At 64.3% G+C, this 225419-nt stretch carries 214 protein-coding genes, 1 tRNA gene and 1 pseudogene (1 of these 216 only partly in view); 102 read left to right on the top strand and 114 right to left on the bottom strand.

The window, feature by feature from the left end; genetic code table 11:
• Positions 1-3145 carry the 5' portion of a glutamate synthase large subunit gene (gene gltB / locus QA645_RS38205; protein WP_283046215.1) on the bottom strand. 1589 nt of this gene lie to the left of the window's left edge, so only the first 3145 of its 4734 coding nucleotides appear in the window; it begins with the start codon at positions 3143-3145; its stop codon lies off the left edge, out of view.
• A 492-nt stretch (positions 3146-3637) separates the two neighbouring features.
• Here gltB and QA645_RS38200 point away from each other — a divergent pair, with 492 nt between their 5' ends.
• Complete coding sequence (locus tag QA645_RS38200; protein WP_283046214.1) at positions 3638-4414, top strand: hypothetical protein; 777 nt, start codon at positions 3638-3640, stop codon at positions 4412-4414.
• Between the two features lie 252 nt (positions 4415-4666).
• On the opposite strand, the gene QA645_RS38195 is transcribed toward QA645_RS38200, so the two are convergent.
• Both QA645_RS38195 and QA645_RS38190 read right to left on the bottom strand, forming a co-directional pair.
• Complete coding sequence (locus QA645_RS38195) at positions 4667-5437, bottom strand: alpha/beta hydrolase (protein ID WP_254195749.1); 771 nt, start codon at positions 5435-5437, stop codon at positions 4667-4669.
• 221 nt (positions 5438-5658) lie between these two features.
• Positions 5659-6120 carry an Hsp20 family protein gene (locus tag QA645_RS38190; RefSeq protein ID WP_283046213.1) on the bottom strand — a complete coding sequence of 154 codons (462 nt, stop codon included), beginning with the start codon at positions 6118-6120 and terminating at the stop codon, positions 5659-5661.
• A gap of 236 nt (positions 6121-6356) precedes the next feature.
• On the opposite strand from QA645_RS38190, the gene QA645_RS38185 reads away from it, so the two are divergent.
• A complete protein-coding gene (locus QA645_RS38185) occupies positions 6357-7304 on the top strand; it encodes an alpha/beta hydrolase (RefSeq protein WP_283046212.1) in 948 nt (315 codons plus the stop codon).
• Positions 7305-7473: 169 nt separating this feature from the next.
• On the opposite strand, the gene QA645_RS38180 is transcribed toward QA645_RS38185, so the two are convergent.
• Together QA645_RS38180 and QA645_RS38175 are read right to left on the bottom strand one after the other, a co-directional pair.
• Positions 7474-10281 (bottom strand): di-heme-cytochrome C peroxidase, encoded by a 2808-nt coding sequence (locus tag QA645_RS38180; RefSeq protein WP_283046211.1) that lies wholly within the window; start codon positions 10279-10281, stop codon positions 7474-7476.
• A 175-nt stretch (positions 10282-10456) separates the two neighbouring features.
• Entirely contained in the window at positions 10457-12253 is a 1797-nt protein-coding gene (locus tag QA645_RS38175; RefSeq protein ID WP_283046210.1) for an adenylate/guanylate cyclase domain-containing protein, read from the bottom strand.
• A 222-nt stretch (positions 12254-12475) separates the two neighbouring features.
• Here QA645_RS38175 and QA645_RS38170 point away from each other — a divergent pair, with 222 nt between their 5' ends.
• Positions 12476-13108 carry a LysE family translocator gene (locus QA645_RS38170; protein ID WP_283046209.1) on the top strand — a complete coding sequence of 211 codons (633 nt, stop codon included), beginning with the start codon at positions 12476-12478 and terminating at the stop codon, positions 13106-13108.
• A 126-nt stretch (positions 13109-13234) separates the two neighbouring features.
• Here the strand turns inward: QA645_RS38170 and QA645_RS38165 are convergent, their stop codons facing one another.
• Positions 13235-13987 (bottom strand): sulfite exporter TauE/SafE family protein, encoded by a 753-nt coding sequence (locus QA645_RS38165; RefSeq protein ID WP_254134570.1) that lies wholly within the window; start codon positions 13985-13987, stop codon positions 13235-13237.
• A 96-nt stretch (positions 13988-14083) separates the two neighbouring features.
• Between QA645_RS38165 and QA645_RS38160 the strand changes: the two genes are divergently transcribed.
• Complete coding sequence (locus QA645_RS38160) at positions 14084-14974, top strand: LysR substrate-binding domain-containing protein (RefSeq protein WP_254195744.1); 891 nt, start codon at positions 14084-14086, stop codon at positions 14972-14974.
• Positions 14975-15179: 205 nt separating this feature from the next.
• Here the strand turns inward: QA645_RS38160 and QA645_RS38155 are convergent, their stop codons facing one another.
• The 3 genes from QA645_RS38155 to QA645_RS38145 form a co-directional block, all read right to left on the bottom strand.
• Entirely contained in the window at positions 15180-16145 is a 966-nt protein-coding gene (locus tag QA645_RS38155; RefSeq protein ID WP_283046208.1) for a tripartite tricarboxylate transporter substrate binding protein, read from the bottom strand.
• Positions 16146-16167: 22 nt separating this feature from the next.
• Positions 16168-16950 carry a histidinol-phosphatase gene (hisN, locus tag QA645_RS38150; protein WP_254134567.1) on the bottom strand — a complete coding sequence of 261 codons (783 nt, stop codon included), beginning with the start codon at positions 16948-16950 and terminating at the stop codon, positions 16168-16170.
• 536 nt (positions 16951-17486) lie between these two features.
• Positions 17487-18377 carry an N-formylglutamate amidohydrolase gene (locus QA645_RS38145; protein WP_254195742.1) on the bottom strand — a complete coding sequence of 297 codons (891 nt, stop codon included), beginning with the start codon at positions 18375-18377 and terminating at the stop codon, positions 17487-17489.
• A gap of 338 nt (positions 18378-18715) precedes the next feature.
• On the opposite strand from QA645_RS38145, the gene QA645_RS38140 reads away from it, so the two are divergent.
• Both QA645_RS38140 and QA645_RS38135 read left to right on the top strand, forming a co-directional pair.
• The gene (locus tag QA645_RS38140) at positions 18716-19075 is read left to right on the top strand and encodes a cell cycle two-component system response regulator CpdR (protein ID WP_007597092.1); all 360 of its coding nucleotides are present in this window, start codon (positions 18716-18718) and stop codon (positions 19073-19075) included.
• Positions 19076-19150: 75 nt separating this feature from the next.
• Positions 19151-19225 (top strand) — tRNA-Val (locus QA645_RS38135).
• Between the two features lie 208 nt (positions 19226-19433).
• Here the strand turns inward: QA645_RS38135 and QA645_RS38130 are convergent.
• Positions 19434-20720 (bottom strand): heme-binding protein, encoded by a 1287-nt coding sequence (locus QA645_RS38130; RefSeq protein WP_283046207.1) that lies wholly within the window; start codon positions 20718-20720, stop codon positions 19434-19436.
• Between the two features lie 443 nt (positions 20721-21163).
• On the opposite strand from QA645_RS38130, the gene QA645_RS38125 reads away from it, so the two are divergent.
• Both QA645_RS38125 and QA645_RS38120 read left to right on the top strand, forming a co-directional pair.
• Entirely contained in the window at positions 21164-21652 is a 489-nt protein-coding gene (locus QA645_RS38125; RefSeq protein WP_254195740.1) for an L-2-amino-thiazoline-4-carboxylic acid hydrolase, read from the top strand.
• A complete protein-coding gene (locus QA645_RS38120; RefSeq protein ID WP_283053501.1) occupies positions 21652-21918 on the top strand; it encodes a hypothetical protein in 267 nt (88 codons plus the stop codon). Before QA645_RS38125 ends, QA645_RS38120 begins: the two co-directional genes overlap by 1 nt.
• Positions 21919-21927: 9 nt before the next feature.
• Here the strand turns inward: QA645_RS38120 and QA645_RS38115 are convergent, their stop codons facing one another.
• The 6 genes from QA645_RS38115 to QA645_RS38090 all read right to left on the bottom strand — a co-directional run bounded on the left by QA645_RS38115 (position 21928) and on the right by QA645_RS38090 (position 27246).
• A complete protein-coding gene (locus QA645_RS38115) occupies positions 21928-22383 on the bottom strand; it encodes an NUDIX hydrolase (protein ID WP_283046206.1) in 456 nt (151 codons plus the stop codon).
• A 166-nt stretch (positions 22384-22549) separates the two neighbouring features.
• On the bottom strand, positions 22550-23359 hold the full coding sequence (locus QA645_RS38110; RefSeq protein WP_283046205.1) for a hypothetical protein: 810 nt from the start codon (positions 23357-23359) through the stop codon (positions 22550-22552).
• Between the two features lie 4 nt (positions 23360-23363).
• Positions 23364-24191, bottom strand: a complete 828-nt coding sequence (locus QA645_RS38105; protein ID WP_283046204.1) for a carbohydrate ABC transporter permease — start codon at positions 24189-24191, stop codon at positions 23364-23366.
• A complete protein-coding gene (locus QA645_RS38100) occupies positions 24188-25063 on the bottom strand; it encodes a sugar ABC transporter permease (protein WP_283046203.1) in 876 nt (291 codons plus the stop codon). Before QA645_RS38100 ends, QA645_RS38105 begins: the two co-directional genes overlap by 4 nt.
• Before the next feature lie 33 nt (positions 25064-25096).
• Entirely contained in the window at positions 25097-26449 is a 1353-nt protein-coding gene (locus tag QA645_RS38095; protein WP_283046202.1) for an extracellular solute-binding protein, read from the bottom strand.
• Between the two features lie 32 nt (positions 26450-26481).
• Positions 26482-27246, bottom strand: a complete 765-nt coding sequence (locus tag QA645_RS38090; protein ID WP_254134557.1) for a FadR/GntR family transcriptional regulator — start codon at positions 27244-27246, stop codon at positions 26482-26484.
• Positions 27247-27416: 170 nt separating this feature from the next.
• Here QA645_RS38090 and QA645_RS38085 point away from each other — a divergent pair, with 170 nt between their 5' ends.
• Together QA645_RS38085 and QA645_RS38080 are read left to right on the top strand one after the other, a co-directional pair.
• Positions 27417-28844 (top strand): sulfatase-like hydrolase/transferase, encoded by a 1428-nt coding sequence (locus QA645_RS38085; protein WP_283046201.1) that lies wholly within the window; start codon positions 27417-27419, stop codon positions 28842-28844.
• Positions 28845-29048: 204 nt separating this feature from the next.
• The gene (locus QA645_RS38080) at positions 29049-29471 is read left to right on the top strand and encodes a RidA family protein (protein WP_254134555.1); all 423 of its coding nucleotides are present in this window, start codon (positions 29049-29051) and stop codon (positions 29469-29471) included.
• Positions 29472-29480: 9 nt separating this feature from the next.
• Here QA645_RS38080 and QA645_RS38075 read toward each other — a convergent pair whose 3' ends face one another.
• Positions 29481-30572: an enolase C-terminal domain-like protein gene (locus QA645_RS38075; protein WP_283046200.1), complete on the bottom strand. Its 1092-nt coding sequence runs from the start codon at positions 30570-30572 to the stop codon at positions 29481-29483.
• A 191-nt stretch (positions 30573-30763) separates the two neighbouring features.
• Here QA645_RS38075 and QA645_RS38070 point away from each other — a divergent pair, with 191 nt between their 5' ends.
• Entirely contained in the window at positions 30764-32326 is a 1563-nt protein-coding gene (locus tag QA645_RS38070) for an adenylate/guanylate cyclase domain-containing protein (protein WP_283046199.1), read from the top strand.
• 260 nt (positions 32327-32586) lie between these two features.
• Here QA645_RS38070 and QA645_RS38065 read toward each other — a convergent pair whose 3' ends face one another.
• From QA645_RS38065 to QA645_RS38050, 4 genes are all read right to left on the bottom strand, one after another.
• Complete coding sequence (locus QA645_RS38065; RefSeq protein ID WP_254195730.1) at positions 32587-33822, bottom strand: ABC transporter substrate-binding protein; 1236 nt, start codon at positions 33820-33822, stop codon at positions 32587-32589.
• A 236-nt stretch (positions 33823-34058) separates the two neighbouring features.
• Entirely contained in the window at positions 34059-35513 is a 1455-nt protein-coding gene (locus tag QA645_RS38060; protein WP_283046198.1) for an FAD-dependent monooxygenase, read from the bottom strand.
• A 364-nt stretch (positions 35514-35877) separates the two neighbouring features.
• Positions 35878-36810, bottom strand: coding sequence for a carboxylesterase family protein (locus QA645_RS38055; RefSeq protein ID WP_349253196.1), 933 nt, complete (start codon positions 36808-36810; stop codon positions 35878-35880).
• Between the two features lie 153 nt (positions 36811-36963).
• Positions 36964-37467, bottom strand: a complete 504-nt coding sequence (locus QA645_RS38050) for a hypothetical protein (protein ID WP_283046196.1) — start codon at positions 37465-37467, stop codon at positions 36964-36966.
• A 372-nt stretch (positions 37468-37839) separates the two neighbouring features.
• On the opposite strand from QA645_RS38050, the gene QA645_RS38045 reads away from it, so the two are divergent.
• Positions 37840-41196 (top strand): adenylate/guanylate cyclase domain-containing protein, encoded by a 3357-nt coding sequence (locus tag QA645_RS38045; RefSeq protein ID WP_283046195.1) that lies wholly within the window; start codon positions 37840-37842, stop codon positions 41194-41196.
• Between the two features lie 61 nt (positions 41197-41257).
• On the opposite strand, the gene QA645_RS38040 is transcribed toward QA645_RS38045, so the two are convergent.
• The 4 genes from QA645_RS38040 to QA645_RS38025 all read right to left on the bottom strand — a co-directional run bounded on the left by QA645_RS38040 (position 41258) and on the right by QA645_RS38025 (position 46317).
• Positions 41258-42571 carry a patatin-like phospholipase family protein gene (locus QA645_RS38040; RefSeq protein ID WP_283046194.1) on the bottom strand — a complete coding sequence of 438 codons (1314 nt, stop codon included), beginning with the start codon at positions 42569-42571 and terminating at the stop codon, positions 41258-41260.
• Between the two features lie 496 nt (positions 42572-43067).
• Positions 43068-44717 carry a S53 family peptidase gene (locus QA645_RS38035; RefSeq protein ID WP_283046193.1) on the bottom strand — a complete coding sequence of 550 codons (1650 nt, stop codon included), beginning with the start codon at positions 44715-44717 and terminating at the stop codon, positions 43068-43070.
• Between the two features lie 411 nt (positions 44718-45128).
• Positions 45129-45539, bottom strand: a complete 411-nt coding sequence (locus QA645_RS38030) for a DUF3606 domain-containing protein (RefSeq protein ID WP_283046192.1) — start codon at positions 45537-45539, stop codon at positions 45129-45131.
• A 208-nt stretch (positions 45540-45747) separates the two neighbouring features.
• On the bottom strand, positions 45748-46317 hold the full coding sequence (locus QA645_RS38025; protein ID WP_283046191.1) for an alpha-ketoglutarate-dependent dioxygenase AlkB: 570 nt from the start codon (positions 46315-46317) through the stop codon (positions 45748-45750).
• A 79-nt stretch (positions 46318-46396) separates the two neighbouring features.
• Here QA645_RS38025 and QA645_RS38020 point away from each other — a divergent pair, with 79 nt between their 5' ends.
• Entirely contained in the window at positions 46397-46537 is a 141-nt protein-coding gene (locus QA645_RS38020; RefSeq protein ID WP_254134544.1) for a hypothetical protein, read from the top strand.
• Here QA645_RS38020 and QA645_RS38015 read toward each other — a convergent pair.
• The 3 genes from QA645_RS38015 to QA645_RS38005 are packed head-to-tail and all read right to left on the bottom strand — an operon-like array spanning position 46534 to position 50336.
• Positions 46534-48120, bottom strand: coding sequence for an ATP-binding protein (locus tag QA645_RS38015; protein WP_283046190.1), 1587 nt, complete (start codon positions 48118-48120; stop codon positions 46534-46536). The genes QA645_RS38020 and QA645_RS38015 overlap by 4 nt on opposite strands.
• Positions 48117-48821, bottom strand: coding sequence for a response regulator transcription factor (locus tag QA645_RS38010; protein WP_254195722.1), 705 nt, complete (start codon positions 48819-48821; stop codon positions 48117-48119). Before QA645_RS38010 ends, QA645_RS38015 begins: the two co-directional genes overlap by 4 nt.
• A gap of 12 nt (positions 48822-48833) precedes the next feature.
• Positions 48834-50336, bottom strand: coding sequence for a DUF4173 domain-containing protein (locus QA645_RS38005; RefSeq protein ID WP_283053499.1), 1503 nt, complete (start codon positions 50334-50336; stop codon positions 48834-48836).
• A gap of 189 nt (positions 50337-50525) precedes the next feature.
• On the opposite strand from QA645_RS38005, the gene QA645_RS38000 reads away from it, so the two are divergent.
• Both QA645_RS38000 and QA645_RS37995 read left to right on the top strand, forming a co-directional pair.
• Complete coding sequence (locus QA645_RS38000; RefSeq protein ID WP_283046189.1) at positions 50526-51866, top strand: glycoside hydrolase family 3 N-terminal domain-containing protein; 1341 nt, start codon at positions 50526-50528, stop codon at positions 51864-51866.
• 169 nt (positions 51867-52035) lie between these two features.
• Positions 52036-52746 (top strand): outer membrane beta-barrel protein, encoded by a 711-nt coding sequence (locus QA645_RS37995; protein ID WP_283046188.1) that lies wholly within the window; start codon positions 52036-52038, stop codon positions 52744-52746.
• Positions 52747-52759: 13 nt separating this feature from the next.
• Here QA645_RS37995 and hydA read toward each other — a convergent pair whose 3' ends face one another.
• Together hydA and QA645_RS37985 are read right to left on the bottom strand one after the other, a co-directional pair.
• Positions 52760-54214 (bottom strand): dihydropyrimidinase, encoded by a 1455-nt coding sequence (gene hydA, locus QA645_RS37990; RefSeq protein ID WP_283046187.1) that lies wholly within the window; start codon positions 54212-54214, stop codon positions 52760-52762.
• A 114-nt stretch (positions 54215-54328) separates the two neighbouring features.
• The gene (locus QA645_RS37985) at positions 54329-54937 is read right to left on the bottom strand and encodes a TetR-like C-terminal domain-containing protein (protein WP_283046186.1); all 609 of its coding nucleotides are present in this window, start codon (positions 54935-54937) and stop codon (positions 54329-54331) included.
• Between the two features lie 103 nt (positions 54938-55040).
• On the opposite strand from QA645_RS37985, the gene QA645_RS37980 reads away from it, so the two are divergent.
• The 6 genes from QA645_RS37980 (at position 55041) to QA645_RS37955 (ending at position 59188) form a co-directional block, all read left to right on the top strand.
• Positions 55041-55736: a PspA/IM30 family protein gene (locus QA645_RS37980; RefSeq protein WP_283046185.1), complete on the top strand. Its 696-nt coding sequence runs from the start codon at positions 55041-55043 to the stop codon at positions 55734-55736.
• 42 nt (positions 55737-55778) lie between these two features.
• On the top strand, positions 55779-56054 hold the full coding sequence (locus QA645_RS37975) for a YiaA/YiaB family inner membrane protein (protein WP_014491840.1): 276 nt from the start codon (positions 55779-55781) through the stop codon (positions 56052-56054).
• A gap of 244 nt (positions 56055-56298) precedes the next feature.
• Positions 56299-57363 carry an amidohydrolase family protein gene (locus QA645_RS37970; RefSeq protein WP_283046184.1) on the top strand — a complete coding sequence of 355 codons (1065 nt, stop codon included), beginning with the start codon at positions 56299-56301 and terminating at the stop codon, positions 57361-57363.
• 14 nt (positions 57364-57377) lie between these two features.
• Positions 57378-58490, top strand: coding sequence for an amidohydrolase family protein (locus tag QA645_RS37965; protein WP_283046183.1), 1113 nt, complete (start codon positions 57378-57380; stop codon positions 58488-58490).
• Positions 58491-58495: 5 nt separating this feature from the next.
• Positions 58496-58909: a Rieske (2Fe-2S) protein gene (locus QA645_RS37960; RefSeq protein ID WP_164933673.1), complete on the top strand. Its 414-nt coding sequence runs from the start codon at positions 58496-58498 to the stop codon at positions 58907-58909.
• 72 nt (positions 58910-58981) lie between these two features.
• Entirely contained in the window at positions 58982-59188 is a 207-nt protein-coding gene (locus QA645_RS37955) for a hypothetical protein (protein ID WP_014491844.1), read from the top strand.
• 3 nt (positions 59189-59191) lie between these two features.
• Here the strand turns inward: QA645_RS37955 and QA645_RS37950 are convergent, their stop codons facing one another.
• On the bottom strand, positions 59192-60751 hold the full coding sequence (locus QA645_RS37950) for an NAD(P)/FAD-dependent oxidoreductase (protein WP_283046182.1): 1560 nt from the start codon (positions 60749-60751) through the stop codon (positions 59192-59194).
• Positions 60752-60912: 161 nt separating this feature from the next.
• On the opposite strand from QA645_RS37950, the gene QA645_RS37945 reads away from it, so the two are divergent.
• Positions 60913-62610 (top strand): S53 family peptidase, encoded by a 1698-nt coding sequence (locus QA645_RS37945; protein ID WP_283046181.1) that lies wholly within the window; start codon positions 60913-60915, stop codon positions 62608-62610.
• Positions 62611-62619: 9 nt separating this feature from the next.
• Here the strand turns inward: QA645_RS37945 and QA645_RS37940 are convergent, their stop codons facing one another.
• Positions 62620-63465, bottom strand: a complete 846-nt coding sequence (locus QA645_RS37940; protein WP_254134529.1) for an SDR family NAD(P)-dependent oxidoreductase — start codon at positions 63463-63465, stop codon at positions 62620-62622.
• Positions 63466-63657: 192 nt separating this feature from the next.
• Here QA645_RS37940 and QA645_RS37935 point away from each other — a divergent pair, with 192 nt between their 5' ends.
• Both QA645_RS37935 and QA645_RS37930 read left to right on the top strand, forming a co-directional pair.
• Positions 63658-65154 carry an aldehyde dehydrogenase family protein gene (locus QA645_RS37935; protein WP_283046180.1) on the top strand — a complete coding sequence of 499 codons (1497 nt, stop codon included), beginning with the start codon at positions 63658-63660 and terminating at the stop codon, positions 65152-65154.
• A 120-nt stretch (positions 65155-65274) separates the two neighbouring features.
• The gene (locus QA645_RS37930; RefSeq protein ID WP_254134527.1) at positions 65275-66402 is read left to right on the top strand and encodes an alkene reductase; all 1128 of its coding nucleotides are present in this window, start codon (positions 65275-65277) and stop codon (positions 66400-66402) included.
• Positions 66403-66413: 11 nt separating this feature from the next.
• Here the strand turns inward: QA645_RS37930 and QA645_RS37925 are convergent, their stop codons facing one another.
• On the bottom strand, positions 66414-66587 hold the full coding sequence (locus QA645_RS37925) for a hypothetical protein (protein WP_254134526.1): 174 nt from the start codon (positions 66585-66587) through the stop codon (positions 66414-66416).
• Between QA645_RS37925 and QA645_RS37920 the strand changes: the two genes are divergently transcribed.
• Positions 66580-67083: a GFA family protein gene (locus QA645_RS37920; protein WP_283046179.1), complete on the top strand. Its 504-nt coding sequence runs from the start codon at positions 66580-66582 to the stop codon at positions 67081-67083. The genes QA645_RS37925 and QA645_RS37920 overlap by 8 nt on opposite strands.
• Positions 67084-67359: 276 nt before the next feature.
• The gene (locus tag QA645_RS37915; protein WP_283046178.1) at positions 67360-69021 is read left to right on the top strand and encodes a thiamine pyrophosphate-binding protein; all 1662 of its coding nucleotides are present in this window, start codon (positions 67360-67362) and stop codon (positions 69019-69021) included.
• 154 nt (positions 69022-69175) lie between these two features.
• On the opposite strand, the gene QA645_RS37910 is transcribed toward QA645_RS37915, so the two are convergent.
• A complete protein-coding gene (locus QA645_RS37910) occupies positions 69176-70555 on the bottom strand; it encodes an LLM class flavin-dependent oxidoreductase (RefSeq protein ID WP_283046177.1) in 1380 nt (459 codons plus the stop codon).
• A gap of 252 nt (positions 70556-70807) precedes the next feature.
• On the opposite strand from QA645_RS37910, the gene QA645_RS37905 reads away from it, so the two are divergent.
• The 6 genes from QA645_RS37905 (at position 70808) to QA645_RS37880 (ending at position 76551) form a co-directional block, all read left to right on the top strand.
• Positions 70808-72193 (top strand): M20 family metallopeptidase, encoded by a 1386-nt coding sequence (locus tag QA645_RS37905; RefSeq protein ID WP_283046176.1) that lies wholly within the window; start codon positions 70808-70810, stop codon positions 72191-72193.
• A gap of 98 nt (positions 72194-72291) precedes the next feature.
• Positions 72292-73203 carry an amino acid ABC transporter substrate-binding protein gene (locus tag QA645_RS37900; protein WP_283046175.1) on the top strand — a complete coding sequence of 304 codons (912 nt, stop codon included), beginning with the start codon at positions 72292-72294 and terminating at the stop codon, positions 73201-73203.
• A 130-nt stretch (positions 73204-73333) separates the two neighbouring features.
• Positions 73334-74065, top strand: coding sequence for an amino acid ABC transporter permease (locus QA645_RS37895; RefSeq protein WP_254134520.1), 732 nt, complete (start codon positions 73334-73336; stop codon positions 74063-74065).
• A 4-nt stretch (positions 74066-74069) separates the two neighbouring features.
• Positions 74070-74762, top strand: a complete 693-nt coding sequence (locus tag QA645_RS37890) for an ABC transporter permease subunit (RefSeq protein WP_283046174.1) — start codon at positions 74070-74072, stop codon at positions 74760-74762.
• 12 nt (positions 74763-74774) lie between these two features.
• Positions 74775-75506: an amino acid ABC transporter ATP-binding protein gene (locus QA645_RS37885; RefSeq protein WP_254134518.1), complete on the top strand. Its 732-nt coding sequence runs from the start codon at positions 74775-74777 to the stop codon at positions 75504-75506.
• A 184-nt stretch (positions 75507-75690) separates the two neighbouring features.
• Positions 75691-76551, top strand: coding sequence for a D-amino-acid transaminase (locus tag QA645_RS37880; RefSeq protein WP_283046173.1), 861 nt, complete (start codon positions 75691-75693; stop codon positions 76549-76551).
• 127 nt (positions 76552-76678) lie between these two features.
• On the opposite strand, the gene QA645_RS37875 is transcribed toward QA645_RS37880, so the two are convergent.
• The 3 genes from QA645_RS37875 to QA645_RS37865 form a co-directional block, all read right to left on the bottom strand.
• Positions 76679-77140 carry a carboxymuconolactone decarboxylase family protein gene (locus tag QA645_RS37875; RefSeq protein ID WP_283046172.1) on the bottom strand — a complete coding sequence of 154 codons (462 nt, stop codon included), beginning with the start codon at positions 77138-77140 and terminating at the stop codon, positions 76679-76681.
• A gap of 39 nt (positions 77141-77179) precedes the next feature.
• Positions 77180-78799 carry an MDR family MFS transporter gene (locus QA645_RS37870; RefSeq protein ID WP_283046171.1) on the bottom strand — a complete coding sequence of 540 codons (1620 nt, stop codon included), beginning with the start codon at positions 78797-78799 and terminating at the stop codon, positions 77180-77182.
• A 120-nt stretch (positions 78800-78919) separates the two neighbouring features.
• The gene (locus QA645_RS37865) at positions 78920-80071 is read right to left on the bottom strand and encodes an HlyD family secretion protein (protein ID WP_283046170.1); all 1152 of its coding nucleotides are present in this window, start codon (positions 80069-80071) and stop codon (positions 78920-78922) included.
• 141 nt (positions 80072-80212) lie between these two features.
• Between QA645_RS37865 and QA645_RS37860 the strand changes: the two genes are divergently transcribed.
• The gene (locus tag QA645_RS37860; RefSeq protein ID WP_283046169.1) at positions 80213-81121 is read left to right on the top strand and encodes a LysR family transcriptional regulator; all 909 of its coding nucleotides are present in this window, start codon (positions 80213-80215) and stop codon (positions 81119-81121) included.
• Between the two features lie 114 nt (positions 81122-81235).
• Here QA645_RS37860 and iaaH read toward each other — a convergent pair whose 3' ends face one another.
• Together iaaH and QA645_RS37850 are read right to left on the bottom strand one after the other, a co-directional pair.
• A complete protein-coding gene (iaaH, locus tag QA645_RS37855; protein ID WP_283046168.1) occupies positions 81236-82660 on the bottom strand; it encodes an indoleacetamide hydrolase in 1425 nt (474 codons plus the stop codon).
• Between the two features lie 75 nt (positions 82661-82735).
• Complete coding sequence (locus QA645_RS37850) at positions 82736-86185, bottom strand: indolepyruvate ferredoxin oxidoreductase family protein (RefSeq protein WP_283046167.1); 3450 nt, start codon at positions 86183-86185, stop codon at positions 82736-82738.
• A gap of 153 nt (positions 86186-86338) precedes the next feature.
• Here QA645_RS37850 and QA645_RS37845 point away from each other — a divergent pair, with 153 nt between their 5' ends.
• Positions 86339-86794 (top strand): Lrp/AsnC family transcriptional regulator, encoded by a 456-nt coding sequence (locus QA645_RS37845; protein ID WP_254134510.1) that lies wholly within the window; start codon positions 86339-86341, stop codon positions 86792-86794.
• Between the two features lie 130 nt (positions 86795-86924).
• On the opposite strand, the gene QA645_RS37840 is transcribed toward QA645_RS37845, so the two are convergent.
• Genes QA645_RS37840 through QA645_RS37830 form a run of 3 tightly spaced genes read right to left on the bottom strand, consistent with a single transcriptional unit; the run spans position 86925 to position 90167 of the window.
• A complete protein-coding gene (locus tag QA645_RS37840) occupies positions 86925-87710 on the bottom strand; it encodes a fumarylacetoacetate hydrolase family protein (protein WP_283046166.1) in 786 nt (261 codons plus the stop codon).
• A gap of 15 nt (positions 87711-87725) precedes the next feature.
• Entirely contained in the window at positions 87726-89093 is a 1368-nt protein-coding gene (locus QA645_RS37835) for an LLM class flavin-dependent oxidoreductase (protein WP_283046165.1), read from the bottom strand.
• 21 nt (positions 89094-89114) lie between these two features.
• A complete protein-coding gene (locus tag QA645_RS37830; RefSeq protein ID WP_254134504.1) occupies positions 89115-90167 on the bottom strand; it encodes an Ldh family oxidoreductase in 1053 nt (350 codons plus the stop codon).
• Positions 90168-90464: 297 nt separating this feature from the next.
• Here QA645_RS37830 and QA645_RS37825 point away from each other — a divergent pair, with 297 nt between their 5' ends.
• A complete protein-coding gene (locus QA645_RS37825) occupies positions 90465-94580 on the top strand; it encodes a GAF domain-containing protein (protein WP_283046164.1) in 4116 nt (1371 codons plus the stop codon).
• On the opposite strand, the gene QA645_RS37820 is transcribed toward QA645_RS37825, so the two are convergent.
• The 5 genes from QA645_RS37820 to QA645_RS37800 form a co-directional block, all read right to left on the bottom strand.
• Positions 94554-94895: a hypothetical protein gene (locus QA645_RS37820; protein ID WP_283046163.1), complete on the bottom strand. Its 342-nt coding sequence runs from the start codon at positions 94893-94895 to the stop codon at positions 94554-94556. The two genes, QA645_RS37825 and QA645_RS37820, sit on opposite strands and share 27 nt — an antisense overlap.
• 228 nt (positions 94896-95123) lie before the next feature.
• Positions 95124-96116: a UDP-glucose 4-epimerase GalE gene (gene galE, locus QA645_RS37815; RefSeq protein ID WP_283046162.1), complete on the bottom strand. Its 993-nt coding sequence runs from the start codon at positions 96114-96116 to the stop codon at positions 95124-95126.
• Between the two features lie 14 nt (positions 96117-96130).
• Positions 96131-96937, bottom strand: a complete 807-nt coding sequence (locus tag QA645_RS37810; RefSeq protein WP_254134500.1) for a WecB/TagA/CpsF family glycosyltransferase — start codon at positions 96935-96937, stop codon at positions 96131-96133.
• Positions 96930-99221, bottom strand: a complete 2292-nt coding sequence (locus tag QA645_RS37805) for an exopolysaccharide transport family protein (protein ID WP_283046161.1) — start codon at positions 99219-99221, stop codon at positions 96930-96932. Before QA645_RS37805 ends, QA645_RS37810 begins: the two co-directional genes overlap by 8 nt.
• Positions 99222-99491: 270 nt before the next feature.
• A complete protein-coding gene (locus QA645_RS37800) occupies positions 99492-100055 on the bottom strand; it encodes an acyltransferase (protein ID WP_349253151.1) in 564 nt (187 codons plus the stop codon).
• A 406-nt stretch (positions 100056-100461) separates the two neighbouring features.
• Here QA645_RS37800 and QA645_RS37795 point away from each other — a divergent pair, with 406 nt between their 5' ends.
• The gene (locus tag QA645_RS37795) at positions 100462-101490 is read left to right on the top strand and encodes a glycosyltransferase family 2 protein (RefSeq protein ID WP_283046159.1); all 1029 of its coding nucleotides are present in this window, start codon (positions 100462-100464) and stop codon (positions 101488-101490) included.
• An 11-nt stretch (positions 101491-101501) separates the two neighbouring features.
• On the opposite strand, the gene QA645_RS37790 is transcribed toward QA645_RS37795, so the two are convergent.
• Positions 101502-102425, bottom strand: coding sequence for a glycosyltransferase (locus QA645_RS37790; protein WP_283053498.1), 924 nt, complete (start codon positions 102423-102425; stop codon positions 101502-101504).
• Positions 102426-102696: 271 nt separating this feature from the next.
• Here QA645_RS37790 and QA645_RS37785 point away from each other — a divergent pair, with 271 nt between their 5' ends.
• From QA645_RS37785 to QA645_RS37770, 4 genes are all read left to right on the top strand, one after another.
• Positions 102697-103764, top strand: a complete 1068-nt coding sequence (locus tag QA645_RS37785; RefSeq protein ID WP_283046158.1) for a glycosyltransferase family 1 protein — start codon at positions 102697-102699, stop codon at positions 103762-103764.
• A 39-nt stretch (positions 103765-103803) separates the two neighbouring features.
• Entirely contained in the window at positions 103804-105156 is a 1353-nt protein-coding gene (locus tag QA645_RS37780; protein WP_283046157.1) for an O-antigen ligase, read from the top strand.
• Positions 105157-105306: 150 nt separating this feature from the next.
• Entirely contained in the window at positions 105307-106452 is a 1146-nt protein-coding gene (locus QA645_RS37775; RefSeq protein ID WP_283046156.1) for a GNAT family N-acetyltransferase, read from the top strand.
• 82 nt (positions 106453-106534) lie between these two features.
• Positions 106535-107419, top strand: a complete 885-nt coding sequence (locus QA645_RS37770) for a methyltransferase domain-containing protein (RefSeq protein ID WP_254134494.1) — start codon at positions 106535-106537, stop codon at positions 107417-107419.
• A gap of 273 nt (positions 107420-107692) precedes the next feature.
• Here the strand turns inward: QA645_RS37770 and wrbA are convergent, their stop codons facing one another.
• Genes wrbA through QA645_RS37755 form a run of 3 tightly spaced genes read right to left on the bottom strand, consistent with a single transcriptional unit; the run spans position 107693 to position 109825 of the window.
• Complete coding sequence (gene wrbA / locus QA645_RS37765) at positions 107693-108292, bottom strand: NAD(P)H:quinone oxidoreductase (RefSeq protein WP_254134493.1); 600 nt, start codon at positions 108290-108292, stop codon at positions 107693-107695.
• 45 nt (positions 108293-108337) lie between these two features.
• Positions 108338-109036 (bottom strand): pirin family protein, encoded by a 699-nt coding sequence (locus QA645_RS37760; protein ID WP_254195694.1) that lies wholly within the window; start codon positions 109034-109036, stop codon positions 108338-108340.
• Positions 109037-109072: 36 nt separating this feature from the next.
• On the bottom strand, positions 109073-109825 hold the full coding sequence (locus QA645_RS37755) for an SDR family oxidoreductase (protein ID WP_254134491.1): 753 nt from the start codon (positions 109823-109825) through the stop codon (positions 109073-109075).
• A gap of 116 nt (positions 109826-109941) precedes the next feature.
• Here QA645_RS37755 and QA645_RS37750 point away from each other — a divergent pair, with 116 nt between their 5' ends.
• Both QA645_RS37750 and QA645_RS37745 read left to right on the top strand, forming a co-directional pair.
• Entirely contained in the window at positions 109942-110877 is a 936-nt protein-coding gene (locus QA645_RS37750) for a LysR family transcriptional regulator (protein WP_283046155.1), read from the top strand.
• A gap of 127 nt (positions 110878-111004) precedes the next feature.
• Positions 111005-111526, top strand: coding sequence for a transposase (locus QA645_RS37745; protein WP_283046154.1), 522 nt, complete (start codon positions 111005-111007; stop codon positions 111524-111526).
• A 171-nt stretch (positions 111527-111697) separates the two neighbouring features.
• Here QA645_RS37745 and QA645_RS37740 read toward each other — a convergent pair whose 3' ends face one another.
• On the bottom strand, positions 111698-111955 hold the full coding sequence (locus tag QA645_RS37740) for a hypothetical protein (protein ID WP_283046153.1): 258 nt from the start codon (positions 111953-111955) through the stop codon (positions 111698-111700).
• A 169-nt stretch (positions 111956-112124) separates the two neighbouring features.
• Here QA645_RS37740 and QA645_RS37735 point away from each other — a divergent pair, with 169 nt between their 5' ends.
• Positions 112125-113111 carry a tripartite tricarboxylate transporter substrate binding protein gene (locus QA645_RS37735; protein ID WP_254195691.1) on the top strand — a complete coding sequence of 329 codons (987 nt, stop codon included), beginning with the start codon at positions 112125-112127 and terminating at the stop codon, positions 113109-113111.
• A gap of 97 nt (positions 113112-113208) precedes the next feature.
• A complete protein-coding gene (locus QA645_RS37730; protein ID WP_254195690.1) occupies positions 113209-113562 on the top strand; it encodes a hypothetical protein in 354 nt (117 codons plus the stop codon).
• Positions 113563-113626: 64 nt separating this feature from the next.
• On the opposite strand, the gene QA645_RS37725 is transcribed toward QA645_RS37730, so the two are convergent.
• Positions 113627-114454 (bottom strand): adenylate/guanylate cyclase domain-containing protein, encoded by an 828-nt coding sequence (locus tag QA645_RS37725; RefSeq protein ID WP_283046152.1) that lies wholly within the window; start codon positions 114452-114454, stop codon positions 113627-113629.
• A gap of 164 nt (positions 114455-114618) precedes the next feature.
• On the opposite strand from QA645_RS37725, the gene QA645_RS37720 reads away from it, so the two are divergent.
• Entirely contained in the window at positions 114619-114849 is a 231-nt protein-coding gene (locus QA645_RS37720; RefSeq protein WP_254134485.1) for a hypothetical protein, read from the top strand.
• A gap of 9 nt (positions 114850-114858) precedes the next feature.
• On the opposite strand, the gene QA645_RS37715 is transcribed toward QA645_RS37720, so the two are convergent.
• From QA645_RS37715 to QA645_RS37705, 3 genes are all read right to left on the bottom strand, one after another.
• On the bottom strand, positions 114859-115326 hold the full coding sequence (locus tag QA645_RS37715) for a YbaK/EbsC family protein (RefSeq protein WP_283046151.1): 468 nt from the start codon (positions 115324-115326) through the stop codon (positions 114859-114861).
• A gap of 41 nt (positions 115327-115367) precedes the next feature.
• Positions 115368-116099: a haloacid dehalogenase type II gene (locus QA645_RS37710; protein ID WP_283046150.1), complete on the bottom strand. Its 732-nt coding sequence runs from the start codon at positions 116097-116099 to the stop codon at positions 115368-115370.
• 126 nt (positions 116100-116225) lie between these two features.
• Complete coding sequence (locus QA645_RS37705) at positions 116226-117134, bottom strand: LysR family transcriptional regulator (protein WP_254134482.1); 909 nt, start codon at positions 117132-117134, stop codon at positions 116226-116228.
• Between the two features lie 110 nt (positions 117135-117244).
• On the opposite strand from QA645_RS37705, the gene acdA reads away from it, so the two are divergent.
• Positions 117245-118453: a 3-sulfinopropanoyl-CoA desulfinase gene (gene acdA, locus QA645_RS37700; RefSeq protein ID WP_283046149.1), complete on the top strand. Its 1209-nt coding sequence runs from the start codon at positions 117245-117247 to the stop codon at positions 118451-118453.
• A 119-nt stretch (positions 118454-118572) separates the two neighbouring features.
• On the top strand, positions 118573-119898 hold the full coding sequence (locus QA645_RS37695) for a tetratricopeptide repeat protein (protein ID WP_283046148.1): 1326 nt from the start codon (positions 118573-118575) through the stop codon (positions 119896-119898).
• Here the strand turns inward: QA645_RS37695 and QA645_RS37690 are convergent.
• Positions 119782-120168, bottom strand: a complete 387-nt coding sequence (locus QA645_RS37690; protein WP_283046147.1) for a winged helix-turn-helix transcriptional regulator — start codon at positions 120166-120168, stop codon at positions 119782-119784. The genes QA645_RS37695 and QA645_RS37690 overlap by 117 nt on opposite strands.
• Before the next feature lie 36 nt (positions 120169-120204).
• On the opposite strand from QA645_RS37690, the gene QA645_RS37685 reads away from it, so the two are divergent.
• Positions 120205-120678: a cupin domain-containing protein gene (locus QA645_RS37685; RefSeq protein ID WP_283046146.1), complete on the top strand. Its 474-nt coding sequence runs from the start codon at positions 120205-120207 to the stop codon at positions 120676-120678.
• Positions 120679-120947: 269 nt separating this feature from the next.
• Here QA645_RS37685 and QA645_RS37680 read toward each other — a convergent pair whose 3' ends face one another.
• Positions 120948-121436, bottom strand: coding sequence for an Lrp/AsnC family transcriptional regulator (locus QA645_RS37680; protein WP_283046145.1), 489 nt, complete (start codon positions 121434-121436; stop codon positions 120948-120950).
• A 95-nt stretch (positions 121437-121531) separates the two neighbouring features.
• Here QA645_RS37680 and QA645_RS37675 point away from each other — a divergent pair, with 95 nt between their 5' ends.
• On the top strand, positions 121532-122479 hold the full coding sequence (locus tag QA645_RS37675) for a DMT family transporter (protein WP_283046144.1): 948 nt from the start codon (positions 121532-121534) through the stop codon (positions 122477-122479).
• Between the two features lie 7 nt (positions 122480-122486).
• Here the strand turns inward: QA645_RS37675 and QA645_RS37670 are convergent, their stop codons facing one another.
• On the bottom strand, positions 122487-122987 hold the full coding sequence (locus QA645_RS37670; RefSeq protein WP_283046143.1) for a hypothetical protein: 501 nt from the start codon (positions 122985-122987) through the stop codon (positions 122487-122489).
• Positions 122988-123131: 144 nt separating this feature from the next.
• On the opposite strand from QA645_RS37670, the gene QA645_RS37665 reads away from it, so the two are divergent.
• The 3 genes from QA645_RS37665 (at position 123132) to QA645_RS37655 (ending at position 124281) form a co-directional block, all read left to right on the top strand.
• Positions 123132-123290, top strand: coding sequence for a hypothetical protein (locus tag QA645_RS37665; protein WP_283046142.1), 159 nt, complete (start codon positions 123132-123134; stop codon positions 123288-123290).
• Positions 123291-123411: 121 nt separating this feature from the next.
• Positions 123412-123762: a hypothetical protein gene (locus QA645_RS37660; protein ID WP_283046141.1), complete on the top strand. Its 351-nt coding sequence runs from the start codon at positions 123412-123414 to the stop codon at positions 123760-123762.
• Between the two features lie 63 nt (positions 123763-123825).
• A complete protein-coding gene (locus QA645_RS37655; protein ID WP_283046140.1) occupies positions 123826-124281 on the top strand; it encodes an SRPBCC family protein in 456 nt (151 codons plus the stop codon).
• Between the two features lie 44 nt (positions 124282-124325).
• Here the strand turns inward: QA645_RS37655 and QA645_RS37650 are convergent, their stop codons facing one another.
• Positions 124326-125210 (bottom strand): amidohydrolase family protein, encoded by an 885-nt coding sequence (locus tag QA645_RS37650; RefSeq protein WP_283046139.1) that lies wholly within the window; start codon positions 125208-125210, stop codon positions 124326-124328.
• 341 nt (positions 125211-125551) lie between these two features.
• On the opposite strand from QA645_RS37650, the gene ykgO reads away from it, so the two are divergent.
• The 3 genes from ykgO (at position 125552) to QA645_RS37635 (ending at position 126827) form a co-directional block, all read left to right on the top strand.
• Positions 125552-125677: a type B 50S ribosomal protein L36 gene (ykgO, locus tag QA645_RS37645; RefSeq protein ID WP_006611362.1), complete on the top strand. Its 126-nt coding sequence runs from the start codon at positions 125552-125554 to the stop codon at positions 125675-125677.
• A 125-nt stretch (positions 125678-125802) separates the two neighbouring features.
• Complete coding sequence (locus QA645_RS37640) at positions 125803-126441, top strand: tetratricopeptide repeat protein (protein WP_283046138.1); 639 nt, start codon at positions 125803-125805, stop codon at positions 126439-126441.
• Positions 126442-126566: 125 nt separating this feature from the next.
• Complete coding sequence (locus QA645_RS37635; RefSeq protein ID WP_283046137.1) at positions 126567-126827, top strand: hypothetical protein; 261 nt, start codon at positions 126567-126569, stop codon at positions 126825-126827.
• A 6-nt stretch (positions 126828-126833) separates the two neighbouring features.
• Here the strand turns inward: QA645_RS37635 and QA645_RS37630 are convergent, their stop codons facing one another.
• Positions 126834-128075: a hypothetical protein gene (locus tag QA645_RS37630; RefSeq protein WP_283046136.1), complete on the bottom strand. Its 1242-nt coding sequence runs from the start codon at positions 128073-128075 to the stop codon at positions 126834-126836.
• A gap of 212 nt (positions 128076-128287) precedes the next feature.
• Here QA645_RS37630 and glf point away from each other — a divergent pair, with 212 nt between their 5' ends.
• Positions 128288-129475, top strand: coding sequence for a UDP-galactopyranose mutase (gene glf / locus QA645_RS37625; RefSeq protein WP_283046135.1), 1188 nt, complete (start codon positions 128288-128290; stop codon positions 129473-129475).
• A 56-nt stretch (positions 129476-129531) separates the two neighbouring features.
• On the opposite strand, the gene QA645_RS37620 is transcribed toward glf, so the two are convergent.
• Positions 129532-129714, bottom strand: coding sequence for a hypothetical protein (locus tag QA645_RS37620; protein WP_254134471.1), 183 nt, complete (start codon positions 129712-129714; stop codon positions 129532-129534).
• A gap of 330 nt (positions 129715-130044) precedes the next feature.
• Here QA645_RS37620 and QA645_RS37615 point away from each other — a divergent pair, with 330 nt between their 5' ends.
• A complete protein-coding gene (locus QA645_RS37615; RefSeq protein WP_283046134.1) occupies positions 130045-131001 on the top strand; it encodes an alpha/beta hydrolase in 957 nt (318 codons plus the stop codon).
• A gap of 114 nt (positions 131002-131115) precedes the next feature.
• Here the strand turns inward: QA645_RS37615 and cycA are convergent, their stop codons facing one another.
• Positions 131116-131511, bottom strand: a complete 396-nt coding sequence (cycA, locus tag QA645_RS37610) for a cytochrome c-550 CycA (RefSeq protein ID WP_200470180.1) — start codon at positions 131509-131511, stop codon at positions 131116-131118.
• Positions 131512-131767: 256 nt separating this feature from the next.
• On the opposite strand from cycA, the gene QA645_RS37605 reads away from it, so the two are divergent.
• Together QA645_RS37605 and QA645_RS37600 are read left to right on the top strand one after the other, a co-directional pair.
• Positions 131768-133261: an FAD-linked oxidase C-terminal domain-containing protein gene (locus QA645_RS37605; protein WP_283046133.1), complete on the top strand. Its 1494-nt coding sequence runs from the start codon at positions 131768-131770 to the stop codon at positions 133259-133261.
• A gap of 27 nt (positions 133262-133288) precedes the next feature.
• Complete coding sequence (locus QA645_RS37600) at positions 133289-134452, top strand: acyltransferase family protein (protein ID WP_283046132.1); 1164 nt, start codon at positions 133289-133291, stop codon at positions 134450-134452.
• A 48-nt stretch (positions 134453-134500) separates the two neighbouring features.
• On the opposite strand, the gene QA645_RS37595 is transcribed toward QA645_RS37600, so the two are convergent.
• Positions 134501-134836, bottom strand: a complete 336-nt coding sequence (locus tag QA645_RS37595; protein ID WP_254134467.1) for a putative quinol monooxygenase — start codon at positions 134834-134836, stop codon at positions 134501-134503.
• Between the two features lie 332 nt (positions 134837-135168).
• On the opposite strand from QA645_RS37595, the gene QA645_RS37590 reads away from it, so the two are divergent.
• The 5 genes from QA645_RS37590 (at position 135169) to QA645_RS37570 (ending at position 140344) form a co-directional block, all read left to right on the top strand.
• On the top strand, positions 135169-135858 hold the full coding sequence (locus tag QA645_RS37590; protein WP_283046131.1) for a helix-turn-helix transcriptional regulator: 690 nt from the start codon (positions 135169-135171) through the stop codon (positions 135856-135858).
• A 33-nt stretch (positions 135859-135891) separates the two neighbouring features.
• Positions 135892-137130 carry an FAD-binding protein gene (locus QA645_RS37585; protein ID WP_283046130.1) on the top strand — a complete coding sequence of 413 codons (1239 nt, stop codon included), beginning with the start codon at positions 135892-135894 and terminating at the stop codon, positions 137128-137130.
• Positions 137127-138449, top strand: a complete 1323-nt coding sequence (glcF, locus tag QA645_RS37580) for a glycolate oxidase subunit GlcF (protein WP_254134464.1) — start codon at positions 137127-137129, stop codon at positions 138447-138449. The genes QA645_RS37585 and glcF overlap by 4 nt, the downstream gene beginning before the upstream one ends.
• A gap of 70 nt (positions 138450-138519) precedes the next feature.
• Positions 138520-138900: a histone gene (locus QA645_RS37575; RefSeq protein WP_254134463.1), complete on the top strand. Its 381-nt coding sequence runs from the start codon at positions 138520-138522 to the stop codon at positions 138898-138900.
• Positions 138901-139327: 427 nt separating this feature from the next.
• Positions 139328-140344 carry a TorF family putative porin gene (locus tag QA645_RS37570; protein WP_283046129.1) on the top strand — a complete coding sequence of 339 codons (1017 nt, stop codon included), beginning with the start codon at positions 139328-139330 and terminating at the stop codon, positions 140342-140344.
• A 198-nt stretch (positions 140345-140542) separates the two neighbouring features.
• Here QA645_RS37570 and QA645_RS37565 read toward each other — a convergent pair whose 3' ends face one another.
• Positions 140543-142306, bottom strand: coding sequence for an ABC transporter ATP-binding protein/permease (locus QA645_RS37565; protein ID WP_254195672.1), 1764 nt, complete (start codon positions 142304-142306; stop codon positions 140543-140545).
• 314 nt (positions 142307-142620) lie between these two features.
• Here QA645_RS37565 and QA645_RS37560 point away from each other — a divergent pair, with 314 nt between their 5' ends.
• Together QA645_RS37560 and QA645_RS37555 are read left to right on the top strand one after the other, a co-directional pair.
• A complete protein-coding gene (locus QA645_RS37560) occupies positions 142621-144285 on the top strand; it encodes an L-lactate permease (RefSeq protein ID WP_283046128.1) in 1665 nt (554 codons plus the stop codon).
• A gap of 136 nt (positions 144286-144421) precedes the next feature.
• Positions 144422-144820 carry an META domain-containing protein gene (locus QA645_RS37555; protein WP_254134459.1) on the top strand — a complete coding sequence of 133 codons (399 nt, stop codon included), beginning with the start codon at positions 144422-144424 and terminating at the stop codon, positions 144818-144820.
• 128 nt (positions 144821-144948) lie between these two features.
• Here the strand turns inward: QA645_RS37555 and QA645_RS37550 are convergent, their stop codons facing one another.
• The 3 genes from QA645_RS37550 to QA645_RS37540 form a co-directional block, all read right to left on the bottom strand.
• The gene (locus QA645_RS37550; RefSeq protein ID WP_254134458.1) at positions 144949-146160 is read right to left on the bottom strand and encodes a hypothetical protein; all 1212 of its coding nucleotides are present in this window, start codon (positions 146158-146160) and stop codon (positions 144949-144951) included.
• A 136-nt stretch (positions 146161-146296) separates the two neighbouring features.
• Positions 146297-147928 carry a chaperonin GroEL gene (groL, locus tag QA645_RS37545; protein WP_254195670.1) on the bottom strand — a complete coding sequence of 544 codons (1632 nt, stop codon included), beginning with the start codon at positions 147926-147928 and terminating at the stop codon, positions 146297-146299.
• A 118-nt stretch (positions 147929-148046) separates the two neighbouring features.
• Positions 148047-148343 (bottom strand): co-chaperone GroES, encoded by a 297-nt coding sequence (locus tag QA645_RS37540; RefSeq protein WP_254134456.1) that lies wholly within the window; start codon positions 148341-148343, stop codon positions 148047-148049.
• Between the two features lie 318 nt (positions 148344-148661).
• On the opposite strand from QA645_RS37540, the gene QA645_RS37535 reads away from it, so the two are divergent.
• Positions 148662-149183: a hypothetical protein gene (locus QA645_RS37535; protein ID WP_254134455.1), complete on the top strand. Its 522-nt coding sequence runs from the start codon at positions 148662-148664 to the stop codon at positions 149181-149183.
• Between the two features lie 293 nt (positions 149184-149476).
• Here QA645_RS37535 and QA645_RS37530 read toward each other — a convergent pair whose 3' ends face one another.
• A complete protein-coding gene (locus QA645_RS37530; protein WP_254134454.1) occupies positions 149477-150256 on the bottom strand; it encodes a protein phosphatase CheZ in 780 nt (259 codons plus the stop codon).
• Between the two features lie 311 nt (positions 150257-150567).
• Between QA645_RS37530 and QA645_RS37525 the strand changes: the two genes are divergently transcribed.
• A complete protein-coding gene (locus tag QA645_RS37525) occupies positions 150568-151383 on the top strand; it encodes a L,D-transpeptidase (protein ID WP_254134453.1) in 816 nt (271 codons plus the stop codon).
• A 115-nt stretch (positions 151384-151498) separates the two neighbouring features.
• Positions 151499-151720 (top strand): hypothetical protein, encoded by a 222-nt coding sequence (locus QA645_RS37520; protein WP_254134452.1) that lies wholly within the window; start codon positions 151499-151501, stop codon positions 151718-151720.
• A gap of 63 nt (positions 151721-151783) precedes the next feature.
• Here QA645_RS37520 and QA645_RS37515 read toward each other — a convergent pair whose 3' ends face one another.
• From QA645_RS37515 to QA645_RS37490, 6 genes are all read right to left on the bottom strand, one after another.
• Positions 151784-152617, bottom strand: a complete 834-nt coding sequence (locus QA645_RS37515; RefSeq protein WP_283046127.1) for a DUF2076 domain-containing protein — start codon at positions 152615-152617, stop codon at positions 151784-151786.
• Between the two features lie 127 nt (positions 152618-152744).
• Positions 152745-153590 carry a ChbG/HpnK family deacetylase gene (locus tag QA645_RS37510; protein ID WP_283046126.1) on the bottom strand — a complete coding sequence of 282 codons (846 nt, stop codon included), beginning with the start codon at positions 153588-153590 and terminating at the stop codon, positions 152745-152747.
• Positions 153587-154663 (bottom strand): glycosyltransferase family 2 protein, encoded by a 1077-nt coding sequence (locus QA645_RS37505; RefSeq protein ID WP_283046125.1) that lies wholly within the window; start codon positions 154661-154663, stop codon positions 153587-153589. Before QA645_RS37505 ends, QA645_RS37510 begins: the two co-directional genes overlap by 4 nt.
• 99 nt (positions 154664-154762) lie before the next feature.
• Positions 154763-155740, bottom strand: a complete 978-nt coding sequence (hisG, locus tag QA645_RS37500; protein ID WP_254134448.1) for an ATP phosphoribosyltransferase — start codon at positions 155738-155740, stop codon at positions 154763-154765.
• 3 nt (positions 155741-155743) lie between these two features.
• The gene (locus QA645_RS37495) at positions 155744-156895 is read right to left on the bottom strand and encodes an ATP phosphoribosyltransferase regulatory subunit (protein WP_254134447.1); all 1152 of its coding nucleotides are present in this window, start codon (positions 156893-156895) and stop codon (positions 155744-155746) included.
• Between the two features lie 252 nt (positions 156896-157147).
• Entirely contained in the window at positions 157148-157348 is a 201-nt protein-coding gene (locus tag QA645_RS37490; RefSeq protein ID WP_283046124.1) for a hypothetical protein, read from the bottom strand.
• A 296-nt stretch (positions 157349-157644) separates the two neighbouring features.
• On the opposite strand from QA645_RS37490, the gene QA645_RS37485 reads away from it, so the two are divergent.
• On the top strand, positions 157645-158151 hold the full coding sequence (locus tag QA645_RS37485; RefSeq protein WP_254134445.1) for a hypothetical protein: 507 nt from the start codon (positions 157645-157647) through the stop codon (positions 158149-158151).
• A gap of 73 nt (positions 158152-158224) precedes the next feature.
• Positions 158225-159169, top strand: a complete 945-nt coding sequence (locus QA645_RS37480) for a helix-turn-helix domain-containing protein (protein ID WP_283046123.1) — start codon at positions 158225-158227, stop codon at positions 159167-159169.
• Between the two features lie 13 nt (positions 159170-159182).
• On the opposite strand, the gene QA645_RS37475 is transcribed toward QA645_RS37480, so the two are convergent.
• On the bottom strand, positions 159183-159938 hold the full coding sequence (locus QA645_RS37475; protein ID WP_283046122.1) for a 16S rRNA (uracil(1498)-N(3))-methyltransferase: 756 nt from the start codon (positions 159936-159938) through the stop codon (positions 159183-159185).
• A gap of 211 nt (positions 159939-160149) precedes the next feature.
• Here QA645_RS37475 and QA645_RS37470 point away from each other — a divergent pair, with 211 nt between their 5' ends.
• Together QA645_RS37470 and ubiA are read left to right on the top strand one after the other, a co-directional pair.
• Positions 160150-160812: a hypothetical protein gene (locus QA645_RS37470; RefSeq protein ID WP_254134442.1), complete on the top strand. Its 663-nt coding sequence runs from the start codon at positions 160150-160152 to the stop codon at positions 160810-160812.
• Entirely contained in the window at positions 160809-161741 is a 933-nt protein-coding gene (ubiA, locus tag QA645_RS37465) for a 4-hydroxybenzoate octaprenyltransferase (protein ID WP_283046121.1), read from the top strand. Before QA645_RS37470 ends, ubiA begins: the two co-directional genes overlap by 4 nt.
• Before the next feature lie 111 nt (positions 161742-161852).
• On the opposite strand, the gene QA645_RS37460 is transcribed toward ubiA, so the two are convergent.
• Entirely contained in the window at positions 161853-162371 is a 519-nt protein-coding gene (locus tag QA645_RS37460; RefSeq protein WP_254134440.1) for a DUF6101 family protein, read from the bottom strand.
• A gap of 279 nt (positions 162372-162650) precedes the next feature.
• On the opposite strand from QA645_RS37460, the gene QA645_RS37455 reads away from it, so the two are divergent.
• The 8 genes from QA645_RS37455 to QA645_RS37420 all read left to right on the top strand — a co-directional run bounded on the left by QA645_RS37455 (position 162651) and on the right by QA645_RS37420 (position 169884).
• Positions 162651-164042, top strand: a complete 1392-nt coding sequence (locus tag QA645_RS37455; RefSeq protein ID WP_283046120.1) for a TldD/PmbA family protein — start codon at positions 162651-162653, stop codon at positions 164040-164042.
• Complete coding sequence (locus QA645_RS37450; RefSeq protein WP_283046119.1) at positions 164029-164838, top strand: 3'(2'),5'-bisphosphate nucleotidase CysQ; 810 nt, start codon at positions 164029-164031, stop codon at positions 164836-164838. The genes QA645_RS37455 and QA645_RS37450 overlap by 14 nt, the downstream gene beginning before the upstream one ends.
• A gap of 57 nt (positions 164839-164895) precedes the next feature.
• The gene (locus tag QA645_RS37445) at positions 164896-165141 is read left to right on the top strand and encodes a DUF4170 domain-containing protein (RefSeq protein ID WP_234685462.1); all 246 of its coding nucleotides are present in this window, start codon (positions 164896-164898) and stop codon (positions 165139-165141) included.
• Positions 165138-165851 (top strand): lysophospholipid acyltransferase family protein, encoded by a 714-nt coding sequence (locus QA645_RS37440; RefSeq protein ID WP_254195659.1) that lies wholly within the window; start codon positions 165138-165140, stop codon positions 165849-165851. Before QA645_RS37445 ends, QA645_RS37440 begins: the two co-directional genes overlap by 4 nt.
• A complete protein-coding gene (locus QA645_RS37435; RefSeq protein WP_283046118.1) occupies positions 165814-167160 on the top strand; it encodes a 3-deoxy-D-manno-octulosonic acid transferase in 1347 nt (448 codons plus the stop codon). Before QA645_RS37440 ends, QA645_RS37435 begins: the two co-directional genes overlap by 38 nt.
• The gene (gene lpxK / locus QA645_RS37430) at positions 167153-168169 is read left to right on the top strand and encodes a tetraacyldisaccharide 4'-kinase (protein WP_283046117.1); all 1017 of its coding nucleotides are present in this window, start codon (positions 167153-167155) and stop codon (positions 168167-168169) included. The genes QA645_RS37435 and lpxK overlap by 8 nt, the downstream gene beginning before the upstream one ends.
• A gap of 252 nt (positions 168170-168421) precedes the next feature.
• On the top strand, positions 168422-169408 hold the full coding sequence (locus tag QA645_RS37425) for a cysteine synthase A (RefSeq protein WP_283046116.1): 987 nt from the start codon (positions 168422-168424) through the stop codon (positions 169406-169408).
• Positions 169409-169575: 167 nt separating this feature from the next.
• A complete protein-coding gene (locus QA645_RS37420; RefSeq protein WP_283046115.1) occupies positions 169576-169884 on the top strand; it encodes a hypothetical protein in 309 nt (102 codons plus the stop codon).
• Positions 169885-170020: 136 nt separating this feature from the next.
• Here the strand turns inward: QA645_RS37420 and QA645_RS37415 are convergent, their stop codons facing one another.
• Positions 170021-170242 carry a DUF2093 domain-containing protein gene (locus QA645_RS37415; RefSeq protein ID WP_254134433.1) on the bottom strand — a complete coding sequence of 74 codons (222 nt, stop codon included), beginning with the start codon at positions 170240-170242 and terminating at the stop codon, positions 170021-170023.
• A gap of 182 nt (positions 170243-170424) precedes the next feature.
• Here QA645_RS37415 and QA645_RS37410 point away from each other — a divergent pair, with 182 nt between their 5' ends.
• Both QA645_RS37410 and QA645_RS37405 read left to right on the top strand, forming a co-directional pair.
• Positions 170425-171255: a dienelactone hydrolase family protein gene (locus tag QA645_RS37410; protein WP_283046114.1), complete on the top strand. Its 831-nt coding sequence runs from the start codon at positions 170425-170427 to the stop codon at positions 171253-171255.
• Between the two features lie 241 nt (positions 171256-171496).
• Positions 171497-171646 (top strand): hypothetical protein, encoded by a 150-nt coding sequence (locus QA645_RS37405; RefSeq protein ID WP_254134431.1) that lies wholly within the window; start codon positions 171497-171499, stop codon positions 171644-171646.
• Between the two features lie 200 nt (positions 171647-171846).
• Here QA645_RS37405 and xseA read toward each other — a convergent pair whose 3' ends face one another.
• Positions 171847-173487: an exodeoxyribonuclease VII large subunit gene (xseA, locus tag QA645_RS37400; RefSeq protein WP_283046113.1), complete on the bottom strand. Its 1641-nt coding sequence runs from the start codon at positions 173485-173487 to the stop codon at positions 171847-171849.
• A 119-nt stretch (positions 173488-173606) separates the two neighbouring features.
• On the opposite strand from xseA, the gene QA645_RS37395 reads away from it, so the two are divergent.
• From QA645_RS37395 to QA645_RS37380, 4 genes are all read left to right on the top strand, one after another.
• Positions 173607-174617, top strand: coding sequence for an alpha/beta fold hydrolase (locus QA645_RS37395; RefSeq protein WP_283046112.1), 1011 nt, complete (start codon positions 173607-173609; stop codon positions 174615-174617).
• Between the two features lie 266 nt (positions 174618-174883).
• Entirely contained in the window at positions 174884-175474 is a 591-nt protein-coding gene (locus QA645_RS37390) for a septation protein IspZ (RefSeq protein WP_283046111.1), read from the top strand.
• 11 nt (positions 175475-175485) lie between these two features.
• Positions 175486-176040 (top strand): hypothetical protein, encoded by a 555-nt coding sequence (locus QA645_RS37385; RefSeq protein ID WP_283046110.1) that lies wholly within the window; start codon positions 175486-175488, stop codon positions 176038-176040.
• 4 nt (positions 176041-176044) lie between these two features.
• Positions 176045-176347 carry a transcriptional regulator gene (locus tag QA645_RS37380; RefSeq protein WP_283046109.1) on the top strand — a complete coding sequence of 101 codons (303 nt, stop codon included), beginning with the start codon at positions 176045-176047 and terminating at the stop codon, positions 176345-176347.
• Positions 176348-176471: 124 nt separating this feature from the next.
• Here the strand turns inward: QA645_RS37380 and QA645_RS37375 are convergent, their stop codons facing one another.
• From QA645_RS37375 to QA645_RS37360, 4 genes are all read right to left on the bottom strand, one after another.
• Complete coding sequence (locus tag QA645_RS37375; RefSeq protein WP_283046108.1) at positions 176472-177026, bottom strand: hypothetical protein; 555 nt, start codon at positions 177024-177026, stop codon at positions 176472-176474.
• A gap of 220 nt (positions 177027-177246) precedes the next feature.
• Complete coding sequence (locus QA645_RS37370) at positions 177247-178146, bottom strand: hypothetical protein (protein ID WP_283046107.1); 900 nt, start codon at positions 178144-178146, stop codon at positions 177247-177249.
• Between the two features lie 283 nt (positions 178147-178429).
• Positions 178430-179056 carry a hypothetical protein gene (locus tag QA645_RS37365; protein WP_283046106.1) on the bottom strand — a complete coding sequence of 209 codons (627 nt, stop codon included), beginning with the start codon at positions 179054-179056 and terminating at the stop codon, positions 178430-178432.
• 294 nt (positions 179057-179350) lie between these two features.
• Positions 179351-180418: a RelA/SpoT domain-containing protein gene (locus QA645_RS37360; RefSeq protein WP_283046105.1), complete on the bottom strand. Its 1068-nt coding sequence runs from the start codon at positions 180416-180418 to the stop codon at positions 179351-179353.
• 518 nt (positions 180419-180936) lie between these two features.
• Here QA645_RS37360 and purD point away from each other — a divergent pair.
• Together purD and QA645_RS37350 are read left to right on the top strand one after the other, a co-directional pair.
• Positions 180937-182220 (top strand): phosphoribosylamine--glycine ligase, encoded by a 1284-nt coding sequence (gene purD / locus QA645_RS37355; RefSeq protein WP_283046104.1) that lies wholly within the window; start codon positions 180937-180939, stop codon positions 182218-182220.
• Between the two features lie 166 nt (positions 182221-182386).
• On the top strand, positions 182387-183292 hold the full coding sequence (locus tag QA645_RS37350) for an alpha/beta hydrolase (protein ID WP_283046103.1): 906 nt from the start codon (positions 182387-182389) through the stop codon (positions 183290-183292).
• Here QA645_RS37350 and QA645_RS37345 read toward each other — a convergent pair.
• Positions 183289-183747, bottom strand: coding sequence for a nucleoside deaminase (locus QA645_RS37345; protein WP_283053495.1), 459 nt, complete (start codon positions 183745-183747; stop codon positions 183289-183291). The genes QA645_RS37350 and QA645_RS37345 overlap by 4 nt on opposite strands.
• A 119-nt stretch (positions 183748-183866) precedes the next feature.
• Between QA645_RS37345 and QA645_RS37340 the strand changes: the two genes are divergently transcribed.
• Positions 183867-185888, top strand: a complete 2022-nt coding sequence (locus QA645_RS37340; protein ID WP_283046102.1) for a pseudouridine synthase — start codon at positions 183867-183869, stop codon at positions 185886-185888.
• 1 nt (position 185889) lies between these two features.
• Positions 185890-186444 carry a 16S rRNA (guanine(966)-N(2))-methyltransferase RsmD gene (gene rsmD / locus QA645_RS37335; RefSeq protein WP_283046101.1) on the top strand — a complete coding sequence of 185 codons (555 nt, stop codon included), beginning with the start codon at positions 185890-185892 and terminating at the stop codon, positions 186442-186444.
• 82 nt (positions 186445-186526) lie between these two features.
• On the opposite strand, the gene mutL is transcribed toward rsmD, so the two are convergent.
• On the bottom strand, positions 186527-188341 hold the full coding sequence (gene mutL, locus QA645_RS37330; RefSeq protein ID WP_283046100.1) for a DNA mismatch repair endonuclease MutL: 1815 nt from the start codon (positions 188339-188341) through the stop codon (positions 186527-186529).
• Positions 188342-188583: 242 nt separating this feature from the next.
• Between mutL and QA645_RS37325 the strand changes: the two genes are divergently transcribed.
• Positions 188584-188901 (top strand): ribbon-helix-helix domain-containing protein, encoded by a 318-nt coding sequence (locus QA645_RS37325; RefSeq protein WP_283046099.1) that lies wholly within the window; start codon positions 188584-188586, stop codon positions 188899-188901.
• A gap of 220 nt (positions 188902-189121) precedes the next feature.
• Here QA645_RS37325 and QA645_RS37320 read toward each other — a convergent pair whose 3' ends face one another.
• The 4 genes from QA645_RS37320 to QA645_RS37305 are packed head-to-tail and all read right to left on the bottom strand — an operon-like array spanning position 189122 to position 192097.
• Positions 189122-190690: a GMC family oxidoreductase gene (locus QA645_RS37320; protein WP_283046098.1), complete on the bottom strand. Its 1569-nt coding sequence runs from the start codon at positions 190688-190690 to the stop codon at positions 189122-189124.
• Between the two features lie 29 nt (positions 190691-190719).
• Entirely contained in the window at positions 190720-191268 is a 549-nt protein-coding gene (locus QA645_RS37315) for a gluconate 2-dehydrogenase subunit 3 family protein (RefSeq protein WP_254134415.1), read from the bottom strand.
• Between the two features lie 46 nt (positions 191269-191314).
• Positions 191315-191710: a VOC family protein gene (locus tag QA645_RS37310; RefSeq protein WP_254195639.1), complete on the bottom strand. Its 396-nt coding sequence runs from the start codon at positions 191708-191710 to the stop codon at positions 191315-191317.
• Positions 191711-192097 (bottom strand): c-type cytochrome, encoded by a 387-nt coding sequence (locus QA645_RS37305; protein ID WP_283046097.1) that lies wholly within the window; start codon positions 192095-192097, stop codon positions 191711-191713.
• Positions 192098-192426: 329 nt separating this feature from the next.
• On the opposite strand from QA645_RS37305, the gene QA645_RS37300 reads away from it, so the two are divergent.
• The gene (locus QA645_RS37300; protein WP_283046096.1) at positions 192427-192735 is read left to right on the top strand and encodes a hypothetical protein; all 309 of its coding nucleotides are present in this window, start codon (positions 192427-192429) and stop codon (positions 192733-192735) included.
• 94 nt (positions 192736-192829) lie between these two features.
• Here the strand turns inward: QA645_RS37300 and arfB are convergent, their stop codons facing one another.
• The 7 genes from arfB to QA645_RS37265 form a co-directional block, all read right to left on the bottom strand.
• Positions 192830-193246 (bottom strand): alternative ribosome rescue aminoacyl-tRNA hydrolase ArfB, encoded by a 417-nt coding sequence (arfB, locus tag QA645_RS37295; protein ID WP_254134411.1) that lies wholly within the window; start codon positions 193244-193246, stop codon positions 192830-192832.
• Between the two features lie 116 nt (positions 193247-193362).
• Complete coding sequence (locus tag QA645_RS37290; protein WP_283046095.1) at positions 193363-194835, bottom strand: pitrilysin family protein; 1473 nt, start codon at positions 194833-194835, stop codon at positions 193363-193365.
• Positions 194751-196145 carry a pitrilysin family protein gene (locus tag QA645_RS37285; protein ID WP_283046094.1) on the bottom strand — a complete coding sequence of 465 codons (1395 nt, stop codon included), beginning with the start codon at positions 196143-196145 and terminating at the stop codon, positions 194751-194753. Before QA645_RS37285 ends, QA645_RS37290 begins: the two co-directional genes overlap by 85 nt.
• A gap of 190 nt (positions 196146-196335) precedes the next feature.
• A complete protein-coding gene (locus QA645_RS37280) occupies positions 196336-197067 on the bottom strand; it encodes a hypothetical protein (RefSeq protein WP_254134408.1) in 732 nt (243 codons plus the stop codon).
• Between the two features lie 110 nt (positions 197068-197177).
• Positions 197178-197672, bottom strand: a complete 495-nt coding sequence (gene lspA, locus QA645_RS37275) for a signal peptidase II (protein WP_254135543.1) — start codon at positions 197670-197672, stop codon at positions 197178-197180.
• 10 nt (positions 197673-197682) lie between these two features.
• On the bottom strand, positions 197683-200691 hold the full coding sequence (gene ileS, locus QA645_RS37270; protein ID WP_283046093.1) for an isoleucine--tRNA ligase: 3009 nt from the start codon (positions 200689-200691) through the stop codon (positions 197683-197685).
• Positions 200692-200922: 231 nt separating this feature from the next.
• Positions 200923-201894 carry a bifunctional riboflavin kinase/FAD synthetase gene (locus QA645_RS37265; protein WP_254134406.1) on the bottom strand — a complete coding sequence of 324 codons (972 nt, stop codon included), beginning with the start codon at positions 201892-201894 and terminating at the stop codon, positions 200923-200925.
• Between the two features lie 229 nt (positions 201895-202123).
• On the opposite strand from QA645_RS37265, the gene QA645_RS37260 reads away from it, so the two are divergent.
• Entirely contained in the window at positions 202124-202519 is a 396-nt protein-coding gene (locus QA645_RS37260; protein ID WP_007596883.1) for a response regulator, read from the top strand.
• 171 nt (positions 202520-202690) lie between these two features.
• Here QA645_RS37260 and QA645_RS37255 read toward each other — a convergent pair whose 3' ends face one another.
• The 9 genes and pseudogenes from QA645_RS37255 to uvrC form a co-directional block, all read right to left on the bottom strand.
• Positions 202691-203545 carry a TIGR01459 family HAD-type hydrolase gene (locus QA645_RS37255; protein ID WP_254134405.1) on the bottom strand — a complete coding sequence of 285 codons (855 nt, stop codon included), beginning with the start codon at positions 203543-203545 and terminating at the stop codon, positions 202691-202693.
• A 15-nt stretch (positions 203546-203560) separates the two neighbouring features.
• Positions 203561-205041 (bottom strand): annotated as a pseudogene (locus tag QA645_RS37250) (EAL domain-containing protein).
• A 151-nt stretch (positions 205042-205192) separates the two neighbouring features.
• Positions 205193-206323 carry a YihY/virulence factor BrkB family protein gene (locus QA645_RS37245; RefSeq protein WP_283046092.1) on the bottom strand — a complete coding sequence of 377 codons (1131 nt, stop codon included), beginning with the start codon at positions 206321-206323 and terminating at the stop codon, positions 205193-205195.
• A 1-nt stretch (position 206324) separates the two neighbouring features.
• A complete protein-coding gene (locus tag QA645_RS37240; protein ID WP_283046091.1) occupies positions 206325-206912 on the bottom strand; it encodes a phage holin family protein in 588 nt (195 codons plus the stop codon).
• 90 nt (positions 206913-207002) lie between these two features.
• On the bottom strand, positions 207003-207962 hold the full coding sequence (prmB, locus tag QA645_RS37235; protein WP_283046090.1) for a 50S ribosomal protein L3 N(5)-glutamine methyltransferase: 960 nt from the start codon (positions 207960-207962) through the stop codon (positions 207003-207005).
• The gene (locus QA645_RS37230; protein WP_254195628.1) at positions 207962-208444 is read right to left on the bottom strand and encodes a molybdenum cofactor biosynthesis protein MoaE; all 483 of its coding nucleotides are present in this window, start codon (positions 208442-208444) and stop codon (positions 207962-207964) included. The genes prmB and QA645_RS37230 overlap by 1 nt, the downstream gene beginning before the upstream one ends.
• A gap of 3 nt (positions 208445-208447) precedes the next feature.
• Entirely contained in the window at positions 208448-208699 is a 252-nt protein-coding gene (moaD, locus tag QA645_RS37225; protein WP_254195627.1) for a molybdopterin converting factor subunit 1, read from the bottom strand.
• Positions 208696-209313 carry a CDP-diacylglycerol--glycerol-3-phosphate 3-phosphatidyltransferase gene (gene pgsA, locus QA645_RS37220; RefSeq protein ID WP_254134398.1) on the bottom strand — a complete coding sequence of 206 codons (618 nt, stop codon included), beginning with the start codon at positions 209311-209313 and terminating at the stop codon, positions 208696-208698. Before pgsA ends, moaD begins: the two co-directional genes overlap by 4 nt.
• 94 nt (positions 209314-209407) lie before the next feature.
• Positions 209408-211480 carry an excinuclease ABC subunit UvrC gene (gene uvrC, locus QA645_RS37215; RefSeq protein WP_283046089.1) on the bottom strand — a complete coding sequence of 691 codons (2073 nt, stop codon included), beginning with the start codon at positions 211478-211480 and terminating at the stop codon, positions 209408-209410.
• A 252-nt stretch (positions 211481-211732) separates the two neighbouring features.
• On the opposite strand from uvrC, the gene QA645_RS37210 reads away from it, so the two are divergent.
• The gene (locus QA645_RS37210) at positions 211733-212356 is read left to right on the top strand and encodes an outer membrane protein (protein ID WP_283046088.1); all 624 of its coding nucleotides are present in this window, start codon (positions 211733-211735) and stop codon (positions 212354-212356) included.
• An 87-nt stretch (positions 212357-212443) separates the two neighbouring features.
• Here QA645_RS37210 and QA645_RS37205 read toward each other — a convergent pair whose 3' ends face one another.
• The 4 genes from QA645_RS37205 to QA645_RS37190 form a co-directional block, all read right to left on the bottom strand.
• Positions 212444-212659 carry a cold-shock protein gene (locus QA645_RS37205; protein WP_027534220.1) on the bottom strand — a complete coding sequence of 72 codons (216 nt, stop codon included), beginning with the start codon at positions 212657-212659 and terminating at the stop codon, positions 212444-212446.
• 252 nt (positions 212660-212911) lie between these two features.
• Positions 212912-213772, bottom strand: coding sequence for a 23S rRNA (adenine(2030)-N(6))-methyltransferase RlmJ (rlmJ, locus tag QA645_RS37200; RefSeq protein WP_254134395.1), 861 nt, complete (start codon positions 213770-213772; stop codon positions 212912-212914).
• A 54-nt stretch (positions 213773-213826) separates the two neighbouring features.
• Positions 213827-214540 (bottom strand): ribonuclease T2, encoded by a 714-nt coding sequence (locus QA645_RS37195; protein WP_283046087.1) that lies wholly within the window; start codon positions 214538-214540, stop codon positions 213827-213829.
• A 134-nt stretch (positions 214541-214674) separates the two neighbouring features.
• On the bottom strand, positions 214675-215139 hold the full coding sequence (locus QA645_RS37190) for a hypothetical protein (RefSeq protein WP_254134393.1): 465 nt from the start codon (positions 215137-215139) through the stop codon (positions 214675-214677).
• Positions 215140-215321: 182 nt separating this feature from the next.
• Between QA645_RS37190 and QA645_RS37185 the strand changes: the two genes are divergently transcribed.
• Positions 215322-215621, top strand: a complete 300-nt coding sequence (locus QA645_RS37185; RefSeq protein WP_254134392.1) for a hypothetical protein — start codon at positions 215322-215324, stop codon at positions 215619-215621.
• A gap of 68 nt (positions 215622-215689) precedes the next feature.
• Positions 215690-216220, top strand: coding sequence for a DUF3617 family protein (locus tag QA645_RS37180; protein WP_254134391.1), 531 nt, complete (start codon positions 215690-215692; stop codon positions 216218-216220).
• Between the two features lie 15 nt (positions 216221-216235).
• Here the strand turns inward: QA645_RS37180 and QA645_RS37175 are convergent, their stop codons facing one another.
• From QA645_RS37175 to QA645_RS37165, 3 genes are read right to left on the bottom strand one after another with little or no spacing between them, the layout of a single operon-like run.
• On the bottom strand, positions 216236-217621 hold the full coding sequence (locus QA645_RS37175) for an ATP-binding protein (RefSeq protein ID WP_283046086.1): 1386 nt from the start codon (positions 217619-217621) through the stop codon (positions 216236-216238).
• A 19-nt stretch (positions 217622-217640) separates the two neighbouring features.
• The gene (locus tag QA645_RS37170; protein WP_027534227.1) at positions 217641-218372 is read right to left on the bottom strand and encodes a response regulator transcription factor; all 732 of its coding nucleotides are present in this window, start codon (positions 218370-218372) and stop codon (positions 217641-217643) included.
• Positions 218369-218833, bottom strand: a complete 465-nt coding sequence (locus QA645_RS37165; RefSeq protein WP_309143717.1) for a MarR family transcriptional regulator — start codon at positions 218831-218833, stop codon at positions 218369-218371. Before QA645_RS37165 ends, QA645_RS37170 begins: the two co-directional genes overlap by 4 nt.
• Before the next feature lie 413 nt (positions 218834-219246).
• Between QA645_RS37165 and QA645_RS37160 the strand changes: the two genes are divergently transcribed.
• The 5 genes from QA645_RS37160 to QA645_RS37140 all read left to right on the top strand — a co-directional run bounded on the left by QA645_RS37160 (position 219247) and on the right by QA645_RS37140 (position 223476).
• Positions 219247-220329, top strand: coding sequence for a branched-chain amino acid aminotransferase (locus tag QA645_RS37160; protein WP_254134388.1), 1083 nt, complete (start codon positions 219247-219249; stop codon positions 220327-220329).
• Between the two features lie 116 nt (positions 220330-220445).
• A complete protein-coding gene (locus QA645_RS37155; protein WP_254134387.1) occupies positions 220446-220970 on the top strand; it encodes a DUF2314 domain-containing protein in 525 nt (174 codons plus the stop codon).
• Between the two features lie 47 nt (positions 220971-221017).
• Positions 221018-222568, top strand: coding sequence for a histidine--tRNA ligase (gene hisS, locus QA645_RS37150; protein WP_283046085.1), 1551 nt, complete (start codon positions 221018-221020; stop codon positions 222566-222568).
• Positions 222569-222689: 121 nt separating this feature from the next.
• Positions 222690-222893 (top strand): tautomerase family protein, encoded by a 204-nt coding sequence (locus QA645_RS37145; RefSeq protein WP_008144861.1) that lies wholly within the window; start codon positions 222690-222692, stop codon positions 222891-222893.
• A 190-nt stretch (positions 222894-223083) separates the two neighbouring features.
• Entirely contained in the window at positions 223084-223476 is a 393-nt protein-coding gene (locus QA645_RS37140; protein ID WP_283046084.1) for a thioesterase family protein, read from the top strand.
• Between the two features lie 3 nt (positions 223477-223479).
• Here the strand turns inward: QA645_RS37140 and proC are convergent, their stop codons facing one another.
• Together proC and QA645_RS37130 are read right to left on the bottom strand one after the other, a co-directional pair.
• Positions 223480-224307: a pyrroline-5-carboxylate reductase gene (gene proC / locus QA645_RS37135; RefSeq protein ID WP_283046083.1), complete on the bottom strand. Its 828-nt coding sequence runs from the start codon at positions 224305-224307 to the stop codon at positions 223480-223482.
• Between the two features lie 200 nt (positions 224308-224507).
• Positions 224508-225008, bottom strand: a complete 501-nt coding sequence (locus QA645_RS37130) for a YbjN domain-containing protein (protein ID WP_254134383.1) — start codon at positions 225006-225008, stop codon at positions 224508-224510.
• Positions 225009-225419 lie beyond the last annotated feature (411 nt).

Here is a 225419-nt window from a genome sequence, read left to right as displayed (position 1 = left end):
AGATCAGCTGCGCCAGATCCTCGATCGAGTAGATGTCGTGGTGCGGCGGCGGCGAGATCAGGCCGACGCCCGGGGTCGAGTGACGCACCTTGGCGATGGTCGCGTCGACCTTGTGGCCGGGCAGCTGGCCGCCTTCGCCGGGCTTGGCGCCCTGCGCCATCTTGATCTGCATCATGTCGGAGTTGACGAGATACTCCGTGGTGACGCCGAAGCGGCCCGATGCGACCTGCTTGATCGCCGAACGCATGCTGTCGCCGTTCGGCATCGGCTTGAAGCGGTCGGCTTCCTCGCCGCCTTCACCGGTGTTCGACTTGCCGCCGATCCGGTTCATGGCGATCGCCAATGTCGTGTGCGCCTCGCGCGAGATCGAGCCGAAGCTCATCGCGCCGGTGGCGAAACGCTTGACGATGTCCTTGGCCGGCTCGACCTGGTCGAGCGGGATGGGCTTGCGCTTCTCTTCGTCGGCGTTCTTGATCCGGAACAGGCCGCGCAGCGTCAGCAGACGCTCCGACTGCTCGTTGAGGATCTTTGCGAAGGCGCGATAGCGCTCCAGCGAATTGCCGCGGGCGGCATGCTGAAGCAGCCCGACCGATTCCGCGGTCCAGGCATGATCCTCGCCGCGGCTGCGATAGGCGTATTCGCCGCCGACATCGAGCGCGGTCTTGTAGACCAGCGCCTCGCCGAACGCGTCGGCATGACGGCGCACCGCTTCTTCGGCGATCTCGGCAAGGCCGACGCCCTCGACGCGGGTGTGCGTGCCGGCGAAGAACTTGGCGACGAAGTCCGCCTTGAGGCCGACCGCGTCGAAGATCTGCGCGCCGCAATAGGACTGGTAGGTCGAGATGCCCATCTTGGACATCACCTTGAGCAGGCCCTTGCCGATCGACTTGATGTAGCGCTTGACGATCTCGTAGTCGTCGAGCGAGCCGGGCAGGCGGTCCTTCATCGCGACGATGGTTTCGAACGCCAGATAAGGATTGATCGCTTCGGCGCCGTAACCGGCCAGGCAGGCGAAGTGATGCACTTCGCGCGGCTCGCCGGATTCCACGACGAGACCGACCGAGGTGCGCAGGCCGGTGCGGATCAGATGGTGATGCACCGAGGCGCAGGCCAGCAGCGACGGGATCGGCACGCGGTCCGTGCCGACCATGCGGTCGGACAGGATGATGATGTTGACGCCCTCGCGCACCGCACTCTCGGCGCGCGCGCAGAGCTCGTCGAGCACCTGGTCCATGCCGGCCGCGCCGAGACCGGCGTGGAAGGTCGTGTCCAGCGTGCGCGACTTGAAGTGCGACGCGGCCACATCCGAGATCGAGCGGATCTTTTCGAGATCGGCATCGGTCAGGATCGGCTGACGCGCTTCCAGACGCTTGGTGGTGGCGAGGCCCTGCAGGTCGAACAGGTTCGGCCGCGGTCCGATGATGGAGACGAGGCTCATCACCAGCTCTTCGCGGATCGGATCGATCGGCGGGTTGGTCACCTGCGCGAAGTTCTGCTTGAAGTAGGTGAACAGCGGCTTGGCCTTGTCCGACAGCGCCGAGATCGGCGTGTCGTTGCCCATCGAGCCCGCGGCTTCCTCGCCGATGGCCGCCATCGGCGTCATCAGGATCGCGATGTCTTCCTGGCTGTAGCCGAATGCCTGCTGGCGATCCAAAAGCGACAGGTTCGAGCGCACGCCGGTGGTGGGCACCTTCGGCAGCTCTTCCAGCACGATCTGGGTCCGCTCCAGCCACTCCTTGTAGGGATGGCTCCGGGCAAGCTCGGCCTTGATCTCGTCGTCGGGGATCAGGCGGCCCTGCTCGAGGTCGACCAGCAGCATCTTGCCGGGCTGCAAGCGCCACTTGGTGATGATCTGGTCCTCGGGGATGGTCAGCACGCCCATTTCGGACGCCATCACGATGCGGTCGTCCTTGGTCACGAGATAGCGCGCCGGCCGCAGGCCGTTGCGGTCGAGCGTGGCGCCGATCTGGCGGCCGTCGGTGAACGCGATCGCGGCCGGGCCGTCCCACGGCTCCATCAGGGCGGCGTGATATTCGTAGAAGGCGCGGCGCTTCTCATCCATCAGGGGATTGCCGGCCCACGCCTCCGGAATCATCATCATGACGGCGTGCGGCAGCGAGTAGCCGCCCTGCACCAGGAATTCGAGCGCGTTGTCGAAGCAGGCGGTGTCCGACTGGCCTTCATAGGAAATGGGCCAGAGCCGGTTGATGTCCTTGCCGTACAGCTCGGAGCTCACCGAGGCCTGGCGCGCCGCCATCCAGTTGGTGTTGCCGCGCAGCGTGTTGATCTCGCCGTTATGCGCGATCATGCGGTAGGGATGCGCCAGCGACCACGCCGGGAAGGTGTTGGTCGAGAAGCGCTGGTGAACGAGCGCGAGCGCGCTCTCGAAATCCTTCTCGTGCAGATCGGGATAATACTTGCCGAGCTGGTCGGCGAGGAACATGCCCTTGTAGATCACCGTGCGGCAGGACATCGAGCACGGGTAATAGCCCGCAAGCCCGCGGTCGCGGCGCTGGTAGATCGCCTGCGAGATCGACTTGCGCAGGATGTAGAGCCGGCGCTCGAACTCGTCCTCGGTCTTGGCCACCCCGTTGCGGCCGATGAACACCTGCATGCAGGCGGGCTCGGTCGGCTTCACGGTGACGCCGAGCGAGGAATTGTCGGTCGGCACGTCGCGCCAGCCGAGCAGGGTCAGGCCCTCTTCCTTGATCTGGTCGGCGATGATGCTCTTGATGACGTTGCGCCAGGCGGTGTCGCGCGGCATGAACAGCGCGCCGATGGCGTATTCGCCGGGCGCGGGCAGCGCGAAGCCGAGCTCCTTGGCCTTGCGGCTGAAGAAGGCGTGCGGGATCTGCACCAGGATGCCGGCGCCGTCACCGGCGCGCGGGTCGGCGCCGACGGCGCCGCGATGCTCGAGATTGCAGAGGATGTTGAGCGCGTCCGAGACGATCTCGTGGGACTTCTTGCCCTTGATGTTGGCGATGAAGCCGACGCCGCAGGAGTCTTTCTCCAGGCTCGGATCGTAGAGGCCTTCGGCGGGCGGGCGCGAATTGTGTTCCTGAATCGGATCGGTCGTTTTCGAGGCGACCGTCGCCGACAGCTCTTCTGCCACGATGTTTGCGCGCTCGAATTGCGACCCGTTCATTGTTCCAATCCTCTCCATGCGGCAAGCTGCCTCACCGCTATCTTCGGCGCACCTTGGGCGTTCCGCGGCACCCGCCTCTGGGTCACCGCTCGTCCGTTGCGAGCCGCATTTTCTTAAATTCAGGCCTAGGCGTTCTTCGTCCCCGAGAACGGCTTTGCCTGGTACCTTGCCGGCGCTCGAAAGTGCCGGTTTTCGCTGCAATCCCTGTGCCGGAATCGCGAGCAAAATTGAGACAGTCTTCCTGTCCTAACCATCACCTTGCCAAATTTTTGTCTATCACACAAGCGCGTGGAAGTCCCGATTCCCGATATGTCAATCAATCGCTTTCCGAAAGTTGCGCGGCCCCGGTTTTGAAGTAAACGCGCCCTGTTCCGGCCCAAGCGCCGCCGAAATCCCGGATGAAGCTTCACCTCAGCCCTTCGAAAGGCGCGCCACGCCGCAAGAAGCGAAAGAGCGCGACCCTCCGAACGGCCTGACAGGAGCGTGTCGACCATGAAGTTTTTCACAGGATGTGTGGCCGCGGCCACGCTGGCGCTGGCGGCAACCGCTGCTCAGGCCCAGGTTCCGGCGAGCGGTATGTCCGGCGGGGCCATGATTGCGGTGTCGGATTTCGAGGGGCCCTACGGGCCGCCGGTCGTCGCGCCCCCGCCACCGCCGCGTTACGGCCAAGGCTACGGTTACGGCTATGGCTATGAGGAGCGCGGCCCGGCCCCGGCGTTGCTGCCGGCCACCGAGGTCTATGCGGTGCTGCGCGAGAACGGCTTCTCGCCGCTCGGCATCCCGCGCCTGCGCGGCGCCGTCTACACCATCGCGGTGATCGACCGTCGCGGCGACGACGGCCGGCTCGTGATCGATGCCCGGGACGGAAGAATTTTGCGCTTCATGCCGGCCGCTGATGCCTATGGCATGGCGCCGGCCTATGAGGAGCCTTCGGTTTCACCTTACCGGCCGCAAAGCGCGCTGCCGCCGCCGACCATGGTTCGTGGCGGCCCGCCGCGCCCACCGGCGTCGATCCCGCATGTCGCCAGCCGCACCGTCCCGTTGCCGAAGGCGGCTCCGCCGCGCGCCGAGACCCCGGTGGCTGCCGCGAAGCCCGTCGAGCCGACGACACAGCCTGCCCAGGCGCCGCAAGCGCAGCCTACGCAGCAGACGGCCGCCGCGCAGCCCAAGCCCGCCGAGGCCGCGCCGCAGGCAACTGTCGGTCAGGCCAAGCAGCCAGCAACGATCCAGCCGACGCAGGAGATGCCCGCGGCACAGGGGCTGGATTGATCTGCTGCGGTTAGTGAGACGCGAGCTGGCGCAACACTCATAGTGTCGTCCCGGCGAACGCCGGGATCCATACCGCGTGATCTATCGGTGGGGATGAGGTGCGAGTCGCGGACTACGACTTTTCGCCAAACTTCTCCCTGTGGTTATGGGTCCCGGCGTTCGCCGGGACGACGATGGGGAGAGAGCGAGCCAAACAACAAAACAAGAGGCGCCTGAGCACTCAGGCGTCTCCTGCGTTTCAGCGATCGCCGCTCAGCTGCGCGGATACCCCGCGGCCTCCAGGATCAGATTCGCCACCTCCTTCGGATGCGACACCAGCGAGAGGTGGCCGGCGTCGAGCTCGATCGTGGTCGCGTTCATGCGCTTGGCGAGGAAGCGCTCGAAATCGGGGTTGATGGTGCCGTCGTTCTTCGACACCGCGTACCAGCTCGGCTTCGAATGCCAGGCGGCTTCAGTGGTGCGGCCGGCGAAGATCGAGGCGGCCGTCGGCCATTGCACCGCGTAGAGCTCCTTCGCGCGTTCCGGCGCGACGCCGTTGGCGAAATATTTCAGGAAGGCGTCTTCCGAGAGCTTGGTGTAGCCGTCGCGCTCGACGATGCCGGCGCGCGCGGGTCCCGTGGGAAACTGCTTCGACAGTGCGACGAAATCCTCGTTGGCATCGGGAGCGCGCGCGGCGATGTAGACGAGGCCGGTGACCTTCGGATCCGTACCGACCTGGCTGATCACGGTGCCGCCCCAGGAATGCGCGACCAGCACGGTCGGACCGTCCTGTTCGGCCAGCACGCGCTTGGTCGCCTCGACCGACTCGGCGAGCGATCCCAGCGGATTCTGCACGGCCGTGACGTTGAGGCCTGCGGCCTGAAGGATCGGGATCACCTCCGACCAGCTCGAGCCATCGGCCCAGGCGCCATGCACCAGCACGACGTTCTTCGCCTTCACCGTCTGCGGGGTTTGCGCATGGGCAAGGCTGATGGGGGCCGCCAGCAGGCTCGCGGCGACGAAAAGGCTGCGCCAGAAAGTCACGATCGTTCTCCGTCTTGTTTTGGGTTCGATGTCCAAAGGACGGAGCGTGAGGGCGCGGCGTTACGCGCTCACCGTTCTGTGATGCGATGCAAAAAGGCTAATCAAACAACCGGTGTCGTCCCGGCGCAGGCCGGGACGATGATGGGGAGAGAGACGACATCAACAACGAAAAACGCCCCGGGGCACCGGGGCGTTCTCGTAACCTGGAAGTTGCTGCGTGCTTAGGCGGCGACCGAGCTCTCGATCACCTGCGCGGACTGCACGCCGCTGTTGATCGCGATCTGGCGCGGCTTCTTGGCTTCGGGAATCTCGCGCACGAGCTCGACATGGAGCAGGCCGTTCTCGAGCGAGGCGTCCTTCACCTGCACGAAGTCGGCAAGCTGGAAGGCGCGCTCGAAGGCACGGGCGGCGATACCGCGGTAGAGCACTTCGGACTTCGAGTTCTCGTTGGCGACTTTCTCGCCCTTGATCGTCAGCGTGTTTTCCTTCGCGACGATGGAGAGCTCATCCTTGGCGAAGCCCGAGACCGCAACGGTGATGCGGTAGGCGTTCTCGCCGGTACGCTCGATGTTGTAGGGGGGATAACCGGGGCTGCCGTCCGAGCTCGTCTGGTCGAGCAGGTTAAAGAGACGGTCGAAGCCGACGGTGGAACGATAGAACGGGGTGAGATCGTAGGTACGCATGGTCTAGTCCTCCATTGAGCGACTGTTTTCGGTAACCCGCCCGCCAATCGGGCCGGGCTTTAGTCTGTGTGCAGCCTGATGTTCCGGTTCCGAAACACTGGTAGCGGCCTGCACCAAGGTGATATGGGTGAGTCCAGACAGCGTTCAAGAGGGCGGCACTGGCGCCTTTTCGGCGCTCCCGCCCCTTGATTTGCAGCACTTGAGTTACAGCACTTGGCGCCCACGCACTCCCGATCATGACGCTGGTCTCGATTCCGTCCAATCCCGTTCCCGAAGACGTCGTCAGCGGCACCATCAAGACGCCCGACGGCGTCGAGCTGCGCTTTGCGCGCTGGGCGCCGCCGGCGAACCGCAAGGGCACCGTCTGCGTCTTCACCGGGCGCAGCGAGCAGATCGAGAAATATTTCGAGACCGTACGCGATTTGCGCGACCGCGGCTTTGCGGTGGCGACGTTCGACTGGCGCGGGCAGGGACACTCCTCGCGCCGCCTTCGCGATCCGCGCAAGGGCTATGTGCGCAACTTCGCCGACTACGAGATCGACGTGGAGACCTTCGTGCAGCAGGTGGTGCTGCCGGATTGTCCGCCGCCGTTCTTCGCGCTGGCCCATTCGATGGGTGGCGCCGTGCTGCTGCGGCTGGCGCATGCGCAAAAGCGCTGGTTCGACCGCATGGTGTTGTCGGCGCCGATGATCGACCTGCCCGGCCGCTCCACCTCGTTTCCGGTGCGGATGTTGTTGAGGACGATGCGGATGCTGGGGCGGGGCGGCGGTTATGTTCCCGGCGGCAGCGACCACCTCACCGGGCTGTCCCCCTTCATCAACAATCCGCTGACCAGCGATCCCGTGCGCTATGCGCGCAACGCCGCGATCCTGGAGGAGGACCCTACGCTCGGCCTGGCGTCACCGACGGTTGCCTGGGCCGATTCCGCGTTCCGTGCGATGAACACCTTCAAGGGCATGACCTACCCGTCCGAAATCCGGCAGCCGATCCTGATGCTGGCGGCCTCCAACGACACGGTCGTTTCAACGGCTGCGATCGAGGAGTTCGCCTACCATTTGCGCGCCGGCTCCCATCTCGTGATCGCCGGCTCGAAGCACGAGATCCTGCAGGAGCAGGACCGCTACCGTTCCCAGTTCTGGGCCGCGTTTGATGCGTTCGTGCCGGGCACGCCGCTGTTCAAGTGAGATGCATCCGCGAAGGCGGTGTGCTCCCTCGCCCCGTTCTTACGGGGAGAGGGTTGGGGTGAGGGGCTTCTCTCCGCACGCGAGATCGTTGTGAGACCTGTACCCCCTCACCCGGATCGCCGAGGCGATCCGACCTCTCCCCGCAAGCGGGGCGAGGTAAGAAGGTCCGCTAAAGCGTCTTCAGATACTCGATCAAATCGTAGCGCTCTTGCTCTTTGAGCACGCGGCCGATGGTCCCGTCCTTGCCGGGGCCCGGCGTGCCATCGAAGGAGTGGCCGGCATTGCTGTTGCCGAACATCTCGGTGCCATCAGCCGCGCGCGTCGAGAAGCGCGACTGCCCGGTCTTGCAGCTCTCGCCATCGGCGACGGCGAAGCCGACCTGCTTTGGATCGTAGTCGCGACCACCGCCCATGCAGAACGATTTGGGGCGTTCGGCGGCAGGGCTCAGCATCCACCAGAGCGAGGGCACCGATCCATTGTGCAGGTAAGGCGCGGTGGCCCAGACGCCGTTGAGCGGACGCGCGCGATACCACGGCCCGGGCTCGTTCTTCTCGGCCGGCTGCGGACCGGAATTCGGGCAGTTCTTGCGCGCACCCCACCAGGCGTCCTGAACCTTCGGGGGAATCTTCGCATCGTCCATCGCCTTGCGGCTGACGATGTCGACGAGCACCATCAGGCCGACCGAGTACGGCATGTCGGTTGACGAAATATCCGGCAGATTGCAACGCCACCAGGTATTGAGGTTCTGCGTGGGATCGAGCTTGAGGAAGCCCGGCACCTGCACCGTCCGGGTCGCCAGCACGCTGGCCTGAGAGGGATCGGTCCCCATGCCTTTGACGCTTTTCTGCACCTCGTTCAGGAATTTCTCATTGCCGATGGTCTCCCACCGTGACGAAGACCAGATGCTCTGGTCGGGAAATTCGCTGTCGAACACGGGATCGTTGACCGGGCCAAGATGGCATTCGACGCAGATCTCCGCATAGAGCTTGCGGCCGCGCTTGACGCGCTCGCCGTCGATCTTCCACGCGGCATCGCCGAAGATGTCCGAGGGCCATTTCGGTGATGTCAGTCCGGAGAGCTGCTTCTTCGGATAGGGCGCCGACCCCTTCAGCAGATCCTCGATCCAGTTCAGGTTCTTGATGTCCATCGACGAGCGGAACAGCGTGTCCTTGGGCGTAGTGTCGGACAGGTTGAGCAGCGCGGTCACGCCCAGCGCTTCGCCGGCGTTGCGGATCAGCGGTTGCTCGATGGACGCGTCATATTGCGCGTATTTGAGCCAGGGCACGGTCCAGATCGGCGGGAAGCTGACCGGCGCGTCCTTGGCATGCAGATTCTTCTCGAAGCCGCTGAGGCCGCTCAGCGTCATGTCCTGGGAGAACACCTGGTTGCCGATGCGGTTGAGTGCGTCGAGGCGGCCATAACCTTCCTCGGTGTCCTGCTGTTGCTCGTCCCGCTTCGTCTTCTCGTTGAACCGCGTCTTGCCTTCGATCGTCTTGCTGTAGGTCGCTTCCCAGTCCTTCAGGAACGTGCCGATCGCGCTCAGCTTCTGCTTCAGCGCATCGCGATCCGCATCGCTGGCGGAGGGGCCGAGCACGCGGTCGGCGAAGCGCGTGAAGCGCCCCGGCACGAAGAGCGTGTAGGCGATCGACAGGCCGGTCGTGATCTCGAGCTTCCGCAAGTCGGTCATCGCCGGGCCGCCGTCGAAGCGGATGTCGATGCCCTTGTAGTGGATCTGGCCGGTGTGGCAGGCGGCGCAGGTCAGGCCGATCCGGTCCTCGCCGACCTTGCCGGTCGCTGGATCCGGCACGCCGGTCATGCGCGCAAAGCCGACGGGCAGGCCGTCGACGTTTTCGGCCTGGGCGCCCCAGTCGACCGGCGGATCCCAAAGCCGCGCCGGCACCGGCTTCGTCTTGTCGTAGACGTTGGCATAACCGAACCGGCGCAAGGTGGCGTCGTCGGTGTTGATCGTCTGCGGGCTGGGGATGAAGCCGAAGCGCTGCAGGTGGTCGCTGTCATGGAGCATCCCGGGCTTTGCGAAGAAATGCAGCCGCGGCTGCTCGAGCGCCATGAACCAGCTATAGGGCACCGGGAAGGTCGCGGTGCCCTGGCTCGCGTGATGAAACCAGTGCCGGTCCTCCAGCGCCCAGTTCTGCTCGAGCCAGTAGGCGGCGTGGGGCTCGACCAGCTTCGGCAATGGCGGGGCCACGAGTTGTCCGACGACGTTGGGCAGCATCGGCTGGAATTGATCGGGAAAGCGCAGCGCGACGATGCCAAAGAGGACGAGCGCAGCGACCAATCCGCCGGCCGCGCGCAGGATCAGCGAGGGCGGCTTGACCGGCTGGCTGACGACCCGCTGGGTGATCCTGTCGGGGAATTTGCGCTCGTTGAACAATGTCCTCACCTCGGCCACGCTGAGATAGCGGTCATCACCCTGACCCTTGCCCATGATCTTGAGCAGGACCGGCCATTCGAACTTCATCAGGATCCGGTAGTACCAGCGCGCCTGATTGCCGGCGCGTTTGAGATTGTCGTTCATGAAGGTCTGGATTTGCGAGGCGTTGAGCCCGGTCTCGGTGCCGCCATCGGGATCGGTGTAGCTGCCGCCGAAACTGGCGAGCCGCGCAATCTCGTCCTCGTTGACGCGCCCGTCGACGCCGAGGATGCGCGAGCCGGCACCGAGCTTGTCGAGCGGGCCGCCGCGCAGGCCATTGAGTTGCGCGCCCCAGAAGATGCTTTGCAGGATGTGACAGGCGCCATTGGCGATCAGCGCAACGCCGCGGACCTGGACACGGGCCGAGACCTTGTTCAGCCCGGTCTCGCCGCTTGCATTTGCGATGGTCTGCGACAGCGTTCGGAGCGGGACGGTCCCGCCGTCGACAAAACCCTCGCCGACGAGGCCGCGCAGGAACGGGCAGGGATTGTTCGGCGAAACCTGGATCGAGGGGTTGAAGGGGGGCTTCGAGACGGAATCGTTCATGGCCCAAAAATCCTGAAAACAGCGAATCGTGAAATGCAGACGCGCCGATCAAGCGCGGAAAGTCCTAACAAACCGACAGCAACCTATACTACTTCAGCGTGTGGCGAAGTGTGGCTGAATTCACTGTCGTGTCAATAAAACTGGGCGAGAGATCGCCGCCCGACGGCCGTTGCCTTCACGACTCGGCGGCGCGTTTGACGTCGCTTTGGACCAGCGTGAGCTTGCTGGCCGGGACGGCCGCCTTCAGGAGCCCGTCGCGGTAATGCGCGATGTCCTCGGGCCGCTTCCAGTGAAAATTCCGCAGATGGCGGTCGACATTCAGGGTCGGGTAATTGCCCATCAGCACGCCGGTCGCTTCCGTCGCCTCGTCGGTCCGGCCCAATTGCGCCAGCGCCGCAGCGCGGATCGCCAGCGCCTGCATGTGGTTAGGGTTGATGTAGAGCTGCTCGCGCGCCCATGACAGCGTCGCGTCATATTGCCTGAGCAGATAATGGCTGAAGGCGTTCAGCGCGGCCCATTGATAACGCGGGTCGCCGTTGTCGCGCTGGGCGGCCATCGAGAACAGCTCGATCGCCTGGCGGTGCTCGCCGATGACGAAATGGCAGATGCCGAGCACGCCGCGTGCGCCCATGTCGTAGGGGTTGAGCGCGACGGCGCGCTTGGCCGCGTCCATCGCGGCCTCGTCATGGCCTTCCATCGCGTGCGCCCAGGACAGGATGGAAAACGCAAAGGAGGAGCGCGGGTCGAGCCGGACGCTGGTCTCGGCCAGCTGCATCGCCTCAGTCCACATCTCGCGCGTGCCCTTGACCCAGCCGAACTGGATGCTCTGGATCTGGATCGTGGCGAGATAGGCGTGCGCGATCGACAGTTTTGGGTCGAGCGCGATCGCCTCCCGGAACAGGGCGACGGCGATGCCCATATCTTCCTTGGTGTGCCGGTAATAATGCGACAGGCCCTTCAGGAAGCGGTCCCAGGCGGTGATGTCGGTGGTGGGGCGCGCGGGCGCGGAGGCCTCGGCCCGGACGATCTCGGTGGCGATCGCCGCGGACAGGTTGGTCGTGATCTCGTCCTGCATCGCGAAGAGATCGCCGATGTCGCGGTCGTAACGGCCGGTCCAGAGCTGCTCGCCGGTCTCCGGCGCGATCAGCTCGGCAGTGACGCGGATCTTGGCGCCGGCGCGCCGCACCGAGCCCTGGATCAGATAGGTGGCGTCGATCTCGCGCGCGATCACGCGGGTGCTGACAGTCTTGCCCTTGAAGGGGAAGGTCGAGTTGCGGCTCAGCACGCGGTAGAATGATTGCAGCGACAGCGCGTGGATCAGATCCTCGGTCAGGCCGTCGGAGAAATATTCATCCTGGGCGTCGCTGAGATTGGCAAACGGCAGCACGCCGACGATGGCTGTGCGGTATTGCTGCGAGAGTGCGGACCCTTCCTTCAGCTCGGGCGCGAGTGCAGTCGCGCCGTCGGGCGTCCAGGTCCAGACCCCGATCGGATCCTTGATGTTCTTGAAACGGTGGTTGCCGCCATCGACCAGCGGCACGGTGAGATGCTTGCTGGCCTCGCGATAGGCCTTGGTCGAGATCGCGAACCCGCCGGGGCTCGACACCGACTCGAGCCGGACGGCGATGTTGACATCGTCGCCGAACACCTCGTCCTCGTCGGCGATGACGTCACCCATATGGATGCCGAGCCGGAATTGCATGGTGCGTTCGGCAGGCAGATGGTGATTGCGCTCCGCCATCAGCACCTGCATCGCGATCGCGGCCTCGGCGGCGCCGACGATGGAGGGGAATTCCAGCAGGAAGCCGTCGCCGGTGTTTTTGACGACACGGCCGCCGTGATTGAGGATGATCGGATGGATCGCGCTGCGATGGGCCTTGAAGGCGGCATGGGTGCCGGCCTCGTCATGGCCCATCATCCGCGAATAGCCGGCGACATCGGCGCAGACGATGGCGGCCAGACGTCTTTCCATATCCTCGGAGCTCCAACGGAGAGGGGATAGCCACCGCGTGGCAGGCGCCTCGAATCCCGCGTGTCAAAACCCTGCCTTTATAGAGCAGATGGCGCCGAGCGAAAGTGTGATCCGCATTGCAAATTCGAGGTAAATTCTCCGCAATCGCGGCAGTGGACGGCGGGACGCGAACCGACTAAGGGCAGCTCTTGAGACGAACGGTCGCAGCGTCGGGTCACTGACATGCTGGGTATTCACGAAATCTGGCTCTTCGTCCTGTCGGGCGTGCTGCTCAACATCACGCCGGGGCCGGATTCGGTCTATGTGATCGGCCGCAGCATGCAGATGGGCTGGCGCGGCGGGGCGGCGGCCGCCTTCGGCATCAGTTGCGGCTGCTTTTTCCATGTGGCGGGCGCCGCAATCGGCCTTTCGGCGCTTCTGATGGCCTCATCCACCGCATTTTCGATCCTGAAGCTGGTCGGTGCGGCCTATCTGGTCCTGACCGGGCTCCAGATGCTGTGGTCGCGCCCGGCGCTGGTGGCGGTTAAGGACGAGGCCGAGCGGAACTCGCTGCGGCGGGTTTTCCTCCAGGGCGTCTTCACCAACGCGCTCAATCCCAAGGTCGCGCTGTTCTTCCTGGCTTTCCTGCCTCAATTCGTCGCAGCCGATGCGCCCCACAAGCCGCTCGCCTTTCTGACGCTCGGCCTGATCTTCATCTCCACGGGCACGCTGTGGTGCCTGGTGCTGGCGCGGTTCGCGGCCAAGGCCGCCAACCGGCTGCGGCAGTCGGAAGGCGTGATCGCCTGGGTCAATCGGACGCTGGGCGGCCTCTTCATCTATCTCGGTATCCGCGTCGCCATGCTGGAGACGCGCTAGCTCGTCCGAACGGATGATGCAGGCTTCGTAGGGTGGGCAAAGGCGCACTTGCGCCGTGCCCACCACCTCTCTCGGTTACAAAAAATGCGTGGGCACGCTTCGCTTTGCCCACCCGACAATTCTTCCTTACGCAAATTCCTTCAGCAGCGCGCTGCCGGCGAGATAGACGCCGAGCAAGATCATCGCGACCAGGAACCAGCGGCGGAACGCCTCCGCCGGCATTTTCGCCCGCACCGACTGGCCGACGAACATGCCGGCAAAGGCCATGGCCATCGCCACCGTGCCCGGCACGGCATTGGCTGGCGTCAGCAGGCCGCCGGCGGTGAGATTGAAGGCGAGCGCCAGCGTTGCGGTGGTGAAGAACACGCCGAGCGCCTGCACCAGCTCGTCCTTCTCCATGCCGATCGCCTGCATGAACGGCATCGAGGGGATCACCTGCACGCCGGTCGAGGCCGAGATCACACCGGTGATCACGCCGACCACGCCGCCGACCCATTTCTCGTTCTGCGGTGCCACGTGGAATTTGAATTTGCTGAGGCCGATGATGGCGTAGATCACCAGCAGGATGCCGAGGACCACGGTGCCGTAGCGGGCATAGGGCCCGGTCAGCGCGCCGGCATTGAGCCAGCATCCGACCACGGTGCCGATCATCAGCGGCCACAGCCGCCTCAGGATGTCGCGTAGATGAGGGCCGACGAAGGTCTGCCAGATGTTGGTGACGATGGCGGGCACGATCACGATGGCGATCGCGCGGCTCGGCGCCATGTTCACCGCGAGCAGGCCCATGGACACCGTCGGCAGGCCGAGCCCGACGACGCCCTTGACGAAGCCGGCGACCAGGAAGACGGCGGCGATCAGAATGAGAAGCGGATCAATCATGCGAGCCACATTGACCGAAGCTGCGCCCAGGCACAATCTGGAGGTTACGGAGACAGCCTTCGTTGACAGCGAAGGCTCATTTTGGAGGAAGCAAAGGTGCGCTTCGATCTCGTCGATCTCCAGCTGTTTATTGCGGTCGCCGACCAGCGCAGCATCACCCGCGGCGCGGAGCGGTCGCATTTGGCGCTGGCCTCCGCCAGCGCGCGGATCAAGGGGCTCGAGGATGCACTTGGCGTCGCGCTGCTCAAGCGCGGGCGCCGCGGCGTCGAATTGACCGCGGCCGGCGAGAGCCTGCTGGATCACGCGCGGCTCGTGATCCACCAGATCGACGCCATGCGCGGCGATCTCGCGGGCTTTGCCAGCGGCGTGCGCGCCAGCGTGCATTTCCTCGCCAACACCTCGGGCCTGTCGGAGCATCTGCCGAAGGCGCTGGCCGGCTTCCTGCGCGAGCATCGCGACGTCGCCATCGACATCGAGGAGCGCGAGAGCACCGACATCGCGGCCGCGATCACCGCGGGCGCCGCCGACCTCGGCTTCGCCGCCGAGCACGCGTTGCCCGATCATGTCGAGCGTTTCGTGTTCAGCGAGGATCGCCTGACGCTGGTGACCTCCAAACGAGGCCCGTTCGCCGGCCGCCGCCAGATCGATTTTCAGGAGGCCAACGCCTGCGAGTTTGTCGGCCTGACCAGCGCCACCGCGCTTCAGATGCATATTTCAAAGCACGCCGCGCGGCTCGGCATGCGCCCGCATTTCCGCGCGCGCCTGCGCGACTTCGATGCGATCTGCCAGCTGGTCTCGGCCGATGTCGGCGTCGCATTGGTCCCGGAATCCGCCGCCCGCCGCTGCGCCAAACTCATGCCGCTCGCCATGGTCCGCCTGCGCGACGCCTGGGCCAATCGCCGCCTCGTGATCTGCGCGCGCAGCTTCAAGGCATTGCCAAAGCCGGCCAAGATGCTGGTGGAGCATTTGAGGGCGGCTGCGGTGTAAGATGACTCTTACCCTCCCCTGGAGGGGGAGGGTCGTTCGCGCGAAGCGCGAGCGGGGTGGGGTGATCTCTCCACTCGGGCACTGTTGGAGCTGGAGAGACCGTCACCCCACCCCGGCTCACTTTTCGCTGCGCTCAATGTGAGCCGACCCACGAGCGAGCTACGCTCGTCTCGGACCCCTCCAGGGGAGGGTAAGAAAGAGCGCGCTACTTCGCCGTCTCCACACCGGCGTCCTTGATTACCTTCGCCCATTTCGCGGTCTCATCCGCGATGAACTTTCGAAAATGCTCCGGCTCGTCGCCGACAAGCGTTGCACCCTGCTGCGCGAGCTTGTCCTTCACCGCGGGATCCGCCATCGCCTTGATCGCGAGGTCATGCAGCGCCGTGACGATCTCCTTCGGCGTGCCCTTGGGCGCGACCATGCCGTACCAGTTCTCGATGCGCAGATCGGGGAAACCCGCTTCCTTCGTCGTCGGCACGTCAGGGGCGGTCGGGGCGCGTTCAGCCGAGCCGACCGCGATCGGCTTGAGGGCGCCGGCCTTGACCTGCGGCAGCAGCACCGGGAGGTCGAGGAATGTCATCTGCACCTGCTGGCCCAAGAGATCGTTCACCGCCGGCGCGGCGCCACGATAGGGCACATGTACGATGTCGATCTTGGCCGTCAGCTTGAACAATTCACCGGCGAGATGCGGCAGGCTGCCGGGGCCGGAGGAGGCGAAGTTGAGCTTTCCGGGCTGCGCTTTCGCGAGCGCGATCAGCTCGCCGATGTCCTTGGCGGGCACGTTGGTGGCCACGACCAGCATTTCCGGCACGGTCGCCACCAGCGTCACCGGCGTGAGATCGGCAAGCGTGTCGTAAGCGACCTTCTCCATGCTCGGGCTGATCGCGAGCGCGCCGGCGGAGGAGATCGCGATGGTGTAGCCATCGGGCGGGCTCTTTGCGACCGCGTCGGTGCCGAGCACGCCGCCCTGGCCGCCGCGATTGTCGATCAGCACCGGCTGTCCTGACAGTTCCGACATGCGCTGGCCGATGACGCGGGCGATGATGTCGTTGGGACCGCCGGCCGGGAACGGCACGATCAGCTTGATCGGCTTTGCCGGAAAATTTTGCGCTGCCGCCACGGACGGCAGCAGCAGAAACAATCCAACGAGAAGCCTGCGTGAGATGGTCATGCAAGCCTCCCGCTGGCGCTTGTTACTGGTTGAGCAGTTTCAGTGCTTCTTCGTGCACCCTGGCGTCGCCGGCCGCGACGATGCGGCCGCCGCCCTGGGCCGGCTTGCCTTCCCATGTGGTGACGACGCCGCCGGCGCCGGTCACGATCGGGATCAGGGCTGCGATGTCGTACGGCTTCAGCTCGGTCTCGACCACGAGGTCGACATGGCCGGCCGCCAGCATGCAATAGGAGTAGCAATCGCCGCCATAGCGCGACAGCCGCGCGCCCTGCTCGATCCGGCCGAAAATGGCGCGGTCGCGCTCGTTCATCAGCAAGGGAGAGGTGGTGTAGGTCGTCGCCTCCGACAGTGAAGCACAGCGGCGGACCTGGAGCCGGCGCTCGCCCGATGGGCCTTTGTAAATGGCTGAGCCGTTATCGCCGGAAAAACGCTCGCCAATGAAGGGCTGGTGCATCATGCCGTAGACCGGCGTGCCCTTGTGCAGCAGCGCGATCAGCGTTCCCCAGATCGGAAAGCCGCCGATGAACGACTTCGTGCCGTCGATGGGATCGAGCACCCAGACATAATCGGCGTCCTCGCGCTCGTTGCCGAATTCCTCGCCGACGATGCCGTGCTGGGGAAAGCTCGCCTTGATCAGCCGCCGCATCACCGCTTCGGCGGCGCGGTCGGCTTCCGTCACCGGATCGAAATCCTTGGTCTTGCTCTTGTCGTCGATCGACAGCGAGGTCCGGAAGAACGGCAGGATGGTTTCGCCGGAGGCGGTGGCAAGCCGTCCGATGAAGGCTGAGAAGTCGATCACCGTCACGGCGCATCCTCAAAACGAAAGTCGGGTGAAGCTTTCATCTGCCTAGCTCAATTCGCCTCTCGCGTGCAGCGCTGTCTTGATTTGCACCCTGGTATTTTGGATGCGGATACCGGCGGCCCAGGCGAGCTATATGCTGGCCAAATATCGATCACAGTGTTGAGAACTTAGTTCCGCGTATGCCTCGTTCGTATGCAAATGACAATCAACCCATTGAAATTCCTTATCAAAGAAACTGAATCTGGATTTCGCTGGAAGCAAATGAGCCATGTGTTTTTGCATGGGAAACGGCTCAAAAGCCCTTGCGCTTTGTGCGGCGCGGCCGCATATTGTTGCGGTGCGGTAGCGCTCTGCGTTACCGCTGCCCTCCTTGGGCGTTTCCTCCCTAGACTTGGGCCGCTTCTTCATTAGAAGCGGCCCTTTTTTCTTGGGTCTCCGTTTTCAGTTTAGCGCGCATACGCTTGCGAAGCGAAAACGCATTCGCACTTCTCGCAGCGAGCACGATCGTTCGAGCAAAATCGTTCGAGAATAGTTCGCGTCTATTCCGCCGCGGCCTGGAACGGGCCGAGATCGCCGAACGGGATCGTGGTCGCCAGCACATCGGCGAGAATGCCGAAGTCGCTTGCCACCTGCGCAAAGCGCGGACCGCGCTCGCGGCGGCGCTCGTCCATGTAGATCGCGCGGTTGAGCTCGAGCTGCACCGCGTGCAGGCCGCTCGCCGGGTTGCCGTAATGCTCGGTGATGAAGCCGCCGGCATAGGGCTTGTTGCGGCCGATCGAATAGCCGAGCCCGGTCATGGTTTCCTCGACGCGATCGGGCAGCAGCGGCGTGCAGCTCGTGCCGTAGCGGTCGCCGATCACGATGTCGGGCCGGCGCGGCTCGTCTCTGCTGACCCCGACCGACGGCATCGAATGACAGTCGACCAGCACCACGGTGCCGAACATCTGGTGCACCTTGTTGATCAGCCGGCGCAGCGCGCGATGGTAGGGCTTGTACAGCGTCTCGATCCGCGCCAGCGCGTCGTCGACCAGGATACGGTCGCGATAGATCTCCTGGCCGTCCCCGACCACGCGGGGAATGGTGCCGAGGCCGCCTGCGACCCGCATCGAGCGCGTGTTGGCAAAGCTCGGCAGCCGGCCGGTGAACATGCGGGGGTCGAGCTCATAGGGCTCGCGATTGACGTCGACATAGGAGCGGGGAAAGTTCACCCGCACGGTCGGAAAGCCGCGATCGCTCAAATGGCCGATCAGCTCGTCCATGAAGGAATCTTCGGATCGCCGGAGTTGCGGCAGGTCGATCCGCGATGCCGCGAGGAATTCGTCCGGATAGGTCGAGCCGGAATGCGGTGAGTTGAAGATAACAGGCGCGCGCCACTCGGCGGGCTCCACGATCTCGAAGGCTGGCGACGCGTCGCCGTCAAACCGGGTCATCTTCTCAGGCTTCGTCCCTTCACGCCGCACGATCCGGCCAAAATCCAGCAAGCCCCAGATCGAATGATTCGGCCGGTCGAGCGGCTCTTATGTGTCGTCATTGTCCGGAATCGCAACCATTCTGCCAAGCGAAAAGATGTGATTGGCGCATGGAACATGTCTTAACCGTGCGGGCAGGGAGGCGGGGACGCGCCGGCGCGACGAGATTGATTCGCAGCCCGTTCGGGTTCACAAGAGGCGGCGCCGGTCGGGCCCAGGGTAAAGATTTTCACCCGAAATTTACCCTCTGTCGGGCTTACTGACCTCTGCATATCCTTTGGGGATTCGACGTTCCTGCCATGCCAAAAATCCTGCTCGCCGAAGACGACAACGACATGCGCCGTTTCCTGGTCAAGGCGCTGGAAAACGCCGGTTTTCAGGTTTCGTCCCATGACAACGGCATGGCCGCCTATCAGCGGTTGCGGGAAGAGCCGTTCGAGATGCTCCTGACCGACATCGTGATGCCGGAGATGGACGGTATCGAGCTCGCCCGCCGGGCCTCGGAACTCGACCCCGACATCAAGATCATGTTCATCACCGGCTTCGCCGCGGTCGCCCTGAACTCGGATTCGGACGCCCCCAAGAACGCCAAGGTGCTGTCGAAGCCCGTTCACCTGCGCGAATTGGTGAGCGAAGTGAACAAGATGCTGGCGGCCTAAATTGGCCCCCTTCCGTCCTTGCACCGGCTCCCACGAGCCGTTATAGGGACCCCACCCGACGTAAGTGGACTATTAGGGCACGTAGCTCAGCGGGAGAGCACTACCTTGACATGGTAGGGGTCACAGGTTCGATCCCTGTCGTGCCCACCATCCTTCGCTCGCGATAGCCGAGAGAAGGATGTCGCGCCGAAGCCCAAAGGGCGCAGGCGGACTTGTAGCCGCGAGCTTCGGCTCGGCAAGCCACGCTTCACCGCTCCCGATGCGAAGCGTGTCCGGCGTAGCTCGAAGAGCGAAGACGGACTGGGGCGTCTTGCTCGGTGCTTTCAAGCACCCGTGCGCCACGCCCCATCGCGCCCCCTCACGTCAGCGGCAGCAGATGCTCCGGGATCGGCACTGGCGCTGCCGGCACCAGCGAGGCGACGGAGACGTGCGGCCAGGTCAGGCCGTTGAAATCCAGCATCACCTTCTGCGAGTACTGGATCTGCGTCGTCGCCACCTTCACACGGCCGCCGGCAAATCCCTTGCCCGGCACCAACGGAAGTGAGGCGACGAAGCTCGGCACCAGCGGCACCGTGCTCTTCTGCACCGGCTGCAGGATGATCGGCGGCTCGCCCGATGCGATGTGCGGCACGTCGACGTCGTAGATGACGGTCTCGATCCAGAACACGGCATCCATCTGGAAGGCGTTGGCGTTGGCGCCATTGCCGCCGGGCGGCGGTGCCGGCACGCCCTGCAGGAACGCGATGTTCGCGGTGCCGCCGGCGAAGTTCGGCGCCTGCGGATGCGGGCCCGGTGAAGCGACGGCCGGCAACGGACCGCCCGACAGCGGCGTGCCGGGCTTGGTCGAGGTCTCGATGATGATGGTCTGATGGATGGTCTGATGCGCGATCTGATGGCGCAGCACCGTGTTCGGATCGGTGATCATGGCCTGGGTGAGCTTGCCCGAGGCGATCAGCGCGGTGAGGTCCTGCGGCAACCTGCGTGTCGTCTTGTTGGCCGCGGTTTGATTCTGGAACGTGAACTTGTTGGCCGGATTGCCGCCGAAGAACGGCGTGATGTCGATCGGCGCGATGGTCGGCTTGCCGGCGACGGCCGGCAACGCGGCGCCTTGCGCGGTGATCGTCGTTCCGTGCGGAATCGAGGCCATGCGCGCGAGGGTGAACGGTTCGTTCGGATTCGTGCTGGACGGCACCGCGAGCCAGATGCCGGGTTCGAAGTGAATGCCGACGGGCGTCCCGGTGGTCACGTCGTTGATGGTCTGCAGATAGGGCACGCCGTTCAGGAAGGCATCCGCCTGCGGCCCCGAGCCACGATTGGGAATCGAGCCGAGACTGTTCGAGAACGACATCGTCTCGTCGGTGAGGTTTAGCTCCAGCACGTTGTCGGGCGGGTCGGTGGTGTTGATCGGTCCCGGCATCTGGGTCGGCGTCGTCGCGCTGTCGGGCCGGAAGATGGTGTTGAATCCCTGTCCCGTGAACGTGCCGGCGAAGGCCGACAGCGGCCCGAGCGTCGGCGGCAGGACGAGCGGCAGCGCAGCAGGCGCGACGGCGGCATGCGCGGCAGCCCTGAACACGCTATCGACCTGGTGGATGGAAAAGTTTGCTGTTCTGTTGAAGGCGCTGGTAAGCGGCTTGGGTTCGTCCATAGGGCGTTCCTTTCGATGGCTGCAAGCGCGACTGTCGATGCCGGCACTCTCCCGGGCCGGCGTTCCGGGCTGATCGATGGTCTCCCTGTGTCAGGCCACGCCACGCGCACGCGCGGGATGTCGCATCGCCTGGCTCGGCGAGACGTCGGAATTTTTTTGAAACCGATCGCGATCTTCTGGCGCGTCGTCCGTCGCGGGGATCGTCGGTGTCACCCTGCGCGAAACGACGCTTTGTCAGGGGTGTTCAAAAATGGAATGATCGAAACATACGGGGTCGCACGCCCCGTCCGCCTTGGTTACATCTCGATTATGATACAACCTAAGAGGTGCTTCAAGTGTGTTCCATTTCACAAGCGAAAGAGTCGCAGTTACGCCAACGATCGGCGTGAGGCCCGCGCCAGATCTGGTTCTCATCGAAGCACCGAAGACGAGCAGGCGACCCCATGAGCATATCCGTCATCGAACAGGCAAAGATCCAGGCGCAGGTCCTGGTGCCGCTGGTCAAGGCGCTGCAGGCCGAGCTCGGCGAGGCGCGCGCGAATGCGCTGGTGCGCAAAACGCTCGGCGATCTCTATCGCGGCTTCGGCGAGGCGTTTTGGACGGCGAAGAACGAGGCCAATCTCGGTCAGGCCGTCGCCTCCGCCTTCAAGACCTACGCGCGCGACGACGCGCTCGCCTATGACGTGATCGAGCAGACGCAGGATGCATTCGCGTTCGACGTGAAGCGATGCGCCTATGCCGAGTTCTACAAGGCGCTGGGCGAGCCGGAGCTCGGCTTCCTCATGGTCTGCACCGCCGATTTTGCGACGGCCGAAGGGTTCGGCCCCGACGTCAGGCTCACGCGGACGCAGACCATCATGCAAGGCGCCGATCATTGCGACTTCCGCTACCGGCGCGTTGCGGACGGATCGAAGGGAAGGGACAGTGAATGATGCGGACGATTTGTCTTGGGACTTGTCTTGGGACTTGTCTTGCGGTGACGGCTCTCGCGCTGACGGCCTCGAGCGCCAATGCGGCGATCATCGATTGGCAGGCCGAGATGCAGCGCTGCCGCGCGGTGCGCGAGAGCGTGGCGCCGCTGCTTCAGGCCGGCGAGGGCATATCCGCCGTCGGCCGTTCCAACAGATCCGTCCGTCGCTGCATCTGGATCCAGCGCATGGCGGTGCGAAAGAAAATCCCCGGCGCGGAGACCTGGTAGGCGCAACCGTCAGTCGCGCCTGAGCAGCAAGTCCTTCAGTCCGCCCGGATATAGGCTCGGTCCGTCCGGCACGTCGAGATCGGCGAGGTCGAACCAGCGGGCGACGATCTCCTCGCCATTATCCTCGCGGAAGTCGATGCGGTCCTGGCCGGCGAACGCGTGCTGCGGAAACGCGACCTCGGCGATGAACATCACCTCGTGCCCGGTCGCGCCCTCGTGGACATAGATGTTCTCCATCATCAGCGGTTCGCCTGTGATGGCAATGTCGATGCCGAGCTCTTCGTTGAACTCGCGCGCGAGCGCAGTCCGCCAGCTCTCGCCGAACTCGATCTCGCCGCCGAGCGGGCGCACGCCCTTGATCCGGCCCGCATCGTCGCGCACCTCAGCCGCAAGCAGCCGCCCGTCCCGCCAGTGCAGGCCGATCGCGACGACGCGGATATGGGGATGAGGGCGCCATGTGGTCATGGGCCATCGATAGTCGGCTTTGTGTGATCGAGCAACGAGCAGGTTGACCCGTCATCCTGAGGTGGCCGCAAAGCGGCCCTCGAAGGACGACGGCCCGGCTGCGGCATCCGGGCCGTGCATCCTTCGAGGCTCCCGACGCGATGCTATGCATCGCGCCGCTCGCACCTCAGGATGACGGAGTTGTGTCGGCGGCGCCCCGCCAGAACGCCGTCTGCAGCGGCAGCTGCTGCCGGATCATCGCCACGCCGTCGACGACCTTCAGCCCACGCGCCGCGCAGGCTTCCATGAAGCCGGTTCGCCGGCCGGCGATGATGTCGAATACGGCGCAATCCTTCGGCAGTTTTGCCGGGTCCATCGGCAAGGCATCGGTCGCCTTCAGGCCGAGCGAGGTCGCATTGACGCAAAGACCGGCATCGTCGAAGCGCGTCTCGAGGTCGATATCGAGACCGGGAAATTGGCCGCGGAGCTTTGCCGCAAGCGTCTCGACCGGGCCGGGCACCTCGTTGAGAATGCGCAACCGCCTCACACCTCCCGCCGCCAGCCCATGGCAGATCGCGCGGCCGGCGCCGCCTGCGCCAATCACGACAGTGCGGCGCTCGGGGTCGAAGATGCCGGCCTCGCGTGCGGCATTCAGGAAGCCTTCGCCGTCGTAGGACTCGCCGACGAGTTTTCCGCCCGCCTCGATGCGGATGGTGTTGACTACACCCTCGAAGCTTGCTGCGGGCCCGACCGCGTCGCAGAGCTCAAACGCGGCCGGCTTGTGCGGGATGGTGATGTTGAAGCCGGCGGTGCTCGGCGATTTCGCCAATGTTCGGATGGTCTCGACGAGATGCTTCGGCGCCACGTCCATCACCACCATGTGCCAGTCGAGGCCCTGCTCTGCGAAATAGGGCGTGTAGTAGCGCGGCGCGGCGACATGGCCGGAGGGGTGGGCGAGGATGAAGACGGTACGCGAGGCGCCGGTCGGATATTTCATGAGGTCAGCCTTTGACGGCGCCGGCCGTGAGCCCGGAGACGAGATAGCGGCGCACCGCGAGTGAGAAGATCAGAACCGGCGCCATCACCAGCGAGCCGCCGGCGGCGATCTTACCCCATTCCCAGCCCTCGTAGTTCATGAAGTTGACGACGGCGACCGGCGCGGTACGTGCATTGGTGCGGGTCAGGATCAGCGCGAAGAAGAAGTCGTTCCAGGCGTAGAGGAAGCACAGGATCGCGGTCGCGGCGATACCAGGCGTCACCATCGGCAGCACGATCTTGGTGAACACCGTGCGCGTCCGCGCGCCGTCGACTAGCGCCGCTTCCTCCAGCGAGACCGGGATGGTGTCGAAGAACGGCTGCATCATCCAGATCACCAGCGGCAGGTTAAAGCTGGTGTAGACCAGCACGAGGCCGGTGATGGTGTCGAGCAAGCCGATCCAGCGATAGAACAGGAAGAAGGGTATCGTGAACGCGATCGGCGGCGCCATGCGCGTCACCAGGATCGCAAAGGAGAGCGCATGCTTGCCGCGCCCGGCCCAGCGCGACAGCGCGTAGGCCGCGGGTACGCCGAACAGCAGCGCCAGTGTGGTCGAGAGTGATGCGCTCAACAGACTGTTGACGAACGAGGCCGAGAATGCGCTGTGCCAGAGCGAGATGTAATTCTGCAGCGTCGGCGTGAAGATCAGCGGCGGCGGGAACTGCAGGATCTCGTCGTTGGTCTTGAAACTCATCTGCAGCAGCCACAGGAACGGCGACAGCAGGATGAGCAGCGTGACGGTGATCGCGACCAGCCGGCCCGGCGTTGCCTTGCGCAGCGACGACTCGCTCATGCCAGTGCCTCCTTGCGCCGTCCCATCCAGACCAGCCCCAGGCTGATGCCGCAGACCAGCAGCAGCATCACCACGGTGACCGCGCTGGAATAGCCGATCTCGTTGGTGTCGAAGGCGAGGAGATAGGCATAGTAATTCGTGACTTCCGTCACCGTGCCGGGGCCGCCGCCGGTCAACAGGAAGATCAGCGGAAACGCCTTCACGCTGTCGATCAGGCGGAACATACCCGAGATCACCAGGATCGGCGTGATGAAGGGCAGCGTGACGTACCAGAAGATCTGCAGCTTGTTGGCACCGTCGACGAGGGCGGCTTCCGAATATTCGTCGGGAATGGTCTGCAGCGCGGCCAGCACCATCAGGAAGGTGAAGGGCGTCCATTCCCAGGTGTCGGCGATGACGATCGAGGTCAGCGCGAAATCGACGCTCGATGTCAGCGCCGGCAGCGTAACGTGCAGCGCTTGAGCCGCGTAATAGAGCGGGCTGATGTCGGGCGCGTAGATCAGCTTCCAGATCACCGCGACCACGATCGGCGGCAGCACCATCGGAATCAGGAAGAAGGTCCGCGCGAATTCGACGAAGCGTGACGGCACGTTCAGCAGCAATGCCAGCAGCATGCCGAGGAGCACCTGAAACAGCACGCTCGCGACCGACAGCTTGGCCTGCACGGCGAGCGAGTTGACGAAGCGGGGATCCCCCGGCAGCAGGCGATAGTTGCGCAACGGCTCGCTGAAATCGGTGGCCGAGCCCGGCGTCGTCAGCTGGAACGGCGTCAGGCTGGTCACGATCAGATAGATCGCCGGCAGCACCGCCACCGCGAACAGCACGATCAGGCTCGGGGTGAGCGCGAAGGCGATGAACCTGCGGCGCTCCAAGTCAATTCCGCTCTCGGTCAATTCCGCTCTCGCTCAAAGCTTCGTCCCGGCGCGGCGGAGTGCGGCGATCGCCTGGTCCTGGGCTGCGTTCATCGCGTCCTTGGCGGGCAGCTGGCCGGTGGCGACCTGTTCGAACGCCTTATTGAGGACGTCGCCGACGATCGGGAATTCCTTCGACGTCCGATAGGCCATGTAGTTTTCGCCCTTGCCGGGCTGCTCCAGCACCTCGAGATAGAGCGCGCCGAGGTCCTGGCCGTTCACCGTGTTGAGCTTGCGATAGTCGTCGCTGGTGATGATCGAGCGGCGGCAGATCGAGGAGTGGCCGTGCTCTCTGACGAGCTTCATCGAGATCTCGGGCGAGAGCGCCCATTTGATGAATTCCCACGCGGCCTTCTGGTTCTTGGCGTTCTTGGGAATGCCGAGGCCCTGGCTGTTCGAGGCCGGATAATCGTGCACGGGACCGGCGGGCGAACGCACCACGCGCGAGGTCTCCTTCACCTTGCTCTCGTCGGAGAGCAGAATCGGCGTCACCCAGGCGCTGGAGTGGATGAAGATGTTGGCGCGGCCAGTCAGCATCGCTTGCCGTGCTTGGTCCTCGGTGTAGGTCAAGACGCCCGTCGGCGCGCTCTTGAGCAGCTTCGCGTAGAACTCGACGCCCTGGATCGCCTCGGGCGTGTTCAGCGCCGGCATGACGTCGCCGGGCGGGTTCTTGAAGATGTTGCCGCCAAAACCCTGGATGTAGGGCGGCAGATTCCAGTTGTGCAGGAACCACGACACCAGGCCGCTGACGCCGTCGGTGCCGTTGATCTCGGCACAGACCTGCTGCAGTTCGGCGAAGGTCTTGGGGATCTTCAGCCCCTTCTTCTCCATCAGGTCCATGCGCGACAGACCCATCAGCATCGCGCCGCCTTCCCAGGAATAGCCGTAGGTCGCGCCCTTGGCGTCGCGATAGGGTACCTGTGCGCCGTCGACGAAGTCCTTCGGATTCCACTCGGCCGGCGTCAGGTTGGCATCGCCCGTGAACTCGTCGAGATTGGCGAGCAGGCCTGCCGCGATCCAGCGGGTCGCGAGCGTGAAGGTGACGTTGACGAAATCATAGGCGGAGCCGCCCGAGGACAGTTCGAGATTGGCCTGCTGGTTGTAGACGGGCAGGGCCGAGAGCTGGAGGTCGACCTTCATGCCGGTCTTGTCCTCGAACTCGGGAATGTATTTCGCCAGCAGCGTGAAGAAGCGGTGCTGGAACGAGGCGCCGTGCAGCGTCACGCCCGCAAACGGCTTCGTCTGCGCGATCAGCGGCGCCGGGAATACGGCCAGCGCGGCGCCCGCGGCGCTCGCTTTCAGCAGTTTGCGGCGGGTGATCGAGCTCGCGCGCGATGCGTTTGTCATGACGTTCTCCCTCATTACTATTCTTGTCGGCTTCAACGCGTCCGCTTGGTCCGGATGGTCTCGTCCTCGGCGTCCTTTTTCTTCTGACGCGACATCGCCGTGACGATGTTCTGTTCGGTGAGATCCATCAGCTTGTGCATGGCCTGGCGTGCGCCGTCGGCGTTGCGTGCCCAGATCTCGTCGAGCACGGCGCGGTGATACGGCAGGCTTTTCCGCGGGGCGCCCGGATTGGTGCTCGACAAATCGAACGACATCCGCAGCGCGGCTGCGACCGTCGCGCCGAAGGCGATGAGGAAATCATTGCCGGTGGCGATGAGAATGCCGCGATGGAATTGCAGGTCCGGCTCGGCATAGGCGACGCGGTCCATGCCGGCCGCGTCCATGCCGCGATAGGCGCGCTCGATCCTCGCAAAATCCTCGTCGGTGCCGCGCACCGCGCAGATCGCGCAGGCCTCGGGCTCGACGATCCGGCGAACCTCCAGAATCTGCTTGGCGAACTCCTGCGTCGGCAGCGCCGACAGCGTCCAGTTCAGCAACTCCTCGTCGAGCATGTTCCAGTCGAACCGTGCCCGCACATGGGTGCCGGCCTTCTGCTTCGAGGCGATCAGCCCCTTCGCTTTAAGCAGCGACAGCGCCTCGCGGATCGAGGCGCGGCTGACATCGAAGCGGGACGCCAGCTCGATCTCGCGCGGCAGCGTGGTGCCCTCGCGCCAGACCCCGGTCAGGATCATCCGCGCCACCTCGCGGGCGACCTGGGCGCTCGATTGCGGGCTGTCCTTGTGAGGAGATTTTGCCACGGCGGTCCCGGATTCGTGGAATAAAATGTCTGATTTATTGCGCACGTCAGAGAAGAAGTGCGCCTAATCGTGCTTCTGATCGCAGATAATCAAACCTGGACTGGTTTGACAAGAATTATTATGTCAGACATATTTTATATTGACTCATCGCCGCGCAGGACAAAGCAACCGTGACAAAGCCCCACATCATCCTGGTCATGACCGACCAGCAGCGTTTCGACACGATCGCCGCGACGGGCCATCCCTACATGAAGACGCCGAATCTCGACCGCCTGGTGCGCGAGGGCGTCTATTTCGACAATTGCTTCATCAACGCGCCGAGCTGCGTTCCGTCGCGCGCGGCGCTGTTCTCCGGCCTCTATCCGCATGCCTCGGGCGTGCTGAAGAACGGTCAGCACTGGCAGAAGACCTGGGTGAGCAAGCTCGGCGAGGTCGGCTATCACTGCGTCAATGTCGGCAAGATGCACACCATCCCCTATGACGCGAAGGCCGGCTTCCACGAGCGCTTCGTGGTCGAGAACAAGGATCGCTTCTTCGAGGGCCGCTGGTTCGCCGACGAGCTCGACAAGGCCTTTGCCGCGCACAAGCTGACAAAACCGTCGCGCGCCGGCTATCGCAGCCTGCCGGACTATGGCGACCGCATGGGCGCCTTTACCTGGGAGATGCCGAAATCGCTGCACCCGGACATCTTCGTCGCGGAGACCGCGATGTGGTGGCTGGAGACGCGCCCCAGGCCGGAGGCGCTGTTCATGCAGATCGGCCTGCCCGGGCCGCATCCGCCCTATGACCCGCTGCCGGGATATCTCGAGCATTATCTCGCCCGCAACGACCTTCCGGTGCCGCAGCCGACCGAGGCCGAGATCGAGGGCCTGCCGGCCTATCTGAAGGAGAAGCGCCGCCACGACACGGAAGTGGACCACGACGCCGTGTCATGGAAGCTCGCGCCCACGCATGAAGAGATGCGCCGCCTGCGCGCGCACTACTATGCCAACGTCACCATGATCGACGAGCAGATCGGCCGCCTGATCGAGACGCTCGACACCAAGGGCTATCTCGACAATTGCGTCGTCATCTTCATGTCCGACCATGGCGACAATCTCGGTGAGCACGGACTGAGCCAGAAATGGTCGATGTACGAACCGGTGACGCGCATCCCGCTGCTGTTCTGGTCGCCGAGCCTGTTTTCCGACGGCCGCCGCATCCGCGAGAAGTGCCAGCTGTTCGATCTCGCGCCCACCATTCTCGATCTCGCCGGCGCAGAGCATCCAAAGCCGTTCCAGGCGCGCAGCCTGCTGCCGGCGCTGAAGGGCGAGGACTGGACCGGCCGCGACTTCGTCTTCTCGGAGCAGGCCGGCGACGTCGCCATGACCGGCGCAAGGCTGATCACCATGGTGCGCGACGACCGCTGGAAGGTCGTGTTCATCCACGGCGCCGAGGACGGACAATTGTTCGATCTCGCCAACGATCCGTTCGAGCAGCACAATCTCTGGGGCGTGGGCGAGCGTGCCGGTGAGATCAGTCGCCTCAAGGATGCCTTCATCGACTGGCGCCAGAACAGCCTGCTCGAGACCATGGACCTGAACGCCGCCGCGCGGTGAGTGAGGATTTCACCGCATCATCCGTCCCGTCATTCCTCGCAATGCCGGTGCTGAGAGAGCGATGCGCGCAAGTCTTGATCCGCTACCGGCCGCCTGCCATTGTCCGCTCATCCACCACGGCCGTGAGCCTTGGGAGGTCGAGGTTGCGGCGTTCGTCGAAAAGTGTCGCGCCGCCGGATGTGAAAAAGAGGGTGGGTTATCGACATGAGCAGCGTGAACAAGCCTGGCGGAAACTACTTGCCGGTGATCATTCATGGCGGGCTTGCGTATGTCAGCGGCCAGCTGCCGCGTCGCGGCGAAGATCTGCTGTACGCGGGCAAGGTCGGCGCGGGTGTCGATATCGGGGCCGCACAGGAGGCCGCAGCCCTCTGTGCCGATCTCTGCATTGCGGCCATCAACCACGCAACGGGCGGAGAGGACAGGATCGTCCAGGTCCTGCAGCTCGTCGGATACGTCGCTTCAGCGCCTGGATTTACCCAGCAGTCGCAAGTCATGAACGGAGCCTCCGACCGGCTGATCGAGCGCCTCGGCGATCGCGGTCGTCACACGCGCACGTCCGTTGGTGTCGCCGAGCTGCCGCGGGGTGCTCCGGTCGAGCTGAGCATGATTGCCGCCGTTCGGTCGTAGCAGGCCGCCTTATGCGACGAGATGTTTTGCAACCGCCGCCTCGTCCCACGCAATCCCGTTGCCGGGCTCCTCGCTCGGCAGCGCAAAGCCGTCCTTGATTGTCAGCCGCGTCGCAAGCACCGCGTCGGCCCAGTCGACATATTCCAGCCAATGCGCAGTCGGTGTCACGCACAGCAGATGCGCGCTGATCTCCGAGAACAGATGCGTCGACATCTCGATGCCGGCGGCATGCGCCAGCGACGCGGCGAGCAGCCAGCCGGTGACGCCGCCAATGCGCTGCACGTCGGGCATCACGTAGTCGCAGGCCTCGGCTGAGAGCGCAGCCTGCATCGAGAACGCGCTGTCAAAATTCTCGCCGATCTGGACCGGCGTGCGCAGCGCGTCCGCAATGCGGGCGTTGCCCTCGTAATCATCGTGACGGATCGGCTCCTCGATCCAGGTCAGCCCCTCGTCGTCGAGCATCTCGCCGCGCCGGATCGCTTCGGTCACCGTCAGCGCCTGGTTGTAGTCGCACATCAGCGTCACCTCGTCGCCGACGGCCTTTCGTACCGCGCGCACCACGGCGAGATCGTCGCGCGCATCGGGCCGGCCGACGCGGATCTTCGCGGCGTGAAAGCCCTCTGCCAAGAGCTTGTGGGCTTCCTCGACCGCGGCGCCCGCCGGCATGATGCCGAGCCCCTTCGAATTGTAGGCCTTCACCGGCTTCGGCGCGCCCCCAAGCAGCCGCGCCAATGGCAGTCCGCGGGCGCGGGCCAACGCGTCCCACGCCGCCATGTCGATGCCGGATTGCGCCAGCCGTTGCAGGCCGGCGAGCCCGAGCAGGGTGAAACGCTGGGTCAGCTTGCGCTCGATCTCGAACGGCAGCAGCTCGTCGCCGGCGAGCAGCTCCGACATTTCCGTGACCATCGCGGTCAGCGGCTTCAGCGCCGACGGCGTGATCGAGAACAGATAGGCGTGCCCGATCGCACCCTGGTCGGTTTCGCAATCGATCAGCACCAGCGGCGCTTTCGCCACCGCGCCGGTCGAGGTCAGAAGCGGCAAGTTCATCGGCACGATCACGGGGCGTGCGTTGAAGCGCTTGATGCGGATGGTCTCGGTCATGGGATCTCCCGGCGGCATGAATGCAGGTTCATGCCCGATCTTAAGCATTCGTCATGAAACGAAAAGGTGCCTGGCCCGACCACCATAAAATGGGGTTGCGCGGCCGCGCGTTTGTTGGCTCTGTGCAGGCCGCATGCCGTGCCGCAAATCCAGGGGATTTGCGACAAGAACGCACACAACGGAGCCATCAAGTGAAACAAGAGATCTCCGAAGAACAGCGCAAGCACGGCATCCTCATTGGAGCCGTGGTCGCCTTCCTTCTGCTCGCGCTGCCGCTGGCCGTGTGGCTGGACCTGACGGAGCTGAACAAGACGGCGCTCCGCCGGCAAACCGCAGATCTCAATTCCGTCATATCAAGCGTGCGCAGCTACTATGCGTCCAACGTGGTCGGGCGCGTACTGGCGAACCCGAACGGTTCGACCAAGGTCGTTCACAATTACGAATCCGTCCCCGGTGCGATCCCGATCCCGGCGACGCTGTCGCTCGAGCTCGGCCGTGTCATCGGCGCGCAGCAGGAGAACATCACCTACCGCTTCGTCTCGGACTTCCCGTTCCAGAACCGCGCCCCGCACCAGCTCGACAAGTTCGAGAAGGATGCGCTGGCCGCGCTGCGCGCCGATCCCGAGCAGAAGATTGTCGACACTGAAACCTCGCTGTTCTCCGACAAGGTCCGCCTGGTCGCGCCCGTCATGATGGGCCCGGCCTGCGTCAGCTGCCACAACAGCCACCCCGAAAGCCCGAAGAAGGACTGGAAGGTGGGGGACGTCCGCGGCATCCAGGAAGTCATCATCGCCCAGCCGATCGCCGCCAACATCTTCTCGTTCAAGTTTCTGCTGGCCTATTTCCTGATCGCCGCCGGCAGCGGACTTTCCTTCCTGTCGTTGCAGCGTCGTCAGGCGCGCCGCATCAAGGGCATGAACAAGGAGCTCGAATCCGCCAACGACTTCCTCGCGTCGCTGTCGATGAAGATCTCGCGCTACATCCCGCCGCAGGTCTACAAGAGCATCTTCTCGGGCCAGAAGGACGTCACCATCCACACCGAGCGCAAGAAGCTCACGATCTTCTTCTCCGACATCCAGAACTTCACCGCCACCACCGAGCGGCTGCAGCCCGAATTGCTGACCCAGCTGCTCAACGAATATTTCACGGAGATGTCGGCGATCGCGCATGAGCATGGCGGCACCGTCGACAAGTTCATCGGCGACGCCATGCTGATCTTCTTCGGCGATCCCGAGACCAAGGGCGACCGCGCCGACGCGCAGGCCTGCCTGCAGATGGCCTGGCGCATGCAGCAGCGTCTCACCGAGCTCAATGCGAAGTGGCGCGCCTCCGGCATCGAGCAGCCGTTCCGCTCGCGCATGGGCATCAATTCCGGTTATTGCAATGTCGGCAATTTCGGCAGCAGCGACCGCATGGACTACACCATCATCGGCGCCGAGGCGAACCTCGCAGCGCGGCTGCAGTCGATCGCCGAGCCCGGCGGCATCGTGCTGAGCTACGAGAGTTTTGCGCTGGTCAGCGACATCGTCCGCGCCCACGCGCTGCCCGCGATCACCATGAAGGGCATCAGCCGCGAGGTGATTCCCTATTCGGTCGATGCGCTCAACGATGCGGCAGCGGAGCGCAGCGGCGTCATCACCGAACGTGCGCCGGGGCTCGAACTCTATCTCGATCCGGCCGTGGTGAAGTCCGGTGATGCCGCGCGGGTGAGATCGCTGCTGGAGAGTGCGCTGGCCTCGCTGAAGCCGGCGTGAGGGGCGCAGACTTGCGCGTGACCCTCCTCTTACCCTCCCCTGGAGGGGTCCGGGACGAGCGCAGCTCGCCCGTGGGTCGATCGCGCGTAGCGCGAGCGGGGTGGGGTGATCTCTCAACACGGGCACTGTTGGATGGGGAGAGACCGTCACCCCACCCCGTCTCATACTTCGCTGCGCTCAGTATGAGCCGACCCACGGGCGAGCTGCGCTCGTCCCGGACCCCTCCAGGGGAGGGTAAGCGCCGCGTCGCCAAGGTCGCTTCACCTCGCCGCGCCTTCCGTGAACGCCGTCTCGATCACCGCCCCAAACGGCTGCCACGACCGCCCGTCGAACTGCACCAATCGCATCTGCTTGATCGGCAGGTAGCTGTCGGGCGAGGTGTTCATCCTGATGTTGGGCAGCGCGACGGAGGGGTGGTAATCCCGCAGCGACGCCGCCTGGCGCATGATGTTCTCGCGCGACAGGTCGTCGCCGCATTGCCTCAGCACCTTGGTCAGCGCTTCTGCCGCCGCATAGCCATAGAGCGCCGCGCTGTTGTTGGTGCTTTCGATCTGATGATACTTGTCCATGAAGGCGAACCAGTCCTTCATGGCGGGGTCGTCTTTCCAGGCGGGATCGCTCGGATCCTTCAGGAACGCCGCCGAGATCACGCCGGCCGAATTCTCCAGCCCCGCGGGCGCCATCGCATTGGCGATCGAGGCGGAAGCATCGTTGACGATGACGACCGGGTGCCAGTTCAGCGACGCCGCCAGCTGGATCACCTTGGCCGCGGTCGACGGCACGCCGAGAAACACGAAGATGTCGGCGCCCGCGCGCTTGAGGATCGAGACGTGCCCTTCGAGATGCTCGTCGGAGATGTCGAAGGCGACGTCGACGAGGACCTGACGGTTGAGATCGCCCAATCCTTCCTGGATGCCCTTGTAGAGCATGCGGCCGAACTGGTCGTTCTGCCAGAGCACCACGATCTTCTTCCGCGGATAATAGGCCTGGATGTAGTTGGCGTAGATGCGTCCCTCGGAGCGGAATGGCGGCTGCCAGCCCATGGTCCAGGGAAACGCCTTGGCCTGGCTCAGCTCCTCGTCGCCGGACGCAACGAACAGCTGCGGAATTTTCTTCTCGTTGAGATACCAGCGCGTGGCGATATTGCCGGGCGTGCCGAACGATCCGAACATCAGCTGCACGTCGTCCTTCTCGACGAGATCGCGGGTCAGGTCCAGCGCGGCTGCGGGATCGGAATTGTCGTCGCGGGTGATGAAGCGGACCTTGCGGCCGTTGATGCCGCCGCGATCGTTGACCATGTCGAAATAGGCGGCCTCCGCCTTGCCGATCGCGCCGAATTCCGAGAGCGGCCCGGAATAGGGCACGATGTTGCCGATGCGGATTTCCTTGTCGGGACTGGAGTCGGAATTGGGTTGATCGGAGCGCTGCTGCGACATCGCCCCGAGCGAGGCGAGAGCGGCAATCAAGACGAACAGCAGTCTGCCGGTGACGCGCATGCTCGACACCTTGTCGTTGTTGGCCCCAACGAAGTCGGCTCGTTCCGCACCCAGTGGAGTTGATCTACGTCAAGCGTTTGGCAATCCTGTGGCACCCGAGCGAAGCGGCAGCCGTGTTGACGCGCTGTCGAGTGCGAGAGTCCCCGTGCGGTACCCCTCTCGCTAGCCCTCCGCGAGGGAGGGCGGGGGAGAGGGGTGGCCCAGCAAAAGATGAGAGCGGCCGCCCACCACGTTCCCTAATCTCCGAACCAGGTCGTGAGCGCCTCCACGAGTCCTTCGCTGTCGCCGGTGCCGACCCAGGCGACATGCCCGTCGGGCCGGACGAGCACGGCGGCAGGGGGCGGAACGACGCCGATCACCGGCATCTCGCAGGCGCCCGTGCACGTCGCGCTGACCTGCCTGACGCGTTCGTCCCAGCGCGCCGGGACGACGCACGCCGGCGTGCCGAGATTGAGGAAGAGCGGCCGCGCATCGCGCATCAGCTCGAACACGCGGGTCGGGCCATCGGCGGTGACGAGGTCGAGGTCGGGCATGCGCATGCCGAGCAAGGGATGGCAACCCTCCTCACCGTAGCGGATGTCGAGGCCGGACACCTTGGCGGAATACCATCTTCTCGGCTCGTCCATCTTCATGGTCGTGGCGACGAGCCCCCGGAGGGCCGTGGTGTGTTCGTCGCCGCGGTTGAGAGCCGTGAGCGCCAACGTCAGCTCGAGCAGCGCGGCCCCGACCGGGTGCCGCTCCCTGTGATAGGTGTCCAGCAGGGCGTCGGGTGAGATCCCCTTCACCACCTGGGCCAGCTTCCACCCGAGATTCACGGCGTCCTGCAGTCCGACATTCAGGCCCTGTCCTCCGACCGGGGAATGGATGTGCGCGGCATCCCCGGCGAGCAAGATGCGGTTCTTCCGGTACGCTTCCGCCTGCCGCGCCGCGTCCGTGAACCGCGACATCCACGTGACCTCGCGGATGCCCAGATCCGATCCGTAGGCAGCCCTGAGCGCCGCCCTGAGATCCGCTTCCGTCGGGCGTTCGCCCCGCTCGATCCGCTGTTCCGTCACGATGCCGCGCACGCGCGGGCCGCCGTCGAGCCATCCCAGGGCATACAGCCCCCGGTCCCCATAGCGGATGCCAAGTGGCGGCTCATCCGCGATGTCGGCCTCGAAGATGAGGTAGCTCGCCTGTGGCTCCGATCCGGGAAACCCGATCGAAGCGGTCTTGCGCACGAGGCTGCGGCCGCCGTCGCAGCCGGCGAGGTAGCTTGAACCCAGCCTGCGCCCGTCCGTCAGCTGAACCTCCACGTGCTCCCCGGTTTCGACAAAGCTCGCCATCTCGCAGCCTCGATAGAGCGTCACGGCGAGTTCCGAGATCCAGTCGGCGAGACCGCGCTCGATCTTTTCCTGCCAGAGCCCGAGTGTGTAGTTGTGACGGGTCGGTCGGTCGCGAGCCTCGAGGACCATGCCCGCGAGTGCGACGGCATAGTGCTTGTTTCCCAGCGGGAGGAACCTGTCGGCTATGCCGCGCTGATCGAGAAGCTCGATTGCCCGTGGATGGAGACCGCTTGCGCGCGAGCCCTCCACGTCCTGGTTCGGACGCCTCTCGACGATCGCGACGTCCACGCCGGCCAGCGCCAGCTCCCCGGCCAGCATCAATCCAGTCGGGCCGCCGCCGACGATGATCACGTCATGTTCAGTCATTTGCCGCCTCGGTTTGGTAGGGGGCCTGACTTCTACGGCGGAGGCGGGGTCTTGAAGCAAGAGCCTTGCGCTCCACATATAAGATTTGGAGGGAGGCGCTCGACGTGACGCGCACCTCCGCCCTCTCCACCGCTCCCGAATTCCCGCGATGATCCTCATGCGAGCCCGCAAGGCAATCGCATCTGAGAGCGATTTTCCCTGGGGCCATCCTTCGAGACGCCCGCCTTTGGCGGGCTCCTCAGGATGAGGACGGAGTGCGCGGCAACTGTTTCGACGGACGCCGGTGTCGCTTAGCCTCACCCTGAGGAGACCGCGGAGCGGTCGTCTCGAAGGGCGAGGCGCGCGCTCGAACCCGTCACTGGCGCTAAGGCAGCCCGCGCGCTTCCAGCTGATGCACCAGCAGCAGTGTCGGCTCGGCGAGACTGTCGCCCGAACCATCCAGCCCGAACGCCGCGGCGATGCCGTCGCGGCTGCGCAGCACCGTGGTGCGTGGGCAGTGGCCGGCGCCGCAGAGCGTCTTCTTCAGGGTCTCGCCCTGCGCGATAAGGTTCGCGGGATCGTTCGCGGCCCAGGCCAGCACGATCGGCGCGTCGACATTGAGGATGCCGGGAAACACCGAGCGCTTGTCATATTGAGCGGCATCGGTGCCGAGATATGCCTTCTCGCTGTCGCTGGCGTCCCTGCCGGCGCGGTAGATGCCGGACACTAGCACCACGGCCGCGACATCGGCGCGATCGGCCTGGAGCTCGGGATGCGCCAGCAGGGTGGCGACATGGAAGGCGCCGGCGCCATAGCCGACCGCAACGATCTCGCGGGCGTCGCCGTTGAACAGGTCGATATTGCCGTGGATCCAGGACAGCGCCGCCGCCACATCGGTCGCGCCCATCGGCCAGGTCGCGGCCGGAGCGAGCCGATAATTCACGCGCACCCCGATCATGCCGTTGCGCGCGGCGAAGCACATGGCCTCGTCCTGGATGTCGCGGGACAGGTCCGGCGCGCCGCGGTCTCCGGTAAAGGTGTCGCCCGCCACGAACAGCAGCACCGGCCGCGGTGTGTCCGCCTTGGTGGTGTCGCTGACCGCGACGTCGAGCACATTGGCCTCGCTGTCGCCATAGCGCAGGCCGCGCGAAAAAGTGACCTGCTCGCACAGCCGCGCAACGCCGCCGGCGGTCGTGTCGTTATCGGTGAGGCCGACCCGGACGAGATCCGATGGCGCGATGCGGCTCGCCGGAAGCGGGCCATGTGCAGAGGCCGCCGTCACGGTCAGAACAAGAAAAAAAGCGAGACAATTCTTCATCATGTGGGTGCCGGCCTTGCGCGCTTCATATTGGTGCGCCGGTTTGGCCTGTCTTTTCAATTCGCCTTATTAGTTCGGCTTCTTGGTTCGTGTTGTTGGTTCTTCTTGCGGCGATTTCACGGCGGCCTTGCTCCGCGCTCTCATCGCCGGGGTTCAATCTGCCGGCTGGAACGTGCAATCCGCCCCGCTGCCGTCCTTCTGCCTGATGGCATTGGGGTCGATCGTGCAGCTCAGCTTGCTCAAACTCTCGAAATTCGATCCCGCCGCGCCATCGGGCGGAATGCCGGCCAGCGCCTCGGTCGCGAAGATCTCATTGGCCGTGGATCCGTTCACCGTCTTGACCTTCTTGCCGAAGGTGACCTCGCAGTTGCGCAAGGTGATGTCGACATTGCTGGTGCGGCAGACGATCCTGTCGGCGGTCACCACGATCGGCTTCTTGTAGGGGATGTCGGCATTGGCGGCGAACAGCATCGCCACCGCCTTCTTCTCGGCGCCCGACAGGAGCGGCGACAGCGGCGCGATCACGCCGGCCAGCGCCAGCGCCGTGGAGCCCGAGACTTTGGAGGGTGCGGCGCCGGCGCCGTTAGCGGTGGCGACATGGGCGGTGCCAACGACAAGGACGGCACAGGCGAGGCAGGCCGGCATCGTGATTTTCATTGACGTTTCTCCTCGAAGGTCACGGCTTTGCCGCCACATGACAGTCGGAGCCTATGACAGATTTCCCATGAGGGGGAGGGCTATAGTCATAGGCCGGGGAGAGTTGAACGCGACGAAGTCACTTGACGAACAAGAACGTGTACTCATGAGGGGCCGGACGGAAGTCTGCTTCCGAGAGCGCAGCGGACCAATTGAGCTCGAAGTGAATGCTTCGGCCTTTGACCCTGAGCGGACATCGCTTGGCGGCATCCAGTTTTCGCCGGAGCCCTTTCAATTGGGCGAGAGGTCCAGCGATCTGCGCTTCTGGCGATAGATGCGCCTTCGCTGGCTATTCCAATGTGCTATTCTCATCGCATTGGCCATAGGTATCCCATGACAGGTACTGCAGAGTGGCTCGCATCGATCGGGTTGGGTGAGTACGCCCAGCGTTTCGCCGAGAATGCCATCGACCTTTCCGTCATTGGCGACCTCACGGAGCAGGACCTTAAGGACCTCGGCGTCCTGCTCGGGCACCGGCGTAAGCTGCTGCGCGTGATCGCAGACCTCAAGGGTGACCTCGTATCGGCTCAAGCGGCCGCCAGACCGGCGCCGCGGGACAGCGCCGAGCGGCGCCAGCTCACGGTCATGTTTTGCGATCTGGTGGGCTCGTCGGCACTTTCGGCCCGACTTGATCCGGAGGATCTGCGCGCGGTCATCCGCGCCTATCATGCCTGCATCGCGGAGATCATCGCGCGGAGCCAAGGCATCATCGCGCGGTACATGGGGGATGGCGTGCTCGCCTATTTCGGTTATCCCCAGGCCCACGAGGACGATGCCGAGCAGGCAACACGCGCCGGGCTCGCGCTGGTCGATGCCGTCGCCAACCTCGAGACGGACATCGGCACCCAGCTGCAGGTCCGCATCGGCATCGCCACCGGTATGGTCGTCGTCGGCGACCTGATCGGCGAAGGCGCCGCCAAGGAGCAGGCGGTGATTGGCGAGACACCGAACCTCGCCGCTCGCCTGCAGCAGTTTGCCGAGCCCGGCACGGTGCTGATCTCCGAGAGCACGCATCAGCTCACGGATGGATATTTTGAGTATCTCGATCTCGGGCCTGTCACGCTCAAAGGATGGTCGGAGCCTGCCTCTGCCTGGCAGGTGCTCGGGATCAGTGGCGTGGAAAGCCGCTTCGAGGCGCAGCACAAGACCAGACTAACACCACCGATCGGGCGTGATGAGGAGATCGAGCTGCTGTTGCGGCGCTGGCAGCATGCCGTGTCGGGCGAAGGCTGCGTCGTGCTTCTCACCGGCGAGCCAGGCATCGGCAAGTCGCACATAGCACTGGCGCTGCAGGAGCGGCTGCAGGCGGAACGGCACATCACGGTGCGCCATTTCTGCTCGGCGCATCACACCAACAGTGCGCTGCATCCTTTCATTGCCAACCTCGAACGCGCCGCCCGGTTCGAGCGAGGCGAGACGCCGACGGAGAAGTTCGCCAAGCTCGAGGCTCTGCTGCTGCGCTCTGGCGGCGACGCCGACCGCGTCGTGCCGCCCCTGGCCAATCTTCTGTCGCTGCCGGTCAGCAACCGCTACCGACTGCCCGAGCTCAGTCCGCAGAACCGCAAGGACATGACGCTGGCGGCGTTGTTCGACCAGCTCGACGCATTGGCGGCGCGGCAACCGGTGTTCGTCATCTTCGAGGATGCCCATTGGGCGGACCCGACTTCGCTGGAGCTGCTCACGGTCACACTGGAAAAGGTGCCGCGGCTTCGCGTGCTGCTGCTGATCACCGCAAGACCGGAGTTCACGCCGCCCTGGCCCGGCCATGCACATGTGACGACGCTCTCGCTGACACGGCTGAATCGCCGCAACGGCGCCGCACTGGTCGAGCGCGTCACGGCGGGAAAGACGCTGCCCGAGGAGGTCATGGACCAGATCCTCGCCCGTACCGATGGCGTGCCCTTGTTCGTCGAGGAGCTGACGAAGACCGTGCTCGAGACTGGGCTGCTGCAAGAGCAGGGCGACCATTACGCGCTCAGCCGTCCGCTTCCCCCGATGGCGATTCCGTCGACATTGAGCGCATCGCTGATGGCGAGACTGGACAGGCTGGCCCCGGTGAAGGACGTGGCCCAGATCGGCGCCGTCGTCGGGCGCGAATTCTCTTACGAACTGCTGAGCGCCGTTGCGGGGCTGCCGGCGCAGAGGCTCGAGGAGGCGCTTGCCCAGCTGGTTAGGGCGGAGCTGATATTCTGCCGCGGCGAGATCCCCCGGGCCGTCTATACCTTCAAGCACGCGCTGGTGCGGGACGCCGCCGAAGCGGGACTTCTGAAGAGCCGGCGTGCGGCGCTGCATGCCACCATCGCGGACGCTTTCGAGCAACGATTTCCGGAAGTCGTGGAGGCGCAACCCGAGACGATCGCGCTTCACCTGACCGAGGCCGGACTGTTCGACAAGGCTAGGGGCTACTGGCTCCAGGCGGGCAGGAAGGCGGCCATGCGTTCTGCCAACCTCGAAGCCATTGCACATTTGCGAAAAGGCATCGAGGTCTCGGCCCATCTGGCCGACGGCGCGGTGAAGGACAGGCTGGAGCTTGATTTTCAGTTCGAGCTTGGACCATGCCTGATCGCCACCCTGGGGCCGGCCTCGCCCCAGGCAGTGGCGACCTTCGCGCGTGCACGCGAGCTGTGCCAGCGCCTCACCGATCCCCCTGAGCAACTGCAGATCATGTTCTGGTTGACCACAGCGAGCGTCATTCGCGGCGAGCTACCGGTTGCCGAGGAAATGATCTCGGCGCTGCTCGATCTCGCCGAAGCGCACCACGATCGACCGACGCTGCTCAACGCGATGCGTGGCCAAGGCATGATCCGCCTCTTCATGGGACATCTTACCGGCGCCCGCGAAGTGATCGAACGGGCCTTCGAGACGTTCGAGACGAGCAGCGAGCAGGACAGATTGGCGGCGCGGGCCGCCGGGCAGGATGCGGGCGTGGCCGACCTTGCCCTGATGTCATGGGCGCTGCTGCTGCTGGGCTACCCCGATATGGCACTCGCACGTGTGAATGCCGCCATCCAGCGCGCCGACGCCATCAATCATCCGCATTCCCAGGCCTATGCGACCTACTATGCGTCCATCGTCCACGCGCTTCGGGGCGAGTTCCTGACGGCGCACCGCTACGCCGATCGCTGTCTCGGTCTGTCGGAAGAGCACGGATTCAGGCAGTGGCGAGGATTGTCGCGCGCCGTCCGGGGGATAAGCGCCACCTTTCTCGATTCGTCATCCGCTGCGCTAGAGGAAATCCAGGCTGCGATGAACGAATATCGCGGCGCGGGCTATCAGCTCGGCATCACGGCACTGTACGTGCTCCTGGGGCCGGCCTTGTTGTCGAGCCATCAATACGAACCTACACTGGAGCTGATCGAACAGGGCCTCGCCACGACCGGCCGCAACAGCGAACGCATATTCGAGGCCGAGCTGTGCCGGCTGAAAGCGCGCGTGTTGCTCGTCCGTGCCGGATCGGAAGCCGGCAGCGAGCCGCAACTACTGCTCGATCGCGCATTGACAATCGCAAGAAGCCAGCACGCCAAGGCCCTCGAGCTTCGAGCTGCAACAGACCTCGCTGCCTTGTGGATCGATCAGGGCAAGCGCGCGCAAGCGCTCGACTTGCTCGCACCCATCTACGCCTGGTTCACCGAGGGTTCTGAAACGAGGGACCTCAAGCAAGCGAAGGCGTTGCTCGACCGGCTGCGGTAGTTGCTTTCGCTAAAGATAGAGTGGCTGGCTCAACAAGTTGCAATGCCACTTCGCCACGGCGTCAAGCATCGAACTCCTGGCGACAGTCCTGATAGGTACCTTGCACCTCTCGCCATTCGTTCGCATGCTCTTTCGCGGGATCCTCGTTGATGAAATGCGGCCCGGGATGCGGCGGAAGATTTTGGTGGTCGTAGTATGCGGCGATCGCTTGTTCCGCGGCGGCTTTCCCCAACTTGCGTCCACCGCGCAGGTTGCTGTGATTCCATTTGAAATTGATGTGCCCCGGCACATGAATCTCCACGACGGTGCCTTGCCACCGACTGTCCTTTTTCCCGTCGCACCGGACGTGGTATTTGAAGAGCTTGACGTCGTCTTCGCCAACGGTCGCTGCGAACAATTGGCAGAGATTTGCCAAGCCATCATGAAGGTTTTTCGGTTTGCGGACTTGCTTCGCATCAACGATCCGGCTCACCCATATTTCGTCGAGTTCATCGTCCGGCTTATGGTGCTCCTGGATCAGGCTCTCGAAGTTGACCGTGTCGATCAGCGCTCCCTCGCAGTATGTAACCTGGTCGATCTCTACCGTTTCTTCGACGAAGGGAAGGGCTGAACACGCGCACAAACTGGATGCAGTGATAGGCACGTTGTACTCAATGTGCTTCGCCTTCCGAGTCTGAGCAAAGTCGCGGTTGGAAAACAGCGCGAGCTTGTGAGCATCAAGATTCCAGGCGTTGTGAAATATGAACGGCTTTTCGGGCTTGTTTAACTCGTCGAAATTGATGCCCTTCATGAATTGGCTCTGCGGATAGTTGATTCTGGAGAGGCCAGTGACATGGGACAGATACATCATCGACGTGACGTAGCGAACGAACGGATTGGGTGCCAGCACCTGATTGAGGATCCATCTATTTCTGTCGCCCTCGTCCGGGATCGTGAACCTCCCGCCGCAGCCCGTGCCAGAGTGTTGAGGGAACCAGAGCGACATGGTTTTCTCGACGGCAATCGCCATCGCCTGCGGATCCCACAAATGCTTATAGGTATTGGCATCTGTGACGAAGTCGACCATAGCCTTGCTGATGCTTCCCCAATCCGGGCCGAACACCATGTTGATGGGAAAGCGCTTGTAGCTTTCGTCGTCGCGAAATACGCCATCCCTGAAGAATTCATAGGTCTTTTGCGCCCTGTATTTATTCGCAACGACTTTATCATCGAACTGGTTATAGACGATCCCGACCCAGGCGCCGATGCAGGACAATGCCCACACGTCGAAGGTTATTCCCGCGTTGGCGAGGGCTTCCAAAACACCGATATGCAGCCCTGCTGCCGGGCCCCCACCGCCAAGCGTGATCGCTCTCTTCACCATCGGATCCTCCATCTGATTTGTCGTGTGGCTTATTCTCCAATCAACTTTCTGAATTGCGTGAGGAGGTTGGTCGTTCTTGGGCTTTGGCACTTCATAGAGTCAGCATTGAGAAATACGATACGTGCGGCGGAGCGGTGTATGTCGATGTTCGATTTCGAATCTGCTGATTCCACTGGCGCACGACGGCCAAGAGCCCGGTTAGCGTATCGCGGTCTGGACCGTCCATTTGTGAACCACTTCACGTACGATATTTATCGCCAACCATGACAGCGGACTTGTCGTCCGATCGCGACTTCCGCTTTTGGTCCGCAACAGACCTCCCCGCATGTCCGCTATTGCGCCGCTGTTGGAGGACAAGCGGACACCCACAGTGATCTGAGCCGGTTGCTTTCGATTTTCACTTCTATTCTAGCGCCGCCAAAACGCGCCCGGTCGCGTCGGTCGGACGCGGCCGGCTGTTATGTCTTGCACAGGCGGACGATTGCCCGCCTGTGTGAGCGCGGATCGGCTAGCTAGTCGGGCCGCCCTGCAACGCCGCGAGAAGCTTGCCGCCATCCGGCACGCCCCAGCCGGTGCAGGCATCCCATCCCGGCCCTGCCTTGAATTGTCCGCCGAGCAGACCGTCGGTGTCATTGTTGCCGACGGTGATGTCGCGCAGCACGCCGGCCGGACCAAATTTGGAGTAGAGCAGGGCATTGAAGTTGCCGGACCGTGCACCGTTGGCGGCGTTGATCCGGGCGACCAGGCTCGCCCAGAGCGGCGCGGACGCGCTCGTGCCGCCGACGATGCCGAGCTTGCCGCCCGACATCGTCAGATAGCCCGTCGCCGGATCGGCATTGGCCGCCACGTCCGGGATCGCGCGTCCGGCAAAATGCCCGGGATTGATCGACTTCGGCACGATGCCTTTCTGCCAGCTCGGAGCCGGCGTGATGTCGCTGACGCCGCCGCCGGTGCCGCTTCCCGGTCCGTCGTTCCAGACGGTTTCGGTGATCTGCACCTGCTTCTTGGCGTTCGCGCGCGCGTGCAACGACGTTCCGCCCACCGCCAGCACGTAGGGGCTGGTTGCGGGGAAGTTCACATGCGCCCGACCGTCCTGCATCTGCGCTTCCGAGCCGTCGTCGCCGGTGGAAACGCAGAATGTGATGCCGAGATGGGCCGCGGCCAGGAAGCTGTGGTTGCAATGGTCGATCGCCGCGGGTGACCAGATCACGCCGGCATTGTTGAAGGACTGGTTCTCGTCCCAGCCCCAGCTGATCGAGACGACGGAGGGATCGTTGTCGGAGTCGCTGACGACCTTGGCGAGGCAATCTACCAGACCCTTTTCGTCGAAGGTCGAGAAATAGGTCGCGATCTTGGCGCCGCCGCCGAGTGCGCCGGCGACATCGACGTCCAGCATCACTTCACCGGTCGAATCCGGATCGCCGGCCGGATCGGTCGAGACGCCGTCGACCGCGATGACCGCGACGGATGGCGCGGGAACGCCGATCTTGGCGAAATAGGCTGCGACATCGGGGGTCTCCACGCCGCCGCCGAATTCGAGCAGGCCGATGCATTGCTTGCTGGCGTCGACCTGGGGGAATTTGTAGATGGCGCCGAGCTCGGTCGGAACGAACCAGTGTCGCACCGAGCTTGCGAAGTCCGGCTTCGCGCTCTGTGCCGAATGGCGCGAGCGCCTGAGCACACGGTGGTTGTTCAACCCGAACACGCCGGTGATGGCATCGCTGACCTCGGTCGGGACGTGCACGGGCCCGGTGCGGGCGTGGAAGTCGCCGAGATGCGGATGCGAATAGTCGAACAGCGTGACGCCGAAGGCATCGCTGACGTCGTCGACCGTGCCGGCGATGCCGAGCCGTGCGGCGGCGGGCTCGTTGCGGGTGACGACGAGCTTGTGCGCCTTGGCAAAATCCTCGATCGACTTGATGGCCTTGGGATCGGAGCCGTATCTGCTCTCGAGCTGGTCGCGCGTCATGTATTTGCGCGCCTTGGGGAGCTTGTTGTCCAGATCGGACAGGTCGGGCAGATCGGCGGAGCGCTTCACGCCGAGCGTCAGCTCGATCCAGCGCTGGCCGTTGGTTCGGCGCATCGCCTTCGAGCCTGTCGGCAGTTGATGGACGGAGTTGGGAAGTTCGACCATGTGGGGTGTTGCACTAGGGGACATAGTATTTCCTCCTTGTACGGGGTGGCGCGCTGGAAAACCGGGATTGCGAACGCAGGTCCTGTTCGTTCGAAACGGTTCTGGTGTTCGAAAATGAATCGTCGTGCGGCGGCGAGAAAATCGCCGGCGCGTCAGGTGACCAAACCTAAAATAGCAAACTGAAGTAATGCATCCTAACAGCGGGATGCCGGTGCGGCAAAGCCGAACGCGCCGCGCGCGCCTCACAATCGCGTCAATGTATCGCAGGCCTCGCCTCATCGATGAGCCAAGCGATCTGACGCAGTCGGCGATCTCACGCAGTTGAATTGTCACAATCGCCGTGCGTGCGCGAGGGCGCGATGCACGCCGGCTGATGTGCCGGGCTTGCGGACAGGTGTCCCGATGTCTCGGCTATGTCTTGATGACTTGGCCGGCCTACTTCCGCGAAGCGGATGTCTTCTTCCTGGCGGTCTTCTTCGCGGTCTTCTTCTTCTTCTTCTTCGCTGCCTTCTGGGCGATCAGATACGCCTCGACCTTCTTCGAAGAATGGCCTGCGGCCGCGACGGCCGCCTTCAGCCTGGCCGGCGTGATCTTGAACTTCTTCGACCAGTAGCGGACTTCATAGGCTTCGCCGAGGGCAATCCGGCTCTTGTCAGCGGCGCGGTGCTTCTGGAGCTTGATGTACTCTTCTACCTTTCTCGCGGAGTGGCCGACCTTCTTGACCGCGTATTTCAGCTTGGCCGGCGTCACCTTGAATTTCTTCGACCAGTAGGCGACTTCGTATTTTTCAGTGAGCGCAATCAGCTTGCGGTCCGCTCCGCCCCGCTTGGTCTTGTCGTCGGCCATGCTTCTCTCCCGCCCTGTCACGTGCCTTGGATCGCGTGCATCCAGTCTAGCATGCAATCGGAATTGGGACGCAAGGAACGGATCGCGCGGCGATTGCGCGAGACGGCCGATTTGTCCCGACGCGTCAAACCCATGCCACGCGCGACCTCGCCTCATGGCAAGGTCGACGTTCTACTGTGCATGGGGTTGTTTTCGCGGTTTTGGTGGGTCAGGGCCGCTTCATCGTCCGGAAGGTGATGGAATAGCGGCGCGCCTCGACCGGCGGGATGCTGTGCTCCCATTGCGATCGCGCCTCGCCGTCCATCAGGTACAGCGAGCGCGGCAGGGCCGCGAGCGTGTGGCGCTGCCATGCGTCGCCGCGGCGGTGGCGGAAGCGGAATTTGCAAGCCGAGCCCAGCGACAGGCCGAAGACCTTGTCGAAGTGCGGCTTGTCGCGATGCCAGCCGATGCCGACGCCGGCGTCATATTCGGTGCACAGCACCTGCCGCACGCTGCCCTCGTCCAGCCCCGCCCATGCCTCGACTTGACGCGCGACGGGCGTGACCCAGTCCGGGATTGGCGCGGCCTCGGTCAGCCGCTGCTGCGCATAGTCGTATTGATGGCCGAACCACGCCACGCGCCGGTTGCCCTCGAAGGCGCCGAACTGGAAGCGTTGCAGCGGCAATGCTGCGATGCGGCCGATCAGCTCCTGCTCGGTGGCGGTGTCGATAAAATTGTCCGTATGGCGAAGACCAGCGGGCCCTGCCTCCGGCTCGGCGAACAGACCAAGCTGCGTCATTCCTCGCATTTCCGTGATGGAACCTAATGGCGGCTGAAGCGACTTATCTATGACGCGGGGAGAAACATGCGAGGCTGTCATGGCAGAGAAGCATACCGCCGATCCGGCAGAGATCATGCGGGCGACCGGTCATCCTGAGCTGGAATATGTCGCCGGCTGGACCATCGCTGGCCTCGTCACCATCGGCACCATCGTCGCCGCCTGGGTGTTCGCGATCTAGGCCGCAGGGAATTGCAGCTCGAAGGCCACGCCGTCGGCGGTCGGCTTGAGCCTGATCGAGCCGCCATGGCTCGCCATCACCGCCCGCGCGATCGCGAGCCCCATCCCGGTGCCGCCCTGATCCCGGCGGGTCGTGAAGAACGCGTCAAAGATCCTGTCGCGGTTCGGCGCCGAGATCGGCTCGCCGTCATTGCTCACAGTCAGTCGCAGCGTCGTCCGCTCGTCGACCGCCTCCAGCCTGATGATCCCAGCCTTGTGCCGGATCGCGTTGTCGGCGAGATGCGACAGCACGATCAGCGCCTTCTCGCCGGACATGCCGATCGGCCGCTCGAGGCTGCCGCTGGCCTCGATCGCGCTTGCCGGAAACCGGCTCCGGAGGTCCGCGATCACCGGTGCCAGCTCCGTCCGCTCGTTCTGCGGCAGGCTTTCGGCCCGCGCGAGCTCGCGCAGCCGCTGCGCCATCGCCTCCAGCCGCTGGGTGTCGGACAGGATGTTGGCGATGAAGGTCCGTTGCTCGGCCGGTGTGAGGCCTTCGGGCTTGCCCTGAAATGAATCCTGCAACAGCTCGGCCGCGCCCTTGATCGAGGTCAGCGGCGATTTCAGCTCGTGGGTGAGATGGGCCGAGAACGTCGCGATGTAATCGGAGCGCCGCGCCAGCTGCTCGGCCATGCCGAGAAAGCTGTGCGAGAGCTGGGCAAACTCGCGTGTGCCGTAATGCCGGAGTGGCCGGAACGCCTCACGGTCGCCGCGGCCGATTCTGGCGGCGCGGTCGATCAGCTCGCGCATCGGCAGCGTGATGGTGCGCGAGAACACCAGCCCAATCGCGATCGTGCCGAGGATCACGGCGAGCCCGGCCAGCACGAATTTGGCGCGCTCCTGGTAGAGATGGTCGAAAATGTTGCTCGGCGTCCGCGTGGTATAGATCACCCCGGCAACGCGGTTGTTGACGATCACCGGCATCGCCGAGAACACGTGCACGCCAAGCCCGCGGCTGAAGGAATAGATCGGCGGCGGCGGCTTGTCCGGCACGCGGTTGCGCAAGGTGGCGCGGTATTGGCCGTGCAGTGCGTCAGAGACCTCCTCGATATGGGCGAGCGACTGCCCGACCTCCTGTCGCCCGGCGATCACCACGCCCTGCGGATCGAGGATGCGAAAGCCGGCCAATGTCACCTTCTGCGTCTCGCGGATGATCGGCGTCAGCTTGGCGCCGATCTCGACGTAAGCCGGCTGCGGCGGCCGCGCAGCCGCTTGCGCATCCGGCCGCCGCCGCAACAGATCGTTGGCGGTGAGATCGAGTGCGGGCCGGATCGGCGTGAACTGGTCGCCGGGATCGGGCAGCACGTCCGGCGCTACCTCGGGGCCGAGGGTCAGGCCGCTGCCGAGCCGGGCCTCGACCTCCTGCGCATAGATCGTTGCGAGCACGCGGCTCTGCGCGATCAGCTCCGCCTGGGTCTGGCGGATCAGCTGGTTGTCATAGAGGCGGAAGAAGAACAGGCCGACCAGCGGCAGCACGGCAACAGTCGCCAGCACCGCGAAGATCACGAGCCCGAGCGACGGCCGCCACTTGTCAGGGGCCGTACTCATGCCTCTGTCTCACAGCGGCCGAGCTTGAAGCCGACGCCGTGGATGGTCTCGATCACGTTGTCGCAGGAAGCCGCTGCGAGCTTGGCGCGGATGTTGCGGATGTGGCTGTCGATGGTGCGGTCGGAGACCTGGATGTTGAGCTGATAGGCCGCGCGCATCAGCTGTTCGCGGTTGAACACCGAGGTCGGTCGGGTCAGGAACGCGCGCAGAATGCCGAACTCGATGGCGGTCAGCTTCAGCGGTGTGCCGGCGAAGGTTGCGACATGCTGCTCGGGATCGATCAGCAGGCCGCCTTGCGACAGGGCGGCGGGGCCGGACTTGGCCTCGCCGTTGCGGGGCGTGAGGCGGCGCAGGATGACGTTGACCCGCGCCACCAGCTCGCGCGGGCTGAACGGCTTTGTCACGTAGTCGTCGCCGCCGATTTCGAGGCCGAGCACGCGATCGATCTCCTCGTCGCGCGCCGACAGGAACAGGATCGGCACGTCGGACGTCTTGCGAACCTCGCGGCAGACATCGAGACCGTCGAACTCCGGCATGCCGATGTCGAGCACGATCAGATCGGGCTTGTCGGCGGCAAAGCGGAGAAGTCCCTCCTTGCCGTCGCGTGCTTCGATCACGTCCATGCCGGCCTTCCTCAAGGCGACGCGGATGACCTCGCGGATGTGGCCCTCGTCGTCGACGATGAGAATGCGATGCGCCAAGGGCTTCTCCGCTCAACCTGCAGGCTGACCATTGTTGGTCGAGCTCTTGGCCTGCGCATCCAGCCAGCGTTGCAGGCGCCAACTGCGAAGACCCCAGGCCCGCCAGGCCAAGTCCAGGCGCTGTGCTTCTACAAGCCGGTCCTGGCATCCGACAAGAGTATAATCGGAGCGAAACGGCAATAGCTTCGCGATCGCGGGTAAGGCTTGTGGTCCAAGTTGTGAAAGATAGTTGACGTCGATCGACATGCCTCTGCCCGCGACTTCCCGGCTGTGCGCAACATTGTAGTCGGCGATGAACGCATCAAAGTTCACCAGCGAACAGCTATACAACACGATCGTTAACGCGATCAGGTTGACGCCGACAAGCCATCGGTTGGACCTGTCGAGTGCGATCCGCGCCACGATCAGGATCAGCCCCAGCGCCACCAGCCCCATCCAGATGAAGGCCGCGATGCGCCAGTAAGTCAGCATGTAGATGTCGACATAAAGGTCGAGGCGGAGGATGGAGGAGGCGACCAGAAGGACGTTCTGCCCGACCCAGAGATAAACCAGCGGGCGGATCACCGTCGACCTCTCAGCCGGTCCGCCCGGACGCATTGCGACCAGCACGAAGGCGGCGGCGAGCAATGCGGTCGCGATCAGCGGATAGGCGCCGCGATGGGCGTAGGCCGCGTAGGTCATGTCGGCGGGCAAGGCCACGTGACCCCAGAGATAGAGGCCATCGAGAATCGATTGCGCCGCAAATAGCAGATTGAACAGGATCAGCGAGCGCAGGATCGTGGAGGGGCCGAGGAATTCGGCCGAGACCATGGGCGGCAGTGGCGGTGGCATGGGAACATCGTCGACATCGGTGGTGACGACCTTCCTGCGTCGCCAGCGCAAGTGGATGAACGGCCAGACCAACGCCAGCATCATGATCCAGAACAGCACGCGCGGGATGCTGACATAGTCGAGGATGATCTTTGGATTGAGCAGGGACACCCACTGCTCGATCACCGGATTGGCCGCGGCGAACAGGGCGACGAAGACGGTGCCGAGCGCCGCCGGCAGCAGCCAGAGCGCGATGCCGCGCGTGAACGCCGACATGTTGAAGACCTGAAGGACATCGGGGAAGAACCTGAATGGGCCAAGCAGGACGAAGTTGCGCAGCGCACGGGCGCGCTCGGCAAACCCGGTCGTCTCCGGATTGGTCGCGAGCAGAAGCGACATGAGCAATGCAGCGACAAGGATCAGGGACGACAGCGGGTTGAGCTCCTCGACGGCCGGCACGAGGCCTGCGACGAAAATCGCTGCGCCTGTTAAAGCGCGACGCAGGTCCAGCGTGTCGTGATTGAACAGCATCGACACCACCGCGATTGCGATCGCAAAGAGTGAGAGCGACAGGCCGATCCGCTCGCCATAAAACAGCCAGTCCGCGAGCGCGGCCAGCGCCAGCGCAAGGCCGACCTTGGCCGGAATGGCGGAACGCCTGATTGGCTGGATGTCGGCGGCGATCGTCGAAGCCAGGCTCGTCATGTGCAGATGACCTTTCGTGATGGGTGGCATCACGAAATCTGCACGGCCCTTGTGCAGAAGCCGGGATCAACATCTGCACGGTTTCAGGAGTCTTTTGCAGATTTCGTGCAGGCGCGCTTTTGCCTCTCGCGGAGCGCAAATCGCTTTGATAGGTGCGAAGCATTCGCCACTCCCCGGACGTGACGCATCATGCAATTCCTCCGTCGTATCGGCCTCATCCTGCTCTGGTTTGGGGCGCCTCTCGTCGCGTTCGCGGCTGCGAACAAGAACGATCCCTATCTGCTTCCGCTGCGCGGCGTCGGAAACATCGCGCTTTCCCTTGCTAGCATCACGATCGCCATCCTGTTGCTTCGCCGCGGGCGCTGGCACAGCCTGGCCGGCAAGCTCCTTCTGATGCTCTGGTGTCTGCCGCCGATGCTGATGGCGGTGGCGCATCTCAGCTTCGAGCTGCGCAAGCACGATGTGCTCAGCGCCGGCGTGACCGAGGCGCGTCAGCTTGGCCCCCATTTCATGATCGGCTATTCCTCCTTTCCCGAGGTCGCGCGCCTCGCCGAGCAGGGGCTGATTGGCGGCGTCTACGTCACCCGGCACAACATCCGTGGCCGGTCGGTCGATGAGTTGCGTGCCGAGATCGCTGCGCTTCAGGGCAAGCGCCGTGCAGCCGGCCTGCCGCCGCTGATTGTCGCCGCGGATCAGGAGGGCGGCATCGTCGGCCATCTCGCGCCGCCGCTGACCAAGGTGCCGGCGCTGGCGACGCTCGCCGGGCTTGCTCCTGACGACCAGCAAAGCAAAGCGGAAGAGTTCGGCCGGATCCACGGCCGCGAGCTCGCCGGCCTTGGCGTCAACCTCAATCTCGCGCCGGTGCTCGATCTCAAGCCGCCCGTTCGGCGCAATCGCCTTGATTTCCATACGCTGATCGGCCAGCGCGCGATTGCCACCGACCCCGTTGTCGTCAGCACGATCGCGAGCGCTTATGTGAGCGGACTGGAGGCCTCCGGCGTCGGCGCGACACTGAAGCATTTTCCAGGCATCGGCCGTGTGCGTACGGACACGCATCATTTCAGCGCCAACCTCGATACGCCGGTCAGGGAGCTGGAGGCCACGGATTGGCTGCCATTCCGCGAGGTGCTGTCGCACTCGCACAGCGCGCTCATGGTCGGCCACATCACACTCACGGCCGTGGATCCCGACCATGCCGCTTCGCATTCGAAGCGCCTCGTCGATGGAATCATCCGCGACAAATGGGGCTACCAGGGCCTGGTGATGACCGACGATCTCGTGATGGGCGCGATCTATCAGCACGACGTCTGCAAGGCCGTGGTCGAGGCGATCAACGCCGGCGTCGATCTGCTGCTCGTCGCCTATGACGGCGCGCAGTTCTATCGGATCTTTGGATGCGCACTCGACGGATCGCGGCAGGGCAAGCTTGATGCAGCGATGCTCCGCGCAAGCAAGGCACGGCTGGAGCGGGCCTTTCCGATCGAGCTGGCGCGCGCGGCTTCAGCCGTTCGCATGGTCGAGAAGAATTAGCGTAGGCCAGCTGGCACGCCTTGTCCCGGCAAGTATGGCGCCATTCCCGCTGTGGCGCGTCAGCCACATATCAATGCAAATCACAACTTTGATGGTGTGTCAGGCTGTCGCAACAACCCGTTTCCTGCAACAAGAACACCGTTACTTTTGGAATTGGCAGGGGCCGGGAATGCGTCGTCTTGTTGCGGTTGGCGTTGGTTTGATTTCGATTGTGGGATTTGCAAGCGCGGCAATCGCCGCTGATCTGGCGGTCAAGGCTCCGATAGCGGCCCAGCCATTCAGCTGGACCGGCTGTTTCGTCGGTGTGCATGCGGGAGGCGACTTCAGCTATGACAAAATCAGAAGCTCGGGCGATTTCACCTCCACGGGTTTCATCGGCGGCGGACAGATCGGTTGCGATTATCAGTTTGCATCGGCCTGGGTCGTCGGCGTCGAAGGCCGAGCCGCTTGGTCGAGCCTGACCAGCAAGACGCCGGGCATCGGTACTTCCGGCGGCCTGCTGTTCCCGACGCAATTCACCGTCAGCAACGACTTCCTCGCATCGGCAACAGCGCGCCTCGGCTATACTTTTGCTGGCAGCTGGCTCGCCTATGCCCGCGGTGGCGCCGCCTGGACGCGAGAAAAGGCAGACATCGTTTTCACGCCGCCCGCCCTGGGATTTCCGATCAATCCAAACGGGACCATGACGCGTAGCGGATGGACGGCCGGCGTCGGTCTCGATTGGGCATTCGCGCAGCACTGGTCTGCGAACGTCGAGTACAATTACTACGATTTCGGCGCCAACGATTTCGTTCTGGTCGACTCGATCGGACGCACCTTCTCGGGAAACCTGAAGGACAGAATTCATACCGTGACGGTCGGCGTGAATTATCGTTTCTGACGCCGCTGGGTTGCTACGGCGTCACCGCTCCGCGTGGCACTGCGCGCGGGGCGGTCAGCTCTTTCCACGTTGAATTGGCGACGTGCACCGGCGAGAAGGCCGGCCGCTCGACATAATGTCCGTCGCCCGCTTCGGCACGCAGATCGCCATCCTTCCACACGATGCGACCGCGCGAGAGCGTCGCGGCCGGCCCGCCGGTGCAGGCAAAGCCTTCGAATACGTTGTAGTCGATCCGGCTCATCTGCCGCTTCGCGCTGATGGTCTTGGTGGCCTTCGGGTCCCACACCACGATATCCGCGTCGGAGCCGACGGCCACCGCACCCTTGCGCGGATAGACGTTGAGGATACGGGCGATGTTAGCCGAAGTCACCGCGACGAATTCCTCCTTCGTCAATCGCCCCGTGGCGACGCCCGCGGTCCAGAGCAACGCGAGGCGATCTTCCAGGCCGCCAGTGCCGTTCGGGATCTTCCGGAAGTCGCCGAGGCCAAACCGCTTTTGCTCGGTGGTGAAGGCACAATGGTCGGTCGCGACCACTTGCAGCGAGCCGGATTGCAGGCCGGCCCAAAGACTGTCCTGATGCGACTTGTCGCGGAATGGCGGCGACATCACGCGTTGCGCGGAATGATCCCAGTCCTTGTTCTGATATTCGCGCTCGTCGAGCAGCAGATGCTGGATCAGCGGCTCGCCATAGACGCGCTTTCCCGCGGCACGCGCGCGCGCGATCGCCTCATGCGCCTCGCGGCAGCTGGTGTGGACGATGTAGACCGGCGTGCCGGTCATATCAGCGATCATGATGGCGCGGTTGGTGGCTTCGCCCTCGACTTCCGGCGGCCGTGAATAGGCGTGCCCTTCTGGCCCCGTGACGCCGCGTGCGATCAGCGCCTCCTGCATCAGCGCGACGACGTCGCCATTCTCGGCGTGCACGACGGGCATCGCACCCAAATGGGCGCAGCGTGCGAACGAGTTGTAGAGCTCGTCGTCGTTCACCATCAGCGCGCCCTTGTAGGCCATGAAATGCTTGAAGGTGTTGATGCCGTAGGTTTTGACCACGGTCTCCATCTCGTCATAGATCTGCTTCGACCATGACGTCACCGCCATGTGGAAGCCGTAGTCGGTCGCCGCCTTCTCGGATTTGTGGCGCCACTCCTGATAGGCCGCGAGCATCGACTGGCCGGGATCGGGCAGGCAGAAATCCACCACCATGGTGGTGCCACCGGTCAGCGCCGCCTTGGTGCCGGATTCGAAATCGTCTGCGGTAACGGTACCCATGAACGGCATTTCGAGATGGGTGTGCGGATCGATCCCGCCCGGAATGACATAGGCACCGCCGGCATCGATGATCTCCGCCCCCGTTGGCGCCGCGATCGCTGCGCCGACCGCGACGATGGTGCCGCCCTCGATCAGCACGTCCGCACGGCGCGAATGATCATGATTGACGACAGTGCCGCCGCGGATGAGGAGGGACATGGGAACTCCGGGAAGAGCAGGGAGGACGGGACGCGGCGAAAGCTAAGCGGGTCGGCTGTGATGCGACAGACGAAATTTTAGTCAGTCGCCGGCTTCGCTGCGTATTCTCGGCCGCTACGCCGCCGGCGCAACTAGCCCGTCGATCATCGCGCGTACGAGGCTCGCGATCTCCTTGCGCAGCGCCGGAAGGGGAACCGCGACCAGCCTTTGCTCAAGTCCCAGTGCCACCATGCCATGCACGGCCGAGAACAGGCTGCGTGCGGTGATGCCGAGCTCCTCGGCATCTCGCTTTGGCAACAGCGCAGCCAACGGCTGGTAGATGTGGCGAAACAACTGCAACTGGTCATCGACCGACCAGTCGGGCAGGGCCTTCTCGATCTCCATGCGGTGCTCGAACAGGGCGCGCCAGAGCTGGAGATTTTCTGCGGCGAAATCGCAATAGGCAATTGCGATGCGGACCAGCGTCTCCTTTGGCGATGGATTGCCCGCGCGCACCGCCGCGCTGAGCGCCTCGTCGAGCCGGAGCAGCGTGCGCGAGCCGACGCGCAGGACCAGCTCGTCCACATCGGCAACGAGATTGTAGACCGCACCATTGGCGCAGCCGATCTCGCGGGCCAAATCGCGGGTTTTCAGGCCGGCCAAGCCACGGGTCGCGATCATCCGCTCCGCCGACAGAATCAGGTCCGCCCGCTGTTTCTCCCGACGTTCCAAGGCTTTAGTCATTCGTTAACCAAAATCTTGAGCGTCGCTCAAATAATTATTGAACGATGTTCAAGATTGTTGCTACTAATCATTTGTGAGCAACGCTCATAACAGGGAGCTGCAAATGTTCAAGACCGTAGTCACACTTTTCCGCGGCAGCATGGCCGCCGCCGGCGAGGAGCTGGAAGACCGGACGGCTCTTCTGATCCTCGACCAGCAGATGCGCGATGCGGCTGCTGCCGTCGAGCGCGGCAAGCGGACGCTGGCGCTGGCGATCGCCCAGGACCAGCAGGAAGGCGGCAAGCTCGAGGCGACCGTCGCCCGCATCGCCGATCTCGAGACCCGCGCGGTCGCAGCGCTCGATGGCGGCCGCGAGGATCTCGCCAAGGAGGCGGCCGAAGCCATCGCCGGCCTCGAGGCCGATCGCGACGCGGCGCTGACCGCGCGCGCGTTGTTCGCGACCGAGATCGCCCGGCTGAAGCGGCACGTCGCAAATGCGCAGGCCCGCATCACCGAGCTCGATCGCGGCCGTCGTGTCGCCCGCGCCTCGGAAGCGGTGCGCTCGCTTCGCCGCAGCGGCATCGAAGCCGCTCGCCCTTACGAATCCACGCTACCGGAAGCAGAGAGCACCTTGAGGCGACTGCGCGATCGGCAGATCGAAGCCCAGGCCGCCGATGACGCGCTGGTCGAGCTCGATGCGGCCACCGGTCCGCTCGTGACCGCCGAACGATTAGCCGAACAGGGCTTTGGTCCCCGGCTCAAGACGACCGCTGACGATGTGCTGGCGCGGTTGAAATCCAAGCGCATGCCCACTGCCTGAACTTAACGCCTCAATCATCAATCGAACCAACAGGAGACGATCATGAACCAGAACGGCCAACCCCACAGCAGCGCCTGGGTGACCTTTACCTACGCGTCCTTTGCAGCCTCCGCCTTTCTTGTCGCCATCGGCATCTTCTTCCTGCCGATCGATCTCTGGATGAAGGGCTATCTCACGATGGGTATCGTGATGCTGATCCAGACTTGCATCACTTTGACCAAGACCGTGCGCGACAATCACGAAAGCAGCCGGCTGGTGAACCGCATCGAGGATGCGAAGGCCGAGCGCCTGCTGATGGAAGTCTCCAAGGCGGCTTGAGGCGAGAGCGCATCGAAGGGCGACGTCATCTTCAACATGGGGCGGTGGATGCGAAAGCATCCGCCGCCTGCGCAGCGCTGTAGCTGCGCGCGATGATCGAAGCGCATTATATCGCGCCTGCGAAATGCAACCGAGCCATGACGGATCGCGCTGGCCCGCGCCCTTGCGCACCGGCTTGGCCCGGAGCACTCTGCGCATGCGGTGCAAAGAACGCCGCCAATAAAGACGGCGCGAGGAAACATCCATGGCGGTGACGCGGATCGACTGCGACATCCACCCGGCGGTTGGTGGCACGCGCACGACGCTGCTTCCTTATCTCAGTGATCACTGGAAGGAGCAGGTGGTGAGCCGGGCCATCGACGGCCTCGACCTCACCTCCTATCCGCCAAGCATGCCGTTTTCGGGCCGCGCCGACTGGCGGCCGGCCAACGGTGCCAAGCCCGGCTCTGATCTGGCGATGGTGCAGAAGGGCGCTTTCGAGCAACTGGGCGCGAGCCACGCGATCCTCAACGTGCTCTATGGCGCGCAGGCCGTGTTCGATTCCTACATGGCGGCGGACTTCTGCAAGGCGATCAACGACTGGATTGCCGCCGAATGGCTCTCGCGCGACCCGCGCCTGCGCGCCTCCATCGTGGTACCGATGCAGGCGCCGGATCTCGCCATCGAAGAGATCGAGCGCCGCGCCGGCGACAATCGCTTCGTTTCCATCCTGGTGCTGGCGCAGGGGGAGACCTTGCTGGGCCGGCGGCATTTCTGGCCGGTCTACCAGCTTGCTGAAAAGTACAGGCTGCCGCTCGCGATCCACGCCGGCACGCAATATCGGCAGGCACCGAGCTCGGCCGGCTGGCCGTCGCACCGCTACGAATATTACTTCGTCGAGGCGCAGGCGTTTCAGGCGCAGATCCTGAGCCTGATCTACGAGGGCGTGTTCGGAAAGTTTCCGAACCTGAACGTCGTGCTGATGGAGTCCGGCGTCAGCTGGCTGCCGGCCTTCATGTGGCGGGCCAACAAGACCTGGCGCGGCGTGCGCGTCGAGGTGCCCTGGGTCGAGCGCGAGCCGGCCGCGATCATCCGCGACAATTTTCGCGTGACCATGCAGCCGTTCGATGCGCCCGCCGATGCCAAAAGCGTCGCGGAAATCATCGACCAGATCGGCTCCGACAAGATGTTCCTGTTTGCGTCCGACTATCCGCACTGGCAGTTCGACGGCGACGATCCGATCCCGCCGCATCTGCCGAAGAGCATCATCGACAAGATGTGCGTCGACAATCCGCTGGAGACGTTTCCGCGGCTGTCGCTCGTCAACTGATCCAGGAGGTTCGCATGAGTGAAGTCATCGACCGCCCGCTGCGCGACGATGAGAAGCCTGCCGCTTCGCGCTTGCGCATCGTCGATTGCGACGTGCATCCGAGCCTGCATTCGCACGACGATCTCAACGAGTTCCTGCCGAAGCGCTGGCAGCAGCATCTGAAGGAATACGGCAGCCATCTGCGCACGCCCTATCTCTTCACCACGCCCTATCCGCGCTCATCGCCGCTGATCGCGCGGCGTGACGCCTGGCCGCCGACCGGCGGGCCGCCTGGTTCAGACCTCGCCTTCATGCAGAAGCAGCATCTCGATCCGCTCGATGTCGAGTTCGGGATCTTGCAGGTGCTCGATCTCTTCATCTTTTCGCAGCAGAATCTCGAATTCGGCGCGGCGATCCAGCGCGCCATCAACGAGTGGCAGCTGGCGTTCTGGTCGCACCGCGATCCGCGCCTGAAGGCCTCGATCCTGGTTGGACAGGACGGTGTGGATCTCGCGATAGCGGAGATCGAGCGTTGCGCAAAAGTCGGCGAATACATCCAGATCAACGTCTCGCCGCGCGCCAACGAGCCGCTCGGCCGCCGCCGCTACTGGCCGATCTACGAGCGCGCGCAGGCGCTGGGCCTGCCGCTCGGGATTCATGTCGGCGGCTATGGCGGCCACGCGCCGACCGGTGGCGGCTGGCCGTCTTATTATGTCGAGGAGCACCAATCCAACGCCCACACCATCGCGGCGCAGCTTGCCAGCCTCGTGATTGAGGGCGTGCCGGAACGGTTTCCCAAACTGAAGATTGTCTTCATCGAGGGCGGCTTCGGCTGGATTCCGTCGGCGATGTGGCGGATGGACCAGCATTTCGAGCGGTTCCGCAGCGAGGTGCCGCATCTCAAGCGCAAGCCGTCGGAATATGTCCGCGAAAGCTTCTGGTTCACGACCCAGCCGATTGACGAGCCTGACGAGGCGCGGCATCTGCGCGCGCTGATCGAATGGGTCGGCGTCGATCGCCTGCTGTTCTCGTCGGACTATCCGCACTGGGATTTCGACGATCCGCGCTTTGCCTTCAAGACGCCGCTCACCGAGGCCGAGCGCAGGAAGATTTTCAGCACCAATGCTCGTGCGGTCTACAAGTTCTGAGTCCCATGGCCCGTCACATCGTTGCATCCACCTCGGAGATCCCGCCCGGCGGCAACAAGGTCGTCGACGTCGCGGGCCGCGATATCGTCGTGTTCCATGTCAATGGCGAGTTCTTTGCGCTCCTGAACCGCTGCCCGCATGAAGGCGCGCCGCTGGAGAAAGCGGCCTGCGTGGCGCGGCTGACCTCGCCCGAGCCGGGCGTCTACGAGCGCTCGCGCGTCGGAGAGATGCTGCGCTGTCCCTGGCACGGCTGGGAATTCGACATGCGCAACGGCCAGTCCTGGTTCGATCCCAAGCGCTTCAAGATCCGGTCATATCCGGTTGCGGTGGAACGCGGTGACGAGTTGCAGAAAGGCCCGTATGTGGCCGAAACGTTTCCGGTGCATGTCGAAGACAGTTATGTGATTGTCGAGGTCTGAGCCGGCATTGCCGATTGAGATTCGTACGCAAGTGCGATATGGCTCTCGCGCTTTCAGAGGCGGAGACCAGCTTTGTCGAAACAATCCCTGCGTGAAGAGGCCGAGCGCCTGATCCGCGAATCGATGGAAAAGAAGACCATCGTCGTGAAGCAGGGCTCGACCCGCATCGAGGCCGTCTGCGGCAAGTGCGGCGCGCCAAACCGGGTCCAGGCGGAAAAAGGCCAGAGCCGCGTCAAGTTCGCCTGCAAGAATTGCGGGCACCAGCAAGAGACGCTGTAACGCTCAGGCCGACCGGCGCCGACTTGTGCGCCCGGTTGCCCTCAGGATCGCCGTCCCTGCCTTCAGGCCGGATTGCAACGCGCCCTCCATGTAGCCGTAATAGGCAAAGCAGGTGTGCTCGCCGGCAAAATACATGCGCTTGTGAAATGCGCTGTTGAGCAGCGGGCCGGCGCGCGTGACTTCGCCGGGCGCGGGGCAGGAATAGCCGGCGCCGGTCCAGGGATCGGCGGGCCACGCGATGAAGTCCGGCGGCTGGGACAGATTGTCCTGATAGCCGCGATAGACCTGGCCGATTCGCGAGGCGTAGAAGGCATCGACCGCGGTCTTGCCGCCGCGTTCCCATTGTCGAATGGCCAGCTGCGCCGGTCTGCTGCCGGCGAACAGGCTGAGCTCGACCTCGCGGCCGCGCGGCGCGATCTGGTTGTCGGTGCCTTCCCATGTGACGCCGAAGCGGCTCGAAGTCGCGGCCGGCGCCAGCCCATGGTCGATCCAGAAGCGGCGCTTGACCGGGCTGAGGTATTTCACGGCCGTCCCCATCGAGATGTAATGGTCGGGCGTGAGCTGCGGCGTGATCTCGATCTTGGCGAAACGCCCGCCCGGCCACAGGCTCGGCGGTATCGCAAGCACGACGTAGTCGGCGAGATGGGAAGCTGCCCCCTCGGGCGTGATCGTCACGCCCTCCTTGTCGATGTCTACAGCGACGACGGGCGTGGACAGATGCACCACCCCTCCGACCTTCCTGATCTCCTCGGCAAGATGCTCGGCCAGCGATTGATTGCCCTCCGAGCAGCGCAGCGTCTCGGTCTGGGTGAAGAAGGCGGCCGGATGTCCCTTCAATGCGCCGCCATGCACCACCGCGAAATTGGCGAGCAGGCTCTGCCGCTCGACCGGCTGCCCTGCGTCGTTGCTGAACTGCTCCTTTATCGCGAGCTTGGCGAGACGCGAACAATGTTCGCCCCGAATCCAGTCCGCCATGGATTGCTGGTCCAGCGCGTCGGCATCCGACGTGAGCCAGGGTGCGTGCTTGTGCACGTGCCGCGCGCGTCTTGCCATCCGGCCGAAGGCCGCCTCCATCTGCTCGAACAGGGTCTTGAGCGCGAACGGGTTCGAGATCTTTCGACCGTCGAGATAGATCGGCATATCGAGATCGAGCGCGTCGAAATTCGAGTCCAGTGTGAACAGCGAGAGTCCCAGCCGGAATTGGCGCGCCAGGGCCAGCCACAGCGGATGATTGTAGCCGATCAGCTCGCCGCCCGCTTCGACCACGCCGCTCGACTTGTTCTTGCTCCAGACGCGACCACCGACGCGCTCGCGCGCCTCGAAGATCGTCACGTCGCAGCAATGCGCGAGAGTGTAGCCGGCCATCAGGCCGCCGAGTCCCGCGCCGACGATTGTGACGCGCGGCCGTGGCGTCGCCCGCGTCGGGCGTGGCATGTCGCGAGGAGGTGTGGCCGCGGTGACGACCATTGCGTTGGAAAGGGTCGAGCTGACGAGCTTCTGGCGGTCGAAGCCGATGAACTTCCTGCCGTAGCGGCGATTGAGGCGTGCGAAAATCGAGCGCATGATTGAAATCCTCAGGTCGAAATCAAAATCGAAAAATCAGAACCGTCGAGGGCCGGTCGGAAACGCGCGGCGGAAAGTGCCGGGCGGGCCTCAGATTTGACGGGTCCGGGGATCGACGATAGCCTGCAACCTTTGGTCGTGTCGAGAGCGGGGGCTCGGATATGGCATCAAAGGCTAAGGCGCGTACCGGCCGCCGGTCGGCCGCACATCGCAAGGTCGCAAAGCGAGACGACAAGGCCGGATCGGCAGGTGCGGTAACGCGCCCTGTTGTCGTGTCCGGCAGTGCGCGCCCGCCGACTGCGGGGGCCAGGCGTCTGCGCGACGAGAATCCGCGTCAGCACGTCGAGATCACGCTGACATTGCGTGGACCGAAATTGCCGGATGGCGACAAGCTCGGACGTCGAGCGTTGTCGCGGGCCCAGTTCAGGGCAAGATACAGTGCCTCGAAGAGCGACGCCGACAAGGTGTCACAGGTTCTGCGCAAATTCGGCCTCAAGGTCGAGGAGGTCTCGCTTGAGACGCGCAGCATGCGCGTGAGCGGGACCGTCGCGGAGATGGAGAAGGCGTTTCAGCCCCGCCTCGGCGTCTATTGGAGCGAGGATCAGGGGCAATTCCGTGATCGAGAGGACGACTACAAGATTCCTGCTTCGCTGAAGAAGATCGTCACCGCATTGATCGGATTCGGCCAGCGGCGTGTCATGTGGCGGAGCAGGGCGAGGATCGGTGCTGGTTTGACGCCGCTCAGCCCGTCGTCGCTGGAAGCGCTGTATCATTTTCCGCCCGGGGATGCCGCCGGCCAGAAGATCGCAATCGCCGAGTTCGGTGGCGGCTATTTTGCCGAGGACCTCGCGCTCCATTGCAGGACATCCGGTCGGAAGAGGCCCAAGGTCGAGATCGTCTCGATCAATTGGCCGGTGCGCAACCGCAGGCAAATCGAGCGATTGCCAAAGGACGATCGTCAGGACGCGCTCGACGATACCGGCGAGGTAATGATGGACGTCGAGGTGGCTGCGGGCCTGGCTCCCGGTGCCGAGCTGTCCGTCTATTTTGCGACGTTCGATCAGAAGGGCTGGGTCGATTTACTGAATCGCGTCATCAAGGACAGGCCGGTCGCACTGTCGATAAGCTGGGGGTCTGCAGAGGATTCCAGTGATTGGTCGCCGGCAGCACGTACGGCCATCAACGAGCGGCTCCAGGCGGCTGCCGCGCTGGGCATCACGATCTGCGGCGCCTCCGGCGACGATGGCGCGGGCGACGAGGAGACCGACGGCGCCGCTCATGTCGATTTTCCGAGTTGCAGCCCGTTCGTTCTCGCGGTCGGTGGCACGATGATCGCGCGTCTTGGCGGCGAGGTCACGGAGCAAGTGTGGTGGGAGACGCCGGGGCGGCGCATGAAGGCGGGAGGCGGGGCGACAGGTGGAGGAGTCAGCGAGGTCTTTCGGCGCCCTGCGTGGCAGCGCGGACTCGATATTGCGTCGCTAAACGGTTCCGGTCGGTGGGGGCGCATCGTGCCTGACATCGCGGCGCTTGCCGGCCCGCCCGGCTACGCGATGATCTTCCGCGGCAAGGCGGATTACGGCGGTGGAACCAGCGCGTCTGCGCCGCTCCTGGCTGCGCTCATCGCGCGCGTGAATGCGCTCCTGCCGCCGGAGAAACGGCAGCGCTTCCTCGCGCCGTTGCTCTATCGCAAATCGTCGCTCGGCCGGCCGACAGGAGATCTCGTCTGCTACGACATCACCATCGGCCACAACGTATCCAGGCCGAAGCCCGGCGTCGGATACGAAGCGAGGCGTGGGTTCGATGCGGTGTCCGGCTGGGGCGTGCCGATCGGCACCGCGCTTCTGCTGGCGCTGAGCTGATCGCCCGGGCTAACTCCGGTCGACGAAGTTCTTGAACGCATCCGCGTAATCCGGATGCCAGCGCGACAGCGGCGGACGGTTCTCGACGATGTCGCCGGCGGCCCAAAGCATGCGCTTCTCGTCGAGCGCGCGCGGCACGTCGTTGTCTGGGCAGAGGATGTAGAAATCGCCGGCCTCGAGCCGGGCGATCATGAAATCGACGGTCTGCTCCGGCGTCCACGCGCCGGCCGGCTTCTCGGTGCGGCCCTTGGCGGTGAGGTTGGTGAACACGAAGCCGGGGATCAGCAGATGCGCGGTGATGTGGCAGTCTTTCGTGTTGCGCAACTCGTGCTGCAGCGCTTCCGTAAACGCCTTCACGCCGGCCTTGGAGACATTGTAGGCGGGATCGCCGGGCGGGGTGGTGATGCCCTGCTTGGAGCCGGTGTTGATGATCAGGCCGGCCTTGCCGCGCGCGATCATGTTGGGCGCGAAGATGCGCGCGCCGTTGATGATGCCCCACATGTTGACGCCGATGATGCGCTGCCAATTGTCCGGTTCGCCGAACATTGTGCTGCCCGGCTGGATGCCGGCATTGTTCATCAGCAGATCGGTGCCGCCGAAATGCGCGCCCACGGCGCGTTCCAGTTCCGTCACGCTTTCGACCCGGCTGACGTCGATTGCGGACGTCATCACGTTCGCTGCACCCGCAATCGATGACAGTTTTGTTGCGGCCTCGGCCAGCCGGCCCGCATCGACATCGGCGATGCACACCTTCATCCCGGCGCGCGCAAACGCCATGGCGGCGGCGAGACCGATGCCGGATGCACCCCCGGTGATCACGGCAACATTGCCCTTGGTGATGACAGGATGCGGCATGGCTATTCTCCGGGACATGGCGTTGCGTTCGGTCGAGCTATAACATGGCACGCGCACGAGCCTGCACAAGTCGGCATGGGAGATCTTCGTTCCGCGCCGCCTTTACGCTCATCCGGCACCGCTGTATTCTGCGCGACCTAACGATCGAGCCAGATCGAATCCAATCAATGAGCTAACCTAGGGAGTGCAGCCATGGCTGTGTCGCAGGCTATTCCGATCACGCGTCATCCGTTCGCCAACGGCTCCTACAAGCAGATGCTGATCGACGGGAAGTGGGTCGATGCAGCTTCCGGCAAGCGCTTCGAGACCCATAACCCCGCCACCGGCGAGTTGCTCGCAACCGTCGCTGAGGGTGACAAGGAAGACATCGACCGCGCGGTCGCCGCCGCCCGCCGTGCCTTCGAAGGTCCCTGGAGCAAGGTCAAGCCGTTCGAGCGGCAGAACCTGCTGCTGAGGCTCGCCGACCTCGTCGAGAAGAATTTCGACGAATTGTCGCAGCTCGACACGCTCGACATGGGCGCACCGCTCAGCCGCACCCGCGCCTATCGCCTCCGCGCCGTCGGCATGCTCCGCTACTATGCCGGCCAGACCACCGCGATCCATGGCGAGACCATCGAGAACTCGCTGCCGGGCGAAATCTTCTCCTACACGCTGAAGGAGCCGGTCGGTGTCGTCGGCGCCATCATTCCCTGGAACGGCCCGCTCACCGCGACGCTCTGGAAGATCGGGCCTGCAATCGCGACCGGCTGCACCGTGGTGCTCAAGCCCGCCGAAGAGGCGCCGCTGACGTCGCTGCGTATCGCCGAGCTCGCGATCGAGGCCGGCATTCCGCCCGGCGTCGTCAACGTCGTGCCGGGCTACGGCGAGACCGCCGGTGCCGCGCTCGCCTCGCACCATGACGTCGACAAGGTCGCCTTCACCGGCTCGCACATCACGGGCCAGTCGATCATCCGTGCCTTGGCCGGGAACCTCAAGCGCGTCTCGCTCGAGCTCGGCGGCAAGTCGCCGGACATCGTGTTCGCGGATGCGGATCTCGATGCCGCCGTGCCGGGCGCCGCGATGGCGGTGTTCGCCAATTCGGGTCAGATCTGCAGCGCCGGCACACGCCTGTTCGTCGAGCAGTCGGTCTATGAAGAGTTCGTCGGCCGCGTTGCCGAGTTCGGCAAGAAGCTGCAAGTCGGCAACGGCCTCGATCCCAACGTCCAGATCGGCCCGCTCGTGTCCGAGGAGCAACTCAAGCGCGTCACCGGCTATCTCGACATCGGCCAGAAGGAAGGCGCGCGGGCGCTTGCCGGCGGCGGCCGCGTCACTGAAGGCGCGCTTGCCAAGGGCTTCTTCGTCTCGCCGACCGTGTTCGCCGGCGTCCAGGACAACATGCGTATCGCGCAGGAGGAGATCTTCGGGCCCGTCATCTCCGCGATCGCGTTCAAGGACATGGACGAACTGGTCAAGCGCGCCAACAACACCACCTTCGGCCTCGGCTCCGGCCTGTGGACGCGTGACGTCACCAAGGCGCATGCGGTTGCGAAGCGTCTGCGTGCCGGCTCGGTGTGGGTGAATTGCTATCAGGCCATGGACCCCGCAGTGCCCTTCGGCGGCTACAAGATGAGCGGCTACGGCCGCGAGTCCGGGAAGCAGCACGTCGAGGAATATCTCAACGTCAAGGCCGTCTGGGTCAAGACGGCGTAAGGCCTGTTCTCTCCCGCGTTCCGCGCGGGGGAATATCTGCTTTTGTGAGGGGCGGCGCCTTTTCCGGTGGCCGCCCCTCGCTATATGATCCGCATCCTTTCAAAGACATCCGGGGCCCCCATGAAATTCAAGGCGTTGTTCCAACCGTTGCAGGTCGGTCCGTACAAGCTCGCGCATCGCGTCGCGATGGCGCCGCTGACGCGCATGCGCGCGGAGCGCGAGAGCTTTTCGCCGCGGCCGCTCAACGCCGAATATTACGGCCAGCGCGCCACGCCGGGCGGCCTGCTGATTGCCGAAGCCTCTCCGGTGCTGTCACAAGGCCGCGGCAACCCGGCTACGCCAGGTATCTATTCGGAGGCGCAGATCGCCGGCTGGCGCAAGGTGGTCGACGCCGTGCATGCCAAGGGCGGCATCATCTTCCTCCAGCTCTGGCATGTCGGCCGCGTCTCGCATTCCTCGTTCCATGGTGGTGAGCTGCCGGTGTCCGCTTCGGCGATCCCGATCAAGGCCGAAGGCATGCGGGCGATGACCGCCGACGGCAAGATCGCCGAATACGAGACCCCGCGCGCGCTGGAAACCGACGAGGTCAAGGGCATCGTCGAGGCTTTCCGGCAGGGCGCGAAGAATGCGCTCGCCGCCGGTTTCGACGGCGTCGAGATCCACGGCGCCAACGGCTATCTGCTCGAGCAGTTCCTGCAGTCGCGCAGCAACCAGCGCACCGATCAATATGGCGGCTCGATCGAGAACCGAACCCGTCTGCTGCTCGAAGTGACCCAGGCTGCGATCGACGTCTGGGGCGCGAACCGCGTCGGCGTGCGGCTGTCGCCTCACGGCATCGCCAATGATTCCGCCGATCCCGACCCGATGCCGCTCTACACCCATGTGGTGAAGGCGCTCGACAAGCTCGGCCTCGCCTATCTGCACTTGATCGAGCCACGCTCCAGCGGCGCCGGCCGTGCCGACGTCCACTGGGAGAACGTGCCGTCGGCCATGGTGCTGTTCCGTCCGCACTACAGCGGTGTGCTGATGACCGCGGGTGGTTTCACCGGCGAGACGGCGAATGCCGCGATCGCAGACGGCCACGCCGACATCATCGCCTTCGGCCGCATCTTCATCTCCAACCCCGATCTGCCGCGTCGGCTTGAGCACGATTACCCGATCACGCCGTATAACCGTGCGACGTTCTATGGTGGCGAGGAGAAGGGGTATACGGATTATCCGGGGTATGACGAACTGACGCCGGCCTGATCTCTCTCCTGTCATTCCGGGGCGGCGCGTAGCGCCGAGCCCGGAATCCATTCCTCTGCCTGAACCTGAGGTTCGATGGATTCTCCGATGCGCAATTGCGCATCATAGCTCGCGACTTCGTCGCGCCCCGGAATGACGATCGTGTATTGTCGCGCGCCATGACGATGAGGAGAGACCATGGCCAAAGCCGCAGTCGCCGCAGGAACTGCCACCGGCCAGTGCCTCTGCGGCAAGGTCACCTTCGAGATCGACATCCCCGCGCGCTGGGCCTGGCATGATCACTCCGCGGCCAGCCGCCGTGCTCATGGCGCGGCCTACGCCACCTATGTCGGCAGCTGGAAGAAGCGATTTCGCATCACCTCCGGCAAGACTATGCTGACACGTTACGAGGACAAGGCGACCAAGACCGCGCGCAGCTTCTGCTCGCATTGCGGCACGCCGATTGCCTATGAACGCCCGCGCGGCCCGCACATGGTCAACATCCCGCGCGCGCTGTTCAAGGAGCGCACCGGGCGCCAGCCGCTCTATCACATCGCGATCGAGGAGCTGCAGGAATGGGCCTATACCGGCGAGCCGCTGGTGCCGCTGAAGGGCTTTCCGGGCGTGGTCTGGCAGCGCTCGAAAAAGAAGAAGCGCGCTAGCGGCGAGGATCCTTTCGAGCTGGGTCGGGAGGAGATGTAGCCGCCGCGTACATGGCTCTCGTGCCCCGGACGCAGCGCAGCACCTCTTCGGTGATGCGCTGCTGAGCCGGGGCCCATCTCGCCGTAGGGTGCCGTGTCGCCTCTTGGGTCCCGGCTCTGCGCAGCAACGCTGCGCGTTGCAGCGCGTCCGGGACACGAGAGTCGCGTTCGGTGCGCCCACGCAAGGCAGCCATGACCACGCTTCCTTGCGCGCCTCCTGAACTTTCGGCCATCATGTGATCCGTCCTTGCGGCAACGTCCGCTCCTTGGAGGAAACATGAAGAACAAGATCACCGGCCGTTCCGCCTTTCTCGCGCTGCTCAAGGACGAGGGTATCACGCATCTGTTCGGCAACCCCGGCACCACCGAGCTGCCGATCATGCATGCGCTGAAGGACCACCCCGATCTCACCTATGTGATGGCGATGCAGGAGAGCCTGGTGGTGGCGATCGCGGATGGCTACAGCCGCGCCTCCGGCAAGCTCGTCGCCTGCAACGTCCATGTCGCGCCGGGCCTCGGCAACGCCATGGGCTCGCTCTACAACGCCCAGTTCACGGGCACGCCGATGATCCTGACCGCGGGCCAGCAGGAGCAGGGCCACGGCCTGATGGAGCCGGTGCTTTATGGCCCGCTGGTGCGCATGGCCGAGCCGCTGGTGAAATGGGCCGTGGAAGTGACGCGGTTGGAAGACCTGCCGCGCATCGTGCGCCGCGCCGCCAAGGTTGCGATGACGCCGCCGACCGGGCCGGTGTTCATCTCGCTGCCGGGCGACATCCTCAACAGCGAGGCCGGTATCGATCTCGGCCGCTCCACCCGTATCGACGCGCGCGTCAAGCCGTCGGACGAAGCGCTCAGGGCTTTTGCAGCGCGACTACTGAAGGCCGAGCGTCCGGTGATCGTGACCATGGACGAGGTGGTCAAGAGCGATGCGCTGAAGGAGGCTGCGGAGCTCGCCGAGCTGCTTGGGGCTGCCGCCTACCAATCCTCCACGCCGTATGGCTCGCACTTCCTGTCGGAGAGTCCAAGCTTCGTCGGCACGCTGGCGCGCGTGCAAAAGGTCGCGCGCGATACGCTTGCGCCCTACGACCTGTTGATCGCGCTCGGCGGCGATCCGTTGCGGATGTCCGTCTATAGCGAGGTCGATGCGTTGCCGGACGGGCTCGGCATCGTTCAGATCGGTCTCGTCGATTGGGAGATCGCCAAGAATTACGGCGCCGAGATTGCGCTGAAGGCGGATGTGAAGGAAACGCTGCGCGCGCTGATCCCGGTGCTGAAGGAGATGGGCGGCGTATCGCTGGCGCAGCGTGCGAAACAGCGTCTCGCCGAGCTCGCACCGAAGAACTGGACCGCGCGCCGCGCGGCCTTGGTCGAGCAGATCGGCAAGACCGCGGGACGCAGCCCCATCGATCCCGACTATCTCGTGCTGCAAATGGTCGAGGCGATGCCCGATCATGCGATCCTCGTCGACGAAGGGCTCACGTCCAGCCGTCAGATCACTAACTTGCGTCCGCACCGCGACCGCTATGGCTATCACGGCCTTGCCTCTGGCGGCATCGGCTGGGGCTTGCCCGCCTCGGTCGGCGCCAGCATCGCCAATCCGGATCGGCCCGTCGTGTGCTTCTCAGGCGACGGCAGCGCGATGTATTCGATTCAGTCGCTGTGGACGGCCGCGCACCACAAGCTGCCGCTCAACGTCGTCATCGCCAACAATGGCGGCTACCGCATCATCAAGCAGCGCCTGCTCGCCTTCCATGGCGATGACAATTACGTCGGCATGGATTTTGCCGATCCGCCCGTGGATTTCGCCGGCGTGGCGAAGGCGCTCGGCTGCGAGGCGATCAAGATCAGCGATCCCCGTGAGCTGAAGGCAACGCTGGCGTCGGCGTTCAACCGGCCGGGGACCAAGCTGATCGAGGTGATGGTGGACGGGAAGGTGTAGGCACATCGTCGTCCCGGCGAAGGCCGGGACCCATACCGCGTGATCTATCGATCGTGGATGGTGCTAATCCCGAACGACCCATCTTGGCCAATCTACTCCCTGGGTTATGGGTCCCGGCCTTCGCCGGGACGACACTGAGGGTGTGGCGCCGCGCCTACCCCTTCGTCCCCACCCGATACCCAGCCGCCGGATGCGGCGCGTCGAGCCGGGCGCGGCCGTCGCCGAACAGTTTCTCGCGCAATGTCCCCTTCGCATACTCGGACTTGTAGCGCCCGCGCTTGGTCAGCTCCGGCACCAGCATGTCGGCGATGTCCTCGAAATCGCCGGGCGAGATCGCAAACGCGACGTTGAGACCGTCGACGTCGGTCTTCTCGAACCAATCCTCGATCTTGTCGGCGACGCTTTCCGGCGTGCCCACCACGACCGGGCCGGCACCGCCGATGCCGACATGTTCGATGACGTCGCGCACGGTCCAGACGCGGTCGGGGTCGCCGCGCGTGACATTGTCGAGTGCGCTGCGGCCGGCATCGTTCTGGACGTGGCGGACCTGCTGGTCGAGCTCGTAGCCGGAGAAATCGATGCCGGTCCATCCCGACATCAAGGCAAGCGCGCCTTCCGGATTGATGTGCGACCGGTAGTCGGCATATTTCGCCGCTGCTTCGGCTTCGGTGTTGCCGAGGATGATCGTCATCATGTTGAACATCAGGATCTCGGCCGGGTTGCGGCCGAACTTGGCGGCTTCCTCGCGGATCGCGGAGACCCGCGGCGCAATGATCTTGGCCGACGGGCCCGACATGAACACGCATTCGGCGTGCTTGGCGGCGAACTGCCGCCCGCGCGGCGAGGTGCCGGCCTGGTACAGCACCGGCGTCCGCTGCGGCGATGGCTCGCTGAGATGGATGGTGTTGTTGATGCGGTAATTCGCGCTCTCATGATTGACGCGATGAACCTTGCCGGGATCGGTGAAGATGCCGCGCTTGCGGTCGCGCAGCACCGCGTCGTCCTCCCAGCTTCCTTCCCAGAGCTTGTAGACCACCTCCATATATTCGTCGGCGATGTCGTAGCGGTCGTCATGCCCGGTCTGCTTGTCCTTGCCGGCGCCGCGTGCGGCGCTGTCGAGATAGCCGGTAACGACGTTCCAGCCGATCCGCCCCTCGGTCAGGTGGTCGAGCGTCGACATCCGCCGTGCGAACGGGTAGGGCGGTTCGAACGAAAGGTTGCTGGTGACGCCGAAGCCGAGGTTCTTGGTGACCGCGGCCATCGCCGAGAGCAGTAGCAGCGGCTCGTTCGACGGTGTCTGTGCTGCATTGCGCAAGGCTGCGTCAGGGCTATTGCCATAGACGTCGTAGACGCCGAGCACGTCGGCGAGGAACAATCCGTCGAAACGACCGCGTTCCAGTGTCTTGGCGAGATCGATCCAGTAGGGCAGGCGGTTATATTCGGCGGTGCGGTCGCGTGGATGGGTCCACAGGCCCGGTGATTGATGCGCGACGCAATTCATCGCGAATGCGTTGAGCCTGATCTGCTTGGCCATGCTGGTCCCCTGGCGCCCTGTACTGAGCGCTCTTCGAATGATAGATGTGCGCCCCAACTTGGCGACGTTCTTGCACATGCTTGGGCATTGGCAAGGCCAAAATCAGCGGTCCTCCAGCCCTTGGCAAGCCAATCTCAAGAGCGCAAGAACGAAATCGCAAGATCGACCCAAGAACTATCCAGTCCCCGCCACTTTCGAGGCCCAGTGTAGCCCGCTACGCTCTCCCGCTTCGAAACCTTGAAAACGAAAGCAATGACCAGAGCCGACGCCATCGCCCGCGCCCGGGACGACTTCCAATCCGGTGCGTTCCTCGCTGAACTCGACCGCCGCGTCGCGTATCGGACCGAAAGCCAGAATCCGTCGCGCGCCGCCGAGCTGCGCAGCTATCTGGAACAGGAGATGGTGCCGGCTTTTGCCGCGCTCGATTTTACCAGCCGCCTGGTCGAATCCCCGAGCGGCAAGTCGCCATTCCTGTTCGCCGAGCACCATGAGAGTGCGTCTGCACCAACCGTGCTGATCTATGGCCATGGCGACGTCGTCGACGGCATGGAAGGCGAATGGCGCGACGGCCGCGATCCCTGGCGCACGACGGCGGCGGGCATTCGTCTCTATGGCCGCGGCACGGCCGACAACAAGGGCCAGCACAGCATCAACATGGCCGCGCTCCGCGCGGTGCGCGCGGCCCGCGGCGGCAAGCTCGGCTTCAATGCGAAATTCATCGTCGAGATGGGCGAGGAAATCGGCTCACCTGATCTCGGCAAGGTCTGCGACCTCAACCGCGACGCGCTCAAGGCCGATCTGTTCATGGCCTCCGACGGGCCGCGGCTGTCGGCCGATCGGCCGACGCTGTTCCTCGGCTGCCGTGGCGGCATCCGCATCCATCTCGACGTGGCCTTGCGCGACGGCGGCCATCATTCCGGCAATTGGGGCGGCGTGCTCGCCAACCCCGCGACCATCCTGGTCAACGCGATTTCGACGCTGGTCGACGGCCACGGCCGGCTTCAGCTCGATGCCCTGAAGCCGCCGCGGCTCACCAACCAGATCCGCAGCTATCTTGCCGATGTGCAGGTGGTGCCGACCGAGGACGAGCCGGCGCTTGCGGAGAATTGGGGCGAGGACGGTCTGTCCGCGGCCGAGCGGCTCTATGCCTGGAACACGCTGGAGGTTCTGGCGATGTCGTCGGGCAATATCGGGAAGCCGGCGAACGCCATTCCCGGCCACGCCAATGCCGTGCTGCAACTGCGCTTCGTGGTCGGCACCAAGGTTGACGGCCTCATCGATGCCGTCCGCGCCCATCTGGTCGCAAAGGGCTTTCCGATGGTCGAGGTACGGGCGGCGCAGAGCTTTGCGGCCTCGCGCACTGATTTCGACAGCCCCTGGATCAAATGGGCCGCGGATTCAGTCCAAAACACCACCGGCAAGGCGCCGGCGGTGCTGCCGAACTTCGGCGGCTCGCTGCCGAACGACGTGTTTTCCGAGATCCTGGGCCTGCCGACGATCTGGGTCCCGCACTCCTATCCCGGCTGTTCCCAGCATGCGCCCAATGAGCACATCCTGCTGCCATTGACCGAAGAGGCCTTGACGGTGATGGCCGGGCTGTTCTGGGATCTCGGCGAATTGCCCAAGCCACTCGCCTGAGCCCGTTAACCTGAGCCGGCATCCAGCCGAAAGTCACATTCTAATCCGGGCCCAGATGTGCTTGCATCCGGCCGCATCATCCTGAAAGGGGAGAAAAAGTGAAACATTTCCGTCACATCGGCCTTGCGCTCGCCGCGACCTTTGTCGTCAGCCAGGCCGGCGCCGAAGAACTGACCGGCACGCTGAAGAACATCAAGGACACCGGCGCGATCACGCTGGGCTTCCGCGATTCCTCGATCCCGTTCTCCTATCTCGACGACAACCAGAAGCCCGTCGGGTTCGCGATGGACATCTGCTACAAGATCGTCGACGCCGTGAAGAAGGAGCTCAAGCTCGACAAGCTCGAGGTGAAGCTCAATCCCGTCACCTCGGCGACCCGTATCCCGCTGATGGCGAATGGCACTATCGACCTCGAATGCGGCTCGACCACCAACAATGCCGACCGCCAGAAGCAGGTCGCCTTCACCAACACCCACTATCTGACCGCCAGCCGCTACGTCTTCAAGAAGTCGAGCGGGCTGAAGTCGATCGACGACCTCAAGGGCAAGACGGTGGTCTCTACCGCCGGCACAACCAACATCAAGCAGCTCACCGAGGCCAATGTCGCCAAGAGCCTGGGTGCCAATATCATCCCGGCCAAGGACCACGCCGAAGCCTTCCTGATGGTCGAGACCGACCGCGCAGTCGCCTTCGTGATGGATGACGTTCTGCTCGCGAGCCTGGTTGCCGGCTCGAAGACGCCGGACGACTACGTCATCTCCAAGGACGCGTTCTCGAAGCCTGAGCCCTACGGCATCATGCTGCGCAAGGACGACGCGCAGTTCAAGAAGGTGGTCGATGCGGCGACCGCTGCACTCTATACCTCCGGCGAAGGCCAGAAGATCTACGACAAGTGGTTCACCGCCAAGATCCCGCCGAAGGGCCTGAACCTCAACACGCCGATTTCGGCCGAGCTGAAGAACGAGTTCGCAAAACCTTCGGACTCGCCGAACCCGGACGACTATAAGTAAGATATACCTCGATCCCTCGGGATCGGGATCATGTCCGGCCACTCTTGACACCAGAGTGGCCGGACATTTGCATAGGCGCCCAGAACTTCTTTCGAGCCAATTTTGATTGGCGCGTTCGCGCGGGGGACACGTGAACTACCACTGGAACTGGGGAATTTTTTTCGAGCCGAACCCGATGGGGACCGGCACCTATCTCGACATGCTGCTGTCGGGGCTGGTGCTGACCCTGAAGACGGCGGTGCTCGCCTGGATCATCGCGCTGATCTTCGGCTCGATCGTCGGTGTGATGCGGACGCTGCCTTCCAAGGCCGCCGGCTGGTTCGGCTTCTGCTGGGTCGAGTTCTTCCGCAACATGCCGCTGCTGGTGCAGCTGTTCCTGTGGTTCTTCGTGCTGCCGGAATTGCTGCCGAAGGCCGCCGGTCTGTGGCTGAAGCAATTGCCGAACGCGCCGTTCTGGACGGCCGCGATCGGCATCGGCTTCTTCATGTCGGCGCGCGTCGCGGTGCAATTGCAGGCCGGCATCTCCTCGCTGCCGCGCGGGCAGAAGATGGCCGCGACCGCGCTCGGTCTGACCACGGTGCAGGGCTATCGCTACGTGCTGCTGCCGATGGCGTTCCGCATCATCCTGCCGCCGCTGACCTCGGAGTTCCTCAACACCATCAAGAACACTGCGGTCGCCATCACCATCGGCCTGATCGAATTGACCGGACAGGCCCGCTCGATGCAGGAATTCTCGTTCCAGGTGTTCGAAGCCTTTACGGCTGCGACCATCCTTTATCTCCTCGTCAACGCCGTCGTCGTGACCGCGATGCGCTATCTCGAGCGCTACGTCGCGATCCCCGGCTACATCACGGGGAAATAGCGCCATGTTCAGCAATTTTGATTTTGGCGTCATCATCCGCGCGCTGCCCTATCTGTTCTACGAGGGCATGACGTTCACGCTGATGCTGACGGGGCTCGCGGCGCTCGGCGGCCTCGTGTTCGGCACCGCCATCGCCCTGATGCGGCTGTCCGGCTACAAGACGCTCGGCCGCATCGCCGGCCTCTATGTCGACTTCATGCGCTCGCTGCCGCTGGTGCTGGTGATCTTCTGGTTCTACTTCCTGGTGCCCTATATCGGACAATGGGTGACCGGTGCCTCGCGGCCGATCAGCGTCGGCGCGTTCGCCTCTTCGCTCATCACCTTCATCATGTTCGAGGCGGCCTACTTCTCCGAGATCATGCGCGCCGGCATCCAGTCGATCTCGCGGGGGCAGCCGGCCGCGGCCAGCGCGCTCGGCCTGACCTATGCGCAGACCATGCGCTACGTCGTGCTGCCGCAGGCGTTCCGCAACATGCTGCCGGTGCTGATTACGCAGACCATCGTGCTGTTCCAGGACACCTCGCTGGTCTACGTGCTGTCGATTACGGACTTCCTCGGGGCCGCCAGCAAGGTCGCGCAGCGCGACGGCCGTCTGGTCGAGATGTATCTGTTCGCCGCAATCGTCTACTTCACCATTTCCTGTATCGCGTCCTTCGGCGTCCGCCGCCTCCAGGCGCGCATCGCCATCATCCGCTAGAGCAAGTCGGTCATGATCGAAATCAGCCACGTCAACAAATGGTACAGCCCGACCTTCCAGGTGCTGACCGACTGCACCACCAGCGTCACCAAGGGCGAGGTCGTCGTGGTCTGCGGCCCTTCGGGCTCGGGCAAGTCGACCCTGATCAAATGCGTCAACGCGCTGGAGCCGTTCCAGAGCGGCGACATCTCGGTCGACGGCACCAAGGTCAACGATCCCAAGACCGACCTGCCGAAGCTGCGCTCGCGCGTTGGCATGGTGTTCCAGCATTTTGAGCTGTTCCCGCATCTGAAGATCATCGACAATCTCTGCCTCGCTCAGCAGAAGGTGCTGGGCCGGTCGTCCGACAAGGCCGTGGCGAAGGGCATGCAACTGCTCGAGCGCGTCGGCCTGAAGGAACAGGCGCAGAAGTTTCCGGCACAGCTGTCCGGTGGCCAGCAGCAGCGTGTCGCGATCGCGCGCGCGCTCGCCATGGATCCGATCGTGATGCTGTTCGACGAGCCGACCTCGGCGCTCGATCCCGAGATGGTGAGCGAGGTGCTCGACGTCATGGTCGACCTCGCCCATGACGGCATGACCATGATGGTCGTGACCCACGAAATGGGCTTTGCCCGCAAGGTCGCCAACCGGGTGATCTTCATGGACCGCGGCGAGATCGTCGAGGACGCGCCGAAGGACGATTTCTTCGGCAAGCCCCGCAGCGACCGCGCGCAGAAGTTCTTGTCGAAGATCTTGTCGCACTAGCCACTTCCTCCGTCATTCCGGGGCTCGCGTCGCGCGAGCCCCGGAATCCATAACCACCAGCTGAGGTTATGGATTCCGGGTTCATTCGCTTTGCGAATGCCCCGGAATGACGGATCGAGGGTTTATCGCGCGCTTCAAATCCCCTATACCCGTCGATAAATCCCCCTTTTTCTGGAGACCAGCCTTGGATTCGATCGCCTACGTCAATGGCTCATTCGTCCCGCTCTCGGACGCGAAGGTCTCGGTGCTCGACCGCGGCTTCCTCTTCGCCGACGGCATCTACGAGGTCTCGGCCGTGCTTGACGGCAAGCTGGTCGACAATGCCTCGCATCTGGCGCGGCTGGAGCGCTCGGTCGGCGAGATCAAGCTGAAGCTTCCGGAGACGGTCGAGCGCATCACCGAGATCCAGAAGGAGCTGATCGCCCGCAACAAGGTGGTCAACGGCCTGGTCTATCTCCAGGTCACGCGCGGTGCCGACAAGGGCCGCGACTTCGCTTTCCCCAAGGGCGACGTCAAGTCGAGCCTGGTGATGTTCACCTCCGAAAAGGACATCATTAATGCAGAGGCGGCCAAGACCGGCATCAACGTGATCACAGTGCCCGACATCCGCTGGGAGCGGCGTGATATCAAGAGCGTCGCGCTGCTGGCGCAGGTGCTGGCAAAGCAGGCGGCTGCGGAAGCCGGCGCCGGCGAGGCCTGGATGCTGCAGGACGGCTACGTCACCGAAGGTGGTTCGTCGTCGGCGTTCATTCTCACCAAGGACGACGTCATCGTCACCCGCAAGAATTCCAACGCGATCCTGCCGGGCTGCACCCGCAAGGCCGTGGTCGCGCTCGCCGAAGAGCGCCAGCTCCGCGTCGAAGAGCGGTCCTTCACGGTGGAAGAGGCGCTCGCCGCAAAGGAGGCCTTTGCGACATCGGCCTCGCTGTTCGTCCAGCCGGTGGTGGCGATCGACGGCAAGAAGGTCGGCGATGGCAAGCCCGGCCCGCTCGCCGCGCGGCTGCGCGAGATCTATGTGGAGTTCGCGAAGGCGACGGCTGTTTAGGCGGCAGACTCCGCTGCCGTAGGGTGGGCAAAGCGAAGCGTGCCCACGTCTTCCGTTGAATTCATGGACAGGTGGTGGGCACGGCGCAAGTGCGCCTTTGCCCACCCTACGAGACTGCCCGTGCGGCTTACGCCACCGACGCCTTCACCTTCACCGGATGAACCGCGCGGAACGCGATCGCCAGCCTGTTCCAGGCGTTGATGGCGCCGATCAGCATGGTCAGGTTCACCGTCTCCGCATCGGAGAATCGTCCGCGGACCTCTTCGTAAACGTCGTCCGGCGCGTGCGCTTCCGCGATCAGCGTCACCGACTCGGTCCAGGCCAGCGCGGCGCGCTCGCGGTCGGTATAGAGCGGGGATTCACGCCAGGCGTTGAGCAGATAGATACGCTGCTCGGTCTCGCCGCGCTTGCGCGCATCCTCGGTGTGCATGTTGATGCAGAAGGCGCAGCCGTTGATCTGCGAGGCCCGGATCTTGACGAGCTCGATCAGCGATTTCTCGAGTCCGGTGGACTGGATCTGCTCTTCGAGCGCCATCAGCGCCTTCATCGTGTCGGGGGCGGCCTGGTAGAAATTCATGCGGGGTTTCATGGTCGTTCTCCTTGCTTGAGTTGGTCTCTTGGGTTGAGGTCAGTGGGCCTCGCCGGCCGAGACATGGCCGGGCTTCTTCAGGAAGAGGACGGCGATCAGGGCCACGATCAGCGCCATGCCGAGCAGATAGAAGGTGTCGCTGAAGGCGAAGATGTATGCCTGCTTCTGCACGATATGGCCGATCGCGACATAGGCGCGATGCGACGCGTCCGCACGGTCGAGCACACCGTGATTGATGAAGTACTGCGTGAGCTGCTCCAGCCGTGTGCGCGTCGCCTGCTCGAACACCGAGACCGACTGCATCAGCACGTTGGAATGATACTGCTCGCGCTTGGTCAGCACGGTCTGCAGCAATGCGATGCCGACGGCACCGCCGAGGTTGCGCATCATGTTGAACAGGCCGGAGGCCGAGCCGGCATTCTCCGGCTCGATGCCGGCGGTTGCCACGGCCGATAGCGGCGCCATCACCAGCGCCTGACCAATGGCGCGAACGACGTTGGGCCACAACAGCTGGTCGGCGGCGTAGTCGTTGGTCATGAAGATGTTCATGAAGCTCGAGCCTGCGAACAGGGCGAAGCCGACTCCGATGATGAGCCGCGCGTCGAACTTCTGCATCAGGCGCGGCACCAGCGGGATCAGCAGCAGTTGCGGCAATCCGGTCCATGCCAGCACCATGCCGATCTGTTCGGAATTGTAGCCCTGGATGCGCGCCAGATATTGCGGCAGGATGAACACCGAGCCGTACAGCGCGACGCCGAGCAGGAAGTTGGCGAGCATGCCGAAGCCGAAATTGCGGCGGACCAGCAGGCGCAGGTTCAACAGCGGCTTCTTCACCGTCAGCTCGATGATCAGGAAGGCTGCGAGCGCGACCGCCGCGATGACGCTGAGCTTGACGATGAAGGGCGAGCCGAACCAGTCGTCTTTGTTGCCTTCCTCCAGCACGGTCTGCAGCGCGGAAAGGCCGATCGCCATGGTGATGATACCGGCCCAGTCACCGTCGCGCAGCAGCGACAGCTTCATCGGCTTGGCGTCGAGCGCATACCAGAGCATGCCGACCATGATCGCGCCGGGCACGAGGTTGACGTAGAAGATGTACTGCCAGCCGAAATTCTCGGTCAGATAGCCGCCGATGGTCGGGCCGATCGCAGGCGCGAACGTCGCCGACAGCGCGAACAGCGCAAGGCCGACCGGCTGTTTTCCACGCGGCAGCAGCGTGATGATGAGCGTGAAGGCCATCGGGATCAGCACGCCGCCGGTGAAACCCTGCACGGCGCGCAGCACGATCATCTGCGGAAGGTCCTGCGCCAGCGCGCAGGCTGCGGAGAGAACAAGGAACAGGATCGCGTTGGTGAGCAGATAGATCCGGATCGAGAACACTTGCGCGAGCCAGCCGGAGAGCGGGATCACCACGATCTCGGCGATCAGGTAGGAGGTCGAGATCCAGCCGCCGTCATCGATGCCGGCGCCGATCGCGCCCTGAATGTCGGCGAGCGAGGCGTTGACGATCTGGATGTTCAGCACCGCCATGAAGGCGCCGAGCGTGGCGCCGATCACGGCGATCCAGGTTTTGGCCGAGACGGCCGGCGTTGCGGGAGCCGCAGCGGGGGCGGGGAGATTGGCGGCGGAAGCGGCGTTGAGGGTCGGTTGAAGCGTGCTCATGGAAGCCTCGTCTCGGTTACAGAGACAGGATGCATTAGGCGGATGGTTTCGATAATCGCGGAAGTCCGGGAAGGATCATCCGGCGGGGCTTGATAATCCTTGCCGGGATCCCCCTGAGCGTCAGCCGCCGGTGCCGCGCGGCGCGTTGTCGGCGATGCGCTTGGTCGTCTCGCGCTCGGCCACCACGGTTGCCTTGGTGTCGACGGTCGGCACTGCCGACATGCCGGGCCGCAGCAGGCCGGTGAGGCTGTGATCGTCGAGCACGATCTTCACCGGGACGCGCTGCACGATCTTGGTGAAGTTGCCTGTTGCGTTGTCGGGAGGCAGCAGCGCGAATTCAAGCCCGCTCGCCGGTGACAGGCTGTCGACATGACCGTGCAGCGTGCGATTGCGAAAACTGTCGACGATCAGTTCGACCGGCTGGCCGGCGCGCACATGCGTGAGCTGGGTCTCCTTGAAGTTCGCGACCACATAGACCGCGTCGAGGGGCACCACCGCCATCAACTGCGTGCCGGCCTGCACGTACTGGCCGACGCGCAATGAGCGGGCGCCGACCGTGCCCTCAACCGGCGCGGTGATCTCGGTGTAGGACAGGTTCAGCTCGGCCTGATCCGCAACCGCGCGGGCGTGATCGAGCTGCGCCGTGGCCTGGGCACGCTGGGTGGTCAGAACGTCGACCTTGCGCTGCGCGGCGACGAGGCCCGACTTGGCGTGCTGCAATTGCGCGTTGCTGGCGCGGAGCGCCGCGTCGGTCTGCTGCGCGCGCTGGATCGTGCCCGAGCCCGACTTCATGAGGTCGTCGTAGCGGGCGCGCTCTTCCTGCGCGAATTTCAGATTGGCGTCGGCAGCCGTGACGTCGGCGGTGCTCTGCTCGATGATCGGCTGTTGCAGTTCGAGCTGGGCATCGAGGTTGCGAACCGAAGCTTCGGCCGCGGCCACATCCGCGCGAGCCTGGCCCAGCGCCGCCTTGAAGTCGCGGTCGTCGATCTTGGCCAGGAGCTGGCCGGCTTTGACCTTCTCGTTGTCGCCGACCAGCACCTGGGCGATGTAGCCCGACACTTTGGGCGCGATGATCGTGGAATCGGCCTTCACATAGGCGTCGTCGGTCGTTTCCAGGTAGCGGCCGGTCGTCAGGTAGTCGTAGCCAAAGTCACCGGCCGCGGCGACGCCGAGCACCAGTGCCAGCGCGAGGGCTGCCCGCTTGATCGCCTGGCGGGACGGCTTCAGGCTGATTTTGTCAGTCGTTTCAGTGGTATATGTGGCGTTCGACATGGCACCCTCGGAATTTCCATGCGCCTGTTTGGGACCAGTGCGCTCTTGATGGCTGCAAGATGCGTTGTCCCGGCCGTTGTGATAATCCCGGAATTGATGGAAGCATTATCCAGCCATGGCGGATAATCGGAGCCTCAAAGCATGGACCGCTTCACCAGCCTGACCGCCTTCGTCCGCGTGGTCGAAAACGGCGGTTTCTCCGCCGCCGCCCGTCGCCTCAACATGTCGACCACCATGGTGAGCAACCACGTCCAGGCGCTGGAAGACCGGCTCGGCGTGCGGCTGCTCAACCGCACCACGCGGAAAGTGAGCCTCACCGAAATCGGCAAGGCCTACTACGACCGCTCGACCCAGATCCTCGCCGATCTCGAGCAGGCCGACGACATCGCCGGCGCGCTGCAATCGGCGCCGCGCGGCACGCTGCGCATCCACACCGCCACCCACATGGTGCCGTTCGTCGCGCCCGTGATGGTCGAGTTCCTCGCGGCCTATCCGGAGGTCAAGGTCGACCTGCGCATGGGCGAGACCAATGTCGACCTGGTCGAGGAAGGCTTTGATCTCGCATTGCGCATGATCGCGCCGCCCGACTCCAGCCTGATCGTGCGGAGCCTTGCGACCTGGCGGCACGTGCTGTGCTGCTCGCATTCCTATATCGAGGCGCATGGACGCGTGCAGACGCTCGAGGAACTTGCCGAACATAATTGCGTGCGCCACATCAATTACCCCTTCGATGAATGGCGCTTCTTCGATCGCAAGGGCACGCCGGCCTCGGTGCGCGTATCAGGCAATCTGATCACCAACAGCGGCGAAGCCCTGCGTGAAGCGGCGTTGCAGGGGGCAGGCGTCAGCCTCGCGGCCGGATTCCTGGTCGGCGACGATCTCGACGCCGGCCGGCTGGTGCGCCTGTTGCCGGAATATCGGCCGGTCGAGATGTCGATGAATGCGGTCTATCCGCACAAGCATCATCTGTCGGCAAAGGTCAGGACCTTCATCGACATGCTCGTGCATCACAGCGCCGAGCAGCAGAAGCTGATCAATCCGTATTCGTGAGCCCCGGGCACTGTGCCGTAGGGTGGGCAAAGGCGCTCTTGCGCCGTGCCCACGGTCCTTCTCCAATTGATGAAAATCGTGGGCACGCTGCGCTTTGCCCACCCTACGGGTGCGTCAACGCGGCGACGGCAATCGCCCGAACACGCCGTCTAGCGCGATGCCGATTGCAAGCAGGCGTTCATCGCTGCCTGCCGGGCCATCGAGTTCAAGGCCGATCGGAAGCTTGCTCGTGGCGCCCAACGCGATCGGAATCTGGATGCCGGGAATGCCGGCATTGCTGCCGGGATCGGTGTTCTGGATGAACAGTCCGAAATTCTCCAGACTGCTGGACTCCGGATTGGACGCGATCGCAACTTGCGGCGTGGTCGGAAAGACGATGGCGTCCAGCCCGTTGTTTGCAAAGGTCTGCTGATAGAGCGCCTGAAGCGCCGGCCTCGCGACGTTGATTGCATGATCATAAAGCGGCTTTGCATCGACGAAGCTGCCATCGGGCGCCGGCAGTTTGCGCGGCAACACCAGACCCTCATAGGTGCCCTTGACGTCGGGGCTTGCGATCTGCGCGACCATGGCCTCGATCGTCACACCCGTGCCGGTGTTTTTGAGATAGGCGACCATGTCGTCATAGGCTTCGTACAGCGCGACCGGAAATCCGGCCTGGCCGTTGAGCTCGGCCAGCTCCGGCATCTCGATATCGACCACGCTCACGCCTTGCGCCTTCAATCGGGCGAGGGCGGCCTGAAAGGCGGCTTGCGTGTCTGCATCGAGGTTGGCCAGCATGCTCTTCACGAGACCGAGACGGACCTTGCTCAGATCGGCCGGTTGAACCGCATCGCCGCCGGCAATGACGCGATCGAGCAGCGCAACGTCCGCCATGGTGGCCGCCATCGGGCCTGCGGTGTCGCGGGTGTGCGAGATCGGCGCGATGCCGGCTTGCGGATAGCGGCCGACGGTCGGCCGCAGCGAGGCGCAACCGTTCAGTGCACCCGGCACGCGCACGGAGCCGCCGGTGTCGGTGCCAAGCCCACCCGCGACGATCCGCGCGCCGATTGCCGCGCCGGTTCCGGAAGACGAGCCACCGGCGATCAGCGCGCGGTCATAGGCGTTGCGGATGCCGTATTCGGCGCCGGTCTTGAACGCGGTGTTGTAGCCGGAGATGCCGAAAGCCAGCTCGTGCATGTTGGTCTTGCCGATGATGACGGCGCCCGCGGCCCGCAACTTCGCCACGACCGGCGCGTCAGCGCCTGGAATGAAGCTCTTCAGCCCCGGCGTTCCGGCGGTGCACGGCAGTCCGGCCACCTCGATGTTGTCCTTGATCACGATCGGGACGCCGCCGGGCGGTCTGTTCCCGGCGCCCGCGCCCTGCGCGTCGAACGCGACAGCGGCCTTGAGGGCACCTTCCTCATCCAGAGTGACGAAGGCGTTCAAATCGGCGTTGGCCTTGGCACGGGCTAGCGCCTCGGAGGTGAGCGCGTGGCTGGTGATTTTCCCCGCGGCGAGTTCGGCCGCAGCCTGGGTCAGGGTCAACTGGTCGTATTCCATGATGCGCCACCTGATTGCAGGACTCCATGAGGGAGCCTCTTCAACCCGGGAGGCTGAAGCCTCGGTTGCGTCACGTCAACCGGTGGCACGCATCTTTGCCGATGAAGATTTGACCAGAGCGGCGAGCAGCCGCTCGACCTCGGGCTTCACCTTGGCGATCGCGATGTCCTTCACGGGGCCGTAGCCGCGGATCTCCATCGGCGTTTTCGCGATGGCGACGAGATCGGGCAGATCCGCCGTTGCGAGCCGGTTCAGAAGCTGCGCGACGACGTCCTCGTACCAGCCGATCAGATCCCGCTCGGTCCGCCGTTCGGCGGTGTATCCGAACGGATCGAACGGCGTCCCGCGCAATCCCTTCAGCCGCGCCAGCATGGCGAGCGGCTTTTGGATCCACTGGCCGAAGGCGCGTTTGCGCGGGCGGCCGCGCGCGTCGCGGTCGGACGGCAGGAAGGGCGGAGCCATGTGATATCTGACGCTGAAGCCGTCCTCGAATTCGCGCTTCAGCTCGTCAAGGAAGCCGCTTTGCATGTGCAGGCGCGCGACCTCGTATTCGTCCTTGTAGGCCATCAGCTTGAACAAGGCGCGGGCGACGGCCTCGGTCAGTGCTTCGCTGTTGAGCGGAGCCTCGGCACTGCGGACTTTTGCCACGAGCGTCCGATAGCGCCCTGCGTAGGCTTCGTTCTGGTAGGCCGTGAGGAAATCGGCGCGCCTGGCGATGAGCTGGTCGAGCGTCTCGGCCTCGGGCCGCTCGTTCGCCTTCGGCAAAAAGTCCGGATCGGCTGCGGCGATCCGGCCCCAGGCAAAAGCCTGCTTGTTGCGTTCGACCGCGACGCCATTGAGCTCGATCGCGCGCAGCAGCGCCGATAACGAAACCGGCACCAGTCCGCGCTGCCAGGCAAAGCCAAGCATGATGATGTTGGCATAGACGGCGTCGCCCAGCAGCCGCTCGGCCAGGGCATTGGCGTTGATGCAGTCGAGATGGCCGCTGCCGACGACCTGCCGGATCGCGCGCAGGCGGGCGGGGGACGCGAGATCGGCGTCGCGGAAGCGGACGACGTCGCCGGTCGGCATTTCCGCGGTATTGATTGCAGCGCGCGTGCCGCGACGATAGGTGCCGGATGCCTTCGGCGAGGAACTGACGACGAGGTCGCAGCCGATCAGCGCATCGGCCGCGCCCTGATCGATGCGGACCTGGTGCAGCGCCTCGGGACTCGCGGCGAGCCGGATGTAGCTCAGCACCGGCCCGAACTTCTGCGCGAAGCCGGTAAAGTCCAGCACGGAGACGCCGCGGCGTTCGAGATGCGCGGCCATGCCGATCAGCGCGCCGACGGTGATCACGCCGGTGCCGCCGACGCCGGTCACGAGCAGATCGTAGGGGTGATCGAGCGTGACGGGGGCGGGCAGGGGAAGCGTGGCCGCGCGACCGATCGCATCGATCTGGCTTGCGCTCTTCTTCCGGCGCGTCGCGCCTTCGACGGTGACGAAGCTCGGGCAAAATCCATTGAGGCAGGAAAAATCCTTGTTGCAGGCCGACAGATTGATCTGTCGCTTGCGGCCGAATGGCGTCTCCTTCGGCTCGACGCTGAGGCAATTGGATTCGACCGAGCAGTCGCCGCAGCCCTCGCAGACGAGATCGTTGATGTAGGCAAAGCGCTTGGGATCGGCCATCTGTCCGCGCTTGCGCCGGCGCCGCTTCTCGGTGGCACAGGTCTGCTGATAGATCAGGACGGAGACGCCAGCGACGTCGCGCAGCTCGCGCTGTATGGCGTCCATCTCCTCGCGCGGATGGATGGTGACGCCGATTGGCAGATCCACGGGAGAGAACTGCGCGGGATCGTCCGATACCAGCGCGATGCGGTCCACGCCCTCGGCGCGGACGCTGTGCGCAATGGCATGCACGCTGACGGGGCCATCGACCGGCTGGCCGCCGGTCATGGCGACGGCATCGTTGAACAGGATCTTGTAGGTGATGTTGGCCTTGGCGGCGATCGCCTGCCGGATCGCCATCGAGCCGGAATGGTAGTAGGTGCCTTCGCCGAGATTCTGGAAGATGTGCTTGTGGCCGGTAAATCGCGATGACGCCGCCCAGTTCACGCCTTCGCCGCCCATCTGGATCAGCGAGGAAGTCTCACGGTCCATCCAGCTCGCCATGAAATGGCAGCCGATGCCCGCCAATGCCTTCGATCCCTCGGGCACTTTGGTTGACGTGTTGTGCGGGCAGCCGGAGCAGAAATAGGGCGTACGCGTCGCGCCTGCGACGTTGATCGTACGCTCGGCATCCGGCGACAGCGCCGCCGCCCGCGCGGCAAGATTGAGGCCCGGAAACATCGGATCGAGCCGGCGGGCGAGCACGGAGGCCAGCGCGCGCGGCGACAATTCGCCGATCCAGGAGATCAGCCGCGCGCCGGTTTCGTCGTGCTTGCCGACCATCCGCTCGGGTTTCGTGCCGGGATAGTCGTAGAAATATTCCTTGAACTGGCTCTCGATGATGCCGCGCTTCTCCTCGACCACGAGGATCTCGCGCTTGCCCTTCACGAAATCCATGGCGTCATGCAGCGCCAGCGGCCAGACCATCCCGACCTTGTAGATGTCGATGCCGATGCTGCGGCAAGCGGCCTCGTCGAGGCCCATCAGCCGCAGTGCTTCCATTAGATCGAGATGCGCCTTGCCCGTGGTGACGATGCCGTAGGTGGCGTTGGGAATGTCGTAGATGTGGCGATCGATCGGATTGGCTTTGGCGAAGGCGTAGACCGCGTGCTTCTTGGCCTCCAGCCGCTCCTCGATCTGCGGGCCCGGCAGATCGGGCCAGCGATAGTGCAGTCCGCCCGGCGGCGGGGTGAAGTCGGGCGTGCGGAAAATGCGCGGTCGGCGCAGCGCGACGGATGCGCCCGACTCGACGATCTCCGAGATCGCCTTGAAGCCGACCCACATGCCGGAGAAGCGGCTCAGCGCGTAGCCATATTCGCCGAACTCGAGGTATTCGCTGACGCTGGCGGGATGCAGCGTCGGCATGAACCAGCTCATGAAGGCGACGTCGGACTGGTGCGGCATCGAGGACGACACGCAGCCATGGTCGTCGCCGGCGACCACCAGCACGCCGCCATGCGGGGACGAGCCGTAGGCATTGCCGTGCTTGAGCGCATCGCCGGAGCGATCGACGCCGGGACCCTTGCCGTACCAGAGCCCGAACACGCCATCGACCTTGCGGTCGGTTTGGGTCTCGACCTGCTGCGAGCCGAGCACCGCGGTCGCCGCGAGGTCCTCATTCACGGCGGGGAGGAATTCGATGCGGTCCTGCTTCAATCGCTGCTGGATGCGCCAAAGTTCGAGATCGATGCCGCCGAGCGGGGAGCCGCGATAGCCGGAGATGAATCCGGCGGTGTTGAGCCCCGCGGCGCGATCGCGCCTGACCTGGTCGAGCGCAATGCGCACGATGGCTTGCGTGCCCGTGAGGAAGACGCGGCCGTCCTCGCGGTCGTAGCGGTCGGAGAGTTCGTAGGCGTCGAGTGACGGAATGGCGTCCATGGCGGACCTCGCGCGGCATTCTGCCGAATAGGTAAAGGGTAGGCCCGGCGGGCTGGTAGGTCCTACCTATTTTTCCCGTTGGTGGTGCTAATTCGGTATAATTTTGCGTGATTGGCTGGAATTTGGTAGAATTAATCGATTTGAGGGTTCTCGATGATTGAAGACCAGGACACGCGGATTCTCGCCCATCTCCAGAAGGACGGCCGCGCCACCAACCAGCAGCTCGCCGACGAGGTCGGTATGTCGACCTCGGCCTGCTGGCGCCGGGTGCGCGCGCTCGAGGACAGCGGCGTCATTCGCGGTTATGCGGCGCTGGTCGCGCGCGAGCAGGCGGGGTTCGCGATGTCCGCCATCCTCCACGTCTCGCTGGAGCGGCACGACGCCAAATTCGTCGACGAGTTCGTCTCCCGCGTCACCACGCGTCGCGAGGTACTGGAGTGTTTTGCGACGACCGGCGACGCCGATTACCATCTGCGCGTCGTCGTGCAGGACATGGCGGCCTATAACCGCTTCCTCGACGAGTTCATGTTCCGCATCCCCGGCATCCGCTACGTCCGCAGCAACGTGGTGCTGAAGGAGATCAAGACGAGCGTGGCGCTGCCGTTTTGATTTTGTGCGGCGTTTGCAAATTTATCTCCTCACCCTGAGGAGGCCGCGTAGCGGCCGTCTCGAAGGGCGAGGCCACAGTCGGGCCTTCATCCTTCGAGACGCGCGAAGACGCGCTCCTCAGGATGAGGAATCACCGCCCCTCCCGCACAAACCTGTTCCGCAAGGTGCCGACACCCGTGATGTCGATCTCCACGACGTCATCGTGCTTGATGTCAGGCGAAGCGCCATCCGTGCCCATCCAGATCACGTCACCCGGCCATAGCGTAAAATACTTCGTCAGCTCGACCAGGAACGCCACGACGCCAAAGATCATGTCGTTGGTCTGGAAGCGGTTGGTCTCTTGGCCGTTGACGCGAACGATCGTTTCCATCGTCGCAAGATCGGCCTCGGTCTCGATCCACGGGCCCATCGGCTTGAACGTGTCGGCGTTCTTCGAGCGCCACAGGCTGCGGTCGGCCTTCTGCCAGGAGCGTTCGCTGACGTCGTTGCCGATGGTGTAGCCGAACACGCAGTCCATCGCGTTCTCGGCCGTCAAATGCTTCACCTTCTTGCCGATGACGACCGCGAGCTCGCCCTCGTAATGGATCTTCTCCGTCGCGAAGGGCGGGATCACGACGTCCTCGTCATGCGCGATCAGCGCGTTCTGCGCGCGGTAGCCGATTTCGGGCCGTTCAGGGACGGCCGGTACCGTGCCGGCCTTGTCGGCGGCTTCCTTGAGATGCTTCAGGTAGTTCAGGCCGACGCAATAGAAGGTGCGCGGGATCAGCGGCAGCTCGATCTTCACGTGCGAAAGCGGATGCTTGCGCGACGTGCGTTGCCATTCACCGAACGGATCGCCGTCGATCGCGATCACCTGGTCGCCCTCAACCAGGCCCCAGGAGGTTTTGCCGGAGGTGGTGAATTTCAGCCAGCGCATGTCGTGTCCTCGTTGTTATTCCGCGGCGTCGCGCGGCTGGACTTTCCAGGCGCCGGCGGCCGGCCGCTTCAGCCCGAGATTTTCCCGCAACGTCTTGCCGCGATAGTCCTTCTGGAACAGGCCGCGCCGCTGCAATTCCGGCACGATGTGCTGCACGAAGTCCGCGTAGGAGCCGGGCACATAGGTCGCGGCGATGACAAAGCCGTCGCAGCCGCGCTCGACGAACATTTCTTCCAGCTTGTCCGCGATTTCCTTGGGGCCGCCGACCATGGCGTCATGCACCTGGCCGCGGCCGGAGAAGGTGACGAAGTCGCGCGCGCTCGGATTGCTCTTGCCTGATGTCTTCAACACGCCGTCGCGGATGCCCAGAATGCCCTGCATGCTCTTCAGCTCGTCGGTCGTCAGCGGCGCGTCGAGGTCCTTGGAGGCGAAGTCGTAATTGAGCGCTTCGGCGAGCAGCGACAGCGCGTCGATCTCCAGCGGCAGCTTGTTGATCAGCGCCATCTTGTCTTCGGCCTCAGCCTTGGTCGCGGCGCAGACCGGCGTCGTCAGATTGCAGAGGAACATCTGCTCCGGATCCCGGCCGGCTTTGGCGGCCTCGTTGCGCACGGCGGCGTAGCCGTCCTTGGCGCCCTGGAGATTGCGTGCGGCCGTAAAAATCACCTCGCCCCAACGCCCCGCAAAGCGCTGGCCGCGGCCGGATGCGCCGGCCTGGATGATCACCGGGTGGCCCTGGTCCGAGCGCGGGACGGTGAACGGCCCGCGCGACTTGAAGGCCGCTCCCTTGTGATCGAGCCGCTTCACTTTCGTCGGATCGGCGAAGCGGCCGCTCGTCTTGTCCATGATGAGCGCACCGTCTTCCCAGGTGTCCCAATGGCCGAGCACGACCTCCATGAATTCGTCGGCCTTGTCGTAGCGCGAGTCATGTTCGGGATGGGAGTCGCGCCCCATGTTCAGCGCTTCGCCGTCGTTCAGCGAGGTCACGACGTTCCAGCCGGCGCGGCCGCCCGACATCAGGTCGAGCGTGGCAAAGCGACGCGCGACGTCGAAGGGCTCGTAATAGGTGGTCGAGCAGGTCGCGCCCAGCCCGAGCTTGTCGGTGACCATGCCCATCGTCGTCAGCACGATCAGCGGATCCATCTTCACGCAGCGGATGCCGTATTCGACGGTGTGGGCGTGGTCGTTGCCGTAGCGGTCCGGCATCGCCAGGCGATCGTCGAAGAATGCCATGTGGAATTTGCCGGCTTCGAGGATCCGCGCGATCTCCTGGTAATAGTCCGCCGACATCGAATCGCTGCGCGACTCCGGATGCCGCCACGAGCTCGGCAGGTTCGTGCAATTCTGCGCCTGAAGGAAGCCGACCAGGACCATCTGCCGATTCATGCTGCTGTTCTCCGGATTGCCTCAGGCCAGATCGAGGACGGTGTCGAGCCTGTAGTCGCGCGCCAGCGCGCGCAGCTTCTCCCAGGTCGCGTCCTCGACCTCGATGCCGTCACGCAAACGCTGCTGCTCGCGCACGCCTTCGATCTCGCCGGGATAGTAGACGCCTCGGCTGCCCTCGGACGGCGGCGTCGATTTCAAATAGCGCGCGAACTCGGCGACCTCGCGCTTGAATTCCTTCAGCGGCCGGAACGCGGCGACGTTGAACACCGCCATGAAGCACCCGTCATTGTGCCGCCCGGTCGGCTCGACGCCGAATCCCAATCCGGTGAGCAGGCCGCACAACACCTCGACCATGGCCGCGAGACCGCTGCCTTTGTAACCTTCGGTGCCGCCGAGCGGCAGCAGCGCGCCGCCCTTGCGGTATTGGGTGGGATCGGTGGTGTGCCGTCCCTCGGCATCGATGATCCACCCCGTCGGGATCTCCTCGCCGCGCGCGACCGCGAGCTGGATCTTGCCGGCGGCAACGGCTGATGTCGCCATGTCCAGGTAGAACGGCGCCTCGAGATCGGACGGCACGGCGATCGAGATCGGGTTGGTGCCGAGCCGCGCCTCCTTGCCGCCGAACGGCGCGACGTGTTTTGGCGAGCGGCCGGAATCGGCGGTGGCAATCCCGATCATGCCTTCGCGCATCGCCATCAGCGGATAGGCGGCGAGGCGACCGACATGGCTCTGCCGGAACACGGTGCAGGCGGCGACGTTCGCCGTTTTCGCCTTTTCGATCGTCAGCGCCATCGCCTTGGCGTTGACGTGGAAACCGAAGCCCCAATGGCCGTCGATCACTGTCGTGGTCGGCGATTCCTGGACGATCGTCCATTTGGCGCCGGGCACGATGTGTCCGGCCTTGATGCGATCGATATAGGTCGGAACCGCGATCACGCCGTGCGAGTCATGGCCGGCGAGATTGGCGTTGACGCAGCCGACGGCGACGGCGTCGGCTTCTTCCTCGGAGGCTCCGGCGGCATGGAGCAGCGCAGCGCTGACGCGCGTGAGGCGGTCGGCCTTGACGACGGGCATGGCGTTCCCTCGGCTTTGGTGCCCTTAACGGACCTGCTTGTTGGACGCCATCGTCTCAAAGCGGAGCTGCGATATCAATCTCCCGTAAACCAATACAGGGCTGCAAATTCGTAAAGAGAACGCGCCTTTCGTCGAAGATTCCTCCCGCGCGGCGGTATTCCCGGACATTTCTTGCCGGTCATTCGCTGCTCGTTCACTCTGATTGGTGGTTTCCCTGCTGCAATAACGACCACTTAGGCGATCCCCGGTCATAACGCACCCGGGAGAAATAGGCAGAAATGCCCGGGAGTTAAGATCGTGCCGTCGACACTCGCGCGCACCTTTGCGGCGTTGAGCGCCATCAATGAAGCGATCCTCTACGCGAAATCGCCGGACGAGCTGTACCAGATGGTCTGCGACGCCGGGTTTTCGAGCGGGGACTTCATGGCCGTTGCCGTGTTCCTGGTGGAGCCGGATGGCCAGCACTTGCGCTTTGCCGCAGGGCGCGGTGACGACGTGGCGCGTCTGCGCGCGATCAAAATCACCACCGAAGCCGGCGCGCCCGAGGGGTCGGGTGTCGGCGGCGAGGCGTTTCGCAGCCAGAAGCTCTGCATCAGCAACGACTATCTGAACGATCCGCGCTCGCTGGCATGGCGTGAAGGCGCGGCCAGGGCGAACATCGGCGCCGCGGCGGCGCTGCCGCTGCTGTGCAACGGCAAGAGCGTCGGTGTGCTGTTCGTGACCCGCAGCGAGGCCGGCTCGCTGAGCGAGCAGATGGTGTCGCTGTTCGAGCGCATGTCGGCCAACATTTCCTATGCGCTGGAGAATTTTTCGCGCGAGACCGCGCGGCAGACCAGCGAGCGGGCGACGCGGCGGCTCAACCGCATGTTCGGCGCCCTTAGCGCGACCAACGAAGCCATCCTGCGCGCCGAAACCGAGCAGGAGCTGTACCAGTTCGTCTGTGACGCGTCGGTGCATGGCGGCAAGTCGCTGGCGACCTTTGTCCTGCTCAAGGAGCAGGATTCGCATTGGTTGAAGCCGGTCGCGGGCACCGGCGAGAACGTGGAGATCGTCGCCCAGGCGAGCTATTCGGTCGATCCCGAGAATCCCTACGGACGCGGGATTTCCGGCGAAGTGTTTCGCTCGCAGAAGCCCATTGTCGAGCGCGATCTCGCGCGCCGCACCAGGGGAACGCCGTGGGAGCAGGCCAACGTCAACACGGGCGTCGCCGCAGTTGTCGCGGCGCCCTTGATCAAGCACGGCCAGAGCATGGGCGTGATCCTGTCCTTCCTCAGCCAGTCCTGGGCCAAGGACGACGAGGTCGTCGCGCTGATGCTGCGCATCGCCGAGAACGTCTGCTTTGCCCTCGACAACTTCGGCCGCGAAGCCGAGAAGACACGGATCGCGGCCGAGGAGGAGCGCCTCGCCCGCATGTATGCGGCGCTCAGCGCCACCAACGAAGCGATTCTGCGCGCGCGATCGCGCGCCGAACTGTTCGATCTGGTCTGCAAGGCGACGGTACAAGGTGCAAAATTCGCGTCGAGCACAATCTTCCTGGCCGATCGTGAAGCCGAGTTGCTCCGTGTCGTGTCGAGCTATGGGCCGCATGCGGAAGACTTGCGCAACTACACTTTCGCCCTCACTGATGCAGTGCCGGAGGGACGAGGGCTGACCGGAACCGCCTTCCGGACCAGCCAGACCTATATCAGCAACGACATCCTGGCCGACGAGCGCATCAAGCCATGGCACGATAGCGCGCGCCGCGCCGGTATACATTCTTCAGCCGCCTTGCCGTTGTTCAACGGCAGCCGGATCGATGGTGTTTTCCTCTTCAATGCCGTCGAGCGCGACACATTCACTCCCGAGTTCGTCGAATTGCTCCAGCGATTGCAGGCCAACGTCGCCTTCGCGCTGGAAAACTTCGATCGTGCGGAGGAGAAGGCGCGGGCCGATAAGCAGCGCGGCCGGCTGAGCAGCATGTTCGAGGCGCTGAGCGCGACCAATGAAGCCATCATGCGTGCCAAGTCGCGCGAGGAACTGTTCGAGGTCGCGTGCCAGGCGGCGGTGCTGGGCGATGTGTTTGAATCGGCCACGATTGGCATCCTTGACGAGAAGTGCGAGCTTATTCGCGTCGTTGCGGTGAAGGGGCGCCTCCAGGATCGGATGATCGGGCGCACCGCCGTTGTCTCTGCCGACCATCCGGAGGGACAGGGGATCATCGGCACGTCGCTGCGCACCCGCCGTCCCTGCGTCATGAACGACTACATGAACGACCCGCGATCGGCATATTGGCGCTCCAAGGCGACCGAGGATGGAACGCGTGCGGCGGCGAGTTTCCCGCTTCTGCGCGTGGGCCAGGAGCCGATCGGTATCCTGCTTTTCCTCGCACCGGAAGAGAATACGTTCACGCCTGATCTAGTCGAGCTGCTCGGACGCCTCGCCGAAAACGTCTCCTTCGCCCTCGACAATTTCGATCGCGCCGTGGAAAAGGCCCGCACCGAGGCGCAGAAGGAGCGCCTGACCCGCATGTTCGCGGCGCTGAGTGCCACCAACGAGGCGATCGTGCGCGCCAAGTCGCGCACCGAGCTGTTCGAGCTCGTGTGTCAGGCCGCGTCGACCGGCGGCAAATTCACCTCGACGACCATTGCGCTCGCCCAGGCCGACAGCGACCAGCTGGCGATCGTCGCGGCCGCGGGGCCGTCGGCCGAGACCACGCGGAACGTTCGTCTTTCCATCGATGCCGACCGGCCCGAGGGGCGCGGGATGAGCGGCACGGCGTTCCGCACACGGCAGCCCTGTGTCAGCAACGACTATGTCAACGACAACCGTGTCAGCGCCTTCCATACCGTGCTGCAGGGCGACGGCGCACGCTCCGGCGCCGCGTTCCCGCTGATCACCCACGACAGGCCTGTCGGCGTCATGATCTACATGTCGATCGAGCAGGAAACCTTCACCACCGAATTCGTCGAGCTGTTGCAGCGTCTCGCCGACAACGTCTCCTTCGCGATGGAGAATTTCGATCGTGCCGACGAGAAGAACGAGGCGGACGAGCGCATCGAATATCTCGCCTCGCATGATAGCCTGACCGACCTGCCGAACCGCGAGACCTTCAACGGGCTGCTGCGCGAGGCCATCGACGCGGCGCAACGCCACGATCATCGTTTCGCTGTGCTGTTCATCGACCTCGACCGCTTCAAGGTCATCAACGATTCGCTCGGCCATGAAGCCGGCGACTTGCTCCTGCTCGAGGTGGCGAACCGTTTGCGCGGCGCGCTGCGGACAAGCGACGTCGTGGCGCGTCTCGGCGGCGACGAGTTCGTGGTGATCCTCGATCAGTGCGGCGAGATCGACGACGTCCAGCACATCGCCACCGGTCTGTTGACGGCGCTCGCCGAGCCCATGGAGCTCGCCGGCCATGAGTGCCACACCACGGCCTCGATCGGCATCGCGATGTATCCGGCCAACGGCGCCGACGCGCAGACGCTGACCAAGAATGCCGACATGGCGATGTATCTCGCCAAGGAAGACGGCAAGAACGGCTATCGCTTCTTCTCCAAGGAAGTGAAGACGCAGTCGATCGAGCGGCTGTCGCTCGAAAGCGCGCTGCGCCGGGCGCTGGAGCGCGAGCAGTTCTCGCTGAACTACCAGCCCAAGGTCGACATGGAGACCGGCCAGATCACCGGCGTGGAAGCGCTGTTGCGCTGGAACCATCCCGATCTCGGCAACGTCTCGCCGGCCCAGTTCATTCCGCTTGCGGAGGAGACCGGCCTGATCGTGCCGATCGGCCGCTGGGTGTTGAACGAGGCCTGCGCGCAGGCCATGGCATGGCAGCGCCGCGGCCTGCTGCCGCTGTCGATGGCGGTCAACCTGTCGCCGCGGCAGTTTGCCGACGAACATCTGCTGCAGGACGTCGACGAGGCCCTGGCGGCCTCCGGCATGTCGCCGGTGCTGCTCCAGCTCGAGGTCACCGAGAGCATGATGATGCGCAACGTCGGTCGTGCGCTGAAGGTGCTCGACGCCATTCAGAGCCGGGGTATCCGGCTCGCCATCGACGATTTCGGCACCGGCTATTCGTCGATGTCGCTGATGAAGCACTTCCCGATCGACACCATCAAGATCGATCGCTCCTTCGTGCGTGACTTGCCGCAGGATTCGGAAGACCAGGCGATCGCACAGGCGATCATCAGCATGGGCAAGGCGCTCGGCATGACTGTGGTCGCCGAGGGCGTCGAGAACGCCGAGCAGGAGGCCTTCCTGCGCACCCATGGCTGCGACGAGATGCAGGGTTTCCTGATCGCGAAGCCGCTGCCGGCCAAGCAGATGGCCGAATTGCTGCGGCCGGTGGAGCTGGCCGTCGCGCCGCCACTCCAGCCGGAGACCGATCCGGCCGTGACCGAAGCTGCGGCGCTAAGGCTGAAACGCGCTGTCGTCTGACGGCAGCGGCTGCAATTCACGGATGTCGTGATCGGCGGCCTCCGCCTTGCTCGGAAAATCCTGAGGTGCCGTCAGCGACGTCTGTTCGACGAACAGTGAGACGATCCTGCCCGCGCCGTCGGCGAAGCTAGCGCCTTCACCCAGGCCCAGCGCGCCGCGCCATGTCTCGCTCAACGGCTCGTGGTCGTCGACCACCGCCATGGCGGGGCCCCACCACCAGGCGGGCGCGGGGGAGCGTTCGCCCTCGGGCACGACATGCCAGCGAACGAACTCATCCATCACGCGCTCGAACTCCAGGCGTGCAGCCTGATGCATACGCAGGTACTCCTTGAATCCGCGTCTGATCGCAGGCCGGCGCGCGGATCTGATCGTGGCCTTGACGTTTGGAAAAATCGGCTCGCGCAGTTGGCGGAGCCATGCATGCCGACATCATCGTCGGCCATGCCCAAAAGTGCGGCCGTCGGCAAAGCGCCCACGGCGGCAGCGAGTGGCCATTCTAGCCGCTCAAGGGTGCGGCCGGCAAGATACGGATGTTACGGTTGCTTAACGGCCCTTGAGCGGATGCGCCGTCTGGTGCCAGGCCCAGGCGGTGCGGATCACGGTCGACAGGTCGGAATGACGCGGCACGAAGTCCAGCACCTTTCGCGCGGCCGAGGGGTCGGCGACGAGATAGGTGGGATCGCCGGCGCGGCGTGGCTTGACGGTGTGCGGCACCTCGCGCCCGGTCTCCTGCTTGATGGCCGTGAGGATCTCGCGCACCGAGAAGCCCGAGCCGGTGCCGAGATTGAAGCTGCCGCCGGCATGTCCGGTTTCCAGCAGCTTCAACGCCGCAACATGCGCGGCAGCGAGATCGGTGACGTGGATGTAGTCGCGGATCGCGGTGCCGTCGGGCGTATCGTAATCGTCGCCGAACACGGCGAAGTCGACATGCCCCTGCAACGCCATCATGGCGCGCGGGATCAGATGCGTCTCATTGTCACGCAGTTCGCCGATGCCGCCGGCCGGATCGGCGCCGCTGGCGTTGAAATAGCGCAGGCAGAACGCGCCGAAGCCGTAAGCGGCGCGGTAGTCGGCGAGCATGCGCTCGATCATCCACTTCGATGCGCCGTAAGGATTGATCGGCGCACAGGGAAAGTCCTCCGGCAATTCCTTGGAATCGGCGTTGCCATAGACCGCGCCGGTCGAGGAGAACACGATGCGGTGGCAGCCGGCGTTGCGCATCGCCTGGAGCAGCGACAACGTGCCCTGGACGTTGTTGATGTAGTATTTCTGCGGGTCGGTCATGGACTCGCCGACCAGGCTCGCCGCCGCGAAATGCATCACCGCCGAGACCTTGTGGTCGGCGAAGGCGCGCGCCAGCGTCGCGCCATCGAGCAGATCGCCGGTCACCAGCTCTCCGGCCACGAAGCTACGATGACCTGTGGTGAGATTGTCATACACGACGGGCCGATAGCCGGCGGCGGCAAGGGCGCGGCAGGCATGTGAGCCAATATAGCCCGCGCCTCCTGTGACGAGGATCGTCGGCCGGTCACTCATGGCGTGCTACCTTCTCAGCGATTGAAGGGCCGGTTGCGGCTGAAGAGAAGATAGATCGCGCGGGGGTTGGTGGTCAAATAGCGCCAGAACAGGCGGCGCGGCTCGAGCCAGGTTCGCCAGGCCCATTCGAGCCCGATCCGCTGCATCCATTGCGGCGCACGCGAGCGGCTGCCCGACAGGAAATTGAACAGGCCGCCCGACGTCTTGATGACGCCGACATTGGTCATCAGCGGCATGTATTCCTCGACGAAGGCCTGTTCGGAAGGGACGCCGAGCGCGACCCACAGACAATCCGGTGCGAGCGCGTTGATCTCCTCGACCTTGGCCCGCAACGCGTCGCCGCGGAGATAGCCGTGGCTGTGCCCGACGATCTTCAGCTTCGGATACATGTTCTGGACCCGCCGGACCGCCGCGGCGTTTTCCTCTTCGCTGGCGCCGAGCATGTAGAAGCTGCGGCCGGCGACTTCCGCCTTGCGTGCGACGACATGGAACAGGTCCGTGGTCGCAACGCGCTCCGGCAACGGAAACCAGGACTGCAGCCGCGAGGCCGCCACCAGCGGCTGGCCGTCGGCATTGATCAGGTCGGCGGCGCGGAACAGGCGTTCGGTCTGCGGCTCGGTCGAGCAGCGCGCCAGCACCTCGCCATTGGCCGACGTCAGATACAGCGGGCGGCCGATGCGATGGCGCGGATCGGTCGCCTCGATCATGAAATCTGCGGTGGCTTCCAGGTCGAGTGCGGCCATGCGAAGGCCGCCGACGGTGATCCGTGGCACCTCTGCAGTCGCAGCCCTGCCGTCCAGATTGATGCGGCGCTCAAGCATATTGTTTGCCTCGCTGGCGCGTTTCGGTTGCGGGAGCGAGCTCGTCGAGCACCACGCCGACGAGCTTGCGCTGGGCGCCGCCGAGTGCGGCCAGAATCTCTTCCATGCTGTCATTGATGTCGAGGCTGGTCGGCAGCACCGCCACCAGCGCGTCCACGTCGTCGAGCAGCCTGCGACCTGCGGCCGAGAGCGGCATCGCGGGGCCGTCGAGGATGACGAGGTCATAGCCGCCGGCCGAACGCGCCTGTGCGATTGCCTTGCGGATGGCCTCAGTGGCCTTGCCGGCATCGCTCTCGGTCGCCGGCAGCACCGAAATGCCGTTGACGGTCTTGACCTCGCGCGCGGCTTTGCTGCCGATCGAGAGCCAGCCAAGCTTGCCCGGCTCACTCTTGCCGGGACGATCGATCCTGCGCGAGAGCGCGTGCGCCTGATGGTCGGCATCGATCATCAGCACGCGGCTGCCGTCGCGTGCGGCTGCCAGCGCGAAATTCAGTGCGGTCACGCTGCGTCCCGTGGTGGCGCCGGCGCCGACCAGCGCCATCACCGGCATGGACTTGCCGCCGGAACGACGAGCCATCGCCGCCCGCATGTCGCGCAAGGCGTTGAGCAGCGTCGTCAGCGGAAATCCGGGGCGCAACGTCGGCCAGCCGACGCGGGTCAGATCGACGCCGCTGCCGGTGGCGAGAATGGCGCCGAGCGTGCGGATCACGTCGGCTTCCTGCAGGCGGGCGATTAGCGGTTTCTCGACCAGCGCAAGCGCAGGCGGGGGCGCTGCGGCTTCCACGGGGGGCCTCGGAACGTCCGGCGCAGGCGTGCGTCCGCGGCGGGTCGGTTGCGGAGCGCTCGCGCCGTCGAACAGGTACTCGGCCGCGACGAACCAGGAGGCGGCGGCAAGCGCGCCGAACATGAAGCCGATCATCGCGAACAGGCTCATCGCCGGCGGGAACGAGCGCCGCTGCGGCACCGTGGCCTCGCCGATGACGCGGGCAGCCGACGTGTTCAGGGTCTCCTGCTCCTCGGTCTCGCGCGAGCGCTTCAGGAAGGATTGATAGACCTCGCGGCTGGCTTCAGCCTCGCGCTCGAGCTCGCGCAGGCGCACGGCGGCCTGGCTGAGCTGCACGCTCTGCCGCTTCTGCACTTCCAGCGCCCGGTTGAGCGACGCCTCGTAGTCGCGGGCGCGGGTCAGATCGTTCTTGGCGGACAGTGCGAAGCGCTCGATCTCCTCGCTGATGGTGCGCTTGAGATCCTCGACCTGCTTTTCGGTCTGACGCAGGGCCGGGTGACGCGGGCCGAGCTCGGCGGTCTGCTCCGCATATTTCTTGCGGGCGTCGGCATATTGCGCGCGCAGGTTTGCGATCGTCGGTGATTGCAGTGCTTCCGGAATTGCACCTGCATCCGCAGCGGTCCGCTTGTTGGCCTCGATCTGGTCCAGCCGCGCCTGAGCGTCCATCGTCGCCGCGCGGGCCGCGGACAGCCGCTGGTTGCTGGAGGAGAGCTGCTGATCGGAGATCAGCGAGTCCTGGGTGCCGACGAAATTGTTCTGCGCCTTGTAGGTGGCAAGCGCGGTCTCGGCGTTGCGCAGCCGCTCGCGCAGCTCCTTCAGCCGGCCGGACAATTCGCTGGTGGCGCGCCGCGCGGCCAGCGCCTGCGAATTGCGCGAGTCCGTCAGAAAGGTGTTGGTCAGCGCGTTGGCGAGCATCGCCGCCTTCGCCGGATCGGTCGACCAGACCTCGATGTCGACGATGAAGCTCTTCTCGGTCTTTCGGATCGTGATGTGCTTGTTCAGCGCCTCGAGTGCCGCGAGCTGCACGTCCTTGATGTCGGCGGCGGACGGCGCGCGGGGCTGGAGGCCGATCAGGCCCAGCAGCGACGTCATCAGGCCCCTGCCGTCACTGCCGCCGAACTCGGGATCCTTGTCGAGATTGGCCTGCTGGATCAGCTGCAACAGCACGCTGTTGGAGGTGATCAGGCGTGCCTGGCTCTCCACCACCATGGACATCCCGGAGACGTCCTGCGCGCGCGGCGTGAGCTCGCGATCGACGAGCTGAAGCTCGCGCGGGTCGACATAAAGCTGGGCGGTCGCGGTGTAGCGGGGTGTCAGGCTCTTGCCGACGGTGACGGCGAGGCACGCACCGATCAGCGCGGCGGAGGCGATCGCAATCTTGCGCCGCCATAGCAAGCTGACGAGCTCCAGCACCTTGAAGCTGGCCTCGGGTGTCCGTTGCGGGGCCTCCGATCTCGCTGGATCTCCGGCCCGGTCTATCGGCTGGTTATAGTCAAGCATAGTCCCCAGCTTTCATTCCAACGACCGCGGGCTGAGGGGTTACTCTTCGCTTTACGCCCCGCACCGGGGATATAGGTGCGCAATCAACGCAACAGGGAAAATTAACCATACTCATTGAGGGACTATTCACCGAAATGGCAAACAAAGCGTTTAAGCGCAGGCCGCCATTTGCCGCGTCGTTCTGCCGCTTTGGTGTCATCACGATCCTCAGTGCTTAACGGTCCGTTACCATGTGTGCCGGCGCTGCGCGGGCCCGGCGTTCGTGCCTGCCTATTCGTCGTCGCGGAACGTCTTGACGACAGCCGCCGGATTGCCGGCGACGACCACGCGCGGGGCGACGTCCTCACGCACCACCGTTCCGGCGCCCACGACTGAGTGGTCGCCGATCGTCACTCCCTTGAGCACGATCGCGCGCGCGCCAACCCACACGTTGTCCCCGATGTGTACCGGTGCGACGGCCCGAGCAACTGCAGGCTCGTGCCGTAGCCGCGGGGGAAGGTTGTGAAAGTCCGTGTCGACGATGTCGCAGTCGCTGATCAAGCAGGACGACCCGATGTCGACCTTCTGCTCGCACCCGATCCAGCAGCCGTTGAGCAAGGTGTCATTGCCCACCGTTACCTGGCCGCGCCCGGTGATGAGCACGCGCTTGCCAATCCGGCAGTTCGCACCGATCGACACCCGGACCCCGCGACCGAGCACCAGCCGACCCTTGAACATGATCCCGGGTCCGAGCTGGAGCCTGCGCCCGTACTGCACCGTCAGCCAGGCGCGCTGACAGGCGAAGAACAGGAGCGCGCCGGCCCGCAGCACCGGGTTCTCGATCTTGGGCACCACGTTCGTTCCTGACCCTCGCTATGACCGCGCTTGTTCGATTCAAATTTACAGGAAAAATCTCTCGTGCCCGAAGAGCAAATCCGATGCCGCGGGCCTTCACCGACCGCGGTGCTTACGGCGGGGTTAATTCGAACACGCGTTAACTACGGCATTGCCGATGTTGTGCCGTCGGAGGGTGATGGACTGCAAATTGCAGGACCACGCGTGCAGGAATTTGCAGGGAAAACACGCGAAAGGGGTCAAGCGGGTGATAGGGCGTCATAGCGACGACATCAGCGTCGCGGTGCAGTTCGCGCGCCGAAGCAGGCCGTTCATTTTGGGACGGATCTGTCCCGCGCGGACGTGTCGCCCCGGGACAATGGGCGCAAGGCTTTCTCAATATGTCTCAGCCATCTAGTAGCGCGCGATGACGCTGATCCCGACCGACTTGTCCGCCAGCCGGATCTCGGATGCCGTGCGCGATCCCAACCGGGAGATCGCGGCGAGCTCGCGCGTCATTGATCTCTCGGTCGGCATCGTCGTCTGCATTCCCTGCTTCCGCCGCCCCGACCATCTGCGGCTGACACTGGATTCGCTGGTCAGCCAGCGCACCCCGCGCTCCTTTGCGGTGGTCATGGTCGAGAACGATGCGGCCGGGCGCGCGAGTGCGCCGGTCGCTGCGGAATATCTCGCGTCCGGCAAACTTCAGGGCATCTGTCTGGTCGAGAAGCGGCAGGGCAATTGCCAGGCGATCAACGCCGCGTTCGAGACGGCGCAGGCAGTGTTTCCCGCGGCGACCCGCTTCCTGATGATCGACGACGACGAGATCGCTTCGCCCGATTGGCTCGAATTGATGGTTCGCACCGCGGAGGCGACTGGTGCCGACATCGTCGGCGGGCCGGTGCTGCCGGTGTTCGACGACGACAGCCAGCCCTGGCTCGCGCGTCATCCCGTCTTCTGTGCCGCCTACGACTACACCGGTGCCGTGCCGCTGATCTATGGCTGCGGCAATTGCCTGATCACGCGCGCCACGTTCGATCGGCTCGGCAGTCCGGCCTTCGATCCGCGCTTCAATTTTCTTGGCGGCGGGGATTGCGATTTCTTCAACCGCGGTCGCGACGCCGGCCTGAATTTCCACTGGACGGCGGAAGCCGTCATCACCGAGACCGTGCCGCAAAGCCGCAGCAATCCCGCCTGGATCGCAAAGCGCAGCCTGCGCATCGGCGTGATCAACTACAGTGTGCAGGTCAAGGCTGCGGGAAGCGCGGCGGCGCGGATGCGCCTGTTTGCACAGGCACTGGGACGGTTGCCGTTGTCGCTGCTGCGCTCGGCTCGCCTGCTGACGTCTTCGAAGGCGGTCGTCGCGATGCACCCCGTGCTGATGGCCGTCGGATCGATGCTGGCGGCGTTCGGTTACGATCCGAAGCCCTATGAGGCCTCGAAGATCGTTTCCTGACGCGTCAGAAGCTAGATTCCAAAATAGGACAAAGCGATCTTGGCTGCAGCTCGCGGCATCGCCTTGGGCGAGCGCCGGCCGACCATGCCGAGATAATCGAGCGCCTGGCGATATCTCCCGAAGCGGACGGCCTGGGTCGCCGCATAGGTCACCAGATGAATTTCGGCGGCCTGCCGCAGCCGGGGCGCCGCGTCGGACGGCAGCTTGCCGAGGATCAATTCATCGTCGAACACCCGCGCGACCGCCGGGAAGAAATCCTGCGGCGTCCGCACCGCGGCGTTCATCGTATTGGCCGTGTGCAGGCGGTAGTCGAGCAGAAGCTTTGGTACATAGGCGAACTCGCCGAGTGCTGCGAGACGGCACCAACAATGCCAGTCCTCGCAATAGCGCAGCGAGATGTCGAAGCCGCCGGTGGCGCGGAAGGCATCACTGTGGACCAACATGATGCCGCCATTGACGATGAAATTGCCGGCGGCGAGCCGCTCCAGCACGTTGCCGGAGGGCTTTTGGCGACCCTTCAGCAGGCCGCGGCGGCCGATGGGCCGTCCCGCGCTGTCGATCGTGTTGTAGTCGCCATAGACCAGCACCGCGCGCGGCGCAGTCGTCGCCGCCGTCAGCAGCGTCGTCACCGCATCGGGGCGCAGGCGATCATCGGCATCGAGGAACATCAGCCAGTCGCCGCGCGCGCCTCGTGCGCCGAGGTTGCGCGCAGCCGACACGCCGCTGGCGTCGTTCTTGATCAGGCGCAGCCGCGGATCGCGGATGGCCTGGACGATCGCCACAGTGTCATCGGTCGAGCCGTCATCGACGACGATCACCTCGGCGACGTCGGCTTGCGCCAGCGCGCTTGCGATGGTTTCGCCGATATAGGCCGCGGCATTCTTCGCGGGGATCACGACCGAAACCACAGGCGTCGGCGCGCGCGCGCCCGTTATCGCGGGCGCGGCGGTGGGCGCATCGAGCGTGGTGTCGGCGAGTGTCAAGCGAAGGCTCGTCGTATTTAAGGATCTGTTAACCAGGCTGTCGGCGATCGGGCAGTCGCGGATCATACTCACATAACGATCAAATCGTTGTTGCGAAGGCCGTCTCGTCGTCGGTTTCGTAGATTAGCGTTAAACCTGTGGCGTTAAGTCTGTCACTGCTTTCGAGAGATGCGACGGCCGGTCTCATGCGAGAATGCAGGCCTGATTGCCCCGGATGGACCCTGTGCCCGCAAAGACATTCGACTACGATCCCGACGACATGATCCTCAACCTGTTCTACGAGGACAAGGACGATCGCTGGTTTCCCGGCGACCGTCATCTGCGTCGCATGGCGCGCAAGATGTTGTTCGGCGAGCCGCGGATGAGCGGGCAGCTGCGCGTGTTCCTCAATCTCTGTGCAGGGCTCGACCGGCTCGGCATCCGCTACCGCGTCAACGACTACGGCTACATCGCGCAGCATCCCGAGGAAGTCGCCTGCATCATCGGCCGCGCCTTCCTGCTCGACAAGTTCGCATGGAAGAACCCGATCCTGCTTGGCGTTTGTGCCTATAATCATCCGTTGGACGATCCCGACCTGTTCAAGCGGCTTCCGGTCAAGAAATTCCTGGTGCCCGGCGACTGGTATGCCGACATGTACCGGCCCCATTGGCCTGAGACCGAAGCCTGGCCCGTCGGCATCGATACCGAACTCTGGGCGCCGTCGCGCCCGCGCGAGAAGACCGTCGATATCCTGCTCTACGACAAGGTCAGCCTGAACCGCGAGCGCTACGTGCCGGAGCTGGTCGAGCCGGTCCGCGCCCGACTCAGAAGCGAAGGCCGAACCTTCACCGAGCTGCGCTACGGCAGCTACAAGGAGGAAGATTATCAGGCCGCGCTGGCGCGTTCGCGCGCGATGATCTTCCTGTGCCAGAACGAGAGCCAGGGCATCGCCTATCAGCAGGCGCTGTCCTGCGGCGTGCCGGTGTTCGCCTGGGATCCCGGCGGTCCATGGCGGGATCCCGACTATTATCCGCACCGGGTCCAGTTCGGGCCGGTGTCGTCGGTGCCCTATTGGGACGATCGCTGCGGGCTCAAATTCGCCGACCGCGCCGGCTTCGAGGACAGCTGGACCGATTTCTGGGCCGGCTGCACCGCGGGCAAGTTCGATCCGCGCGGCTACATCATGGACAACCTGACACTGGAGCAGCGCGCGCTGCAATATTACGAGATCGCGCGCAGCGTCGCACAGCAGAGCCGGGTTCCTGCAACTGCCGATGTGCTGGTTGACGGATGGTTAACGGGGATGGGCTAGACCTCGGAGGTCCCCCATCGTCCTGTCAGGCCTTGAGGCATGGATCGCAGCGCCGCAGACATGACTGACGTCGAGGCCCGCTCGCTCGGCCACGCGCTGCACGGCGTGCTGGCGAGGCTCGACGTCGTCACCGTGGCGCGCTGTCTTGTCGCCGTCGCGGCCCTGCTGCTGGTCCTGATCACGCTCGATCCGTTTCAGGACTTGAGCAGCCCCGACATTGCCACCGTCGTCGGCGGACGATTGGCGACGACCTACATCTCGTTCGGATTGCTGGCCGCGGTCGCGGTGCTGCTCACCCTCACCACCGATGCGCCCGCGCTTCGAAGCCTGGTCACGCCGCTGCATCTCTGCCTGATCGGCTGGATGCTGATCAATCTCGCATTCTCCGGGAGCCGCGACGTCTCGATCCAGCGCTTCGTGCTTGCGGCCAGCGCGACCACGCTTGCGGTCCTGCTACCGCTGCTGCCGCCGACACCGCGGAGCTTCAATCTGTGCCTCGGCGGCGCCGCGCTGGTGTTGCTGGTGGTGTGCTATCTCGGAATCTTCTTTGCCCCGCAGTATGCGATCCACAGCGCGCTCGACATCACCGAGCCGCAGCTTGCCGGCGATTGGCGTGGCAGCTTCGACCACAAGAACGTCGCCTCGCCGGTGATGAGCATCCTGGTCTATGTCGGTATTTACCTGTCAGCCGTGGGCTCCTTCGTGATGGGGCCGGCGATCGCATTGCTGGCCGGCATCTTCCTGATCTTCACCGGCGGCAAGACCTCGTCGGTGCTGTGCCTTGCGATCTATGCCCTGGCGTCGCTGGTCTACGCCACGCGCAGCCTGTGGCTGAAGCGGGTCATCTGCTTCGCGCCGCTGATCGTGATGAACCTGCTGACGGTCGGCAGCGTCATGAGCCCGGTGCTCGGCAGCATCACGCGGGCGCTTCCGGTCGATCCGACCTTCACCGGTCGTGCCGAGGTCTGGGAGTTTGCGCTCACGGCCGTCGCGGAAAAGCCGATCACCGGTCATGGCTATGCGGCGTTCTGGGACGGCGCGGCGGAGGGGAAGACCACCCAGGGCTCGGAATGGGCCGTGGCCGCAGCGCACAGCCACAACAGCTATCTGGATCTCGCAGTCACCATCGGCCTGCCGGGCCTGCTGCTGGTCATCCTCATTTTCGTCTGGACGCCGTTGCGCAATTTCCAGCAGGTCCAGGCCCACAACCGTAGCAACGCGCTGGGCAAGCTGTTCCTGACGATCTGGCTGTTCGGCCTGTATTTCGGGACGACCGAGACCTTCCTGCTCGAGCGGCAGAACCCGGTGTGGTTCATGTTCGCGCTTGCGGTCGCCGGATTGCATTTCCTCGCAAGGTTCCAATGCGTCGCGCAAATGGAACCCGCGCGCTGACAACTTGTCGCAGCGCGCGTTTCATATCGGGACACGAGGACATTGGGTCAGCCGCGACGGTATCCGCTTAACGATAAGCAGCGACGTAACTTGTGGTGTGCGACAAAACATAATCTATCTGGACACGTATTGTAACTGTATGCCCCGCACATGGCGTTTCTCAGCGTCGAACAACTAGACGGTCGGGTGTCCAGCACGTCGGGAATCTCGGTTGATTTCCTGCGTGACTGGCGAGCGGCCGCATTGCGCCTGAATGCGGGTCATCGCACGGCATTCCAGCATGGTTACTGGTTGGGTGCCTGGTACAACGCCTTTCATGGCGTAGCCCCCTTGATCGCTGTTATCACCGATACGGCGACCGGCAAGGACATCGCGATGGTGCCGATGTTCAGCCACGCACGACGCGGCATCCGCGTCGTCGAATTTGCCGATCTCGGCGTCTCCGACAACAACGCGCCGATCCTGGCTTGCGATGCAACCTTCGATGCCGCCGGCGCGCAGGCCATCGGCGCGGCGTTGGTGAATGCTTTACGCGCCTTGCCTGATGGCCTGGACCTGCTGCGCCTGAAGAAGTTGCCGACCTATGTCGGCACCAAGCCGAACCCGCTGGTGTCGCTCGGTCGGCTCGGCTCCTGTTCGCTCAACGCGAACCTCGTGCTGACCGGCGACGACTATGCGGACTATCAGGCCTCGATCAGGCGCATGCAGATGCCGCGCTGCTGGCGCGTGTTCAGCCGCCATGCCGGCGCGCGGTTCGAGATCGCGACCGATGTTGCGCGGGCGCATGAGCTTCTCGACGTGTTGGACGCCCAGCAGCAGGAGCGCATGCGGAAGCTCGGCTCGCGGTTCGTCCTCAACGACGAAGCGCATGCAGCCTTCTATCGCGAGGTGGCGCGGCAGGGGGTTGCGGAAGGCTATGCGGTGATCTCGGCGCTCGTCTGCGACGAGGGGATCGTCGCGACCACGCTCGGCGTCAGATACGGCGCGACCTATTATCTGCTGCGCATCGGCCATGCCGGCAAGAAATGGGCGAATTGCTCGCCCGGGCTTCTCGTCACCGAGCGCACCATGGCGGCCCTGCATGCGCAGGGCGCGCGCCGGTTCGATCTCAGCATCGGCAATCACGACTACAAGCGCCGCTTCGGCGCCGAACAGGTCGCCCTGACCGATGTCACCGTCGCGCTGTCCTGGCGCGGGCTGCCTTATGTGCTTCGCGATCATACGGCTCAGGGCCTGCGCCGCCATCCGAAGCTTGCTGCCCTTGCGGCGCGGGCGCTTGGCAAAGGTCCGCGCTAGGGCGGCGCACCCTCGCGGGTTGCAAGGTCACTCGAATATCGCAATCGTTGTGCTATCGTCTTTGCCGCAACCCGGAGGCGACATGGACGATCGTTCGGCCAAATATCGCGCATTCTATGCGCAGTTGATCTGCGCTGCGGCCAAGGCAACAGACCCTCGTCTCGAGCAGGCTTTTCGCACCGTGAGGCGCGAACCTTTCGCCGGCCCCGGCCCGTGGTCGATTTCGTTCGGCGGCCATCCCTATGTCGTGACGCCCGATGACGATCCAGCCTTTCTCTATCAAAACGCGCTGCTGGCACTCGATCCCGCGCGCGGTGTCAACATCGGCATGCCGGGCGCACACGCTTACTGGCTTAGTGGCACCGGCGTCAGGGAAGGCGAGACCGTGCTGCAGATCGGCGCGGGCACCGGTTACTACACCGCCATTCTCGCCGAACTCGTCGGCCGCAATGGCCGCGTCTATGCCTATGAGATCGACGAACGCCTGGCGGCGCTTGCCCGCGAGAACCTGAAGGACATCGCCACGGTCGAATTGCGCGAGCGCTCGGGCATTGCGTCCGATCTGCCCGATGTCGACGTGATTTATGTCTGCGCGGGCGCGGCGCAGCCGGCCACGGAATGGCTCGCGGCGTTGCGTCCCGGAGGCCGGCTGGTGTTTCCGCTGGCGCCGGAGGGCATGCTCGGCGGCATGTTGATGATCACGCGCCCGGAGCAGGGGGGCGCCTGGCCCGCCAAGTTCCTGAGCCGCGCGCAGTTCATCGGTTGCGCCGGACTTCAGGATGCGGATGCCGGCAAGCGATTGGCCGCGGCGTTCGCCAGGGGATGGGAGAGCGTGCAGTCGTTTCGGCGAGCGGACACGCCCGACGAGACCTGCTGGTTTGCCGGCGACGGCTGGTGGCTCTCAACGGCGCTCGCTGCTGCGCCAACCGTCAGCATCCCGGCGCACGGCGACATCACGCAGGCGTGACGGTCAGGATCCCTTGCACTCGGCGCAGTGAAACCGGCCGCGCGAGGCGCGGAACAGGCTGCGGCAATACCAGCGGCGCGCAAACGCCTGGGCCGGCCTGCGGATCATCTGTGCAATCAAGAGAAGTTCGAAAGCCATTCGTCTCAGAAGTCCTGCGTCTCGGAAGTCCTGCGTCTCGTAAGCATCGTTTCTACGGACATAGATGGGGCGGCATTCCCTTGAGAGAATGCCGCCCCGGTCGCATCAGCCATGCAGCTGTTGTGAACCCCAGGCTTAACCGTGCAGCTTCTTGGCGGTCTCCGCGATCTGGCGTCCCTGATAACGCGCGCCGGCCAGCTCATTGGCGCTGGGCTGGCGGCTGCCGTCGCCGCCGGTGATCGTGGTAGCACCATAGGGCGCGCCGCCGGTGACCTCATCGAGCTTCATCTGGCCGGCGAAGCCGTAGTTCAGGCCGACCACCGTCATGCCGAAATGCAGGAGGTTGGTGATGATCGAGAACAGCGTGGTCTCCTGGCCGCCGTGCTGGGTCGCGGTTGCGGTGAAGGCGCCACCGACCTTGCCGTGCAACGCGCCCTTGGCCCAGAGCCCGCCGGCCTGGTCGAGGAAGTTCGCCATCTGCGAGGCCATGCGGCCGAAGCGGGTGCCGGTGCCGACGATGATCGCGTCGTAATTGGCGAGGTCTTCAATCTTGGCGATCGGTGCGGCCTGATCGACCTTGTAATAGGAAGCCTTTGCGACCTCGGCCGGCACCAGTTCGGGCACGCGCTTGATGTCGACGGTGGCGCCGGCTTCGCGCGCGCCTTCGGCAACGGCATTCGCCATCGTTTCGATGTGGCCGTAGGCGGAATAATACAGGACGAGAACTTTGGTCATGGTGGTCTCCGTTGAATTGGGTGAGATGATTGATTGCTTGAAGGGTTACGCGGCGTCGACGAGCACGAGCTCGGAGTCTTCGAGCGCGGTGATCTTCAGCCTGGCCTCGTCGCGGATCGCGGCGCCGTCGCGGGCGTTGACGCGCACACCGTTGATCTCGACTGCGCCTGCCGCCGGCACCAGATAGAGGTGACGTGACCTCTCGGGTTCGTACTCCGCGCTCTCGCCGGCCTTCAGCGTGGTGGCGAGCACCCGCGCATCGGCGCGGATCGGCAGCGCGTCGGTGTCGCCTTCGATCCCGCTCGCAATGGTGACGAGCTTGCCGGAGCGATCCGACTTCGGAAACGGCTTTGAGCCCCAGGTCGGCTGACCGCCGCGCGCGGTCGGTTCGATCCAGATCTGGAAGATGCGCGTCTGTGTCGGCTCCAGATTGTACTCGGAGTGGCGGATGCCGCTGCCGGCGCTCATCACCTGCACGTCGCCCGCCTCGGTGCGTCCTTCGTTGCCGAGGCTGTCCTGATGGGTGATCGCGCCTTCGCGCACATAGGTGATGATTTCCATGTTGGCGTGGGGATGGGCGGGAAAGCCGGTGTTCGGCGCGATCTCGTCATCGTTCCACACCCGCAGAGCACCGTGACCCATATTGTTCGGGTCATAATGGCTTGCGAACGAGAAATGATGTTTTGCTTTCAGCCAGCCGTGATCGGCGCCGCCAAGTTTGTTGAAAGGTCTGAGTTCGATCATCTGCGTAGTCCTTGTGTGAGTGGTTTGGCGCCTTGATCAGGCGCCAAACCCGCCGTCGACGTTGAGCACGGTGCCGGTGACGAAGGAGGCTTCGGGGCTGGCGAGGAAGACCACGCCGGCAGCGACTTCCTCGGGACGGCCGAAGCGTTGCAGCGCGTGCTGCTTGCGCTGGGTCTCGGCGAACTCGCCGCCGTCCTTCGGATTCATGTCGGTGTCGATCGAGCCGGGTTGCACCACGTTGACGGTGATGCCGCGCGGGCCGAGGTCGCGTGCCGCGCCCTTGGTGTAGCCGACCACTGCCGACTTGGTGGCGACGTAGTCGGCAAGGCCCGGGAACGAGGCGCGGTCGGCGAGCATCGAGCCGACGGTGACGATGCGGCCGCCTTCGCCCATCAATTGCGAGGCGGCGCGGATCGCCGCGATCACGCCGTGCACGTTGACCTGGTCCTGCCGCTCCAGCGCGGTCGTGTCGGCATTGGCGTCGTCGATCGCACCGCCATTGGCGACGCCGGCATTGTTGACGAGGATGTCGAGATGGCCGAATTCCCTGGCGACGTCGTTGACGAGCTTCGTCACGTCCTTGGCGGAGGCCTGATCCGCCCTGAAAGCGCGGGCCTTGACGCCCTTGGCCTTCAATTCGGTGACGACGGCCTCGGCCTTTTCGGGTGAGGCGACGTAGCTGATCGCGACGTCTGCGCCTTCATCGGCGAGAGCGCGGGCCGAGGCCGCGCCGATGCCGCGCGAGCCGCCGGTGACGAGGGCAACCTTGCCTGAGAGCTTCTTGGTCATTGGATTTCTCCATTCCTGAATTTCTGACGACCCTTGGATAAGCCTCCGCCTGTGGTATAGAAATAGAAACTGTTGAAACGCATTGTTTCCTTAAATATCCCGATTGGATCGCTGCCATGGCAAAACTTCCAGATTTCGAGGCGCTCGCGATTTTCGCAAAAGTCGTGGAATTACGGTCGTTTGCGGGGGCCGCGAGCGAGTTGGCGATGTCCAAGGCGACGGTGTCGAAGGCGGTCACGCGCCTGGAAGAACGGCTCGGCGCCCGCCTGTTCAACCGCACCTCGCGCCGGCTCGCGCTGACCGATGCCGGGCACAAGCTCGCCGACCGCGCGACGCGCCTGCTCGCCGACGGCGAGGCGGCCGAGAACGAGGCGCTGGCGCAATCGGTGGCGCCGCGCGGCCTGGTGCGGCTCGCGGTGCCCATGACGTTCGGGATCAAGGCGGTGGCGCCGCTGCTGCCGGAGTTCTTCGCGGTCTATCCGGAAGTCTCCGTCGATCTGCATCTGAGCGATGCGACCGTCGATCTCATCGGCGAAGGCTTTGACATGGCGGTGCGGATCGCGCGGCTGCCGGACTCGTCACTGATCGCGCGCCGGCTCTTCACCATGCCGCGCTTCACGGTCGCTGCGCCGTCTTATCTCAAGAAGCACGGCCGGCCGACGCATCCGATGCATCTCGCCGAGCACAAATGCTTCGCTTACGCCTATCTCTCGACGCCGAACGTCTGGCACTACACCAATTCCGCCGGCGAGCAGGCAAGCGTCCGCCCCGGCGGCCTGCTTCGTGTCAACAACGGCGAAGCCGTGATGCCGTCGCTGATCGCTGGCCTCGGCATCGCCGAGCTGCCCGAGTTCATCGTCGGCGAGGCAATTTCGTCCGGTGAAGTCGAAGTGATCCTGAAGGACTGGAAGCAGGCCGAAGGCGCCGTGCACCTCGTGACCCCACCCGGCGGCCCGCGCCCCGCACGCGTCGAAGCGCTCGGCGATTTCCTCGCCGCGAAGCTGCCGGGCACGTGCAAGCGGAAGCCGAAGAAAGGTGGGAAGGCGGGATAGATCGCGTGGGCACGGCGCTTTGCGCCTTTGCCCACCCTACGAGACCTCGCTAGTCTATCGTCTTCGCAAGCTGTCGTAGGGTGGGCAAAGCGAAGCGTGCCCACGTCTTCGCCTGAAGGGATCGCAAGTGTCTCGATATCGGCGCGCGCAGGGCAGCACGTTCTTCTTCACAGTCGTGCTCGCGGACCGTTCAAGCACTCTGCTCGTAGATCATTTCGATCGCCTGAGGCGAATTTACCGGACTGTCCAGCAACGCCGCCCATTCGAGACGGTCGCTATTTGTATCTTGCCAGACCATCTTCACGCGATCTGGGCGTTGCCGGATGGCGACGTCGACTTTCCATCGCGCTGGAATCTGATCAAGGGCGGCTTCTCGCGAGGCTTGGAGGCTGGGCCGCCTTCAATGAGCAAATTGAGAAAGCGCGAAAAGGGCATCTGGCAGCGCCGCTATTGGGAGCACGCCATTCGCGACGACGCGGATTTGGAGCGGCACGTTGACTATATTCACTTCAACCCCGTGAAGCACGGCCTCGTCACCCAGGTGCGCGATTGGTCGCTCAGCAGTTTTCATCGGTATGTCGAGCAGGGCACCCTTCCCGTGGATTGGGGAGGGGATATGCGGGATATCGCGGGGCAATTCGGTGAGTGATCGTGGGCACGGCGCTTTGCGCCTTTGCCCACCCTACGAGATCTCGCGAATCCATCGTCCGAGCAAACTCTCGTAGGGTGGGCAAAGCGCAGCGTGCCCACGTCTTCGCCTGAAGGGATCGCAAGCGTCTCGATATCGGCGCGCACGGGGGCGTCTCGCTTTGTGGCCCGACTACGTCACCTTCACCCCATCGATCGCGACGATGCGCAGGCTCGGCTTCAGCGTCTGCTCCAGCTCCAGCTTCAATTCATGAACACGCGGGTCGGTCGAGCGTGCCGCGCACACCGCGTATTGATGGACCGATTGCACCAGGGCGCGGCGCGCTTCCGGCGTTCGCGTCAGTTCGGGCTTTGAAAGCCGCAGGACGATCGTAGCCAGGTTCACCAGCATCTCGTCCAGCGCCAAGTCGATGGTCGCGAGCTTTCCCATGACACACTCCCTCGGCATCCTCCCCGGCAAGACCCTCTGAAGGCAACGGAGGGTGGAGGGATGCGTTCCGGAGCGGGGCGAACATGGATAACGCTTCGTAAACGGCTTGTTCTTGCCGGTCGCCACGCTAGGCTGGCGCCGAAACAAGAAAATAAGGGAGGGGGCTGCCATGGACCGACGTGACGTCTTGCGCGCCGTTGCGGCATTGCCGTTGATGCGGGCCACGTTACCGGACCAGGCCTTCGCGCAAGCCTATCCGGTGCGCAACATCACCATGATCGTGCCGTTCCCGGCCGGCGGCCAGGCCGATCTGGCGGCGCGTCCCGTCGCGCAGGCGCTGGAGCGCATTCTCGGCAAGTCCGTCATCGTCGACAACCGCGCCGGCGGCGCCGGCGGATCGGTCGGCAATGCCGCGGCCGCGCGCGCCGAGCCCGACGGCTACACGCTGCTGATGACGCTGTCCTCGCTCGCGGTGCTGCCCGAGGCTGACCGGTTGTTCGATCGCCCCGTCGCCTATGAAGTGTCGCAGTTCATGCCGATCGCGCGCGTGCTGGCCGATCCCACGCTGCTTGCGGTGCCGAGTTCGGCGCCATGGAAGACGGCGCAGGAATTCGTCGAGGATGCGAAGAAGCGCCCGGGCCAGATCACCTATGGTTCATCCGGGCCTTACGGCACGCTGCACGTGGCCATGGAGATGTTTGCCAACAGCGCCGACATCAAGCTGCTGCACGTGCCGTTCCGCGGCGCAGGGCCGGCGTTGACCGCGCTGCTCAGCGGCACCGTGCAGGCCATCGCCGCCGCGCCCGGCACGCTGAAGCCGCAGGTCGACGACGGCAAGCTGCGCGTGCTCGGCAATTGCGGCGCGCAGCGCGTCGCGAGCTTTCCCGACGTGCCGACCTTCCAGGAGCTCGGCTACAAGGATGTCGAGATGTACATCTGGGCCGGACTGTTCGCGCAGAGCTCTCTTCCGGCGCCGATCGCGAGCCGCCTGCGCGAGGCGATGGCGCAGGTGATGACGAGCCCGGACGTGCTCAGGACATTCGATGCCTCGGGCAGCCTCGTCGCCTATCAGGATGCGCCGGCATTCTCCGACTTCGTCGCGACCGACAGCGCGCGGCTGATTGCGGCGGTCAAGAAGATCGGCAAGGTCGAGTAGGTTCCCACCGCGTTTTCACGTTTTGTTGTTGGTCCAGAACCTGACCGCGTCTCATTGATTGAAGACAAATCGAGAGACCCGAGAAGGAATTGGGACCATGCGAACAAAGCGAATTGCGCTGGGTGTGGCGCTTGTCATCGGCGGCTTGGCTACGCAGGGTGCCGCGTTCGCGCAGGAGCATCGCGGCACCCTGGAACAACAGATGGCCTGTACGCCCGATGTGTGGCGCCTGTGCAGTGATCAGATTCCCGACGAGAACCGCATTGTGGCCTGCCTGCAAGCGAACACGCCGCAGCTCTCGAGCGCATGCCGCGCGGTGTTCCAGTCCAACAATCAGATGCCGCAGCAGAGCCAGGTTCCGCGCGGTCGAGGCGTGCCGCCGCGCTACAACAATGCGCCGCTTCCGCCGCCGCAGGCGCAGCCGCGGCCCTATGACGATGACGACGATTAGCGCCGGTGAGGGCACGATCCGGAGTGGCAGGGGCAGGCGCGAAGGTGCGGTCGCGCCGCCGCGTTCAGCGCTCTTCCTTGCTGTCGGGTCGATGTCCGAGCGCGGTTCGCATGAGGACACCGAAGAATATTGCTGCGACTGGCCAATGAAACCAGATCCTGTGCGGGTTGGTGAAAAGATTGATCAGAATCAGAAAGCCCGAGATCGTAAGGGCCGCTGCAACCGGGCGGGGCAGCTTGGCCAGCCAATTCGAGAGGGCACCCATCCATGAGGATGGATCGCGCCTGTCGCCCATCTGCAGGGGACCTGCTTGCTCCCGGCGAGGTGGGCTTTCGTTGACCGCAAAGCTTCCTTGCCCGCTGGTCCGGCCACTCATGGTCACCCGATAGCTGGTCTGGGGCGCAATGTTCTTCATCGGGCGCTGGCCGAGGCAATCGAAGCCGACGGACAGCTTGTTGTGGACCTGATCGTAGACGGAGCTCGAGATCACGACGCCGCCGGGGTCGGCGAGCTCTTGCAGGCGTGATGCGATATTGACGCCGTCACCATAGATATTGGTGCCGTCCACCATGACGTCGCCGAGGTTGATGCCAATGCGGAATCGCATCGGGTTCAGTTGGGGCGGGGCCGACTCCTGATTGGAAACTTCCTGCTGGATTTCGATCGCGCATTGCACGGCCTCGACGACGCTGGCGAATTCGGCGATCACGGCATCGCCCCAGGTATTGACGATGCGGCCATCATGCCGCTCGACCAATCGCGCCATAGTAGCGAAGTAGCGGCGGAGCGTCTCCAGCGTTCCGGTCTCGTCGGCTTCCATGAGACGAGAATAGCTGTGCACGTCGGCGCACAGCACGGTGGTCAGTCGTCGTTTCACCTTGTCGTCGGTCATGGTTCCTACACTAGCCTCCCTGACCGGCAAATGCATCAGCCATCACATCCGGCGCCATCGCGGTTCGGCGACCGGCCGTCCTGCCCCGAAATCGTCATAAGGGTGCAACGAATTGCGGTCAGCCAGGTTGATTGCGGTCGGACGTTGCGGATCGGAGGAATGGCATGTCCATGACCAAAATGCCTGCGACGCTTATCGTAATCAGCGCGATGTTGCTCGGCGCACCCGCAATGGCCGCCCCGGTCACTCCCTTATCCGGAGCCGCCAGGCCGATGGTGCAGGAGAGCGACCTCGCGCAAGCGCGTTTCGGCTGGTGGCACCGGGGCTTCGGCCATTGGCATTTCGGGCATAGCGTACGCTATCGCTGTCGTCCCTACTGTGGCTGGGGCGGCTAGACGCCCGCGTTACGGCCTGTGCTCGCAGACATCGACCCATTCGGCGGAGGTCAGCTCGGCCATCCGGTCCGGCGTGATGCGCACGGCGCTGTGGGTCGAGCCTGCAGCCGGCACCACCACGTCGAACGCTTTCAGCGACACGTCGCAATAAACCGGCAGCGGTGCCTTCAGCCCGAACGGGCAGACGCCGCCGACCTCGTGGCCGGTGATCTCGGCGACCTCTTCCAGTCCCAGCATCTTCGGCTTGCCGCCGAATTGCGCCTTCACCTTCTTGTTGTCCATGCGCGAGGTGCCGGCCGCGACGATCAGGATCACGCGCTCGCCGACACGCAAGGACAGCGTCTTGGCGATCATGCCGGGCTCGACGCCATAGGCTTCGGCAGCCAGCGGCACGGTCGCCGAGCTGATCGGGGATTCCATGACTGTTATGTCGGGGGCTTTCTCGGCGAAGAAGGCGCGAACGGATTCCAGGCTCATTCCAGTCAGCTCATCGAGGACTTGCGGGCGGGCGGCGATAGTCAGACGATCTTTGCCAGCTCCGAGAGCGAATGGACACGATGATCCGGCGCAAAGCCGAGCTCGTCCATCTGGGTGCGGATCGCCTTGAACATCGTTAGCGGTGCCACGAGTTCGTTCTCGACGCAAGCCAGCGCCATGGCCTCCGGCGTCACCCGTTCGATCCAGGCAACATTCAGCCCGAACGACTTGGCCCCGGCGACGTCCCAGGGATTGGAGGAGACGAACAGAACCTCGTCCGGTTTCGTGCCGAGCACCTCGCCGATCAGCTCATAGGCCTGCGGGCTCGGCTTGAAGATCTTCTTCGCGTCGACACTGATGGTGGCATCGAGCAGGCGATCGAGGCCGGAGTTGCGCACCAGCTCATTCAGCATATCCGGGCTGCCATTGGAGAGGATGGCAAGCTTGCGCGGCTTGAGCGCCGCGAGCGCGGTGGTGGCGTCCGGATAGAGATCGAGATGCAGATATTTCTCGATGACGCGCTCGAAGGCCTCGTTCTCGTAGGCAAGCCCCAGCACGCGCAGCGTATAGGCCAGCGAGTCGCGCGTGACGGCGGCAAAATCCTGGTAACGCCCCATCAGCGTGCGCAACCAGGTGTATTCGAGCTGCTTGATGCGCCAGACCTGCGTGATGATCTCGCCATAGCTCGGAAACGCGTCCTCGGTGATCTCCGCGACCGACTGGATGTCGTAGAGCGTCCCGTAGGCGTCGAAGACGACGGCTTTGATGCTCATGGGCTGTCCTTCCAAGTAAGGGAGTGCGCGCGATCGTCAGCTTATCAAAGCGTAGCGGAGGTGTACCACTGCAAGCGTGATCGGTGGCTCGTGACCGAAGCGGAGTTTCCCCCGATTTGGCTTCCTTCACTTCTTCTTCCTGCGGACGTGCGCCGTGGTGCGAGATGCGCCAGCGAAAGATTTGAACGCCTCGGTCACGGTCCGAACCGTGGGTGCGTCGATCATGCCGCGACGCGCCACCATCCCGATCCTCCGATGGACCGGTGGGACGAACGAAATCGATCTGACATTGTCGGCCGATCCGAAGGAAAACAAGCCGACGGGGATGACTGCGACCCCAAGCTTCAATTTGACCATCCTGACCATCGTCTCGATGCTGTCGAATTCCATAAAGTCGTTCACCGGAATGCGACGCTCGCGCAAGGTTGCATCGATGATCCTGCCAACACCCATCGCTGGGTCGAAGCGAATAAACGGATGAGCCCGCAAGAGATCTGCGATCGAGCCGCGGGCCAGATCCTTATGGATAACGACCTTCAACTCCTCTTCGGAAATCGGTTCGAAAACGATTGCCGGATCGAGCCTTTCCAGTTCCGTGATAATGGCGACGTCCAAAGTATTGCTTTCGACCTTGAATGCAAGCTCGGGCGAAAGTCCGCTCTGCACCTGGATACGCAAGCTCGCGTGGTCGGCCCGCAGTCTGGACAAGGTCTGAGGCAGCAAGTGCGTCGCTACTGAAGGGATCACCCCCAGCCGCACAGATCCAGTCAGGCCGGTCGTCGAGGCCGAAGCGAGCAGCCGAAGCGCATCGTACCGCTCGATGATCTGGCGCGCCTCGTCGACCAGCCTCCAGCCGTTGGCGTTCAGCACGGGAGGACGGCTGGCGCGGTCGAACAGTTTCGCTCTCATCTCGGCTTCGAGAGCCTTCATCTGCATGCTGACTGCGGATTGGGTGATGAACAGGCGCTGCGCGGCGGCGTTGAAGCTGCCTCGGTCGGCGATGGCTACGAGTGTCCGGAGTTGTCTGATGCTCATCACCTTGACTTAACATTTTTTGAAGTCGGGCCCATAAAATATTCGTTTGATTTTCGATGGGTTTCCGAGCGAATTGCCGGGATGTCCCGTTGCCGGAAAGGGTCCCGACCATGCAGATGAAATTGTCGCCCGAACACGCGAAGCTCCGGGCCACCGCGCGAGAGTTGGCTGAATCCGAGTTCGCAACCAAGGCGGCGGAGGTCGATAGGACCGAATCTTATCCTTTCGACAACGTGGCCGGGCTGAAGCAGGCCGGCTTCATGGGATATACGATTCCGAAAGAGTATGGCGGTCGCGGCGGGAGCTTCTTCGAGGCCACGCTCATCATCGAAGAGATGGCCCGCGTGTGCGGTGCGACGGGGCGGATCGCCGTCGAAGCGAATATGGGCGCCATTTCGGCGGTCATGCAGTACGGGACCGAGAAGCAGAAGCGCATGTCGGCCGAACTGGTCCTCGGCGGCGACAAGCCTGCCATCTGCATCACCGAGCCGGAGGCCGGGTCGGCCGCGACCGAAATGACGACACGTGCGGACAAGCGTGGCGGGGCTTATGTCATCAACGGCAAAAAGCATTGGATTACCGGCGGCGGTGTCTCGAAGCTCCATTTGATCTTCGCGCGCGTTTTCGATCAGAGCGGCGTCGAGCAGGGCATCGGCGGCTTCCTCGCTGTGGCGGGGACCCCGGGACTTGTCGTCGGCAAGCGGGAGCCCGCCATGGGGCTGCGCGGGATCCCGGAGACGGAAATCATCTTCAAGGATCTCGAGATCCCGGAAGACATGCTCGTCCTGCCGCCGCGCGGTCTGCGTCGCGGCTTTGCGGATCTGATCAACGCTTACAATAGCCAACGCGTTGGTGCAGGCACCGTCGCACTCGGGATCGCCCAAGGCGCGTTCGAGAGAGCGGTGGCCTTCGCGAAGGAGCGCGAGCAATTCGGACGGCCGATCGCCGAATTTCAAGGCCTTCAATGGATGGTGGCCGATATGGCCATCGCGCTCAACGCGGCGCGGCTTTCTCTTCACCAGGCGGCGTTGAGCGCCGATCCGTTCCCGGACCCGCTATTGGCGGCCCAAGCGAAGATCATCGCCTCGGAGACTGCTAACGCAGTCACCAATCAGGCGCTCCAACTCTTCGGGGCGCGTGGTTACTCCAGGGATTATCCGATGGAGCGCGCCGTCAGGGACGCGCGCATGTTCACGATCGCCGGCGGTACCGCGCAGGTCCTGAGGACGTTGGTCGCCTCTCGGATGCTCGGCATGAAGGCCCCGCAAACGCGAGACGGCTACAAACCGACCGCCGCGCTTCGCGATGCGGCCGAATAGGTCAGGCCGTCGCTCGTTTTTGGCGACGAGCTGCGACCGACAGTGCCGGCGAGCACGCTCGACGCTGCTCCAGCCGATCCGCGATCGCTCCTCGCTAAGCCCGACGGAACGGGGATCCCATGTTTGACGATCGAAATCTGGAGCTGAGTTCCAGGAACGAGGACGCTGTTACCGCTTACAACCAGGCGATCGGGAGTTTCCTCGAGTACCGCACGACGGCGATGACATTGGCGAAGCGGGCGACGGACCTGGATCCGGAGTTCTGCATGGCGCACTGTCTGCGCGGCTACTTCTTCATGATCTTCGGAACGCTCGCGGTTCTCGACAAGGCCAGGGCGTCGCTTGTGCAAGCCCTGCTCACATCCGAAGGAGCGACGGATCGCGAAAGGCGGCACGTCGAAGCGCTGCGTCTTTGGATCGACGGCGATCTACTGGCTGCGAACGCGTGCTGGGAGCGCATTCTCTACGACCATCCGCACGATCTTCTGGCCCTGCGCCTCCATCACTTCAACAGCTTCTGGACGGGACAAACCCGTGCGCTGAGGTCGGTGCCCGCATCGGTGCTGGCCGATTGGCGAAAGGACGTCCCCGGCTATGGCAATCTTCTCGGCATGCTCGCTTTCGGATGCGAGGAGAACGGTGACTACGTCAACGCCGAGCGTTATGGACGTGAAGCCTCCGAAGTCAGTCCGGACGACCTCTGGGCGCTGCATGCCGTCGCGCACGTGTTAGAGATGCAAGGTCGGCACGACGACGGCCTGAAGTGGCTCGACCATCCGCTCGACATCTGGAACGACCGGAATCCGTTCCGTCGGCACCTTTGGTGGCACAAGGCGCTATTCAACATCGATGCGGGCCGGCTCGATGGCGCTTTGGATCTCTACGATGTGGCCGTGATGGGCGAAAAATCGGATTTCTATCTGGACATCCAAAATGCGGCGTCGCTGTTGACGCGACTGGAATTCCGCGGCGTTGACGTCGGTGCCCGTTGGGCGAAGCTGGCGGACTACGCCGAAAACCACATCGACGATCATGCTTTGATCTTCACCGACATTCATTTCGTCATGTCGTTGGCGCGTGACGGCCGGTTCGACTCAGCCAGACGATTGATCGATTCCATGAAATCTTATTCTCGCGACGAGACGAAGTACGTCAGCAGCGTCATCCGGAATCTCGGCGTTCCGCTTTGCGAGAGCATCGTCGCCTTCGAGCAGAAGCGATATGACGACGTCATCGACGGAATCTTACCGTTGCGTCACGTGACCGGTCCGGTCGGCGCGAGCCATGCCCAGCGGGACATCTTCGACCAGTATCTTCTCGAAGCCGCTCTACGCGCTAACAAGACAGCCCTGGCTGAGAAGCTGATTCAAGAACGTCGATTTTTGAAGGAGGGCGGCAAGGAAAGCGGACGCGCCAAGCTGCAGGTGGGCCCGTTCTCGGCGTAAGGTTTTGTTCGTGCGGTTGGCGCGGGTCTCCGACAAAGGAGGAATTATTGGCGAGCTCTCCTGGTGAAATGACGGGGCGCTCACACGCACTGCAGCGCGAGCTAGACCGTCGGCCTCCGCTTCCTTAAGCTGCTGGATCAGCATCTTGTCGCTGACGTCACGTATGGCGCGCCGGAGTTCGCCATAGCGGGTCGGACCGCCCTGGGCGAGGAAGTACAGGATCAGGCGCCTCCATTTTGCCTCAGGCGCGTGGCGTAGCTCGGGCTGCACACGCGGGTCCAACCGACACCCAGGGGGAATTGAGACATGACGTACGCAATTTCTACAAGGCCGGCATCTTCATTGATCGGCCTTGCGACTGCGTCGTTGCTCATGCTGAGCGGGTCGGTGCCGGCTTTTGCCCAGGATGCCGTTGTCGCAACGCTTCCTCAGGACATTCAGTTCAAGGGATTCGACGGGGCGGTGGGAATCGCTGTGCTGTATGGCGACCCGAAAAAAGCGGAAGTATTTTCGGAACGGGTGAGGATCCCGGCTGGCTTCAAGATCATGCCGCATTGGCACGGAGAGACACGAACCGCCGTCGTCTTGTCCGGCACATTTTACTACGCGAACGGCGACCAGTGGGATGAAAGTAAACTCAAGGCATACCCGCCCGGCTCGTTCCTGATCGAGCCGGCGAGAATCTCTCATTACGCGATGGCAAAGGACGGCGAGGTGGTTCTTCAAGCGATGGCTGTCGGCCCGGCCAGCACGACCAGGATTGAACAAGCCAGGAAGTAGATAGCGGCGTCGCACACGCCTCAGCTGTCATCAGGGCAGCTTCATGATCGGCGACGATATTTTCGTCGACGGCGGCCTCGCGCAAGTCTGAGGCTTTGATCGGAGATGTGCTCCCTCCCCCGGCTGCCATTGGAGAGGATGGCAAGCTTGCGCGGCTTGAGCGCCGCGAGCGCAGGGCGGACGTCGGCCACTGCGTGATCGGCGGCCAGTGTTCCGAAGTTGAGCAAATGGCTGAGACCCGCTTGGATCAATAGCGATGTCCAGCACCGTCAGTCTTCGATCAGGATCTGCGTGTCCGTTTTCACGCGATCAATCACGACGAGGGTTCGGTAGTTGTTGACCGAGTCGTTTTCCTCGAACACCTTGCGCGTGAACGTCTCGTAGCTTCGCATGTCGCGGGTCACGACGATGAGGACGAAGCTCGTCCCGCCCGTGACGTAGTAGCATTGCTGCACCTCGGGCGTCTTTCTGAACGCCGCCTTAGCTGCATCAACCGTCGCCGATCGCTCATCGCGCAAATAGACCTCCACGATCGCGGTGATGGACATCGCCACCGCTTCCGGATCGACCACCGCGACGTTGCGCGCAATGACACCCGCGGCCTCGAGCGCGGCGACCCGTCTCTGCACCGCAGCTGTCGACAGATGGACGCTCTCGGCGATCGCGCGCTGCGGCGTCTTGTTGTCCGCCTGGAGGATCCGGAGGATGGCTCGGTCAAACGGGTCGAGCGATGGGTGCGCGGGCGGCTTTCTGGCCATGAGCGAGTAATTGTCTCGTTTGAGGGGATAATTCAGAACCCTTTTATCACCATGGTGTGGATATTGCTCGTCCAATCGATATTCGGCGAGTCATCATGAAGCTTGGTTCGACACTGATTACAGGAATAGCGTGCGGTGCCGCCGCGGGCGCGTTCTGGGGATTCGCATTCCTCGGCCCCGCAATGGTGGCCGATTTCGCGCCCGTTCAACTGGCCATGGGTCGCTACCTGATCTTCGGAGCCGTTTCCGCCGCTTTGATCCTGCCGCGCTGGCGCGACATCGCGGGCAGGCTTGGATGGTCCGACTGCATTACGCTGGCCTGGCTGGGGCTCGCGGGCAACACGCTCTATTACGTGCTGATGGCAAGCGCCGTGCAACTCGGCGGCATCGCGATGACATCGCTGGTGATCGGCTTCCTGCCCGTTGCGGTCACGGTCATCGGCAGCAACGCGGAGCGGGCCGTGCCGATCTCGCGCCTTGCACCATCGCTCCTGCTCTGCTCGGCGGGCGCGGTCTGCATCGGACTGCAGGCGCTGGCGTTGCCGCCGTCGACATCGCTGCTCCAGCAGGGAGCCGGTCTGCTCTGCGCCGTCGGAGCTCTCGTCTGCTGGACGAGCTACGCGATCGGCAACAGCCGCGCGCTCGCCCGCTTGAAGGATGTCTCCGCCCATGACTGGAATCTGCTTACCGGCGTAGCCACAGGCCTTCAAGGTTTGGTGTTGATCCCATGTCTCGCCTTCATCGACACCGAGCATGACGCAATGGCGTGGATGCGGTTCGTCGCCGTGTCAGCGGGCGTTGCAATTCTTGCTTCGATCGTCGGCAATGCATTCTGGAACCGGATGAGCAGGCTGCTGCCGTTGACGCTCGCAGGCCAGATGATCCTGTTCGAGACGCTGTTCGCGCTGCTCTATGGCCTGGCATGGGAGCACCGGCTCCCCACAACGCTTGAAACCGCCGCCTTCTGCTTCGTCGTCCTGAGCGTGATCACTTGCGTCCACGCACACCGGGAGCCTGCAACGACATCTTCCGCGCAAGCCTAGACAAGCTCTATCGTCGAGGCGCCTCCCGCAGTTCGAAGCCCACGCGCGGGGTTCGTGCGAGAGTCCAGTAGGATGGGTAGAGCGTAGCGAAACCCATCATAGTGCAACCGCGCCGTATGAAGGATGAGTTTCGCTTCGCTCTACCCATCCTGCGAGGTTTAGGGCCTTGGCTGGGCAAAGGCCCCCAGTCGATCCGCAGCACGTTGTGCCGGACAGCGTCCGGCTTTTGCGGCGTGGGCGGAATGTCGCCGGCGGCGTCTCTTTCCTTCTTCTCGCGTTCTCTCTGCCATGCAGGTTTTGCAGGCGGCGGAGGAGATCGCGGCGCCGTCATCGCCGCATGAAGCGCAGGAAATTTTTTAGCGAGCGTTCCCTGGGTTGCGCGTTCGCTGGTGTCCGTCAGCGTCATGGCCACCGGTCCATAGCCAGGGCCGGGCGTGCGATCGAGCGCATTCCGATCCACCTCCCGCACGGAATTCGCATCCTCGATGTTGTCGAACGTGACAAGCATCGGCGTGTCACCGTAACGCGAATTTCTTCGGGATGCTCAACCGATTGGTTGATGTCGAATCTCGCGCCGCCGTCAGAATGAAAAGCCGTGGAATACCCGCCGCTATGGGCTGGGCATCCTGACACAGGCTCAACGGAATCATTCATGCCAACATTGATCCAGCCGCGCCCCATGAGCACAAACCGGGCGGCCCGCGCGCAGGTTGAACGCGACAGAATCGAGGCGACCGTTCTCTTCAGCGCGATAAGCCTGCTGACGGCATTGATCGCCGTCATTTCCAATACGCAAGGAGCATGGTTTTAGCCGTTCCAGCGCCGCCGGTTGTCGCCAGCTTTGCATCCGGGGCGATGCGTCAACATACAGGAGTGTATTGACCGCGCCAAACTTCGCGCCTATAAACATACAGTACTGTATGGAGACTCCCATGCGCGACGTCCTACTTCAGTGTGCCGGTGTCATTGCGATCCTGGCCGCCATGATCCATGGCGTTCTCTCTGAGGTCAGGGTGTTCCGAAGCGTCAGCATCGAGCCAAAGCGTCCGCGCACCCTCGTGCGCCTGGTCTTCCAGCTTCTCACCGTCGACTGGATCTGCTTCGGCGTGCTGTTGCTGCTCGCGCCGACGCTCGCCTCGGAACTGGCGCGGCACGCGATCGTCATCTCGGCAACCGTGGCGCTTGCGATGAGCGCCCTCGTCAACGGGCTGAGCAGTAAGGGAAGGCATTTTGGCTGGATCGTCCTCGGCGCAGCTGCGACCATGGCTGCCGCAGGCTACTGAGAACTTTGCGATGCACCGCCGAGCATGACGTCACGGAAGACCAGCGGGAAGCAGGGGCGATCGATGGGGGAAATTACAGTGTGCGCCATTGCGGTGAGCGTCGCCGGCCCGTCCAGGGTATTTGCCCTGCTCAAGGACGGAGCCACCTGGCCGCAATGGAGCCTGTTCGAGTCGTTTGAACTCGAGCAAGCCGGCCGGAGCGAGCCGCTTGGCATTGGCGCTGTGCGGGTCTTTTCGACCAAAGTGACACGCGCGCGCGAAGAAGTGGTCGAACTCGTGGAGGGTAGACAGCTGAGCTACACGCTCCTGTCGGGTCTACCTCTCAAGGATTATCGCGCGGACGTTTGCCTCGCGCCTGAAGCCAGCGGAGGGACGTCGATCCGTTGGCAGGCCCGGTTTCGCGCGAAATACACCGGCACAGGCTGGTTCTGGGGCTGGTTCATGAAGCGGACATTGCGCACGATCGCCGCACAACTTGCACACGGCGCATCCAACGCCGACATCCGTCCCAATCCGTGAGGACCTCGACCATTGGGATCGAAGCCCTCAATGCCTGGACGCGGTTAGATTCCCAGAATCTTCCGCGCGTTGGCCTTCAGCACCTTCGGCCGGATCTCGTCACGGATGTCGAGCTTGGCGAAGTCGGCCAGCCAGCGGTCCGGCGTGATCACCGGCCAGTCCGAGCCGAACAGCATCTTGTCCTGCAGGATCGAGTTGATGTAGCGCACCAGGATCGGCGGGAAGTATTTCGGCGACCAGCCGGAGAGGTCGATGTAGACGTTCGGCTTGTGGGTCGCGACCGACAGCGCCTCTTCCTGCCAGGGGAAGGAGGGGTGGGCGAGGATGATCTTGAGGTCGGGGAAATCGGCCGCGACGTCGTCCATGTACATCGGGTTGGAATATTTCAACCGCATCCCCATGCCGCCGGGCATGCCCGAGCCGACGCCGGTCTGGCCGGTGTGGAACAGCGCGATCGCGCCGCCATTGTTGATCTCTTCGTAGAGCGGATAGGCCATGCGGTCGTTGGCGTAGAAGCCCTGCATGGTCGGATGGAATTTGAAACCGCGCACGCCGTATTCCTCGATCAGCTTGCGCGCCTCGCGCACCCCTAACTTGCCCTTGTGCGGGTCGATCGAGACGAAGGGGATGAGAACGTCGAGATGGTCCGAGGCGATCTCCAGCATCTCTTCATTCTTGTAGCGGCGGAAGCCGGTCTCGCGTTCGGCGTCGACCGGGAAGATCACCGCGGCGATGTTCTTGGAGCGGTAGTAGGCCGCGGTCTCCGGCACGGTCGGCGGATGCTTGTGCGGCGACTTGAAGTAGTCGGCCATCTGCGCCTGGAAATCGTCATAGCCGTCGTCGCCATGCATACCGCACGGCTCCTCGGCATGGGTGTGGATGTCGATCGCGACGACGTCGTCGATGTTCGGCAGCTTCAGCTTCGGCATGGGTGTCCTCCCGACGGGTTGCCGAATTGATTATATGATATAACGAATTTGGCAAGGCGTTGCTGAAGCTCAAACCGCAGCCCGCAAAAGTCTTGCCGGGTTCGGTCGCGAAGGGGTGGAATCGGCCCGATCCGGCCGTTTCTACTGTGCATGGGGTTGTTTTCGCGAATTTGGCGGTTCGGAACCGGGCAGTTAACATTGACATGACCTCCCGCCATGCCTTAAGAACCGCCCCGTCCCGGGCGGTCGGTCCGCCAGCGGGAAAGATCTCATTTTGCCACATTCGCGCGTGCCGAAACGGTAGTGCCGAACACGGCCTTTCGAACGTTCAGGATTCTGCCATGAAGGTCCGTAACTCGTTGAAGTCGCTGCGCGGTCGCCATCGCGCCAACCGCCTGGTCCGCCGCAAGGGCCGGGTCTATGTGATCAACAAGGTGCAGCGCCGCTTCAAGGCTCGCCAGGGCTGATATCAGCAAGGCTGATATTGCCCTGCCGGACGCCTTTCGCGCGCTCCCGCAAGACCACGGTCTCACACGAGTTTGACGCCGCCTTTGCTTGGCAAGGGCGGCTTTACGCGTTTAGACTTTCGCCCATGGCAGTGAGATTCCCTCATCTACGCACGCTGTGTCTGGCCCTGGTTCTCGGAACGGCCGGCTTGGCGCCGGCGCTGGCGCAGGATGATCCGGCCCCGCCGGCGAAACAGCAGAAGAAGCTGCCGGAAGCGCCGGCCAAGCTGCCCAAGGCCGAGCGCACCAAGAACCTCGATTTCCTGTTCGGCGCGCTGAAGGTCGCCCCCGACGACGCCAGCGCCAAGCATGTCGAGGCGCGGATCTGGGCGATCTGGCTGCAGACCCCGAGCGACACGGCGGCATTGTTGATGGCGCGGGCCAAGGCGGCCGTCGATGCGCAGAAGATCGAGGTCGCGATCAAGCTGCTGGATTCGGTCATCAAGCTCCGGCCCGATTACATCGAAGCCTGGAATCGCCGCGCCACGCTCTATTACATGCAGAACGATTACGCCCGCTCGCTCTCGGACATCCGCGAGGTGCTGATCCGCGAGCCCCGCCATTTCGGCGCGCTCGCCGGGCTCGGCATGATCATGCAGGACGTCGGCGACGAGAAGCGCGCGCTCGAGGCCTATCGCAAGGCGCTCGCCGTCAATCCGCACCTCGAGAAGATCCCCGATCAGGTGAAGGCTTTGACCGAGAAGGTCGAGGGCCGCGACATCTAGCCGATAACTCGATCATTTCTTGAGCGGTTGTGGCGCCCGCCGATTAACCACGATCGGAGGCGCAATGTCGCAAGGACTATTGTCGGCGCCGCCGCAGGTCTACCTGCATGGCAGGAGCAAAAGCCATGAAGCGTCTGATCCTTGCTTGTAGCTTGCTGTTGGCGTCGGGAACGATGAGCCTCGCCGACGGACTGTTCTGGGTGGTCGGCAATCGCGCCACCGGCAAATGCAACATAGTGACCCGCAATCCGGTCATCGACGGCGACATCTGGTTCGGCGACGGCCCTTACAAATCCAAGGGCGATGCCAAGCTGGCACGCTCGACCATCCGCGCCTGTCCCGTGCTCACCCCCGATGAGCAAAAGGCCGAGGACGGCGCGGGCTGAGCAAGCTCAGGCTGCGGCCGTCGGACGTTCCTTGGTCCAATAGCTCGCCGGCGAGGGCGCAGCTGGAATCAGTCTCGCGCCGGGCTTGCCCGCCATCTGCGTCGTGATCTCGCAAATGTCCTGCACCGAGCGCTGCATGGAGAGCCGTGGATAGGTCTCGGCGAGTGTCGCGGCGGTCGCCGCCTGCGCCGCCTCGGGATCATCGAGCACGGCCTCGACGGCTGCGGCAATGCTCTCGGCATCGTGGCCGAAGCCGAAGCGGGAGAGACGCGGGAAATTCGCCCGCGAAAAGCTGTTGGCATCGAAGATCGGCACGGTCGAGGCGCCGAGCGCGAAGAACACGCGATCATGCACCGAGAGATCGACATTGGGGTTAAGCGAGGCCGCGCCGAGATAGGTTCCGAGCGTTTCGCGCAGCGTGTCGAACGGCATGGCGCCGAGGAAACGGGCGTGACGCGTCTCCGCACTGAAATCCTCCCAGCCGCCGCCGATGAAATCCACCGGATATTTTGACAGCACTGCGCCCACCTCACGGGTGCGGACCGCCCGCGTGTAATTATCGAGGCGGGTCAAGAGCGCGTTGAAGACATCGCCGCCGGGCGTGAGATGGACGAGATGCTCGGCAGCCACGTTGCAGATGATCTCGGGAAAAGCCGAGCAGGTCTTGCCGCGTGCGGCGGCGATCGCATCGAACAGGATGGCGAACAGTTTTGGTGGCAACGCCTTGCGCCAGGAGCGCTCCAGCTTGGCCGGATTCCAGTCGGACTTGGCGAAGACGATCCGGCCGTTGCGTCGCTCGGCCGGCAGGGCGCCGAAGAAGCCGGGATCGGGAATGCCGATATGGGCCCCGAACGCCGCGCCATTGGCATGCAGATGGTCACGGTTGAATACGGCATGATCCGGAAACACGTAGCCGTGCACGACGTAGGGACTGTCAAGCCGGTGGCGGCGCATGAAATAGGAAGGGTGATCGCAGTTCCAGTTGAACACGGGAATCTGCGCCGCGTCCCAGAGCAGCTTGCCCTCGTTGGCGTAGATCTCGAGGCCGATCCCGGACATCACCAGCGCCATCATCTCGTCGCGCCGCGGCATCAGGGCTTCCATCCGCGCCGGCGTGTCGGGCGCCTCCAGATCGAGGATCTTCACCTCATGGCCGAGCCGGTCGAGTTCGGCACCCGCCATCAGGAGGATGCCGCGAACCGATTGATAGGCGCTGTTGGTCGCAGACAGGATGCAGATCAAAGCCATGGTCGACGGTCTCCGAAGCCGATGGCGTCGCGCGGCCTGCCGATCGCACCGCCGTCGCGCCCCCGACTGTTGAACGATCCAGGGCGGCCGTTCCGGGCTCACGAATTGTTGGCACGTCGCGCAATTGTTCCGCCTGAGCCGGCGTCCCTCGCCGTTGAAGCCTCATCGGCCGTGGATGTGTGCGCGTGCGACGCCGACAGGGTAGGGAACGCATGCAGCTTGATGGCTTCGATGTCGTGGTTGTGGGCGCCGGATTCTTCGGCATGACCATCGCCGAGCGGGTCGCAAACGAGCTCGGGCGGAAGGTCTGCGTGCTCGACCGGCGCGCCCATATCGGCGGCAACGCCTATTCCGAGATCGATCCCGACAGCGGCATCGAGGTGCATCGCTACGGCACGCACATCTTTCACACCAACTCGGAAACGGTCTGGCGCTACCTGCAGCGCTTCACCGAATTCACCAGCTACCGACATCGCGTCTTCACGGTGGCGCGCGGGCGGCTCTATTCCATGCCGATCAATCTCGCGACCATCTCGGCCGCGTTCGGCCGTGTCATGACGCCGCAAGAGGCGAAGCTCCTGATTGCGGCCGAGGCTGACGCTCACGCCTGTGGCGCGATCGCCGCAGAGAACCTGGAGGACAAGGCGATCGCCTCCGTCGGCCGTACGCTCTACGAGCTTCTCATCCGCGGCTATACGCAGAAACAGTGGCAGACCGAGCCGAGCGAGCTCTCGGCCGACATCATCGGCCGCCTGCCGGTGCGGCTCAATTTCGATGACCGCTATTTCGCCGACCGCTACGAAGGCATGCCGGTCGACGGCTACACCGCGATCTTCCAGCGCATGCTCAACTCAGCGAATATCGAGCTTCATCTCGGCGTCGATTATTTCGATATTGAGGACCAGATCCGCCCCGACCAGCTCGTGATCTATACCGGGCCGATCGACCGCTTCTTCCGCTATCGCTGCGGCGAGCTCGGTTGGCGCACCGTCGACTTCGCGCGCGAGGTGCATGACGTCGCCGACTTCCAGGGCACTTCGGTGATCAACTACGCCGACGCGGACGTGCCGTTCACCCGGATCCACGAATTCAGGCATCTGCATCCCGAGCGCGACTATCGGGAGCCGAAGACCACGATCTATCGCGAATATTCCCGCTTCGCCGGCCGCGACGACGAGCCCTACTACCCGATCAACACCGCCGCCGACCGGGCCATCCTGTCCGGCTACCGCATGATGATGGAGAAGCGTCCGAACACCATCTTCGGCGGCCGGCTCGGCTCCTACAAATATCTCGATATGCACCAAGCCATCGGCGCCGCGCTCAAGACCTTCGGGAACGAGGTCACGGCGTTCCTGGTGGGGCAACAGATGCCGTCACCTGGCGCGATGGCGGGCTGAGCGCAGCGGCGTTACGTGGGACGGCGCTCATCCTGTGAACGGAGGCCGGTTGCGGCCTAGTGCAGGACGCTGGTGCCGCGCTCCGCGAGGCCGCGATCGGCGGCTGCGGCATACGCCTTTGCGAGTTCCATTTCGAGATGCTCGTTGATCAGGAGCAGCGCCCGCACGGCACCGCGCAGGTCGCCGTTGCAGCTCGCGACGATCTCGTCGATTGCGGTATCGTTCGATCTCAGGCTCATCGAAAATCCTCCGGTTCAAACCAGGACAATCCTGCCGGTCTTTCCCGCATCCTCTGGGGCTGCGAGGAGGGATCGGCGCCCATCCGCGTCTAGATGGCGGAACCGACCGTGGCGATTATAAGGAAGCTGCGATGACGACTACATGAAGCTGGTCCGGAGCTTACGGGGTACCACCCATAACGATTGATTCCATTGAGGTTTTTGGCTCCGCAATTATGCACATATCCACAGGGCGGCATTTCCGGTGGAAGCGCTGTGCCGGCTTGAGCGAAACTGCCGACTGTCTAACCCCGTAACTGCGATGTGCCCTGGATTGCCCGGACTCTCTTCATGATTGTGATGTCAGCCGTGACGGCGCTGGTGCTGCTGGCGCTGGTCACGCAGGCCGGCGTCGTGGCCGTGCAGCGCGCCTTTCCACCGCAGGGCCGGATGATCGAAGTCGAAGGTGCCGTGCTCCACGTCGTCGACATCGGCCCGCGCGATGGCGGCCTGCCGATCGTGATGCTGCATGGTGCGAGCTCCAATCTCGAAGTGATGCGGCATCCGCTCGGTGACCTCCTGGCGAAGCAGCATCGCGTCATCCTGATCGACCGTCCCGGCCATGGCTGGAGCACGCGCGCACGGCTGGAGGATTCCACGCCCGCGATTCAGGCGCGGATGATTGACGAGGCCCTGGCCAAACTCGGCGTCGATCGTGCCGTCTTCGTCGTGCACTCCTGGAGCGGCGCGCTCGGCGCGCGGCTGGCGCTCGATCATTCGAGCCGTGTTGCCGGCCTCGTGATGCTGGCGCCGGTAACCCATCCCTGGCGCGGCGGCGTCGGCCGCTACAACGAGATCATCGCAACGCCGGTGATCGGTCCGCTGCTGGCCTACACCATCACGCTGCCGCTCGGCTATTTTGTCGCCGACTCCGGCGCGCGCAATGTCTTCCTGCCGCAGACGATGCCGGATGGCTTTGTGAAGGAGTCGGCGACGCCGCTGCTGCTGCGTCCGCGCGAATTCATCGCCAATGCCTTTGATCTGGTGACGCTGAAGCAGGCCGTCGCCGCACAAGTCGCCCGCTACGGCGAGATCCATGTGCCGGTTACGATCATCGCCGGCGAGCCCGACAAGACGGTGAAGACTGACATCCACGCTCGCCCGTTCGCGGCGACGGTGTCAAACGCAAAGCTGATCGTGCTGCCCGATCTCGGCCACATGGTGCAGAACGCGGTGCCGGATCTCGTGAAGACGGAGATCGAAACGATGATCGGGAAGATTGTCCCCGCGCAGGCGGCGGCAGACTAAAGCGTTTTCGGGCGAAGTTGATACCGGTTCGCTTGAAGAAAGCGCATCCAAACAAGACGCGAGAACTTCAGTTCTGATTCAAAACCGAAGTTCTCGCGGCCGCCGCTTTTTCGCTTACTGCTTGATCTTCCCGTCCTTGTCGAACTGCGACACATAGGTCCAGAGATTGTTGATCTCGGTCTCGTTCTTGATGCCGGCGAACGCCATCTTGGTGCCGGGGATCTTCGCCTTCGGATCCTTGATGTATTCCTTGAACTGCGCCTCGTTCCAGGTGATGCCGGAATTCTTGTTCGCATCCGAGTAATTGTAGTCGGGCGCGGTGCCGGACTTGCGGCCGTCGAGACCGTTGAGCTCGGGGCCGACCTTGTTCTTGGCGCCTTCGCCGATCGCGTGGCAGGCCAGGCACTTGTTGAACGACGATTTGCCGGCCGCAGCGTCCTGCGCCATCGCGCTGGTGGCCGTGGCAGTGACGGTGAGGATCATCAGCGCGCCAAAAGTCAGTTTTTTCATAGGGTGCTCTTCGTCTCTTTCCCGGTGGGGTCTTATTTGGTCGGCGGTCGTCGAACCCTGCCGGTTTTGGCACGGCCCGCTCGGCTTGGACAAGCCACGAAACCATGACAGGTTTCATGGCTGCCTACTTGTCCCAGAGCGAACTCGCCGCGGATCGTGGCTCCGACTTTCGGACGGCCTACCCAAACCGTCGCGGACATGATTGATTTGTCGTGATAAATTGACGTGCGGAAGGATATGCCATGAAGGGTTTGATATGGCCATCATGATGCCTGCGAGCGACCAGGCGGTGCTCACGCGCCGCGCGGAGATCGTTGCTGCATTGCGCGCAATCGTGCCGGGCGAGGGCGTGATCGATACGCCTGCCGAGATGCGAGCCTATGAATCCGACGGGCTGACCGCCTATCGGCAACCACCGATGGTCGTGGTGCTGCCCGACACCACCGAGCAGGTCTCGCTCGTCCTGAAATATTGTGCCGCCCAGGGCATCAAGGTGGTGCCACGCGGCTCCGGCACCTCGCTATCCGGCGGCGCGCTGCCGCTGGAGGACGGCGTGCTGCTGGGCCTCGGCAAGTTCAAGCGCATCCGAGAGGTCGATTTCGACAACCGCGTCGTCGTCACCGAGCCCGGCGTCACCAATCTCGCGATCAGCCAGGCGGTCGCGCATGATGGCTTCTATTACGCGCCCGACCCGTCCTCGCAGATCGCCTGCTCGATTGGCGGCAATGTCGCGGAGAATTCCGGCGGGGTGCATTGCCTGAAATACGGCATGACCACCAACAACGTGCTCGGTTGCGAGATTGTCCTGATGAGCGGCGAGATTTTGCGCATCGGCGGCAAGGGGTGCGAGAACTCGGGTTACGATCTCATGGGCGTCATCACGGGCTCCGAGGGACTGCTCGGCGTCATCACCGAGATCACGGTGCGCATCCTGCAGAAGCCGGAGACGGCGCGCGCGCTGATGGTGGGCTTCGCAGAGGTCGAGGCAGCCGGCGAATGCGTGGCGCGCATCATCGGGGCCGGCATCATTCCCGGCGGGATGGAGATGATGGACAAGCCGGCGATCCACGCCGCTGAGGCCTTCGTCCATGCCGGCTATCCGCTCGACGTCGAAGCGCTGCTCATCATCGAGCTCGACGGTCCCAAGATCGAGGTCGACGAGCTGATCACGCGCGTCGAGACCATCGCCAACGGCTGCGGCTCCACCAGCTGCCAGATCTCGACCTCGGAGGCCGAGCGCAATCTGTTCTGGGCCGGCCGCAAGGCCGCGTTCCCCGCGGTGGGTCGCATTTCGCCCGACTATCTCTGCATGGACGGCACCATCCCGCGCGGCGCGCTGCCGAAGGCGCTCGCCCGAATTCGCGAGCTCTCGGAAAAATACCAGCTCGGTTGCGCCAACGTGTTCCACGCCGGTGACGGCAATCTGCATCCGCTCATCCTCTACGATGCCAACAAGACCGGCGAGATCGAGCGCGCCGAAGCCTTCGGCGCCGACATCCTGCGCGCCTGCGTCGAATTTGGCGGCGTGCTCACCGGTGAGCACGGCGTCGGCATCGAGAAGCGCGATCTGATGCCTGACATGTTCACCGAGATCGACCTCAACCAGCAGCAGCGATTGAAATGCGCCTTCGACTCGCAGGGCCTGCTCAATCCCGGAAAGGTGTTTCCGACCCTGCACCGCTGCGCCGAGCTGGGCCGCATGCATGTGCACGCCGGCAAGGTGGCGTTCCCGGATATTCCGCGGTTCTGACGGCCGAAGATCCGGCGCGGTGGCGGCATGGCCGACGTTCTCATGGGGGCTACGGAAGAAGCTCCGGCCAGGCCGGCGGTGACGTCGCGCCTGCTGTTCATCGACAACATCCGCTGGTCGATGATCATTCTCGTGCTGAGCATGCATGCGGCCGACACCTACAGCCCATTCGGCAATTGGTACTATGTCGACCGGAAGGAGACCGGCTTCGGAACGGCTGTGTTGTTCGGCATCTATCAGAGCTTCCTCCAGGCCTTCTTCATGGCGGCGCTGTTCTTCATCGCCGGTTATTTCGCCGCCGCTGCCTTCGATCGGAAGGGGTTTTCCAGATTTGCGCGTGACCGGCTGATCAGGCTCGGCCCGCCGACCTTGCTCTACATGTTGGTGATCGGTCCGCTGACGCAGTATTTCCTGTCCTGGACCTGGGGCAAGGGCGGCTTCGGGCATCAATGGCTGATCCATCTGAAAGATGGCGAGTGGCTCTCCGAGACGGGACCGATGTGGTTCTGCGCGGTGCTGCTGCTGGTCTCGCTGCTGTATGGCCTGATCCGCCGGGCCGGATGGCGCGAACCGCAACTGGCGCTGCGCGGCTGGGGAATCGTCCTGTTCGTTGCGGCTATGGCGGCGACTACCTTCGCCGTCCGCATTGCGATCCGCGCCGATGCCTCCGTGCTCAACGTTCACCCCGGCGACATCCCGCAATATGTTCTCATGTTCGCAACCGGCAGCCTCGGCTATCGCGGCAATTGGATGCTGGGCGTCGCCGAACGCTCCTGCATCCGGTGGGGACTGTTCGCGCTATCTCTTTCCGCACCGTTGTTCGCGGCGCTTGTGCTGTTCGGTGGCGCCCTGCACGGCGACACGGCGCTCTATGGCGGCGGCTTCAACCTTGTCAGTGCCGGGAAGTGCTTGTGGGAGGCGCTTGTCTGCGTCGGCATGGGCCTGTTGATGCTGGCCGTCTATCGCCGCCATTTCGACGCGCAGGGCCCGGTCGCGAGATGGCTCTCGGACAACGCCTTCGGCGTTTATCTGATCCACCCGCCGATCCTGATCGGCTTCGCCCTGCTCCTGCACGCGCTGCCGCTGTTCGCACTCACGAAGGCGCTGCTGCTGACGATGCTGGCGGGGATCGGCAGCCTCGCCGTCTCGGCGTTGATCCTGCGGAAATCGCCGCTGCGCGCGATCATCTAGTCGTGCGACGCCGCGGTCCGGATCGAACCGCGGCGCCCAGGCGCGTTCCTACATGAGCGTGTATTGCGCGCGCTCGCGCTTCGCCAGCAGCGGCAGCGCTTCGCCGGCGATGTAGGTCTTGAAATGCGCGCTCTCCTGATGCGCCTTGAATGCCGCCTCGTCGCGGAACAGTTCGTAGAACAGGAACTGCGCCGGATTATCCTTGCCGCGCGAGATCAGGAACAGTTTGACACCGTCTTCGCGCTGCGCCTCCGGCAGGAAGCGGTCGAGGATGGCGGCAATCCTGTCCGCCTCGCCCGGTTTCGCCTCCCATTGCGCGACCACGAGCAGGCCGCCGCCGTCGACGGCGTCGCTGATCGATTTCTGTGTGGCATAGTGGTTCATTGTCTTTGCTCCTTGCTCTTGTGCCTGAGATGGCGCCGCCGTCCAGGGCGAGAGATAGATCGCCAGGACGGTGCCGCAGGCGCGGATCACCGACCTGCGGCTGAACGCTGCACGTGCGCGCGGCGCTGGCCGCGCATGTCTCGATCGCTCCATCTGTGTCTCCATTGCTTCGTCTCGATCGCGATCGCTGCGACCATGTCGCGACGGCTTGCCGGTTGGGTTCGCCTGACATCGAAGTGTCGATGTCGTGAACATTTCGATCATGATCGAAACGTTGCGGCGATATCCCGTGCCAGAAGCAGAATGGGTTTCGTCACAAGCCGGAGCCGGCCATGCCGACCATCGCACGCGAACTTGCTGACCTCGCAGCCCTGATCGCCGATCCCGGCCGCGCCCTGATCCTGTCGCGACTGATGGATGGACGCCCGCAAACCGCGGGTGAGCTGGCGCTGGTCGCCGGCGTCACGCCGCAAACGGCAAGCTGGCATCTCGGCCGGCTGGTGCAGCACGCGCTTCTGAAAGTCGAGCGGCGGGGGCCGCGGCGGTTGTACCGGCTCGCCACGCCGCTGGTCGCGCAGATCCTGGAGGGCATGATGACGGTCGCTGCGATCGGTCCGCCAGGTTCACAGCCACCGGCACGGATCGATGCCGCGATGCGGCGAGCCCGGACCTGCTACGATCACCTCGCGGGCGAGCTCGGTGTCGCCCTCGCTGACGCGCTGCGGGAGCGCGACTATCTGGTGCTCGACCAGGAGGTCGGCGAGCTGACGGCAGCGGGCACGGCGTTCCTCGGCAGTTTCGGTCTCGATCTCCGCCCGTCGGCGCGGCACCGGCGGGTGCTGTGCCGGCCCTGCCTCGACTGGAGCGAACGCCGGCCGCATCTGGCCGGACGGGCTGGGGCGGCACTTGCCGAGCTGGCGTTCCAGCGCGACTGGATCCGCCGCAGGCCGCAAGGACGCTCCGTCGAGATCACCGATAGCGGGCTCGACGCATTCCGCTCCCTGTTCGGCATCCGCATTTGATTTTGGGACCAAATTTCGTTACCCGCTAGAGGCGTGGATACGCTCAGGGTCAGAGACGCCAAAGACGTCGAAGAGGTGGTGCGCGCGGCGATTGCCAATGAGCAGCCGCTCGAGATCATCGGTCATGGCAGCAAGCGCAGCATCGGGCATGCCATGGCGACCAAGGCCGTGCTCGACGTCTCCGCGCTGAATGCGGTCACCTCCTATGAGCCCAATGAGTTGATCGTGACGCTCCAGGCCGGCGCGCCGCTGGCCGACGTGCTGTCGCTGATCGATGCCAAGAACCAGCAATTCGCCTTCGAGCCGGTCAACACCGCGCCGCTGCTCGGCACACCGGCGTTCGGCACCATCGGCGGCATGATCGCGGCCGGGCTCGCCGGCCCGCGCCGGATCAAGGCCGGCGGGGCGCGCGACCATCTCCTGGGGGCGCATGCCGTCTCCGGTTTCGGTGACAGCTTCAAGACCGGCGGCAAGGTGGTGAAGAACGTCACCGGCTACGACCTCTGCAAGCTTCTCGCGGGCTCCTGGGGCACGCTGTCGGTGATGACGGAAGTGACGCTGAAGGTGATGCCGAAGCCCGAAGCCGAGCGGACGCTGCTGCTGCGCGGGCTGGACGATGCCGTCGCCAACAAGGCGATGACCGCGGCGCTCGGCTCGCCCTTCGACGTCTCCGCCGCCGCGCATCTGCCGAAATCGGCCTTCCGCGCCAGGACCGACGGGCTTGGCGATATCGCCAGCCAGAGCGAGGCGCTGACGGTGCTGCGGCTCGAGGGCATCACGGCTTCCGCCGCCCATCGCGCCGGTTCGCTGCGCGAATTGCTGGCCCCGTTCGGAACCGCCACGCTGGTCGAGGACGCCGCCTCGTCGACACTGTGGGCAACCATCCGCGACGTGCTGCCGTTCGCGGCCAGCGGCGCGCTTGGCGGCTGGCCGGTGTGGCGGATCGTCTGCCCGCCGGCGTCGGGCGCGGCCCTCGGCACGCAATTGGCGCGCGAGACCGGCGGCGACGTCATCTACGACTGGGGCGGCGGGCTGATCTGGGCGGCGCTGCCGCCGAAGGCCGATGCGCATGCCCCGGCCGTGCGCCAGCGCGCCGATGCATTCGGCGGGCACGCCACGCTGATCCGAGCGGCCGAGGACGTCAGGCGCGGCGTCGACGTGTTCCATCCGCAAGCGCCGGGTGTCGCGGCCCTGAGCGAACGGGTCCGCGCCAGTTTCGATCCGAAGTCCATTCTGAACCGGGGACGGCTGACGCGGGGCGCTGCGGCATGAAGACCGAATTCTCACTCGCGCAGCTCGCCGACCCCGACATCGCGGAAGCCGACAAGATCCTGCGCGCCTGCGTCCATTGCGGCTTCTGCACCGCGACCTGTCCGACCTACGTGCTGCTCGGCGACGAGCTCGATAGCCCGCGCGGCCGCATCTATCTGATCAAGGAGATGCTGGAGAAGGACCAGGCGCCGACGGCCGAGGTGGTCAAGCATGTCGACCGCTGCCTGTCGTGCCTTGCCTGCATGACGACCTGCCCCTCCGGGGTGAACTACATGCACCTCGTCGACCAGGCCCGTGTCAGGATCGAGCAGCGCTATCAGCGTCCGCTCGCCGAGCGGCTGCTGCGCCAGGTGCTGGCCTACGTCCTGCCGGACCCGCAGCGGTTTCGCATCAGCATGCAGCTGGCGCGGCTGGCCCGGCCCTTCGCCGTCTTCCTGCCGACCCCGCGGCCCTCGGCCACGCCCGGCCTGATCCAGCGCCTCAAGGCGATGCTGGCACTGGCTCCCGGCCAGCTGCCGGCGCCGGGCGCGCTTCCCGGCAGCGTGTTCGCAGCACTCGGCAAGAAGCGCGGCCGGGTCGCACTGCTCCAGGGCTGCGCCCAGCAGGTGCTGGCGCCGCGCATCAACCAGGCTGCCATCAGCCTGCTGACCCGCCACGGCATCGAGGTCGTCCTGGTCAGGGACGAGCAATGCTGCGGCGCGCTCACCCATCATCTCGGTCACGACGACGATGCGCTGGCCAGGGCCCGCGCCAACGTCACGGCGTGGCAGAAGGAGGCCGCCGGCGAGGGGCTCGATGCCATCCTGGTGACGGCGTCCGGCTGCGGCACGGTGATCAAGGACTACGGCTATCTGCTGCGCGAGGACGGCGCGTTCGCCGCCGATGCGGCGAAGGTGTCCGCGCTTGCGAAGGACATCACTGAGTACATCGCCGGCCTCGGACTCGAACCCACCGCGCGCCAGGACAACATCGTCGTCGCGTATCACTCAGCGTGTTCGTTGCAGCACGGGCAGAAAATCACGGGCCTTCCGAAAGAATTGCTTTCCAAGAATGGATTCGTGGTGAAAGATGTCCCGGAGAGCCATTTGTGTTGCGGTTCGGCGGGGACCTACAACATTCTCCAGCCTGAGCTTGCGGGCCGGTTGCGCGATCGCAAGGTCGCCAACATCGCGAGCGTCAAGCCGGACATGATTGCCGCAGGCAATATCGGCTGCATGGTGCAGATTGCCAGTGGCACGTCAGTTCCGGTCGTACACACGATTGAGCTTCTCGATTGGGCTACGGGCGGGGCGCGGCCGGCACTCAATGCGTCGCGCTGAGCTTTCGTCCGGAGGTGACGGTTGAAGGGCGCCCGATCGACCATTGTTCGGCGGCAACAGGAGGACCACGATGGCGAAAGCGAGTAAGAAAAAAAGCAAGAAGGCCAAAAAGGCCAAGAAGGTTGTAGCGGCGAAGAAGGCGACGAAGAAGAAGGCGGCCAAGAAGTCCGCCAAGAAGGCAGCGAAGAAATCGGCCAAGAAGGCTGCGCCGAAGAAGGCCGCCAAGAAGACGGCAAAGAAGGCTGCGGCCAAGAAGGCCGTGAAGAAGGCCGCGCCGAAGAAGGCAGCCAAGAAAGCAGCCAAGGCAGCAGCACCGAAGAAGGCGAAGGCAGCTCCCGCGCCGAAGCCCGCAGCTCCCGTGGCAGCGCCGGCCCCAGAGCCCGCCGCCGAGACGAGCTGGGCGATGCCTTCGTCTTCTGCGGAGCCCACGCCGGCGGAAGGGCAGGGTTAGGTTCAAGGGGCTGGGCGCCAAGCCCAGGCTTGAGGCCCGGTCCATCTCCCCGACCACGATCGACAACAGAAAGGCCGCAGCGGTGACGCTGCGGCCTTTTTGCATCGTGGCTCCGGCGGGGGGCTGCCCTTTTTTGAGTCAGCTGATTCGTGGCACGCGCGCCACGGCGCCGGCGGCCTACGTAGTATCCCGGACGCCTCTGTGCACTTTGGAGTGAAAATAATGTGATCGAGAAGCAACACCAACCGACAACCTTTCGTGGAATCGTCAGAACGCCCAAAAAGTCGGCAGATGCTCTTGTTTTTTGCTTCTCGCTTTACGTCACTCCCTCCAGATTGCGGCGGTAACGAAATTTGCAATCAGGTCGGGTGCCCCGGGGGGCTTTCCGGAGCTCGACCGGGGTCTAGAACTGGTGATGGGGATCGAAATGAAGAAAGTGACTTTGTTGGCAACGGCGCTGGCAATGGTGACGGGCTCGGCTTTCGCGGCGGACATGCCTATGAAGGCTCTGAAGGCTCCTCCCGCGCCCGCTTTCGATCCCTGGGATATCGCCTTCGGCGGCGCGATCATGAGCGACTACATCTTCCGCGGCGTGACCCAGTCGAACCACAAGCCGTCGGTCGCCGCCTATTTCGAGCCGCGCTACAACGTCACCAAGGACCTGCAGCTGTACGCCGGCGTGTCCGCTGAAAGCATCTCCTTCGCCAACCGCGCCGCGGCCGAAGTCGACGTCTACGGCGGTATCCGCCCGACCTTCGGCGCCTTCGCCTTCGACATCGGTGTCTGGGGCTACCTGTATCCGGGCGGAAGCTGCGCCGATAACGTCGGTGTCGTCCCCGCCGGTGGCGGGTTCGTTCCCGGCGGCGGCGTCTGCCCCGTCAGCACCACGACCATCTTCCTTGCCGACGGCAACGTCATGAAGAAGGACGTCAGCTTCTTCGAAGTCTACGGCAAGCTGAACTACACCATCAACGACAACTGGGCCGTCGGCGTAAACGAGTACTACTCGCCGAACTTCCTGAACTCGGGCGCCTGGGGCAACTACTCCTCGCTGACCGCGAAGTGGACTGCGCCGAGCACCACCTTCGGTGCCTCGGGCGTCGGCATGTACGTGTCGGGTGAGTTCGGCCGGCAGTGGCTCGGCACCTCGGACGCCTTCTACGGCATCCCCGGAACGATCTATGCCAACGGCATTCCCTACAAGAGCTACAACACCTGGAACGTCGGTGTCGGCTTCACCTACAAGGTGTTCACGCTGGACCTGCGTTACTCCGGCACCGACCTGAACAAGGGTGATTGCAACGCCTTCACCAGCGCCTTCAACGCCACTGGCACCACCAACGTCACCGCGATCAACCCGGGCGGCGCCGGCTCCAACTGGTGCGGTTCGGCCGGTATCGCCAAGCTGTCCTTCGACCTGACGGCGATGAGCAACCTGAAGTAAGTTTTGTCCCGAGACGACTGACGAGGGCGGCAGAGCAATCTGCCGCCCTTTTGTTTTGCCGGGGTGCCATAGAGCTTGGCGGTCGCTCCAGATTCGCTCGTCATGCCCGGGCTTGTCCCGGGCATCCACGTTCTCTTCTGTGCTTCCGGCAAGGTCGTGGATGGCCGGGACAAGCCCGGCCATGACGATCTCGAGATATCAGCGCGCCGCGCTCGGCTCCGGCTCGGCCGGCGCATCGCCATTGCCCAGCACATGGATCGCGCCGTCCTTTGCCATCGCCACCTTGCGGGTGTGGAAGGCGTCGAGCGTCGCGCGGTGGCCGATCGAGACGATGGTGGCCTGCGGCAGCTTCTCCGCCAGCAGCCGGTACAGCCGCGCCTCGGACGGCTCGTCGAGCGAGGCGGTGGCCTCGTCGAGGAAGAGATAGTCCGGCCCATGCAGCAGCGCGCGGGCGAGCCCGAGGCGCTGTTGCTCGCCGAGCGACAGCATCCGGTTCCAGTGGCCGTCCTCGCCCAGCCGGTCGGCGAGGTCAGGCAGGCCGACGGCGATGACCGCATCCCGGATCTGGGTCGGCTGGAACGCGCCCGGTGCCGCGGGATAGATCACGGCGTCACCCAGCGTACCGACCGGGAAATAGGGGCGTTGCGGCAGCATCATCAGCTTCGCCTGCGCGGGGACGGCGATGGTGCCGGTACCGAACGGCCAGATGCCGGCGATGGCCCGGAACAGGGTCGACTTGCCGGAGCCCGACGGCCCGGTCACCAGCACGCGCTCCGAAGCCTGGATGGCGAAGCCGTCGGCTGCGACCAGCGGCGTGCCGTTGGGGAGATACACGCAGAGCTTATCGAGGCCGATCGTGCGGCTGCCGCCGGCCACCCTGAGTTCGATCGTGGCCTCATGCGCCGGCAGGTTTGCCGCCGTCTCGACCGACATCTCGAAGCCGTCGAGACGCGCGACGATCGCGCGCCATTCCGCGATCGTTCGATAGGCCGTGACGAAGAACGACAGCGCATCCTGCACCTGGCCGAAGGCCGAGCCGGTCTGCATCATGTCGCCGAGCTGGATGCTCTTGGCGAAGTAGGCGGGCGCGACCACCACATAGGGAAAGATCGTCGCGGCCTGACCGTAGCTCGCCGTGAAGGCGGTGAGGCGCTTGGTCCGGCTCATGATCGCATACCAGTTGCCGATGACGTGGCCGAAGCGCTGCAGCAGATGGCCTCGCTCCGCGTTCTCTCCTTTCAAGAGGGCAATCTGCTCGGAATTTTCGCGCACGCGGATCAGGTTGAAGCGGAAGTCGGCCTCGTAGCGCTGCTTCTCGAAATAAAGATTGATCAGCGGCCTGCCGATCCAGTGCGTCAGTGCCGTACCCAGAAGCGCGTAGGCCAGCGCGCACCAGACCAGGAAACCCGGGATGACGATATCGGTGCCGTAAATGTGCAGGGGCGCCTTGTTGGACAGGCCCCAGAGGATGACGATGAACGACGCCAGCGTCACGATCGATGACAGCAGGCCGAGACCGAGGACGAGCGTTTGCTCGACGAAGTTCGTGACGTCCTCGGTGAGGCGCTGGTCCGGGTTGTCGGCGGCATCGCCCTTCAGCTGCATGCGGTAGTGCGTGGCGCCGTTGAGCCATTCGCCGAGATAGTGTTGCGTCATCCAGCGCCGCCAGCGGATCTGCAGCCACTGGTTCAGATAAAGCTTGTAAACGGCCAGCGCGACGTAGGTGAAGGCAAGGCCGAGGAAGATCCAGACCTGCATGACGAACTCGTTCAGATCGTAGGCCTGGAGTGCGCTGTAGAACCGGTTCTGCCACTGATTGAGCAGCACGTTGATCGCGACGAGCGTCAGCTCCATTGCGACGACGACGCCGAGCAGGCCGCGGCCGGCCCATTTGTCCTCCGATCGGAAATAGGGACCGGCGATTCGCCAGACGGTCGCGAGCGTGGCGCTGATGTTCTTCACAGAGGGGGATCTCCTGACGGATATTCACAGCGGCGCCAGAGCCAAGCGGCTGAGGCGATGGCAGAAAATGGGTGCGCTTAGACTAAAGTCGCAAGTTCTGCAATTTGCGTTGGCTAGCCGCGGCTTGCAACCCTAGCATGGGTACAACGGCGTGGGGTGGGGGCCTCCTGATTTTCGCGAGCTTGTGAGCAGCCGGGAACCGCGGCTTTCGCGAGGAATTCGCGTCCAACTCGGGGGTTATCGCTTCCAACGTCAAGCAGGTCCGCCGTCCACGCTGGCCGGCCTGCGGCATAAACGCGTGGGGGAGGAAGACCATGTGGAATCAAATCTATGATCCGCTGCACAGCCCCGTGCTGTCGACGATCGCGGCGGCGATACCCGTCGTCACGCTTCTGGTCCTGATCGCGAGCGGGCGCGTTCAGGCTCACATCGCAGCCATCGTCGCCGTGATCGTGACCAACCTGATCACGATCTTCGTTTTCACCATGCCGGTGAACATGTCGATCCGCGCCTCGATCCTCGGCATCGTGACCGGCTTCTTCCCGATCGGCTGGATCGTGCTCAACGTCATCTTCCTCTACCAGGTGACGGTCACGACCGGGCGGTTCGAACTGTTGAAGCGCGCGGTCGGCGGCGTCACCGAGGACCGGCGGCTGCAATTGCTGCTGATCGCCTTCTCCTTCGGCGCCTTCTTCGAGGGCGCCTCGGGCTTCGGCACGCCGGTGGCGATCACCGGCGCCGTGCTGATCGGCCTCGGCTTCTCGCCGCTCGCGGCGTCCGGCCTGTCGCTGATCGCCAACACCGCGCCTGTCGCCTTCGGCGCGCTGGGGACGCCGATCCAGGGCCTCGCCTCCGTCACCGGGCTCGATCCCTACATCCTCGGCGCGATGGTCGGGCGGCAATTGCCGCTGTTCTCGCTGATCGTGCCGTTCTGGGTGGTGTGGGCCTTCGCGGGCTGGAAGGGCATGAAGGATGTCTGGCCGGCGATCCTCGTCACCGGCGTGACGTTCGCGGTCCCGCAGTTCGTGATCTCGAACTACGTCAATCCCTGGATCGTCGACATCGGCGCGTCGCTGATCTCGATGGGCGCGCTGATCCTGTTCCTGAAGGTCTGGCAGCCGAAGCAGCTCTGGCTGTCGCCGGCGCTGCGCGGACATGATGAATCGGCTGCGACGATGGCCGCGGCAAAGCCGATCGACAAGACGCCGTTGACCCAAAGCGAGCTCTTCAGTGCGTTGTTGCCGTGGATCATCGTCTGCGTCGTGATGCTGATCTGGGGCAATGGGGCCTTCAAGACCTGGGCGAACTCGATCTTCGTCTGGAACTATCCCGTTCCGGAGCTGCACCAGATGATCAACAAGATGCCGCCGGTCGCACCAGGGCCGACCAAGGAAGCGGCGGTGTTCGGCTTCACCTATCTGTCCTTCACCGGCACCGGCATGCTGATTGCGGCGATCATCTCCGGCGTCCTGATGGGCGTTGGTCCCGGCAGGCTGCTGGTTGAATACGGTCGCACCATCCGGCTCTGCGCGATCTCGCTGATCACGATCTCGGCGATGCTCGCGATCGGAACGCTGACGCGCCTCTCCGGCGTCGACGCGACGCTGGGTCTCGCCTTTGCCGCAACCGGCGTGCTCTATCCCTTCTTCGGCACGTTGCTCGGCTGGTTGGGCGTGGCACTGACCGGATCGGATACGTCGTCGAACATCCTGTTCGGCAACCTGCAGAAGATCACCTCGCAGCAGCTCGGCCTGTCGCCGATCCTGATGGCGGCGGCGAACTCGTCCGGCGGCGTGATGGGCAAGATGATCGACGCGCAATCGATCGTCGTCGCCTCCACCGCGACCAATTGGTACGGCCACGAAGGCACGATCCTGCGCTTCGTGTTCTGGCACTCGATCGTGCTGGCCTGCCTCGTCGGTGTGTTCGTGACGTTGCAAGCCTATGTCTATCCGTTCACGGAGCTCGTCCTGAAGTAGCAGCGACGGTCCGGCATTGACGAAAAGCCCCGCGGGATCGTCCCGCGGGGCTTTTTGCGTCCTGGATCGGCGAACCTTCTCAAAGGCTTTGCCGTCTTATAAAAGACCCCGCAAAGCGGGTCGGTCGAGAGGTCTCATGGTATCGTTGAAGCAGATGGTGTGCGCGGCGGCTGCGTTGCTCGTGATGTCCGCCGTTGCGCGAGCGGAAGAGGGCTTTCCCTTCGGCACCGAGATGACGCTCGAGGCCGTGCCGCAACCCGGCTCGAAGCGAATCCCGAACATCGAGATCGGCGACAATGGTGAGGTCGTGCTCGAGCTCTGGTGCAAGGGCGGCAAGGGCCAGTTCTCGGTCGCCGGCAACACCGTGATTTTCGTTCCCGGCGCAATTCAGGATCGGTCCTGTCCGCCGGCAAAGGCCCAGGCGGATGACGACCTCGTCGCCGCTCTCGCCGCCGTCGAGACCTGGAAACGTCAGGGCGATGTGCTCACGCTGATCGGCCCGAAGCCGCTGCGCTTCCGCGCCAACGGCAATTAGGTCTCTCCGTCATGCCCCGCGAAGGCGGGGCATCCAGTACGCCGCGGCCTATCGATTCAAGCACGGCGGTCTCGGAGTACTGGATCGCCCGGTCAAGCCGGGCGATGACAGCGCGTCGAGAGTTCCGCCTATTTCCACACCGACTTGTCGGCGTCCCAGCGCTGGCCCTTCAGCTCCTTGGCGAGCGCCTCGATCGAGCCGTTGTCGTCGGGCTGGTCGCCTTCCTCATCGGCCGTTGCGTCATCGGAAACGTTGAGCTTGGCGCCCGTGCTCTCGTCGGCGGTGGTGGTCGAGGGGCTGCCGATCCAGACCATCAGCTTGTCTGATGTCCCCGGCTTGTCGGCGGAGATGAGGCCCGAGACCTCGATCGTGTCGGTGAGCTCGAGCGCCGGGAAATCCTGGTTCGGCCGTTTGAAAACGAGCTTGAGCTTGCCGGTGGCGGCGTCGAAGCCCTGCGAGGCCGGCTTGGCCGCGAGCGTCTTGCTCAGCACGCCGGCAATTGCCGTGGCGAGCTTGTCGCGGTTGATCTTGTCGCCGTCGCGCCAGTCGGCGGCGGGAATGCGGACGGTGCGATCCATCTCGGCGAGCCCCGCGGTCCAGCCCGCGGCCGTGACGCCCGGCATCGCCTTGAATTTCGCGAGCAGCGCGGCCGAGCGCTCCGGATCGACCGACATGTTGATGGTCTGCTCGCCGGCGCGCAGCGCGTCGCAGCCGACGGAGAGGCTTGCCAGCGTCACCTCGACGTCCTGGCCCTTGAGGCTCTTCAGGAACTCGGTCGCGTTATCCAGCTTGACCTTGACCGCGATCGCTTCCGGCGACACTTCGGTAAAATCCTTCGGCTGGGGCGTGATGCCGTCGTCGGTGGTCTGGTTGTCCAAAAATTCCTTCTCGCTGAGATCGGCATTATCAGGCGAGGTCACTTCGGTCATGGTCTGGCCGATGCCGATCTGGCCGCGGAACTCGAAGGTGTCGCCGGTCGGCTTGCGCGTGAGCTTGACGGTGACCGGCGCCTTGGCGCCGAGGCTTTGCGTCGTTCCACTCAGCGTCTGGCCGGAGATCTGGAGATTGACGACGAAGCGGTCCTTGCGATCGGAGTTCTTGGCGACGGGGTAGCAGACGTCGAGCACCGCCGCGGTCACCGTCTTGCCCTGCCGGGTCTCCTTCAGGATCACGTCGGCATTGCCGTCCATCAGCCCGTCGATCGAGGTGAAATAGCGCGTCTCCATGCCGCCGGGCGCCGTGGCCTTCGGCGACAGCTTCATCTGGGCTGAGGCGACCTCGGGCGATACTGCAATCAGAGCGGCCAGAAGGGCTGTCGAACAAACCAGAAGCGCGCGCATCGACGAAATCCTCGGAGGAACAGAATCGGGCGCCACCGTAGTGGGTTTTGGCCGCCGGTTGAAGCGCAGGCCAGTGTCGGCAAAAAAGAAGGCCGCCCGGAGGCGGCCTTCGCAACACTGTCGGGTGAGGATGGGCTTAGAAGCCGCCCATGCCGCCGCCGGCCGGCATGGCGGCCGGAGCGTCCTTCTTCGGCGCTTCGGCGACCATCGCTTCGGTGGTCACCAGCAGGCCGGCCACGGAGGAGGCGTCCTGCAGCGCGGTGCGCACCACCTTGGCGGGATCGATGATGCCCTTCTCGATCATGTCGACATAGTCCTCGGTCTGGGCGTCGAAGCCGAAGGTCTCGGACTTGTTCTCGAGGATCTTGCCGACCACGATCGAGCCCTCGACGCCGGCATTCTCCGAGATCTGGCGGATCGGAGCTTCCAGCGCCTTCAGCACGATGTTGATGCCGGCCTGCACGTCGGCATTGGCGTTGGTGAGACGGCCGACCGCCTTCTTGGCGCGCAGCAGCGTGACGCCGCCGCCGGGGACGATGCCTTCCTGCACCGCGGCGCGGGTGGCGTTGAGCGCGTCCTCGACGCGGTCCTTCTTCTCCTTGACCTCGATCTCGGTGGCACCACCGACGCGGATCACGGCGACGCCGCCGGCGAGCTTGGCGAGACGCTCCTGGAGCTTCTCACGGTCGTAGTCCGAGGTGGTTTCCTCGATCTGGGCCTTGATCTGGCCGACGCGGGCCTCGATCTCCGGCTTCTTGCCGGCGCCCTTGACGATCGTGGTGTTCTCCTTGTCGATCACGACCTTGCCGGCACGACCCAGCATCTTCACCGTGACGTTCTCGAGCTTCATGCCGAGATCTTCCGAGATCAGCTGACCGCCGGTCAGGATCGCGAGGTCTTCCAGCATGGCCTTGCGGCGGTCACCGAAGCCCGGCGCCTTGACGGCGGCGACCTTGAGGCCGCCACGCAGGCGGTTGACGACCAGGGTGGCCAGCGCCTCGCCCTCGACGTCCTCGGCGATGATGACGAGCGGCTTGCCCGACTGCACCACGGCTTCGAGCACCGGCAGCATGGCCTGCAGGCCGGAGAGCTTCTTCTCGTGCAGGAGGATGTAGGCGTCCTCGAGCTCGGCGGTCATCTTCTCGGGGTTGGTGACGAAGTAGGGCGACAGATAGCCGCGGTCGAACTTCATGCCCTCGACGATGTCGACTTCGGTGTCGAGCGACTTGTTTTCCTCGACGGTGATGACGCCCTCGTTGCCGACCTTCTGCATCGCCTGGGCGATCATCTTGCCGATGGCGGCATCGCCGTTGGCCGAGATGGTGCCGACCTGGGCGACCTCGGAGGAGGCGGCAACCGGTTTGGCGCGCTTCTCGATGTCCTTGACGACGGCGGTCACCGCGGTGTCGATGCCGCGCTTGAGGTCCATCGGATTCATGCCGGCGGCAACCGCCTTGGCGCCTTCGCGCACGATGGCCTGGGCCAGCACGGTCGCGGTGGTGGTGCCGTCGCCAGCGAGGTCGTTGGTCTTGGAGGCGACCTCACGCACCATCTGGGCGCCCATGTTCTCGAACTTGTCCTCGAGCTCGATCTCCTTGGCGACGGTGACGCCGTCCTTGGTGATGCGGGGCGCGCCGAACGACTTCTCGATGACGACGTTGCGGCCCTTCGGGCCGAGCGTCACCTTGACGGCGTTGGCGAGAATGTCGACGCCGCGCAGCATGCGATCGCGCGCGTCTCCGGAAAACTTGACGTCCTTGGCAGCCATGGTCTGCTATCCCTTCGTGTGTCGTGATGTGTCTTGTTTGAGGCTGTGCGGCGGAATGATGGATGCCCGGACCTCATGATCCGGGCATGGCATTCAGCGGCCGTTCAGGCGTCTGGCCTTAGGCCATCACGCCCATGATGTCCGACTCCTTCATGATCAGGAGATCTTCGTTGTCGATCTTGACCTCGGTGCCCGACCACTTGCCGAACAGCACGCGGTCGCCGACCTTGAGGTCGATCGGGATCAGCTTGCCAGCCTCGTCACGGCCGCCGGGGCCGACGGCGACGACTTCGCCCTGGGACGGCTTTTCCTTGGCGGTGTCGGGGATGATGATGCCGCCCTTGGTCTTTTCCTCGGCGTCGATACGTTTGACCACGACACGGTCATGCAGCGGACGAAATTTGGACTTAGCCATGACGTTTCCCTTTGGAGGCTCGCTTTTCCGAAAGCAGCGGAAGTGGGTGGGGGCGGCGCTCCCGTTCACCCTCAGCCCGAGGAGCGAACGGCGCGCTTAGCAATCGGTCTTTCCGAGTGCTAATAGTGCGCAGGGGATATGGCTTGGCTGCGATCCTGTCAAGCAAAGGTGGTTAAGCGATTGGTGAGGCGGATATAGGATGGTGTCTACGGAAACTCGATTCCGGCGCGGGCGTATATTAGGACGTCATTGCTACGGCTGCGGTTTTGCGCTTGGCTGCGGGAGGGATGCGGCCATGGTCTTGTTCGGGGGAATGCCATGATCAGTTCAGCTCACGCGCGCACGGTTGCCAATCTGGCGGCCGCCTCTTGCCTGGCGTTGCTGCTCGGCGCCTGCGGCGGCGGCATGAGCCTGCCGTCCTTCTCTTCGTCCCAGCCGGCGCCCGAGACCGAGCCCGGCGTCGCGCCGGAAATGCCGGCCTCGATCCGCGCCGACGAGATCGTCGGGCGCTGGGGCCTCGCCTCGTTCCAGAACCCGGCCGACCGCGCCCGCACCGAGGCGGCCGCGCGGGCCCAGTGCAAGAACCCCTACGTGATCGGCGCCGGTTCCTCCGGCGGCGTGATCATGCATCTCGCCGACCAGGCCACGCCGCAGGAACTGCGGCTGAAGGGCTCGCCGGGCGGCAAGAACTATATCGGCCCCTCCGGCCCGACGCCGGGCGAGCAGGACCGCGAGATCGTCTCCTTCGACGGCCGCGTCATGATCACCCGCTTCGTCGACAAGGACGCCGCCACCCGTTACGGCAACATGGTCTACGTCCGCTGCGCGCCGAGGGCGTAAGGATGATCTTTCCCTCTCCCCTTGCGGGAGAGGGTGGTTCGCCGCGCAGCGGCGAGACGGGTGAGGGGTATCTCTCCCCGAGTCCAACTCTCATTTGAGTTCGCGGAGACAGACCCGTCGTCCGGCGCCTTAGCCGAAGCTCCGCTTCGGCGTCCTTATGAACGGCGGCCGAAGGCCGCCTATGCCACCTTCTCCCACAAGGGGAGAAGGGAAGGCAGTCTCGCAATGACGGACCCCAAACAAAAAACGCCGGCTCGCGCCGGCGTTCTTGTTTGTCTCTCTGTCGCGTTCGCTTAGTCGAACAGCGCGTCGATGTCGTCTTGCGAGGCGTGGCCGACGTCGCCGGCGAGCTTCGGGCCGTTGAGCAGCTTTTCGTCCTCGCTGCGGCTGTCGACCGGGGCCGGCACGTGCGACTTGATCGCGTCGACGCCACCCCAGATGTCCATCATCGCATTGATGTGCTGCTCGATGAACTTCATCGTGGTCATGACCTTGCTGATGCGCTGGCCGGTCAGGTCCTGGAAGTTGCAGGCTTCGAAGATCGAGATGACGCGTTCCTGGATGTCGTCGGCAAGGCGCTTCTGCTGGTCGACCGAGTCGACCTTGCCGAGCGCGGATGCCGCCTGGTCGATCGACTCGGCGGCTTCGAGGATCTGCTGGGTCGCCTGTTCGGTACCGCCGACCACCGCGCCGAGCTCGCCGTTGACCTTGGCCATCTCGCCGCCGTCGAAGCTCTTGCCGTGCAGGGTCGCGATCTCGCGCTTGGTGCGGTCGATGGCGTCATGGATCAGGTCGAGCTCGACCTTGAGCTTCTCGCACTGCTCGATCTGGGCCCGATAGGTCTCGAGCATCGTGCGTGCGTCGGAAAGCTCCTGCGCCGTGGAGGCGTCGATCGCCGCCATGGCAGCGCTGCCGGTCAAGGGCGCCGCGCCCTTCGCCATCTGTGCGCGGATCGCGCGCAGCTCCGCCATAATCTCGCTATGCATCGGGCCTGCCTCTTCTGCTACGTCAAGAATTGGCATCTCGCCACCGGCGATATCCTCGACACGAAAACGCTTGCGGTGAACAGCCATCAGGAACTCCCCCCACCTCACTCACGCGTCTTTGTAGACAGAAGCGATTTAACACGAGGTTCACAGCAGGAACTCTTGTGCGGCCGCGCGCGACGGCATGCAAACGGGCGATTAACCATGAGGCTTCGCCCTTCATCGAAAATAAACGCTGATCGCCGAATTGCCGCGCCGATCGCGACGTGGTGAATCGAAACGCCCGATGCGTTTACCAAACGAAACGGAGTTTGCTCTTTATTGACCACGTCGAGGACGCGGACAGCCATCGCGTTCGGCGGCGAATGCAACTAGACGAAACAGTACAGAGTACGTCGATGTTCAAGAAAATGTCTGTCGCGCTGCTTGGCAGCGCTTGCGCCTTCATTGCCGGCGCCGATCGCGCCAGTGCTTTCGACAATACGGTGCCGAACGATCCGCCCGCGGTGCTCTACCAGCCGCATGTCCCGCCGGCACCGGTGCGCGTCGCCTCCAATGCCAACATGGGCGGAGGCTTCATCGAGTTCCTGTTCGGCGACGGGCCCGGCCGCGGTCCGGCCTATGCGCCGCAGCAGTCGATCTATCAGCAGCAGCCCGCCTACAACGATCCACGCCGCCTGCCGCCGATGGGCGAGCCGCAGATGCAGGGTGGATATCAGCAGGGCGCAAGCTACCAGCAGGAGGCGATCGATCCGCGGCAGCGTCCGTTCGATCCGAAATTCGAGAAACAACTTGTTGACTATAGCGGCAAGGAAAGTGCCGGCACGATCGTGGTCGATTCCAACAACAAGTTTCTCTATCTCGTCGAGGGCAACGGCCGGGCGATGCGCTACGGCATCGGCGTCGGACGCGAGGGCTTCACCTGGAGCGGCGTGAAGTCGATCACCGCCAAGCGCGAATGGCCGGATTGGACGCCGCCGGCGGAAATGCTCGCCCGCCGTCCCGATCTGCCGCGGCATATGGAAGGCGGCCCGGAAAACCCGCTCGGCGCGCGCGCGATGTATCTCGGCTCGACGCTCTACCGCATCCACGGCTCCAACGAGCCCTGGACCATCGGCACCAACGTCTCCTCCGGCTGCATCCGCATGCGCAACGAGGACGTCATCGACCTCTACGGCCGCGTCAATGTCGGCACCAAGGTCGTGGTGATGTGAGGGCCTGCGGCATCAATGATGCCGCAGTTGTGAGCAGTCGTGAAGGAGCGGCGGATTGGTGCGGTCATGCCCTGGTCCTATGTGGTGCGCATAGCTACTCAACAGGAGCAATGCGATGCGTACGATCTTGGCTTTGGGTGTTCTCGTCGCTCTGACCGCCTCGGCCAGTGCGGGGACCGTGCATCATCGGCGCCATGTCGCCCCTGCCGGCCAGACCTTCGCCCCTCAGCTCACGCCGCGCGCGGCTGAGGGCTTTGCCTATGTTCCTCGCCCGGTCCCGTACTCGTCCTCGACGCCGGACGAATACAGCAATCGCTATCCGTACTGGGGCGGCTGACCGCCGCACGAAACAAAACGGCCGCCCATTGGGCGGCCGTTCTGCGTTGCGGATCGGACTTGCTCAGGCGTAATCGCTGCCGCCGTCGTCATTGCCGAAATCGCTGTCGTCGGCCAGGTCCATATTGCCGCTATCGTTGTTGTCGTAATCCTGATCGTTGCCGTCGCGATCGTTCGACGCCTCGTCAAACAAGCCTTGGCGCGAATCCCGGTTCGATCCGATGTCGTTGAGGCCGGCATCGCGGGCGAGCGAGCTGCCGGACTGGTCGCCGCTCCAGGGATTGCCACCTGCACTGCCACCGCCTCCGCGTTCCTCGATGATCGTGGTGTCGCCAAAAGCCTGATGCGATCCGCCGCCCATCATGCCGCGGATGCTGGAGAGCAGCAGCGAGCCGCCGACCACGCCGGCCGCGGCCGCCGCTGCCGTGCCCAGGAACGAGCCGCCGCCACCGCCGACCGGCGGGGCGCCGTAGCCTTGGCCGTAACCCTGACCCTGTCCGTAGGCCTGACCATAAGGCGGCTGGCCGTAGCCCGGCTGGGCCTGCTGCATCGCCTGGCCGCTGTTCCAGACCGGCCGGGAGTCACGCGGCGGCACGTTCGGAACCGAGCCGCGCGACGGGCTCGAGCCGAACAGCGTGTCGCGCATGGTGTCGAGGAAGCCGCCGGACTGGGGCTGCTCGGGCGCATGGGCCGCTTCCAGCTCCTGGATGCGGTTATGCGCGCGCTTCAGCGCTTCGTCCTGCAACAGCGTGGTCTGCACCAGCGCATAGACTGCGCCCGGCGCCTTGCGTAGGCCGTCCGAAATCGCGGCGATCGCGTCGGGATCGCGCGGTGCATTTTCCAGTTTCGAAAGCCGGTCGAAAAGCTCGTCGACGAGCTGGCGTTCCTGCGGCGTCATGGTCTGTCTCCCTCGCGCGAAACAAGCGCAAGCGGGATGTAGGGTTCCGTTGTGGCCCCAACAGTGGCGGCCGGATTAAATTTCCGTATGCGACAGACTGCCTCGCGACCCCCGGCCTTCGCCGGTTTCATCCCAATGTCACGTGGCTGGCCGCCAGCAGCTGCGCGAAGGCGTCGCTGGCGAGATAGGCATGCTCGCGTTCCCTGACATCCGTCATCGGGTCGAGGCCGGCGAGGACCTCGTCGACGAAGCCGGGATGGCACATCACGAGACCGCCCTCGGGGAGACCGTCCAGGAACTGCCGCATCAATTCGCCGAAATCGGCCGCGCGCGTGAAATCATAGGCGCCGGCAAAGGCGGGATTGAACGCAAGACCGGCGCGCCCCGCACGGCGGCGGAATTGTGCGCTGAGGACATCGAGCACCATGGCCTTTGGTGACGCCAGCCGTTGCGCCAGCGGCAGGTCGCGTCCGCCCTGGCGCACCCACGCCTGTGGTGCTGCCTCGCTGACGGCATCGATGAAGCCGTCGCGCACCTGCGGAAACAGTTGCACGTGCTGGTGGCCGTCGACGAAGTCGGGCGCGCGGCCGAACGCTTCCGCGAAAGCGGCGAGTTGCGCTCTCACCTCGTTGCGGAAGAATTCGCGGTCGAGCCGTCGCAGAAATCCGGCGCGCAGCAGTTTTGGAAAGGCCATGAACATGTCGCCGTCGAGTGGACGGAAATGCATGGTGAGGGGACGGAACGGCGCCGACAGCGTCACGTGCAATCCGATCGCGCAGCGCGGGCTGGTCTTCGCCGCAGCCTGGAGCGCATCGACCTCGCCACGCTCGATCGCGGGGCCCACCATCATCACCGAGGTCGCGTTGAGGCGGCCGCGCTCGATCAGGTCGCGGATGGCGCGATTGACACCCGGGCTGATGCCGTAATCGTCGGCGCAGAGCCAGATCGGTCGCGGCGCTGCCGCCGCGCTCATTCGGCTGCGGTCCTGCTGGATGCGTCCTGGCTTGAAGCATCTTGGCTTGAAGCGTCCTGGGCCTTGTCGGCCTCGAAATGCTTTTCGCTATGCTCGGCGACGAAGTAGATCGGACGCGCCTTCAGCTCCGAGAGGATCTTGCCGATATATTCGCCGACGATGCCGATCATGATGAGCTGCACGCCGCCGATCGTCATCAGGCCGATCACCAGCGAGGGATAGCCGGGCACCTGCTTGCCGGTGGTCCAGACCTCCCAGAGGATCGAGAGGCCGAACAGGAAGGCACCGCCGGCGAGGATGACGCCGAGCAGGCTGGCGAAGCGCAGCGGCGCGACCGAGAACGAGGTCACGCCTTCGATCGACAGGCCGAGCAGCCGCGCGGCGCTGAAGGTCGTCACGCCATGGACACGCGGCGCGGGCTCGTAGTCGACGCGGATCTGGCGGAAGCCGATCCAGCTTGCGAGACCCTTGAAGAAGCGGTTGCGCTCCGGCAGCTGCCGCAGTGCCGCGACCGCGCGCGGCGACAGCAGGCGGAAGTCGCCGGCGTCCTCCGGGATCTTCTGGCGTGCGCCCCAATTGATCAGCGCGTAGAAGCCGCGGCCGGCGACGCGGCGCAGGAAGGGCTCGTTATCGCGATGCGCCTTGGCGGTATAGACGACGTCATAGCCGTCCTCGATCCAGTGCCGTACCAGCTGCTCGACCAGCGCCGGCGGGTGCTGGCCGTCGCCATCCATGAACATCACGGCGCCAAGGCGCGCGTGGTCGAGGCCGGCCATCAGCGCCGCCTCCTTGCCGAAATTGCGCGACAGCGAGACCACCTGGACATCGATCGTGTCGGCCGGCAGCGAACGCGCGATCGACAGCGTCGCATCCGCGCTGCCGTCGTCGACGTAAACGACCTCGCAGGCGAGGCGGTAGCGTTGCCGCAAGGTCTTGGCGATATCGCAGATGCGCTGGTGCAGGACGGCGAGGCCGGCCGCCTCGTTATAGACGGGGACGACAATCGACAGCCCCTTCGCGGCGGCACTCGCTGCGGTGGTGGTCAGGGCGGAAACGTCAGAGCCCAGCATCATCGATCAAGGTTCCAGAGGCGTCGAAATCATCTCAACAGCATATGATAGCTGCCGCTTGCTGTCGCTACGCTGAACGGAGCTGTCCGGCAAACTTTGGGCTCACCGCCGCAGGAACGCTTCGAGCTTGGCAAACAGCGGGTTCTCCCGGTCGAACACGTAGTCGAGCGAGACCACCGAGACGGTCTCGGCGCCATGTTCGCGCAGGAAGCTCGCGAGCGCATAAAGCTGCCCTGGTGGGCAGTGCAGCGTGAGCATGCCTGACGAGGTCGGTCCGCCGAATGGAGCCTCGACGCCGAAGCGGCTGTGGGCCTCGGTGAGCAGGGTGGCGTCGCATTGCCGGAAGCGGGTCCGGACCTCGCGGTATTTGTTGGCCCGGGCCCGGGCCGCGATGTGGTCGAGGATGACGCGGGCGGTCTCGCGGGCCTGCGGCGACCAGTCGGCCTCCTTCGAGGCGACCAGATTGGCCTGGCTGCGCAGGATCACGCCGTCGTCGAGCACCCGCAGGCCATTGGCGGCAAGCGTCGCACCGGTCGTGGTGATGTCGACGATCAGCTCGGCGCTGCCGGCCGCCGGCGCGCCCTCGGTCGCGCCTGCGCTCTCGACGATGCGGTAGTCGGTGATGCCGTGGCTCTGGAAGAAGCTGCGGGTGAGGTTGACGAACTTGGTCGCGACCCGCATCCGCATGTGATGCTGCTCGCGGAAGCCGGTGGTGACGTCGTCGAGATCCGCCATGGTGCGGACGTCGATCCAGGCCTGCGGCACCGCGACCACGACGTCGGCATAGCCGAAGCCGAGCCCGTCGATCAGCGACACGTGCTTGTCGGCGTCGGCGATATTCTCGCGCACCAAATCTTCGCCGGTGACGCCGAGATGCGCGAAGCCGCGGGCGAGCTGCGATGCGATCTCGCTGGCCGAGAGATAGGCGACCTCGACATTGTCCAGGCCCGCAAGCGTGCCGCGATAGTCGCGGGCGCCGCCGGCCTTCGACAGCTTCAGCCCGGCACGGGCGAAGAAGGCCTCGGTGTTTTCCTGCAGGCGACCCTTGGAGGGAACGGCCAGAACGAATGGCGCGCTCATGACTTAAGCTCCCACCTTGCGGCCGATCCTGGTCAGCGCGTCCACCCAGACCGAGAAGCCGACGGCCGGAATCGGCGCCGGCGATCCGAGCTGGGTCATCAGTCCATCGTAGCGGCCACCGGCAACCAGCGGCTCGGCGCCGTTGCCTGTGTGGTGCAGTTCGAATTCGAAGCCGGTGTAGTAGTCGAGGCCACGCCCGAACGCGGTCGAGAAGCGTGTGGTCTTCACGTCGATACCGCGCGCCGCCATGAAGCCGATCCGGCTCTCGAACTGGTCGATGGCGCCGGCAAGGTCGAGCTTTGCATCGGCGGTCAGCGCGCGCAGCTCGGCAATAGCATCGTCCGGATTGCCCGAGATCGACAGGAAGCGCTTCAGCACGGTGATCGCCTCGCGCGGCAGCGCGCCACCCTTCAGCGTCGACTGCTCGAGGAAGCGGTCTGCGATCTCGGCCGTGGTGCGGCCACCGACATTGGTGGTGCCGGCGATCGACATCAGATCGGTGACGAAGGCCAGCGCCGCCTTGCGGTCGGACCCCGCGAGCGCAGCCAGCACGCCCTCATATTCGCTGCGCGTGGTTGCGGTCGTGCGGGCCAGCCCTTCGAGATCCTGCTCCAGGCTGATCTTGCGGTGGAAGTCCTTGACCAGGCGGCGACGCCAGACCGGATAGAGGTCGAGCGCGTCGAGCAATGCGTTGAACAGCGCCACGTCGCCGGTGCGGATCTCGACGTCGCGCACGCCGAAAGCGGCGGTCGCCTCCAGCGCCAGCGCCAGCGTCTCGGCATCCGCGGCCGCACGATCCTGGCGGCCGAACGACTCGATCCCGGCCTGGAGGAATTCGCTGGCCTGTCCGCTGCGGTAGCGGAACACGGGGCCCAGATAGCTGAACCCCGCCGGCTGGCCGGCACGGCTGGAGGCGAGATAGTCGCGCGCCACGGGGATCGTCAGGTCGGGGCGCAGGCAGAGCTCTTCGCCGGACAGGTCCGTCGTCAGGTAGAGGCTTTTTCGGATGTCCTCGCCGGACAGGTCGAGGAACGGCTCGGCCGGTTGCAGGATGGCCGGCTCGGCCCTGACGTAGCCGGCCTGCGCAAACGACAACAGCAGCGTATCCGCCCAGGCGGCGGAGCCGGCAGCATTTGAGGTGGCAGTCGCGGTCATAACAGGGGTCCATCGTCCCGGCGGAACCGGGAGGCCAAAGGGTGCCAACGGGGAGGCACAGGAATTTGCGCAGCCCTTAGCATGGCCGGAAAGCGGTTTCGACCTCCAAAGGATCAATCGCTTAACGACTTCGGAGCCGTCCGGACGATCCCGCCTGGATTTGCCGCCTTGCCCGCTCTAGGTAACTAAATACCTAATTCCCGATTTCCGGGTTGGCGGCGGCGGCCGGTGCGCCGCGACGCTGTTTCGCGCTCATTCAACCCGGCCAGTGGCGTCTCCGCACCCGTCCGGCTTCGATACGTCGGCCGGGGCCAGTGCTGCGGTGTCGGATGCGGCGTCGTCGGCGAGCTGCTCCGCCAGATTGAGAATTCTCTGCCGCTTGCGCGCGTCCGTGATGCTGAGAAACGCTTTGATCAGGCGCAATTCCTGGCGTCGCTCGCCTTCGTCGTCCATGGCCACTCGTTCCTGCGCGACGGCCGGCTGAATCGCGCCGGCGTCATCGACATCGTTGGATGCAGTGCATCAAGGTCGCGGCGACGATCGTGGACCCGACGATCGTGTCGATGGTCAGCCGTGATGCCGATCGCGAAAATCGTCCGACGCACGCGCCCCATGAACCTGCAGCGTCATTGTGAGTCACAATGAGAGATTGAGCACACTTGGCAAGTTGTCACATACTCAATTTGGGTATGCGGGACGATACGCTCGTTGCTGCCTTCGTTTACAAGATGAATATTGGTTTCCGATTCATGCGCAATGCTTCTGATATCATCCGGACGGTCTCGCGACATACGCTGGCCTATATGCTGTTCTCGATCAGCGAGATGTTCCGGAACTACGACGAATTCGATCCGATGGACCTTTTGATCGTTCACGCGATTCTCAATGCGAACGTTATCAATGTGATGAACGATCCGTCGCTGGACGAGAAGTTCTCCAGCATTCACACTGTCGAACCGGATACGATCAAGCAGGGCGTGTCCCGCGCGGCACTCTCGCGCTTCCTCAGCCTGCCGCTGGAGACGGTTCGCCGTCGTGTGTCGGGATTGAAGAGGCGGAAGATTCTCGCCGAGACCAAAGCCGGGCTGATCGTGACCGAGCAGAACGCATTCAAGTTTGGCAACAATCACGAGCTACAGAAGACCAACATGCTGCTGCTGACGAAACTGCTCCGCGATCTCAAGCGCGCCGGCATCAACGGACCGGACGATCTGAGTGGCGCCAAGGTCGTCGCGGCGACGAAGAAGGCGAGGTAGGCGGCAGGACATGGATCAAAGCCGTCTCAACATTGCTCGCGACGGAGCTCAAAAAGGCTCTGCGGAGTGCTTGTTGTCGTTCCAGGGTCTCAAGCCGTCATCGGCGCTCGAGCTCCAGTCGTATGACATCGATCATTTCGGCGACAGTGAGAGATATGCCGGTGCGTCCAGCATGCCGTTGTCTGCCGGGTCGACCGCGATCATGCGCGCGCGGCTCAGTCTGCCGACGCTGAGCCTGTCGCTGGTGAAGACCTTCCCGCGGATCATTCGCGGTTATCAGCTGGCGCATGCTGCCGCCGTGGTGGTGCCGATGGATCACGTGGCCTCGACCCGCATCAATGGGCAGGCAATCGGCAGTTCGATCGTCATTCTGAAGGGCGCGTCCGATTGCCTGGTATATGAGCCGGTCGGACGTCTGATCGGTGTCGTCTACTTCACGCCGCCCGCGTGCGAGCTCTGGTCTCGGCTGGATGGCTATCATTTGCTGAGCCCGACACCGGACGTCCTCGCCTCCCTGCAATGCCTGATCTCCACGACGCTCGAAACCGCCGCCAATGATCCGGACTTCCTGAGCCAGCCGACGTCGCGAGCGGCCGTCGAACAATCCCTGCTCGGCGCGATCGACGGTGCGGTCCGGACCAGCGTGGACAGCAGGTCCGTGCACGCCACGACGGAGAGCTATCTGCGGATCGTCGCCGACATGGAGAAATTGATCCGGCACGACCTGACGGTCTGGCTCAAGACGACCGAAATGGCCGAGCGGGTCGGCGTGTCGGTTCGGACCCTCCAGAGTGCGACGCAGGCCATCTGCGGCATGAGCCCGCACCGCTATAGCCGGGTCCTGCGTCTCTGGTCGGTGCGCCTGCAACTGCGGACCGGACCGGGACGGCGCAGCGTGAAGGCCTGCGCCATTGCCCATGGGTTCTGGCATTTGAGCGAGTTCGCGGCGAGCTACAGGGCGGCGTTCGGCGAGTTGCCGTCCGAGACCCTGCATCGATCCGTGCGGGAGCACAGCTAGCGGAGATCGCGACCTAGTCGCGCGCGCCGCTCCAATCGCCCAGCACCGCCTGCACCAGCGCCAGCGCCGCCACTGCGGCCGTGTCGGCCCGCAGGATCCGCGGGCCGAGCGCCAGCCGCAGGATGCTGGGCTGGCGCAGCAGCAGGGCCCGCTCTTCTTCGGCGAAGCCGCCCTCGGGACCGATCAGGATGTCGATACCGTGCCCGGATGCGCGCGCCTGCTGCAGGCCCTGGATGGGATTCGCGACCTCGGCCGCCTCGTCGCAGAACACCAGCAGGCGGTCGGCGGGGCGCTGGCTGAGGTAGCGCTCGAGCGGCGCGGGTTCGGCCACGATGGCGAGGCTCAGGATGCCGCATTGCTCGGCCGCCTCGATGACATTGGCGCGCATCCGCTCGATGTTGACGCGGGAGGCCTGGGTGAACCGGGTCTGGACCGGTTGCAGGATGGCGGCGCCCATCTCCACGGCCTTCTGGACCGTGTAATCGAGCCGGGCATGCTTGAGCGGGGCGAAGACGTAAGCGAGGTCGGGCAGCCGATCCTGGGGGCGGACCTGCTGGAGGATGACGAGGTTGTCGGGCCGCTTGCGGCCTTCGATCGCGGCCTGCCATTCGCCGTCGCGGCCGTTGAACGCCAGAACCTCGGCCCCGGCGGCAAGCCGCAGCACATTACCCAGGTAGTTGCTCTGGTCACGGTCGAGCGGAACCCTGGCATCCTGGGCCAGGGTGGGCTCGACGAACAGGCGGGGGGCGCGAAAATCGTGGGAGGGCATTGATCAAAAGTCCAATTTGCCCCCGTTCTTAACCGAAAGCAGCCGTTTCAGGGGTAAATATTGCCGAATCGGTGCGTCGGCGCGCCGCGCTCCTGCCCTATTCGACGGGTTGTTAAGCGGCGGCGGGAATCGTAAAATTGCGAACACGCTGGTTGCGCTTCAATTGGGAAGGCGCCGAGCCCCGTAAGCTCCTGCCGGAGAGACTATCTTGATGATCCGTCGTTTGATGGTTCCGATCGCTGCCGCCATGCTCGCCATGGGGACTGCTGGCGCCTATGCCCAGGGATTCCCGGCGCCGCTGCCGGGCCAGTCCGCGCCCGATTCCGCGTTTCCGCCCGTGAACGGTTCGGCACCGGTCGCCTCCGTCGGCACTGCGCCGCAAGCATCCTTCCCCACGAACGGTGCCGCCCCCATCGGTGGTGCCGGCGGCGCTTTCAGCGCGGCGCCGCCGACGCAGGGCGGTCCCGGCGAGGACTGCATGAAGGCGTTCATGCCGCTCCGCGAAGAGGCCGAGAAGCGCGGCAAGCTGATCCAGGCCGCGAGCAACCGTCATGCTCCGCCGGACGAAGCCTGCAAACTGATCCGCAGTTTCAGCCAGGCTGAGACCAAGATGATGAAATACATCGAGGTTCACGCCGCCAAATGCGGAATCCCGCCGAACGTCGGCGAGCAGATGAAGGCCGGGCACAAGAACACCGAGGCCATGGCGACGAAGGTCTGCAACGTCGCGCAGCAGATGGCGAACCAGCCGCGCGGTCCGGCCGGTCCGTCGCTGAGTGAGGTGGTGGGTTCGGGCTCGGCGCCGGAAGCCAATGCCGGCAAGAAGGGCGGCAGCACTTTCGATACGCTCAACGGCAACGTCCTCACCCGATGAGCGACACATCCGCCCGCGTTGCCGATTCCACCGGCAACTGGGTCGATACGCTCGCGCCGGAATGGGCGCGGCCGTATCTGCGATTGTCGCGTTACGATCGTCCGATCGGCTCCTGGCTTCTCTTGATGCCATGCTGGTGGTCGGCGGCGCTCGCCGCCGGCATGGCGCATGACGTCCGCCGCTTGCCGCTCACCATCGTCCTGTTCTTGATCGGCGCCTTCGTGATGCGCGGGGCAGGCTGCGCCTGGAACGACATCACTGACCGCGACCTCGACGCCAAGGTCGAGCGCACCCGCTCGCGGCCGTTGCCGTCGGGGCGCATCACCGTGAAGCAGGCGCTGGCCTTTCTGGTCGCGCAGGCGCTGGTCGGCCTCGTTGTGCTGCTGCAGTTCAACCGTTTTGCGGTCGCGACCGGCATCGCCTCGCTCGTGGTCGTCGCGATCTATCCCTTCATGAAGCGTGTCACCTGGTGGCCGCAGGTCTTCCTTGGGCTCGCCTTCTCATGGGGCGCGCTGATGGGCTTTGCCGTCACCTTCGGACGCATCGACGTCACCGCGCTGGTGCTCTATGCCGGGTCGATCGCCTGGGTGATCGGCTATGACACCATCTATGCGCATCAGGACGCCGAGGACGATGCGCTGATCGGCATCAAGTCCACCGCGCGCCTGTTCGGCGCACATACACACCAGGCGCTGATCCTGTTCTACGGGCTGTCGGTGATGCTGATCGGTGTCGCGTTGGCGTCTGGCGATGCGCGCTGGCCGGCCTGGCTCGGGCTTGCCGCCTTCGCCGTGCATCTGGCGTCGCAGATCATGCGGCTCCGGATCGACGACCCGGACTTGTGCAAGCGTCTGTTCTACTCGAACAAATATGCGGGCTTGTTGCTGTTTGCGGGACTGCTGGCCGACGCGGTGATGCGGGCCGCGTAGCTCCCGTAGGGTGGGCAAAGGCGCACTCGCGCCGTGCCCACGATCTCTCAATGATTGATAGAAGACGTGGGCACGCTTTCGCTTTGCCCACCCGACGGCCGTGCCCGTCGCTTAGTTCCTTGCGATGATCTCGCGTTCTGCGCGATGGATCGGCAGCTCGCGCGTCATGGCGGTGCGACGGCGCATCAGGAATTTCGGACGGCGGTCGCGGATCGCGTTGCGGCGGCGGCGACGCGGTGCGGGCTTGCTGGCACCTTCGTTGAGCTGCGGCAGCGCGAAGATCTCGCTCCAGATCGCCCAGGCCTCGGCGAGATCGTCGCCATCGGCGCTGACCAGCAGCGGAACGGAGAGTGAGGGATCGCGATGCACCAGGACGAGGGTCTGTGCCTCGTCATTGCCGCGCAGTGCGACGCCGGTGAAGTCGCTGACGCGCACGTTGATGGCCATCTGCATGCCGCGGACGGCACGGCGCAGCACGACACGCTCGCGATGAAGCTCGATTTGCCTGGTGTAGCCGTCGGCGCGCGGATCATGCGCATCGAAACGGACCGGAAGGGAAAGAGGGTCGAGCCGCAGATTGCGGCTCGACCCTGCGGGAGCGGCCCCGCTTATTGCTGTTTGACGCCTCACGGCTTTCGTTCTCCCCGCCAGGATTATGTTCCCGGTCGATGCGAGGACCTTAGCGCGGGGCTTTCCGAAACCGCTTAAAAAGGCTGGTTAATCCAGCGTCACCGCCCGCCATGATTGACAAGACCTTGGCGCGGATGATTGACGAGACGTTGCGCGGAAGCCGCGAATCTGAGCCATTTGCGGGCTGATAATGCTTGAAGTTCGCACCATTTGGGCACATCTGGTGTTCAGGGCCTAAGATCGCCCCGAAACCTCCCGCGCCCCAACAGGATTTCGTTTGTGAACCCTTCACCAAGCTCGACGCTTTCGCCTAAAGCCAATCGCGACCTGTTTGATCAGTCCGCGCTGTCAGAACTCGCTCAGCGTCTGGTCGAGGCGGCGAAGCGCGCCGGCGCCGATGCGGCCGATGCGGTCGCGGTGCGCGGCATCTCGCAAGGCGTCGAGGTGCGGGACGGCCGCGTCGAGGAATCCGAGCGGTCCGAGGGTGACGATGTCGGCCTGCGCGTGCTGGTCGGCCAGCGCCAGGCCGTGGTCTCCACCAATGACGCGAGCGGCGATGCCGTGACCAAGCTTGCCGAGCGCGCGGTCGCGATGGCCAGGGTCGCTCCGTCAGACAAATATGTTGGCCTCGCCGATCCCGCACTGCTCGCGCGCGATTTCCCCGATCTCGATCTGCTCGATCCCGATGTGCCTGCGACCGCCGAGCTCGAGCGCCGCGCGCTCGAAGCCGAAGCTGCGGCGCTTGCCGTCAAGGGCGTGTCGAAATCCGGCGGTGCCTCGGCCTCCGCCGGCATGGGCGGCATGGTGCTCGTCACCTCGACCGGCTTCCACGGTTCATACCTCCGCTCCAGCCAGGGCATCTCGGCGACCGCGATCGTCGGCGAAGGCACCAGCATGGAGCGCGATTACGACTTCACCTCGGCGCCGCACGGTGCCGATCTGCTGTCGCCCGAAGTGGTCGGCCGCTCCGCCGGCGAGCGCACCGTGGCACGCTACAATCCGCGCAAGGTCGAGACCTGCAAGGTGCCGGTCGTGTTCGACCCGCGCGTCGCGGGCTCGCTGGTCGGCCATGTCGTCGGCGCCATCAACGGCGCCTCGATCGCGCGCAAGACCAGCTTCCTCAAGGACAAGCTCGGGCAGCAGCTGTTTGCCAAGAACATCCGCATCATCGACGATCCCCTGCGCAAGCGCGGCCTGCGCTCGCAGACCTTCGACGCCGAGGGCGTCGCGGTGAAGAAGATCGCGTTGATCGACGAGGGCGTGCTGACGACCTGGCTGCTCGATTGCGCCACCGCGCGCGAGCTTGGCCTCACCACCACCGGCCACGCCCATCGCGGCGTCTCGTCCTCGCCGTCGCCGGGGCCGTACAATCTGCATCTCGAACCGGGCACACCGACCCCGGCCGAGCTGATCGCCGACATCAAGCAGGGCTTCTACGTCACCGACCTGATCGGCTCCGGCGTCAACGGTGTCACCGGCGATTACAGCCGCGGCGCCTCCGGTTTCTGGATCGAAAACGGCGAACTCACCTATCCCGTGAGCGAGGTGACGATCGCGGGCCATCTGTTCGAGATCTTCAAGTCGATGCAGCCGGCCAACAATCTCGAGTTTCGCTACGGCATCAATGCGCCGACGGTGCGTATCGAAGGACTGACGCTTGGCGGACGCTGACAGTCTCGACGCAAACGTTCTGACGCACGATGCGGCGCTCCTGAAAGATGCGGTGCGCGACGCGGGCGCGCTCGCGCAGTCGATGTTCCGAACCGAGCTGAAGAAATGGACCAAGGGCGCGTCCTCCCCGGTCTCGGAAGCCGACATCGCCGTCAACGATCTGCTCGAAGCGCGCCTGCGCGGCGCCACGCCGGACTATGGCTGGCTGTCGGAGGAGAGCGCCGACGATGCCACGCGGCTATCGCGGCGGCTGACCTGGGTGGTCGATCCCATTGACGGCACCCGCAATTATCTCAACGGCCATGACGAATGGTGCGTCAGCGTCGCGCTGGTCGAGGAGGCCTCGCCGGTGCTGGCCGCCGTGTTCGCGCCTGTCAGCAACGAGTTCTTCTTCGCCGTCCGCGGCCAGGGCACGATTCTCAATGGCAAGCCGGTCCGGGCGACAGGCGGGACCGCGCTCGACTTCGCCCGGGTCGCCGGCCCGAAGCCGATGGTCGAGCGACTCACGACAGGCGGCGACATCAAGCTGCATCCGCGAATCGGTTCGCTGGCACTCCGGCTCTGCCGGGTCGCCAACGGCACCCTGGATGCGGCTTTTGCGGGGGGCAACAGCCATGATTGGGACCTTGCGGCGGCCGATTTGATCGTGCAGGAAGCGGATGGTAGGATGAGCGACCTCTCCGGAGATCCCATCCTCTATAATCGTCGGGAAGTGACGCACGGGGTGCTGGTGGCAGCGGGACGCGATCGTCATGCGAGCATTGTCGCGCATTTTCGAAACCGTCCCCTGGCCTGAGCGCGTCCGTTTTGCTTTTCGAACACTGCTTTGCCGGGCAGCCCGTTAGGAGAACCCATGTCTGATAGTGCCCCGCAACAACTGCTCCATCTCGTCATTGGCGGTGAGCTGCTCGATCTCGAGCACAACACTTTCAAGAACCTCGACGACGTCGAGATCGTCGGCCTCTATCCGAACTACGCGGCCGCCCACGTCGCCTGGCGCGCCAAGGCGCAGAGCACGGTCGACAACGCGCAGATGCGCTACTTCATCGTTCATCTCCACCGGTTGCTCGACCCGAATCAAGAAACGAAGGCGCGTTGAAAAAACTGCTTCGCAATACGCTGCGAAGCAGCTGGTTTCAGCGTGCCGTCGGGGTCCTGGCGGCCGAATATCTGCGTCTGGTCTGGCGGACCAACAAATTCACGTTCGATCCGCCCGATGTCTATGACATCGTCGAGCCGCAGATTCCGGCGATCTTCGCGTTCTGGCATGGCCAGCATTTCCTCACCCCGTTCATCAAGACCAAGGAGTCCTACCGGGCCAAGGTCCTGATCTCCCGGCATCGCGACGGCGAGTTCAATGCGATCGCCGTCGAGCGGCTCGGCATCGGCCTTATCCGCGGTTCCGGGGATCATGGCGGCGCTTTCCACCGGAAAGGCGGCGTCGGCGCCTTCAGGGAAATGGTGTACACGCTCCAGGACGGTTGTAATGTCGCGCTGACCGCCGATGTCCCCAAGCGCTCGCGCGTGGCTGGCCTCGGCATCATCATGCTGGCACGGGAATCGGGGCGGCCGATCATGCCTTTCGCAATGGCGACCAGCCGCTTCATCCGGCTCAAGAACTGGGACCGCACCACCATCAACCTGCCGTTCGGGCGGGGCGCGCTGGTCGGCATCAAGGAGATCCACGTGCCGCCGGATGCCGATGCCGCCACCATGGAAGCGCTGCGGCAGGAGTTGGAAGACACGCTGAACGAAGCGACCCGCCGCGCCTATGCGCAACTCGGCCGCCCGGGACCTGCAGATGGCTAATTCGCTGCCTTATGCCCTGCCGATGACGCTGCGGATGTATCGGCGCCTGGCGACCAGCCTGGTGCCGCTCGCGCCTGCGCTGATCAAGCGGCGGCTGAAGCAGGGCAAGGAAGATCCCGCGCGCGTCGGCGAGCGGCGGGGGCTCAGCCGGGATGTGCGCCCGCACGGCCCGCTGGTCTGGATCCACGGCGCCAGCGTCGGCGAGGTGCTGGCCGCAGCCGCGCTGATCGAGCGCCTGCGCGACCTCAATCTGCGCATCCTGCTCACCTCCGGCACGGTCACCTCGGCGGCCGTGGTGGCCAAACGTTTTCCGCCCGACGTCATCCATCAATACGTGCCGTATGATTCCCCGCGCTACGTGGCGCGCTTCCTCGATCATTGGAAGCCGTCGCTGGCGCTGTTCATCGAATCCGACCTGTGGCCGAACCTGATTCTGGCGGGCGCCGCGCGCCGGGTGCCGATGGTGCTGATCAACGGGCGGATGTCGCCGCGCTCCTTCCCGCGCTGGCGGCGGATGTACGGCACCATCTCGGCGCTGCTGTCGCGCTTCGACATCTGCCTGGCGCAGTCGAGGACCGATGCCGAACGTTTCTCCGCGCTCGGCAGCCGCGACGTCGTCACCACGGGCAATCTCAAGCTCGACGTGCCGGCGCCGCCGGCCGATCCGGCAAAACTCGAACGGCTGATGGCAATGACGCGCGGGCGCCCGATCATCGTCGCGGCCTCGACCCATCCGGGCGAGGACGAGATGCTGGTATCAGCGCATCGCGGCCTCGTCGGCATCTTCCCGCAGCTCCTGACCGTGATCGTGCCGCGGCATCCCGATCGCGGCTCGTCGATCTCGGGCATGGTCACGGCGTCCGGCCTGAAGCCGGCACTGCGCTCGCGCGACGAGCCGCCGGCGGCGACCACCGATATCTATATCGCCGACACCATGGGCGAGCTCGGCCTGTTCTACCGCCTGTCGCCCATCGTGTTCATGGGCGGCTCGCTGATCCGCCATGGCGGCCAGAATCCGATCGAGGCGATCAAGCTAGGGGCGGCCATCGTCCATGGTCCGAACGTCTTCAATTTCGCCGACGTCTATGCGGCACTCGACCAAAGCGGCGGGGCACGCCAGGCCGACACGCAGGAGGCGCTGGTCAAGCAGCTCGGCCTGTTGCTGGCCGAGCCGACCGTGCGCGACAAGATGCATCGCGCGGGCGCTGACGTGGTCGAGGAGCTCGGCGGCGCGCTCGATCGCACCATGACGGCACTCGAGCCGTATCTGATGCAGTTGCGGATCGAGATGGGAGCCGCCAATGCGTGAGCCGGCCTTCTGGTACCGGCCGCGTTCCCCCAAGTCGCATCTGCTGAGCCCATTGGGCGCGCTCTATGGCGCCATCACCGCGCGCCGCATGGCGCGCAAGGGATTTGACGCCGGCATCCCCGTGCTCTGCGTCGGCAACTACCATGTCGGCGGCGCCGGCAAGACGCCGACCGTATTGGCGCTGACGAAGCTCCTGCGCGAGCTCGGCGAGACACCGGTGGTGCTCAGCCGCGGCTATGGCGGACGCCTGCACGGCCCGGTGATGGTCGATCGCGAACGTCACACCGCCGCCGATATCGGCGACGAGCCGCTGATGATGGTGCGCGACGCGCCGGTTGCGGTCGCGCGCGACCGCCTCGACGGGGTCGCGCTGGCGAAGTCGCAGGGCGCCACCGTGATCCTGATGGACGACGGTTTCCAGAACCCGCTGCTGTTGAAGGACGCCTCGCTGATCGTGATCGACAGCGAGCGCGGCCTCGGCAACGGCAAGGTGTTTCCCGCAGGTCCGTTGCGCGCGCCGCTGAGGGCGCAGCTCTCGCGCACCGATGCGCTGGTCGTGATCGGCGACGGCCATGCCGCTGACGGCGTTGCCGCGGAGATTTCCGCGCGCGGCAAGCCGGTGTTGCGGGCGCGCCTCAAACCGGATGCGGCAGCCATCGCACAGCTCTTCGGCAAGCAGGTGTTTGCGTTTGCCGGCATCGGCGATCCCGAACGCTTTTTCCGCACGTTGCGCGGTTGCGGTATCGAGGTCGCCCGCACGCGTCCCTTCGCCGATCACCACATGTTTTCGCAAGACGAGCTCGCCGCACTCGCCGCCGACACAAAGCGCGAGCAGCTCATCCTGGTGACGACGGAAAAGGATGTTTCACGCCTGCACGGCACCGAGGGCGTGCCGGACGGCATCGTGCCGTTCGCGGTCAAGCTCGAGTTCGACGATCCAGCCAGGCTCAAGCAGCTGATCAGCGATCATCTCTACAAGGCCCGCGAGCGCCGCTTCAGCAGGCGTTGATCCAGCCTCACGCCGCGATCTCGTAGGGTGGGCAAAGGCGCTCTTGCGCCGAGCCCACGATCTGTCGCGTCCGGACACAGGTGGTGGGCACGCTTCCGCTTTGCCCACCCTACGGCTCCGCTGACTTGGCTTGAGAACAGAATTGCCGATCAGGAACGTTGGGCACCAAAAACCTTTCGCACATGATCCGAACTAGAGAACCGAATTGCCCGCCGGCCCGCCTAAGCTTGCAAAAACACCACGGGGCTGGCGATGAACAACGTCCGGACAGGTTTCCTCGACTCCATCGGCAACACGCCATTGATCCGGCTGCGTGGACCGTCAGAGGCCACGGGCTGCGAGATCTACGGCAAGGCCGAGTTTCTCAACCCCGGCGGTTCGATCAAGGATCGCGCGGCGCTTGCCATGATCGACGATGCCGAACGGCGCGGCAAGCTCAAGCCCGGCGGCGTCATCGTCGAAGGCACCGCCGGCAATGTCGGCATCGGCATCGCGCTGGTGGCGAATGCGCGCGGCTATCGCAGCGTCATCGTGATGCCCGACACGCAGAGCCAGGAGAAGAAGGACATGCTGCGGCTGTGCGGCGCCGATTTGCGCCTGGTGCCCGCCGTGTCCTCTTCCCATCCCGGTCATTACGCGCGCTATTCCGGTCAGCTCGCCGAGGAGCTCGGCGCCTTCTGGGCCAATCAGTTCGACAACGTCGCCAATCGCGAGGGCCATTATCGCACGACCGGTCCGGAGATCTGGGCGCAGACCGACGGAAAAATCGACGGCTTCACCTGTGCGGTCGGCAGCGGCGGCACGCTCGGCGGGATCGCGCGGGCGCTCAAGGAGAGAAATCCCGCCGTCAAGATCGCGCTCAGCGATCCCATGGGCGCCGCGCTCTACAACTGGTTCACCACGGGCGAGCTGACGAGCGAAGGCGACTCCGTCATGGAAGGCATCGGGCAAATCCGTGTGACCCGGAATCTGGAAGGCACGCCGATCGACACGGCCTATCAGATCACGGACGCGGAAGCCTTGCCCGTCCTGTTCGACCTGATCGAACACGAAGGACTGGTGCTGGGCGGCTCGAGCGCGATCAACGTCGTCGGCGCCATGCGGCTCGCACGCGACCTTGGTCCAGGCAAGACCATCGTGACCATCCTGGCGGACGGCGGGCAGCGCTATCAGTCAAAACTGTTCAACCCGGAATTTCTGCGCGGGAAGGGACTGCCTGTGCCACGGTGGCTGCAGTAGCTGATCCCGTAGGGTGGGCAAAGGTGCTCTTGCGCCGTGCCCACGATCTGTCGCGTCCGGAGACAGGTGGTGGGCATGCTTGCGCTTTGCCCACCCTACGGTACCGCGCCATTCAGGCGGCGTTCATCGCAATCCTCTATCGATTTCGGACGATCTCGGAGACTGCGATGAAACTGCCTCTCGCGGCGCTGGCCGCCAGCCTTGTGTGTCTGATTGTTGCGCCGGTGTTTGCACAGACGACGCCGGCGCCCGCTGCTCCAACCGCCACGGTGCCGGTTCCCGCGACCAAGCGCGTGACGTGTCTCGCCGCCGCGCAAAATCTGAAGGGGCAGGACAAGCGCGACCAGATGCAGCTCTGCATGGCGCAGGCGCGGGTCGATTGCCTGAAGCAGGCGATCGATCAGAAGATCGTCGGCGAAGCGCGCAGGAGTGCGATCAAGACTTGCGTAGGCGGCGATGGTCCGGAGCCGCAATAGCAGAACGATGCCACAACCCCGGTGCCGTAGGGTGGGCAAAGCGGAGCGTGCCCACGTTGTTCGTCGTGATCATGCAGAGGCCGTGGGCACGGCGCGTTGCGCCTTTGCCCACCCTACGAGATCTACCAAATCGCGATCACGGCTTCGGCGCGTTCGGAAAATGTCGCTGCAGCACGGCGGCCGGCGTGGCGTAGGCTTCCTGCAGATCCACGCTCCAGTATTTCAGTTCGTCGAGCGGGATGCGCGTGTCGGTGATGGCGCAGCGCACGAAGGTGCCCGGCGAGATCACGCGGAAATCGCCGTCGAGATATTGCACTTGCGCTTCGCCATGGCCCGAGGGGCCGAACTTGTTCAGCACGGTCGAAAGTCTCCGTGGGAGGCCGCCCCGTTGAAGAAGATGGGGGGCACGATGTGTTGGACTGGATGTAGCATAGATAGGGTGGCTTGTCCGCCCGTTAAACCCACCGGTTTGTGATGTTTTGCCGCCGTTTACGCATGATAGTGCTTGAGGCCGTGCGGCACCTCCTGCGACAGTCACCGATGCGCTTTCCCCTGACCGCCCTGTTCCCAATGTTTCTGATGTCGGTCGCGCATGCTGCACCGGCACCCGCGCCTGCGCAGGTCGAGATTCCGCTGTCGTCCGGCGTGTTGCATGCGCAGCTGTTCAAGCCCGAGGGCGAGGGGCCGTTTCCGACCGTGATCGCGCTGCACGGCTGCGGCGGTCTCGGCAGCCATTCCGAGTCCGTGCAGCCGCGCTATCGCGACTGGGCCGAGCGCCTGCTCAAGGCCGGCAATGCGGTGCTGCTGCCCGACAGCTACGGCTCGCGCGAGCTCGGCCCGCAATGCCGCGTCAAGGAGATGCACGTCAAGGCGCGGCGCGAGCGCGTCACCGATATCGCGGCCTCGCGCGCCTGGCTGATGAAGCAGAACTGGGTGGCGCGTGACCGTGTCAGCCTGATGGGCTGGGCCAACGGCGCCAGCGCGCTGCTCTGGGCGGTGCGTCCGCAGAGCGTGGCGCGTGATGCGGGACCGGATTTCCGCGCCGCGATCGCATTCTATCCGGATTGCCGGATCTCCGCCGGTCTCGGCTGGAGCACGCGGGTGCCGACGCTGGTGCTGATCGGCGCCAATGACGACGTCTCGTCGCCGCCGGCCTGCCGCCAGATGGTGGATGGCGCCCACGGCCGCAGCGCGCTCGCGCGCATCGTGGTCTATCCCGGCGCCTATCACGATTTCGACCGCGCCAACACGCCGCTGCACGCGGCCGCCAGCAGCACCGATGCCGCCGTGCCCGAGCATGGCCATCTCGGCACCGATTCCGAAGCGCGCGCGGAGTCGCAGAAGGAAGTCGCGGAATGGTTGGCGCGCTAGCGCGCAAGAGCGGGCCTGCCCCGCCGTAGCTCGGCAGAGCGGCTTGTCACGCCGAAGCTCGGCAGAGCGAAGGCGGGAGGCGGGGCCGCCCGAGGAACAAGGTGAGGCAGACAGCCCCGCATCGACCACCGCCCTGCACGGATCGAAATGGCCGACTGTGAATCTACGGCTGGCGCATCACGCGGTTTCAGCTGATATCGGTGCCTTAGTTCGACCATGATGTCGGCTAAACGCATCTTTCATGCGCAATCGCCTCGCCATCTTCTCATCCGCACTGGTCGTCTTCACCGTGGTGATCTTCCTGTTCGAAGCCCACGCCGGCGCGCCACAGCCGACGCCGGAACATTGCGGCTTCTGGACCACGATCGACGCGGGATTGTCCTGCCGGTAGGGCGACGCGCGCAATGACCGAGTGAGAGCGCGCCCCCAACTCCAATGTCGTCCCGGCGAAAGCCGGGACCCATACCGCGGAATCTCTCGGTTGCGGTCGGTCGAAGTACCGGACGATGAGCCTTCGCCAAACGTCTCCCTGGGGGTATGGGTCCCGGCTTTCGCCGGGACGACGGCGTGGCTGTGACGCCGTCATCGCCCCTAAAACAAGCTGCCCTGATCCACCGGCTTGCCCACGCGCTTCGGCGCGGGCTTTGCGTCCTGCGCGGCCGTCTTCGGCTGCGCCGGCGCGCGCTTGGCCACAGGCGCCGGCCGATCCGCATCCGCCGTCGCATTCACGCGTCCATCCGCGAACTCGATCGCGATCCGCGCGTTCGGCCCGACGCTATCCGCCGAATGCAGGGGATGCCCGGCCTCGTCGCGCACCAGCGCGAAGCCGCGGGCGAGCACGCCGCGATAGGACAGCGCGGAGAGCAGCTTGCCGCTGTTCTCGACGCGGGCATCGAGCCGCTGCATCAACGTGACCAGCGCGCGGTTGGCGCGCTCGGCGAGACGATGCGTGCGTTCGCGCTGGCGGAGAATCGCATTGCGCTGGGCCTGCGCGTTGGACAATTTTGAAGCCCGCAACCGCACCTCGAGTCCGGCGAAGCGGTCGCGCCGTTGCCGCAGCAGCGAGCGCGTCGACAGGCCGAGCCGTTCGCCGCACACGGTGAGACGGTGCCCGGCCTGCGCGATCTGGCCGTGCAGCACCCGCAGCGTCAGCTTCGAGCTCGCAGCCGTAAACCTGCGGAAATGCGCGTGCGTGTTGGCCTTCAATCCGCGGGGCAGGGCGCTGCCTGCCGAATCCAGCCGCTGTCGCGGAATGGCCAGCAGATCGCCGGCCGCAGGCAGCGCGCGTGCCGCTGCGCGCAATTCGCTGCGGCGACTTTCGTTCGCACGCTGCCAATAGGCGCGGGTGCGCCGCGCGAGATCGGCGACCTCGACGAACAATTCGCTGCGCACCGGCACCGCCATTTCGGCGGCCGCCGTCGGCGTCGGCGCGCGCTTGTCGGCGACGAAATCGATCAGCGTGATGTCGGTCTCGTGGCCGACCGCCGAGATCAGCGGGATCATGCTCTCGGCCGCGGCGCGGACCACGATCTCCTCGTTGAACGACCAGAGATCTTCCAGCGAGCCGCCGCCGCGCGCGACGATCAGCACATCGGGCCGCGGAATCTTGCCGCCCTCCTGCAGCGCGTTGAAGCCGCGGATCGCGGCCGCGACCTGCTCGGCCGAGCCTTCGCCCTGCACTTTCACCGGCCACACCAGCACGTGGCGCGGAAAACGATCCTCAAGCCGGTGCAGGATGTCGCGGATCACCGCGCCGGTCGGCGAGGTCACGACGCCGATCACCTCCGGCAGCCAGGGCAAGAGCTGCTTGCGCGCCTCGTCGAACAGGCCTTCGGCGGCGAGCTTCTTCTTGCGCTCCTCCATCAGCGCCATCAGCGCGCCGATGCCGGCCGGCTCCAGCGCCTCGATCACGATCTGGTATTTCGAGGAGCCCGGATAGGTCGTCAGCTTGCCGGTGGCGATGACCTCGAGCCCCTCCTGGGGCTTGAAGCGCATGCGCCCGTGCACGCCCTTCCAGATCACCGCCTCGATCTTGGCGCTCTCGTCCTTGAGCGCGAAATAGCAATGGCCGGAGGAGTGGGCGCCGCGGAACCCGGAGATCTCGCCGCGGACCCGGACATGGCCATAGGTGTCCTCGACCGTCCGCTTCAGGGACTGCGAGAGCTCGGAGACGGTGAATTCGGGCGCGTTGTTCAGTTGTTCCGCAGGCGGCATCGGCAAACGATTCGGCATTTTGGGGTCAGACCCGACGTTAAGGATTTTCGCAGCGCGGCGCCAATCCGGGACTTGATCGGGAGAGTACTCTGTATTATAGAGTTCTCTATTGATGATCCGGTCAGGGAGTTTGCGCCATGGCGAAGCAGTTGCTGCGAGGTGCCCTCGGCCTGTTGAAATGGGGTCTCTGCGCCGTCGGCGCAGTGGCGCTGATCTTCACCGCCCTGATCGCGACGCCGCTGCAGCGGCCGCCCGAGCTGCGCTCGGTCTCCGACTCCCGCAAGGGCGTCGACATGTCGACCCTGCCGGCGCTCGAGCGCTTCCAGGCCCGCGACGGCACCTGGCTCGGTTATCGCCATTACGCCGCCGGCGGCTCCGACACCGGGCGCGGCGCGATCTTCATCCACGGTTCGTCCGGCTCGTCCGGCACGGTCAATCACGCGCTCTCGTCGGCGATATCTGCGCATGGCGTCGAGACCTGGGCGTTGGATACGCGCGGCCATGGCGCGTCGGGCACGCGCGGCGACATCGGTTATGTCGGCCAGCTTGAGGACGACCTCGTCGATTTCGTCGCCCATGTCCGCAGGAGCGCGCCGGATCTGCCGCTCACGCTGGTCGGCCACTCCGCCGGTGGCGGCTTCTCGCTGCGCGTCGCCGCGACGCCGATCGTGCAGGACCTGTTCGTGCGCACCGTGCTGGTCGCGCCCTATCTCGGCTATGACGCGCCGACCAACATGCCGCACTCCGGCGGCTGGGCCAACGCCGACATCCCGCGCTTCCTCGGCCTCACCGCGCTGCGCAAGCTCGGCATCGACTGCTGCGCGCAGCTGCCGGTGCTCGCCTTCGCCGTGCCGCCGAATTCGGAGCGCTTCCTGACGCCGACCTATTCCGACCGCCTGATGCGCAATTTCGCCACGCACGGCTATCGCCTCGATCTGCCGCTCGTGACGCATCCGATGACGATCTTCGGCGGCGCCGAGGACGAGATGATGATCTCGGACAAATATGCCGAGACCGTGCAGGCCATCAAACCCTCCGTCGACGTCAAGCTGATCGACGGCGTCAACCACATGGGCATGGTCACCAATCCGAAGGCGGTCAATGCCATCGCCGAAGACGTGGCGACCAGAGGGGCAGGGCAGTCATGATGCGACCCGTTGCCGGCAGGGCAATCGCATATGAACAAACCTAGCGAAGAGCTCGCCCGCAGCCATCCTTCGAGACGCCCGCCTTCGGCGGGCCCTCAGGATGAGGGCAGAGTATGCAGTAGCGGTTTCACGAGCGCTGCTACCACGAAGCCTCATCCTGAGGAGACCGCGAAGCGGTCGTCTCGAAGGACGAGGCGCTTGCTCAGGCCCATCCGAAACATCATATGCGATTGCCCTGCCGTCGCCGGCAAGCCGTGGAGACAGCCATGAAGAATCTGTTCGCGGCCGGCAAATTGCTGCTGCTCGACATGGCGGCGACGCTGTTGTTTCTCGTGCTCTATCTGTTGACCCACAATGTAACCCTGTCGGTCGTGCTCGGCATGGCGCTGGGTATCGCCCAGATCGGCTGGCAAGCCGCGCGCCGCAAGCCGATCGACACCATGCAGTGGATGAGCCTGTTCCTGGTGCTCGGCGCCGGCACCGTCACGCTGCTCACCGACGATCCGCGGTTCGTGATGATCAAGCCGAGCGTGATCTATGTCATCGTCGGGGTCGTGATGCTGAAGCGGGGATGGATGAACCGCTATCTGCCGCCGGTCGCGATCGAGCTGGTGCCGGATGTCGCCATCATCGTCGGCTACGCCTGGTCGGCACTGATGTTCTTTTCCGCGGCGTTGAACGTGATCGTCGCGCTCAATGTCGACGTCGCGACCTGGTCGGTGGTCATGTCGATCTATGGCATCGTCAGCAAGGCCGCGATGTTCCTGATCGGTTACGCATTCCTGCGCACCATCGCTGCCGCGCGTCGCAGGCGGGCCGTCGACCGCGCGCACGATGCTGCGATGATGCCGGGTTGATGGAGGCTGACATGATCGACAGCAAGCAGGCCGCCGAGGCCCTGGCGGAGATCGACGACATCGTCCAGCGCGTGCGGCAGTCGCGCATCTACGATCTCGCCAGCCGGATGATGATCCTGTGGGGCGTGCTGGTGTTCGCGGCAGACATCGCGACCTGGCTGTTGCCGCAGGGCGCCAATTACTACTGGCTCGCGGTCTACGTCCTCGGCATCGCCGGCTCGTTCGCGATCAGCGCGGCGAACCAGGCTTCGACCGGTGTTCGCGGCTTCGACATGCGGATCCTGCTCGCCTTCCTGATGTTCATCGCCTTCGGCTTCCTCTGCGCGCATGTGCTCGGCCACTTCACGCCGCGCCAGCAGGGCGCGTTCTGGACCATCTATTTCATGCTGTTCTACGCGCTGGCGGGGTTGTGGTTCGGCACGGCCTTCGTCGTCATCGCGCTCGCGATCACCGCACTGACGCTGGTCGGCTATTTCTTCGTCACGGGTGATGCGTTCCTGCCGTGGATGGCCGTCGTCAACGGCGCCGGCCTGGTCGTCGGCGGCCTCTGGATGCGGCGGAGCTAGCGACATGGCCGAGCTCGACGACATCATCCACCAGCCGCTGCGGCTCAAGATCATGGCCGCGCTGAACTCGCTGCCGGCCACGGCGGCGGGTCTCGAATTCTCGCGGCTGAAGAAGCTCACGGGCGCCACCGACGGCAATCTCGGGGCGCATATCGAGACGCTGGCCAAGGCCGGCTACGTCTCCGTCGACAAGGCCTTCGTCGGCAAGAAGCCGCAGACGACGGTGACCGCCACCGCGGCGGGCCGCGGCGCGTTTGCGCGGCATGTGGCGACGTTGCAGGAGATCATTGCGGGGAGGCAGATGTAGGCGATCGTTGCGCGACGCGAAGATGGGAAGTCGCGAGACCATACTCAAACCGATCGAGCGGGCAACGCAGCCCGCGCGCGAGGCGATTGCGAAGCTTAAATGCTGCGCAGGCACTCATCCCACGTTATTCTCGGCTGACAGTGAACGCCTTCACGACTTCGCCATCCGCTTCGATAGGGTCTGAGGCCTGAACAAGAACAAGTTTGGGGCTGCTTTTCTCGGTCTTGAACTTGTTTAGGAACCGGCCGAACTCCCTATCCGACTTCGCTACGTCATCGAGATCATCCACGTGATACTGCCGCTCCAATTGGAGCAGTTCTACAATTTTCGCCTTGCCGGCAACCAGCAGCAGGCGTTGACAATTATCGGTGGCAGGCAGAGCCAGTTTCATCAAATCTGTCAGGCACCGATTTGCGTTGGGCTTAGCCCTTAGGTACTTGGTCTCAAGAAATACGACCTCACCTTCTTTCTCGGCGACTACGTCGTAGTTGAACAAGCCGGGCGTTCCAACGCCGTACTTCGTGGTGTCTGTCTCTGTTTTGAGGGTATATCCATTGGCGGCTAGGCATTCGGCTACAGGGACGATAAGAAGGGCCTCGCTAAGGGCGTGCTCGAAGCCAGCAGCTTTCTTATATGCTAGCCAGTGAGCGGTTGCCTTGCAGAGAAACAGGTCCCGCATAATTTCCTTCTCCTTGGCAGGCGCCAATCGTTACGCGAGGCGACAGCCAAAGCGCAGACAGAAATCGTCGCACCTTATTGGAATGCGATTTCGATGGTCGAATTGAAAGTGGCGTCCCCTGGGGATACTGCGCCAGCTCTAGCAAGGACTAAAAACCGAAACAATTTGCAGCTAGGTTATTGCTACCACTTGCTGCCACCAGCGACAAGGGTTCGAAACCTCAGTACTCAATCCGGCGATGTCGTAGATTTTCCATCGATGGACGATCCGAGTGGAGATAGCGAACAAGCTTCAACAGTTGGGCATCGATATAAACTACATCGCTACACATCCCGCTCTCGTCTTCAATCAAGGCACCAAGAAAATGGGTGTGCTCCGAAGGATATCGCTCTCCAAAGCGATCCCTGGCTGCTTCGAGAAATTCGGCGGCCATCTCAAGCTTAGATCTGGTTTCCCTTCTGAACGCATCGTGAATTTGGCAAATTGCATCAATGTATGCCCTCAGTATCGGCTTGAGTTTCACGACCTCTCCGTCGCTAGGCAACTCCTCGAGTACTTGCGCCTTGAAGTACCCATCTTTTCGCAGTTCGTCCGGATCAACATACGGCTCAACGAAGAAATCCCGCCGCATAGATAGAACCACGTCAGTAGCCGGCCCGATCAAGCCATGCACCGGCAGAGCGCGATGTTGAGCATAGTTCCTCAGAGCTTCAGCTACGCGATATTCGCGACAACTATCGTACTGTGAGCTGGGAGCTGCCTCAACTCGCTCCAGCCGCATCGGGTCGTCCGCCAAGATTTCTCTCGAATGGTGTTTGAGCGTGTCGAGATATAGACGAGCAGAGGAGAGAACATTCGAAAGCCGCCTAGCCAGCAGTCGTCGAAGCTGATCAAAACGCTCTCTGGGACCAGGATCGATCAACTCGCGAACAGCCTCCTGAACTATGGATGTCTCAAACTCCAGATAATTCTGGATCGTAACATCGTACTTATCTTCGACGCTCAAGACGTGTTCGAAGTGGCCATCGGCAATCCGTAGCTCGGTATAAGCCGCTCGTTCAATTTCGACGCAGCTGTCGCTTCCATCCACGACTTGTCGAAGAAAATATCGGGTCGCCAAGGTGACACCTCTCCCCAGTCTCAAACGCGTTGATGTTAATCTTAGCCACGCTTAGGCGTCGTGGTTCACCTTAGCTACTCTTCTTTGCGACCTCTAGGGGAGGGCGAGACCAGATGTACGCCCCGCCTCGGAGCGATGGGGAGTTTGGGGCTTGCCCCTTGAGGGATTGCGGTGACAGTGCACTAAACGATGTCAGCTGATGCTTTGGAGTTTAGTGTACTGTCACCGAAATTCTGCAGAATTTGTGCTCGCCTCTGCCGCTTTTGTATTTGGGCGCAACAACTCAGCTCAGGACTTTGCTATCAATCTCGCCCTTTGGTGACCCCATCCACCAAAGGTGTTCAACCTCCAGCGGAGTCATGCCTCGTTGGGCTGCATATTCTCGCACACAGGCTTGAAAGCGGAGATAAGCTGACGCCTCCCATCTAGACCAAGGAAGCCGCACCGGGATCGGAATGCCGTTGGCCTTCGCAGCGCGTAAAACATAATCGTCAACAGGAATGTGAGCGACCTTGAACCATCCATTGAGTGGATCGACTTCGCCGAAGAACCACCGATACTTGATTGTCATGTTCAGCCACTTCTGAGCTTGCCCGTAGTTAAATGTTCCGAAGTCCGCGAAGCAACGTATGATCATTGAGCAAGCGTCATTGTGCCAGCCGTCAAAATGTTCCTGAAGGCTCCCTGCTGAAGGTGCAGGCATTGCGGCCAATTCTTTTAACAACGCAGTCATGCGGATTGCGGCTCGCTCCTTCATCCGTTCCTTGTCGGCATGCTGCCGCAAGCCGTGCAGCGTACGATTGAAGTCGCGATAGGCTCTCCCAATGAATCCGTCCCTTACATCCAAGTCCCCGAAGTAAAGGCGGATTAGGAATTGCCGCTGCTCTGCCCAGTCAGGTCTATGAGACATCTGTCGGTTCCGGTGACTATTGCATTGCTCCGCACACGCAGAGCAGGAGAAATTACGGCGACAGTGCACTTAACTGCGTCAGCTGATGCTTTGGCTTGAAGTTTAGTGCCAACTCTAATGAAGGTCTCGGCTTCATAGCGTGCGCGGACTTTGCGGACCGCGCGACCACCCACCAGCTTTATACTCTTTTTGAAAGATGACGAGAAATAGCCTTCGGTTGCTTCGACGTATTTGCAATGCGGCGGATTATCTCGTCACGCCTGCATGCGGTCTCGTCGCCATTAAACTCGTCGCTCATTGAATGTCATATTCAGCCATCCTTGCGGCGTGTGTCTCCGGATCGAGCATCTTGTATGCTCGCATCATCATACCCAGAAAATCCCTCACATCGTTGAAGTAATTTCTGAATGCTGATTTTACTTCTTCGACGTTTCTGGCGCCCACTAAGACGATGTTGTCTTCCGGAAACTCCTTTTCGAGTTCAAGCAGCCTGGAAGACGCCTCCAATTCCAGATCGAACTGATAAAGCTTAAACCCGTTCTTCTTGCCGATATGCAAGATGATGTGGTCTGCCTCTATATGGTCTCCAACCCAATCGTTGATGACCAAATTGACAAGCATATGCATCACACCAATTTCGCCATTTAGCTTCTCGAATGCGGCATACAATTCTTTGTTGTTTAGATCGGGAAACAATCGAGGTGGGCATTCCTCTAGGGTCCTAGCAAGCATCTCGCTGGCTAGCCGAAACAACTCGACATAGCGTCGGTCGCCACGATCGAATTTTGGCTCATGCTCAGTAACCTCAGTTACGACCTCGACGGCTGTAGACCATGCATGCTGAATGCTCGTTCGGTACTGAATTTCAATAAGAAGGCCGTCGCACCTCGGATTCCCCTTCTTTGACTTGGATCTGTGTTCGTAGATGTCGTGGATGCCCCGGTAACCGCGATCCGAAGGTCTTTCTATGTAGTTGTACTTATCTTTCTCGTTTTTGCGGATGTGCTTGAATTTTGCATGATGGACCTTGGTACGAAATTCGTAGAGCATTTTGATACTAGGAAATATCAGCCGGCAACCAGCCACGTCATCCATGCGAGCAAGCTGCATTCCGTCATGGCGTGACAGTTTGTCGATGATCGTTGAGCGGCGCTTCAATCGTTGCGCCACCTGCACATCCAAGTTCTTGGCTCTGGCCCGCAAGAGCGACTGAAACGAGTTGATCACATCGCGATGGGCCATCCTCCACGATTCTAGAATAGCCGCATGTCCTGGCTCCAACTTACCGCCACGGAGCGCGTCGCCGGCGCGATTAATCGCACCCTTTGAGCCCCAATGGGGCAATTCTTCCTGCTTCGCCATGGCCTTTAATGCCGCCTCAACAGACCCGCTTTCGGTCCACTGCCGGAGCGCATCGAGGGGGACGCGTTCTCCGTGTGGGAGGCGCGTTATAAACCTGCGGTAATGTGTATTCAAAGTGATAACTCCCCCTCGCCGGAAGGAGCGGCGATGTCGACAGATGCGGGCTCACGTGTGTGAGGCGCTTGCCGCAGTGTATGCGGGATTTCGGAATAATAGCATTGTGCGCCTGTTTTGCCCGACGCATCAAGCCGAATTACGGGGGATTACGGTGACGGCGCCAACTGACCCTTTGGCTTTGGAATTTGATGCACTGTCACCGTAACTTTCCGCAGTCATTCCCGGGCGCCGCGAAAGCGGTGAGCCTCGAATCCAGCGAACCACCAAAAATGCCGTCCAAATGGATTGCGGTTCTTGCCCCGCCTCCCGGAATGACGGGGAGCGTGGGGCGTCCCCCCTTGAGCCCCACCCCGATTCGTGCGACCTCCGGCCCCAGCAAAACCCCTCATTTCGAGCCTTCGATGCACATTCTCCTGCTTGGTTCCGGCGGCCGCGAACATGCCCTGGCGTGGAAAATCGCAGCCTCCCCCCTGGTGACCAAATTCTGGTGCGCGCCCGGCAATGCCGGCATCGCGCGCGAGGCGGAATGCGTGGCGCTCGACGTCGCCGACCATGCCGCCGTGATCGACTTCTGCAAGACCAATGCGGTCGAGCTGGTCGTGGTCGGCCCGGAGACGCCGCTGGCGGCCGGCATCGTCGATGACCTCACCGCCGCCGGCATCAAGGCGTTCGGGCCGAACAAGATCCCCGCCCAGCTCGAAAGCTCCAAGGGTTTTACCAAGGCGCTCTGCACCGAATTCGGCATTCCGACCGGCGCCTACAAGCGATTCACCAATGCCAACGATGCGCGTGCCTACGTCCAGAGCCAGGGCGCGCCGATCGTGGTGAAGGCCGATGGCCTCGCCGCCGGCAAGGGCGTCGTCGTCGCGAAAACCGTGCGCGAGGCCGAGGACGCCATCGCCATGATGTTCGAGGGCGCGTTTGGCGAGGCCGGCGCCGAGGTGGTGATCGAGGAGTTTCTGCCCGGCCGCGAGATCAGCTTCTTCGCGCTGTGCGACGGCGAGACCGCCATTCCGCTCGCTTCCGCGCAGGACCACAAGCGCGTGTTCGACCACGACGTCGGCCCGAACACCGGCGGCATGGGCGCCTATTCGCCGACGCCGCTGGTGACGCCGGCGATCCACGACGCGATCATGGCCAAGATCATCTTGCCGACGGTCGCCGGCATGAAGCAGCGCGGCACGCCGTTCCGCGGCATTCTCTATGCGGGGATCATGCTGACGACGCAGGGCCCAAAGCTGTTCGAATTCAACGTCCGCTTCGGCGACCCCGAGTGCCAGGTGCTGATGATGCGCATGATGTCGGACATCGTGCCGGCGTTCCTCGCCTCCTGCGACGGGCAGCTCAGGAATTTTGACCTTCGCTGGTATCCGGAGTCCGCGCTCACGGTGGTGATGGCGGCGAAGGGTTATCCCGGCGACTATCAGAAGGGCACGCGGATCGAGGGACTCGATGACGCCGCCAAGGTCGAGACCGCCGAGATCTTCCACGCCGGCACGGTCGCGAAGGACGGTGCCATCCTTGCCAATGGCGGCCGCGTGCTCAATGTCTGCGCGCTGGGGGCGACCGTGACCGAAGCGCAGGCGCGCGCCTATCAGGCCGTCGACCGCATCCACTGGCCGGAGGGCTTTTGCCGCCGTGACATCGGCTGGCAGGCGGTGGAAGCCGAGAAGGCCAAGGGCTGATAGGGAACTGGCGGGCTTTTTGCCGCCCGCCGCGTCATTCCCGGCTCCGCCCGTCGGCACGCCGAAAATGTGCAGGCAAGTCTTGAACTTGGCTACTGTGCATGGGGTTGTTTTCGACTTTCATGTCGGGGCGCCCTCGCGACTGACTAGACTAAGGATGCAGAAGATGTCCGATCTCGCCGACCTCTATCCCGGCTTCGCCTCCGAATGGATCAACACCTCGTTCGGCCGCATCTTCGCCCGCGTTGGCGGCAACGGACCGCCGCTGCTCTTGCTGCACGGCTTCTCCGAGACGCATGTGATGTGGCACCGCGTCGCGCCGCAGCTGGCCGACGAGTTCACGCTGATCATCGCCGACCTGCCCGGCTATGGCTGGTCCGACATGCCCGAGAGCGATGCGCTGCACATGCCCTACAGCAAGCGCGCGATGGCCAAGGCCATGGTCGAGGCGATGGAGCAACTCGGCCACGTCCACTTCGCGCTCGCCGGCCACGACCGCGGCGGCCGGGTGTCGTACCGGCTGGCGCTCGACCATCCCGGCCGGCTGTCGAAGCTCGCGGTGCTCGATATCCTGCCGACCTATAATTACTGGGAGCGGATGAACCGCGCCTATGCGCTGAAGATCTATCACTGGACGTTTTTGGCCCAGCCCGCGCCGCTGCCGGAGACGCTGATCTCCGGCCAGGGCGAATTCTTCCTGCGCTTCAAGATGGCGAGCCAGACCAAGTCGAAGACGCTGGACGCGATCGACGCGCGCGCGCTCGCGCACTACATCGCCCCGTTCCGCGATCCCGCCCGCGTGCACGCGATGTGCGAGGACTACCGCGCCGGCGCCACCATCGACTACGACCTCGACAAGGCCGATTTCGATTCCGGCAAGAAGATCACCATTCCCATGCTGGCGCTGTGGGGCGGCGTCGGCATCGCCCAGGCTGCCGCGACGCCGCTCGATGTCTGGAAGCAATGGGCGACCAACGTCGAGGGCCAGCCGGTGGACTCCGGCCACTTCCTCACCGAGGAGAACCCGGACGTGACCGCCAAGGCGCTGCGCGCGTTTTTCGCAGGTGGTTAACGCCGCTCGCGAAAGAACGCCTTGAGCAGCCGCGCCGCCTCGCTCTCGCCGACGCCGGAATAGACATCCGGGGCGTGGTGACAGGTTGGGGAAGCAAAGAACCTAACGCCGGACTCGACCGCGCCGCCCTTGGGGTCGGCCGCGCCGTAATAGAGCCGGCGGACCCTTGCAAACGAGATCGCGCCCGCACACATGGTGCAGGGCTCCAGCGTCACGTAGAGGTCGCAGTCGACCAGGCGCTCGCTGCCGATCTTCTTCGCCGCCTCGCGCAGCGCGATGATCTCGGCGTGTCCCGTGGGGTCGTAATCGGTCAGCGTCCGGTTGGCGGCGGTGGCGATGACCTCGTTATCCCTGACGACGACGCATCCGATCGGAACTTCGCCCGCCTTTCCGGCATTTTCGGCCGTTTTGAGCGCTAAATCCATGAAAGAGGGGGCTTTCAAGCCTCGTATCATCCGAAGAAACCTGCTAGTAGCTGCGCCTTCAGCAGAAGTGCTTACCGATTTTGCCTGAGCATGCGGCTCGAAACGAGCGCGCACAATGCTCACTGGCCATCCCCTGAGTGAGATTATTCATGCCTCGCGACAGCGACAAAGACAACGATTCCCGCGGCCGGCGAGGCCCTCCCAAGGGGCCCGCAAAGGGCGGCCGCAGCGGCAAGCCGCGCGGCCCCGACAAGAAGTTCGCCAAGCGCGGCTTCGAGGGCAAGAGCGAGGGGCGTGGCGACCGCGACAGCCGCCCGCCCCGCGAGGGTAAACCGTTCCGCCGCCGCGAGGAAGGCGACGCGCCCCGCCGCGATTTTTCCGACCGTCCCCGCTTCAAGCGCGACGATCGCGGCGGCGAGGGCCGCGGCGAGCGCGGCTTCAAGCCGCGTGGCGACCGCCCCTTCTCCGATCGTCCGTCGCGTGACGGCGAGAAGCGGCCGTTCAAGCCGCGCGGTGACCGTCCCTTCTCCGGCCGCGACGACCGTCCGCCGCGCAGCCGGGATCGCGATGATGCGCGCCCCGCCGGTCGCTTCGGCGACAAGAAATTCGGCGACAAGCGACCGTATGCGCCGCGCGGCGAGCGTCCGGAACGCAAGTTCGACGGCGAGCGGAAGTTTTCGCGCGATCGCGGCGAGCGGGACGATTCAAAGCCGTGGCAGAAGCGCGAGGATCGCCCGCGTGGCGACCGGCCGCCGCGCAAGGACTTCAGCAAGGGCCCGCGCAAGGATTTCGGCGGCCGTGACCGCGGCGAGGACAAGCCCTGGCAGAAGCGCGATGACCGCCGCGACGGTGGCCGCGGTGACGACCGTCCGCGCTTTTCGCGCTCGCGTGATGATCGCGCCTCCGGCGATCGTCCGTTCCGCGATCGTCCCAAGTTCGACCGGCCGCGTCGTGATGATGACGGCCCGCGCGGCGGGCGCGGTGGCGACCGTCCGAAATTCGACCGTCCGCGCGAGCGGCCCGAAGGCCGCATGGACTGGCAGGAGCATCCGCGCAGCGAGGGTCGCTTCGGCGACCGTCCGCGCCGCGACAACGAGGACGACAGCAGGATCTTCGAGAAGCGTCCGGCCTTCGGCGGCCGTGGCGCCTATCGCGCGCGCGAGCGTGATTTCGAGGGACGGCCGCGTCGCGAAGAAGCGCCCAAGCCGAAGAAGGCCGGCGAGCGCATCGCCAAGGCACTTGCGCGCGCGGGCCTCGCCTCGCGCCGCGACGCCGAGGAGATGGTCACGCAGGGCCGCGTCACCGTCAACGGCCGCGTCATCAACTCCCCGGCGCTCGACATCACCAAGAACGACGTGGTTCTGGTCGACGGCAAGCCGTTGCCGGAGCGCGAACGCACGCGGCTGTTCCTCTATCACAAGCCGCGCGGGCTGATGACGACGCATGACGACCCCGAGGGGCGTCCGACCGTGTTCGACAATCTGCCCGAGGGCCTGCCGCGGCTGATCTCGATCGGCCGGCTCGACTTCAACACCGAAGGCCTGCTGCTGCTCACCAATGACGGCGGCCTCGCACGCACGCTCGAGCTGCCGGACACCGGCTGGCTGAGGCGCTATCGTGTTCGCGCTCATGGTGACATCACCCAGGCGCAGCTCGACCAGCTCAAGGACGGCATCGAGGTCGAGGGCGTGAAATACGGTCCGATCGAGGCGACGCTGGAGCGGGATCAGGGCGCCAATGTCTGGCTGGTGTTCGCGATCCGCGAAGGCAAGAACCGCGAGGTGCGTAACGTCTGCGCCCATCTCGGGCTCGAGGTGAACCGGCTGATCCGCGTCTCCTACGGTCCGTTCCAGCTCGGCGAGGTCCCCGAAGGCCAGGTCGAAGAGGTCCGCGCGCGCGTGCTGCGCGATCAGCTCGGCGACAAGGTGATCGAGAAGTCGGGCGCGCAGTTCGACGTGCCGAGGAAATCTGTCGAGGGCGATGCTTCCGGTGCGAAGACGTCCAAGCGCGCCGTGATCGCGGACAGCAAGGGTCGCCGCGTGCTGGTGCAGCGCACCGGCAGCGACGAAGCGCGCGAGCGCAACGAGCAAGAGGCGAACGGCTACGGCCCGCCGCGCCGTCCCAAGCGCGGCTATCACGGCAAGCGCGATCTGACGCCGCGGGACGAATAACATGCGCGTGGTCGGCGGTCGCTTGAAGGGGCGCAATCTCGCCTCACCGTCTTCGCGCGACATCCGTCCTACGGCGGATCGGCTGCGCGAGTCCGTGTTCAACATCCTCGTGCACGCCTATGACAATCCGATCGAGGACGCCCGCGTGCTCGATCTCTTTGCCGGCACAGGGGCGCTCGGCATCGAGGCGTCGTCACGCGGCGCGAAGTTCACGCTGTTCGTCGACAATGGTGCGGAGGCGCGTGCGCTGCTGCGTAACAACGTCGAGTCGCTCGGCCTCGGCGGCGTCACAAAAGTCTATCGTCGCGATGCGACCGATCTCGGCCTGGCACATCCCGTCGAGCCGTTCTCGCTGGTGTTCCTCGATCCGCCCTATGGCAAGGGTTTTGCGGAGAAGGCGCTGGCAAGCTTGCGGGACGGCGGCTGGCTGACGCCCGGGGCGTTGCTGGTGGTGGAAGAGGCGAAGGCCGCGCAGTTCGTGACGCCGGAAGGGTACGAGGAGCTGGAGCGGCGGGCGTATGACGATACGGAGTTCGTGTTTCTGAAGAGGCCATAGCCTCGCTGCCGATCATGCAAAGATCGTGGGCACGGCGCGTTGCGCCTTTGCCCACCCTACGGCACTAACCCGCCCTACGAAATCACCGCCGCCCGAACAGCTTCTCGACATCGGCGAGCTTCAGCTCCACATAGGTCGGCCGGCCGTGATTGCACTGGCCGGAGTTCGGCGTCTCCTCCATTTCGCGAAGCAGCGCGTTCATTTCCTCGGGCCGTAAGCGGCGGCCGGCGCGCACCGAACCGTGGCAGGCCATGGTGGCGGCGACGTGCATCAAGCGGCGATCCAGCGGCAGTGCATCGTCCCATTCTGCCATGTGTTCCGAGAGATCGCGCAACAGCCCGCCGGCATTGGTCTTGCCGAGCAGCGACGGCGTCTCGCGCACCGCGACCGCGCCCGGGCCGAAGGATTCGATCGCAAGTCCGAATGAAGCGAGTTCCTCGCTGCGCTCGAGCAGGCGCTCGACCGTTGCTTCGTCCATCTCGACGATCTCGGGGATCAACAGGATCTGCCGCTGCACGCCGTTTTCGGCAAGCGAAGCCTTCAGCCGCTCATAGACGATGCGCTCATGCGCGGCGTGCTGGTCGACGATGATGAGACCGTCGCGGGTCTGCGAAACGATATAGGTTTCGTGAAGCTGGGTGCGCGCAGCACCAAGCGGACGGTCGACGAGATCGGTCACAGGCTGCGGGTCGAAGCGTACGTCGGCGCTCGGCGCGCCGACGTCGAACGCGGCCTGAGCCCGCTCGGCGAAGGCGGGCGCGGCGGAGCCTTCGAATGACGGCATCGGCGCGACCGGAGCGGATGGCGAGGCTCGCCAGTCCCAGCTTGCCGGTCGTGGCGGCGTGAAGGCCGGGCGGAACGACGACAGCGCGCTCTCGCCGCTGTTGGCCGCGGTACGGCGTCCCTCACGCGCGAGGCCTTCTTTCAGCCCGTGCACGATCAGCGCACGGACGAGGCCTGCGTTACGGAAGCGCACCTCGGTCTTGGCCGGATGCACATTGGCATCGACCTCGCGCGGATCCAGTGTGACGAACAGTGCCAGCACCGGATGCCGGTCGCGCGGCAGATAGTCGGCATAGGCCCCGCGCACAGCGCCGAGGATCAGCTTGTCGCGCACCGGACGGCCGTTGACGAAGAGATATTGTCCGAGCGCGTTGGCCTTGGTCAGCGCAGGTGCTGCGGCGTAGCCTGCGACGACGACGCCTTCGCGCTCGGCATGGACCTCGAAGGCATGGCTGCGGAACTCCGCGCCCAGGATATCGCCGAGCCGCGTCAGGCGCCCGGCGGCGCCGGGCAGCGCCGCTGCCCAGGTCACCGGCGCGCGCTCCTCGCCCGCGAGCGTGAAGGCGACATCGGGCCGCGCCATCGCGAGCCGCCGCACCACCTCGCGGATTGCCTCCGCCTCGGTGCGGTCGGTCTTCAGAAACTTCAGCCGCGCCGGCGTCGCATAAAAGAGATCGTTGACCTCGACGCGGCTGCCGTGCGCGAGCGCAGCCGGCATGATCTCGGATTTCTCGCCGCCCTCGACAGTGAGCGCCCAGGCATGCGGCTCGCTGGCGTGCCGCGTGGTGATGGCGAGACGCGCGACCGAACCGATCGAGGGCAGCGCCTCGCCACGGAACCCAAGGGTCCGGATCTGAAGCAAATCCTCGTCGTCGAGCTTGGAGGTAGCATGGCGTTCGACCGCTAGCGACAGGTCCCCCTGGGTCATGCCGCCGCCGTCATCGGTGATGCCAATCCGCCGCCGTCCGCCGCCATCGGTGAAGACGTCGATCCGGCTTGCGCCGGCATCGATCGCGTTCTCGACGAGTTCCTTGACCACGCTCGCCGGACGCTCGACCACCTCGCCGGCGGCGATGCGGTTGACGACCTGCTCTGGAAGCTGACGGACGGGCATGGGGCTTTCGATTTGGATTCGCGGAACGGCGCTATTCTAGGCCGTGTTGCGTCAAAAGCATGTGTTGGGCAACAGGCGTGTGGGAGCCTGGGGAAGAGGGATGCCTATCACATTGAAGACATTGGGCGTTCGAGAAAATCCCGCAACCGGCGCGGACCGCTCTCCGGCTACGGTCCCTGATTGTGGGGGGCCGGGCAGCGGTGTAGCATCGTGAAAAAATGGCAACAGGACGGGAGGACGCCATGTGCCATCTCTTCGCGCACCAGCCCCAACGCGACTATGAATCCCAGACCCGGTCTTTGCGGATCGGTGGGCACTGTACGTCGATCCGGCTGGAGATGGCGTTCTGGGACACGCTGGAGGAGATCGCGGCCAAGGAGAGCATGAGCGTCGGCAAGTTCCTGACGACGCTCTACAACGAGGTGCTCGACCACCATGGCGAGGTCAACAATTTCGCCTCGCTGCTGCGCTGCTCGTGCTTGATCTATCGCTCCAAGAGCCTGGCGCCGGTGCAGGAGTTCAAGGCCACCGTGGCGCCGATTCTCGACGCGGCCGAATAGCGCTAAGTGCGAGCCCGCATCCACATTCTCGATGTCGTCCCGGCGAACGCCGGGAGCCATACCGCGGAATCAATCGAGTGCGGGTGATCGGCGTACCGAACGACTAATCTTCGTCACACTTCTCCCTGTGGTTATGGGTCCCGGCGTTCGCCGGGACGACACCTTGAGTGTGGATACGCAATCTCTCCTCGATGCCGTCCTGCGCGATGACGGCGCCAGATCAGATCTCCTTCTTCTGCATCGCCCCTGCAATGTAGTCCGCCTGCCGGATCGCGAGCGCGACGATGGTCAGCGTCGGGTTGCAGGCCGCGCCGCTGGTGAACTGGCTGCCGTCGGAGACGAACAGGTTCTTCACGTCGTGGCTCTGTCCGAACTTGTTGACCACGCCGTCGCGCGGTTTCTCGCTCATCCGGTTGGAGCCGAGATTGTGCGTGCTCGGATAGGGTGGTGTCGGATAGGTCACGGTGGCGCCGACGGCGTCATAGACCGCCGCGCCCTGCTTGTAGGCGTGCGCCCGCATCGCGAGGTCATTGGGATGATCGTCGTAATGCACGCTCGCGACGGGCTGGCCGAACTTGTCCTTCACGGTTGGATCGAGCGTGATGCGGTTGGTCTCCTGCGGCATGTCCTCGCCGACCAGCCACATGCCGGCCATCCGCGGATAGCCGTCGATCGCAGCGGTGAACGGCCGGCCCCATGAGCCGGGATTGAGGAACGCCGCCATGAAGGGCAGTCCGAGCGACAGCGTCTCCATCTCATAGCCGCCGACGAAGCCGCGCTTCGGATTATTGGCCGCCTCGTCGCGGATGATGCCGGCCATTGTGGTGCCGCGATACATGTGCACCGACTTCTCGAACACGGCGTAGACGCTGCCGGTCATGTGACGCATGTAGTTGCGGCCGACCTGACCGCTCGAGTTGCCGAGGCCGTCGGGGAACATGCTCGACGCGCTGTTGAGCAGCAGCCGCGGGCTCTCGATTGAATTGCCTGCGACTGCGACGATCCGCGCCTTCTGGCGTTGCATCGCCCCGCTCTCGTCGGCATAGACCACGCCGGTGACCTTGCCGCTCGCATCGTGCTCGATCTTGACCACCATGCTGCCGGGGCGGACCTCCAGATTGCCGGTTGCCTCGCCCTTGGGGATCTCGGTGTAGAGCGTCGACCATTTCGCGCCGGATTTGCAGCCCTGGAAGCAGAAGCCGATCTGCTGGCAGGACCCGCGTCCGTCGCGCGGCTGGCTGTTGATCGCCATGTTGCCGGTGTGCACGGTCTTGTAGCCGAGCTTTTTCGCGCCGGCCTCGAGCACCCGGAAATTGTTGTTGCCGGGAAGTCCGGGAATGCCGTTGGTGCGGGTCACGCCCATCTTGTTCTCGGCCTTGGCGTACCACGGCTCCATCTCCGCGAGCGTCACCGGCCAGTCCAAAACGTTCGCACCGGGGATGTTGCCGTAGGTGCTCTTGATCTTGAACTCGTGCTCGTCGAAGCGCAGCGAGGCGCCGGCCCAGTGGATGGTGGAGCCGCCGACCGCCTTGACGATCCAGGCGGGCAGGCCCGAGAAATCCTTGGCGACGCGCCAGTTGCCTGACGTGGTGCGGGCATCGGTCCAGGCGAGCTGTGAGAAGCTGTCCCACTCGTCATTGATGAAGTCCTGGTTCTCGATGCGCGGACCGGCCTCGAGGATGACGACCTTGACGCCCTTCTGCGCGAGCTCGTTGCCCAGCGTGCCGCCGCCGGCGCCGGAGCCGACGATCACCACAACGCTGTTATCGTTCAGATCGAATTTTGCCATATGCGTTCTCCTGAACCGTTGGGTGCGACCTAGGCCTTCGGCAGCCAGTCGATGTCGGCGAAGCCGCGGTTGATGTAACCGCCGTGCTCGGCGGAGGAGCCCTCGTAGCCGAACCGCGGCCAGACCTCTTTCTGGTTGTAGAGGGAGACGACGAGATCGCCGCGAACCTTCTGGAAGAAGTCGCTTCCCTCGATCTCCTTCAGCAGCACCACGCGATCGGCTTCCCAGGGCACCTCGGCATAAGGCGCCTTGTGGCGATCCTTCGCGTTCTGGTCGAGCCGCGCGATGCCGTCGCTGATGAGCGACTTGACGGCGGGGTCCTTGGCAGCCTTGTCGTCCCACGGCTTGATCGCGGTGATGTAGTAGCTGTCGCCGAGAACGTCGTGCGGATAGATGTCGCGCGCGACCTTCAGCAGGGTCTTCATCGTCGCGGGCGAAAGTGTGCCGGCCTCATCGGCCCAGGCGTCCTCGATGTTGACGGCGACACTGGTCGCCACAGCCACGACCGGGACGGCGGTCGCTGCGCCCTTGAGAAAGACGCGACGGCTATGCTTGCTTCGACGATCGACTTCTCTCATGGGTTCCTCCGTAGGTCTTTTATGATTGGGATTTCCGTGATCGTGATCAGCCGAAACGTCCGCCCCGCTGGATCACTTCGATCTTGTAACCATCGGGATCGCTGACGAAGAAGAAGCGCGCCAGCGTCTTGCCGTCGTGCTTGAAGTCGCGCAGCGGCCCCGGTGCGAGCTGCTCGCGGGCGAAGCGGGCATGCTCGGCATCGAGATCCTCGACCACCACGGCGAGATGGCCGTAGCCGTCGCCGAGCTGGTACGGTTCCTTGCGATCAAAGTTGACCGTCAGCTCGACCTCGAAAGGTGAGGAGGGGTGACGCAGATAGATCAGTGCAAAGTCCGGAAACTTCAGATGATCCACGACTTCGAGGTGGAAAGCGCGCCGGTAGAAGTCGAGCGATCGTGCCTCGTCGCGTACGCGGATCATGGAATGGACAGGCTTGGCCATTCAGTTCAGCTCCTTGAGATAGGCGATGATGGCGGTGCGCGTTTCCGGCTTGCCCTGACGGTAGGCCATGATCGTGCCGGGAATGACGGCCTGCGGATTGGTCAGCCACGCATCAAGCTTGGCGTCGTCCCAGGTGAAATCAGCTTTCGCGAGACCGTCGGAGTAGCGAAAGCCTTCAATCTTGCCGGCCGCTCGCCCCACGACCTTCACCAGCGGCGGACCCTGTCGCATCGGTTCCGACAGATTGGTGGTGTGACACACCGCGCATTGCTGCTTGAACAGTGTCGCGCCATCCGGCGGCTTCGCGGCCGGCAACGGCATCTGCGCATCGGCAATACGTGTCGCCAGCACCATCGCGGTGCACAATCCAAGAACGACTGCGCGCATCGCCAAGACCCGTCTATCCACGACAAAAATCAGCGTGCGCAAACTCTAGGCGGCACAAAACATGCCGTGGTAGTAGCGGGCTGTTTCATCGCGCAAGCGATTCAAATTGCAAAATCGCGATCAGTCATTCCACGCGAATGTTCCGCGCTGCCGCATATGAGGAGCGCAATTTCGCGAAAGCGCCTCCAAATCCCTAAACGATGACCACACCATGCGGGTTGGATCGCGGGCACGCCGTTCGTGCAATCGACGCGATCGGGCGGTTTGGTTTCCGCGAACGGCGTGGGGAATGGCCAAGCTGCTCATCGCGGAAAATCCAGGAGACATGGATGAAGTTGGTGAAGACCTCAGTGATCGCTTGTGCTCTTTCCGCCCTGCTTGCGGGCCCCGTCCTTGCGCAGGGAGTGTCATCCGACACCAAGTTGCGTGGCGGCGCGCAAGGCAAGACAATCCAAGGCGGCGTCGCGGGCAATAGCGAAGAAGAGCTGGAAGCGCAGCCGGGCGGTGCGGGCCAGACTGGCATGAAGCCGGCCAAGAGCACGAAGGGCACGGTCGGCACCACGGGCAGTGCCACGCACAAGAGCGCCACCGACGGGTCCGCTCCGGGCGGGGCGGCGACCAGCGGCAAGCGCTACTGACGCACGAGATTTGAGTGAGCGAACCTCCGGTCGCATGGCGGCCGGAGGTTTTGCTATGCCCGGCAGTTCAATCTTCGTGGCCGATGAAGGCCACTCAATCGTCGAAGCGTCCGCCGCGACCGGCCTTGACGTCGCTGCGGCGCTTCTTGCCGTCGAGCCGTCGCTGTTTGGAGGCAAAGGTCGGCCGCGTTGCGCGGCGCGGCGTCGGCCGGATCATCGCTTCGCTCAGGATCTCGACGAGGCGGTCGATGGCGTCCTGCCGGTTGCGCTCCTGGGTGCGGAAGCGCTGGGCGTGGATTACGATCACGCCGTCCTTGGTCATGCGCTGGCCGGCGATGCGGGCGAGCCGGATCGCCGCATCCTCAGGGATGGTCAGCTTGCGCGTGTCGAAGCGCAGTTGGGCCGACGTCGAGACCTTGTTGACGTTCTGCCCGCCCGGGCCGGAGGCGCGGACAAAGCCGATCTCGATGTCGTCCTCGTCGATAACGAGATCGCGGGATATCCGCAGCATGATGGCACCATTGGCGATATCACGACATATCGCGGAACATCCTTGTTCGGCAATGGTGCATCTGGAAACGCAAATGGCCGGGCGAGCCCGGCCATTTCAGGAAACGTCGGGAGACGTCAGTTCGACTTGGTCGCCGGCGCCGCGGCCGGTTGCGCCGCAGCCTGCGGGGCGCGGCCGACGATGACGGTCAGCAGTCCCTGGCCCCATAGCCGCTTGGCGGCGGCCTTGGCGTCGTCCAGCGTCACCGCGTCGACGATGGCGTTGCGCTTCTCGATATAGTCGATCGGCAGCTTGTCCTGCTGGTATTGGAGCAGCGCCTGCGCGAGCTTGGACGAGGTGTCGAGCGCCAGCATCTGCGAGCCCTTGAGGTACGACTTGGCCTCGTCGAGCTCCTTCTGCGTCGGACCCTCGTCGGCGATGCGGCGCACTTCCTTCTCGATGGCATCCATGGTGTCACCGGAGCGGTCGGCACGGGTGCCGGTGTTGCCGATGAAGATCGCCGAATGCTCCATCCAGAGCAGCGATTCGAACACGGAATAGGCTAGCCCGCGCTTTTCACGCACTTCACGGTAGAGCCGCGAGGACAGGCCGCCGCCACCGAGGATATGGTTCACGACATAGGCCGCCATGAAGGTCGGATCGCTGCGCTTCACACCGGGGCCGCCGAAGGTGATCACGGTCTGCGGCACGTCGAGCGGCACGAAGGCGCGCTGCGGCGGCTTGGCGGCCTCGACGTCCGGCACCGGCACGAGATTGGCCTTGGCCGGCAGTGCGCCAAACGTGTGGTCGAGCAGCTTGCCCAGGGTCGCCGGGTCGACGTCGCCGACGACGGCGACCTTCAGGGTGTCCTTGGCAAGGTTGCGCGCGACGTAATCCTTCATGTCGGCGACCGTGATGGTCGGCACGCTCTCCAGCGTGCCGTTGGTCTGCCGTCCATAGGGATGATCGCCGAACGTCATCTCCAGGAACTTGCGGCTCGCGAGCGAGGTCGGGTTGGTGGTGTCGCGTCGCAGGCCCGAGATGACCTGCGAGCGGATACGCTCGACATCGGCCGCGTCGAAATGCGGCGAGGTCAGCGCGGACCGCAACAGATCGAAGGCCTCGTCCTTGTTGTCGCGCAACATGCGCAGGCTGCCGCGGAAGGTGTCGCGGGTGGCACTGAAGGAGAGTTCGATGGCGCGGCGGTCGAGCCGCTCATGGAACGTCTTGGAATCGAGATCGCCGGAGCCCTCATCGAGGAGGTCGCCGACCAGATTGGCGACGCCCGGCTTGTCCTTGGGATCCTGCGCCGAGCCGCCGGCAAAGGAATATTCCATGGCAATCAGCGGCACGGTCGCGTCCTGGACGAACCAGGCCTCGATGCCGCCCGGCGAGACCAGGCGCTGGATTTTTGCTGCCGCCTGCGACGGCGAGATCGTGGCGAGCGCGAGTGCCGCGCCGGTGGCGACGGAGAGCGCGAAGTGTCTTGCGCGCAGGACGTGTCTTGCACGGAGGAAGGAATGGGTCACGAACGCTTCTCCTCGCGCTTGGCAGCGGTGCTGGTGTCCTTGATCAGATAGCCGGTCACCGAGCGCTTCTTCTCGAGCCATTTTTGCGCGGCTTCACGGACCTGCTCGGCGGTGACGGCGCGGATGCGGTCCGGCCAGCTCCGGATGTCCTCGATCGACAGGCCGGTGGTCAGTGCGCCGCCATACCAGCGCGCCAGCACCGCCTGATTATCCTGAGCGTAGATCGCTTCCGCGATCAGCTGGGTCTTTACGCGTTCCAGATCTTCGGCGCGGACTGTGTTTTGCGCGATGTCGGCGATGACGCCGTCGATCACTTGTTCGACCTCCGCAAAACTGACGCCCGGTTTCGGCGAGGCCGACACCGCGAACTGGGTCGGGTCGAGCGAGATGCTGGAATAGCTGGCACTGGCGGAGACCGCGAGCGGCTTGTCGACCACGAGGGCGCGATAGAGATAGGAGTTGCTGCCGCTGCCCATCAACTGCGCCAGCACATCGAGTGCGGCGCTCTCGCCGGCCGCGGCCGTCGTCGCCGACGGCACCAGATAATAGCGGCGCAGGCTCGGCTGTTCGACGCGCGGGTCGGACAGCGTGACGGTGCGCGGTGCCGCCGGCTCCGGCTCCTGCGGGCGGATGCGCTGCGCGGGGATCGCGGGCTGGGCCGGGATCGGGCCGAAATTGCGTTCGACCAGCGGGCGCACGTCGGTGGCCTCGACGTCGCCGGCGATCACCAGGATCGCGTTGTTCGGCGCGTAGAAGCGGCGGTAGAAGGCGAGGGCGTCCTCGCGATTGAGCTTCTCGATCTCCTGGTGCCAGCCGATCACCGGCCGGCCATAGGGATGGTTGAGATAGAGCGCAGCCATGATCTGTTCGTTGAGGCGCGCGTCCGGGCTGTTGGCGACGCGCATGTTGTACTCTTCGAGCACGACGTCGCGCTCGGGCAGCACATTCTCGTCCTTGAGGATCAGGCCGGTCATGCGATCAGCCTCGAACTCCATCATGGTCGGGAGCTGCTCTTTCGGCACGCGCTGGTAGTAGTTGGTGTAGTCGACCGAAGTCGATGCATTCTCGTTGCCGCCGACGCGGAGCACGGTCTGCGAGAACTCGCCGACCGGATGCTTCTCCGTGCCCTTGAACATCAGGTGCTCGAGGAAGTGGGCGAGGCCGGATTTGCCTGGCGTCTCGTCAGCCGAGCCGACCTTGTACCAGATCATCTCCGTGACCACGGGCGTGCGGTGATCAGGGATCACCACGACCTGGAGGCCGTTGCTGAGCGTGAAGCTGGCGGGCGGCGCAGACGTGACCGTCGTCTGGGCGAGTGCGCTGCCGACGACGAGGGCAGATGTCGAAAGCAGCGCGGCGAAGAGGCAAACAACCGATCGGTGTGAGGACATCACGATCCTTGTAAAGGCCCGGACCCTGTCCGGGCGTGAAAGCACGGCATGCTACACCGCGCGGCTTTGAGCTTCGGGTCACGAAGCAGAGAACGCGGTCAAGTTGTACTTAAAAATAGGTCATCTGCCGCGTCCGGCCTACGCCGGACGGCCGCGGCGGGGCCGCGTCTGCGTGCGATGGACAAGGAGCCTATTGCTCCTTTTCCTTACCCGACCTGACGTCGAAATAGGTCCGCTTCGACTTATCCTCGCCGGTACCATAGGCATAGCTCGACGAAGGCGTCTGATATCCCGGCGGCGGTTCGGTCAGAGACTGGCGCGGCGGCTCGGACGTGAATTGCTTGCTCTCGTCCTTGTTGTTCGAAAACATCTTGAACAGGCCGCCGGTGTAACCGAGTTCGGCCGGGCTCATCGTCGGGTGGTTGGTATTGGAGCCCGGCTGGGCCGGATCATTGACCGTCTTGTCGGGGCCGGCCGTCTTGTGGGCGTCCAGCTCGGCCGGCGACAGCGGCCGCGCATTTTTCAAATACTCCGCCTGCTTGTTGCCCGCCTTCTTCCGCTCAGCGATGGCCGCCTTGCGGCGCTTCTCGTCGGGATCCTTCGGCCAGTTCGGCGCGTTCGCGGCGTCGGCGCTGGCAGGCGGCGGCAGGTCGAGGTTCGGCGGCACCACCAGCGGCGACCGCTCGCGGTACTCGATGCCCTTCTTCTCCATGCTCTTGGCGCCGATGCCGGACATCAGATTGTCGATGAGCTTCTCTTCGAAGGTCATGTCGTCGTCATCGTCGCCATCATCACCGGCGCGGACCGGGCCTGCCGACATGACGAGACCGATGCCGAGGGCTACGGCTGACAATTTCAGCGCCAGCCAAAGTCCCCGCCGGGCGTCTCGGCCGATCGAACCGCTGGTCTGGAAGCTGCGCATGCCTATACCTGTTCCATATTGTGGCAGATTTGATCGTGCCAGCCTTGCCGCGTCGCGCGCGACCACCCCTCGCCATGCAAGGTTCCACCTCCGGCCCGTATCGGCCGGGATCAGGGCGCTTTTGCGGCGGGTACCCCCAGGAAGGAATCATACAATAGGGCCGCCACCCCAGCAACGATGGCCACGTCTGCCAGGTTGAAGACGTACCAATTATAGGTAATTCCGCCGATTTCGATGTGGAACAGGGCAAAATCGACCACCGCGCCATAGGCCAGGCGGTCGATGCCATTGCCGATGGCACCGCCGATGATCAGCCCCAGGGCCACCGTGGCGAGCCGGGTCTGCGACCGCGCCATCCAGATCGCGAGCGCGATCACCGCGACGACCTTCACCGCCATCAGCGCGAGCTGCGCGGCCTGACCGTCATTCTGGAGCCAGCCGAAGCTGATGCCGATGTTCCAGGCCAGCACCAGGTCGAAGAACGGCATCACCTTCACCACGCCGCGGCGGGCGAGGTCGAACCCGTTCAGCAGCCAGAGCTTTGAGGCCTGATCGGCCACGAGCGTGACCACGGCCGCGAGGATGCCGGCGCGGAGCGGGGTCATGGCAGGCCGATCAGACGCTCACGCCCAACGCCTTCCATTCGCGCAGCGCCTTGGCATCGCGCGGGGTGACGTCGGGATACTCAGGGTCTTCACCCACGGTCGGCGAGATCTTCCAGGAGCGGGCGCATTTGGTGCCGACGGCCTTCTCCACCACGACGGCGACGCCGGGCACGGCGTCGAGACGGAATGCAGAGGCCGGCGCCTCGCCCTCACGCACCTCGTAGTTCGAGGTGATGCAGATCTCGGCGAGGTCGGTGTCGAACAACGTCGCCAGCATGTCGCGGTCGGCGACATAGATCACCGGCGAGGCCTCGAGCGAGGAGCCGATGTTCTTGGCGGCACGTTCGAGCTCCAGCGCGCCGGTGACGACGCGGCGGACGTTGCGGATGCTCTCCCACTTCGCGGCGAGCTTGTCGTCGCGAAGCTTTTCGAGACCTTCCGGGAACAGCGTCAGATGCACCGATGCTTCGGCGTCCGGCCTGTACATCCGCCAGCCTTCCTCGGCGGTGAAGCTCAGGACCGGCGCCAGCCATTTCAGGATCGAGTTGCACAGCAGGTCGATCGTGGTCAGCGCCGCCTTGCGCGTCAGCGAGGACGGCGGATCGCAATAGAGCGTGTCCTTGCGGATGTCGAAATAGAACGCCGAGAGCTCGCTGTTCAGGAAGGCGGACAGCGTTGCGACCACGTTCTTGAAGTCGAACGTCTCATAGGCCTTGCGGACCAATTCGGCGCGGAGCGCAAGCTCGTGCAGCATCAGCCGCTCGAGCTCGGGCATCTCGGCGGGCGCGATCGCGTCGGCCGGCTTGTAGTGATGCAGCGTGCCGAGCATCCAGCGCACGGTGTTGCGCAGCTTGCGATAGGTCTCGACCGTATTCTTCAGGATCTCGGGGCCGATGCGCTGATCGTCAGTATAGTCGCAGGACGCGACCCAGAGCCTCAGGATGTCGGCGCCGGATTCCTTGATGACGGACTGCGGCTCGATGGTGTTGCCGAGCGACTTCGACATCTTGCGGCCGTCCTCGGCCTGGGTGAAGCCGTGGGTCAGCACGATGTCGTAGGGCGCGCGACCGCGGGTGCCGCAGCTTTCCAGCAGCGAAGAGTGGAACCAGCCGCGATGCTGGTCCGAGCCTTCGAGGTACATCACGGTGTCGGTGCCGCCGTCGACCTTGCGCTTGATGCCGGCGAGGCCGGGGAATTGCACGGGGTCTTCAAGCACGAAGGCGTGCGTCGAACCGGAATCGAACCAGACGTCGAGAATGTCGTCGACCTTCTGCCAGTTCTCGCCGGCATGCGGTCCGAGGAAGCGCTCGCGCGCGCCCGTGGCGTACCAGGCATCCGCGCCTTCCTTTTCGAAGGCGTCGCCGATACGGGTGTTGACAGCCTCGTCCTGGAGGATCTCGGCGGAGCCGTCGCCCTTCTCGCGGACGAACACGGCGATCGGCACGCCCCAGGCGCGCTGGCGCGAGATCACCCAGTCGGGGCGCGCCTCGATCATGCCGTTGATGCGGTTCTCGCCTGACGGCGGAACCCATTGCGTCACCGAGATCGCGTGCAGCGCGCGGGCGCGCAGCGTGTCGCCGCTCTTCGCCTTGCCGTTGGCCGCGATGTCCTTGTCCATCGCGATGAACCATTGCGGCGTGTTGCGGAAGATCACCGGCTTCTTCGAGCGCCAGGAATGCGGATATTGGTGCTTGAGCCGGCCGCGCGCGAGCAGCATGCCCTTGTCGACGAGCGCCTTGATCACGGCCTCGTTGGCGTCACCCTTCTCGCCCTTGTCGTTGATGACGCGCTTGCCCGCAAAACCCGGCGCGTGGTCGGTATAGGCGCCGTTCTCGTCGACGGTGTAGGGGATCGCGCTGCTGATGCCGCGGGCATCGAGCTCGCGGGTATTCACCGTCCAGACGTCGAAGTCTTCGCGGCCATGGCTGGGCGCGGTGTGGACGAAGCCGGTGCCGGTGTCGTCGGTGACGTGGTCGCCGGACAGCAGCGGCACGATGAAATCATAGCCGCCGGCAAGCCCCTTGAGCGGGTGCGCGCATTCGATCGCGTCCATGGTGTCGCCGGGGATGTCGCGGACCTTCTCGAAGGCCGTGACGCGGGCCTGCTTGAACACTTCTTCGGCGAGCGCATCGGCGAGGATCAGGAGATCGCCGGTCTTGGCCCAATTATCCGCCGGAGCGTCCGTCACCTTGTAGAGGCCATAGGCGATCTTCGGCGAGAACGAGATCGCGCGGTTGCCGGGCAAGGTCCAGGGTGTAGTGGTCCAGATCACGACGCTGGCCGAGGCCAGCGCGCCATGTGCCGGCGAGGTGACCGGGAATTTCACCCAGACCATGTCCGAGGTGTAGTCCTCGTACTCGACCTCGGCTTCGGCGAGCGCGGTTTTCTCGACCACGCTCCACATCACCGGCTTGGAGCCGCGATACAGCGTGCCGTTGGCGGCGAACTTCATCAGCTCGCGCGCGATCTGGGCTTCGGCCGGATAGTTCATGGTGGCGTAGGGATGAGCCCAGTCGCCGATCACGCCGAGACGCTTGAACTCCTCGCGCTGCACGTTGAGCCAGTGCGTGGCGTAGGCGCGGCACTCCTTGCGGAAGGCGATCATCGCGGTTGAGTCGCGGAAGTCGGGCTTCTGCTTGCCCTTCTTGCGATAGTGCTCTTCCTCGACCTTCCACTCGATCGGCAGACCGTGGCAGTCCCAGCCGGGCACGTAGTTGGAATCGAAGCCCAGCATCTGCTGGCTCTTGGTGACGAGATCCTTGAGGATCTTGTTCAGCGCCGTGCCGATGTGGATGTTGCCGTTGGCATAGGGTGGGCCGTCGTGCAGCACGAACTTGTCGCGGCCCTTCGCGTTCTCGCGCAGCTTTTCGTAGAGGCCGATCTCGTACCAGCGCTTGAGGATTTCCGGCTCGCGCTGCGGCAGGCCGGCGCGCATCGGGAATTCGGTCTGCGGCAGGAACAGGGTCTTCGAATAGTCTTTGGCTTCAGACTTTTGGGACTTCTGCGGCTTTTCGGACATGAGGCTGACTGGCTCGGAATGGCGCGGGAACGGATGGCGATGCGGAATCGCGGGGTGAAACGACAAAATCCCGGTCTTGCGCCGAGCCGAAGGCTCAGGCGGAAGCCGGGCCGCTAATCCCTATGATGCGCCGCGCAAACATGGGCTCTCCATAGCAGGGGGCCAAGGGAAGCGCAAAAGGGGAAGCGCAAAAGGGAAGCGCAAAGGTCCGGCCGCCGGCTTCGGGCCCCCTCAATCGACGGTCCCGAGCTGCGGAAAAGCGTCCGGGGCGGCGGCCAGGATGGCGCGGGCGCGGGCGGAATCGTCGTCCATCTGGCGGATCAGGGCTTCAATATCGTTGAATTTCAGCTCCTCGCGGATGAAGCCGACAAAGGCGCAGTCCAGCGCCTGCCCGTAAAGGTCGCCCTTGAAGTCGAACAGGAAGATTTCGAGCAGCGGCGCGCCATCATCAAAGGTCGGCCGGCGGCCGAAGCTCGCCACCCCGTTCAGACGCTCAGGCCCGCGGCCGACCCGCACGGCATAGATGCCATGCTTCAGGCCGCAATTGGCGTCGAGCCGGATGTTGGCGGTGGGATAGCCGAGATCGCGGCCGCGCTTCTCGCCATGAATGACCTCGCCGGTGATGAACCAGGGCGCGCCCAGCATGGTGGTGGCCTCGTCGATGAGCCCCTCGGCGAGGGCGATCCGGATCGCACTGGAGGAGACCGGCCGCTCGTCGATATCGACATGCGGCTGTACATCGACCTCGATGCCCAGCCGGGGGGCTTCGTTGACCAAAAGGCCGGGCGAGCCGACGCGTCCCTTGCCGAAATGGAAGTCGTAGCCGACCGCAATCCCGCTGACGCCGAGGCGGTCGATCAGGTCATGGTGAATGAAGTCCTGCGCACTGGTCCCGGCGCGGGCCTTGTCGAAGGTCATGACCACGGCACCGGCAAGCCCGGTCCCGGCCAGAAGCCGCAGCTTGGCGCGTTCGTCCGTCAGGCGAAATTGCGGGGTGTTGGGACTGAAAAACCGGCGCGGATGCGGTTCGAAGGTCAGCGCCAGCGCAGGGCGGCCATGCAGTCGGCCCATTTCCAGGGCGGCTGCAATGACGGCCCGGTGGCCGAGATGGACCCCGTCGAAATTGCCCATGGCGACCACCGCCCCCTTCAGGATGGCAGAATCCGGCGTGGTATCGCGGATAACGGTAAATTGCGGGGCCATCAGGGGAATTCTCGAGCCGGCGGGACCGGCCGGGACCGTGGCGTGACCCGGCCGATGAAGTCAAGCGGGAGGGGTGGCCGCGCTGAACACGATTCAATCTTTCGAAGGCCGCCCCGATTAACGCGCTGTTTAAAGCCTTGGTGCTAGTCCTTGAAACGTGGAACTGCGGGGCGCCGTCCCGTCGGGTCCGATCGTAAATATTTCCTGGGTTTGCGTTGGGGGAGTCGAGATGGCGGTTGATTTGTCGATGTCGGTTCTGGTGGTGGATGACTACAGCACCATGATCCGTATCATCCGGAATCTGCTGAAGCAGCTTGGCTTCGAGAATATCGATGATGCCAGCGACGGTTCGGCGGCGCTGAACAAGATGCGCGGCAAGAAGTATGGGCTCGTGATTTCCGACTGGAACATGGAGCCGATGACGGGTTACGACCTGCTGCGCGAAGTGCGGGCAGATCCCAACCTCGCCACCACGCCCTTCATCATGATCACGGCGGAATCGAAGACCGAGAACGTGATCGCGGCCAAGAAGGCCGGCGTGAACAACTACATCGTCAAGCCGTTCAATGCGGCGACGCTGAAGACCAAGATCGAGGCGGTCTTCCCGGACATGGCGAGCGCGTAAGCGCGCTTCGAGGCCGGACAAACAATCTTCCAATAGATCGTCATGCCCGGGCTTGTCCCGGGCATCCACGTTGTTGGGGTCTGCGAGAGAAGGCGTGGATGGCCGGGTCAAGCCTGGCCACGACGGCACTCGGCAATTCGTCTAAGCCGGTCCCACGTCAGGCCGCTTTGATCACCACTTCAATTCGCGCATCAGCGCCTTCGGCGGGTGGCCGAACAATTCCGTCACTGACTTGGGATCGAGCTGGTCGAGGCCCTCGAACTCCTCGGCATGGATGCCGCGGGTGACGAACAGGCAGTCGATGCCGAATTCACGCGCGCCGGTCAGGTCGGTGCGGACGGAATCGCCGATCGCCAGCACCTTTTTCCGGTCGATCGGGTGGCCCTGGCGTTCGCCGGCCAGACGCATCGCGCGCTCGTAGATCGGCCGGTGCGGCTTGCCGTAGAAGATCACCTCGCCGCCAAGCTCGCGATACAGCTCGGCAATCGCGCCGGCACAATAGATCAGCCGGTCGCCGCGCTCGACCACGATGTCGGGGTTGGCGCAGACCAGCGTCAGCTTGCGCTCGCGCGCCTTCAGCATCATGCCGCGATAGTCTTCCGCGGTCTCGGTCTCGTCGTCATAGAGGCCGGTGCAGACGATATAGTCGGCCTCTTCCAGCGGCGCGGTCTTCGCATCGAGGCCGCGATAGATCGAGTTGTCGCGCTCGGGGCCGAGCCAGAACATTTTTCGGCCGGGGTGCTCGGCGACATAGAGTCGCGTCAGATCGCCGGAGGAGACGATCGCGTCATAGGTCTCGTCGGCGACGCCGAGCTTGCGCAATTGCCGCTGCACGGAGTCGGCCGGGCGCGGCGCGTTGGTGATCAGGATCACCGTACCGCCACGGCTGCGATAGGTGTGCAGCGCCTCGCAGGCCTCGGGGAAGGATTCCAGTCCGTTATGGACGACGCCCCAGATGTCGCTGAGCACGACGTCGACCCCGCCCACGAGTTCGCGCAGGCTTTGGGCGAAATGCAGCGTGGTCATGATGCGTGAGGCCGATCAGATGCGGCGCGCCAGCGCCGCGTTGCCGGTGATGCGCTGTGACGGGGTGGCAGGCGTCGCAGCTGATGTTGCGCTTGGGCTGGGTGTACCGGAACCATTGGATCCCTGAATGTCCTGCGTCGGGTTCGACGCGGCTCCGCCGGTAGCAGATGCCCCCTCGGGCCGCAATGGCCGGGGCGGCGCGAACAGAAAGCCCTGGCCGAAGCGCACGTCATAGTCGAGCAAGTCGACCACTGCGCGCTCGCCCTCGATCCGTTCCGCAATCAAATCGATGCCGAAGCGGCCGAGCAGATCGGACAGGTCGGAGGGATGAATGTCCGAGGTCGAGGCCTGCCTCGGGTCGAGCAGCAACGAGGCCGGGACCTTGATGAAGCGTACGCCGCGATCGGCGAGTTCGCGCGGCTCGATCCGCAAGTCGGTGACATGGTCGATCGAGAAGCGGAAGCCGCGCTGTGCGAGGGCCGCGAGATTCTCGGTCTCTGCAGGGCCGAGGCCGCGGAAGGTCGACTGCTTGAACTCCAGCACCAGCGATGGCGCGAGCGCCCGGTTGGCCTCGAGGAAATCGAGGCATTGCGCGAAGGTGGTGGAATTGCCGAGGGTCGAGGCCGCGACGTTACAGAACACGCCGACATCCTTGTTGCGCACCATCAGCCGGCGCAACACCTGGACACAGCGCAGCAGCACCATGTTGTCGATGCGTCCGATCAGCCCGGAGGCCTCGGCAATGCTGATGAACTCTTCCGCGGCAATCAGCTGGTCGCGCTCGTCGCGCACCCGGGTAACGGCCTCGTAGAAGCGGACCTTGCGCTGCGGCAGCGTCACCATCGGCTGGAGGAAGATGTCGATGCGGTTCTCGTCGATGGCATTGCGCAACGTGGCCAGCATCTGGGTCTGGTTGCGGCCGTTGGCCGTCGAAACGGCACTGGCGGTCTGGGTCTGGACGGCCGGCGGGGTCGGCCGCGGCGGCGGCGCGGGAAGCGGGGAGGAGCGGCCGGCCGCTCCTCGAAGGGGGCAATCAGGTCGACCGGCGCTTCCGGCTCCAGTCTGGCGACCGCAGCGGGGGCCGGCGCGTGACCGGCCAGCAGGTCCTCATGGGTCGACACGGTGGCGGCAAGCTGCCTGACCAGCCCGCCGAGCTCGTTGATCTCGCCGACCACCGACTGCACACGATCGGAATTGGTCGAATTGGACGAGGCGATGCGGCCCTCCATCGCGGCGAGCCGGCGGCCGAACTCGGCGACCTGACGGGCGAGGTCGGCGGTGCCGCGCGACAGGTCGGCGATCTGGCCGCCGACGTCGCTGCGGTCGCGCAACCGCATCGACACCGCGTTGTAGAGGATCAGGAAGGTCAGCGCGGTCAGCGCCACGATCGCGGATTCGGTTCCGCTGATGCCGGCGACCGCGTAGAGCACGAGCCCGAGCGAGGCCGCGACCAGAACCATGCAGATGGCGATGAAAATCGTCGAAATGCGAATCATGTCGCGCGTTACGCCTCAAGAGCTGGCTGCCTCACCCGGGAAAACACGGGCTGCAAATCGCACCCGTCACGCCTCATGCTCCCCAAGCATGCGCGACCCTAACATCATTGTTGATTCGGGGGGATAGCGACCGAGGGCGGCGAGCGCCGAGTCAAGACGGTGCGGCGGCGCCGACCGTGTCGGCCGAAACGGCGTCGCGGCTGCCGAGCGGCTTGGGCCGACCGGTGGTCGTATCCCGCAAGGTCTGCCGTTCGACCTCCGAGTTGAGCTCCGCGCCGAACATGATGACGATCGCCGACATCCACATCCACGTCATCAGACCGATCGCCGCCCCAAGCGAGCCGTAGGTCGCGTTGTAATTGGCAAACGCCGAGAGATACCAGGACAGCAGCGCCGAGCCGGCGATCCAGAGCAGGGAGGCTGTCACCGCGCCGATGCTCAGCCATTGCCAGCGCGGCGCGTCGCGGCTGGGCGCGAAGCGGTAGAGGATGGCGAGCGCCGCCAGCAGGATGACGAGCAACAGCGGCCAGCGTGCCAGCGCGACGATCAGCTTGCTCTCGGGCGCAATACCGAGGTGATCGAGCGCAAGCGGGAACGCGACCACGGCGGCCACCATCAGCAGGAGTGCGACAATTCCGCCGACCGTGAAGGACAGGGAAATCAGGTTCAGCTTGATGAAGCCGCGCTTCTCGCGCTCCTCGTAGGCGACGTTGAGGGCGTCGAAGATGGATTTGACGCCGGCATTGGCACTCCAGATTGCGAGCACCAGGCCGAACACGAAGGTGGCGCCCAGCGCCGTGTTGCCTTTCGAGACCACGCGGGCGACCTGATCCTCGACGATCTGGAACGTGCCCTGGGGCAGCATCATCGCGAGTGTCTGCAGATTGTCACTGATGGTCGAGGGATCGGCGAACAGTCCGTAGGACGAGACGAGTGCGGTTACCGCGGGAAAGATCGCGAGCAGACCGAAGAAGACGACGCCCCCTGCGGTCGCCAGCAGGCGATCGTCGTCGATGCGTTGATAGGTGCGCCAGAGGATGTCCTTCCAGCCGGACCAGGGAATCGCAAACGGGCTTGTCGAGCCGCGGCCGTGGCCGGGCTGCATGGCTGCGTTTGCGGGGCTTGTTTCCGGCGAATTCGCTTCGTTGTTGCGATGATCCTGTGGCGGTCCCGGCCGGACGAGCCCCGCTTCCTGAAAGTAGCGTTCCGCGGTGAGGACGAAAACTGCCGTGGCGGCGACCAGCAGCCAGGAGTCGAGCTGCTCGCTGTGCCGCGCACGCATGTCAGGCGTCCAGTCTGTGACCGTGGCGCCGCCTGCGCGCGGCCGTGAAGCCCAGCAACCCGATCGCGGCAAGCATCAGGCCAAGCTGTACGGGGCGGTTGGTCCGAGCCGGGAAAGTCTTGCCGTCCCGGCCGCGTTCGCCCGGCGCGAGCGGTACCAATGGGATCGTCGTCGCGACCTCCTTGACCGCCTGCTTGACCGTCCCGCGCGGGATCCGCGGCGTGGCGATCGCCACGCGCATGCGGCTGGCGAACGGCACGATCGGTCGTGTGCGGCGGTTCATCTGGGCCATGGCAACCCCGGCGCAGGCTGCGGCCAGCACCAGCAGCACGGCCGCAACGGCACCAAAGCCCCAGAACTGTCCGTAGGTGATGGCGATCCAGCGGTAGAGCGCGATCAGGCCGACAAAGAAGGCCGCAATCAGGAACAGCCCGGCCACCGCGAACAGTCCCGCAGCGACCGCGTAGGACGTCACGCGCCCGGTGGTCTGGCTGGTGCGGTCACGCAGATAGGACTGCGCCGCGCGCTTGAGATGGTTGAGTTTCAGCGCCATGCCGGCGCGCAGCAATTCGCCCGATGGCGCGAGCATGCGGACATCCTCCGAGAGCGAGACATTGGTCGGGGGATGAACGTGGCGGAATTTGACTTGTTCCGCCGGAGCGGGCCTGCGCGTGGCGGATCAGCCGAGATCGGCTGCCGCGATCCAGAACACCTCGCCCTCGGAATCTTCCGTGTCGAGCCAGAGCAGCGGCAGTTCCGGAAAGGCCTCGTCGACCAGCTCGCGGCCGCGGCCGATCTCGCAAAGCAGGCCGCCATCGGGCGTGAGATGGTTGGGCGCTTCGTGCAGGATACGGCGGACCACGTCGAGGCCGTCCAGGCCGCCGTCGAAGGCAAGCTTCGGCTCGGCCCGGCATTCCGGCGGCAAGGCCGCCATGCCTTCCGCGTCGACGTAGGGCGGATTGGTGATGATCAGATCATATTTGTTGGCGCCGAGCGGCGCGAACAGATCGCCCCGATGCAGCGTGATCCGCTCATCCAGCCCATGTTCCCCGACATTGCGCGCGGCGACTTCGAGCGCGCCCTTGGAGATGTCGACGGCATCGACCATGGCATTCGGGAAATGATAGGCGCCGAGGATCGCAAGACATCCCGATCCCGTGCAGAGATCGAGCACGTGCTCGACGGCCGTGGGATCGTCGATCAATGACCCCGCTTCGCCGTCGCCGCCGAAATGCGAATCCAGCAGCTCGCCGATGAAGGAGCGCGGAACGATGACGCGCTCGTCGACATAGAAGGGCAGGCCGCGCATGTAGATCTTGTTGACGAGATAGGCGGTCGGTTTGCGCGTCGTCACGCGCTTATGGATGAGGTCGAGCAGGGTCTTGGCTTCCGCGGCGGTGACGCGGGCATGCGCAAAGCTCTCGAACTGGTCGGGATGCAGATGCAGGGCCTCGCAGACCAGGAAGGCGGCTTCGGCGACCGGATCGGTCGTGCCGTGGGCGAAGGTGAGTTTCGCCTCGACGAAACGGCTGACCGCATAGCGGACGAAATCGAGCAGCGTCAGCAACTCGCCACGGCCGACCTTCGCGAGTTTCGGCGCGGCGCGGCTTCGCGCGGGCTTCTTGGATGCTTTTGCCATCAGGATTTGGTCCAGCGTGCGGCGGCCTCGTCGTCACGGGCGTGGGCCTCGACCCAGCCGGTGCCGGTGGCGCTCTCTTCCTTCTTCCAGAACGGTGCGCTGGTCTTGAGATAATCCATCAGGAACTCGGCCGCCTCGAACGCCGCCCTTCGGTGTTGCGAGGCGGTAAGCACCAGCACAATGTTCTGGCCGGGCATGAACCGCCCGACGCGATGGATGACCGTGACGCCGTTGAGCGGCCAGCGCGAAATGGCCTCGTCGACGTGGCGCTTGATTTCTTCCTCGGCCATATCAGGATAATGTTCGAGCGTGAGCGCCGCGATCTTCGAACTGTCCTCGTCGGCGCGACAGATGCCGGAGAAGCTGACGACCGCACCGATGTCGGTGCGGCTCGCGGTCAGGAGCGCGATCTCGCGCGCGATGTCGAAATCGTCTTCCTGGATGCGGATGGCAACGGGGCAGGTGGTGACGGGGGAAGTCATGGCCTAGCCGCCGGTCATCGGCGGGAAGAATGCGATCTCGCGGGCGCCCGCGATCGCGGCGTCGGCCTTGACGTGGGCGTGGTCGATCGCGGTGCGGATCACCGTCGGCTTCTCGAACGCATAGGCGTAAGCCTCGCTTTGACCGGATAGCCAGGCGATCAGCTCCTCGACGGTGCGCACCGTCGCGGGCGGCTCGATCGTCTCCTCGGCCTTGCCGACGCGTTCGCGCACCCAGGCGAAGTATTTTACCTTCATCCCTCATCCTCCTTGATGAGGTGATGGATGCCGGCGCGGAAATAGTCGTAGCCGGTGTACATGGTCAGGATCGCCGAGGCCCACAGCAGGATGAGGCCGATCAGCGAGACCATGGGGACGACCTCATCGCCGGCCGGGCCGGCGAGCAGGAAGCCGATGGCGACGAGCTGGACCGTGGTCTTCCATTTGGCGAGCTTGGTCACGGGCACGCTGACACGGAGCGCGGCGAGATATTCGCGCAGACCCGACACCAGGATCTCGCGGCACAGGATCACGATGGCGGCCCACAGCGACCAGCCATGGATGATCCCGTCGGCGGCCAGCATCAGCAGGCAGGAGGCGACCAGCAGCTTGTCGGCGATCGGGTCGAGCATCCGGCCGAACGCCGATTGCTGATTCCAGATCCGTGCGTAATAGCCGTCGAGATAATCCGTCACCGCAGCGCCGATGAAGATCGCGACCGCGACCCAGCGCAGCCACAGCGGGTAGTCCATGATGGACTGCGCATAGATGCATCCGACCACGACCGGGATCGCGGCAATCCGGCCATAGGTCAGGATGTTCGGGAGGGACATCGCGCGGCTGGTGGTCCCTCGTGTCGTGGCGATGTTCATCCGTCCTACCAATACCGCTCGAGCCTGAAGGTCAACCGTCCGTCCCCAATTGGGGTGCGGGATGCGACGACCATATGACTACAGCCCCTTTAGTTCACCCCGGCTGGGGATGGAAATAGTCGAATATCCTGCGGGCGCTCTCGGCGCTCACCCCAGGAACCTTGCCGAGATCGGCGATCGAGGCGCGTTCGATCTCCTTCAGGGTTCCGAAATGGTGCAGCAAGGCACGTTTGCGTGACGGGCCGATGCCCGGAATCTCCTGCAAACCGGCCTCGCGAATGTCCTTCTTGCGCAGCTTGCGGTGCGAGCCGATGACGAAGCGGTGGGCCTCGTCCCGCAGGCGCTGGATGAAATAGAGCACGGGGTCGCGCGGCTCCAGCTTGATCGCCTCGCGCTCCGGCATGAACAGGGTCTCGCGGCCGGCATCCCGGTCCGGCCCCTTGGCGACCGACATCAGCGACACCTGGGTCAGGCCGAGATTGGTGAAGATCTCCCGGACGGCGTTGAGCTGGCCGCGGCCGCCGTCGATGATGACGAGGTCGGGCCATTGCGGGAAGTCGTCGTCCTTGGCTTTGGCCGCGCCCTCTTCAGGCGGGTTGATCAGGCGCTTGAAGCGGCGCTCCAGCACCTCGCGCATCATGGCGAAGTCGTCGCCCGGCGTGATCCCTTCCGACTTGATGTTGAACTTGCGGTACTGGTTTTTGACGAAGCCATCGGGGCCCGCGACGATCATGGCGCCGACCGCATTGGTGCCCTGGATGTGGCTGTTGTCGTAGACCTCGATGCGCTTGGGCGCATGCGGCAGGCTCAGCGTCGCGGCCATGGCGTCGAGCAGGCGGCTCTGGGTCGCGGTATCCGCGAGCTTGCGGCCGAGCGCCTCGCGCGCATTGGTCAGCGCGTGGGTGACGAGCTCCTTCTTCTCGCCGCGCTTGGGCGCGACGACCTCGACCTTGTGGCCGGCCTTGATCGACAGCGCATTGGCGAGAAGCTCCATCTCCTCGATCTCGTGCGAGAGCAGGATGGTCTTCGGCGGCGGCTTGTCGTCGTAGAACTGGGCGAGGAAGGAGCCCAGCACTTCCTCCGGCGTGAAGGTCTTTTCCGCGCGCGGGAAATAGGCGCGGTTGCCCCAGTTCTGGCCGGTGCGGAAGAAGAACACTTCGACGCAGGAGAAGCCGCCTTCCTGATGGATGGCGAACACGTCGGCCTCTTCCACGGTGCGCGGATTGATGCCCTGCTGCGACTGGATCGCCGACAGCGCGGCGAGGCGATCACGATAGAGCGCCGCGCTCTCGAATTCGAGCTCGCCGGAGGCCTTCTCCATCTCGCCTGCAAGCTCCTGCTTCACCGCCTGGCTCTTGCCGGACAGGAAGTCGGTCGCCTCGCGCACCAGCGTGGTGTAGCCGGGGAAGTCGATCTCGCGGGTGCAGGGACCGGCGCAGCGGCGGATCTGGTAGAGCAGACAGGGCCGGGTGCGGCTCTCGAAGAAGGAATCCGTGCAGGAGCGGATCAGGAATGCGCGCTGCAGGGCGGTGATGGTGCGGTTGACGGCGCCGGCAGAGGCGAACGGGCCGAAATAACGTCCGGGGCGGGTCTGCGCACCGCGATGCTTCAGGATCTGCGGTGCCCAATGGTCGCCGGTGATCAGGATGTAGGGAAACGATTTGTCGTCGCGCAGCTGCACGTTGAAGCGCGGTCGCAGCTGCTTGATGAGGTTGGCCTCCAGCAGCAGCGCCTCGGTCTCGGTCGTGGTCGAGACGATCTCCACGGTCACCGTGGCCGCGATCATGCGCAGGATGCGCGCCGGCAGCGGCGCACTCTGGCGTGCATAGTTGGAGAGGCGCTTTTTGACGTTCTTGGCCTTGCCGACATAGAGCACGTCGGCATTCGCACTGAGCATGCGATAGACGCCGGGCGAGGTCGGCGCGAGGCGGACCGCGCGCTCGATCGCCTCGTGACCGGTCGCCAGCGGCTCTTCGCCGATCGCGCCGCTCTCTTCCAGGATATCCGGCAGCCGGCCGTCGTCCTCCTCATCGCCGCCGCTGGTGGCGGGATCGAGGTCGGGCGGCGCTGTCTCGTGCGAAGTCTCCTGGGGCGGGACGTCGGAGGTCGCGGCGCGCGGTGACTTGCGCGCGCGGTCGTCCGGATTGTCGGTGGAATCGTGAACCATGGTGCGAATTTAGGCGCTGAGGGAGCCGATTTGAAGTTCCGGCCGTGCCGCACGCACAGGATGGCGGCGCAGGTCCCGGTAACGCTTCCTTAAGTCTGTTAACAGCGCGGTAACGGGTCTTAACAGCCCTTTAACTTAAAACTCTCGATAAATCTTACGCGAAAAAGTGGTGGTTCCGTAACCATGCGGTCTGGCCTTGCGCGGCGGCGCGGGCATCGCAGCCGGTTGCGGCAAGTTGCGTTGGAGTGTGTGATGAAGAGGCTCGTTGTGGGCGCAGCCGCGTTGGTTGCAGCCGGCTGGACGGCGTCGGCAGAGGCCGCCGATCTCAGTTACGGGCAGCGTGCGCCCTATACCGTCAATCAGCCGCTCAATGGCTATAGCTGGGCCGGCCCGTATCTCGGCGCCAATCTCGGCTATGAATGGGGCTCGGTCAGCAACACGTCCGTAAAGCCCTCCGGCTTCGTCGGCGGCGTGCAGGCAGGCTACAATTTCCAGAACGGCCCGTGGGTGTTCGGCGTTGAGGGCGACATCCAGGCAGCCGGCGCCGACGACACTTTCGCGCCGTGGAAGTTCTCCAATCCCTGGTTCGGCACGCTGCGCGGTCGCGCCGGCTATGCGTTCAGCAACGTCCTGGTCTACGGCACCGCCGGCCTCGCTTTCGGCGAGCTGCGTGGGCAGACCTTCGGCTGGACGGAATCGCACACCACCGCCGGCTGGACCGCGGGCGTCGGCGCGGAAGTCGGCTTCGCGCCGAACTGGAGCGCGAAGCTCGAATATCTCTACATCGATCTGTCGTCGAGCCAGTTCGCAATTACAGGCGTGTCAAACGGCTATAGCGCCAGCGTTGTTCGCGCAGGCGTGAACTATCACTTCTGATAGCCAAATAAGAAAATACCGGACAACAGTCTCCCGGCCGCTCGCGGCCGGGACTTTTTTTGCGCCAGGTGTTTTGGGAAAGGTCCGCTACGAAAGGATCACGAGATTGACCGCCTTCGGCCCTTTCCCCTTCTTGTCCGGTTCGACTTCGAAAGTGATACGCTGTCCTTCGGCAAGGTCTTTTAGTCCCGCCCGCTCAACAGCGGTGATGTGAACGAATACATCGCGACCGCCGTCGTCCGGTTTGATAAAACCGTAGCCGCGCTCGCCGTTAAAAAACTTAACTGTTCCCGTATTGGCCATCGGGAAACTCCCCCTCATTGCTCCTCCGTCGCAACGCAGACACGCGTCGCGACATGACCGGGCATCACGAAGCCCGGGAGAGCTGGCCATCCTTGGGCAGACCCTTCGGTCCGACTGGATCTTTCTTAGGCCTTCACTCCGCCGCAACCATTCGCGGAAGCGGAACGTAAAGCCAGTCACGCAAATAGCATAATACGGTTCTTTGCAGATTGACTACCGCTACTGCATATTTTTCCCAAGAATGGCGGCAGCTTAGGGCTTGGGTACCTCTAATCGGAATCTGGCAGCTCCGCCCTGACCGAGCGGCATTTCCAGCTCGGGCAGGATCGTCTTGAGCTCGCTCTGCAGCGTGTAGGGCGGATTGACGATCAAGAGTCCGGTCGAGGTGAGGGCTGCGCCATCAAGCTGTGGTGCAACGCTGAACTCGAGCCGCAGACATTTTCCCGGAGTCTTTGCTGCAACTGCGGTCCGCGCCACGAGTTGCGCCAGTGTGTCGGTGGCGCGGCGGCTCTTGGCGGGATACCAGATTACATAGATACCGGTCGGCCATTTCGCGAACGCGGTGGAGAAGGCCTCGCCCAGTCTTTCGAACTCGTCTTTCGCCTCGAACGGCGGGTCAATCAGCACGAGTCCGCGCCGCTCCTTCGGCGGCACGAACGCCGGCAGCGCCATCCAGCCGTCGAGATCGACCACGCGGGCCTGTTCGTCGCGCCGCAACACGTCGATCAATGCCTTGCGTGCCTTCGGTTCGAGCTCGCAAGCGACGAGCCGGTCCTGCGGCCGCATCAAACCGCGCGCGATCAAAGGTGAGCCCGGATAGGCCTTGAGCTCGCCCTTCGGATTGAAGGCGCGAACGATATCCATGTACGGCTTGGTCAGTGCGACTGTCTCGTTCGTGAGGCGCGCCTGCATCAGCCGCGCGATCCCCGTCAGCCATTCGCCGCTGCGGCGTGCCTCGTCGCTGTCGAGATCATAGAGACCCGCGCCCGCATGGGTGTCGATGACGCGGAAGGCGGCCGGCTTGTCCTGCAGATAGGTCAGGATGCGCGCCAGCACGATGTGCTTGATGACATCGGCGAAGTTGCCGGCGTGAAAGGCGTGGCGATAGTTCATGCGAAGAGCACTACGCCACGTGAGGGCCTGAGCAAAGAGCTACGACAGCCTGGGCTACCCACCCCTGACCGGCGGCATCGTCACCTGGTCACGGCGGCAGGCGCGACGTTCCATTTCCTCGCAGGCGCGGAATTGCAGATCCTTGCTGAGGCAGATGCGGACCTCGGAGAGCCGGGTGCGATTGCAGGTGACTGAGATGGCCGCATCGCTGAGGCCCGGATTGGCCTTGATGAAGGCTTCTTCCACCTCACCCGGCGCCACGGTCTTGGCTTGCGACAGGTCGAGATATTCGGCCGGAATCTTGATCGCGGCGCGTGCCTTGCGGATGGTCTCGAAATAATTGCGGCCGTCGAGCCCGGAGCACGTGCCGTGCTTGTCCCACTCGTTGAAGATCAGCCCCGGCGCCGGCATCAAATCGAGCATCGTGGAGACGATGTTGCGGTTCAGCCGCGGCGATGGCCGCTGGCAATATTCGGGGAAGCCGTTCTCATATTGCGGCCACAGTCCGTGCACCACGAAGGAATAGGGCCGGCCCTCACATTGGATATTCGAGCGTCCGCCGCCGCGGCCGCGCTCGGCCGCCTCCGCGCAGAAGGACGGCGACCACGACAGCGACAGCACATAGAAATCGAATTCACCGGGCGCGTTCTGGCGCTTGTCCTGCGCCTTCGCGCCACCGGACAGCGAGATCAGCCCGGCGGCAAGAATCAGGGGGAGGGTCAGTGAGATCACAAGGCGGGAGAACGAATGCAATCTAAAATGAAACATGGCAACGCCCCTCAACTAGACTGTGCAACAAGCCTAGCAGGCAACAAGAACATTTCAAGAACAAAATTCAGGCGACGGCCAATCGCCTGCTTGATCGGTCCGAATCAGGGACCTTCGGATCAGGGACCTTCGAATCAGGGCTTGGCAGCGCGGCAGGCCGGATTGTAGGCCCAGTTGCGATCGAGCCCGACCACGCACCATTCGACGCCCTGACCGTAGCCGGCGAAGCCGCCGTCCTCGATGATCGAGAAGTGCACCTTGCGCACCTTGCCGTCGTTCAGCATGGCCTCGCCGGTGCAGTAGCGGCGCGGAATGTTGTCGGACGCCCAGGGCCGGAACGCGGTCTCATGGACAGCCGCGAAGCCCTCGATCCGCAAAGGCGAATTCCAGAACGAGCCTTCCTTCTCGGAGAACTGGCTCGCGATCGTTGGCAGCGCCCTGTCGCACTCGGCGACATTGCCGTCATAGCGAGGCCCGCTGAGCCAGAAATTCAGCTCCAGCGGATTGGCGGCCCTGGCCTCACCGAGCGACAACGCTCCGAACATGAGGCCGAGAACGGCGGCAAAACGAAGCGATTTCAGGGAGGTCGAGGCGCGCATGGGCAATCCAGACAGCATGATCTGTGAAGGTGGGACGGTGCCGCGAAGGGCGGGGGAGGTCAAGTGCAGCACGGCAACACTTGGCCAGGAGTTGCTCACAACGGCGCCGTCAACCGGCCTTCCGTTCTTTCCACCGCCGCGCCGGCACCGTAAACTGGCGCCAATCAATCGGAGTGACGGGAATGCGAATCATTGCGGCCGCGGGCCTTCTTGCCAGCCTGGTTTTCTCGGTGGCGAGCCAGTCGGCGCAGGCCGACATCTTTCCGGTGCCGCCCTTCAAGGGCAACGACACCGGCGGCATCATCGCCTATTCCATGGCGACGCAGACCGATGCGCGCCAGGTCGCGGTCGACCACTGTGCGCGGTACGGCAAGGTGGTGAAATTCCTCGCAGTGCAGGCCTATGAGGGCGGCTACATCTCGTTCGCCTGCCGTTGGGTGCCCTACGGCGCCGCCGATCGGCCGATCCGCACGCTCTACTGAGGCGTTTTCGGAACGACTAAGGTCACGCCAAAGAAAAAGCTACGACATCTGAGCCGGGAGTCTCTCGCATGACGCGCAAGCTTGCTTTGCTCGGATCAGCCGTTTGCCTCGTGCTGTCGGCGGCGAGCGCCTTCGCCGACGATCTGCCGGTTCGCAAGGCCGGTCTCTGGGAATTGAAGATGGTCAGGACCGGCTCGGCGATGCCGGAAATGACCATGCAGCACTGCACCGACGAGGCTGTCGACAAGGAGATGAACAACAACATCTCGCCGATGGCCAAGCAGGTCTGCTCCAAGCAGGACATCAAGAAGACCGCGACCGGCTATGTCAGCGATTCCGAGTGCAGCGTCGCCGGCATGTCGACGACCTCGCACGCCGAGATCACGGGCGATTTCAACTCGGCCTACACGGTGAAGACCTCGTCGCATGCGCAAGGCGGTGCCGCCGGTGCCGCCGGGCGCGACTCCACCATGACGTTGGAGGCGAAATGGCTCGGCGCCTGCAAGCCCGACCAGAAGCCCGGCGATATCGTGATGCCCGGCGGCTTCAAGATGAACGTCCGCGACGTCGACAAGCTGAAGGCGCTGCTGCCGAAGTAGGCGGGGCTATCGCAGCTACACCGGAATCCTGACACTCGCCCGCAACCCGCCCATCGGGCTGTCGCCCAGCGTGATGTCGCCGCCATGCGAGCGGGCGATGTCGCGGGCGATCGCGAGCCCCAAGCCGGTGCCGCCTTCGTCCTGGTTGCGGGCATTGTCGAGCCGCAGGAACGGTTTGAACACTTCCTCGCGCAGATGGACGGGAATGCCCGGACCATCGTCGTCGACCGTGACAGTGAGATAGCGGTGATCGCGCTGGCCGGAGATGGCGATGGCCTGGCCGTAGCGCGCGGCATTGGTGACGAGGTTGGCGAGGCAGCGCTTGAACGAGGCCGGCTTCACGGTGACCACCGGCAGGCCGCTGAAGGTTACGGTCGCGGTGTGGCCGTGACGTTCGGCATCGCTGCGCAATTCCTCGAGTGCCTGCGCCATGTCGGTCGGCTGCGATTGCTCGCCGGAATCGCCGCGGGCGAAGGCGAGGTAGTCTTCAAGCATCATCGACATCTCGTCGACGTCCTTGCGCATGCCCTCCATCTCGGGGCTGTCACCGATCAGCGCCAGCTCGAGCTTGAAGCGGGTGAGGATGGTGCGCAGATCGTGGCTGACGCCGGCGAGCATCGCGGTGCGCTGCTCCATCGCGCGTTCGATGCGCGACTTCATCTCGAGGAAGGCGCCAGCGGCGCGCCGCACCTCGCGCGCGCCGCGCGGCCTGAAGTTCGGCGCCTCGCGGCCCTTGCCGAAACTTTCGGCAGCGTCGGCAAGCCGCAGGATCGGCTTGATCTGGTTGCGCAGGAACAGCACCGACACGATCAGCAGGATCGACGACGTCCCGACCATCCAGAACAGGAAGATCTCCGAGTTCGAAGCGTAGGCGGCGCTGCGCTGCGCGAAGATGCGCATCACGGCATCGTCGACCTGAACGCGGATCTCGACCTGATTGGAATTGCCGACGGTGTCGATCCAGAACGCACGATTGAGCTGCCGTCCCAATTGCACCGAGAGCGTCTGGTCGAGCAGCGAGAAGAACGGCTTTGGTCCGGGTGGCGGCATGTCGCCGGGAGGAAGGAAATCGACCACGAACTGCATGCGTTGGGCGATGCGGCGCAGTTGCGTGTGGTCCTTGTCCTGCGGGTATCCCTTGTAGACGTCGACGAGACTGCCGACGTCCTGCGCCACGGCTTGGGACAGGCGACGCGTCACCGTGTTCCAGTGCCGCTCCATGAACACGAAGGCGACCACGGTCTGCAGGATCACCATCGGCACGATCATGATCAGCAGTGCGCGGGCGTAGAGGCCGGTCGGCATCCAGCCCTTGAACGCGTTGCCCATCCAGCCATTGGCGGCGGAGACGCGCCCGGCGGCGCTCTTGAGCAGCGTCAGGCCGGTATCGATCGTGCTCATCGGTTGCGCTTCACTGCTTCTACGGCGAGGCTACCAGCCGGTAGCCGATGCCGCGCACCGCCTGAAGGAACAGCGGATTGGCCGGGTCGGTTTCGATCTTGCGCCGCAGCCGGTTGATCTGCACGTCGACAGCGCGTTCGTTGACGCTGCCATTGCCGGTCAGTGCGCTGCGCGGCACGGTCTCGCCGGGCGTCTCCGAGAGAATGCGCAGCATCTCGCGCTCGCGGTCGGTGAGGTGGATGACCTCCTCGCCCTGGCGCAATTCGCCGCGATCGAGATGATAGACGTAGGGACCGAATGCGATCTTCTCCACCGCCGCGGCCTGGACCGGGGGCGCGGCGCGTTTCAGGATGTTGTTGATGCGCAGCGCCAGCTCGCGCGGCTCGAACGGCTTTGCCACGTAATCGTCGGCGCCGATCTGCAGGCCTTCGATGCGGGCTTCCGCTTCATGGCGCGCCGTCAGCATCACGATCGGCACCGAGGAGGACGTGCGGATGAAGCGGGCGAGATCGAAGCCGGTCTCGCCGGGCATCATGACGTCGAGGATGAGCAGGTCGAAATGCAGGCCCAGAAGCTTTGAGCGCGCATCACCGGCGCTCGAAGCGGTGGTGACGCGATAACCTTCGGCTGCGAGAAAGCGCGACAAGAGATCGCGGATGCGGCGATCGTCGTCGACCAGCAGCAGATGCGGGGCATCGTCGGCCGGTTGCACCGGCGGGCGGGCGAGCGTGGCAGCGAGCGGCACGGTCACTCCTTTGAGTCTTGATTGGTGGCGAAGATCGTCTCCAGCACCTTGTCGGGATCGTCGCGGTCGATCATCGCGCGCAGGAAGCGCTTGACGGTCTCGGCATCCTGCGGCGCCATCTCGGCGAGCGCCTTGGTGATCCGCGTGGTCTGGAGCCCGGCGAGCTTCTGCACCAGTGCTTCGCCCTTCGGCGTTGCATAGAGCAGGCGTTGGCGGCGGTCATTGTCGCCGGTCTTCTGCACGATGTAGCCCTCGTCCAGGAGCTGCTTGAGCACCCGGCCGAGCGACTGTTTTGTGATGCGCAGGACATCGAGCAGGTCGGCGACCTTCAGGCCCGGATAGCGATAGACGAAGTGCATGACCCGGTGATGGGCCCGGCCGAAGCCGAACGCCTCCAGCTCCTGGTCGGGATCGCCGACGAAATCGCGATAGGCGAAAAACAGCAGCTCGATGATATCCCAGCGCAAATTGCCTCCATCGTCTGCCGCCGGCCGTGGCTCGGCAGCGTCTTGAGAGGGAGTCGCGAAATTTATGTCAGGCATATTGACGTATCTTGGGTTCAATGTTACAAAACGATCAGCCCGCACGAAATTTTAGATCGTTTCGTGTCGGGCGGCATTTCTAACAGCGGCCGGAGTGAGCCAGACAGGCAACGACGGCCGGATCAGATCTACCGTGCGATTGTCGAGCGGCATTTCGGCAAAACATACTGGACTTCCGCCTTCCGCAAAAGCATGTCCTCGGACGACATGCTGGCCACGGAAACCGGCCGTAACAAGGCTGGCGGTGGTTCGGCCAGAAACCACATCAAGCCAGCCGGGTCCGATTACGGGCGGGCGGGCGCCAGAAAGCGCCGCTACCGGCAGCGGGAGGCAAGGACATGAGCATGAAATTCGACATCCAGCCCGCATCCAATCCCACTCCTGAGAAGGACCGGGTCGCCAAGCTGGTGGACCCCGGCTTCGGACGCGTCTTCACCGATCACATGGCGATCGTCCGCTACAACCAGGCCAAGGGTGGCTGGTACGAGGCGAAAATCGAGGCGCGCGCCAACTTCCAGATGGATCCGGCCGGCGCCGTCTTGCACTACGCCCAGGAAATCTTCGAAGGCCTCAAGGCCTACAAGCGCGACGACGGTGGCGTGAACTTGTTTCGCCCCGACGCCAATGCGCGCCGCTTCAAGGACTCCGCCGATCGCATGGCGATGGCGCAGATCCCCGAGGACGTCTTCATCGAGGCGGTCGAGCAGGTCGTGCGGATCGATCGCGCCTGGATGCCGGGCGGCGAGGGCAGCCTCTATCTGCGCCCCTTCATGATCGCGAGCGAGACTTTCCTCGGCGTGAAGCCGTCGTCGGAATACATCTTTGCAGTGATCGCTTCGCCGGTCGGCTCTTATTTCAAGGGCGGCCCCGCGCCGGTCTCGATCTGGGTCTCCGAGAATTATACGCGCGCAGCGATCGGCGGCACCGGCGCCGTCAAATGCGGCGGCAATTATGCGGCGAGCCTGCGTGCCCAGGCCGAAGCGATCCAGCACGGCTGCGACCAGGTCGTCTTCCTCGATGCGGTCGAGCGCAAATACATCGAGGAGCTCGGCGGCATGAACGTGTTCTTCGTGTTCGACGACGGCTCGCTCTCGACGCCGCCGCTCGGCACCATCCTGCCCGGCATCACCCGCGACTCCATCATCGCGCTGGCCCGCGATGCCGGAAAGACCGTGCGCGAGGAGCCGTATTCGCTCGACCAGTGGCGCAAGGATGCGGCCTCCGGCAGGCTGAAGGAGGCGTTTGCCTGCGGCACCGCGGCCGTGATCTCGCCGATCGGCAAGGTGCGCTCGGTGAGCGGTGATTTCGAGATCAGCGGCGGCGCCGCCGGCCCCGTTGCCATGGGCCTGCGCAAGCAGCTCGTCGACATCCAGTACGGCCGCACCAACGATCCGCACAACTGGATCCGCAAGGTGCTTTGATTGCCTCTCCCTCTCCCCGCTTGCGGGGAGAGGGCCGGCCGCGGTGAACGCACCGCCTTGCCCGGGCGACAAAGCCCAAGATCATTTGGACCTTGAGGCATTTGGACATCGCGATCATGGCTTCCGCCCCTTCCCAACCCCTGAGATGGGCCGTGCTCATCGCCGTCATGGGCGGCACGATCTACGGCATTCTCACCATCGGCACGAAGCGAGAGGTCCTGGCCGAGGATCGTTCGCCCGTCGTTGATGTGCGCACGGCCGACATGGAGATGAACGCCGCGATCCTGCGCGCCCGCGACACGCTGCCCACCTTCTGGGCTTCCTACGACGCACCAAAACCGTCCGAGACAGGGCACTCGCTCAAAGTGCGCTTTCCGACCCGCAAGGGCGCCGAGCACATCTGGATGGCCGAGGTGACGAAGCGGCCGGATGGTTCCTATTCGGGCCACTTCGCCAACGAGCCGCGTGATCTGCCAGGCAAGCACTCAGGCGACCAGGTCCAGTTCGCGCAAGGCGACATTTCGGACTGGATGTTCATGCGCAACGGCAAGATCGTCGGCGGCGAAACCATCAAGCCCCTGCTCAAATCCATGCCGAAGGCCGACGCCGACGCGCTCCGGGCGCGGATGGAGCAGCCGTAGGGCCAGCCGGCAGTTGCCGCATCGCGCGTCGGCTGGTAAACGCCCGCATGGCCGAAAAACCCAAAAAACCCCAGAAACTGAAGGCGCGCCTGCCGCGCGGGCTCGAGGATCGCGATCCCGCCGCGATCCGCGCGACGCGCGAGATGGTCGAGAAGATCCGCGCCGTCTACGAGCTCTACGGGTTCGAGCCGGTGGAGACGCCGGCGATGGAATACACCGACGCGCTCGGCAAATTCCTGCCCGACCAGGACCGCCCCAACGAGGGCGTGTTCTCGTTCCAGGACGACGACGAGCAGTGGATCTCGTTGCGCTATGATCTGACCGCGCCGCTCGCGCGCTATGTCGGCGAGCGCTATGGCACCGACGGTCTGGTCCTGCCCTATCGCAGCTATCGCGTCGGCTACGTCTTCCGCAACGAGAAGCCCGGCCCCGGCCGTTTCCGCCAGTTCATGCAGTTCGATGCCGACACGGTCGGCTCGGCGACGCCGGCGGCGGATGCCGAGATCTGCATGATGGCAGCCGACACGATGGAAGCGCTCGGCGTTGCGCGCGGCCAGTACGTCGTGAAGGTGAACAACCGCAAGATCCTCGATGGAGTACTGGAGGCCTGCGGTCTCAAGGGCGATGAGAATGCGGGACGGCGGCTGACTGTTCTTCGCGCCATCGACAAGCTTGATCGCCTCGGTATCGACGGCGTGAAACTGTTGCTCTCGAATGGCCGCTGGGACGGGGGGGAAGAGGGCAAGGGCGATTTTACGCCGGGCGCGGGACTTTCCTCGGAATCAATAGAAATCGTGCTCGATTACATCACGTCGACCGGGGATGATGCTGCTGAAAAGCTTGATCGGGTTCGAAAGTCCATTGAAAAGGTCGGTGGCGACATAAGCGGTACGTCGGAGCTGACGCAGATCCTCTACATTTGCGATCAGGCCGGCTATTCGAAAGACCAGATCGCCTATGATCCGTCCGTCGTGCGCGGCCTCGAATATTACACCGGTCCCGTCTACGAGGTCGAACTGCTGCTTGAAACCAAGGACGAGAAGGGCCGCCCGGTGCGCTTCGGCTCCGTCGGCGGCGGTGGCCGCTATGACGGCCTCGTTTCCCGCTTCCGCGGCGAGCCGGTGCCGGCGACCGGCTTCTCGATCGGCGTGTCGCGGCTCCAGGCTGCGCTGACCTTGCTCGGCAAGCTCGACTCGCGACCCGAAGTCGGCCCCGTCGTCGTTACCGTGTTCGACCGCGATCGCGTCGCCGACTATCAGAAGATGGTCGCGAGCTTGCGCAACGCCGGCATCCGCGCCGAGCTCTATCTCGGCAATCCCAAGAACATGGGCAACCAGCTCAAATATGCCGACCGCCGCAACTCACCCTGCGTCATCATTCAGGGGGCTGACGAACTGAATGATCCAGAAGGCCCCCAAGTCATAATCAAGGATCTATGGGTCGGCTCTACAGTAACGGACGTGGAGAAGGACAGAGATCGTTATCTGCAAGCGCAGAAGCTGATCCAGCAGAAAGTGCCAGCTTCTAGCCTCGTCGATGAAGTACGAAAGTTGCTGAGGTGGCACCACATCGAGCCGCCCGGTCCGGGGTCTGCATGACTGAGCTGCGCGCATTGCCTTACGCCCGGGCTTGTCCCGGTCATCCGCGTCCTGTTTGATGCGCACCTTCATGAACGACCGGGGTGTGCCCGGTCATCGCGACAGCAGCAGGGAGAAGACAATGCCTGAGATCACCGTCAGCATGGCCGAAGGCCGCACCGACGAGCAGAAGGCCGGCATGATGCGCGACATCACGCAGGCACTGGTGAAGAATCTCGGCGTCGACGCCGATGCCGTCGTCATCCAGATCAACGAAGCGCCCCTCCGCCACAAGATGAAGGGCGGCAAGACGTTTGTGGAGCGCGCGGCGGCTGCGAAGAAGTAGGCCGCGCTGTTTCGGCAGCCACTGCCGCAGCAGCAATCACAGCTGTCGTCCCGGCGAAGGCCGGGACCCATAACCACAGGGCGTGGTTGTGGGGCGAGCTGGTAACTCCGAGTCTTCGTCAAACTCGATCCTGTGGTTATGGGTCCCGGATCTGCGCTTTGCTTGTCCGGGACGACATAGAGCAAGCATCATGGACGCACGCGACTTCATCAAGGTCGGCATGAGCGCCGAGCGCACGCTGGTGGTGCCGGCCGAGCGCACGGTCGGGCATTTCGTGCCAGGCATGCCGATGGTCTATGCGACGCCGATGATGATCCTGGAAATGGAGATGACGTCGGGCGATGCGATCCGCGCCGCGCTGCAGCCGGGCTGGGTCACGGTCGGTACCGAGGTCGATATCCGCCATCTCGCTGCCGCGCTCGTCGGCGCGACGGTGCGGACCACTGCGAAAGTGATCGCGGTCGAGCGCCGCGTCATCCGCTTCGACGTCGAGGCCTTCGAGGGTACGCGCAAGCTCGGCGAAGGCCGGCACGCGCGCGGGCTCGTGAATGTCGAGACGTTCAACAAGCGGTTGGGCGCGTAGCGGCTACTTCGCGAGCTCCTTCGACCGCTTCGTCGCCGCCGCGATCGCGCGGATCATGAGATCGCGCAGGCCCGGCTCGCCCATCAGCACGCCGAGCGCTGCGGCGGTGGTGCCGCCGGGCGAGGTGACGTTCTGGCGCAGCGTAGCGGAAGGAAGATCCGACTGGTGCAGCAACTCGCCGGAGCCCGCGACGGTTTCGCGCGCGAGCTTTGTCGCCAGCGCTTCGGGCAAGCCGGCTTCGACGCCGGCGCGCGCGAGCTCTTCGGCGAGCAGGAACACGTAAGCGGGCCCCGAGCCGGAGACGGCGGTCACCGCATCCATCAGGCTTTCATCCTCGACCCATTCGACCGAGCCGGTAGCGCGCAGCAGCGCATCGGCCACCGCACGCTGCGAGGGGCTGACATTCTTCGCAGCAACCGCAACCGTGATGCCGCGGCCGATCGCTGCCGGCGTGTTCGGCATCGCGCGCACCACGGCGCCGCCGCAGACCTCGTCGAGCGAGGCGATCGTGGTTCCCGCCATGATCGAGACCACGGAAGTTTTCTCCGTGACGAATGATTTCAGCTTGGCGCCGGCCTCGCGGAACATCTGCGGCTTCACCGCGACGACCATCGTCTCGACAAAGCCTGCGGCCTTCGCATCGGGATTGAGCGCGACGCCCTTGGCGGCGAGCGCGGTGATCTCGGGCGAGATGAACGGATCCACCACCGCGACGCGGCGCGGATCGAGCCCGCCTGCCAGCCATCCGGTCAGCATCGCGCCGCCCATCTTGCCGGCGCCGGCAAGCAGGATGGTGCCGGTGATGTTTTGGAGAGTGTTGTTGTCTGCCATCGCTGCCGCCACAAATAATCCCGTCGTCCTGGCGAAAGCCAGGACCCATTACCCCAAAGGGTTCTAGTGGATGGCGGGCAGAGCAACAAGCATCGCGGGCTACCGAGAGACCTCGCGGTATGGGTCCTGGCTTTCGCCAGGACGACGATGAGGGGCGAGCTTTGCGTTCCTCACCGCGTCGGGGAGGGAGCGTCGGCTCCCTACGCCTCGCCCACCGTATCGAACATCGCGGCGTCCATGGCTTGCGCGGTGGTCTTGCCCGCCCACACCACGAACTGGAACGCCGGGAAATAGCGCTCGCAGGCGTGGATGGCGCCGGCGAGCATGGCTTCGCATTGCGCGGTCGAGGCGGTGAGGCCGCCGGGCAGCACCAGCGCCTGGCGGTGCATGATCATGCCGGTGTTGGTCCACAGATCGAAATGGCCGATCCACAATTGCTCGTTGACCGCGGCGACGAGCCGCTGCACCTCGCCCCTGCGTGTGAGCGGAATCTTCATGTCGAAAGCGCAAGCCAGATGCAGCGCTTCGATCTCGCCCATCCAGGTGAACGAAATCTGGTAGTCGGTCCATTGCCCCTTCGAGACAATGGTCAGTTCGTCCTCGCCGGAGCGTTCGAACGGCCAGTTGTTGCTGGCAGCGATATCCTCGACCACCGCGAGCGGATGGCTTTTGGAATCGATAGTGCCTTCGAGCAGGGACATGCCGTCTCGACCTCTTGCCTTCTTGTTGTCGTTAGATACGCACGCGGTTGGTCCGGCGCGCGCTCCCCTAATGTCGTTAAGGCGATCCCCTAGGAGTCGCTGTTGCGATCCCTCAGACCAGCGCGGGCTTGTCGCGGATCAACTGATGTGATTTGCGGAATCTGCGCAACCGGCTGCCGAGTCCGTCCACAAGCCAGGACTCGTTCGTCCACAGCTCATCTCCGCCACAATTATTAACGAAGAGAACAAATCGGAATCGGACTCCCCGGACCGCGCACCGATCGCTAATTCCGTCCAGCGAGGGCCAGCCCGCCATGGCGACATGGGACCATGCGGATTTTTGCTGCGGAACACGCTTGCGTGCTGCCCCGGACCGGCGTCATATTTCCGCTCAGGCCGTTCATTCCGGAC

This window comes from Bradyrhizobium sp. CIAT3101 (assembly GCF_029714945.1).
Lineage (GTDB): Bacteria > Pseudomonadota > Alphaproteobacteria > Rhizobiales > Xanthobacteraceae > Bradyrhizobium.
The sequence above is the reverse complement of the archived record's forward strand: the minus strand, read 5'-3'. Positions and strand labels throughout refer to the sequence as shown.

Bases quoted from the DNA above. Each gene is read 5' to 3' on its own strand.
- QA645_RS38200 (WP_283046214.1), top strand. From the start codon at position 3,638: ATGAAGTTTTTCACAGGATGTGTGGCCGCGGCCACGCTGGCGCTGGCG.
- QA645_RS38190 (WP_283046213.1), bottom strand. From the start codon at position 6,120: ATGCGTACCTACGATCTCACCCCGTTCTATCGTTCCACCGTCGGCTTC.
- QA645_RS38185 (WP_283046212.1), top strand. From the start codon at position 6,357: ATGACGCTGGTCTCGATTCCGTCCAATCCCGTTCCCGAAGACGTCGTC.
- QA645_RS38180 (WP_283046211.1), bottom strand. From the start codon at position 10,281: ATGAACGATTCCGTCTCGAAGCCCCCCTTCAACCCCTCGATCCAGGTT.
- QA645_RS38175 (WP_283046210.1), bottom strand. From the start codon at position 12,253: ATGGAAAGACGTCTGGCCGCCATCGTCTGCGCCGATGTCGCCGGCTAT.
- QA645_RS38170 (WP_283046209.1), top strand. From the start codon at position 12,476: ATGCTGGGTATTCACGAAATCTGGCTCTTCGTCCTGTCGGGCGTGCTG.
- QA645_RS38165 (WP_254134570.1), bottom strand. From the start codon at position 13,987: ATGATTGATCCGCTTCTCATTCTGATCGCCGCCGTCTTCCTGGTCGCC.
- QA645_RS38155 (WP_283046208.1), bottom strand. From the start codon at position 16,145: ATGACCATCTCACGCAGGCTTCTCGTTGGATTGTTTCTGCTGCTGCCG.
- QA645_RS38145 (WP_254195742.1), bottom strand. From the start codon at position 18,377: ATGACCCGGTTTGACGGCGACGCGTCGCCAGCCTTCGAGATCGTGGAG.
- QA645_RS38140 (WP_007597092.1), top strand. From the start codon at position 18,716: ATGCCAAAAATCCTGCTCGCCGAAGACGACAACGACATGCGCCGTTTC.
- QA645_RS38130 (WP_283046207.1), bottom strand. From the start codon at position 20,720: ATGGACGAACCCAAGCCGCTTACCAGCGCCTTCAACAGAACAGCAAAC.
- QA645_RS38125 (WP_254195740.1), top strand. From the start codon at position 21,164: ATGAGCATATCCGTCATCGAACAGGCAAAGATCCAGGCGCAGGTCCTG.
- QA645_RS38120 (WP_283053501.1), top strand. From the start codon at position 21,652: ATGCGGACGATTTGTCTTGGGACTTGTCTTGGGACTTGTCTTGCGGTG.
- QA645_RS38115 (WP_283046206.1), bottom strand. From the start codon at position 22,383: ATGACCACATGGCGCCCTCATCCCCATATCCGCGTCGTCGCGATCGGC.
- QA645_RS38110 (WP_283046205.1), bottom strand. From the start codon at position 23,359: ATGAAATATCCGACCGGCGCCTCGCGTACCGTCTTCATCCTCGCCCAC.
- QA645_RS38105 (WP_283046204.1), bottom strand. From the start codon at position 24,191: ATGAGCGAGTCGTCGCTGCGCAAGGCAACGCCGGGCCGGCTGGTCGCG.
- QA645_RS38095 (WP_283046202.1), bottom strand. From the start codon at position 26,449: ATGACAAACGCATCGCGCGCGAGCTCGATCACCCGCCGCAAACTGCTG.
- QA645_RS38080 (WP_254134555.1), top strand. From the start codon at position 29,049: ATGAGCAGCGTGAACAAGCCTGGCGGAAACTACTTGCCGGTGATCATT.
- QA645_RS38075 (WP_283046200.1), bottom strand. From the start codon at position 30,572: ATGACCGAGACCATCCGCATCAAGCGCTTCAACGCACGCCCCGTGATC.
- QA645_RS38065 (WP_254195730.1), bottom strand. From the start codon at position 33,822: ATGCGCGTCACCGGCAGACTGCTGTTCGTCTTGATTGCCGCTCTCGCC.
- QA645_RS38060 (WP_283046198.1), bottom strand. From the start codon at position 35,513: ATGACTGAACATGACGTGATCATCGTCGGCGGCGGCCCGACTGGATTG.
- QA645_RS38055 (WP_349253196.1), bottom strand. From the start codon at position 36,810: ATGAAGAATTGTCTCGCTTTTTTTCTTGTTCTGACCGTGACGGCGGCC.
- QA645_RS38050 (WP_283046196.1), bottom strand. From the start codon at position 37,467: ATGAAAATCACGATGCCGGCCTGCCTCGCCTGTGCCGTCCTTGTCGTT.
- QA645_RS38045 (WP_283046195.1), top strand. From the start codon at position 37,840: ATGACAGGTACTGCAGAGTGGCTCGCATCGATCGGGTTGGGTGAGTAC.
- QA645_RS38040 (WP_283046194.1), bottom strand. From the start codon at position 42,571: ATGGAGGATCCGATGGTGAAGAGAGCGATCACGCTTGGCGGTGGGGGC.
- QA645_RS38035 (WP_283046193.1), bottom strand. From the start codon at position 44,717: ATGTCCCCTAGTGCAACACCCCACATGGTCGAACTTCCCAACTCCGTC.
- QA645_RS38030 (WP_283046192.1), bottom strand. From the start codon at position 45,539: ATGGCCGACGACAAGACCAAGCGGGGCGGAGCGGACCGCAAGCTGATT.
- QA645_RS38025 (WP_283046191.1), bottom strand. From the start codon at position 46,317: ATGACGCAGCTTGGTCTGTTCGCCGAGCCGGAGGCAGGGCCCGCTGGT.
- QA645_RS38020 (WP_254134544.1), top strand. From the start codon at position 46,397: ATGGCAGAGAAGCATACCGCCGATCCGGCAGAGATCATGCGGGCGACC.
- QA645_RS38015 (WP_283046190.1), bottom strand. From the start codon at position 48,120: ATGAGTACGGCCCCTGACAAGTGGCGGCCGTCGCTCGGGCTCGTGATC.
- QA645_RS38005 (WP_283053499.1), bottom strand. From the start codon at position 50,336: ATGACGAGCCTGGCTTCGACGATCGCCGCCGACATCCAGCCAATCAGG.
- QA645_RS38000 (WP_283046189.1), top strand. From the start codon at position 50,526: ATGCAATTCCTCCGTCGTATCGGCCTCATCCTGCTCTGGTTTGGGGCG.
- QA645_RS37995 (WP_283046188.1), top strand. From the start codon at position 52,036: ATGCGTCGTCTTGTTGCGGTTGGCGTTGGTTTGATTTCGATTGTGGGA.
- hydA (WP_283046187.1), bottom strand. From the start codon at position 54,214: ATGTCCCTCCTCATCCGCGGCGGCACTGTCGTCAATCATGATCATTCG.
- QA645_RS37985 (WP_283046186.1), bottom strand. From the start codon at position 54,937: ATGACTAAAGCCTTGGAACGTCGGGAGAAACAGCGGGCGGACCTGATT.
- QA645_RS37980 (WP_283046185.1), top strand. From the start codon at position 55,041: ATGTTCAAGACCGTAGTCACACTTTTCCGCGGCAGCATGGCCGCCGCC.
- QA645_RS37975 (WP_014491840.1), top strand. From the start codon at position 55,779: ATGAACCAGAACGGCCAACCCCACAGCAGCGCCTGGGTGACCTTTACC.
- QA645_RS37970 (WP_283046184.1), top strand. From the start codon at position 56,299: ATGGCGGTGACGCGGATCGACTGCGACATCCACCCGGCGGTTGGTGGC.
- QA645_RS37965 (WP_283046183.1), top strand. From the start codon at position 57,378: ATGAGTGAAGTCATCGACCGCCCGCTGCGCGACGATGAGAAGCCTGCC.
- QA645_RS37960 (WP_164933673.1), top strand. From the start codon at position 58,496: ATGGCCCGTCACATCGTTGCATCCACCTCGGAGATCCCGCCCGGCGGC.
- QA645_RS37950 (WP_283046182.1), bottom strand. From the start codon at position 60,751: ATGCGCTCGATTTTCGCACGCCTCAATCGCCGCTACGGCAGGAAGTTC.
- QA645_RS37945 (WP_283046181.1), top strand. From the start codon at position 60,913: ATGGCATCAAAGGCTAAGGCGCGTACCGGCCGCCGGTCGGCCGCACAT.
- QA645_RS37940 (WP_254134529.1), bottom strand. From the start codon at position 63,465: ATGCCGCATCCTGTCATCACCAAGGGCAATGTTGCCGTGATCACCGGG.
- QA645_RS37935 (WP_283046180.1), top strand. From the start codon at position 63,658: ATGGCTGTGTCGCAGGCTATTCCGATCACGCGTCATCCGTTCGCCAAC.
- QA645_RS37930 (WP_254134527.1), top strand. From the start codon at position 65,275: ATGAAATTCAAGGCGTTGTTCCAACCGTTGCAGGTCGGTCCGTACAAG.
- QA645_RS37920 (WP_283046179.1), top strand. From the start codon at position 66,580: ATGGCCAAAGCCGCAGTCGCCGCAGGAACTGCCACCGGCCAGTGCCTC.
- QA645_RS37915 (WP_283046178.1), top strand. From the start codon at position 67,360: ATGAAGAACAAGATCACCGGCCGTTCCGCCTTTCTCGCGCTGCTCAAG.
- QA645_RS37910 (WP_283046177.1), bottom strand. From the start codon at position 70,555: ATGGCCAAGCAGATCAGGCTCAACGCATTCGCGATGAATTGCGTCGCG.
- QA645_RS37905 (WP_283046176.1), top strand. From the start codon at position 70,808: ATGACCAGAGCCGACGCCATCGCCCGCGCCCGGGACGACTTCCAATCC.
- QA645_RS37890 (WP_283046174.1), top strand. From the start codon at position 74,070: ATGTTCAGCAATTTTGATTTTGGCGTCATCATCCGCGCGCTGCCCTAT.
- QA645_RS37885 (WP_254134518.1), top strand. From the start codon at position 74,775: ATGATCGAAATCAGCCACGTCAACAAATGGTACAGCCCGACCTTCCAG.
- QA645_RS37875 (WP_283046172.1), bottom strand. From the start codon at position 77,140: ATGAAACCCCGCATGAATTTCTACCAGGCCGCCCCCGACACGATGAAG.
- QA645_RS37870 (WP_283046171.1), bottom strand. From the start codon at position 78,799: ATGAGCACGCTTCAACCGACCCTCAACGCCGCTTCCGCCGCCAATCTC.
- QA645_RS37865 (WP_283046170.1), bottom strand. From the start codon at position 80,071: ATGTCGAACGCCACATATACCACTGAAACGACTGACAAAATCAGCCTG.
- QA645_RS37860 (WP_283046169.1), top strand. From the start codon at position 80,213: ATGGACCGCTTCACCAGCCTGACCGCCTTCGTCCGCGTGGTCGAAAAC.
- iaaH (WP_283046168.1), bottom strand. From the start codon at position 82,660: ATGGAATACGACCAGTTGACCCTGACCCAGGCTGCGGCCGAACTCGCC.
- QA645_RS37850 (WP_283046167.1), bottom strand. From the start codon at position 86,185: ATGGACGCCATTCCGTCACTCGACGCCTACGAACTCTCCGACCGCTAC.
- QA645_RS37845 (WP_254134510.1), top strand. From the start codon at position 86,339: ATGATTGAAGACCAGGACACGCGGATTCTCGCCCATCTCCAGAAGGAC.
- QA645_RS37840 (WP_283046166.1), bottom strand. From the start codon at position 87,710: ATGCGCTGGCTGAAATTCACCACCTCCGGCAAAACCTCCTGGGGCCTG.
- QA645_RS37835 (WP_283046165.1), bottom strand. From the start codon at position 89,093: ATGAATCGGCAGATGGTCCTGGTCGGCTTCCTTCAGGCGCAGAATTGC.
- QA645_RS37830 (WP_254134504.1), bottom strand. From the start codon at position 90,167: ATGCCCGTCGTCAAGGCCGACCGCCTCACGCGCGTCAGCGCTGCGCTG.
- QA645_RS37820 (WP_283046163.1), bottom strand. From the start codon at position 94,895: ATGCATCAGGCTGCACGCCTGGAGTTCGAGCGCGTGATGGATGAGTTC.
- galE (WP_283046162.1), bottom strand. From the start codon at position 96,116: ATGAGTGACCGGCCGACGATCCTCGTCACAGGAGGCGCGGGCTATATT.
- QA645_RS37810 (WP_254134500.1), bottom strand. From the start codon at position 96,937: ATGCTTGAGCGCCGCATCAATCTGGACGGCAGGGCTGCGACTGCAGAG.
- QA645_RS37805 (WP_283046161.1), bottom strand. From the start codon at position 99,221: ATGCTTGACTATAACCAGCCGATAGACCGGGCCGGAGATCCAGCGAGA.
- QA645_RS37795 (WP_283046159.1), top strand. From the start codon at position 100,462: ATGACGCTGATCCCGACCGACTTGTCCGCCAGCCGGATCTCGGATGCC.
- QA645_RS37780 (WP_283046157.1), top strand. From the start codon at position 103,804: ATGGATCGCAGCGCCGCAGACATGACTGACGTCGAGGCCCGCTCGCTC.
- QA645_RS37775 (WP_283046156.1), top strand. From the start codon at position 105,307: ATGGCGTTTCTCAGCGTCGAACAACTAGACGGTCGGGTGTCCAGCACG.
- QA645_RS37770 (WP_254134494.1), top strand. From the start codon at position 106,535: ATGGACGATCGTTCGGCCAAATATCGCGCATTCTATGCGCAGTTGATC.
- wrbA (WP_254134493.1), bottom strand. From the start codon at position 108,292: ATGACCAAAGTTCTCGTCCTGTATTATTCCGCCTACGGCCACATCGAA.
- QA645_RS37760 (WP_254195694.1), bottom strand. From the start codon at position 109,036: ATGATCGAACTCAGACCTTTCAACAAACTTGGCGGCGCCGATCACGGC.
- QA645_RS37755 (WP_254134491.1), bottom strand. From the start codon at position 109,825: ATGACCAAGAAGCTCTCAGGCAAGGTTGCCCTCGTCACCGGCGGCTCG.
- QA645_RS37750 (WP_283046155.1), top strand. From the start codon at position 109,942: ATGGCAAAACTTCCAGATTTCGAGGCGCTCGCGATTTTCGCAAAAGTC.
- QA645_RS37740 (WP_283046153.1), bottom strand. From the start codon at position 111,955: ATGGGAAAGCTCGCGACCATCGACTTGGCGCTGGACGAGATGCTGGTG.
- QA645_RS37735 (WP_254195691.1), top strand. From the start codon at position 112,125: ATGGACCGACGTGACGTCTTGCGCGCCGTTGCGGCATTGCCGTTGATG.
- QA645_RS37730 (WP_254195690.1), top strand. From the start codon at position 113,209: ATGCGAACAAAGCGAATTGCGCTGGGTGTGGCGCTTGTCATCGGCGGC.
- QA645_RS37725 (WP_283046152.1), bottom strand. From the start codon at position 114,454: ATGACCGACGACAAGGTGAAACGACGACTGACCACCGTGCTGTGCGCC.
- QA645_RS37720 (WP_254134485.1), top strand. From the start codon at position 114,619: ATGTCCATGACCAAAATGCCTGCGACGCTTATCGTAATCAGCGCGATG.
- QA645_RS37715 (WP_283046151.1), bottom strand. From the start codon at position 115,326: ATGAGCCTGGAATCCGTTCGCGCCTTCTTCGCCGAGAAAGCCCCCGAC.
- QA645_RS37710 (WP_283046150.1), bottom strand. From the start codon at position 116,099: ATGAGCATCAAAGCCGTCGTCTTCGACGCCTACGGGACGCTCTACGAC.
- QA645_RS37705 (WP_254134482.1), bottom strand. From the start codon at position 117,134: ATGAGCATCAGACAACTCCGGACACTCGTAGCCATCGCCGACCGAGGC.
- acdA (WP_283046149.1), top strand. From the start codon at position 117,245: ATGCAGATGAAATTGTCGCCCGAACACGCGAAGCTCCGGGCCACCGCG.
- QA645_RS37695 (WP_283046148.1), top strand. From the start codon at position 118,573: ATGTTTGACGATCGAAATCTGGAGCTGAGTTCCAGGAACGAGGACGCT.
- QA645_RS37685 (WP_283046146.1), top strand. From the start codon at position 120,205: ATGACGTACGCAATTTCTACAAGGCCGGCATCTTCATTGATCGGCCTT.
- QA645_RS37680 (WP_283046145.1), bottom strand. From the start codon at position 121,436: ATGGCCAGAAAGCCGCCCGCGCACCCATCGCTCGACCCGTTTGACCGA.
- QA645_RS37675 (WP_283046144.1), top strand. From the start codon at position 121,532: ATGAAGCTTGGTTCGACACTGATTACAGGAATAGCGTGCGGTGCCGCC.
- QA645_RS37670 (WP_283046143.1), bottom strand. From the start codon at position 122,987: ATGCTTGTCACGTTCGACAACATCGAGGATGCGAATTCCGTGCGGGAG.
- QA645_RS37665 (WP_283046142.1), top strand. From the start codon at position 123,132: ATGCCAACATTGATCCAGCCGCGCCCCATGAGCACAAACCGGGCGGCC.
- QA645_RS37660 (WP_283046141.1), top strand. From the start codon at position 123,412: ATGCGCGACGTCCTACTTCAGTGTGCCGGTGTCATTGCGATCCTGGCC.
- QA645_RS37655 (WP_283046140.1), top strand. From the start codon at position 123,826: ATGGGGGAAATTACAGTGTGCGCCATTGCGGTGAGCGTCGCCGGCCCG.
- QA645_RS37650 (WP_283046139.1), bottom strand. From the start codon at position 125,210: ATGCCGAAGCTGAAGCTGCCGAACATCGACGACGTCGTCGCGATCGAC.
- ykgO (WP_006611362.1), top strand. From the start codon at position 125,552: ATGAAGGTCCGTAACTCGTTGAAGTCGCTGCGCGGTCGCCATCGCGCC.
- QA645_RS37640 (WP_283046138.1), top strand. From the start codon at position 125,803: ATGGCAGTGAGATTCCCTCATCTACGCACGCTGTGTCTGGCCCTGGTT.
- QA645_RS37635 (WP_283046137.1), top strand. From the start codon at position 126,567: ATGAAGCGTCTGATCCTTGCTTGTAGCTTGCTGTTGGCGTCGGGAACG.
- QA645_RS37630 (WP_283046136.1), bottom strand. From the start codon at position 128,075: ATGGCTTTGATCTGCATCCTGTCTGCGACCAACAGCGCCTATCAATCG.
- glf (WP_283046135.1), top strand. From the start codon at position 128,288: ATGCAGCTTGATGGCTTCGATGTCGTGGTTGTGGGCGCCGGATTCTTC.
- QA645_RS37620 (WP_254134471.1), bottom strand. From the start codon at position 129,714: ATGAGCCTGAGATCGAACGATACCGCAATCGACGAGATCGTCGCGAGC.
- QA645_RS37615 (WP_283046134.1), top strand. From the start codon at position 130,045: ATGATTGTGATGTCAGCCGTGACGGCGCTGGTGCTGCTGGCGCTGGTC.
- cycA (WP_200470180.1), bottom strand. From the start codon at position 131,511: ATGAAAAAACTGACTTTTGGCGCGCTGATGATCCTCACCGTCACTGCC.
- QA645_RS37605 (WP_283046133.1), top strand. From the start codon at position 131,768: ATGGCCATCATGATGCCTGCGAGCGACCAGGCGGTGCTCACGCGCCGC.
- QA645_RS37600 (WP_283046132.1), top strand. From the start codon at position 133,289: ATGGCCGACGTTCTCATGGGGGCTACGGAAGAAGCTCCGGCCAGGCCG.
- QA645_RS37595 (WP_254134467.1), bottom strand. From the start codon at position 134,836: ATGAACCACTATGCCACACAGAAATCGATCAGCGACGCCGTCGACGGC.
- QA645_RS37590 (WP_283046131.1), top strand. From the start codon at position 135,169: ATGCCGACCATCGCACGCGAACTTGCTGACCTCGCAGCCCTGATCGCC.
- glcF (WP_254134464.1), top strand. From the start codon at position 137,127: ATGAAGACCGAATTCTCACTCGCGCAGCTCGCCGACCCCGACATCGCG.
- QA645_RS37575 (WP_254134463.1), top strand. From the start codon at position 138,520: ATGGCGAAAGCGAGTAAGAAAAAAAGCAAGAAGGCCAAAAAGGCCAAG.
- QA645_RS37570 (WP_283046129.1), top strand. From the start codon at position 139,328: ATGAAGAAAGTGACTTTGTTGGCAACGGCGCTGGCAATGGTGACGGGC.
- QA645_RS37560 (WP_283046128.1), top strand. From the start codon at position 142,621: ATGTGGAATCAAATCTATGATCCGCTGCACAGCCCCGTGCTGTCGACG.
- QA645_RS37555 (WP_254134459.1), top strand. From the start codon at position 144,422: ATGGTATCGTTGAAGCAGATGGTGTGCGCGGCGGCTGCGTTGCTCGTG.
- QA645_RS37550 (WP_254134458.1), bottom strand. From the start codon at position 146,160: ATGCGCGCGCTTCTGGTTTGTTCGACAGCCCTTCTGGCCGCTCTGATT.
- groL (WP_254195670.1), bottom strand. From the start codon at position 147,928: ATGGCTGCCAAGGACGTCAAGTTTTCCGGAGACGCGCGCGATCGCATG.
- QA645_RS37540 (WP_254134456.1), bottom strand. From the start codon at position 148,343: ATGGCTAAGTCCAAATTTCGTCCGCTGCATGACCGTGTCGTGGTCAAA.
- QA645_RS37535 (WP_254134455.1), top strand. From the start codon at position 148,662: ATGATCAGTTCAGCTCACGCGCGCACGGTTGCCAATCTGGCGGCCGCC.
- QA645_RS37530 (WP_254134454.1), bottom strand. From the start codon at position 150,256: ATGGCTGTTCACCGCAAGCGTTTTCGTGTCGAGGATATCGCCGGTGGC.
- QA645_RS37525 (WP_254134453.1), top strand. From the start codon at position 150,568: ATGTTCAAGAAAATGTCTGTCGCGCTGCTTGGCAGCGCTTGCGCCTTC.
- QA645_RS37520 (WP_254134452.1), top strand. From the start codon at position 151,499: ATGCGTACGATCTTGGCTTTGGGTGTTCTCGTCGCTCTGACCGCCTCG.
- QA645_RS37515 (WP_283046127.1), bottom strand. From the start codon at position 152,617: ATGACGCCGCAGGAACGCCAGCTCGTCGACGAGCTTTTCGACCGGCTT.
- QA645_RS37510 (WP_283046126.1), bottom strand. From the start codon at position 153,590: ATGAGCGCGGCGGCAGCGCCGCGACCGATCTGGCTCTGCGCCGACGAT.
- QA645_RS37505 (WP_283046125.1), bottom strand. From the start codon at position 154,663: ATGATGCTGGGCTCTGACGTTTCCGCCCTGACCACCACCGCAGCGAGT.
- hisG (WP_254134448.1), bottom strand. From the start codon at position 155,740: ATGAGCGCGCCATTCGTTCTGGCCGTTCCCTCCAAGGGTCGCCTGCAG.
- QA645_RS37495 (WP_254134447.1), bottom strand. From the start codon at position 156,895: ATGACCGCGACTGCCACCTCAAATGCTGCCGGCTCCGCCGCCTGGGCG.
- QA645_RS37490 (WP_283046124.1), bottom strand. From the start codon at position 157,348: ATGGACGACGAAGGCGAGCGACGCCAGGAATTGCGCCTGATCAAAGCG.
- QA645_RS37485 (WP_254134445.1), top strand. From the start codon at position 157,645: ATGCGCAATGCTTCTGATATCATCCGGACGGTCTCGCGACATACGCTG.
- QA645_RS37475 (WP_283046122.1), bottom strand. From the start codon at position 159,938: ATGCCCTCCCACGATTTTCGCGCCCCCCGCCTGTTCGTCGAGCCCACC.
- QA645_RS37470 (WP_254134442.1), top strand. From the start codon at position 160,150: ATGATCCGTCGTTTGATGGTTCCGATCGCTGCCGCCATGCTCGCCATG.
- ubiA (WP_283046121.1), top strand. From the start codon at position 160,809: ATGAGCGACACATCCGCCCGCGTTGCCGATTCCACCGGCAACTGGGTC.
- QA645_RS37445 (WP_234685462.1), top strand. From the start codon at position 164,896: ATGTCTGATAGTGCCCCGCAACAACTGCTCCATCTCGTCATTGGCGGT.
- QA645_RS37435 (WP_283046118.1), top strand. From the start codon at position 165,814: ATGCGCAACTCGGCCGCCCGGGACCTGCAGATGGCTAATTCGCTGCCT.
- lpxK (WP_283046117.1), top strand. From the start codon at position 167,153: ATGCGTGAGCCGGCCTTCTGGTACCGGCCGCGTTCCCCCAAGTCGCAT.
- QA645_RS37425 (WP_283046116.1), top strand. From the start codon at position 168,422: ATGAACAACGTCCGGACAGGTTTCCTCGACTCCATCGGCAACACGCCA.
- QA645_RS37420 (WP_283046115.1), top strand. From the start codon at position 169,576: ATGAAACTGCCTCTCGCGGCGCTGGCCGCCAGCCTTGTGTGTCTGATT.
- QA645_RS37410 (WP_283046114.1), top strand. From the start codon at position 170,425: ATGCGCTTTCCCCTGACCGCCCTGTTCCCAATGTTTCTGATGTCGGTC.
- QA645_RS37405 (WP_254134431.1), top strand. From the start codon at position 171,497: ATGCGCAATCGCCTCGCCATCTTCTCATCCGCACTGGTCGTCTTCACC.
- xseA (WP_283046113.1), bottom strand. From the start codon at position 173,487: ATGCCGAATCGTTTGCCGATGCCGCCTGCGGAACAACTGAACAACGCG.
- QA645_RS37395 (WP_283046112.1), top strand. From the start codon at position 173,607: ATGGCGAAGCAGTTGCTGCGAGGTGCCCTCGGCCTGTTGAAATGGGGT.
- QA645_RS37390 (WP_283046111.1), top strand. From the start codon at position 174,884: ATGAAGAATCTGTTCGCGGCCGGCAAATTGCTGCTGCTCGACATGGCG.
- QA645_RS37385 (WP_283046110.1), top strand. From the start codon at position 175,486: ATGATCGACAGCAAGCAGGCCGCCGAGGCCCTGGCGGAGATCGACGAC.
- QA645_RS37380 (WP_283046109.1), top strand. From the start codon at position 176,045: ATGGCCGAGCTCGACGACATCATCCACCAGCCGCTGCGGCTCAAGATC.
- QA645_RS37375 (WP_283046108.1), bottom strand. From the start codon at position 177,026: ATGCGGGACCTGTTTCTCTGCAAGGCAACCGCTCACTGGCTAGCATAT.
- QA645_RS37365 (WP_283046106.1), bottom strand. From the start codon at position 179,056: ATGTCTCATAGACCTGACTGGGCAGAGCAGCGGCAATTCCTAATCCGC.
- QA645_RS37360 (WP_283046105.1), bottom strand. From the start codon at position 180,418: ATGGCGAAGCAGGAAGAATTGCCCCATTGGGGCTCAAAGGGTGCGATT.
- purD (WP_283046104.1), top strand. From the start codon at position 180,937: ATGCACATTCTCCTGCTTGGTTCCGGCGGCCGCGAACATGCCCTGGCG.
- QA645_RS37350 (WP_283046103.1), top strand. From the start codon at position 182,387: ATGTCCGATCTCGCCGACCTCTATCCCGGCTTCGCCTCCGAATGGATC.
- QA645_RS37345 (WP_283053495.1), bottom strand. From the start codon at position 183,747: ATGATACGAGGCTTGAAAGCCCCCTCTTTCATGGATTTAGCGCTCAAA.
- QA645_RS37340 (WP_283046102.1), top strand. From the start codon at position 183,867: ATGCCTCGCGACAGCGACAAAGACAACGATTCCCGCGGCCGGCGAGGC.
- rsmD (WP_283046101.1), top strand. From the start codon at position 185,890: ATGCGCGTGGTCGGCGGTCGCTTGAAGGGGCGCAATCTCGCCTCACCG.
- mutL (WP_283046100.1), bottom strand. From the start codon at position 188,341: ATGCCCGTCCGTCAGCTTCCAGAGCAGGTCGTCAACCGCATCGCCGCC.
- QA645_RS37325 (WP_283046099.1), top strand. From the start codon at position 188,584: ATGTGCCATCTCTTCGCGCACCAGCCCCAACGCGACTATGAATCCCAG.
- QA645_RS37320 (WP_283046098.1), bottom strand. From the start codon at position 190,690: ATGGCAAAATTCGATCTGAACGATAACAGCGTTGTGGTGATCGTCGGC.
- QA645_RS37315 (WP_254134415.1), bottom strand. From the start codon at position 191,268: ATGAGAGAAGTCGATCGTCGAAGCAAGCATAGCCGTCGCGTCTTTCTC.
- QA645_RS37310 (WP_254195639.1), bottom strand. From the start codon at position 191,710: ATGGCCAAGCCTGTCCATTCCATGATCCGCGTACGCGACGAGGCACGA.
- QA645_RS37305 (WP_283046097.1), bottom strand. From the start codon at position 192,097: ATGCGCGCAGTCGTTCTTGGATTGTGCACCGCGATGGTGCTGGCGACA.
- QA645_RS37300 (WP_283046096.1), top strand. From the start codon at position 192,427: ATGAAGTTGGTGAAGACCTCAGTGATCGCTTGTGCTCTTTCCGCCCTG.
- arfB (WP_254134411.1), bottom strand. From the start codon at position 193,246: ATGCTGCGGATATCCCGCGATCTCGTTATCGACGAGGACGACATCGAG.
- QA645_RS37290 (WP_283046095.1), bottom strand. From the start codon at position 194,835: ATGGCTCGAGAAGAAGCGCTCGGTGACCGGCTATCTGATCAAGGACAC.
- QA645_RS37285 (WP_283046094.1), bottom strand. From the start codon at position 196,145: ATGTCCTCACACCGATCGGTTGTTTGCCTCTTCGCCGCGCTGCTTTCG.
- QA645_RS37280 (WP_254134408.1), bottom strand. From the start codon at position 197,067: ATGCGCAGCTTCCAGACCAGCGGTTCGATCGGCCGAGACGCCCGGCGG.
- lspA (WP_254135543.1), bottom strand. From the start codon at position 197,672: ATGACCCCGCTCCGCGCCGGCATCCTCGCGGCCGTGGTCACGCTCGTG.
- ileS (WP_283046093.1), bottom strand. From the start codon at position 200,691: ATGTCCGAAAAGCCGCAGAAGTCCCAAAAGTCTGAAGCCAAAGACTAT.
- QA645_RS37265 (WP_254134406.1), bottom strand. From the start codon at position 201,894: ATGGCCCCGCAATTTACCGTTATCCGCGATACCACGCCGGATTCTGCC.
- QA645_RS37260 (WP_007596883.1), top strand. From the start codon at position 202,124: ATGGCGGTTGATTTGTCGATGTCGGTTCTGGTGGTGGATGACTACAGC.
- QA645_RS37255 (WP_254134405.1), bottom strand. From the start codon at position 203,545: ATGACCACGCTGCATTTCGCCCAAAGCCTGCGCGAACTCGTGGGCGGG.
- QA645_RS37245 (WP_283046092.1), bottom strand. From the start codon at position 206,323: ATGCGTGCGCGGCACAGCGAGCAGCTCGACTCCTGGCTGCTGGTCGCC.
- QA645_RS37240 (WP_283046091.1), bottom strand. From the start codon at position 206,912: ATGCTCGCGCCATCGGGCGAATTGCTGCGCGCCGGCATGGCGCTGAAA.
- prmB (WP_283046090.1), bottom strand. From the start codon at position 207,962: ATGGCAAAAGCATCCAAGAAGCCCGCGCGAAGCCGCGCCGCGCCGAAA.
- QA645_RS37230 (WP_254195628.1), bottom strand. From the start codon at position 208,444: ATGACTTCCCCCGTCACCACCTGCCCCGTTGCCATCCGCATCCAGGAA.
- moaD (WP_254195627.1), bottom strand. From the start codon at position 208,699: ATGAAGGTAAAATACTTCGCCTGGGTGCGCGAACGCGTCGGCAAGGCC.
- pgsA (WP_254134398.1), bottom strand. From the start codon at position 209,313: ATGAACATCGCCACGACACGAGGGACCACCAGCCGCGCGATGTCCCTC.
- uvrC (WP_283046089.1), bottom strand. From the start codon at position 211,480: ATGGTTCACGATTCCACCGACAATCCGGACGACCGCGCGCGCAAGTCA.
- QA645_RS37210 (WP_283046088.1), top strand. From the start codon at position 211,733: ATGAAGAGGCTCGTTGTGGGCGCAGCCGCGTTGGTTGCAGCCGGCTGG.
- QA645_RS37205 (WP_027534220.1), bottom strand. From the start codon at position 212,659: ATGGCCAATACGGGAACAGTTAAGTTTTTTAACGGCGAGCGCGGCTAC.
- rlmJ (WP_254134395.1), bottom strand. From the start codon at position 213,772: ATGAACTATCGCCACGCCTTTCACGCCGGCAACTTCGCCGATGTCATC.
- QA645_RS37195 (WP_283046087.1), bottom strand. From the start codon at position 214,540: ATGTTTCATTTTAGATTGCATTCGTTCTCCCGCCTTGTGATCTCACTG.
- QA645_RS37190 (WP_254134393.1), bottom strand. From the start codon at position 215,139: ATGCGCGCCTCGACCTCCCTGAAATCGCTTCGTTTTGCCGCCGTTCTC.
- QA645_RS37185 (WP_254134392.1), top strand. From the start codon at position 215,322: ATGCGAATCATTGCGGCCGCGGGCCTTCTTGCCAGCCTGGTTTTCTCG.
- QA645_RS37180 (WP_254134391.1), top strand. From the start codon at position 215,690: ATGACGCGCAAGCTTGCTTTGCTCGGATCAGCCGTTTGCCTCGTGCTG.
- QA645_RS37175 (WP_283046086.1), bottom strand. From the start codon at position 217,621: ATGAGCACGATCGATACCGGCCTGACGCTGCTCAAGAGCGCCGCCGGG.
- QA645_RS37160 (WP_254134388.1), top strand. From the start codon at position 219,247: ATGAGCATGAAATTCGACATCCAGCCCGCATCCAATCCCACTCCTGAG.
- QA645_RS37155 (WP_254134387.1), top strand. From the start codon at position 220,446: ATGGCTTCCGCCCCTTCCCAACCCCTGAGATGGGCCGTGCTCATCGCC.
- hisS (WP_283046085.1), top strand. From the start codon at position 221,018: ATGGCCGAAAAACCCAAAAAACCCCAGAAACTGAAGGCGCGCCTGCCG.
- QA645_RS37145 (WP_008144861.1), top strand. From the start codon at position 222,690: ATGCCTGAGATCACCGTCAGCATGGCCGAAGGCCGCACCGACGAGCAG.
- QA645_RS37140 (WP_283046084.1), top strand. From the start codon at position 223,084: ATGGACGCACGCGACTTCATCAAGGTCGGCATGAGCGCCGAGCGCACG.
- proC (WP_283046083.1), bottom strand. From the start codon at position 224,307: ATGGCAGACAACAACACTCTCCAAAACATCACCGGCACCATCCTGCTT.
- QA645_RS37130 (WP_254134383.1), bottom strand. From the start codon at position 225,008: ATGTCCCTGCTCGAAGGCACTATCGATTCCAAAAGCCATCCGCTCGCG.